Raw genomic sequence first — 222,241 nt, 5'->3', positions numbered from 1 at the left:
CGTGCTGTTGGTCGGGTAGGTCGTCACGTCCAGAGGTTGCGGAATGCCGTTGGCATCGGGTACGAAAGCCGTCGCGGTATGGGTGTAGTTTAGTTCCTGTAGCGATGGGGCCCGGAAGCCGGTAGCAATAGAGCCACGGATAGACAGGGTTTTGGTCAGCGAATAGCGAGCGGCCAGTTTTCCGATGGTTACCCCACCAAAATCCGAGTAATTTTCCAGACGGAAAGCGCCTGCCAGTAAAAATTTGCGGGTAAGTTCCAGTTCAGCATCTAAGTAGGCGGCCATTGTTGTCCGGAACTCGTTTCGCTCATTTTTGGGGCCAAATCCTGCAAAGCACTGACAGTTAGACGACAGGGATTTGACGGTTACCTGCTGTCCGGCAAATACGGATAGTGGATTGCCGCTGGCATCAACGATCGGGGCGCTGTTGGCGTCTTCAAGCGGTTTTCCGTCCGGGCCAATCAGCAGGCCGTCTTTCACTACGGAAAGAATGCCTGCGTTTCCGTAGGCGTAGCTCTCCTCCTGTCCTTTGATAATCTTGTAATTTTCAACCCGCATTTCTGCGCCAAAGGCGATGTTCAGCCCATTCATCACCCCTTTGAAATAGCGGGATAAGTCGAGGTTCGTCGAGTTCTGCGAGAACTGGTGTGTACCCAGATTCATGTTTACCGGCGAATTGGAGCCGAGGGATGCATTGAAGGTATTGACCATACCCAGGCGCATGGTGTTCCGGCCAAATGTGTTGCTGAAGTCAACGCTGAAATCACCGATCTTGCTTTTGAGGCCGATGGTGTTCGAGATATCCGACGTGTTGGACGTCATTTGAGGTCTGAATCCGTTCGGGTAGAGCAGGTAGTTGAATCGGTCGGTTTGAGCGGGTCGGCGGAAATAGCATGAGAAGCCTTCCAGGTACTTATAGGATGCTCCGCCAAAACTATAGATGGTTGTGGTCGGGTTTATTTCGTAACCAGCATTGTAAAAAGTACTTCCCAGCGTAATGGCTGGCATACCCGCATATACCGCGAAGTCGGCTTTGGTCAGGCCGCGGGCACTCATCAGGCCCGTTTCGGTTTTCAGAGCCGTAATCTGCGCTGTATTACCGGCTACCTGCGCACTGATCAATTCGGGGTTCGTGATGACCGGATTTCCATTCTTGTCTGTTCGCAGGTTGTTCAGGTAGGTATTGTCAAAGAAGCCCCAGTCGTTGACAAACGGCCGCAGGGTGGGTCGGCGCTGGGTAATCTGGCCTGAAATATTGAAATAGCCTTTGTCGCTGATTTTGAATCCGTAGTTGGCATCGAACTGATAATTGAATCCGTCCGGTTTTCCCGACTTGGTCAGCGCTCCGGCCTGGCCGCCCGTGTTGGCATAACCGCCACCGGTAAGGCTACCCGTTAGTTTGTTCGTTCCTTTTTTCAGGATAATATTGACCACACCCGCTACCGCGTCGGAGCCATACTGCGCGGCCGCCCCATCACGAAGTATTTCGACCCGGTCGATGGCCGAAACAGGAATGGTCATCAAATCGACGGTGGTCGATGGGCTACCAACGGCTGTTTCGGTAATGAGCAGGGCAGAAGTATGCCGTCTTTTGCCGTTGACAAGCACCAGTATCTGGTTGGGAGCCATGTTGCGCAATTGAACAGGATCGACGTGCGAGTTAAGATCGCCCCCCTGCGACCGGACAGCGTTGAAACTCGGCGCTACGAAGGCAAGCATCTGGGCCAGATCCATTTGAGGAAGTTCGCCCATAATATCCTTGATCGAGATGACATCGACGGGGACGGGCGTTTCCAGAATGGTGCGACCTGCATTGCGCGACCCCGTTACGATCAGTTCGGTCAGTTGCGTGGCGTCCTCATCCAGCGATATGTTGAAATTGGTCTCATTACCTACTTTTACCTCCTTCGATTTGAATCCGATAAAGCTGATCACAAGGACATCGGTTGGCAACGCTTCGAGTGCAAACATACCCTGACTATCCGTAACGGCCCCTTTTCGTGTATTTCCTTTGACCAGTACGTTGACTCCCTGCAGGACTTCGGTATTGCCGCTTATGGAAACTTTGCCCGTTATTTTCCGGCTTTGAGCCCACGTTTCTACGGGGCATAAGGCAACCAGCATACATAGGGTGACCAACAGGTGATACTCATGTAATTTTCTTTTCATGGTTTGTATTTAATAAGATTGAACAAATGAGTAGTAAATAATTCAGGCATTCTGGCGTGTTGTATCAGGAGTAAGTTTTGGCAAAGGCAAGGGTAAAAACTGGGCAATAAGAAACCGGAAGCCGATTTTTCCGGCTTTACTAACGACTAAAAGGAAGGCTTAATTTTTTGCTGTAATCAGTTCAGTTATAGATGATTCTGTACGCTATAATCTTCCTGACTAGATAACCCCCTGGAAAGTACCCGTGCGCACGGTTAGAGAGTAGTATTCACTGTTATTAATCAAATATTAATATTATACTATTGGAAAACAACAGTTATGCAAAATATAATTTTAAAATGTTAAATAAATGCAGTAGATGGTTAATTGACGTCTATTTTGTTCACCAATAAGATTTCGTCAGTTACTGGTTGTTCCATATGCATGGCTGTAGGTTTGGCGTAGAAAGTTAGGCTCATTCGGGGCTACTGCCCCTTTCCCTCACAATCGCCGTTCCGGCAACTTTGAATGCTTATCTTGCTGTGTCAACGAATTGTGAATTTTACGGTATAGTCCTCTGTCCAACAAATGATTACATGTATATGAGCTACATCTTCTCGCTGGTTTTTATTTTGCTTTACTCAGTTTCTGCGCTGGCCCAGAATGCGCGCAACGTGGTGGAAGCTCAGCATTTTATTAAACTGGGCAATACGTTACGAATGGTTGATCGGCCTGAGCAGGCCATTGACTTGCTGTTGAGGGCCTTGCCCGCCGTGAAGGCTAAGGATGAATACATGGAGGCTGTGGCCTACGAAAATCTGGGCTTTGCCTACCGTGAGCAGGAGAACAGCCAGACGGCGTTGGGCTATTTTCATAAGGCCCACGGGCTATACAAGAAATTGAATTTCGGAGCGAGCGAAGCTGCGATGCGGCAGTTGATCAGCGAAACGGCATCGAAAGACCTCTATGCGGGCATCGATGTGGGGGCCTCGGGCGTGAAGCTGGCTATTTTCCGGACAGTTTACGAGAATGGGTTTTACAACAAGGACGTTAAGGTTAAACCCATTGCTCCCAACGTAACCCTGGTGTCGGGTACGGCCCAGTCGTTTAAGGATGGGCAGGAGGTGATGAAAACTTATCTGGATTCGATTCGGCGTTACAATATTCCCGCCGACCATATTTATGTTGCCTTTAGTAGCGGGGTCAACGAAACATTGGGTAAAACACCTGCCAAGAAAAAGAAACTCTACGAATTGTTTTCGGCACTGGTGACCAATAGCCTACCCGGCAGCGACAGCCTGTTTATTGACTCTACGCTGACGGCTGCCCGTGAAGCCGAACTGTTCATGATCGGCTCTATTCCCCGAAAGCTTTGGCTCACAGCGTCTTGTGTCGATATTGGGAGTGGAAATACCAAGGGCGGCTATTACGATAGCGGCCATCGGTTTCATTCCGTCAGTTTACCCATTGGCACCAAAACACTGGCTAACCTGATCGATAACAACCGATCTCTGTCCATTGATGCCTATAAAAAAGAAGCGCAGCAGGTTATCAAAATGATGGCTGATACGGCTATTAATGTGGAGTTCAACACCACAAGCCCCGGCCTGCACCAACGCAGAACCGTAGCGCTGGGCGGTGGCATAGCCTGGGCCATGGCCGCCTACCTGCATCCTGAAAAAGCAGGTACGACGGCCGTACCCCTGACACTGGCCGATGCCGAACGCTTTGCTCGCTTGGCCATGACGGATTACCAAAGTCTGATTCACCCCGACTTGTCTGACCTGACGGACCCGGTTGTGCGCCGAAAGGCGGAGGCCGACCTGGCTAATGTGCAGAACCAGTTCAACGAAAAACAGCTTATTGCCGGTTCATTGCTGCTGGAAGCCGTTATTCGGGCCTACGCCGACACGTCGATACCCAAGCGATTTGTATTTATCCGCGACTCGGATATCAGTTGGGTAACGGGCAAGTTTCTGGAAACGCTCAACCAAAACTACGAGAAAGCCATCGCCAGAGACGCCCGGTGATATAGCTGAACTCACGCTATCGACTCTCCCGATGCCCAGACGCCCTTCACGTTCATGGCTTGATCCAGCCGGACCAGATTGGCAACGTAATCAGGCTGAATTTTGCCCAGTTGATCACCCATGCCAATGATTTCGGCGGGAATGACCGAGGCCATTCGGAGCGCATTCGTCAGCGGAATTCCGGCTTGCTCAACGGCAATCTTAACGCAGTCGATCAGCGTAATGGCCGATCCAGCCAGATTGCCTTCGTTATTGACATAGCGTCCGGGGCGTGGTTGATCGGGCTCAAAATGAACGATAAACTGCCCCAGCTCGAAATTGGGTCGGGGAGGATTGGCAAAGAGCGCGTCCGAGATCAGAAACAATCGTTCCGGTTCACCCGCGGGGCACAGCAGCCGGTAGGCAATGCGAATAGCGGTTGGGTTGCAGTGGTACCCGTCGGCAATGATACTGGCGTGCACGGTCGGGTGATCGAAAACGGCCCCCACAACCCCTGGCTCCCGGCTCTCGAAGCCGCGCATGGCGTTGTAGAGGTGCGTGGCCAGCGGAATACCCTCGTTGAACGCCGTGGTGGCTTGCTGATACGTCGCATTACTATGGCCGAGGGAAAGAAGCGTGTTTGCGTGCTTCAGCTTTTTTATGGTGCCGAGCTGGTCGGGCGTCAGAATTTCGGGGGCCAGCGTTAATATCCGAATAACATCGGCGTTGGCGCTGAACAGGGTTTCCAGTTCGCCATCGGCGGGCGTTCGAACGTAGGCCATGCTGTGCGCACCCCGTTTGATCGGGTTAAAATACGGGCCTTCAACGTGAATGCCCGGTACGCCAAACGGATTTTCTGCCCGTACAACCTGCACGGCTGCCATCGACTCCTGCATGATCGCGAGCGACGTAGAATGGATGGTGGGCAGTAGAGTCGTGGTACCGTTACGGGAGTGGGAATCGTAAATATGCCGAACCGTTTCGGGGGTTGGCTGATCGTTCAGAAATAAGTCGGAGCCGCCGTAGAGTTGCAAATCGACAAGACCCGGAACCAGATAATCGCCACCCAGATCGATGACCGTGGCGTTGTCGAGATCACTTTGGGTGGGTGTTGAGGAGCTAATTGCCTGGATACGGCCGTTTTCAATGCGGACGGATGCATTTGGTAACCATTCGGTTCCGGTAAATAAATGGGCGTTGGTGAAAATAAGGGTCATGCTTGTTCAGCCTGAATGTTAGTTGAGTTGCCTGATGCGTTCGGTGTTTTTAGAGACGGCGTTGACCAGTTCGGAATCGGGCAGATAGTCGATAATTCGGTTATTCTGTCGAAAAAGAGCAACCCATCTGCTACCCTAACGCAGATAATGGCCGGAATGTAGTCGATTTTTCGTTTTTTTGCGAACTATTTCGTGTCAGTACCAACCTGTTTATCTCTTGAACGCTGTTCGTTTAACTCCCCCCGCCACGCTCACGCAGCCCGGTCTCGTCCAGGCCACCATTCCACTGGCTTCGTCGAAAAGTGAAAGCAACCGCGCGTTAATCATCGACGCACTCACCGGATTTCGCTGCGACTTACAAAACCTCTCGACCGCCCGGGATACGCAGACGATGATCCGGTTGCTGAAATCAACCGATCCGACGGCCGATGTCCTGGATGCTGGTACAACCATGCGTTTTCTGACGGCTTATTTTGCCGTTACGGGTCAGGAAAAAATAATGACGGGGACGCCCCGGATGTGCGAGCGACCCATCGGAATTCTCGTGGATGCCTTGCGTACGCTGGGTGCCAAGATCACTTATTTGAACCAGGAAGGGTATCCGCCCCTGCAAATCAAGGGGTTCTCCTCGTCGGGGGAGTCTAGTAACCGGCTGAGCATTCGTGGGGATGTAAGCAGTCAGTACATCTCAGCGCTTGTGATGATTGCCCCCTTGCTTCCTGAGGGATTGACCCTGGAACTGACGGGCGCTGTTGGCTCCCGCCCTTACATTGAGATGACGCTCGAACAGATGCGGTACTTCGGAGCCGATGTTCAGGCCGATTGGGAGACAAAGACGATTACCGTTGCTCCCCAACCGTATACGCCCAAACCATATGCGATTGAATCCGATTGGTCGGGGGCAAGTTACTGGTACAGTGTGGCGGCTTTGGCCAAAGATGAAACGGCAGAGATCAATTTGCTGGGCCTGAAAGCGAAGTCGCTCCAGGGCGACAGCGCGATTGCCGACATCATGCGCGCGCTGGGTGTCGAGAGTACATTCACGGATTCGGGGGTGCGGTTAACCAAAGGCCCAACGGCTACATCGCTGGCCTGGGATTTTACGGATTGTCCGGATCTGGCCCAGACCGTGGCCGTTTGTGCTGCCGTGAAAGGCGTTGTACTCCGGCTGACGGGTATCGAGAGTTTAAAGATAAAGGAAACCGATCGGGTGGCGGCCTTACAGGCTGAGTTACAGAAGGTTGGTGCTGAACTGGTCGAGATTGAACCGAATCATTTATACGAAGTTCATCAATTGGCGGTAAGCCCTTCGGGCCCGGCCACCATCGCTACCTACGACGATCACCGGATGGCCATGGCCTTTGCGCCGGTAGCCATGCAGCACGAAATCATCATTGACGAACCCGGTGTCGTGGCGAAATCTTATCCTTCCTTCTGGGATGATATGGCGCAAGTGGCAACGGTAGCTTACATACATTAAGTCGAAAACTGTAAATAGTAACCCACGATGACACACCGGGAGCAATTCGAACAGCAGGGCTATCTCATTGTCCGTAAGGTGTTTACGCCCGACGAAGTAGCCAAATTACGTCAGGCGGCCTATGAACACCGGGACCGACAACAAAAACTCGGTCAGATAGCCCAGGTCAAGCAAGCAGCTTCGGTGAAAGGTGATCTGTTAAGTAAAGAAGGCCTGGGCTGGGTTATTTATGACCCGAGAATTGTGGCCATAGCCACCGAAATTCTGGGCGATACACCCGTCTATTTCTCCGATAGTACGTATCAGATTGGTACGGGTACCCGCGGTTTTCATCGGGACAACATCGATCGCTATCAGTTTGGCCAGGGGGCCGATTGGGAGGGACCCTATTCGCTTATCCGCTTCGGTATTTATTTACAGAACCACGACAGCTACAGTGGTGGAATTCGATTTAAAGCTGGGAGTCATGACGCAGCCGACGGGGCTGATGTCTTTGCCGACACGCGGGCGGGCGATATTGTGGTCTGGAACATGCGAACGCTTCACAGTGGTAATGCCCGCCGACTAAAAGTGCTGACCAATCTACCGCTGCATGTGGGCCTGGAAAATCGCCTGCCCGATTTTCTGTTTCGTGAGCAGCAGGGCGAACGGGTATCGCTGTTTTTCAGCTATGGTTTGGAAGGAAAGCACCTCGACCGTTACCTCGAGCAGCACATTCAGAAACGAGCCGATATGCAGGAAAACGTGCGTTTATCTACGTACTCGCCCGAAACCCTTAAAAAAGCGGAACAGAATAGTGTGAAAGTGCTGGATATGAAGAAGTTGGTTTAGTGTATAGGGTCAACTGCCAATGCCTTCGCTGAGTTTGTGGGTTCCGCCCGAAGCTTGGGTTGGGGTATAGGTCGTAGGGAGTGTAATGCGAAACGTAGTCCCTTTTCCTTCGATGGAATCGACCTGAATATGACCATGATGCAATTCAATAATGCGTCGCGTCAGAGCCAGGCCAATGCCGTGACCAGCGATGGTCATGGTTGATTCTGAGCGGTAAAAAGGCTCGAAAATATGTGGAAGATCGTTGGCTGGAATGCCATAGCCCTGATCGCTGAAGGTAAGCTTTAGCTGCCCCCGTTCAAATAGTATCCGTACCGACACGCTCGCGTCGGGGGAGTATTTGCAGCCGTTTTCCATCAGGTTCTGGAAGGCTGTTTGCAGGAGCGATTCTTCCCCGACAATAACCAGTTCTTCTTCGTGGACGGGAAGGTTGTCGAAATCAATATCAATCTGATAAGCTGGCTTTTTATTGATAATCTGGCTTTGCGCCTGCCACAACAGCTCATCAATGCGTACCGGCTCGTAGTTGAGCGTGACCATGTCCGAACTGGCGCGGGCTAGTTCGAGCAGGCCGTTCACGAGCCGAATCATACTCTTCACCTCATCCAGCAACGCATCGAAGGCAACTTCATATTCCTCCGTCGTGCGTGCCTGCAGCCGGGTTACTTCAATCTGGCCCATCATGACCGTGAGTGGGGTGCGCAACTCATGCGACGCGTGCGAAACGAAGCTTTTCTGCAAGACAAACGCTTCTTCGAGCCGGGTGAGCAGATCGTTGAACGTTCGGGCCAGATCCGCCAGCTCATCGCGCTGGCGACCCACCCGCAATCGTTCGTGGATATTGGTTGCCGAGATGGCGTTCACCTGGGTAATGAGTTCGGCCACGGGCCTTAACGCATCGGTTGCAAACAGATAACCCGCTATCCCTACAATAATCAGGCTTAATAGCCAACCCGAAAAGAGAATTTCCCGGAGCCGGTCCAGCTTACTTAAGCCATAGCGATCGTTGCCCGAAGCAACAATGATTAAGGGTTCTTTTCGGGCGTTCAAATGCAAAACGGCAATCGCTTCGATATCACCTATTCGACTATACTGGGGGTTCTGATAAGTAACTTTGTTTAGAAATGCCGGTGTTACCGGAAAGCGGGGGCGCTTGGTTTCCTGGTTGTATAAAACCGTGCCCTGCCGATTGTAAATCGTGACCTGCTCATCTGTCATTACGGGCAGATCGGCCCGTGGCACCTCGCCTACGTCCTCCCGTAGCCGGACCGTCGTGTACGCTTTCTCCACGAGACGCTGCTGAAATTCCTGCTCGCGGAACTGGTCATACAGGTAGTAAACGGAGACCGTGAAAAGCAGGACAATCGAAGCAACCAGTAATACGAATAACAGGGTCAGGCGTGTGCGGATGTTCATTGTTTAGAAGTTAGGAGTCAGGAGCTAGTGTTGAGAGTTGCCGACGCGCCAACAATGCGGACGTCAGCAACTCCCAACACTAGCCCCTAACTCCTAATACTTAAACTTACTCTTCTTTCAACATATACCCCATGCCAATAACTGTATGAATAAGTTTGGTTGGGAAATCCTTGTCAATTTTTTTGCGGAGGAAATTGACATACACATCGATGACATTCGTGCCCGTGTCGAAGTGAATATCCCAGACTTTTTCGGCGATATCGACCCGTGAAACGACGCGGCCCCGGTTTCGCATTAAATAGTCGAGCAGACCGAATTCTTTGGCCGTCAGCTCAATGCGTTTGTCACCCCGGCGAGCAATTTTTTCGTTTAGGTCAAGTTCCAGGTCGGCTACTTTGAGCACATTGGCCTGCATGCCAGCGTCGCTGCTTCGTTTGGTCAGTGCGCGTAAGCGAGCCATCAACTCCCGAAACTCAAATGGCTTCACCAGGTAATCGTCGGCACCTGCTTCGAAGCCCGTAAGTTTATCGTCTACCGAACCCATAGCGGTCAGCATCAGAACGGGTGTCCGATTCTTTTCCTGTCTGATGGACTGAACCACATCAAAGCCGTTCATTTTAGGCAGGTTGATATCTAACACAATCACGTCATAGAGGTTGTTGAGGGCCATGTTACGGCCAACTTGCCCATCGTAGGCCACATCTACTTCACACGACTGCTCCTCCAGCCCCTTCTTGACGAAGGAGGCTAATTTGGGTTCGTCTTCTACTACCAGGATCTTCATATCGGCAACATACATAGCTATCGGCTGATTTAAAAACGGCAGATTAATTTATTTATTAAAAGATATACACAGCCTCGCTAAAAATGCTACCTAAATGTCGGTAGATGTTTACTTGGTTGAGAGCTTAAAACTCGCCGTATAACCTTAAAAGGAGTTGAAAATAGAATTAAAAGGCAGTTAAATAAAAATTAGACTTTTGGCTATAAAAGTGCTGTGTTTATGAATACGTAACTGGAAGCCAGGATAACGTGTATAAGGAAAAAAAGAAACCTATATAAACAAATGCGTTTCGATTACTAACAAAAAAGCCGCTCCGAATATCGGGGCGGCTTTCCGCTTCTATCCACACCATTTCAAGACTGGCGACCGGGCGGCCGCCTAATCTTGATGTTCAACCTTCCCTTTGTAAAGGATTGTTATGCTAAAAGTAAGCAATTTTTTTATATATACAGAAAAGCAAGCACTTTTCTGCTAAAACACCCTGCAATGTTGCAATTTCTTTTTAAAAAAAACGTAAAACCGTGGTTAAAATTATTTAACGTGCCCGAAAAATCAATAATTAAATTGTGCTGAACTTTTGCCGGTAAAACGCATAGAATATCAGCGGAAATATAAACAGCGTCAGAAGAGTTGCCGTAATCAATCCACCAATAACGACAATGGCCAGTGGCTTGGCCGTTTCGGAACCAATACCATGCGAAATTGCCGCGGGAATCAGGCCGATACCGGCCATCATGGCGGTCATCACCACGGGTCGTATCCGGGAAATAACGCCCTCTCGTATCGCGTCAGTTAAAGGGATACCGTTGCGCAGGTTCTTCTTGAAGACGGAAATGAGGATTACGCCGTTCTGAATACAAATTCCGAAGAGGGCGATGAAGCCAATGCCTGCCGAAATGCTGAAGTTGACATGCGTGACGAGCAGGGCTGCAATGCCGCCAATGATCGCGAAGGGTACGTTGAAAAGCACCAGACCTGCGTCTTTTACATTGCCAAATAAGATGAACAGGATAAAAAAGATCGCCAGTAAGCTAATCGGAACAACCTGCGCTAACCGGGCTGTGGCGCGTTGCTGGTTCTCAAAATCACCCGCCCATTTGGCCGTATAACCAGCCGGAAGTTTCACGTTGGCCTGCACTTTCTGCTGAGCCTCGGCCACGGCGCTACCCATGTCGCGGCCCCGCACCGAAAACTTGACCGCTCCGTAGCGCTGGCTCGCTTCCCGGAAAATCAGTACGGGCCCGGTTTGTGTGTATACATTGGCGATTTCTTTGATCGGAATCATACTGCCATTTTCAGTCGGCACCATCAACTGACGAATCTGTGACTCGCTGGAACGGAACGGGCGGTCGTATCGGATACGAAGGTCGAACTTCCGCTCGCCTTCATAAATCTGAGTAGCCGCCTTACCACCGATCGCCATTTCAATCACCGCTTCGGCATCTGATTTATTGACGCCATAAACGGCCAGTTTGTGTTCATCCAGTTCAATGCGCATTTCGGGCTGACCCGTCGTGCGGATAACGCCCAGATCTTCGATGCCCTGCACCGTAGCCAACTGATTGCGGATCTCGTTGGCTTTTGTCTCCAGAATACCCTGATCCGGACCGTAAATTTTGACGGCAATGGACCCCTTCACCCCCGATACAGCCTCTTCGACGTTATCCATGATGGGTTGGGAAAAGCCAAAGTTGACACCCGGAAAAACGCTGAGTTTCTCCTGCATTTTTTCAATCAGCTCTTCTTTGCTCAACCCACTTTTCCAGTCGTCCTGCGGGTAAATATCCACCAGGAATTCGATGTTGTAGAAGCCGGTCGGATCCGTACCGTCATTGGGGCGGCCGGTTTGCGAAATAACACCCTTCACCTCCGGGAACTGCTCGAAAATATGACGCATCAGCACCGTCTGTTTGACGGACTCCGGCAGCGAAATACTCATGGGCATCGTCGCCCGTACGTAGATAGAGCCTTCATTTAGCTCGGGTAAAAACTCGGTTCCCAGCAACGTGAAGCCCGACAGCCCAACCGCTACCAGAATGCCGGTCAGAATGATACTGATTTTTCTGTGAGCAAACGTAAAGTTGAATAACCGCGTCGAGAAGCTCGTCACCGCGTTGACGAAGGGATTGTGTTTCTCCCGAACGTCTTTCTTGAGCAGAATACTGGCCAGGACCGGCACCAGCGTCAGGGTGAAAATGAGCGCACCGAGGAGCGCGAAGCCGAGTGTCCAGGCCAGCGGAGAGAACATTTTGCCCTCTACTTTCTGGAACGAGAAAATCGGGATCAAACAGGTGATAATGATGGCTTTAGAAAAGAAGATGGCCTTGCCCATCTCGGTGCCCGTTTTCCGGATGATGCCCATTTTGGCCAGCCGATTGAACGTAGCCATTCCTTTCTCGTGGGCCAGTTCGTCGAGCGTCACGAAAATGCCCTCCACCATCACCACGGCACCGTCTACGATGATCCCGAAATCGATGGCCCCCATGGACAGTAAATTGGCCGACATGCCTTTTAACCGCAGGCAGATAAAGGCAAACAACAACGCCAGCGGAATCACAATGGATACCGTCACGGTGGTACGCCAGTCGGCCATGAAGATAAAGACGATGACCGTTACGAAGACGATCCCCTCGATGAGGTTATGCGTAACCGTGTGGGTGGCAAAATTGATGAGCGTTTCCCGGTTGTAGAAGGTATTTATTTCTACATCGCTGGGTAAAATGCTGGTGTTCAGTTCATTGATTTTGGCTTTCACCCGATCAATCACTTCACTTGGGTTTTCGCCTTTGCGCATCACAACGATACACTCGACCGCATCGTCTTCCTTGTCGCGGCCCGCCTGCCCAAGCCGGGGCAAGGCCGATTCCGAGACCTGGGCGACGTTATGAACCGTGATGGGCGTTCCTTTAATATTCTTGATAATAATGTTCTGGATATCCTGCTGGTTTTTTAGCAGGCCAATACCCCGAACCACATAAGCTTCCGAATTTTTCTCAATGACATCACCACCCACGTTGACGTTGGCATTGGCAACGGCCTGGTACAATTGCAGGGGGGTAATGTTGTAATCGATCAGGCGACGGGGATCTACTGAAATCTCGTAGGTCTTTACCTCGCCCCCAAAGCTGACTACATCGGCAACGCCGGGTACGCTTTTCAACTGACGCTCGATCACCCAGTCCTGCAGTGTTTTCAGCTCACGGGCCGTGCGGGTAGGGGATTGAAGAGTATAGCGGAAAATCTCGCCGGTAGGACCGTAGGGGGGCTGCACATCGGGCTTGATTCCTTCGGGCAGTTCGACACCGTTGAGCAGGTTATTGACCTGCTGGCGCGCAAAGGCATCATCGACGCCATCATCGAACAGAATTTTGACGACCGACAGACCGAATAGCGACGTAGAGCGAATGTCGGTGCGCTTCTGCACGGAATTCAGGCCAATTTCAATCGGAATCGTTACGAACTTCTCGACCTCTTCTGCCGACCGGCCCGGCCATTGTGTAATGAGTGTAATCTGGGTGTTGGTAACGTCGGGGAAAGCTTCAATGGGTGTATTCTGATAGCTGATAACGCCCGCAACGACGGCCAGGCCTGTCAGAAAAAATATGAAAAACTTATTTTTCAGCGAAAATGATAAAATGCTCTTTATGAATTTATTCATACCGGTTACGGCGTGTACGTCTTTTAGGTCAACAAAAGTGCTGGTCTGAACTTAAATTGGCCTTAACCTGTGGTTAAAAGTGCGTTAAATAAGTAAGCAGAATTTCTGGTCGTAAACACCTGTGTGGATCGGGCATTACCAAACGAAGGCTAATTTTTTAAGCCTTTCTTCCGTTTGATAGGTTTACAGGGTACTAAACCAATCTACAGTCGTTAATTGTCTTACGTATTATGTCCGAAATCCAATCAAATTTTGGTCTTACCGATAGTAAAGAAGAAGGCGCCATAGGCGATGAACCCATAAATCCGCTACCCAGAGCGGTACTTCGCCCCAATTCACACTGGCTGCTGGACGGGGAATGGAAGTTTTCGATTGATGCCAATGACGCGGGTTTGCAGGACCGCTGGTTTTTGGGGCACCCCTACGAAGGCGTTGCCGAGTGGCCTGGTTCCATCGAAGAACACATGGCGCATGCAAAAGGACAAGTTAGCCCTGTTATCTGGCAGGATAAGGTGGTGGCCTGGTATGAACGCGAATTCGACCTGCCTGCGCGCACCGAGCCCCTTTCCAGTTCCATCATCCAGCTCACATTTGGCGCCTGTGGTTACGAGACCCGCGTGTGGCTTAACGGGCATCCGCTCAGCACCATTGAAGGCGAGGCTATTCATTATGGGGAATATACGTCCTTCTCCTATGAATTAGCCGATGAATTGCTGCGGCCCACCAACCGATTGACCGTCCGCATTGCCGATACGATGGACGCCGAAACTCCGCGCGGCAAGCAGGAGTCGCACGTGTATAAGCGGGGCGGGATCTGGTACCAGACATACACGGGTGCTGTGCGCTCCGTCTGGCTCGAAACCGTGGAGCGAAATCGGCTACGCTCGCGTGTGGGCGTGGTGAGCACCGTTGAAGATGAACTGGTGCGTTTTAGCCTGACTACCCGGATCCATGACCCCGGCAATTACACGCTGCGCCTGCAGGTATTCGAGCGAAAAGCACCGTTGTCATCGACGCCAATGGCCACGTCTGATTTTCCCTTGATGCTGGAAGCCGGGCAAAAACAGCAGCGAGTTGTGATCGAAGTGCCGGGGGCGCAACTCTGGTCGCACGAAAACCCGGTTCGGTATCGGCTCATTGCCCAGCTAATCGATGAAACTGGCCACGTCGCGCAGATTGAAACGCAGTTTGGCCTTCGAAAGATTGAAGCACGCGGACGATTTGTGTACCTGAACAACAAACCCATCTATCTGGACGGCATACTGTATCAGCCGGGCACGGCAACCTACGAAGAAATGAAACGGCACATGTTGGCCATGAAAGAACTGGGCTGTAATCTGGTGCGGGTTCACATCGCCGGTATCGACCCGCGCATTTATAACCTGGCTGATAAGTTAGGGTTATTGCTGTGGGTCGAAGTGCCCAGTCCGCATAGTTCAACGGCTCGCAGCCGACATAATCACGAAGCTGAGTTGATGCGTATGCTGGCCTTGATTGGCACGCACCCATCGGTTGTGATCTGGAGCCTGTATAATGAAGACTGGGGCGCGCAGGATATTGCGACAAATCCCAATACCCGGGAGTACATTACCAACATGTACCATTTCATGCAGCTCGCTTACCCGCAGTTTCTGGTGGTCGATAACGATGGCTGGCAACATATTTCCTACGAGGGTCGGCTTAAATCCGATCTGCTGACCGCCCATTTATATACACCTGATCCAAACCACTGGCAATCGCTCCTCGACCGGCTGGTGGCAGGGGATCTGGATACGGTGGCGGCTTTTCCGTTGGTCGTGGGCGATCCATTTTTTTACCGGCGGCAGGTTCCGCTGGTGGTTAGTGAGTGGGGTGGCTTCGGCTTTTCCAACTATGGCGGACCCCAGGGTGCAGAAGAGCGTACCGAGCGTATCCGTCAGTTTAAGCAGGAAATGCGCAAACGGGCAATTGCCGGCGATGTGTATACCCAGGCTACCAACATCGAAGATGAGCAGAATGGCCTGATCGACCCCCACACGGGCGAATTGTCCGTACCGGCTGGCTTACTGGCATCGGAGGGCTACAGCGAAATGCCCGCCCTGCCGGTGTAAGTAAGGCTGGAGCAGAAGTTTTTATCGACCTAACAGACCAGCAGATAGTCGCAGATGCAAAAGGCATTTTCTGGGGCTATCTGCTGTTGTTGTGGTAGGGGATGTCTGCCAGAAATATTACGTGGCCCCGTGCGCAATTTTATACGGGTCATCACGAATTCTGTAAGCGTTATTGAGGAGACAGAACCGAAATTTGTCAGTAAAACGAAACGAGCTAAACGCCCAAAATTATGGAAACCGTAAAATTCAAAACCAATATAAAATGTGGAAACTGCATTACTACCGTAACCCCCTTTCTGAATGAAGCCGTGGGAGAAGGGAACTGGCAGGTGGACATAAGCGATCCGAAGAAAGTGTTGACCGCCGAAAATGCAACGGCGGAGGAAGTCAGACAGGCGATTGAAAAAGCTGGTTACAAGGCAGAACCGCTTAACTAACAGAACCATGAATACGACCATTGCCGATTCGGGAACGACCACGGCCAGACGCGGAGCTGTGCCCGATATTCGGAAAACATATCCTGTGCTGGAAATGAGCTGTGCGGCCTGTGCGGTCAGTGTCGAATCCATTCTGAAACAAACGCCGGGAGTTAGTGCGGCTGGGGTAAACTACGCCAACCAGTCGGCCTGGGTCCAGTTCAATCCGGCCGTCGTTAGCCCAGAGGCCCTGCAACATGCCGTTCGGGAAATGGGCTACGACATTGTTATCGAAACGGAAGAAACGGGCCTGGACGCCCGGCAAGTGCAGGAAGATGCGAATCAAAAGCGGCTTCAGGGTCTCCGAAAACGGACGGCTTGGGCGTTGATTTTGTCGTTGCCCGTTGTGGTTATTGGCATGTTCTTCATGTCGCTTCCCTACGGCAACTACATCATGATGGGCTTGGCAGCACCGGTTGTGTTTGGTTTAGGTCAGCCATTTTTTGCAAATGCCTGGAAACAGGCCCGGCATGGCAAAGCCAATATGGATACCCTGGTGGCGCTGAGCACGGGCATCGCTTTTCTGTTCAGCGCGTTCATTACGCTTTACCCGGCGTACTGGCACAGTCGGAACGGCTCCAATGTTCATCCTCACGTGTATTTCGAAGCGGCTGCCGTTGTTATTACGTTCATTCTTCTGGGTAAACTGCTGGAAGAGCGAGCCAAACGAAACACGTCGTCAGCCATCAAAAAACTGATTGGTTTACAGCCCAAAACGGTGCGATTGATTGAAGGCGATACCGAGCGCGAGATTCCTACCGCTGCCGTGCAGGTTGGTCATTTGCTACGGGTGCGGCCGGGCGAACGAATTCCGGTAGACGGCCGGGTTGCGTCGGGTCAATCGTATGTCGATGAGAGTATGCTTAGCGGAGAGCCCGTACCTGTACTGAAACAGGTGGGGGAGCCAGTCTTTGCAGGTACGATCAACCAGAAAGGCAGCTTCCAGTTCCATGCCGAAAAAGTTGGTTCTGATACCCTGCTGGCGCAGATCATCCGCATGGTTCAGGAAGCGCAGGGCAGCAAAGCGCCCGTACAGCAGCTTGTCGATCGAATCGCCGGTATTTTTGTGCCCGTAGTGCTGGGCATAGCGGTGTTGACATTCGCGGTCTGGATGGTATTTGGCCACTACCTGGCCCCAAACAGCGATCCGTTTACCACGGCTCTGCTGACCTCTGTCGCTGTGCTGGTCATTGCCTGTCCGTGTGCGCTCGGGCTGGCAACGCCCACCGCCATTATGGTCGGCGTTGGCAAAGGGGCTGAAAACAATATACTGATAAAAGATGCCGAAAGTCTGGAGGTTGCCCATACGGTCGATGCCGTCGTGCTCGACAAAACGGGGACCATTACGGAAGGGAAACCCCTGGTTACCGATGCCCATTGGACTGTTCCTGTCAACGAGCAAGCCCAGCTGACGTCAATCTTATATTCGTTGGAGAAGCAGTCGGAGCACCCACTGGCCCAGGCGGTTACCGCTTTCCTGCCAACCCGTGCGTCGTTGCCCTTGGATACATTCGACAGTGTAACAGGCCGGGGCGTCAGGGCCACGTACCAAAACGTTGTTTACTATGCGGGTAACGAAAGCCTGTTGAGCGATAACCATATTACGGTACCTACTGACCTGGGTTTATATGCCGCTGGCTTGCAGAACCAGGCGAAAACGCTGATTTATTTTGCCCGTAAAAGTGAGTCTGCCGGACAGGTGCTTGCCGTGTTTGCCATTGCCGATCCTGTAAAGGCGAGTTCGAAGCAGGCGATTGACACCTTGCAGCGCCAGGGTATCGACGTGTATATGCTAACCGGCGATACTGGCCAAACGGCTGCCGCCGTCGCTAGTCAAGTGGGCATCCGGCATTACAAAGCCAACGTCATGCCGGGCGATAAAGCTGATTTTGTGAAAGCGCTGCAGGCCTCGGGAAAGGTGGTGGCGATGGTGGGTGATGGCATCAACGATTCGCAGGCGCTGGCCCAGGCCGACGTGAGTATTGCGATGGGGAAAGGATCTGACATTGCGATGGATGTAGCCCGAATGACACTCATTACATCCGATCTGACCAGCATTCCCAGGGCGCTCAACCTGTCGAGACAAACGGTTCGTGTTGTTCGTCAGAATTTGTTCTGGGCCTTTATCTATAACCTCATCGGCATTCCCATTGCGGCTGGTGTGTTGTTCCCGGCCTTTGGCTTTCTGCTGAATCCCATGATCGCCGGAGCCGCTATGGCACTGAGTTCCGTGTCGGTAGTGAGCAATAGCCTGCGGCTACGGGGCATGAACCTGTAGTTTCGAATCCCTCTATCGGCTGGAAAACGACCTGATGCAGACAATAAAGCCCGGCCAGAAATCTGGCCGGGCTTTGTTTGTAAATCTATTAGCCTTAAAAAATTGGCAGCTATGGCTACCCTTATTTGCCCACCGTACCACGCAGTGCACGTGGAATTTCGATGCTGGCAACGGGGTTAGATGCTTCTTCGAGCAGTTCGATGTTTTGTACAGAAATCTGACTAACACGAACCGATTTACCTAGGTCGAGTTTCGATACATCCACATCAATAAAGTCAGGGATGTTTTCAACAGTACCTTTAACGCGCAGTTTCCGAACGCGGGTTACCAGTTTACCACCTTTCTGAACACCCGGTGCTGTACCCAGTAAACGAACGGGAACGGCGATTTTAATGGGTTTTTTGTCCGTAATAAGCAGGAAATCGGCATGTAAAAGCACATCGCTTACAGGGTGGAACTGGGCTTCCTGAAGAATAGCCCGGTACTCAGCACCTTCAATGTTAAGCGCTACTTCAAAAATATTAGGCGTATAAATCAAATCGCGGAACAGAATCGCTGGTGCATAAAAATGCACTTGCTCTTCGCCACCATATAACACGCATGGAACATTGCCCTCGGCCCGAATCGCCTGTGATTCCGTGCGGCCGAGATTCGCTCGTTGATACCCTACAATCTCGAGTTTTTTCATGATTTTAACTTTTAAAGAGTGAAAGAGCAAATGAGCGAAAGAGCGAAAGATGCAGACGAATCGCTCTTTCACTCTTTCACTCTTTCGCTCTTTAGTATTTTATAAACAGTGAACTAATAGATTCATGGTCACGAATACGGCCAATGGCTTTTGCAAATAATTCAGCCACCGACAGTACCCTAATTTTTTCATTTGGTTGCTTCATCGGCAACGTATCCGCCACGACTAACTCCTGCAATACGGAATTAGCAATGTTTTCGTGCGCTTTGCCCGACATGATCGGGTGCGTACAAACGGCTCGAACCGATAAAGCGCCCTTGTCCATGATGATCTGGGCAGCTTTGGCCATCGTACCACCCGTATCGATCAAATCATCGACCAGGACAACGTTGGCACCTTCCACATCGCCAATCACCTGCATGGACGCAATTTCATTAGCCCGTTTGCGGTGTTTGTCGCACAACACAATGTCGGCATTGAAGTGTTTGGCAAACGTACGGGCCCGGTTGGCTCCCCCCACATCCGGCGAGGCAACCACCAGATTTTCCAGATTCAGGCTTCGGATGTACGGCACAAATACCGATGTTCCTTCCAGATGGTCAACTGGGAAATCGAAAAAACCCTGAATTTGTCCTGCATGCAAGTCAATCGTCATCAACCGGTCGACACCCGATGCCGCCAGTGTATTGGCGACCAGTTTGGCCGCAATCGACACGCGCGGTTTGTCTTTGCGATCCTGGCGGGCGTATCCGAAGTAAGGAATCACAACGGTTACATAGTGCGCTGACGCACGGCGGGCCGCATCGACCATCAGCATCAGCTCCAGCAGGTTATCAGCGGGGGGGGGCGTCGACTGGATGAGAAAAACATCGCAGCCACGCACCGACTCTTCAAAGCTGGGTGACATCTCACCGTCGCTAAAGCGTCGGCAGGTGTAACCACCTAAGTCTTTCCCGTAATAATGTGCAATTTTTTCGGCCAGATAGGTGGACTGACTGCCCGAAAAAATCTTAACCGGATTAAACGAAGCCATGTGTGCCGGACAAATTTCCCGCAAAGGTACGGAAAAAACAGCCCACTTGCTGCCCGGCTGTAAACTTTCTTCGGATAAACTGCCTGTTGAGGTCCGGTATCAGGATGAATCAGGGCCATAATTTGTCATCTCATATGACGGGAAGGGCAAACAATTTGCGCGAACAGGCGCTTTACTAAGGATGGAAATACGTATGCCTTTTCAGGTTGATGGGTCGGCGAAGGAGTCGCTTTTAGGGCTGGATTCTAAAGGGATGGCTGCCTTAGTTAAGCAGATTGCTGACGAAGCTGCCCAAACAGATACGGATAAAACCTTTCCTGAAGAAGCCTTTAACAACCTGGCTGATGCTGGTTTGCTGGCTATTACCCTGCCGGGCAGGCAACTGGACAATCAGTTGCCCCAAACCGGCCAGTTGCTCCAGCTCCTGAAACGTATCGGGGCCGCCAACTTATCCGTCGGGCGGGTTTATGAAGGACATATTAATGCGCTGAATCTGATTCATTTATACGCTACGCAGGAACAGAAAACAAGGTGGTATGCCGACGTAAGCCAGCACAGACGATTATTCAGTGTCTGGAACACACAAGCGGGCGACGGTGTGAACATTCACGCTATCGGCAATGGGCGATACCGGCTCGAAGGGGCAAAGACGTTCTGTTCGGGTTCGGGCTGGATTCAGCGGCCGCTAGTAACCGGTCAGCTTCTGGGTGACCCGTCCAGACAAGGCTGGCAAATGTGTATCATTCCCACGGAGCGGGTAAGCGCCGTGGCGCAGGACGACAGCTTCTGGCAACCACTGGGTATGCGCGCATCGGTTAGTTATAAACTCGATTTCACTGGCCTGGAAATCAGAGAGGACGACTTACTCGGGCAACCCGACGATTATTACCGGCAACCGCATTTCAGCGGGGGAGCCAGTCGATTTGCGGCTGTACAGTTGGGTGGGGCCGAGGCTCTGTTCAACGCAACGCGGGAATTGCTGACGACTATGCACCGAACCGGCGATCCGCTTCAACGCACCCGGCTGGCCGAAATGGCCTGGCTGATCGAATCAGGAAACCAGTGGCTCCGGGCTGCCGGAGCGCATGCCGATGCCTGGCTGGCTGAGGAGAACGGAGCCGAAAAAATAGTGGCTTACGCCAACATGACCCGAACGGCCATCGAGGAAATCTGCCTCCGGGTGATGCCCCTGGCCGAACGGTCGGTGGGGGCGCGCGGACTCATGCGGCCACTCCCGTTCGAGCGCATTCATCGTGACTTGACGTTCTATTTACGGCAACCTGCTCCCGATGCGACCATTCTGGATATTGGTCGCTATGTTTTAGATAACCCGCAAAACGTGCATGAACTCTGGCGTTGATAAAGTCCATTTTCTGGAAACCAGGGCGCATCCGATGGATGTGAATCTGATTGGTAATGTGTTGGTCATCGCTCCGCATCCGGACGACGAATCGTTGGGGTGTGGGGGAACTGTGGCGCTTCTGCGGCAACAGGGGTTTCAGGTCCATGTGCTGTTTGTGAGTGATGGCACCATGTCGCATCCGAACTCCCCCAGTTATCCGGCCGAGCGGCTACGACAGGTACGGGAAACGGAAGCACTGGATGCGCTTCGACTTTTGGGCGTGCCCGTTGACAATGCCTTCTTTATGCGGCAGAAAGATACCCAGGTAGCGACGACCGACAGTCCTGATTTTGCCGATGCGGTTGACTTTGTCCGTACAATCCTAATAGAGATCGAACCCGCCACTGTGCTGCTCCCCTGGCGACGTGACCCCCACCGGGACCATCGGGCATCCTGGCAAATCGTGAATGCCGCTTTGTCAACGCTTTCGGTGCGACCGCGGGTACTGGAATACCTGATTTGGCTGTGGGAGCTCGGCAATGAACAAGATATGCCCGGTCACGACGAAATGCTTGTCTGGACTATACCGATCGAGTCAGTTATGGCGCAGCGGAACCAAGCCATTGCGGCTCACCGATCGCAGGTGAGCCGGCTGATTGACGACGATCCTACCGCATTTTACTTGTCACCCGAGTTGCTGATGCATTTTAACAAACCGCGGGAATTGTTTCTGGAAGAGCGTATTAATGAACTCGATTATGCCTAAATCAAGCCTGCCCAAGACCTACTTCGACGACGTCTACCGGGCCAATGACGATCCCTGGTCTTTTGAAACCAGTCCGTATGAACTAGACAAATATATAACGACACTGGCCGCCCTTCCTCGGGAGCGCTACACCAACGCCTTTGAGATCGGTTGTTCTATTGGCGTACTGAGTGAGTTATTGGCGCAACGATGCAGCCGTCTGCTGTCGGTCGATGCCAGCGAACTGCCCCTGGAAGCCGCTCGAAAAAGGCTGGCCTCGTATAAGCAGGTAACGGTCAGGCAACTGAGTATTCCGACGGAATTTCCTGATGATCAATTTGACCTGATTTTACTGTCGGAGGTAGGCTATTACCTCACGCTGGACGACCTGCAACGGGCACGTCAACAAATGCTCGACCACTTAACGGAAAACGGACATCTGCTGCTCGTTCACTGGACTCCATTCGTACCGGACTACCCGCTGACGGGTGATCAGGTTCATGAGGAATTTCTGGTCGTAGCTGGTGAAGGAAAGCCGCTTCAGCATTTGCTGGGCCAGCGAATGGAGATGTATCGCCTTGATCTGTTCCAGAAACAGTAGTGTCTTCCAGAGGCTGTGAGGACGCAGCCCCTGGAGCAGGATTATCTGGCCAGGTAGTTTCGCATATCCTGAATAGCGACAGTAATGGGGACGGGTTTCCAGTGGGTAATCCATTGCCCCGAGCTCATCCGTTCATCGATCATTTCCCAGATTTCCCCAAAAAAGCGACTCTTCTTAAATTGATCAATAAGCCAGTCTGAATCGATAAGCAGTTCAAGGGCAATACGTTTCAGGGAGTCGGTATGTACGTCCTGGTTACGCTTTTGCCAGCAAAGCCGTAACTGCTGCCGATTACTAAGCCTGGTAATGACGGCTCCGGCAGGCTCGGCCAACTGACATTGATTTTCCTGATTCATTGTCGACCAATACCGCAACTGCTCCGAAAAGCCAACCGCCACCCGGCCCTGCAAGCGGGCTGAGGTATAGACCTTTACGTGCGGGCTCTTTCTAACCTTGGCATCGATGCGGAGCAAAGCCCGGTAAAAAGCTTCGTCTTCCAGGTAAGGCCTTTCGGGCAGGCCACCCACTTGTTCATACATTTGGCAGGTAACGGCAATGCTCGCGCCGAAATGCTGAAAGTGCCGGGGCCAGGGGTCATGCAAACAGGGGTCGAACTGAGCTTCGGCCTTAGCCACCAGGGTTCGGTACATTACATCGCGCAGGTGGAACAACCGCACACTGCTCTGATCGGGTCGGGTTAGAATACGCCCCCCGACAGCGTCGTTGCCCTTCGCCATTTCGAGCATGATGTTGTATACCCATCGGCTATCAACGACCGTGTCGCCATCGGTCGAGGCTATGATACCATCCGATCGACCCAGACTCGTCAATCGACGGTAGGCTTCGTCCATGAGCAACCGCCGGACAGTGCCAATATTTGCTTTGTCGGGCGGTAATTGAATCTGAGCGATATGCAGTTGAAACGCAGGAAATTGTTGCTGGTATTGATGGGCAATGGCGAAGGAAGAATCTGTACAGTTGTTAGCCAGTAACAGAACTTCGTATAGGAATGGACTTAGTGGTAATTTGTTGCCATCCAATTGTTTACGAAGCGATTCTAAGGTTTCGATCAGTTGGTCGGCTTCGTTTCTTGCCGGAACAATGACCGTGAGTCGTGTTTGTGAAGAAAGCGGGGTATCGTTAAAGAGCAGAGGCTGGGCGATGGCACCATCTATCTCCTGTGTCAGCGTTGGCATAAGGCTATTGGTGGCCCATGTGAAAAAATTGGTCACACGGAGATGTCCTTAATCACAACGGAATGTTTGTAGAATTGTTAATGCGGTTTGTGAAGTTATTGATGCTCATTTATACCTTCCAGGTAGTTAGAATTGAGAATCTGATTCCCTGGAAGGTTTTCGAAACCGGATAGGGTTAAGAACCGGTCGCCCGAAAAAGCTGACGAAAATGACGTACTATACGATGCGTTATTCACGCCAAGTTACTCGTCTCTGAACGGGACTGAATTTTGCGAAGAATAAACACACAAAGGGCTGCCGATAATATGCCGACACCAGTGCCTGCCAGGACATCGAGGGGGTAATGGGCCGCTACATAAATCCGGCTATACGATACAATAGCGGCCCATAAAAAGCCCAGCCATAACCAGCGATGCTGTTTGCCCAGCATAAACCAAAGACTGGCTGCCAGGCCAAACGTGGTGGCCGCATGAGAGGAGACGAAGCCATACTGTCCACCGCATTCCATAACCGGATGAATGAACGTTTGCAACGCTAGTTCATGGCAGGGCCTCAGCCGGTGGACTAGCGGTTTGAAAACCGATGAGGCTACCTGATCGGCGAGCGCTACGGAAAAAATAAGGGTCAGGATAATCCCGATGGCTTGTTTCCGGTACTCGTAAATCAGCCAGCCAATGAGTAGGGCGTACAGTGGGAACCAACTGTTACGCTCCGTAATCCAGATCATGATCGGGTCCAGCCAGGGCGTGTAGCGACCATTGAGCCACAAAAAAAGGCGTATGTCGAGTTGGTTCAGTTGATCGATCATGGATTACAAAACCAAAAACTGACTGAGGTAATTCCGAGCGGTCAGAATAGCCGTTTTAATATCGTCGGGATGGCTTTCGTACGCTTTGTCCTCCACCTCGATACAGATCGGGCCTCTGTACCGAACGTCCGTCAGGGCAGCGAAGAAGTCGCGCCAGCGAACATCACCCAGTCCGGGAAGTTTAGGCGAGTGATATTCCAGCGGATTCGCCATGATACCCACGCGATTCAGCTTGTCGCGGTACAGTTTTACGTCTTTCAGATGAACGTGGTGCAGCCGGTCGCGGTAGTTGTAAATGGGTTTGACTTCGTCCATCATTTGCCAGATCATGTGGCTGGGATCATAATTGAGCCCTAGCACCCGCGAGGGAATAATCTCGAACATCCGATCCCAGATGGCCGGCGTGGTGGCCAGGTTTTTACCGCCCGGCCATTCGTCGTCGGTAAACCACATCGGGCAATTTTCGATCCCGATTTTTACATTGCACGCTTCGGCTTCGCGGATGATAGCGGGCCAGTGTTCGGCATACAGTTTCAGGTTGTCGGTGATGCTGAGTGATGGGTTCCGGCCAATAAATGTATTGACTACCGGAACGCCTAATTTGGCCGCTGCCCGGATAATTTTCTTAATGTGTTCCCGGTAGAACTCGGCTTGCTCAGGGTTCGGGTCGAGGGGATTTGGGTAATAGCCCAGGCCCGAAATAGATACCTTATGGAGTCGTGTCAGGGAGTGAATCTGATCGACGTTCAGGTTGTCGACATCAATGTGCGTGACACCCGCATACCGTCGGGTATCGCGGCCCGGCGTTCCGGCGTTACTGGCCGGCCAGCACATGACTTCAACACATTTAAACCGATGGTCTGACGCAAATTGAAGAACGCTATTCAGATCATAGTCGGCCAGGATAGCCGAAACAAAGCCAAGGTTGAGCATAGAAGGGTTTATTGCGGCCCGGACGGCCACATCCGGGCGGTTAACTATAGGTGAAAAACCATGTCCGGATGTGGCCATCCGGGTCATTCTTAATACCCTGTCGAGTATCGTATGGTCAGGTAGTTTGGCTGTCTAGCAACCGGGAAGCGAAACCATGAATTGTTGAATGAGAGTCAAAGGTAAAGGCTTTGGCGGTATAGATGAGAGGGCTTTTACGGAAAAAGATGAAGGCGACACCTGGAGGTTATGGGCGTGTTTGGCCAACAAAGGGTATTTCTACGGTTTGATTCCCCTGAACAGAGTACCATATTGCAGAAATTTTATAGGCATCCGGGTAGTAGATTACTCAAAACGGGCTTACTGGGCGGAGCACCCCAAAGCCCTGTTTCTGCCGGTAAATTCCTAACGGACACTAAATCCCGATTAGCTAGCGTATGAAAAAGATTCGGTTCGGCGTCTGTTCACTGGCAGTTGTTTCATGTCTGGCGGCAGGGTGCGTGAGCAACAAGGCGATAAAAGAATTCACGGGCACTTCGCTTGAGGCCACCCAGCGATTGCCGGTACTGGCTACCGATTTGGCCGAGTCGTGTGTTCGGCAAAATCAGTATGCCTCCATCCGGGAGGGGCAGTTCGATCCGGTCAAATTAAGGCGGGACGCCGAAGCCGAGAAAGAGTGCGTTTCTCTAAAAGCGTCAGGAAAGAATTTTGTCGTTGCCAATAAAGTGCTGGTTCAGTACCTGCAGACACTGGACCAGTTAGCGAGCGATGATATTGTGACGTATGACAAAAGCATCGACAAACTGGTGGCTAACCTGGGTGATTCGAAGCTCATTCCCAAAGCGCAGGTAACAACGCTGTCGAAGCTTGCGAATCTAGTAAGCGATGCCTCGACAACGGGGTGGCGACGGAAGAAGTTGGGCAAAGCCATTGCGCAGGCCAACCCCGCTATTCAAACGTTGCTGGCGACGCTGTCGGCGATTATAAAAAACGACTACGTTCAACTGTTGCAGGACGAGCAACTGGCGGCTAAAAACCTATACTTGGGCACCATAAAAGAAAACGTGAAAAAAGAACCGGCAGCCGTTGTTCTCTTGCAGCAGCAGTGGAGTCGAGAGTTTAATGCATTAGAGGACAGAAAGGTAGCAGCCTCTACCTACGCCAGCGTGTTGACGACCATTGCACAAGGTCACCAGCTCCTGTTTGAGAATCAGGCCAGACTAAGCCGAAAGGAAGTACGAAAGGAAATTTTAGGGTATACCTCGAAGCTAGTTCCCTTACTTGACGAAATCCACGATACGTTTTAAGCACCACCGGTATGGAACTCACTACTGATCAGGCTCGTAAACTAGCGCGGTCTTATTTTGATCTGGCGCAGGCATTGGGTGAATATCGCTTTGACAAATTCGATGAGCTCACACCGGCTAAACGCAAAAAAATAGAAGAAGTTGAGCGAGTACTGCTCGATTCATCAACGGCGTTCACGGCGTTGGCCTTGTCTATTTCGCTGGCTGATCTGGAGCCCGTTCTGGCCCGAATTGAGGAGGTGACGACGACCATGAAAGAGCAGATCAATGACCTGCAAAAAGTGGATCGGGTACTTAAGCTTGCGGGCAGTGCCGTTCAGTTGGCCGGGGCCATACTATCCGGTAATCCGGAGGCAATTTTTAAGGCGGCTGATGAGTCCGCATCACTTTTCGCCTGACTAGCTGTTAATTTTTGATTCGCCAGATTGAAATCCGGCGAATCAAAAATTCAATTATAACAGCACAATTCCCGTTCGCACGGCCCACATAGCCAGTCCCACCCGGCTTTTAACCTGTAAGCGTTCGAAAAGGGCCTCCCGATAGCCGTCCACGGTACGGGGACTAACACACATTTTATCGGCGATTTGAACGTAGGTGAGCTCAGAGCAGGCTAATTGTAGAAAATGGCGTTCACGGTGATTTAACGGAACAGCGTCCAGGTTATGGTTAGAGGAAGGATGGTACATTGTGTGGTGCGAGTTGGCGTTAAGGGTAGTGGATAACCGCCTGAAAATAAACGCATACGCACGTTTTCCTCCTATCAAGTGAGTTAACGGTAGGCTTTTCTCACGGGGCTACGAAAAGCCCAGCTTCTCCCGAACCCGGGCAATCGTTTTGCTGGCAACGGCACGCGCTTTCTCCTCACCGGCCCGGAGTTCAGCTTCCAGCGCATCGTTGTTGTTCATGTAGTAAGTAAAACGTTCGCGTTCGGTAGTAAATCGTTTCAGAATAAGTTCGTAAAAGGCTTTTTTCGCCGTTCCATAGCCGTAGTTGCCACCTTCGTACAAACCACGCATCTCAGCAATCTGCTCATCCGAAGCCAGTAATGAATACAACTGAAAGGTGATGTCCGAATCAGGGTTTTTAGGTTCCTCAAGCGGGGTCGAATCCGATTTGATCTTCTTAACGACTTTCCACAACTCGTTATCGGGCAGAAAAATGTCGATGTAGTTATTATAGGACTTGCTCATTTTCGCCCCGTCGATACCCGGAATCGTCATCAGGCGATCATCAATTTTGGCGTCGGGTAGCACAAACACCTCGCTGTCATATTGCCGGTTGAAAATGCTGGCAATATCGCGGGTCATTTCAATGTGCTGGCGCTGGTCTTTCCCGACCGGAATAATCTCGGCGTCGTAGAGAAGAATGTCGGCCGCCTGCAAGACCGGATACACGAACAAACCCGTATTGACCGGGCCGCTGGACCGATCTGATTTTTCTTTGAAGGAGGTGGCATTATTCAGCATTGGCACGGGCGTGAAGCAGCTCAGATGCCAGGCCAATTCTGTATGTTCGGGCACCCTCGACTGCCGCCAGAACGTATTCTTGTCGGTGTCTAACCCAAAGGCCAGCCAGGTAGCGGCTACCGCCCGTGTGAACTCCCGCCTGGTGGGACCGTCTTTGATCGTCGTGAGTGAATGGAGATCCGCTATGAATAAAAACGACTCATTGTCGGGGTGTTTTGATAAGTCGATAGCTGGTTTGATCGCGCCCAGAATGTTGCCTAAATGCGGACGACCACTGCTTTGTATACCGGTTAAGATTCGTGCCATGGTTTTTATAGGGGTAAGGAGCGCGGAGTGAGAAGGGCTGATGCGTACTTTTTGCGGACGCCGGTCCGCCGGTGCGGTCTGCCCTCCTCATTCCTCGCTCCTGATACTAACTTCTTCATTTTCCTTGTGCTTCGACGACGGCGATGGCGACCATATTGACAATTTCGCGCTCCGAGGAACCCAATTGCAATACATAAACCGGTTTACGAATGCCAAGTAGAATGGGGCCAATCGCATCGAAGCCAGCCGCTTCGCTCATTAAGTTATAGGCGATGTTGGCCGCCGATAAGTTGGGGAATATGAGTGTGTTCGCTCCTTCGCCGACCAACTTACTGAACGGGTGATTTTGCTGGAGCAATTCGGTATTAAAGGCTAAGTGCGCCTGAATTTCTCCATCGACGATGAGATCGGGGTGTTTTTGTTGCAGAATTTCGACCGCCCGATTCATCTTCTCGGCATCTTCTCCTTTGGCGCTACCAAAGTTGGAATAAGTAACCAGGGCAATGCGAGGCTTGATGTTGAACCGCTCAACCGTACGGGCTGTTAGCTCGGTGATCTCAACAATTTCTTCGGCCGTCGGGTTAAAGTTGACCGTTGTATCGGAGAAGAACAATGGTCCGCGTTTGGTGAGCAAAATATACATACCCGCCACCCGCTTAACCCCCGGCTCTTTGCCAATAATCTGCAACGCGGGTCGAATGGTGTCGGGGTAGCTGCGTGTCAGACCCGAAATGAGCGCATCCGCTTCGCCCGTTTCCACCATCATCGCCCCAAAATAATTGCGGTAATACATCATCTTCCGCGCTTCGGTCGCGTTGACGCCCTTGCGTTTGCGCTTGCCAAAATACACATCAGTAAACCGATCAATCAAGCCCGCCTGTTCGGGTGCCCGTGGGTCAAGGATGGGAATCTGCCCCAGGTCAAGACTATTTTCCTGGATGAGTTGCTCAATTTTTGCGCGTTCGCCCAGCAGAATTGGCTGCGCAATGCCTTCATCCCGAACTTGTTGAGCCGCTTTCAAGACTTTCAGGTTCTCCGCATCGGCAAAAACCACCCGTTTAGGATTCGCTTTGGCTTTAGTCAATATGACTCTGGAAATCTGGTTATCCTGCCCCAACCGTCGGGCGAGTTGTTGTTCGTAGGCGTCCCAGTCGGTGATCGGCGACCGGGCGACCCCCGAATTGATGGCGGCTTTGGCAACGGCCGGTGCCACCGTCGTCAGCAGGCGTGGGTCAACGGGTTTGGGTAGAATGTACGTTCGACCAAAAATCATGTTGGACTCACCATAGGCCAGGTTAACCAGATCGGGTACCGGCTTTTTGGCCAGCTCGGCCAGCGCATAGGTAGCCGCCAGCTTCATTGCTTCGTTAATTTCAGTGGCGCGCACATCCAGCGCACCCCGGAAAATATACGGGAATCCCAAGACATTATTAACCTGGTTGGGGTAATCAGATCGACCAGTGGCCATGATAATGTCCGGGCGGGCAGCCATCGCTTCGTCGTAACCGATTTCAGGCGTTGGGTTGGCCATTGAAAACACAATCGCGTTTGGGGCCATCGAGCGAATCAGGTCCTGGTTCACGATGCCACCTTTCGATAAGCCGATAAATACATCGGCTCCGGCAAAGGCGTCGGCCAGTGACTGAATGTTACGGGTGGTCGCAAACGGCCGCATCAGTTCGCTCAGGTCGGTGCGATCCGTACGGAGCGGGCCATTTACGTCGAACATCACCATGTTCTCGTGTTTGGCCCCGAGGGCAATGTACTGACGAGCGCACGAAATGGCAGCAGCGCCAGCGCCCAGAATCACGAATTTGGCCGTATCGAGGGGTTTACGGACCAGTTCGAGGGCATTAAGCAAGGCCGCTCCACTAACGATAGCGGTGCCATGCTGGTCATCGTGCATGACCGGAATGTTCATGTCGCGCTTGAGCCGCTCCTCGATTTCGAAGCATTCCGGGGCTTTAATATCTTCCAGATTGACACCACCAAACGTGGGTTCCATGATCTTGACCGTGCGGACAAACTCGTCGATATTCTTCGTATTCAACTCAATGTCGAAGACGTCGATGTCGGCATAGATTTTAAACAGCAGGCCTTTTCCCTCCATAACAGGTTTGCTGGCGGAAGGGCCGATGTCGCCCAGGCCCAGCACGGCTGTACCATTGCTGATCACGGCGACAAGATTGCCTTTGGCCGTGTATTTAAAGGCATCGTCGGGGTTGGCTTCAATGGCCAGACAAGGCTCGGCCACACCCGGTGAATAGGCTAATGAAAGGTCGCGTTGGGTACTATATTCTTTTGTTGGAATGACTTCTAGTTTACCCGGACGCCCTTTGGAGTGGTAATCAAGGGCATCTTCGCGCCGGATTTTCTGATTCATACGAATGTTGATGAGTTTTTTGCTCAACGGTTGGGAGCGCGAAGGTACGGAAAAAGTGAGCCGGGTGGCGAATCAATCTGCTCCGATAACCGGCTGACGATCGATGGCAATCCAACCGACCCAGTAAAAAAGCAGGAACACCCAACAGAAACGTGCGTTGATTAGGATTCGTATGGGTTGGTTCATGACCGGGTCTGATCGTTCGAAGCTGAACAGGGCCTGATCGCCTGACGCCAAACGCCAGAATCAATTTGTAATTGCTGAACTTGTCGCCGAACGTGAGCGGCTCGGTCTGGCGTAATTGCTTGCGGTAATCGCTTTCCCGAATGAGCAATCCGATGGGTTTTAAGCACAACGTTTTTCGTTTGACCCGGAACGATTTCATTTGGTAATCTACCATCGGCTGTGTCTGGTGTTTTGTTCTGAGTTATCCCCCAACAACGGCCACTGTAAGCCGACTTACGCACACCAGTTTGCCTTGCTCGTCGGTAATGCGGATGTCCCAAACGTGGGTTGTGCGCCCGGTGTGAATGGGCGTACAGCGGCCATACACCCAGCCATCACGTACGGAACGAATGTGGTTGGCATTGATTTCCAGGCCCACGGCCCGTTGGTTGGCAGGGTTATCCAGCATCATCCAGGAAGCAACGCTCCCCAGCGTTTCGGCCAGCACGACCGAGGCTCCTCCGTGCAGAATGCCAAAGGGCTGATGCGTGCGTTTGTCGACGGGCATCCGGGCAACCAAATACCCTTCGCCCGCTTCAACGAATTCGATGCCGAGGTGTTTGCTAATCGAATCGGTATCCATAAAACCAAGGGTAGTCAGGTCGAAGTCAGCTTTCATGGGATTAACTTTACGTGAATTTAGGGGGAATCTTTACCGCGAAACCTTGTCGATGCAACAGATAAATACGGTGTTTTTCGTAATTTTACATTCAATTTTGGAAAAATTTGCCAATAGGCAAGGCGATACGATTGATACAGAAAACGATTTATCTGATTCGCCACGGCGAAACCGATTATAACCGGCGGGGAATAGTACAGGGTAGTGGCGTCGATTCAGACCTCAACGAAATGGGAAGAGCGCAGGCTCAGGCGTTCTTTCAGGCCTACCAGCACGTGCCATTCAGCAAGATTTATATATCCGGGCTGAAGCGGACCTACCAGACCGCCGAACCGTTTATCGAGCTTGGGCTGCCTTTCGAAAAGCTAACCGGACTGAATGAGATCAGTTGGGGCGTTATGGAAGGCAAAGCACCCGGCAACCTGGAAAATGAGTACTACCGTGATCTGATCGAATCCTGGGCATCGGGCAATTCGGCTAAAACGACCGATGGCGGGGAAAGTCCGGACCAAGTAGTAGCCCGGCAAAAAGAGGCTATGGCCACTATTCTCGCGCACCCCGAAGAAGAAACCATTTTAGTGGCTATGCACGGCCGGGCCATGCGTATTTTGCTCTGCTGGATCACCAACCAGCCCCTTTCGCTCATGGATCAGTTCGAGCACAGTAACCTTTGCCTGTACAAACTACAGTACAATTACGACACAGCAGCCTTTACTATTGAGCTGGCAAACGATACGGCGCATCTGTTGTCGCTGGCCATGGCGTCGTAGTCAGAGAATAAAGATAAAGAGGGGAGGAGGAAATCGGCAGGACTTCCCCGAGGGGTATAAAACCGTTTGTTTTTCTTCCGCTTACTGCCCCGGCCTTCCCGCTTTTTTTCCACTGGTGTAGTATACCTTACCCACCAGCGTTGAACGATTTATATTCGCTGATTGACGAGTAGCGGGGCCGTAATAGAAAGGTATGTCGAAGCAAAGAATATATTGGTTTTGTCAGTTGTTCGGCTGGTCACTCCTCATTTTAGTGGAGTATCTGGCCTATTTGCTTGAAGATGGTTTTCAGGCCGATGAACTGTACTTAGCCATTGCCAATATCTTTCTGGGCATCACCCTGACGCACCTTTACCGGCTCATGATTCGGCGGTGGAACTGGGTTCGGCTACCGTTCTTTCAACTGGCTCCCAGGGTGTTACTGTCTGTTTTTGTGCTGGCCCTGATTATGACCATGGTCAATTTGCCGATGGATCGACTCATTGTTCCGCAGCACTTGATGGATGAACCCTGGCCATTGTTCGGCTACATCATGACCTGGGGCAAAACCATGCTTGCCTGGGTGTTGAGCTATACGGCCTACCATTATGTGGAAGAGAACCGCAATGCCGAAATCGAAAAAATACTCTTGAAGACAAGCATCCGGGAAACGGAAGCCAAAGTATTGCGGTCGCAATTGAACCCGCACTTTGTTTTCAACGCCCTGAACAGCATTCGGGCGCTGGTCTACGAAAATCCGACAAAAGCCCAGCAGAGCATTACGCAACTCTCCAATCTGTTACGCAACTCGTTGCTGGCCGACCGGCGCAAAACGGTCGAACTTCGCGAAGAAATCAAAACCGTGGAGGATTATCTGGCCCTCGAAAAAGTACGGTACGAAGAGCGACTGGAATCATCAATCGAACTCGATGGTCGTACGCTTTACTGGCAGGTTCCCCCCATGATGCTGCAAACGCTGGTCGAAAATGCCATCAAACACGGTGTGTCGACGGCCGTAGGGGGTGGGTTTATCGAGGTGAAGTCCAGCCTGGTCGCGGATAAACTCCACATAATTATTCGAAATACGGGCGTTCTGGGCGATAAGAAAGCTTCCGGAGGCTTTGGTCTGGCCAATACCTCGCAGCGACTGGAGTTGCTGTACGGCCCTGATGCCACCTTTCATATTTTTCAGGAAGACGATACCCTCAATGGGAGCCCTATTGTTTGTGCCGAAATAACCATTCCCGCCCAATCGGAGGGAATGTTCAGGCGTGAAAAAGTAAAGAACTATGAAGGGCGGGCGATTAATTAACGTTGCTCATCCATTCAGAACCGATCATTCATTAGTTAACCCCTATCATGAAAACCCTGATCATTGACGACGAACGCCTGGCTCGTAACGAACTGCGTCGGTTGTTGGAAAACTTTCCTAAAATTCAAATTATTGGCGAAGCGGCCAACGCCGATGAGGCCCTTCCCATGATTGAAGAACTGGAGCCGGACCTGCTGTTTCTGGATATTCAAATGCCGGGCAAAAATGGCTTCGAGCTTCTGCAGTCAATTGAAGGAAAGACGCCGGAAGTGATTTTCACGACGGCGTTTGACGAATACGCCATCAAGGCCTTTGAATTCAACGCCCTCGATTACCTGCTCAAACCCGTCGAACTGGCCCGGCTGTCGGAGGCTATCCACCGGGTAGAAGAAGAGCAACACAATCAGGAGTCGGCCCACACAACTTCCGTGGGCACATCGACTAAAATATTAGGCGAAAATGATCAGGTCTTCGTGAAAGACGGCGAAAAATGCTGGTTCGTCAAATTGGGTAAGGTTCGGCTCTTCGAATCGATGGGTAACTACGTTCGGCTGTATTTTGATGACCAGAAGCCATTGGTACTCAAATCGTTAAATGCACTGGAAGACCGGCTCAATCCCGCTACGTTTTTTCGGGCAAACCGCAAACATATTATCAATCTGCAATGGATTGAAAAGATCGAACCCTGGTTCAGTGGTGGTCTACTCGTTACCCTGAGAGGAGGAGACAAAATCGAAATTAGCCGTCGACAGGCTATCCGGTTCAAAGATTTGTTAAGTTTGTAGGAAAGAGCGCTTGATTTGTTGGATGGTTTAGGCTGACAACGAGGTGCTCCTATTACGACAACGTTCTCATGAAGCATACGTTAGCCCTGCTCATTTGTGGCTTATTCTATATCGTTACGGCTTGCCATTCGACAAATTCAACGCCACCCGCTCTCGAGAAAAAACAGTACGTATTTACTGGTTCAAACCGCTGTGACACGGCTAAAAATGCCGGCGTAGATGTTTCTGTCGCGTTTGTTTTGCTCAAAGATGATACGGAAGGGTCCCGTAAGATAAACGATAGTCTGCGTCGGCTGGCGGCAAACAGTATCGTGGGCTGGCTCGACAGTGCAACCGTAGCCGAGCATCCCGATGCAAAAATAGATCTGGCTAAAGCTGCCTCTTTGTTTGCCACCGACTACGACGTTGTCCGTAAAGATATGGGTAGTATTGGGGGCTGCTGGGAGGTGAAAACGACGGCCGATACGGTTCATGCCGGGCCGAAAGCCATAACCGTCAAGTACGAAACCATGGCCTATACGGGTGGTGCACACCCGAATTCCAACCTGTCTTTTTACAACTTCGACCGAAAAACGGGCCAGATGCTCACGATCACGGATATGGTTTCGGATACAACGGCACTCCTCAGTTTGGTGGAGAAAGCGTTCCGGGAGCAGCAGCAGGTGATGCCGCAGAATAACCTTGAAGAGCGGGGGTACTTTCTGCGCGACGGTCGGTTTTTTCTCCCGGCCAATGTCGGAATGAGCCCCAGAGGCATGGTATTTTATTATAATCCCTACGAAATTGCGGCCTATGCCGTTGGGCCGATCCAGGTAACAGTGCCCTATACCCAGCTCGACGGGATTCTGCAGAAAGACTGGTACTGAGGGTTTCCTGGGTTGGCTGCAGGTGCAAATCACTAAATTGATTGGCCAGAAAAACATTTGCCCGTCGTAATTCCGTAAGTTTGCTCCACAAGATGTGCCTGTCACTGCCTGGTGAGAGGTGCCGGGTTTATGTATGAGAACAAAGTGGATTGCCCCGGTTGCTGTCAGCAGCCTGATTTTACTTTTATTTTTCTGGTTTAAGGTTATTCGGTTTCAGGGGCTGTACTACACCTTCAATGACATGTACATCTTTCTGCAGGCGTCATGCAGCTGGATGGATGGGCGGCCCTTACTTTACGAAAACATATGGGGGTACGACGACCGAATTCATAACAACTACGCCATGTTGTTGTGGGGGCCGCTCATTTATGTAGCGGGTCCGTATGCGGTATTTACAATTCAGACAGGCCTTTCGCTGTTAAGTTATAGCTTGTTATTACGCCAGCTCAGCGGCCGAATGGCAAATTGGGCTATTTGGTTTATGCTGTTCGTTTTGCTGGTAGGACCCGTTTGGTTCTGGTTCAACGATCACCCAGGCATTGGCTGGCATCCCGAATTGACGTATTTTCCCCTTTCCATTCTCTTTATTCTGGCTTTGCAGGCAAACCGGCCTGGCTGGTTCGTGCTCACTGCTTTACTAATCATCCTTGTTAAGGAAGATGGGGCCTTACTGGCCGGAGCCATTCATCTGGCGTTTCTGAGCATACAATACCTGGCCGGAAATCGCCAGCGAAACATTTTTGGCATACTGACACAGCCGAGGCTCTGGCTGGTACTCATCAGCTGGGCTATTGTGTTTATCGCTGGGATGGCGTTCTTATCCTATAAAAATCACGCGGCTGAGCCGGAACCCCGTTTACAGCAAGCGTTGCTGGCGATTCAGAACGGGTTGCATGACCGGGTCTTTATCCGCAGGAATGGCCTGTTGTTTATCCAAACTGTAGCCCTGTTGTTACCCTCCATTGGTGCGTTGCTGTTCGGATTGTATCAGGTGAACTGGCGACAAACGGGCAGCATTCTGCTGGTATACGTAGTAGCCCAGGCAGCCCTGCTGGCGTCAAACTGGGTGCAGGGGGCAACCTACTATGGCACAAACCCCTACTTTGACCTGGTTTCGCTGACCTGGCCCCCTCGGTTTGTGCTTGTCTACACGTTCTCCGTAACCTACTGCCTGCTCGTGTGGGTTCTGTTCGGAGCTGGCAAGTCCGTATTTTCCTGGAAACCACTGCTGATCGGTTCACTGCTCATCGGTAGTCAACTGCCCATTGTCCAGTATGGGCGTCCCGATTATCGGTGGGTTACGCTACTCCGTAATATGGTAAAACATCAGTACGACCCGATCAAGGAACCTATGCTTCCCGAATCCGATGTGGCTATTATCCGTAACCTGGGCCAAACCATCCCGGCGCACTCCAATGTGTTTATCTTCGATTTTCTGATCCCGTTTTTTTATCAGCATTACAACATCTGGCCAACCGAAAAGCAGTGGGAGGATGCTGATGTGGCGGTAATTCCCAAGAAAGACTTTCAGAATCTTAGCCAATATTTGCCCAGGGTAATGAAGCATCCTTACCGGGCTATTCAGTTAAAGGACTATACTATTTACGTGACGCCAGCCTATGAGCCGTACGTGAAATCGTCGTTATTACAAAAAATCGCGCTGCAATGACGCTGGAACAATTCAATAATTCTCTTGCCCAAAGCCAGCCCCCTGCTGACCTGCATCCGGTAGTGAAAGGGCTTTGGTACGATGCCAATGGCGATTGGGAGCAAGCCCATTCCATTGCCCAAAGCCGCGAAGGGGAGCCGCGCTACGATCGGCTGCATGCCTATCTGCACCGAAAAGAAGGCGACCGGTTCAACGCCAGTTACTGGTATCGGCGGGCCGGAGCTACCTTTTTCGAGGGCTCTTTACAGGACGAGTGGACTGCGCTGGTGACGCAATTTTTATAGACCGGTCAGGGAATGTAGGGGCCTCCCGTTTCGCCCCAGCCCCAGGTTGGCATTGGGGCGTCTACCTGCTCGCTGACGACGCCTGCCCTGGAGTTGATCACGGCCAGGCGGGAACCCCATTCTAGATAGCCGACCAGTGCCGACCGAAACTCCGGGTCGTCGGGTAGACCGACTACGTCGGCCGTATCGAGGATCAGACCAATCCAGCGCTGCCGTTGGCTCTCCGTGAGGTGCTTCCCCAAATGGTGATGAATCATTTCGTAATGACTCCCTTCTTCCGTACTGTACGTAGCCGGGCCGCGGAAGACTTCGGCAATAAAATGAGCCACATGACGGGCATGATCAGCAGACATACCCTGAAAGACGGGGGCCAGCACCGCGTCTTCCTTAACTCGCTGGTAAAATAAATCGGTCCAGGCTTCAAACTTTTCCATACCGCCCGCCCACTCGTATAAAGTAGGTACCGCTGCTTTTGGGGTTGTGTTCATCTGAGAGGTCTTAAGTTACTGGTCAAATTACAAAAAAAGGCCGCATTCGTACGAATGCGACCTGCGTCTGTCGATGAATAAGTAATATCTATTAAGCCATTTCTTCGGTCGTCAGCAGGGTGCTCACGTTGGTCAATGGCAGGTTGAATGCGTCGGCAACGCCTTTATAAACCACTTTGCCATCCACGACATTCAATCCCATTTTGAGATCCGTGTTGTCGAGGCAAGCCTGCTGCCAGCCTTTGTTGGCTAGTTGCAGCGCATAGGGCAAGGTGGCATTGGTCAGGGCAAGCGTACTCGTGTAAGGAACCGCACCCGGCATGTTGGCAACGCAGTAATGAACGACACCGTCGATAATGAAGGTTGGGTTTTCGTGCGTGGTCGGGCTGCATGTTTCGATGCAACCGCCCTGATCAACTGCTACGTCTACCAGCACTGTACCTGGCCGCATCTGTTTCAGCATTTCCCGCGTAATAAGGTGGGGAGCTTTGGCGCCAGGAATCAGCACGGCACCAACAATCAGGTCGCACACTTTGATCATCTCCCGAATGTTGTATTCGTTCGACATCATTGTCTGCACGTTTGGCGGCATGATGTCCGATAGGTAGCGCAAACGGGCCAGGCTTACATCCATAATGGTCACGTGCGCGCCAAGACCCGCAGCCATCTTAGCGGCCTGTGTACCTACGATACCACCGCCCAGAATAAGTACGTTCGCTGGTTTTACCCCCGGTACGCCCCCGAGTAGAATGCCCCGGCCTTTCAGTGGTTTTTCCAGATATTTTGCTCCTTCCTGAATCGCCATCCGGCCAGCTACTTCCGACATGGGAACCAGCAGGGGTAAACTACGGTCAGGGCGCTCGACGGTTTCATAGGCCAGGCAAACTGCTTTTTTAGCCAGCATGGCCTGGGTCAGCTCTTCCGACGAAGCAAAGTGAAAATACGTAAACAGCAACTGGTCCTGTTTGATCAGGTTGTATTCACTGGCAATCGGCTCTTTCACTTTCATGATCATTTCGGCAATGCCGTAAACGTCTTCGATGGTCGGGAGCATGAAGGCACCAGCCGCAATGTATTCCTCGTCTTCAAACCCACTGCCTTCACCGGCATTTACCTGTACATAAACCGTATGGCCATGCTTACGTAGTTCGGTTACACCAGCGGGCGTTAGTGCCACGCGGTTTTCGTTGTTTTTAATTTCCTTTGGAACACCAATAACCATGACGAATAAGTACGATTGGAGGGTTGTTTAATTGCTTGTTACAAAGGTAAAGGCGCTATATTTGTTTTCTAATAGAAACTTGTTTTTTAGGATTAAATCCTAATATGGACTCTTCTAGAAGGAAAAAAGTCTATATGTAATGGAATAAAATGATTAAAGCCGTAAAAATGCCGCAATGCAAGGTTTAGACAAAACAGATCGCCAAATCCTGATGCTGTTACAGCAGAATGCCCGACTGACGATACAAGAGATCGGGCAGCAGATCAACCTATCGAAAACGCCCGTTCATGAGCGTATCAAACGACTCGAACGGGAAGGGGTCATTGAGCGCTACGTGACAATTTTGGATAAGAAAAAACTCGGTAATTTATTGATCGTTTTCTGCCAGGTCACGCTCGACCGGCAGACCCGTGATGCCTTCGCCGATTTCGAAACGGCAGTGCGCGTTCTGCCCGACGTTCTGGAGTGCAATCGCGTGTCGGGCACGTTCGACTATCTGATCAAAATCGTCAGCCGCGACATGGAAACGTATAATTACTTTTATCAGGAACAACTGTCCGTTATTCCGGGTACGCTGCACATCAGTAGTTTTTTTGCAATGGCCGACGTAAAAAACTCGACGGTCATTCCGATAGAATAGGCTGTATGGCTCCGTGTCGCCGACGGCTTTCACGCGCGGTTACACTGGGCAATTTTAATAAGGCTGAGCCGTATGAGCTATATCTTCTGCTCGTAATTGACATGCTTCTTTTGCCCCGGTGCCGTATCGACGGGGTATGCAATCTGGCCATTGCGCTGATTGGTGGCTACGTGTTTTCTGGGCGCGTTGATGGGCAGTTGGTACCAACCCGATACCGCTGCGTGTCGGAGTAAGAGAACGTCCGCCCCTGCAGCATTTCATCGTCGGAGAACTAGACCATCGACCAGAACGGCAGATGGGTTGCCCGTTTGATTCGTTTCCATAACAAGATTGGATAGATTTACCATAGGGCCAGTCTAACGGGAGAGCTAACAAATGGTTTGGCGAAACGACGGTTAGTTAGAGTAGTATCCGGCGGAATTGTGATTTATTGATTCGACCTGTTTCTTTTCGTTATTGATCTTTATGAAGGTACACTACTTACCTCTTCTCTGCCTGCTGGGCAGCGCCCTGACCGGGCAGGCCCAAAGCTGGCAACCCGTAGTCACCCAGAATACCTGCTCGACCCGGCATGAGAACGCGGCTACGCTGATTGGTGATAGCCTATATGCAGTCGGTGGGCGCGGCATGAAACCATTGGAAGCGCTGAATCTGAAAACGCTTGTTTGGCAGACGCTTCCTACGCCACCCGTCGAAATGAATCACTTTCAGGCCATTACATACAATGGAGAACTTTATGTGCTGAGTGCCTTCCAGGGGAAATACCCGCATGAAACGCCCCTGCCAACCATCTATATTTATAGTCCCAAGCAAGGCAAATGGCGTACTGGTCCCGAAATACCAAAGGAACGGCTACGGGGATCGGCGGGGGTAGTGGTCTACAAAAACAAAATTTATATGGCCTGTGGCATCATTGACGGCCACTACGATGGCCATGTCGCTTGGTTTGACGAGTATGACCCGAAAACCAATACCTGGAAACGACTGCCCGATGCCCCCCGCACCCGTGACCATATCACGGCTGCTATGGTTGGCGACAAGTTGTACCTGGCAGGTGGCCGCAATTCGACGGCGCGTATCAATAAAGTGCTCGAAACGACGATTGCCGAGGTGGATGTGTACGACTTCAAAACAGGACGTTGGGAAACACTGCCGGCCAGTTCCAATATTCCAACGCAACGAGCGGGGGCCACGGCGGTGACCCAGGGCGGTAAAGTCTGGATTATCGGTGGTGAAACCGTGCAGCTACTGGCGCATAACGAAGCCGAAGCACTCGATCCTAAAACAAACAAATGGACCGCCGGACCAACCTTGAAACAGGGCCGACATGGTACGCAGGCCGTTGTGCATGAGGGCAAGATTTACATCGTTGCGGGCTCGGCCAATCATGGTGGCGGACCGGAACTGAACACCGTTGAAGTATTGAAATAAGGCCGAATAGTGTAGCTGGTACAGCGTATTCACAAAAACGTCATTTTATTCTTTCCGATCATTTATGAAACCATTCCTGCACGTACTTTCTATTATTCTGTTTGCCTCCAGCTTATCATCTGCGCAAAAAGTAGCCAGTAAGGAGGAGTGGGTGTCTATTTTTAATGGCAAAGATTTAACCGGATGGGACATAAAGATTGCCGGGCGACCGCTAAACGACAATTATCAAAACACGTTTCGCGTCGAAAAGGGCATCATGCGTGTTTCCTACGATCAGTATAAGACTTTCGATGGAAAATACGGGCATATCTATTACAACAAGCCTTATTCCTATTATCGAGTGCGGTTCCAGTATCGATTTGTAGGAAATCAAACCCCGGAGGGTGATGCCTGGAATGTTCGCAATAGCGGCATTATGCTCCACTCGCAATCGGCCGAAAGTTTGTCGCTTAATCAAACGTTCCCTGTTTCCCTGGAAATGCAGTTACTGGGTGGTCTGGGTAAGGGCGAGCGGCATACGGGCAACCTGTGTACCCCCGGCACGCAGGTGCACATGAATGGAGAACTCCAAACCGAACATTGCACGGATTCCAAGTCAAAAACGTATGACGGCGACCGCTGGGTAAGGGCCGAAGCGATTGTGCTGGGCGATTCGATTATCCATCACCTCATTGAGGGCGATACCGTACTGAGCTATCAGCGTGCACAGGTTGGCGGTGGTTTTGTTAGTCACAACCACGATTGGTCGGCTGGCAAATTCAGTGCTGAGGCTGCGAATTACTGGATCAAGCGGGCCAATACGCCACTTGGCAGCGGATTCCTGGCCTTACAGGCCGAAAGCCATCCCATCGATTTTCGGGATATAGAGGTGCTCGATCTTACAGGCTGTATGAATCCGAAAGCCCTGAATTACAAGGCCTACTACGTGAAAGCGGACAACACGAAATGCCGGTATAAGAAATGAAACGCGTCACGGCTATCGACATAACCCGTGGGTTGGTCATGGTGATTATGGCCCTGGATCACGTTCGGGATTTGCTGCACACACCCGCCCTCACTCAAAATCCGACCGATCTGGCGACGACGACCCCCGCGATCTTTATGACCCGGTGGATTACCCATTTATGCGCCCCAACGTTTGTTTTTCTGTCGGGTACATCGGCTTATTTATCGTTGAGAAAGCAGCAGGCCGCCAATGGCGATGACAGATCGGCCCGCCGATTTTTGCTCAAGAGAGGCCTCGTTCTGGTACTGCTCGAATTGACGGTTGTCAACTTCGCCTTCTGGTTCGATATTCAGTTCCAATCGTTACTTTTGCAGGTAATTTACGCCATCGGTGGCGGGTTGATTATCCTGTCGCTCCTGGCGAAATTGCCCGTTAAGTGGGTTGGTATCATTGGTCTTGTCATTATGTTTGGGCATAATATCCTGCAACTGGTACCCACGTTCACAAATCCGGCGGCTAAACTCGTTTGGGCGCTGTTATTCCGGACGGATGTCTTTCCGGTTAGCCCGCATTTTGCTATGTTAGCGGGCTATCCGCTCATTCCCTGGCTGGGAATCATGCTCGTCGGCTTTGCGACCGGCCAGTTGATGGAACGACCGATTGAGCAGCGAAAACCGCTGCTATTACGCATTGGTTTGGGGGCCTTGCTGTTATTTATTCTGCTGCGTTTCCTGAATGTCTACGGCGACCCGGCGCCCTGGTCTACTCAGCAAACCGGCCTGTTCACTGTGCTGTCGTTTATCAACGTCACCAAATACCCGCCTTCGCTTTTGTACGCGCTGCTCATGCTTGGCCTGATGTTCCTCTTCCTGTCGGCAGTGGATGGGAAAGATAACGCCCTCACCCGCTGGTTGACCGTGTATGGGAAAGTGCCGATGTTCTATTACATTTTACACTGGTATCTGGTGCATCTGGCGATGATCGGCATGAGTCTGCTTCAGGGATACTCGCTGGCCGATTTACCAACGGGGCCACTGAACTTCGGCCGCCCGGCCAACGCGGGGATCTCTCTGGGCGGGGTTTATCTGGTGTGGATCGGGCTGGTTATGCTGTTGTATCCCCTTTGTAAATGGTATGGCAAATTCAAACCAGCCCACCCGGAGATTGGCTGGTTGCGGTATGTGTAGAGAAGATACTTCAGCTGGATTGTCCGTGAGATTTAGTAGATTTGTTTATAGCTGAAAACGCGAAACGTATGCAACTGCCGTTAAATATTCCCCAAATTGACCGCTTTACGGATGACGAATTAGTTCAGTTTTGTCTGGCTAATCCCGAACTGCGAATTGAGCGTGACGAAAAGGGTACTTTATTCATTGACATGTCTCCAACCCACCTTCTGACAAGTTCTAACAACAGTGAATTAAATACTGAAATTGGTATCTGGAATCGAAAAACGAAAGCAGGAAGAGTTATCGACTCAAACGGCGGTTTCTTTCTGAAAGATAAATCCATGAAGGCACCCGACGTTGCCTGGATACGACGCGAACAATGGGATGCCCTAAGCAAGAAAGAGAAACATTCGTTTCCGCATTTGGCACCGGACTTTGTGCTTGAACTAGCCAGCGATTCGGATGACCTCGATACTGTCAAGGAGAAAATGGAGAAGTGGCTTGCCAATGGTGTCCGACTGGCGTGGTTAATCTCACCAGAAGAAAAATTGACGTATATCTATCGCCCTGAACAACCCGTCGAAACAAAAGCCTTTACAGAGACACTCTCCGGTGAGGATGTGATGATCGGCTTTGAGACGGTATTGGCTGACATTCTGGAGGAGTAAGTTTAGTCTTAGGAAAAAACAAGAACGCCGAACGAATGTCCGTTCGGCGTTCTCAAATCACTAAATCAACGACCTCTTTACAACGCTCCGGCTTTAATGTCCTCGACAACGGCAGGGTCAAGTAAGGTAGAGGTGTCGCCAAGGCTGCTGGTTTCACCCTCCGCAATTTTGCGCAGAATACGGCGCATAATTTTTCCCGAGCGGGTTTTGGGAAGGCCCGTTACAAACTGAATTTTGTCCGGTTTGGCAATGGGACCAATAACCCGGCTGACCGTTGCCAGAATATCGCGTTTGGTCAGGTCGGCATCATGACCTTCGGGTACCTGATCGGTGATGACATACGCGTAAATGCCCTGACCTTTAATGTCGTGCGGGTAGCCGACTACGGCGCTCTCTACCACACCCGTGTGCATGTTGATCGCATTTTCCACTTCGGCGGTGCCAATGCGGTGTCCTGATACGTTCAATACATCATCGACCCGCCCCGTAATCCGATAGTATCCATCTTCGTCGCGGAGACACCCGTCGCCCGTAAAATAGAGCCCCGGATAAGTGGCAAAGTAGGTCTGGCGGCAGCGTTCATGGTCACCGTAGGTTGTGCGAAGCAGTCCCGGCCAGGGGAATTTTATGCATAAGTTACCACTGACGCCGTTGCCTTCGATTTCTACCCCATTTTCGTCAACCAGAATGGGTTGAACCCCCGGTAGTGGAAGCGTAGCGTAAGTCGGTTTCGTCTTGGTAATTCCGGCTAAGGGCGAAATAAGAATCCCGCCCGTTTCGGTTTGCCACCAGGTGTCCACAATGGGACAGCGGTTTTTCCCGATATGGTCGTCGTACCAATGCCAGGCTTCCTCATTGATTGGTTCACCCACCGAGCCAAGTACCTGCAAACTGCTCAGGTCGTGGTTTTCAACCAGGTCCAGCCCGAAACCCATTAACGACCGAATAGCGGTTGGGGCAGTATACAGGATGTTGACATTGTGCTTGTCCGTAATATCCCAGAAGCGTCCGGCATCAGGATAGGTCGGTACACCTTCAAAAAGCAGCGATGTCGCGCCACTGGCCAAGGGACCGTATACGATATACGAGTGCCCGGTAATCCAGCCAATATCGGCGGTGCAGAAGAAAACCTGACCCGGTTCGTACTGAAACACGTTCTGGAAGGTATAGGTGGCATACACCATGTACCCCCCGCAGGTATGCACAACGCCTTTGGGTTTGCCCGTTGAGCCGGAGGTATACAGAATGAACAGCATGTCTTCGGCGTCCATCTCCTCAGCGGGACAATCGGCGGTGACCTGTTTGAGTTCCTGCTCCCACCAGACGTCGCGCCCTTTGAGCATCGAAACGGGTGTACGGGTACGCGTCAGGACAATGACCCGTTGAACGGTCGGGCAACCCAGCAACGCATCATCGACCGTGCTCTTCATCGGAATCTCTTTATTTCCCCGATACGCGCCATCCGATGTGATGATCAGTTTGCACTGCGCATCGTTGATACGGTCGGCGATACTCTGGGCCGAAAATCCACCAAACACGACGGAATGGATCGCCCCGACGCGGGCACAGGCCAATACCGCAATGGCCAGTTCGGGAACCATCGGCATATACACGCAAACCCGGTCGCCTTTCACCACGCCATTCCGTTTCAGGACGTTGGCAAACCGACAAACCTGGTCGTGGAGCATGCGGTAGGTGAGCGTAACCCCGGCTTCATTCGGGTCGTTTGGTTCCCAGATAATAGCGGGTTGATCGCCCCGTGTAATCAGGTGACGGTCGAGGCAGTTTTCGGTAATATTCAGTTTGCCACCAATGAACCACTTGACATTCGGTTCGGTGAAGTTCCATTGTAGGGTTTTGGTCCAGGGTTTGCGCCACTGAAATTCCTGGGCTATTTCGGCCCAGAACGATTCAGGATCGTCTACACTCTTTTGATAAGCTGTCTGGTATTCGTCAAAGGTTCGGATACGCATGGGTTTGTGACGTTGTTGGGGAATTGTTGTATTCAGCCGTTAAAGGTAAAACGGTCTTCTGAATTTTGGCGCACGTTTATCGGCCAAACTTCCTGATTGACCGGTAATGGTAAGGGTATTGTCAGAAAAAGAGCTTCCTTGCCCGTCAATCGTCATACTCGCCCTGCAGTGCATAAAGGCCAAATCGAATCAAACCGCCCACAATAAGGGGCATCAGGACAAAAACGATGATGATACCAAAAACCAGATCGTCTGTCTTGCCGGAGGTGAGTTTGGGCAAGCCCAGCGTCGTAATGCCAAAATAACCAGCCAGGGCGGCCAGGGCCAGCCAGAGGAGGCCTAAGTATCGTTTTACTGTATTCATATAGTTAAAAGTTGGCTTGTTGTAATTAGGAGTTTGGGGCCGGATTAATTGATTACACTAAACAAGCGACGAATAATTTTTTATTAGTCCCCGGTTTTTAACCGGGGAAACCGCCGAAAAATACCCGTGTTTCCTCAACCGTTTCAACGGTTTAAGCATCTGGCAAACCGTTGAAACGGTTAAGGAAACACGGTCTTACTTTTGTAAACCCACCGCTAAAGCGATGTGCTGATAGCGGGTTGATTCGGAGCTTATTTAATACAATTCACTTAACCCGGCGAGAATAAAAAAAAGATTTTTACGTTGCTAGTCAATGACTTGTGCTCGGTTTCTGATGTAGAAGAGGCCAATCAGTAAACTTACACCGGCCACAATAATTGGGTACCAGAGTCCTTCCAGATACGGGGCTGCGTAAGGCAGCGCCTTCCCGGCTTTATCCGCGGCTAGATTGGCTTCATTAGCTCCGGTAGCCAGATACGTCGCCACGGCGGGCAGCAAGCCGCCAAAGACACCATTGCCGATATGGTACGGCAACGACATCGACGTGTACCGAATTTTGACGGGAAACATCTCCACCAGAAAAGCGGCAATCGGGCCGTATACCAGCGTGACGAAGATTACCTGAATAAATACCAGCCAGATCAGCCGCCACCGATCACTGTCATTTACCGTCACCGTCCGTTTAACGTCGGGTTTCGCTGGTTCGGCAGCAGGGTCAGCAGAACGCTTTAGTTTGGTCACCTCCGTTAACAGGGTACCGTCGGTGTAGGTACGCTTGAGGGTACGGGTCATGATGGTGCCCCCCGCGCCTTTCGGGTCAGGCGTTACGGTCGAGTCAGCCGAGAAACCAGTCGTAACCTCCTGCTTATTCTTCACGTTGGTCGTCTGATACATCGACTCGTAAATGGTCCGGTAGGAGAGAATGGCCACCAGCATACCGAACAGCATGATGCCCTTCCGGCCGATTTTGTCCGACAGCCAGCCGAAAACCACAAAGAACGGGGTGCCCATGAGCAGCGCCACCGTCATCAGTTCATCGGACTGAATGGCGTCGACATTACAGACCGTTTTCACAAAATTCATGGCGTAGAACTGGCCGGTATACCAGACAACGCCCTGCCCCATGGTAGCCCCAAATAAGGCCAGCAATACAAATTTGAAATTGTATTTGTTGCCAAAGCTTTCCTTAAGCGGATTCGTTGATGTTTTGCCCTCGGCTTTCGCTTTGGCAAACAGAGGGGACTCGTGCATGTTTTTCCGGATGATGTAAGAAATAAGCACCATCAGAATCGATACCAGGAAGGGAACGCGCCAGCCCCATTCATCGAAATCGTCTTTCGACATTGATTTGCGGGTGAGCAGGATGACCAGCAGAGACACAAACAGGCCAATGGTGGCCGTCGTCTGAATCCAGGATGTCCAGTAGCCCCGCTGCCCCACGGGTGAGTACTCCGCCACGTAGGTAGCGGCTCCCCCGTATTCACCCCCCAGGGCGAGTCCCTGCAGAAGTCGGAGCACCAGAACCAGCGTAGGGGCCAGGTAGCCAATGGTATCATAACTCGGAATCAGGCCGATAAGGAAGGTGGCACCACCCATCAGCATGAGCGTGACCATGAACGTATATTTACGCCCAATCAAATCGCCCAGACGGCCAAAGAAAAGGGCGCCAAAGGGCCGGACAATAAATCCGGCCGCAAACGTAGCCAGTGTGGAAAGGAAAGCGGCCGTTGGGTTACCCTCCGGAAAAAACTTGGTGGCCAGCACGGTAGCCAGCGATCCGAAAATGTAAAAGTCGTACCATTCAATGAGCGTGCCAACCGATGAGGCCCCGATGACGCTGATCAAACTGCGTGTGCCGGACGTAGTTTTAGGTGCTTCTGTAAGCATAAAAAGTAGGGAAGTAGGCTTTATTTCCAGTAAGCCATTCTAACCCTACTTCCTACTGTAAATGAGCTGCTCAGAAAGGAGACACCTATTGCCCTGGATGGCTGTCAGGGGGCCAGCCGTTCCAATTGCCACGGTTGTGTACCATCCGCCCGGCGATACTGAATGCGGTCGTGTAACCGACTGGGACGACCCTGCCAGAACTCCAGCGTATAGGGCACCACCCGAAACCCACCCCAGTAAGGCGGGCGGGGCACTGCCTGGCCCGCAAACTGAGTTTCCAAATCACGCTGCCGACGTTCCAGCACCTCTCGACTGTCGATAACCGAGCTTTGGTGCGATACCCAGGCGCCAATCTGGCTACCCCGTGGGCGACTGTTGAAGTAGGCATCCGACTCTTCAGCACTAACTCTTTCGACAACTCCCTCAATGCGAATCTGGCGTTCGAGCTGGGGGTAAAAAAAGGTCAGGGCAGCAAAAGGCTGTTGAGTCAGCTCACGGCCTTTGCGGCTTTCGTAGTTTGTGTAGAAGGCAAACCCCGTCTCCGACACATCCTTAAGCAAAACAATCCGCCCGTCAGGACGTCCTTCAGCGGTCACTGTACTCAGGTGCATCGCATTGGGTTCAGGGACACCCGCCTGAAGCGCTGCGTCGAACCACTGTCGGAATTGAGCAAACGGGTCCGGTGAAACATCAGTGGTGTCTAACCCGTTTAGGGTATATTCATTTCGTAAGTCGCTGATTGCTGAAGGCATTGGATAAGTTGGGTTAATGGCTTTTCGATGACCCTACTACAAGAAAATCCGCATATTGTCGTACTTTTGCAAAAGTAATCGGTACGTTCCCAACATGGCAAACCAAGAACAGGAAATTAACCAGCAGCCGGAAGTCCAAAACCTGGCTACTGACTCGCTGGCAGTCAATACTCCCGAAGATAACTCCACACCCGTTTCGGAGCCAACCACTCCAGAACCTGCTGTAGAGGATAGTGAAACAACTATGTCCGATCCAGTAGATACGGCTGCAAATGCGCAGCCTGAATCCGTTGATGTCGTTAAAGCAACGGAAACAACAAATCAAACATCGGTAGATGAATCAACGCCAGAAGTTTCATCGGTAACGGTTTCCCCCGTTGCAGAAGACGAAATTTCGGCATCTGCTGCGCCCGTTGCATCAGAAAATACAGACCAGCCTGCCGCTGAGCCAACACCGGAAACAAGTGAGCCTGCGGCTGAAGCGACTCCGGACAGTACGACATCGGTGGCCGATGACAGCGCGTCGGAGCCAACGTCCGAAGCCGCCGTTGTTGAGGAGATGACGGCGCAATACGCTGAGGTTCACGAGCCAGAAGACGAAACACCGGTGCCATCAACGGTCGATTACAGCCAGTTCTCGAAGCAGGATTTCGTCAACCTACTCGAAACGCACCTGGCAGCAATCAGTCTTGCCAGCGTTACGCCCGGCGATTTTAAAAAGGCCGATCAGGTACTGAAAGAAGTAAAACCCCTGTTCGACCAGATGAAGCGGGCCGAGCGGGAAGCGGCTTCACAGGTATACATCGCCGAAACCGGTTCTGAGGAAGGATTCGAGTACAAGTACGACGATGCCGTTCAACGGTTCGATGAGTTGTACAAGCTGATCAAGAGCCAGAAAAATACCTATTTCCAGAATCTGGATAAAGCCAAAGATACCAACTTTGCCTCGAAAACGGACCTGTTGACCCGTTTACGTGAACTGGTGGAAACGGACGAAAACAATGCCGGCGATCCGAAAGTAAGCTGGAACGAGTTTAAGAAAATCCAGGATGAGTGGAAGGCCGCCGGAAATATGAATTCTCCGCACAATGCTACCCTCTGGGCTACCTACCATGCGCTGGTTGACCGTTATTACAGCAACCGGAACATTTATTTTGAATTAAAAGAACTTGATCGGAAGCGCAACACCAACCTGAAAACAGAGGTGATCGAGAAAGTCGAAGCGATGGCTAAAGCTGCGGAAGAAACGCCCGTTACGCGCCAGACGATCGACGAAGCCAACGCGCTGTTCGAAGAATACAAACACATCGGTCCGGCTCCTAAGGCCGAGCAGGAAGTACTTTGGGGCCGCATGAAAGCCGCTCTGGATGTACTGTACGAAAAACGCCGGGGCCAAACCAATGAACAGCGGAAAGAGTCGGCGCAGTTGTACGAAGAAAAGTCAGCTATTTACGAAGAGTTAGTACCCATTACCTCATTTTCGTCGAACAGTATTAACGACTGGAACGACAAAACGAAGGCGGTAATGGCTTTGCAGGACCGCTGGAATGCCATCAAAGGGCCAATGCCGCGCGAAGAAGGCAAGGAACTTAGTAAGAAATTCTGGGCTGCTCTGAAAACGTTCTTCCACAACAAGGGTGAGTTTTTCCGGCAACTTGAGAGCAAGCGGGAAGAGAACCTACGGGCCAAAACCGAACTTTGCGAACAGGTAGAAGCTATCCTGGCTGCCGGGGAGGAGTCGCCCGAAATCACGCAAACGGTTATCGAGCTGCAACGCCAGTGGAAAAACATCGGCCAGGTGCCTGAGAAACAGAAGAACACTATTTTTGACCGATTCAAAGCGGCCTGCGATGCGTTCTTCAACAAAAAGCGGTCGAAAAATCAGGAGACCGAACGTGAATTCGAAGGGAATCTGGCCAGCAAACTTGCGCTGATCGAACGAATTGAAGCCGCAGCCACAGCGAACGCTGATCTGTCTCAACTCAACGAGTTCAAGAAAGAGTGGAACAGTATTGGTTTCGTTCCTAAGAAAGATATGCAGTCGACCCAGAAGCGGTATATCAATGCAATCAACGCACTGGTTGGCGCAACGGGTAAAATTCCGGCGAAAGATAAAGAGCGGATCATGCTCCAGAGCGAAGCCGAAGCAACCCGTGCGGGTGGTCGTGGCGATCGGGATCGTGGTGACTATAGCCGGGGTAACCGCGACGGAGGCAATCCGGATAACAAACGCGAAAGCGATATCCGTCGGCGCATCACCTCAATTGAAAACGATATTGCTACGTATCGGAACAACATTGAGTTTTTTGCCCGCTCGAAAAACGCCGATAAACTCCGCGCTGATATCGACAGGAAAATTGCCGATGCTGAAAAACAACTGGACGACCTTCGACACCAGTTGCGTGTAGCTCAGGCGTAATCTCCTGATAGACAAAATAGAAAGTGGCCTGATTCAAAACCAGGCTACTTTTTTTTGCTTTTTTTAGCATTGATCTTGCACCGAAGGCTCAAAACCACTACTTTTGCATCACAATTCGGAAACGAGTTGGGAGTTGTTGCCAGTGTCGGATAGCGGTCGATTCCGCCTGATTTGTAATCAGGATGCGCAAGCGCGTCGGGGGTTCGAATCCCTCCACTGGCTCATTGATAATCAAAGAGTTATAAACGAAAAACCGCTTTCAGTGATGTTGGCGGTTTTTCATTTGCATACAGTGGCTTTTATATGCGACTTATCTCAACGTTCCAACCGTATCGTTTCGAACTCAAATTGGTAGGGTTGTAATTGGCCTCCTGCTCATTGCATCGCTCGACCAATGTAAGCAGCCCAGTGTACCTGTACCAGCTAACACGAAACCCACTCGGGACGATAATATGGCGATGGGAAATCCCGATGGAGCAAGTCGTCAGAGTCAAGCCTCAACGCTTACCTGATTACGCGTCCTACCTATTCGCTTTCCTACAATCAATCCACTATTGCTAATTGGTGCAGCTGGCATTTAAGCTTAGCCTGGAAGGGGTCAGCCACCCGCTACGCTGGTAACTTCATCCCAGATCAATCATTACCAACTACGTGGTATCAGGTCCGGCATACTGATTACATCAACACTGGCTTTGACCGAGGCCACCCCTGTCCGGGAATCGTAGTGTAAACGGGTTGGCTCATCATTTACGTATTTAAGAAGCTGTTTGAGTTAGCAAGTTTGGAAACGAGAAAGCCGCCAATCGGGGTTAAGTTGTGTGCAGCAACCTTATTCCTCCGACCTGACGGCCTCTCAATGGCAAGGTATCGAAAAACTTATTTGTGTCAAACGAAAAAGCGTTTGGCCACTCCAGCGAATCGTCGAGGCCATCTTTTAGCTGACAAAAAACGGTATTATTTGGCGAGACCTGCCCGAAGGGTTTCCGCCTTGGCAGACCGTCTACTGGTACTTTCGAAAGTGGGCCAAGAACGATACTTTATTAGTGATAGCCAATGAGTTGACTATGATTAGCCGCCTTAGAGTCGATAAAAAACCCTTGCCTACGGTGGCCATCATCGACTCGCAAAGTGTCAAAAACAGTTCGACTGCTACCCAGCACATTGGCTTTGATGGGGGTAAGTTGGTCAAGGGCCGTAAACGCTTTTTGATCGTCGATACAATGGGGCACTTGCTGTGGACCGATGTACGACCCGCCAACGTAGCCGATGGCAAAGCGGGGATTTTGCTTTGGGAGCAAGCCGAACACCTGAATCCTTTGCTGGACGATTTAGTGTTGATGTATGCTGACAGTACGTTTGGCGGTCATTTTAAAGAGCCGTTAGAAACCATATATGCTATGCGGGCCATCATTCCAAAGTCTCCCATCACCAATCAACCTGCTAGTAATAAGCTAATTATTCACCAATGGCGATGGATAGTGGAGCGGACTATTTCTTGGTTAGGCAACAATCGACGGTTGGCTAAGGACTACGAGCGCACCCTCTTATCTGCCCAAGCTTTTATTTGGATCGCTCACATCAGGCGTACCATCAAACGAGTTTGGCCATAACTCAAACAACTTCTAAGTGATTACTTTGCACATCTACATAGGCTACTAATAAGCGATAACCTGACTGTTTACCGTCTCCTTATAATAAGCACCGCACGTTCACGCGTTAAAAAATCGCTTGTAAGCCTCTCGCTAGAATATTTTACATACATTCCCGTCTGTAGCGTCCCCGATCTAGCAACATCGGCCCACCAGCCACTCTTCTCGCAGCCGGATAACTAATTGACTTAATAATGTTCCATTTATCGGCTTAGTAATAAACTCGCTGGCACCAAGTATCTGTGCCCGTTGTCGATCCTGCTCCTGATCAGATGTGGTCAGAATAACAATAGGCGTATACTGGTAAAGCGGGTGTTCCCGAAGTTGTTTCAGTGCCTCAAATCCGTTAAGCCGGGGCATATTCAAATCCAGAATAATTAATTCAGGTGTCGATCCGCTTTGTTCCAGGGCTTCTAATAAGGCCAGACCGTCGTGAGCAAAGGCAAGCTGGCATTGGGGGCTATTCTTAGCGAAGGCACTATTTAGCAAGTAACGGTCGTCTTCATCGTCATCGGCCACAAAGACGCAGGTGTAAGAGTTTTTGGTCATCAGTAAGGCTGAAGGTTACAATGAATAAAAAGGAGAATCTTAATAGTCTTTTATGTGATCATCCTGTCATTAGACAATATTACAATGAATTTAGGTAGCATGTGCTTGGTTTGTTACTTTATCGACTAACTAGTTCACTGAACAAAGAACGTCTGAATGCGCTTATCCTAGGTAGCTGTTTTACACCACAAAATACAATACCGCTTATGGATACGATAAAGCCTTGGGTTGCCCTGCTGGATGCCGATGAAGATGACTACGTTTTCTGGCAACATGGCTTTCTCTCATGGGCCCAGCACCTGGAACTGTACTGGTTTAACTCCATTAGTGCGTATCTCACAGCAACTTCTCTGGGCAAGGATATGCCGGTGGCTTTAGTGATGGATGGCGTGATACCCGATGGAGAGGAAATGAAATGGCTAAGTACCTTACTGCTCCACCCCAGTTGTCAACGGGCCTGTCTGATTATGTTGTCGGCCGAGGTAGATGACCAACAGCGGGAAGCCTCCGTGCAGCTAGGAGCGGCAGATCATTTGCAGAAGCCATCGAGTTTGGATGAACTGAAGGCATCGATCTTGCAAGTAAGTGCGCATGTAACCGCCAGGAGCAATAACTAGTTTAACTACCTGAAGAGTCTAAACCAACTTAACGCGATGAAAAAGATAATATTAAGTAGCGCTTTACTGCTGAGCCTGATCAGCTTTCGTTTGCAAGCTCAATCGACGGCATCAGGCAGCAGCAATACCGGCAATGGTACGTCGGGGTCAACGCCCGCTCAAAATGGCTCTACAGGCCCTACTGTGTCTGGCGGTTCTGTCAGCAAGTCCACCAGCGGTGACAGTCGCAAAGGCTCAGGATCTGCACTGCCTGGTAATTCAAAGAGCACAACGGGTAGTAGCCGTGAGATGAGAAAGGCCAAGACTAGTCGCAGTACGTCGACCTCCTCAACCAATCACTAAGTATAGTCGTTGTGGGTGTAATGCCTTGTATGCCAAGAAGTTACTTTGAGTCGCCCATTGCAACACTCATGCTGGCGGGTGAAGTCTTTTCTGGGCTCACACCCACTGATGATATTGCTACCGCATTCGAGTCATTCAAATCTAAAGCCTGGGCGGTAATTGAATTAACCAATGACCCGGCACCTTACGTTACCTCCTGGAATTTACTTAACCTGTATGCCCAATCCAGCTTAGTGGAGTTCTCACAGGGTAATATCAGCGTGCTAGATAAACTGAAGAAGCAACTTGAGGCTAGTATCGAATTGATGCCCTAGCGCAATGATAGGGTATCAATTCAAGTTCTATAACATCATCTCAATTCCCTTTCCAGCCGGGCAGAAGTTGCCTCCTCTTTATCTTCTTCAGTCAATGCCTGAGTGAAGCTTATAAACTCAATCGTCAGAGCTGAATTGTTAAAGTAGACCAACCAGCTTAGTATAATGAATGATCTAATAAGGTGCCCCAAGTGCGAGTCTGATCAGGTAGCCGAGTTTGGCACTAAACAACCTATCACTCTTGAAAGCATAAGCCTAACCCGAGAAAAGGAGGATGAGGTGTTGACTGACTTATTTGCCAGCGATAACCGGGACCGGCAGTGTTTAGTTTGTGGCCATAAGTGGAATGCCGAGGAACGATCCTTCCAGCAGCAAGAAGATCAAAGCCAGCTTGATGCGCTCACGTTCGGCGATAGGAAAGAGAAGTTTTACGTCGATTACGAGTCGGGACGGGCTGACCACGCCAGGCAAAACGTCCCCGTAGAGGCAGTTGGCATCTATAAGCGGAAGGGACTAAAATCGGCTTACAAATTTCTCAAACTACTGGACTTAAAGACAGACCGCTTTAAAAAGAGGGCCTTGCTCGTTGTTTTTGGTGTAGCGTTGATCCTTGTGCTGGTGCTGTATGCACTTGTGTAAGTTTATATTTACGCAAGTGCCCGGCCATATGACGACCGGGCTTTTGCATTAGATCGGGCGCTTACTTAACTCTACTCCAGCGTTTGTTCCATTGGCGAAACCAGGGTCCTTTCTCATCAAATTTCCAGAACCCTGGCTCTCTTGTCTTGGCCTGTGGCAGAATAGCGGTCCAGCATTCACCTTTGGGCAGATCGATCAACTCATGGATACAGTCAGCTTGTACGAGGTGGGTAGTGCCAGGGGCGCGGAATACATCGTGAGACTCACCGGTTGGCGTGTAGATCCGTTCTGTGTAGCCACCATACAGGATAATACTCTGGAACGCGAACGGATGATCATGGGCATTCTCTCCGGCAACTGATTTAAAGTGGTGAATCACTAGGTCGAAGGGTAAGCCTTTGATGTGGTATTTGGTAAATTCACGATTCATTTTTTCCTTCTTAATTTTTATCATAGTCAATTCGTGGGTAGTACAGTTATATAGTCTTTCTCAATTATATTCTACTTCAAGCTGGATGTCTACCAACATCCCCAGGCTCCACAGGTAGCGCATGGCCACTTTGGGATCGCTGTATCGGTTGTAACGCATAATCATCATCAATTTTTTCGTTTGTGTCCATAAATAAACATTGTGGATGTGTTCTCACTGGTAATACGCCACATTCTAATATTTATCAAAACATCATCAACGTGTTTCTGGCTGGAACGGCTGAAGAGCTATTCCACCTAAATACGAGCCCGGCTCCATCCATGGGTGATGAGTTGCTGCTAGATGATGAGCCTTACATTATTACTGCCCGGCGCTTCGTGCTGGAAGGCACTCAGTGTGATGCGAAGAACGTAGATTATGTAATACTATATGTTCGGAAAACTTGGTAGTAATACACTCACATAGGATCTGTAAAGAACTGAGTTCCTGACAGGGCCAGGCTGTTCATTGGTTCGCGTGCTTCTTAAAAAATAAGTGCTGTCCCACTAATTGAAAAGCTAACTAAAATAAAGCGTAGTTTCCCAACGGAATGGATTTACGGTTGATAAGAATTGCGACAATGTGATCAAGTGAGTTGTGACCCATTATTTGTTTCAAGGTCTATGTTTATATGTTTACACGTATTTACGACTTCATATGGACCTCCCTTTTGTTGATTGTCCACGAGGTACTTGAAGCAGGTCTGCCCGACAGACCTACCAAGAAGCCAACACCTGAAGAGCATATGGACATCTACAGATAAGATCTTGATTATATGTCATCAGCCAGATCAACAGGGCTGATGCCGGTATGCCTTCGTAGGGTGAGTGGCTCGCAGTCCTGCCAGGTACATTATATAAGGTGGACTGGACTTACTACCTTTTCCTGGGTAGAAGGTAGGTACACATCTCTATTGGAAGCTAGCTAGTCTGGGGGAACTCTTACCTTTAACATAGAAAAAATGCTGATCGATAAAGTAAACGTAGGTTTATTGAAGATCAACTGTAGTTTAGCACAAATCAACTCCTAAACTAGCTCATCATGTTACGAGAAGACCTGATCGAATTTCCTCAGCTTTCCCACCACGCCTTTCAACATTCTTTGGACCGAGACGCCGGTAACATTCTGAAAGGTATTGACAAATTCAAGTCCATTATTGGCACCATCAACGGCTACTTTGAACACGCTCAGCATTATTACAACAGTTCATCCTGTGTACGTGTCAGCGAAACCCAGTATCCGTCACTCTATCGGGCCTACACCAAAATGGCGCGTGTACTCGACGTACCCAAATTGCCCGATCTCTACGTCGAAACCATCGATGAAATTAACGCTTTCGCCAGCGGTATCGACCGCTACAGCATCAACATTAACTCAGGCCTGCTGGATATTCTCTCCGAACGAGAGGCCTTAGCTATTATTGGTCATGAACTGGGGCATGTCAAATGCGACCACATGTTTTACAATACGTTCACGTATTTTCTGCGGTATTTCGGCTCCTCCCTGATGAGCATGATTCCCGCTCCCTTCAACAGCGCTCTCGACATAAGCGTGCAACTGGCGCTGCTCGAATGGAGCCGCCGGGCCGAGTTCTCTGCCGACCGGGCCGCCCTGCTGACCACTCAGGATGTAGGCGCTGTCAGCGAAGCCTTGAGCAAAATTGCGGGCTATTCTAAAACCCTAAGCGATCCCGTTAGTGTTGACGCCATCAAGCAGCAGGCCGATGAATTTGAGGAGTATGTCGATGACAACTGGATGGCTAAACTCATCAAGGTACAGTCGATGCTTCGTCAAACGCATCCGTATACGGTGCTGCGGGTGAAAGAAATTATGGCCTGGTCGGAGTCGGAGCAGTACAAGGATATCTTGACGGGCAATTACCTGAAGCGCGGTGACCAGCCCACCCCGACACTACTGGCCGATCCCGATGCCCCTGCCGAACCTACGGCGTCTCAGAAAGCGGCTGCGGCTGCATCGGCCCTTGGTACGTCGCTGTCATCGGGCCTGAAAGGGTTTGGTGGTTTTGGCAAGAAGTAATCTTGATCCGCCAATCAGTAGCAAGTCCAAAGCCAGATTGTGAAACAAAAGAGCCTGGTCTGCCAATCAGGCTCTTCACTATATAAACTAACGTGCCATTGCTATTTCCTTGTTGTTGCTCAGACCACTGCTTCAGGAAAGCCTTCTCGCTTACAGAGCTGTATTTGCTCTGGCCTAACCATTCTTATACACCTGAGTCATAAGCCGTTTAACCTCCTCAATCTGCTTACACTGGTCGAGGCCTTAACAATGAAGTTAACCACTGTTAGCACCTCTCTGAGTTGCTTCTTGGTTGAGGTTGTCAGCCAGTGATAGAGCAAGGTATTGATGCCATGAAGATGAACGCGCTTTTACTGGAGAAAGTAGAGGAGTTAACCCTATACTTCATCTAGTTAGAGAAGGCCAATAATCTACCCCATTCCTTGTTGAATAGTACCTGATTAATTCGATAGTAGGATTGGCTCTGTTAAGTAATTTTTATATCTCTACTCTTAGCTATGAGCTTTACATCCTGTGTATCAATACTTTTAGTGATTAGTAGCCTACTTTGCTGTCAGAAGCTAACTCCTTTGGAGCCACCCAATCCCATACTCGGGAAATGGATTATGGAAAGCCATGAGATTTATAAGTTACCAAGCTGGTTTGTAACAAAAACACATACCGAGTACAGGGTAAGCTCCACGGATACCGTTTACGTTAATGGGACACTTGCTCAAGAGTTCAACGTGTACTCCCTTTCCTTTGACAATGAGGACAGTTTTAGCGAAACTTATTTTAAAAACGGTGGTTTGCGTGACATCTCAACTATTCAGGTTGATAGTGGTCAATGGGTGATAGCCGATTCAATAATAACCTTAGCTGTAAACAACCCTCTACCTCACAAACTAATTTACAGAGCCAGTAGTGATCGATTGGTGACCGATAAATTTCCCCAAAAATCTGTGTTACGTTTTGCTGATGGGTCAATCGACACAATCAGTTATAGTATTAAACTCTGGTATCGTCGAGATCGTTGAGTATTGTTTCATCAATAGCCTATGTGCTAGCTATTCAGCCGTTTGACTTCACTGCTGCGTGTAAATCCGAACAAAGTGGGCGTTTATGCTTGAGCCTTTTGTTTTGGTATGGCTTTTTTCAAGGTAGTTGGGCGTTGTTTAACGTCTCATCTATCATACCTTTGCCCCCGGTGGGCTTGGCTGGTAACCTTGTCCGCGCTTCCCCTACGTAGTGGTTCTCCGACCTAACGCGTAGGGGTTTTTGTTTGCGCTAATCTCCATTTTACAAGAGTATACCATCAAGTAAATATTTATGTAATTTATTAACTATTAGTTTACTATTGTCTGATTTTTGATCTTCACTGGACATCAATATATCCCGCCATTCACATGCACTTCTTTAATTCCTGTTTGTAGCCAGTTTCGCTCCGCTGAGCGGGCTACATACTTGTTCTACTTCAGACGTATATACGTCAATCAAAGTTATGCGTACCTTCATTAATACCTGTATAATCTACTATTTCGCAATCGGTTATCGACTGTTTCAACTTTTCGATCCGAACGCGGATGACTAATGAAGGCGGTTGTTTCGCTCACGCCAGCCAGTAAAGCTATGTTTACAGATGGTATGTTTACCGCCTTCGAGTCTTTCAGAAGCAGAGCTAAGCGCTGTTGAATCCACCAATAATCCTGTGTCCTGGACTCGCTCCTGGATTATGCTAGATCTCCCTGCACAGGTCAGCTTGACGGACATGTAGTAAGGAGTGTGGTTTCGCTCGACAAACCGAAAGAGTAAATCGCCGGTATAAAAAGACCCGCCCGCACAGATAAGAAAACGGGACAGCTGGTTTGATGGTGATAACTTCCTCACCCGTATATGCTGGAATAATAAGTCGTTAATTCGACAAGTCGCTTCCGGGATTCAAGTATTCTGTCGGCATTACGGTTAGCCAATTCGTTTGATTGGCTAACCGTAATGCCGCTCGACATACGCCGTATCAATTCATTCAGGCTCTCAATTCGACTATTTAACAGTTGTCTATGGTCTTTCACTTCGTTGTGTAGGCTAATGAGGTTATGCTATGTCAACAGGTAGACTTATCGTCGGGGGATAGGGGCAAGCCCTTTCGAGCTAAGATCAGACGCCTGGTTGCTTACTCGCTAAGACTGGCCATGAGTAATCCCGTTTATCGTTTTAAGGTGCCGCCAGCCGCGCGTCTGGACGAAGGCAGATAGACTCGGCCTGCGCAAGGGTAGCGAAGCCAGTGAGTGGAAAGGATCTGGCCAGGAGTGGAGAACCCATCACGAGCAGAAAAGGGGTTGGGAAGAGACAAATGATTCATGTATGCTGAGTGAAAATGGATGTACGTATAATATGGATCAGGTAGTGAGAATGTTTAATTATTTCTATTATATATGTCATTTTAAGTGGTAAATATTTTATTCGGTAACATCGTTGCCCATTTTGTTGCTCACAGGTTGTCATCGTTAACGATAAATACATACACAGGTAAAGAGGAGCGCGCAGTAAAAGAGACAGGTCATCTGCCGAACAAGTATATACCCTCAGCCCAGTTAAATCGATAGCTAAAGCGAGCGAATCGCTCAAAATGGCGTGTGGATAGCTCAGGTAAAATGCTGACTGTCAATAGCCTATTTAATTAGCCCATCTTTTAGGCCCATACGTTAGTACTGGACCCGTATACGCGAACGAACCTCGTCTCGTGACAGTGAAGAACTAGCCGTTCCCTCGTTCATCTGGAACTTGGCCTTCGACATTTCCCGTGATTCATCCGGGGAGCCCTCAGCCGGGTTTACCACGGCTTCGGTAGGTTCTCTGAGCGTGGCTGAGTAAACGAGTCCAACGCCTGGTGCCCTCAACAAATTATCCCTACCGACTGTTTGAAACTGCTTGGTTTTTTATCTCTATGGGAATAATTATGCAGGAATCCTCCAGCCATAACTCGTAGTGTACCGCGTCATACACGCAAAATCAACTCAATATTTTATGACTTTATCTTTACGTGCATGTATAGGTGCATTGTTCGTGTCAATGCTGTGTTGGCAGGCGGCACGGGCCCAACAAGTTAACATCACCTCGGTTACCCCCAATCCGGTCTGTGCCGGTTCGGTCATCACCGTGAATTACACGTATTCATTCCTTGAGCCAGGCACTGCCTACGTATATCTGAATGGACCTAACACGAGCAATGTTTTCATTGGTCAGGCATCGGCCAATGGCGGAAGTGGATCGGTATCCGGAACCATTCCCGTCGATCGGCTCACCAGCTCTTATACCGTTTTTATTCGTCGGGTATCATCCATTGCCTTTATCGGTGAGGTAAATAGTCCGCCCAGCAATCCGTTTACCGTTACTGCAAGGCCTGCCGCACCGGTGGTATCCCCATTGTCCTACTGCCTAGGCACGACGGGTGTTCCCCCCTTGACGGCCAGTGGGCAAAACCTCAAATGGTATAGCGTCAGTACAGGAGGCACCGGCAGCACCACCGCGCCAACGCCCCCCACGTCAGCGACCGGCACGACCAACTACTACGTGAGTCAGACCAGTACTGCTGGCTGCGAAAGTAGCCGGGCTACGCTTGTCGTAACTATCAATCCCTTACCGGCCAAACCAACGGTCGTTTCGTCGGTGTCATATTGCCAGAATTCGACTGCGCCTTCACTGGCTTCATCGGTAACTTCGGGCAGTAACTTGAGATGGTATGCCGCTCAAACGGGTGGCAACGGTTCCACAACGGCGCCAACGCCCTCTACAGCGTCTCTGAACCCCGTTACCTATTACGTTAGTCAAATCGATGGCAATGGCTGCGAAAGCGATCGGGCGGCCATCACCGTCACTATCAAACCCCGTCCGGCAGCCCCTGCCGTAACGACTCCAGCTCCGTATTGCCAGGATCAAACGGCGACCCCGCTCTCGGCCACGCCTGTTTCGGGCGCTAGCCTGAACTGGTATGGACCACCTCCATCCAATAATTCGCTGGGCAGTACGGCCCCCACACCTCTCACCAGCGCACCCGGTACTATCTTCTATTCGGTTAGCCAAACACTTAGTGGCTGTACGAGTACAACAGCAACCATTCCAGTGACGGTCAATACAAAACCGGCGGCTCCAACGACAAAACCTGTGGGTGTTTGCCAGAACACGACGCCTGTTTCACTAGCAACGGGTGTTACATCCGGAACAAATCTGCGCTGGTACACTGCTCAATCGGGTGGAGTGGCCTCCACGGTGGCGCCAACACCCCCAACCGGTAGCACCGGCTCAACGACTTACTACGTTAGTCAGGTCAATAGCAACGGGTGTGAGAGTGATCGGGCGGTGATTACCTACACGGTAAATGCCTATCCTGCGGCTCCGACGGTGAATCCGAGTTCGCTGACATACTGTCAAAACTCGACAGCGGTGCCCTTAACCGCTACCCCTGTAGCCAGCGCTACCCTGACCTATTATATGGTTGCCACGGGTGGGACACCTTACGCGACACTGACTCCGTCGACCAGTCAGAGCAACAACTATTTTGTCAGCCAGACGCTCAACGGTTGCGAAAGTCAACAACGAGCCACCATCAGCGTTGTCATCAATGCGCTGCCTGCCCAGCCCGCCGTAACCACGCCCATTACTTACTGTCAGTTTACCGTTGCCACTCCTTTGAGTGCCACCGCATCGACCAACAATACCCTCAGTTGGTATGGCACGAATGCAACGGGCGGAACCGCTTCTACAATAGCCCCAACGCCATCAACGAACACGGACGGTTTGTTTACCTACTATGTGAGCCAGAAAGATCCTGTCGGCTGTGAGAGCCTACGAGCGCCGATCAGCGTTACGATCTATCCCAAGCCCACGGCCCCTGTTACAAAACCCGCCAGCGCCTGCCTAAACAGCGTGCCCGCCCCGCTGGCACAATCCGTCACGTCTACCGGTACATTAAAATGGTATAGCGCTCAAACGGGTGGCACTGGCTCGACGGTCGCGCCCACGCTGTCGACCACGGCCGTGGGGTCATCTACCTACTATGTGAGTCAGACGAGCGGTAGTGGCTGCGAAAGCGACCGCTCGGCGATTACGTTCACCGTGAACCCGCTCCCGGCGGCTCCGGTACCCACACCCACCACGCTCCTCTATTGCCAGAATGCAACGGCCCCGCCCTTGACGGCGACCGGCCAAAATCTGAAATGGTACTCCGCTTCGGGTACGCTGTTGCCTAGCCCGGTCACGCCGTCTACAGCCCTCGCGGGCCCTGCCGTTACGTATTACGTGACCCAGACGGATAATAACGGTTGCGAAAGCGCCAAGGCCAGCGTCACGGTAACGACTGTGTCAAGACCGGCTGCTCCAACGGTGAGTACTCAGCCCGTAACGTATTGCCAGTTTGAGACGCCCACTTCCTTAACCGCGACGCCCATTACGGGCAACACACTTAGCTGGTATGGTACGAGCGAAACCGGTGGTACAGCCTCAACGGGTTCAGGGTTCACTGTCCCAACAACCGATCCGCCCGGCTCTACTCGTTACTACGTCAGCCAGACGGATGGTAACGGTTGTGAAAGCAGCAGTCGGGCGTTTATTACCGTAATTGTGAATCCAAAACCGACCGCGCCAACGGTGACCTCTATCACCCTGTGTCAGAATGCAACCCCTGTTGCTTTGGGAACGGCGGTGACCTCGGGGACTAACCTGAAATGGTATACCGCTCAAAATGGTGGCACCGGCTCAACGGTTGCACCGACGCTCTCGACCACGGCCGTAGGAACAACCAATTATTATGTAAGCCAGACGATTAACAATTGCGAGAGCGATCGGAGTGCGATTCCTGTAACGGTTAAACCGTTGCCTGCTGCACCGACCATAACCTTCAATACCCAGAATCTTTGTCAGAGTTCGGTGCCGACCCCGCTAACGGCCATCGCGACTGGAACCTTAAAATGGTATAGCCCTAATGGTCAAGTCTCTACGTCAGTAACGCCGTCGACCAACGCGGTTGGACCGACCTCTTATTCGGTTAGCCAGATCGTTGATGGTTGTGAAGGTCCGAAAGCTACGTTGAATGTAGTGGTCATCCCAAAACCAGTAGCGCCAACGGTTACCTCATCACTCCCGGTCTGTCAGTTATCAACACCCACCCCCTTAACGGCTACGGGCGTTTCGGGTAACACCTTGAAATGGTATGATAGCCCGACGGGGGGGGCTTCGTCAGCAACGGCGCCAACGCCACCCACGTCCGCTTCAGGTACGACTGTTTATTATGTTACTCAGACCGATGCCAATGGATGCGAAAGTGATCGGGCATCCATTTCGGTTCGGGTCAAGCCAAAACCCGCTCCACCGGGCACGGCACCTGTTAGCTTCTGTTCCAATCAGGTAACGCCCCTGACGGCTACCTTCGATGCAGGCACCATCCATAACTGGTATGGAACCAATGCAGCGGGAACCCCGACGTCAACCGCTCCAACGCCAACAACGGCCGTTATTGGTACGGCTGTTCCCTATTACGTGAGTCAGACGCTGGAGGGTTGTGAGAGTGCACAAGCGTCAATTGCCGTCACGATTAAGGCACTTCCTGTAGCGCCTACGGTGAGTTCAATACCTGTAACGTATTGTCAGGATGCTACCGCAGCTCCGTTGTCGGCTACGGCAACCACTGGTGGCAGTTTGAACTGGTATACGACACAAACCGGTGGTACGGCTTCGTTAACGGCGCTGATTCCACAGACGAGCAGCAGCCAGCCACCTACTACGTACTACTATGTGAGTCAGACGGTCAATAATTGCGAAGGACCCCGGTCCTCAATTGCCGTAACCATCAACCCACGTCCCGCCAAACCCACAGTCGTTTCATCGCTTACTTACTGCCAGAACACAACGGCACCGGCGTTGACCGCAACGGGCGTTTCTGGGAATACCCTGAACTGGTATACAACTGCTACAGGTGGCACCCCGATACCAACCCCGACGCCTTCGACTACCCTGCCAGTCCCAACGGTATACTACGTCAGTCAAACCGATGGCAAAACATGTGAAAGCGACCGGGCCAGTATTACGGTAAACATTACTGCTACGCCAGCCGCTCCGGGTGTAACCTCATTGAGTTTGTGCCAGAATACAGCGCCATCTGCGCTAACGGCTACGCCGGATAATGGCGGTATTTTGACCTGGTACACCAGTGTTACGGGAGGAACGGGCAGTACAATAGCGCCCAGACCATCCACCTCAACTGTGGGCACGGTTACCTATTATGTAAGCCAGCGAGTGAGTGGCTGCGAAGGGGACCGGGCGGGCCTGGATGTGACCATTAAACCCTTACCCACGGCTCCAGTAGCAAACGTTACCTCATTTAGCTACTGCCAGAACGCGGTGGCTAATCCTTTGTCGGCTACGGGTGTCACGCTAAACTGGTATATCAACCAGGGGGGCGTCGTGATTCCGCTGGGCCAGGCCGCGCCGACCCCTTCAACATCGACTGTGGGCACGATTACGTACTACGTGAGCCAGAGCGTGAATAACTGCGAAGGCCCCAAAACATCGATTACCGTGACGATTAGTCCACGGTTGCCTAAGCCAACGGTCGTTTCGTCGCTGACCTATTGCCAGAATACGACGGCACCGGCGTTAACCGCCACAGGAACAGGAACGTTGAAATGGTACAGTGATCCGACCACTGCCACCCCGATACCCACTCCGACTCCGTCGACAACCACGCCAGGGCCAACGGTATACTATGTAAGCCAGACCGATGCCAATGGTTGCGAAAGCGACCGGGCCAGCATCACGGTGACTATTACCGCTACACCATCGGCTCCGGGTGTAACCTCGTTGAGCCTGTGCCAGAATGTGGCCCCACCGGTCCTGACAGCCAGTACCAGTCCGGGAGGGAGCTTAAACTGGTACACGGCAGCCACAGGCGGTACGGCCAGTCCGTTCCCCCCAGCCCTGTCCACTTCTACAGTAGGAACGACATCGTATTTCGTAAGCCAGAGTGTGAGTGGCTGCGAAAGCCCAAGGGTCAATCTGGACGTAACCATTAAACCCTTACCCGTAGCACCAACGGTAACCAACAATGCACCAAGCTTCTGTCAGAATAGCGTGGCTACGGCGCTGTCGGCCATTCCGGCCAGTGGCGGAACGTTAAACTGGTATATCAATCAGGGGGGCGTGTTGAGTCCGCTGGGACAAGTTGCGCCCATTCCCTCAACGGCGACCGTGGGTGTGTTGACGTATGCCGTGAGCCAGAGTGTGAACGGCTGTGAAGGCCCTCAAGCCAGCATTACGGTGACCATTAAAGCGTTACCGGCGGCACCGACTGTTGCGGCCAGCAGCGTGACGTTCTGTCAGGGCACTGTCGCTACACCATTGACCGCGGGCTTCAGTCCGGGCGGTACGTTGAACTGGTATACGGTACCGACTGGCGGAAGCCCTTCGCCTTTTGCGCCGATTCCGGCAACGGATACGCCGGGCCTTACAACATTCTATGTCAGCCAGAGTGTAACCGATTGTGAAAGCCCACGGGTGCCGATCGTTGTCATCATAAAACGTACACCATCTGTACCAACGGTCGGTGCGGCTCCAATCTATTGCCAGGGTGGTACGGCGACGGCGTTGTCGGCTGTAGCACCGGACGGCGGTTCACTGAACTGGTACACCGCGCAGACGGGTGGAACACCATCGCCAACACCACCGGTTCCGCCAGTTAACACGGTTGGCGTGGTTACGTATTACGTCAGTCAGGTTCTCGATGGTTGTGAGAGTGGGAGGGTTAGCCTGACGGCAGATATCAAGGCGGCACCAGCCGCCCCATTCGCTACGGCATCCGTGGCTTATTGTCAGGGTGCTGTCGCTGTTCCGCTGACAGCTACGCCAACGGCTGGCGTTCTGAACTGGTACAGCGTACCAACGGGTGGTAGTGGGTCAACCGTGGCGCCAGTGCCATCGACCAGCAGCCCTGGATCAACACCGTATTACGTCAGTCAGATCGACGCGAATGGGTGCGAAAGTGTCCGCTCGGTTGTCACGGTCACCGTGAACACTCCGCCTGTGGTTCCGTCGACAGTACCCGTTACGTATTGTCAGGGCAGCCCGACTACAGCGTTGACGGCGACCCTGACCGGTGGCGTGTCGTTGAATTGGTATACAACGGCCGCCGGTGGCGTCGCTTCGCCCGTAGCTCCTACGCCCGTTAGTACCAGCCCCGGATCAACGCCGTACTATGTCAGCCAGACTGATGCGAATGGATGCGAAAGTAGTCGAAATGTAGTGCTGGTTACCGTCACACCGGCACCAGCCGCGCCGGTCGTTGCCGCCATTGCGCCCGCCTGTCAGAATGGCCCGTCTTTCCCTGTGCAGGCCGCCGGAGAAAACCTGAAATGGTATAGCGATCCAACAACAACCGCCAGCCTGGGTAGTGCCGTTCTTCAATCGACTGTTCAGCCCGGAACGTTCATTTATTACGTTAGTCAAACGGTCAATTCGTGTGAAGGAGCCCGGGCGCAGGTACAGGTTGTGGTCAATGCACTCCCTGCCGCGCCAATCGTGGCAAATCTGACGGGTTGCCAGGATGCGGTGGCACAGCCGTTGACGGCTACGGGTACGGCTTTGGAGTGGTATGATGTAAACGATAACCTGATCGCTGCCCCAACGCCCGTAACGAAAGTAGACGTTGCACAGACCTATACGTATAAAGTCACGCAGACGCTCAATGGCTGTACCAGTCCTAAAGCTACGTTGACTTACACGGTCAACGTAACGCCCTTGCCAACGGTCGTACCCGTCGTTGCGCTCTGTCAGAATTCGGTGGCGTCTCCCTTGCAGGCCACGGGCAGCAACTTGAAATGGACAGATCCGACCGGGGTAATTAGTGCGAATGCCCCCGTTCCGTCTACTCTGGCCGTAACTGCCGGGAGCAGCTATTTTGTTACCCAGACGAGCGCGCTCGGCTGTGAAAGTCGCCCTGCCGAAATAAAAGTGGCGGTGAATGCGCAGGCCACCGCTAAATTAGAGGGGAATGCGTCGGTGTATCTGGGTAGTCCGGCGCTGCTGACACTTACGTTGACCGGGGCGGGCCCATACAGCTATACTTTGTCTGACGGGACGTCTGGGCTCGCCGAAACGTCGACCACCTCGCCGATAACCACGAAGCAGATTTCCGTTACGCCGGCTGCCACAACAACCTATACCTTATTAGGTATTTCGAACGCTTGTGGCGTTGGGCCTTCCAGCGGAGCGGCCACGGTAACGGTGAAAGTGCCAACGCTTACAACCAGCCCTGTTGCACCAGCATCGGTCTGTACGGGTACGGCCTTTACCGTACCTTTCTCAACCACGGGCGAATTCGTGACGGGCAATGCCTTTACGGTCGAAATTGCCAGTACGGTCGGGGATTCGGCTAGTCGAAAATACATCCCGATTTCAAACGGGGTCGTCCAGGGTCCTTTCATTACCACTACCGTTCCGGCTACAATCGCTCCGGGACAGTATTATGTTCGGGTCGTGGCATCCAACGCGCCGTATCCGATCATCGGTACGATTAGCCCAACCGTACTGACCGTTCGGGCCTTACCAACTGCTGGCTTTACGGCTAGTAAAAAGGCCATTTACAAGGGTGAAAGTGTCGTACTCGTCTTTAACTTAGGTGGGGAAGGCCCCTGGACCGGAACGTATTCGGCGGGAACGGAAGTTAAGGCCTTCGGGTCCACGACGGGTGTGTACTCGGCAACGCTTACGCCAGCCACGACGACAACCTACACGATGTTATCGATTGCCAATGGCTGTGGTACTGGTAAAATTGAAGGAGTTGACACCATAACGGTGCGCGTCGATATTCTGACGGCGGAAGAAGATCCGTTTGTTAACTCGGTGAAAGTGTATCCGGTACCGACGGAAGGGGCCGTGACGGTCGATATCGACTTGCCGCTGCAGAGCAAGCCAGCCGAACTTCGACTGGTTAGTCCGAGCGGCCATGTCACGGAGCAGGTAACAACGAAAAAACGACAGACGATATTGGATCTCAACAAGGAGCCAGCGGGTACGTATCTGCTGTATATTACCGTCGGGGATCGATCAACGGTGCGTAAAGTCCTTAAACTATAGGCGGTTACGGTAGTGCCTATCGTCGCCTTTCGGCTTGTAGGGAGCTACGTTTAAGGCGATATGGATCATTTCGAATGCATAATGCCAGGCTAATAACCTGGCATTATGTGTTAGTAGAGAGATACAAAGGACGAAAACGGAATCAATCGCCAATGAGTATAGCTGTGTAGTCATCCGCGCCTACCAACTGCTGGTCCCGAAGTTTTTGCGTGTAAGCCAGGAACCGGGTGGGGGAGGTCAGCGCCGTTCGAAGGGGATTCCAGACTGATTTCTCGAAAAGCGGGCGTTTTTCGGCCCAATAATTCAGGTGAGCCTGAGCCCGGTTCCCCAGGGCTGTCGGTTGTTGTGCTACGAATTGTACGGCTTCCGGATCACCGTGTAAAGTCGCATAGGCCATCAGTACATACTGGCCCAAAGCATCTGATAGCAACGCATACTGCTGGCCGGACTGATGCTGCCAGATACCGGATCGAAAGCCGTCGGCAGCGGGCGGACGAAGCCAGTTGAGCAGATCGGGGGCGGCTTCAAATTGGCGTATGTCTGCATTAGCAGCCCCTAACTCACCCGTTGCTGGCCGGAAACAAAGCGCCACCGCGTCGCCGTAGACCATCCAGTGAAGCTTGTCTGCCTGCCGATGCAGCGTGGCCAGTGTTGCGCTGGAACCTTCGCCCATAAACTTGCGGTCAATCAGGTAATGGCGCTGCGCCAGCGGCTGGTACGTATCGAAAAAGGAGCCCCAGTGGGCATCGAGCCAGTGAGCCAGGCCGTCGATTCCCTGGAAGGGCGAATCCGGCACTTGCCGGACCAGATGTTGTGCCCACTCGCCGGCATAAATACCTGTTCCACCAGCGCCGTCGGCAACGGCCCATACACCCGCTTCGCTATCGGATCGCCAGGCATCTTCATTGTCGGCATGTACCGGCGCTTCTTTTCCAACCGACTGCTGATGGCTTTTCATAAATCAGGCTGAAGGGTAGCCGCAAAATGCTGGTTGTGTTGGGTCGGTGTACCGATATTCATAAACTTAACCAGGGCATCCATGTCGGCATTGCTGCACATGCCCACGTACGCCGTTCGCTGGTCGAGCCCAAATAGATTGGCGATATCAGCGTGGTAGGAGGCAGGCATATCGCTCGACATATCGTAGAGCAGCCGTGCGTAGGGATCGGCCCCCAGTTCGTCCGCTTTCGAGGGAAAGAGAATTGTTTTCCCCTGCTCGTCCGATACGTGAATGTTCATCAAAAGCACGTGGCCGTCCATGGTGTGCAGGCTTTTCAGCCGGTTGCAGCAGGCCAGCAACTCCTCGGTGGTCGCATCGGTCGCCACGCCGTCGGTGATGTTGATGACGGTTGGCGGATAAACGTCTTTACCCGCCTGGGCGGCCAGCCACTGTTCCACCAGCGACTCGGCCAGACAAACTGCACTTTTCATGGGCGTCCGATAGCGGTGAATCGCCTGTATCCAAACGGGCCGTTTTTCCGTAAAGGGAATAACCCGGCCCCGAATGGTGCGCTGCGTGGTGATCTCTTCCACCCGGATGGCCGCTTCGGCTAATTCGGCCGGACTGAGAAACGTCTTTCCCGACATGGCACCCGACCAGAGCAGCTTCGCTTTTTCATCGCTGAAACCGCCGTAGCCAATCAGCGCAATGTCGTAGTAATGCCGGATTTCGTCGCCTTTCTGGCAGCGAAGTACCAATTCCAGCAGGGTTTGGTTGATGATCTGCGCGACGGCCTCAGCTTTGGAAAGCGACTGACCCCGGTAGGTCGTCCGTTCATCCATCGACCCCGATTGATCGATCAGGAAGACAAAGGCGGTGGGCGTTTGTCGCATGATCTGGGCCGAGTAGGGGCGGTCTTTAATGGGTCGTTGCAGGACGTCCTGCAACGCTTTCTGCAAATCGGCGACGGATAAGGCGTAGGAAGGAAGGGGCTGTAAGTGGGTCATGGTGTTGATTGTTACGCGTCTGTAAGCTGTTGCAGAAGATGAATTATTTGTTGCTGCATCCGTTCGCGCAAAGCTGAAAAGTGCGTCATCAAGTCTGCCTGGCTGGCCAGCAACTGGTATCCCTCGTCGGCTTTAAACTTGGTGATCTCGGTCTGTAGCGTCTGCCGGCGATCCATGAGCCGCTGATACCCTTGTTGAAGCGCTTCCAGATCCTGGGTCGTTTCGGGTTTGGCTATGAACAGTCGCCCGTCATGGAGATCCTGCACCAACGCGCGGACAGTTTTCAGGTCCCGGCGCTGGTAGGCGTCGTTGAGCCGAACCATGTACTCGTTGGCCTGTGCCAGGCGATCGGGGTCATTGATATGGCGGTCGGGGTGGGCCAGCGTCACGGCTTGCCGATAAAGTCGGCGGAGTTCACGTTCCGCCATTTCGTCGAGGTTAGTGGGTTTGTGGGCCACGGCTTCCCGCACAGCCCGATTGGTTTTCTCAAACCGATCCCGCCAGGTTTGGGCTTCTTCGGCATCGCTCCGCCGACCGGTCTGCGCAGCTCGCTGGAGTGATAATTTCCATTGAAGGTCAAGTGTCTTGGTGAGCAGGTCGCCGAGGTGAAGCCGGAATAGTCGGTAGTACTGATCAATTTGGTACTGGCAGGCGGCTTTTTCTTCCTCCAGCAACGCAATCTGAGTTTCCAGCGCCCGAATCTGGGCCAGCAAATCAGCTTTGGCGGGGTGAACGACAAGCGAAGGGGGGATTGACGGAGCGTTCATCGATTCCAGCGATAAATAGATTGGACCATTACCAACGTTTCAGCAGTTCGGTTTACACGCATATGATTTGGTTAAAAAGTGAGGGGTACTGGTTGCTTTACTGTAACTTTTTGATCAACTTAAGCCGGTTCCTCAATTTAGTCACTGGGCCTGCCTGTTCATGGCGTGCCACGCTCGCATGTTTCCTTCGATTAGCGAATATATACAATCTATTGAACTCTCAACTGAAACCTTACATCGGCTGAATCACCTGATTCCAGTTCGGAAGTCAGACGGGCAGTTGTATTTCAGCAGCGGGAATTTTGCCGTCGTCTTTCGGATGCAGGATACCCGAACGGGCCAGCCGGTAGCGTTGCGTTGTTTTTTGAGAGACGTGGCCGGGCGTCGTGAGCGACTTCGGGCCATTGCCAGCTACCTGAGCGAAAACCCGTCGGATTATTTATTGCCGTTCACCGTTTATCCGAATGAAATCTGGGTCGACACCCGTTTCGGCCAGGAGCATGAATTCGATGTGATGGTGATGCCCTGGGTGGATGGGCAAACGGTAAGCCAGTATGTGGCCCACTGTTGCCGTAACCAGCAGCCTCAACAGCTCGCTCAACTGGCTCACCGTTTCGATGAACTGGGTCGCTGGCTCCTCGACCAGCCAATAGCCCACGGTGACTTGAAAGCAGACAATATCCTGATCCGGCCCGATGGCCAATTGGTTCTCATCGATTACGATGGTTGTTTTGTGCCGGCGCTGGCGGGTCAGGAGGCTACCGAAATCGGCACCTTACCGTATCGGCACCCGGCCCGCACGCCTAAGCAGTTTGACCGCCATCTGGATGATTTTAGTTTATTGGGTCTCTCGCTGGAACTTCATGCCTTACGCATCGCCCCCACCTTGTACGCCAATACCGATACGTTACTGCTTACGCCTGAACTCCTAAGCGACCCGTTTAAAACAGACCAGTGGACTTTGTTTCGACAGTTGTCGTCCGCTGCCGTATCGGCCCGGGCAAGCCTGTTAGAACATGCAATTCACTGTCCGCCCAAACCGATTTTAGGTCTTATTGAGCTGTTGCCTACATCAAAATCGGCTACGAATACAGTTGCCGCCACGCTGTTGCCCGATACGCCGATACCGTATCTCCAGAAAAAACAGTGGGGCTTTATCAACCAGGCGGGCGAACCCATCGGGCCCGGCGATTGGGAACAGGTCGGGTTGTTTACGGAAGGGCTGGCCCCCGTCCGCAAACAGAGTAAATGGGGGTTTTGCAACCTGGATGGCCAATTGGTTATTGAGTGTCAGTTTGATGAAGTCCGGGAGTTCAGCGCGGGGCTGGCGTTGGTCCGACAACGGGGAAAGTATGGGTTTATCGATCCCCAAGGTCAACCGATCGTCCCCTGCGTGTATGAGGAAGCCGCCCCGTTTGCCGCAGAACGCGCCCTGGTCCGGCAGAACAATGCCTATGGCTTTATCGATAAACAGAGGCAGGTTGTCATTCCCTTGCAATTTGAGTCGGCCGGGAGCTTTGTCGAGGCATTGGCCAGGGTTAAACTGGGCGGCAAGGTTGGATTCGTCGATGTCGATGGTAGGCTGCCGATAGCCTGCGAACTACCCTTCGCGGATAACTTTTCGGAAGGGTTGGCTGCAGCAGAAAAGGACGGGCAGTTCGGGTTTATCGATCAGCACGGAGCCCTCGCGATTCCGCACCAGTTCGACATGGCGGGTAGTTTCGCCGAAGGGCTGGCCCCGGTAAAGAAAGGTCGAAAAGTTGGCTTTGTCGACCGGACTGGCGCTCTTGCCATTCCCTACGAGTTTGATGAGATCGCGTACAATGTGGTTTTGCCCTTCAGGGAAAATCTGGTGCTGGTAAAAAAAGGAAGTCTGTTCGGGTATATCGACAGGCAGGGGCAGACGGTCATTCCGTTCCAGTTTACGAATGCGGATAACTTTTCGGAAGGGCTGGCCGCGGTTCAACTGGGCGATAAATGGGGCTATATAAACCAGAAGGGTGACCAAAAAATTGCCTTCGGGTTAGAGCACGCGTATCGTTTTCGCAAAGGGCTGGCGCTGGTCCGAAAGAAGAACCAACTGGTCTACATGGATCAGACGGGCTTCGTTTACTGGGACCCGTAAAAACGAAGCCTGGTTGGCCATCAAGCCAGTTTCTTAAACAAGGCAGCCCATGACTGAACGGTTTCCGGTTGAAGACAGGTAGCTATCGTGTCGAATAGTTTCGCTGTGCGTTGCGCCAGGGTTAACCGCCAGTCCTCGGCCAAAACGTACGCATTCGCTTCAGCGAACGACTTTATTTGACCCATAATTGGCTGATTGGATTGCAGAATATAATCAAAATCATCTGTTTGCAGACCGCGATACAGCCGGGAAAACTGCCGGGCCAGTTCAGTCGCGGGTAGTAAATCTTCCATTGCCTGGGACTCACTCAGCGTAATGACGCGTGCGGGACAGTCCTTATACACGGTTTGCTGTAGGTGGCTGGCCAGCGCGTGTTCCTTCTCCACTCCATCGAGCAACACATACGGCCGCGAACCCTCCCGTTGGAACAACACACGCGACAAGGGTTCTATATCGGCCAGAGAAGTCGTTGGTATAAACAAAAGATCTTTTATGAGGGGATGCTTACCCGTCTGGAGCAAATAGGACTGGATCAGTTGTAAATAAATCTGGCTCGAAACGGCATTGACCAGCACCAGGGATCGCCCGGTCATCAAGTGATCTGACGCACGCAGGTTCAGGGCCGCCCGGATCGGGTAAAAAGACGCGGTCGCATCTGGCGTCGAAGCCCGATAATCATTCGAAACAAGCGAGTTACCATCCGGCCCAATAGACATCATGTTCAGGTTGTCGGTTGCCTGGCTACCAATCATGAAGGGCGAGTGCGTTGTGTAGATGAGTTGGTTCGTTTGGGCGAGCGACCGAAGGAACGTTAACAGGTCCTGCTGAGCAAGGGGGTGCAGGGAAAGACCGGGTTCGTCGAGCAGTAAAAGACAATTCGCATGACCGGTCAACTGCTCGGCCCGGAAAGTCAAAAAAAAGCTGAAGAACCATTGAAGTCCTTTGCTGCGGCCATCCAGTTCGATTTCTTCTGCCCGTTTTTCATCGCTAACCCAGATTCGAAAATGATTTCCATCGGCCTGGAACCGAAAGCGGTACTTGCCCTGACGCCACCAGTCCTGAAAAGCCTTTGTGAGCTGAGCCGAAGCCGTTTGAAGAATAACCTCTCGTTTCTTTTTATTGGTCCGTTCCTGATCGACGCTGCTTTCCGGTGCGGTTTCGATTTCTGTGCGCTCAATTTGCCCGTACGAATCGCGGGTAAGGATCTTTGTATGACGTACTTCCGATCCCAGTTCCAGAATTTCTTCCGGTTTAAGGCGAACAAAATCGAACAGTATAGACAACGTACGCACTTTGGCCTGTTCCCTGAAACTGAGATCCTGGCGGGTGCTGTTCTGAATCACGTGGGGCAGGTAGATCTCCGCGTCCAGGTTGCTGTACTCCGAATAGTAAACAAAACGGGGTAGTTGCTCAAGAAATAGTCGTTGCTGTTCGACGGAAAGCACGATGCGCTTATTGGCCAGCAGCCGGGCAATGGTTTCGAGGGGCGTTTTTAACTGCTCGTCGACAAAAACTCGGAACGGTTGCCGCCGGGAATACTTGACCGTAATAAATTCGTCGATCTGAGCGACAAGGTTATAGACATCGTATTCGCCCAGGCTACCGGATTCCGGCAAAAGCGTTAGCAATCGATCGATAAATTCCCGTAAATCCTGCGTATTTTCTTCTTTATCTCTGTTGATCAGCTCACTGGCTAAATAATTTTCCCAAAAAGTGCTTAGCAGGGCATGAATGTATCTGTTCGGGTACTGCTCCAGAAACGAAGCCGGGAAGTTTATAGCGTATAAGCCGCTGTAATAGCGCGCTACGACGACTCTTGCCAACAGCTCCGTTGGATAGCCAGCCCCCAGAAATGATGCCAGTTGCTCCCGACTCGTGGTATCCAGCGCAAACGTTGCCCGAATGAATGGTTCGTTGGCCGCATCGGTCTCGTAAGTTAGGTAGTGCTTACGGGGGTAATCCGTTAACGGATCGATAAGCGCGCTATCGGCCGGATTCAGTTTGTGCAAGGCCGCCAGCAGGTTCGTCTTACCCGACTCATTGGTTCCTACCAGGCACAGGTACTCGTTTACGTTTAACTCACCTGAATCGTCAATCGACCTGAACTTGGTGACCCGGAACGACGTCAATCTAAAGGGCATTACTTAACTGATTAAAATTGGCGGGGCGGGGCATCGGTGTAGGACTTTTTAGTCGATGACTACATGTGCACGCTTCTCCTACAAATATAGCTTACCAATTCAAAGAGCCACACTTGCCGGTTTCGACTGCCTAAGTTGAGTGCGTTGTTGGTACTCTTGACTGAAAGGGAAATAGTGAATAGCAAGCGTTAGACAATGTTGCTTAACTTTCGTATTTCTTATCAAATATGAAATGCATTCTTAAGTTACTACTAAGCTTGTCTAAAACATTCGGCAATAGCTTCAACGCATTCATCTCTATAGCTTTTGACAATGGCGTCGATTTTATCTAATACCTCCTGTTTATAGAAAGTTTTATCAGCCTCTGTCATTTGCTTATTTATATTTTTTCCGACCACATTGTTGCTAAGATGGGATTGGTGAGCATTTTGAATGATTGCTTCTATTTCAGCGGTATGGCCACCCTGATCATTTTTTGCCAAAATATCAGCGAAAGCATAGATTAGTTTATCCATGTGCTGTTTGATAGGTTTCGTCGTCTTTATTTGTTGTACATAACGACTTACCTTGGCCATTTTTGCGAAGACAAGCCCCTCATTTTGCTGACTTTGATCATCTATTAGTTGATTATTATTTAAATTATCGGGCGTTACTTCCTTACGGTGCTGTAAAGTCATATACGTATTAGGTTCCGGCATGTAAACGCTCTTAGAATATTCCGTAATTAATGCTTCACGTACCGCATGTTCTTTCTCATTAATTATCGTAATAGCTGTAGCTATTTTATCTGCAAAGGCAATATTTTTCTTTTTTTCGGCTAGTCTTGCTCTCACATCTTCCGAATTGGCATCCCAATCGTACCCACCAGTAAAGAGCGCTTGCTTGTTATATAGTAGATGAGGGATCAACTCGTTTTCAAAAAACTCATCTTCCTCATTCGCGAGTAAAGGGTCTTTACTTACGTCCTGATCTATGGTACGAACAATTATTTTTCCCATCTTGGATTCTAGCTCTTCATGAAATTCAAGGGCTAAGCTATTCTTGGTTAACTCACTACGTGCTTCCTTAAATGGAAATATATAACCTTTCATATCTGGTTTAGTACTTATAGGTTCCCAGACAAAAGAAATACAGAAACCTGGGAGACCGTTCAGTTTCATTAAATCTACCAGTTCTTTACAATCAGAAGCTAAATTTTTTTCAATATTTTTATCATTCTTACCATTAAGCCCGATGGCCAACGCTCGTTTTATTGACGAATTCCTATTGGCATCAGTCAATGATTGAATCAACGCTTTTGCCTTTGCTTTGTCGGTAACTAAAAGCTCAACCAAAATTGGATTGCTGCCTTTTACCCAATCTTGAGGTACTGGGGATGAGCCTGAATTTGGTAAGACTTTTATATGGGGTACAAATCCTTTCTTTTTAGGAGGATCCATTTTTTTTCCATTCTTACCATCTTTAGCTTGTAGCGTTTGCTTCGGAGCATTTTTATGTTGCCAAGTCATTGCTTTTATTGCCTTGAGGAGATAATTATATTTATGCGTGCTCTTTAGTTGTTTATGAGTAATTTTTTGTTTGCATTATAGCTAATCAGATAGTGAATTATTATCTTCTCATCGTCTGTTTCTCCACGTCTTCCAGTGACTTTCCTTCTTTGTGAAACTCGCGGTTCAGGCTTATCAGAATGTCATCCTGCGTGATGGGGCGTTGTCGATTTACGGAGATCATGACGCAGGAACGTAGCACGTTCATGATGATGGCGCCCGTAATGGCGAACCGCTCGGCTAGTTTATCGAAATCGACTTTGGGGTCAACCTCAACCGAGCCTTTAAACGCCTGCCGCCATAGATTGGCCCGCTTCGATGCGTTCGGGGCCGGGAAGTAGATCATGGACTGGAAGCGCCGGGCAAAGGCTTCGTCGATGTTGTCTTTCAGGTTGGTGGCCAGCACGATCACTCCCGGAAAATTTTCCATGCGCTGGAGCAGAAACGCCACTTCCTGGTTTGCGTGTCGGTCATTCGACGATGTTGTCTCGGTCCGTTTTCCGAAGAGCGCATCGGCCTCATCGAAAAAAAGAATCCAGCGTCGGCGTTCGGCTAGATCAAATACCCGACCCAGATTTTTTTCGGTTTCGCCAATGTACTTCGAGACAATCATGGAGAGGTCGATCCGGTATACATCCAGACCCGTCGATTTGCCTAACAAACCCGCGGTCAGCGTTTTACCCGTACCGGGGGGGCCATAAAACAGCGCGCGATAACCCGGTTTAAGAAATTTCTTGAGTTGCTTATTTTTTAAAATGGCTTCCGAATTATCGATCCAGGTTTTGATCTCCTTCACCTCTTCCATGATCTGAAAGTCGAGCACCAGGTCATCCCAGTCCAGGTTGGTCGTTACCCGGCTGGCCGGAAAATCGGTGCTGAAATCCGGCCGGTTACTTTCGCCCGTGGTGAGCAACGCGCGGTATTCGTCAGATATGGTCAAGGCGCCACATGTCCAGGCTTCATTCGGTCCCGACGGGCCAACCAGAATAATATTTAACTGCGTAAGCATCGATTCGTGAAACAGATGCGATTGCAGACGAATACGGCGGGTCAGATCAGCGCCCGCTACCAGAAATAAAATGGTTTCAACCGTAGGGACAAAGCCACCGCGGGTGTTGTCCCGAACGCCCCCAAATTCGGTGAATACCCGGTCGTACGTGCTGTTGTTTGTGTAGAAAAAATCAAGTACCTGCGGCCGGATATGGGGAGCCAGGGCCATAATTAGCATCAGTCGCTCGTAATTATCCAAACCATGTTCGCGGACCAGTTGCGCATAGGCCGACTCATTATCCGTTAAATCCGGCTCATCAATTTCTTCGACCGATCCATACTGACTTTCCTGTTCGAAATAAAGTTGAAACCGGGCTGAAATGACATTTTCCAGCCAAATCACTTCCTGCTCAAGAGCTGTCGCATTGATTGTAATCGCAAACAGGTCGGCGCTTGTTACGTCACTCATGGTATCATTTCGTTAGCTCACTTAAGGCTGCCTGTTGCTGCCGGATTGCCTGCTGCTGCCTGTCTATTGGCTTACGGTATTGTAGCCAGGCAATGCCCCAGCCCAGGCCGAAGGCCAGCCCCAGCAGAATCAGCATTTCGAGTAAAGCCACCCAGGGGTTTAATGGATTCATGGTAAAAATAGCGGGTTACTGTCTCTGGATTGACCCCGGCGCATTTGTTCCTGCCAGCTACGCAGTTCATCCCAACGGCCGTCGGCTGCCAGCAGCGCCTGGCCGGGCCAGGTAGCCGGATCGTATGTATGCAGGAGCGGGCCATGTTCGGCCAGCACCCGCCGAACGGTGGGTACGGGTGTCTGGGCCAGTTGCATAAACCGGAAAATGCCGATACCATTCAGAATGGCTTCCGCTTTTGGATTGATACCCGCAATTTCTTTTAAATCATCTCGACCCGGTGTTGCCGAAAACACTTCCTCGACCTCCAGTTCTATGACCTCTTCCTGCTCCAGCGCTTCCTCCAGCGCCTGGCGTTTGGCTACCAGCTGGCTCAGTTGCCGCCGGTAGCGTTCGCGGAAAATAAAATAAGCCAGTACGGCTGTTCCCTGAAGCATCAGGAAGTGCAGCAGACTGGCGTCTTCTAAATGAAACGGATTCAGGTCAAACATACTCAACGTCGTTCTACAAGCAACGTCACCCGACGGTTTGCTTCGCGGCCTTCCGGCAACGCGTTGGGCGCAATGGGGGCTTTGTCTCCCTGGGCTACCACCCGGAACCAGCGCTTGTTGGCACCCTGCCGCACCAGCAGATCCCGAACTGCCTGCGCCCGAAGGCGCGACAATTGCAGGTTCCGCACAGCCGTTCCCACGCTGTCTGTATGGCCCGTAATCACCAATCGTTCTGGCTGGTGATCGCGCAGGTAGCCAATGGCTTCCCGGATAAACTGCTCGTTGTCGGGCGTGTGGATATAGTCTGTAGCACCCGTTGGGAAATACAGTTGCATCGGGTGATACAGGTCAATATACGTCTGATGCCTTGCCAGCCAGTCCGCATTGATCGTTATCGACTGAAACGCAAACGACAGCGCATTGGTCGAATCGTGCACAAACTGCAAGGCGCTGGAGGCTTCTCCCCAGATCTTTATCTGCTCGTCGGGCACCCCCGCATTTACTAAATACTGCTGAACGCTGGTGGCCCGCACCGCCCCCAGGTTGGCAACCAATGTTTGCTTGCTTTCGGCAGGGGTATGGTAACCGATCACCGTGAGTAACCGACGGGGATTGGCTTTCAGGTAATCAGCCAGCGTATCCAGTGTTGAATGACTAGTTGCTGACCGATTACCTACTAGTTTAAGCTCACTTCCTGCCCGTTGGAACAGACTGCCGGGAAGTTTTATGCGCAGTTGATTGCCATCAATAATGGGTATGGAGGGAAGCACAGGTTCTTCGGATAACCGAATTCGTTTGATGTAAAAAACATGCACATAAACAGAAACGATTACCCATGCACCCAGCCCCATCCACCAGACCCACAGCTTACTCATGCCGAATCACCTAGCTATTGATTGGCCACTGGGCGTCGTAGGCGGCCGTGCCAATGGTTATTTTCTCCGCCGTAATGGTAATATCCGCGCTGAAGTTACTACCCCCCGCCGGTTGAAAGCCTTCCTTGTAGCTCGTGATGTAGCCACTTTTGAAATCGACCGTCCGGAAGACACCGTCTTTACCAGACTGCCAGAACTCGACCTTTCCTTCGATCATTTTATTCTGGGCATTGATCATGGTATCGATCAGGTTCTCGTTCTGCGTCACTTCGATCGTCATATTCATATCACCTGCCCGAACGGCTGAAGAAGGGCGGCCTTTTTGATCAAAATCGCGCGAGAAGGACGCGCCAAAACTAAGAACATCAAACTTTTTAGCACCAATTGTTAGTGTTGATGTAAACCCTACATCCGCTGCATCTGCCATGTATGTATCTGATTAAAAAGTTAGGAGTTATTTCTTCACGGGCCACCGCTGATCAAGAATGGCTTCCTGAATTTGAATTTTTTCGGCCGACAGCGTCAGTGAACACGTATAAGCAGCACCAGCCGCTGAAAATGACTCACTGTAATTAACAATGTACGCGTTGGTGAACGAAATCTTGCGCGTTATTCCATCATCACCGGCATCCGTAAATTCTAAGGCACCTTTGTCAAAAGGTTTGTTCTGCGAATTGACCATGTGCTCGACCAAGTTTGATTTATCAGTGACTTCCACCGTAAATGAGAATTGGCCACCCATGACGTGGCTGGATGGTCTTCCTTTCAGATCAACACTTCTGGTAAAACCAATGTCACCACCCAGAATATCGAATGTATCGGCGCCCAGCGTAATTTTACTTGAATATGGCATAGTGCTAGATGTAATTAATTGAAAGATAAATTGTTAGGAATAGCCAGTTGACTGGTGAATTAGATCTGACCGTAGTCAGATACCCATTCCGGACTTTCCACATCGTCGCCCCGGCGACCGTCTAACCGGATTACAAAGCTCTTGGCTGGGAAGTAAGGCGTCAGGCGGATATCGAGGTAAATCCGATCTTTTACTTTGTCGTCGCGTTCCAGGCGCATGATGCGGAACTGATCGATCAGCTTGTCGGGTCCTTTGATGCTGTCCAGGAAGCCCGCAATCTGACGACGCAAATCGGCTTCGATGAGGGAATTCCAGTTTTCGAACGCCCGGCGGTTCAGGAAATCGAACAGCACTTTGGTGATGTAATCGAATACCCGGACAACGGAATAGGTTTGCAATCCCATGTTGTCGCCGTTGAAAAGCGTTTTGCTGCCGAAGGCCATCACCCGACCGTATTCGTCGATCATCGGAACCAGGTTCAGCCGCTCAACCGCCGACAGTTCACTTTTGCGAAGGGGGAAACGAACACCCGGTACTTCGTTCATACCGCCGTGTTTCTTACCCGCCGTTACCTGTGACATCAGCGTGTAGTAGATTTTGCCGGCCAGTGCCATGGAGGGCGGCACGTACAGGTTTTCCACTTCACCAACTTCGGCCACTTTGCTACGTCCCACAACCCAGTTACAGGTCATGATTACGCTGGAGCGGAACAGTTCGGCACCCGTCATGTTGGCCGTGCTGAACAGGTCGATCACGTCTTCGGAGCTTTCCAGATCGGCGAAATCGGTGAACAGGGTTACCTTGTTGTTGTGGGCAATTTTGGCCCATTTTTCCAGCACTGCATTCGATCCCATGAAGCCAGGAACCACCATCAGCGAATAGTTCTGGCGGAGGTCGAGCCGGTCGTAGTTCTGCTTCAGCTCATCAGCGATGTAATCGATAAAGCGCGAGTTGTCCAGATCGGTCAATTGCTCGAAGCTGGCATTCACCACCGTAACGTTCGGTAGTTTGTCAACTTCGGCGTTTTTATAGAACAAGGAAAGCGCGCGGTAACTGGTTTCCAGTTCGCGCGTTGTTTCCAGCGCGGTCAGCAGGTTTTTTTGCAGATTCTGCTCAACTTCCGTTGCTTTCTGCTTAGACGTATCGAGCATCTCGTTCTGATTATCAGACGAGCTCAGGACTTCGATCCAGAGTTTAAGTTTTTCTTTCAGAACGGCCCGGTCGCTTTCTTTGGTCGGGTCGCCCATGTATATTTTCTTCCGCGCTTTGCGGTCGGGGTTGAGGTTTTGTGAACCGTCGATAAAGCTTTCGATAAAGGCGTAGCCACCATAAGCCGACAGTTCAGAAATGCCGGGAAGGGCCGCATTGCGACTAACGCCGGTAGAGGGTCTGGCATCAAGTTGTGCCGAAGGTGTTGTTGGTTCGCTTTCCATAAAGGCGATAAAGGGACTGAAGGGTAGAAAAGAAGACGTTTTTACCGGCGATTAGGCTTCGGTTTTTTCGTTAGCGTCGAGCTCGGCAACCAGCGCCTGCAGCGTCTGGATCAACGCGGCTTTCGTGTCTGGGTTGCCCAGCGCGGTCTGCAAAATACGGTGCCCCTGAAGGCGACGGCTGATCTGTGTATACTCTTGATATTGAGCATCTAATGACCGAAGGAACGGACTTTGAGCAACCATTTCCTTGACCCGGAAATCAGCTACGCTCCGAAACTTCATGGTTTCTTTCGTCGGCATGCCATCCAGTGATTCCATCTCGATTTCCACTTCGGGCTTGAAGTGATCGAAAACAGCTTCAACGGTTTTCAGGCCATAGACAGCCTCCGGGTTGACGGGAGCCTGCTGTGTAAGTTTTTGCGCCAGCAGCGTACGATTGTGGGGGATGTTAACGATACCCTCCGCTGATTCGGGCTTTATCTCATTACCACCAATTTCGAAATCAAACATATCTTATTTGGGCTGATTGTTAAGTTTATCAAAGCTATCAATAAGCCGATAGGCAACAAGGCAACTGCCTGATGCAGAAAGGCAATTTCAAACAAACGGTACTTTTTTTTGTTTCTGCCAATCGTTGTCTGATTTCGGGATTCCTGGTGATGGAAAAAAGCCTAGAATTCGACTCGAAGGTTAATTGACTTGCCAGATCAATTCGGCCGATTCGTCGTTCCAGCCGACGTTGAGGGACTGACCGCTTTGCAACTGACCGGAGATAATCAGGCGGGAAATCGGTCGGCGGAGCTGGTTGCGAATGATACCGGCCAGGGGGCGGGCACCGTACTGGGGCGTAAACCCCTGCAAGGCCAGTTGCCGACGGGCTTCGTCCTGCACCGTTAGCTCGATGCCCTGTTGTTTAAGGCTTTTGTGCAGGTGCGCCAGCTGGATGTCGAAAATTCGGACGACGTTCTCTTCCTTCATCGGGGAGAACGGAATAATTTCGGTAATCCGGGCCAGAAATTCGGGACGGAACTGCCCCGTCATTCGCGTCATCAATTGCTGCGAGGTCGGCATGCGGTTGGCCTGAAACTCACTGCTGATCCACTCGCTACCAATATTGGATGTGAAAATGAGTAAGGCATTTGTGAAATCGCCCTCTTTTCCCAGTTTATCGTGCAGCCGTCCTTCGTCCATAATTTGTAGAAATACGTCGAAGACCGAATTGTGCGCTTTTTCAATCTCATCGAAGAGAACAACCGAGTAGGGCTGCTTCCTGATTTTATTGACTAATAAGCCGCCTTCTTCGTAACCCACATAGCCCGGAGGAGCCCCGTACAGTAAAGCCGCCGAGTGTTCTTCCTTAAACTCCGACATGTCGAAGCGGATCAGCGCCCGCTCGTCGTTGAACAGAAAATCGGCCAGCGATTTCGACAATTCGGTTTTCCCGGTTCCCGTGGGGCCCAATAAAAAGAAGGAGCCAATTGGCTGACCAGCCCGCTGTAGGCCACTGCGCGACTCCAGAATGGCGTCGGACAAGGCATGAAGGGCATGGTCCTGGCCCACAACCCGGCGTTGCAGAAAGCTCTCCATCGTCAGAAGCCGTTCTTTTTCCTGCGCCTGTACTTTCCCCATGGGAATTCCCGTTTTGTGGGCGACCACAGCAGCCAGGTCGCTGGTGGTAACCGTGGCTTCCTGCTGACTGGCTAAGGCCTGAAAGCGGGCAAGTTTGGCCATAATGTAGTCGTGGTAAGCGACGGAGGTTTCCAGCTCGGCGGGGTTAACCTCATCTTCCCACTGGCCGAGCAGAACCGGGCTGACCTGGTGGTGCAGCAGCGTGTCCAGCCAACGGTATTCTTCCAGGACTTCGTCGGGGGCCAGGTCGCCAGCGGCCAGGTCGTTGAGGGTTTTCTCAATCTGCGTTAACTCATTCCCCGATGTTTCGATGGCCATCCGGATGGCCGCCATCGTTCGGTCGAGCAGGTCAAGCGCCGAGTCAGGCAGTCGACGTTCTTTACTGTACCGTCGGGCCAGCCGGATACAGGTGGCAATAACGTCTGGTTGAATCGCCAGCTGGTGGTGTTGCTCATAGGCCGGGGCTAGTCCGCGCATCATCCGCTCAGCTACTTTTTCGGTCGGCTCGCCCACCGTCAGCATCTCAAATCGGCGACTCAGGGCCTGGTCCGGTTCAATCAGCTTTCGGTATTCTTCGGGTGTCGTCGCGCCGATCACCGTCAGTTCGCCCCGCGCCAGTTCCGGTTTCAACAGGTTGGCGACACCGTTTCCGGCCGATCCCTTTGGATCGAGCAGCATATGGATCTCATCGATGAACAGAATGCATTTCTCATACTGCTTCACGTCTTTGATAACCGTCTTGAGCCGATCCTCTACTTCACCCTTGTATGACGCACCCGCCAGCAGCGCGCCGGGGTCCAGTTCGAGCAGAATGGCATTTTTCATCCGGGCGGGCACCAGGCCGGCGACGATCTGCTGGGCCAGTCCATCGATCAGGGCCGTTTTACCGACGCCCGGATCACCCACGACCATCACGTTCGGCTTGCTGCGACGTCCCAGGATTTCGAGCATGGTGCGCACTTCCTGGTTTCGGCCCACAACGGGGTCTAGCTTACCTGCCCGGGCCTGGGCGGTTTTATCGATGCAAAATTTGGGTTCTCCTTTTGGCGAATAGCTGGTGGCAGACTGTCCATTGGTACCCGGTGCCTGGCCTTTGTCGGGGGCGGGCGATGACAGGTCGCGCACAAACCGGTCGAGCAGATCGCGTTCCGTTAAGGGTAACGAGCGCAGCTGATCGGCAGTAAAGCCAATACCGGGTTTGGTAATAGCCGCCAGTACACAGATGATCTCGACGTAATCCAGCCCCAGTTTTACCCGCAGGAAATCGGCTTCGGTCAGCACCCGCTCCACCGATATGTCGTGTTCTGGCTCCGTGACAACCAGCGCCGTGCGTGGCATTTCCTCCATCCAGACATCGGCCCAGTCGAAAATATAGGCTACATCGTGGTGCAACGCGTTCAGCAGGGCGCTACCGCCTACGTCATCATGGAGCAACGCACGCAGCAGGTGAGCCGCCGAAAATTGTTCATTGTGGTATTCGCGAGCCAGCGCGCGGGCAATGTGCAGGGCCTTTTCGACCGATTGGTGTAAGGGTAACTGACGCATAAAGAAGGATGGTTAGGCAGAGGTTATTTGAATAGGTCTTCACTGATCCAGTAATACGTTCGCTCGTTGGACGTGAATCGGCTATTGCGAAAGGTTGGTATTCGCCGGTAATAGTCGCGTCGTTCGCGCAATAAGTAGAGTACCTGATTGAGCAAGGCATCGGATACCTGCTTCCGGCTGATCAACTGGCGAATGGGCAGGCGTTTGAATAAGGGGTTTGTAACGGGCAAATCCAGAAAGCTGTTCAGCAACTGGTCGAGGGTGATCGAGGCTCTTTTTGATAAACCGGCTTCGCTGAGTACCTGCCGGTATCGGTTATGGAGTTTGAACCGGTCGAGGTTGAGGGCGGGGTCGATATCGTCGCCACTCAATTGATCAAGCCATCGGCTGATACCGTCGTATTCATCGACCGGGAGCAGGGCAATATATTTCCAGTGCGTACCTTCTTTTCCCACGGGGGAGGTGTAGGCCCGCGACAGATAGGGGTATTCATCAAGGCGCATCAGGGTAGCCGCACTGGTCGGTAACTTCATCCCGGCGGAGGCATAAACCGGCGATAGCTTCGGATTGACCCGGTCGCCCTGTGGTTCCAGGCGCTGGAACGTTTTCTCCAGGGCTGTCGTAACCGTTTGGGATTCATTGGCGACCTGCAAAAACAGGCTGTCCGTAGCGGCATACAATTCTTTGAACGGGAGCGTCTGATTTTTGCGGGGAAAAAGTACCCAGCCCGGCACCATACTGTGGTCGGGATAGGCTAGCTGATAAACATTCCGGTCACCCATTCTGAGGTTGAATTCATTCGTGGGCGTAACCATATCGGGCCGCACCAGCCGGGCTTTTTTGAGATCGCTCCCGCGGTCGGCAATTTCCTGAACCAGTTCCCGGCTGTGGAGAATGAAATTATTGGGGATGTCGCCCATCGCGCCAAAAACCTGGAAAGACAGCAGTCGGCATTCGACCCGTTTCAAAGCCGCCGGAATCAGAACACCATTGACGACCGACTGTACGTCGCCGTTGATACCGACCAGCACGATAATGTTGTTTTCATGGGGGTGAGCCGCAAACTGTTTCAGTGCTTCGCCAATACCCGACCGAATGCATTTTACTTCCGTTTCCGGCCGATTGCGTGGGGGCGGGGCGGTTTTGCTGATCAGACTTAACAGACTGGTGTAATTCGTTGTCAGAGGAATCAGCGTCACTTTACCTTTGAGGGTCAGACTTTTGTTGTCCGGTGTTTTTTCGTATTCGTTGTAGATCGTAGCACCCACCTGCAGCGAAATCGCCCGGCTTGTATCCTGCGTTAACTGTGTAATCGTATACTGTATGGTGTTGAGTAATTCGCCCCAGTACGGCTGCATGGCTGAACTGCCTTCGATGACATACACCAGGTTGTAGTTGTTCGTGTTCGCCCGAACATTGGTCAAAACCTGGCTGGATATCGACTTGCCCGTTACGTTGAGAACCGGAACCTGTCGTTTCTCCACCAACGGAGTCAGGGCATTGGTCAGAATCACCGACTGACTGTCTGCCGTATTGTATTGCTTCAGCACGGGGTATTTAGGGCCCAGTCGATTCCAGGAAACGGCCGGAAAGGGGCTGTTGACAAGGGTTGAATCCCGGCCGCCCCGGCGGAGCGCAGAAACCGATCGGTAAAAGGCTATCGGCTGGGCCGCTACATTCATGGTGTCGGCCTCGATAAACACGCGCTGGCCGATGGGTTGCAGGACCTCGATGGGGGTCCAGCCCAGCATAATCTGCTTGACACTATCCGTGGGAAACCAGGATGCCCGCCCGACCAGGGCCTGCTGGCGCGTTTCGGAGAGTTTATAGACATAAGCCAGATCGTAGAGCCGCATTCTGGTTTCGGTGGCGGTATGCTGCGACGGGTCGGTGAAAAGCCGTACGGAATCATGGGAAAAATACTGATCGGGATTCGTCAGCAGGGCGGGCTGGGCCAGCACGGCACTGACAATCTGCGCCCGGCGCTGATCCGATGACCGGCTGCTTTGGTTGGCCAGTAGAAACCGGCTTTTAAGCGCCCACCCGTAATAAACGGCGGCCTTTCGGTCGGCAATGACGCGCTTGGAAAACTTATTGCCAATGGGGAGCGCCGGGTCGTATTTGATGATCTTTAAATACCCATTTCGCTCCTTCAGCACGTAAAACGCTTCCATGAAATTCATCTTCCGAAACGGTACCGTTCCGTTCGAACTGCGGAATGTCGTGTTGTTGTTGCGATCCGAATAAACGATCCAGGGCGTGCCGCCGGGTGGTTGCAGGCTAGCTTTGAAGCCTTCGGTCGAAATGCCCACGCCAGACTTGATCTGACTCGGGTTTCCCGATACAGGGACCAGATTGGACGGTTGACGGGCCACTCGTAAAAAAAAAGGTAACTGAGCCGTAGCCGACTGAGGGCCACCTAGCCAAAGCAGCAGAAAAACAAGCCAATACGGAGGCCGGGCCAATCCGGAGGATGGCGTAGCGGTGAAAAATAGCCCGTTGATTGGCAGACATCTCATGGTTTATGTTGCGTCACGTTTAAGCGTGTAATGCAGGAGGTCGTCGAATCTGAGACGACGGTTACCCCGTCGATATGGACGCCCTTGTCGAACTGAAGGCCCATGCAGTAGGAATAAAAATCGTTGGCTTTGGTGCTGTTTATCTGCACCAGAGCCCCGTTCCGGTTGCACAGGTACTTTCGCAATAGGTAATTATAATGAGTGTTGAAGGATTGTCCCTCGGCAATTTGCTGCAGCTGCTGACGAATGTCGTTCCCCACAAAATCCAGCGAGTCGACGGGCGGGTCGAACCGGTTGTACCCCCGAATAATGGTAACCTGCTTCCGGATCGGATACTTGGTTACATCGGTCATCAGCTCCACGGTGTAGGTATGGGGTTTCGAGCGATCCTCCTCGGTGGGATAACTGTAAATGGCCGTCTGATCGCGGGAGTCAATCTGGCCCGTTGCGCCAAAGCGCCATGTGAACTGACGGGCACCTCCACCCACCGCCCTGAAAACCAGCTTTTCCCGCTCATAACCGTTGGAAGGCCCCTGGATGCTGACAATGGAATCCTGCTGGTTGGCTTGTGGTTTGGGCCGGATCACGACCGTAAAGGTTCGGGTAGCTTCCTTGTTGACGCGCAGGCGAATCAGATACGTACCCGGCTGGTAATAGTACACCACGCCCCGCGACCGCCAGGACTCCTGCCCATTGCCAAATTCCCAGCGCCATTGGTCGCCTTGGCTGGTACTGTCGGCATAGCGAATCGGCTGGCCAACGACCTGCTGAACCGGATACACCCTAGCCTGAATTTCGATTTCAGCAGTATACCAGTACAGGATAACGAGTATGCCTACTGTTAACAGAAATGTCTGGGCCGATAAGGTCATTTTACTATTCATACCACTTACCGGGAACTGATGATAGGCGGAGTGGCCGCCGACGTGGGTGACGAACCAGGGAACATCCCGACGCTACAATCGTCTAACTGTTTACGAAACAGGCTGATATTCGACTGCTTGCTCCAGACCAGCTTTTTGTCCACGTACATCATTCGATAGAAATCCGCAATCTGGGCAAAGGTCCTGAACCGAGTGCCTTCCTGCTGGGGGCCGGACAGCTTTCGAATTTCATTCAGGTGGTCTTCAATATCGACGTCAATAAACACGGCATTGATCTGTGGCTGATAGATAACGATGGAATGATAGGCGGAGTCGAGCAACGGCAGGTTGTCGAGCTGGCTGGTCAGAATCCGCTCTTTTAGTTTGATCTGATCCGAGAGGTACTTCGATTCCGAACTGGAATACGTTTTATTGCGAAAAGCAATCCAGCTTACCAGAACGGACAACAGGCTTATGGCTACCAGCAGGTATATGAACTGGAGCCGCCGTTCACGCATTGTGAGCCGAAAAAAAGTGTTCATAACTGCTTGATTAATAAGGCTTGGTAGCTCTACCCCGTTTGGTCTGCCGATTCTTCTCTACTGCCTGCTGAAGACAGCCCCTCAGTTCATCCCGAAGATCGCCTTCTTCCATCATTGACTTGTTGAGGGAGTCTTTTAACAAGAGCATTTCGTTGACATGGCTAAATAAGCGGTTATACACCACGAAATACCGCTGGGATTTTTGTTGCTGGTTAATCAGCCGGGTGAATTCTTCCTTCTTTCGGGTAACTAACCGCTGCAATTGCTGATCGTCCTGATTCTGGTTGGTGTTCATCAGGCTCATGTAGGTGTATAAGGAATCAACTTTATCGGCCAGCATGGCGTCGGTATAAATGACCCGATCAAACGCTTCTTTCTGTTGAATCAACTGGGTTGCCTGCCGGGAACTGGTTTGCACACAGGAGTAAACACAGGCGATCGTGACCAGCAGTAAACTGGTGAACCAAGTCAGAAAATGGTTGAACGCCTGCCTAATTTCTTTATGATTTAATGATTTCATTTGTTTACAAAGGTTCTTTCATCAGAAACGGGTAACTTGTTTTTCAAATAGCTCAATTCGTTCGTTGATCATGTCCGTTCTCCACCAATCCTCCGTTTCATTGCCTTATTTTCTTGATCTGCTCGATGTCGACTTTAAAGCCGAGATCCTGGCTGCCTCGCTGGCCAGTCAACAGGTGGCTCCCGAACGGATCATCATTAATCCAATGGGGCTCTACAGCCGGGCGTATTCCAAAGACATCGAAGACGTGAGAGACTGGTTGCTGGATGGCTCTACCTTCATCTACAACCGAATCGACACGCCCCGCGAGGGATTGTTCGATATGATGCCCCAGTACCTGTTTTTCAGCCCCGTCGAATCGACGAATGCCGGAAACGTTGATCAACTGCTCGACGACATACGCCGGGATCGTGACGAGGAGCAGCAGGCCCGCCTGTTTTTTCTGCCCTTCGACGCCGAGCTGAACTACTTACGGACCTTATCCGTCCATTACGACAATTCCGTTAACCACCTGGACCATGCTACCGTCATCATCGAGCAGTTTGCTGAGCAGTGGCCTATCCTGAAGGCCATGAACCGTACGCAGGCTGGCATCTTTATTCAGATAATACCCTGGCTGCATGTGCTTCGCAGCAATCTACCCTGGTTCAGCCGTTTCCTTCATCTCTTCTTCAGTGTTCCGGTTCAGGTTGAAACAGGCCGCCGACGGCCCGAATCGACCCAGGCTGACAGTGCCCTGACACTAGCCAATTTCCGGCTGGGCGTCGACTCTGTCGTGAGTGATCATTTCAGTTCCGACGAGTATACCATACAGATTACTGTCGGGCCTGTTCCGGATGCGCAGGTAGCTGACTTTTTGCCGCATACCCAAACCATTGCGTTGTTGCATAACCTCGTTGATTATTTTCTACCTGTCTCCAGCGATGTATCTATTTCCATTGTCACAGCGCCGGATGTTCCCCGGCCGGCTGCCACTTTTCTGGGCTACAATTCCTTTCTTTAAGCACGTCTCCTTAGTCCGGTGATTTCTTTACCGGTGGTTGCCTGACTGGGCTTCTGTTTTGCAAAAACTTAGTTTTGGCCGCTTCGTAAATAATCGTCGAGCAGCCATCAGGTTCAACCAGCAGGTAATGGTTCTGCACAATCTGGCGATTGCTAATTCGGCTAATAATGTACTGATAAACAGTTGGTTGGGCTGGTAGTGGAGCCAGGCCAGGCCAAGTGAACGTTGGCTCCTGAATAGGTCCGTCATAAACAAGCCTGAACACCACCTTGGTAGCGGTCGGAAGCCGCGTAGTCCGCACCGAATCGGTCCGCAGGGTCAGAGCGCGTAACGAGTCAGCCTTAACAGAATCCGAACGAACGGAGTCGGATCGAACAGGACGGGTGCGAAGAGAATCGGCCCGAGCCGAGTCGGAGCGGACCGAATCGACCAGCACGGGACGTAACCGAACGGAATCGGAGCGAACCGAATCCGGCCGTACAACGGGTACCTGCAACGAATCAACGGACTCGGCCGACTGGCTGACGGGTTTTGTCTGAACGGGTTTTCGGCCTTTCGTGAGCGTCGTCTGTTTAGGCTTACCCTTCGTTGTCGGGGCCGTTGTCCTGGCTACGGGCACTAACCGCAGTTCGTATAATTTCAACGTGAAGGCCGGTTCACGAGGAGCCGTTGGCTGCACCTTCTCGGCCGATGGCCGCTTATAAAAACCGAGCGTTCCAACAACGGGCTCACTTCGACAGGTTTGCTCCAGGTTGTCGACTCGGGTTGTCGCAATCGAGTAGAAAAAATAGGTCGCGGTATCGGGAATCGCCAGTTGCGCTGGCCAGGCCAGTTGGGGCTCCTGAACCGTTTTTTCGTAGACCAGTTTATTGCCTGGTAAGGTATAAAGCCGGAACGAATACCGTTCGCCCTCCGTATAAATGGGCGCGCTGCTTCGCCATCTGATAACCGGCTGGCTGGTCGTACCAATGTAATATTCGTTGATTTGAGCCGGATCCAGAACGGGCGGATAGCAAACGGGCCTGGGGCTGGCGGAGGGTGCCGCGACCGTACTGGTGCGGGGCCGCTGCGAAGACAAAAAACGGTACGAAACGGCGGCCTGCACGCCATACATTGTCATATCGACTTGTTTCTGGACGAAGTTATTCGTGCTGCCTACCTGCGAATAGCCAAACGAACTGAATGAGGTATTGGCCGACAGCCCCGCACTCAGTTGCTGCGTAAGCTGGTATTTAATCCCAGCGCTGGCATTGAAACCAGCCCGGAACCGTCGATCATTGGGAATGGCTGTCGTCAGGAATACACCATTCGAGGGATCGTCTTGAAAGGAGTTCGACAGGTAAGCCCCTAAAACAGGGGCGTCATTGTAAAACAGCCCCCCCCGCAGGTCAAGATCAAACAGAACCCGCTGACTAAGTGGAAACGAGAAGGCGGGCCCGATCGTCAGCATGAAGCTATTCAGGGGCCTGAGTGGTAAAAAGCGGGGCGTAGGAAATTTAGGGATCCCCGGATCTTTCTTGTATAAGTCGCTGACGACCAGGTTCTGGTAGCCCATAGAAATACCCAGTCCCCAGTATCGTCCGACGAAATAATCCGTTGACAACGCAGCCTGGAACCCGTGTGTCAGGTACAGGTTATCATTGGCGTATCCTTTAGGGAGCAGCCGGTTGTAGCCAACCGAACCGCTTACCCGCCATTTTACAGGCGTAAAGGCATCAATGGTTGTTGATTGGGTTAGGGTCAACGGGTTATAGTTTAGTGAATCCTGTGCCGCCACACGATTGACCAGGACGAGAACAGCACTACTAAGTATAATCCAGAAAAATAGACGCATAAACGAAAGACAAGGCTAAAAGCTAAAGGTGTGGCGTTTCCTGCGCCAGGAACAACCGGTATGACGTTACCTGGCCCGAACGGTGGATCAGCTTCTGCCGAAGTCCTTCCAGCATCACGTTCCACTCGTCCTGGGTGAGGGTGCAATCCTCCGCAGGATGCAGGCTGATATCGACGGTTCGGATCAGGCCTTCTTTTTGTGTATTGCCCGTAGCAACACCTTTCTTTATCGTAACCGATTCCAGCAAGTCCCCTAATTCGTGGTGAAAAAAGGCCCGGATATCTTCCAGGGTGACAATACGCTGATGGGTCATCAGCGCATACCGGTATGTCTGCACCCGGTGGAGCGCGGAAGGACGGCTGCGGCCGCCAAGGGTGGTTGTCAATAATTTGATGCTTTCGTTCTGAAGACTATTCGAGCTGTATGCCTGCAAGGTGGTACCCGCGGGAATACGGTTGGCCAGTTCGCAGTTGGTCGTCCAGAAATCGACCTGCATGGTATCCCCTTCCTCAAACGGCTTAAACAGCACGTATTGATTCAGGGCGATCGGCGGTGTCATCGTGTTCTGAACCTTGCGCTCAAGTTGCTCGATCTTTTCCTGCAACTGGGTCAGCAGCAAGCGTACCGTATCCTGCCCGTAAACGGCAAACGCAACGGATTCATCGCGAAGCAGTTCCAGCAGAAAGGTCAACTGTTCACGGGCATTCCGGACATCGAACCGCTCGACGCCACCCCGACGAACGGCATACCCGCCCTCATCGATATGATCCGCTTTGTGGAAGGGGAACGGCGTAAATACCCGCTCTTTGCTATCCACGACCATCCGAACCAGCAGCAGGGTTTCGAAAGGAGCTGTTTGTAGGGGGAGGAGGTTATAATTGGCGTTGGTCCGGTACAGAATCCGGTTAGCTTTTCGGTTCAGGGCCGGAAAGGCATTCAGCTCGACGGCCGTCTTTTCCAGTACTGTCTCGTCGAAGCGGGCCGGAAAGGTAACCTCTAGCCAAAGCAACGATTCACTCGCTAATGACTGCAACTCCTGGGTGCCAAAAGCCTCACTAAAGGCGGCTGGATAAGGCATTTTGAGGCTCTCCAGCTCGCCGGTGGCAGGCTGCTGAATATGAACGAAGCGCGTCTGGTAGGTTTGCCGGATGTCGCTTTCGAGTTGATTACTAATCTCGTATTCAGACAGTAGTTGAGCCGGTCCATCACTTGTGCGTTCAGTAGCCTTGGCATACGCCGGACCGGTAGCGGTCTGTAAAAGAGTGCCGTTCAGATACCAGCGACTCAACGCAAGCAGCGGAAGTAACGGTTGTGAATCTACGTCCGTGGGCCAGCTGAAAAAGAAATTTATCCGGTCAAGGGTGTCGATGGCCGGGTTGAGGGCTAACCCGATCCAGAGTGTTTTCGGGGCCAGTTTTCGGAGCGGCCTTGCTGGGGCTATCAGCCGTTTGCCCAACTGCGGATGAATGGCGTGGAGGTGAGAACCGGCCGCCAGATAAGCCACCCGCCCGTCGACAAGCCTAAGCGAATCGACGGCTGAGAAAAACAGATCCTGCAGGCTGTCCAGCTCACCCATCAGCTGCGACGCGTATTTCTGCTGAAAAAGAAAACTCTGGTTCGGACCTAATTCGACGACGGGTTCAGCCGGGTGGGCCTGCATGATGGCGTGGGCCGGTTGGGGAATGGTCAGTAAGTCGGGTGTCAGCAGGTCGGACAGGCGCTCAAGGACGCGCCCTTCCGACTCCATGAATTCGTTACTGATTTTATATACTTCATTGGCCAGCGTATCGATCAGCATCCGGACAAACGAATCGAGGTTGTTCAGGTCCCGAACGCCCCACATCTGCATCATGTGCAGCAATAAACGTTGCCGGATAGCTTCTTTGGAAAAATAAGATCGTTGGTCACTCAGCGGCATGGGTGGTCGGGTAATAAAGTGGCGTTTGTCGGAGGGTACGGCTTGTTAGGTGGACAACTGCCCGATATGCAGTTGGGTCGCAAACCGGAACGGCTCTTCGGTTTCGCACAGGATCGCGTTGATCGTTACGGTTGCCAGCCGCCGGTATTCTGCCGGCGTTGCATCAAGCCGATGCTCAACGGGCTGAAACTGGACCGATACCTGCGGGTTTTTCAGTCGGCCTTCATGTTGCCGGATCGCAGCTTCGAGGGAGTCGCACAGGTAGTCGATCCAACGGCTGTTTCGAATGGTATGATCGAACTCAATATCCCAGATTTTGCAGCCGAACGAGCGGTCACTTCGGAGCTCTCCGTACTTGGTGTGGAGTAATAAATACAGCACCTGAGCGATCGAAACACCCACGCCACAGGTCGGTAATTCTTTGCCGGCCATCAAAGGTCCAAAGCGAATTGGTAGACGGTAAAATGGCTGATTCATAGTTATTTACGGGTAGTACGGTAGGGGGCTGTAACAAATCCTAACCAATAAACAAAATTGGTTGGTAATCGACAAGCATTTTCTTACATTCGGCGTGGTTAATTCCTGGCCCTAAATTCAACGCTGTTTGCCTGCTCTCTTGGGAAACCTAACCAGGCGCTCTTACCCTCTCGCTTCTCCTTACCATGTCTGTTTATTCAGTTGTTGCCGAAACTACATTACTCATCGAAGGAAAACGGATCTCGTCTTTTCGTTCGCTAACTCTCCAGCAGTCCATTCATTCCACGCACGAATTTCGGGTGTTGTTTGAACACGACGCTATCGAAGAATTGATGACGTTGTTTTCGGATCAATTTGATCAGCTCCAGCGAAAATCGATCGACCTTACCATCAAAGGGGATGCGTCTACTAGTCCGCTGGAGTTCAAAGGGGTCATTACCCAAACCGAATTACGGCAGCAGGACGATGGATACTGGGGCCTCATGACACTGATTGGGCATGGCCATTGTGAAGCCTTGCGGACCGTGCCCGGCACCCAGACATTTATCGACAAGTCGATTTCGGATGTCGTGTCGGCCTCCCTAAGCTCATATGTACAGCCTAAAAAAGTAACCGCACCCCTGGGACCCGCCAAACTGCCGTTCTGCGTTCGTTACCAGGAGTCGACCTGGGACTTTCTGAAACGGCTGGCCTATGATTTTGGGGCCTGGTTTTACTACGATGGCGCAAAATTGCAGTTTACGACCAGCCCCGGTACGCCATCGGCACTGACCCTAACCTTCGGGGCGAACCTGATTCATTTTCGCACGGGCGTGCGGGCTGTTCCGACCTATTTTAAACACTACGATTATTTGCCGGAAGAGGATCGTCGGCTGGAAACGGAATCCACCAAGGACCTGGCCCCCTATGGCAAACCCGAAAATGATGGCGTCATCAATCCGCACCCGGCTCAGGCTACGGCCGATATGACTCCCTATCGCGACAATCGCAAAGCGGCTCTGGCGGCCGAAGAAAAGTATATGGAGGGTCAGGCACGAGTACCTGGTTTGTATCCGGGCTGTAAAATTATCGTGAAAGATTCCCCACTGGGCAAAGGGGGGCAATCTGCGCCCTATCTGGTCACCGATGTTGTGCATTACGTAGATGGCGTTGGGCAGTATCACAATCGGTTTCGGGCTATTCCGGCCACGGTGGTAGCCATGCCCGTCCGGAAACTGGTACGCCCCATGGCACAAACCCAGATTGGCGAAGTGACCGACAACAAAGATCCGAAAGGAATGGGCCGGGTGAAGGTGAAAATGCTGTGGATGAAAGCGCCCGATACGACCCCGTTCATCCGAATGACGCTGCCGCACTTCGGGCTTCATGCCGATAACAAAAAAACAAGGGGTTTTCAATTCGTTCCCACCGTTGGCGATCAGGTCATGGTGGGGTTCGAGTACAATGACCCGGAGCGACCCTTCGTGATCGGTGCGTTGCCTCATGGGAAGAATAGCGGCATTGATACCAGCAAGCCTGAGGAGGAAAAACACATCAGCGTGGGCAGCGGCAGCACCCTGACGTTTATCGAAAAACCGTCGGTGAAGGAGATTCACCTGCAGGTCGACGAAAAAAACTTTGTCAAGATCGCCGTGCCGAGCGGCAACGGCACGATTACGGTGCAATCGTCCAAGGATATTTTGGTAAAGGCGACGGCCAAAGTCACCGTCGAAGCGCCGGAAATTGTTCTGTCCGGCACGACCGTAACGATAGAAGGCAAACAGGCCGTGACGATCAAAGGCGCTCAGGTAAAAATAGAAGCCACCGCCCAGATGGCCGTGAAAGGCAATATGACGGATATAGAAGGCATGGCCACCATGAACGTGAAAAGTTCGGGCATAACGGCCGTTAAGGGCTCAATGGTCATGATCAATTAACGCGATCCGGGGAATCTATGCCATTTGTAGCCACCAATCCGCTGAGCCAGCGGCTGGCAGTTCTGGAACGGCTCTGGCTGGAATTCCGGCGGCTGCCCGATGCGCGTTTATGCCGATGGCTGTTTGCGCCGGGTGAAGCCTGGTTTCTGGATGTTTTCCTGCAGGAGCAGGCCGGACCCGATGCCATTTCCAACGATGTGTTCATAACCCTTCGGACGCCGGTTCAGCACTGGCAAACGTATTTCGACCAGGCGCTGGACGAACTATCCAGCCTGATCGACCACGACAGTGCGCTTCTTGCTGAACGGAATCTGGCTATTGTTCGGGCCGTCGACCCGAAAAAAAACGAAGCGGATTCACTGGTTCGTTTCGTGGGGTATGTCAATCGGTTTGTCAAAGGACTGAGTGCGCACACCGATGGGGTGTTGGTGCTGTGTATGCTACCGGCCTCATCGGCCAATCCGGCAATACTGGATCAGGTATTGACGGCTTTGCTGCTGGGCAAACTGTCGCCCGATGTTCGCCTGATCGTAGCCGATACGATCGGGGAGGAACAACTGGCCACGTTACCAGGCCGGTTTGGCCCCGAGGTTTATTCACACACAATTGATCTTCAGCTTCAGAAGGTGATCCGGCAGCTAGCGTCCTCCGGGCCACCAACGGCCCCCGATGTAAAGTTCCGCCAATGGCATGCCGAGTTATCGAATGCGCTGAGCCAGCGGAACCTGCGGGACGTCGACTATTTTGCCAGCAATTGCCTGCTGATTTGCCAGCAGGAGCAGTGGCACACCCTGGAGGGGAGTGTTCATCTGTCGGTTGCCCACGCTTACGTAACCCACCGTCGCTACGAGGAAGCACTGGCCCGCTATGGCCGGGTAATTGACCAGATGGAAGGCTTGTTCGGTCAGGGCGACGAATCGGCTGGCCGAATGAGTATCATGGCCTGGCTGGGTGCGGGTGGCGTGTACGAGTCCTTGCGTCAGCGGCAGCGTGCTATCGACTCCTATAATTTAGCCAGCGAGCGGGCCGAAACGCTGAAGGAATGGCTGCTGGCCATCGAAAGTCATCGCCGATTGGGGATGGTCCAGGCGCAGGAAAGCCGGATGCGGCAATCCGAAACGCACTACAGGCAGGTATTTGCGCTGGCCGAACAGCTTCCTCCCGAACAGCATCAGCTCGCCCGTCTGTCCGATATTGGCCAACTCTACTGGCAACAGCAGCAAACACCCGAAAAAAGACAGAAAGTGGCTGACTTAATTGCCCAGGTGCTTGGCCCTGAGTGGCGAAAAACGTAATTGTATTTTTTTAACGATAAAGCAGTTTTTGTGCTGTCGGTTAGAAGTAACCGACAGCACGGCGACACCAGCGTATCGAATCTCTATATGCCAGAATCACCCTTATTTCGGTCAGGATTACGCCGATTGATTTATCCCGCTGTTGTGCGCAGCTTATTGAGGGAAGAGGAAAACCAGGAGCAACTCAACGAAAGCAGGCAACGGCTGGCACTTCGACCGGAAGACAGTCAGGTAGTACCAGCCGCGCGCCGTACGCTGGTCGGACGGTTTGTCGATGTCGCTACCGGCGAAGTGCTGGTTGAGCAGGTTGACGTAGACATTCCGGGTGTAGTGCCGTTTCGGTGGGCTCGTTTCTGGCGTTCTAACCAGCTGGTTACCGGCTCAGTGGGCAATGGCTGGCGTCATTCGTATGATTTTTTGTTGCTGGAGGACCGACACAGCCGGCAGGTGATTATCCGCCTGCCCGACAGCCGGGGCGTTATGTTTCCGGCTCTGACCGAGGGCGAAACCTTCCTGAACCGATCCGAAAAGCTCCGGCTTAATCGCGATGCATATGGATACCAGCTACAGGGAACGGACGGTCTGTTGTATCGTTTCGCGATGAATCCGAGTGGCAGCCTTTGCCGGTTAGTATCAGTTGGAGCAACCGGTACCGATTATCGACTTCGGTTCAGTTACACCAGTACGGGTCAGCTCCGGCGCATAACGGATGATTTTCAGCGCGTTATTGATATCGTGACAAATGCTCACCAGCACATCAGTCGCCTGGAGATCACGCTGCCCAACCAACCGCAGAAGCGGTTGACGTTGGTGGACTATCAGTATGATGAGCTTCATGATCTGAACGATGTCATTGCCCAGGGCAAACCGGTAGCGCAATACCATTATCGGCAGCATCGACTGATCCGGCTGACGGATTCTTTCCGCCAAAGTGTTTATTTCGCCTACGAAAAAATGGGGAATCAGCCCGTGTGCAGCGAGCTAACGGTTGAGAAAGGGAAGCCTGCGCTTCAGTTTCGTTACCTGTTTGCCGAAGGGCGCACCGAAGTTACCGATGGGGTGGGGGGCGTCAGGCAATACGTACACGAAGGCGGAATCGTTCAGCGATTTATCAGCGCGGGTGGACGGCAGCGGGTCTGGTTTTTTAATGAATATGGCGAACTGGCCAGCGAGCAGGACGGGCTCGGGAACACGTCGTTCTTTGCCTACGACGAGCAGGGAAATATGACCCAGGCCGCCTGGCCGGATGGGGGAGGTATGCAAATGCAGTATACGGATCAGGGTCAGTTAACTACCCTGACAGACCGCGCTGATGGCGTTTGGCAATGGGCCTATGATGAGAGCGGCCGGCTCCTTTCCTGTATCGATCCTGTTGGCGCCGAAACAACGTTCTCGTATGCTGAAGATGGTCTGCTGGTGGAACGCATAAAGCCAAACGGTCAAAGGAGTCAGTGGGCGTATGATGCCTATGCAAATCTGCGCTTACAGACCGATGAAGTGGGTCAGCAGACCATCCGGGAATACGACTTCCTGGGCCAGTTGATCAGCCTTACCCAGCCAGACGGAACCAGAACGGAGATAATCGAGAAAATAAACGAACGTTCGGTCGCAACCCGGCCAACGACACCGTCGACAGGGGCACTGGACCAACCGACCTACGATGCCGATGGACTGCTCATCCGGCTTCGACGGAGTAACCGGCTGAACTGGCAATTCATTCGGGATGCGGCCGGATTTGTCCGTGAATACACTCGTCCGGATGGAACGTCGACCCATTTTCATTACAATGCAGCCGGACGCCTGACCGAGGTGCTTTTCAGCGATGGGAGCTGGTATCACTACGCCTACCGGCTGGATGGCTGGCTCGTTGAGGCCGCCACACCAACTTCGGTCATCCAGTTTGAGCGCGACCCCCTGGGCCGTATTATCGCCGAAACCGCGGGCCCCGTACAGGTGACAACGGCTTATGACCAAGCCGGTCGGCCGATAAGCTGGCAAACGTCGGAGCAGGCGGTCGTGCAGGCTACTTACGACACCCGGCGCTATTTGAGCCGACAGGTGCATCCCGATTGGCAGCTACAGTTTAGCTATGACCGACTGGGGCGTCTGACCGACTGCCAGATGCCTGGTGGACTGCAAAGCCGCTGGCAGTATGATGTCGGTTCGTTGCCTGTCAATCAGAAGCTTTTCTGGGGAAGCGGCTTGCAGGCTTCCCGCTCGCAGACGTATGGATGGGAACGCCAGCGGCTTGTTCGAATAGACGACAACCAGTACGGAACGGCTACGATACGATACGATGACGCCAATGACCCGACGGAAGTAATCTGCTCTGCAGGCTGGACCGATCGCTGGGTAGCCGAACGGGCTTACTATCAGCAGCGACTTCTAAAACCCGCCCCCGACATGACAGAACTGGGCTGGCAGATGCTGACGGTTGGGACGGCTCGTTTTTATTACGATGCGGACGGGTACCTGCGCGAAAAACGGGTGTCTGGTCAGATCTGGACATTCCAATGGCATGAGTCCGGCGTTTTGCAGCGGGTTGTCCGGCCAGACAACCGGGTCGTAACGTTCACGTACGACGCCCTCGGCCGACGCCTTGACAAAAAGATGGACGACTATCAGGTACGCTGGGCGTGGCATGGTCGTCGACTCCTCCATGAATGGCACCATCTGCCGGGGAGTGAGCCCATTCCGTTAACCTGGTATACGGCAGGCGGTGACGAGCCAACGATGCTTCAGGTTGGCAACCAGTGGTATAGCGTGGTATGTAACGTGGCGGGTCAGCCTCTGTCATTTCATAACCTGCAGGGCGATCCGGTTTGGGAATGGCGCTGGTGTCTGTTTGGTAAAAAGCACAACCTGACCGGTCCATCTCACTGGCATACCTACCTGGGCAGGGGCCAATACGAGGACCAGGAAGCCGGTCTGATTTATGCTAATTTCCGATACTACGATGCCGCTACCGGGTTGCCTATCAGTCCAGGATATTCCAGCCCCGCCGGGTGGGCGCGAGCTGAATGGGAGCCTCCTCTCGCACCAGAATCGTATCTTTCCGCTGCCCGATATATTCGAGCGTACTGAGTTTGTTCCAAAGTCGGGTGAAGACATTCAGAAACTGCTCTACCGCCAGCATAGAAGCCCCAATTTGCTGGTGGTTGTAGTCATGTTCGAGCAATCGTAGGAGCAACTCCTCAAATTGACCGGGTGTTACGTCGGTCCACTCGTAAAAATAATGCAGCAACTCCTCTTTTTGACGGGTGGGCAGACAGTACAGTTCCGTGTAAATGATGCTGGTCAGGTTGGCAAAATAACCGACCAGATACACCGGCGGATGCTGGTGGTCCAGGTTGCGATACTCAAAAAAGACCGTTCCCAGATAATCCAGAATTCGGTTGCAAAACGACTGCACCCGGCGAGCCAGATCCGACGGCTGGGACTGGTCGTGTATTTTCCGGATAATCTTGAACGAACTAACCTGAATTTCATTTAAACCCCAGCCAAAATTCTTGTAATACTGGATCAGGCGGGGGTGGCTGGCCACCGACGCGCAGGGTGGAATGTATTGACTATCAACAATATAATGCCCTTCGTGATACGTAGCCTTTCCAATAAGCAGGTGATGGTGCCCCAGGTCGCTGGCATTGACCTGCTCAGACGACACAACCATGAGCTGGTAAGAGTACTCCGTATACGGATGCCGCAATGGGGATTCTTCCGGATCGGGATTTCCGATGGGTACCTTTTTGAACGGATTGACGACCAGCACAATGTCATAATCCGGTCTGAGCTGATCGTCCAGACTTTGGTTGATCTCGAACGAAGCCGTCAGGACCGTGAATTTCAGAACATCCGGATTGATGGCAATGCGGCAGCCGCCCTGCGTGATGGCGTTGCATCGGGATAAGCGAACTTCGACATGGTCGCTGTTTTTTTCGAGCAAATCAAATTCGTGGGCCACCGACGTACCTCTGACCGGTGGCAACAGGCCGTAATTATAACTGGTCAGAAAGAGCGAGACCGAATCACGCACCAGATCCTGGACGTGGTGATCGGTCTCTACGAAATGCTGTTGCGACAGCTTCATGCCGTCGATCCAATTGACAGGAAGGTGGCTCTTGGGAAATAACATAGGCGGTTAGCTGATTTCTTCTACCCGTTTAGCAACAATCAGGTAGTTTTCGCGAAGGTTGTTCTGGGCAATTGTCTGCTCAAAATCAATATACGACCGTAATCGGAACAACGACGGTTTCAGGCTATAAAATAACCACCCGTATTCATGGGCCGTATCATCGAACGTCTGAATCGGTTCGTTCGGGAATTTGTGATTGTAGTCGTCGACAAATTTTTGAAACCAGGTACCAAACGTTACGTCGCCGGTTGTGCGGGCCTTGACTTTAATAGGGGGCTCCTTTCGATTTGGATCTTTATAGATCTGAACTTCCAGCAGCATCAGTCGGTAATAATCCACTCCCTCCATGACGACCTCTTCGGCGTGACGTGGGTAGTACCATAGTTTATAGATTTCGTTCGGTACATTCACCAGGGAGTTGAAGGTGTAAGCGAATAGTACCGGCAACAGAAAGGGTAAAAGACTGCTCGATGCCCATAGATCATACTGAAGCAGACCATACCGGAGGCTGCTCAGGTAGTTGAAAAGCGGGGTGAACAAGACAAGGCCTAGGCCGACGACACTGGCCGTCATCAGAATCACGAACGTGGGTTTCGTGGCAAAGGCAGGACCCATATCGGCTATCATTCGACTCAGAAAGAGAATGCCGCACACCAAACTAAAGGCCTGTACGACAATGTAATAGACGGGAATGAACTGTAAGCCGTTCAGGCCAAACAGCCCGGCAATGGCCATAACAAAGCCACTGATCAGGACAGTCAGGACCAACCGCTTATTACTCATTAATTCAAGCTTACGATTCAGCCATATCGTTGCAATGAACAGGCCCAGCGTAATCAGGACCACAACTAAATAACTTAGTAGGAAAGGGGATATGACATCCATAAAGAGTGATCTTAAATCCTGACTAGTCGTCCCTGACTTACCCGCCGATCATCACGGTCGGCAACCCCAGCACAATGGAGCCTCCATGCGCTGTCAGATCGCCCATGCGAGCCGCTGGAGCCCCGCCAATCAGCACGGTTGCCGAGCCTTTAACGATTGTGTCTGGTGGCCCTACGCAGACGAGCGAATCTCCGACGCGAGCAGCGGGCAGGTTTCCAATCATCACCGTCGGGCAGCCGGGCCCAACAATAGGACCACCTACATGCGGAATGCCTGGCGGGGTTACTTGGGGACACGTGTGCATGTCGGTTAAACGGGCAGCAGGAGGCATAGAACAGGAAAATCGAAGAATGAGTAAATATAGCGTGTAATTGAACCCTGTGTATGCTTACCTAGTTTGCAACAGCGCTATCATCCCCAATAAAGATGCTGTAGCTCCTTTTTTACCATTGACCAGCGACGCCGGGAAATTATAATCTCTGTTCCCGTAGCTAAGCGTAGCATAGGTCCCCGGTGGGTCAATTGTGTTTTCTGAACGAAATTCCGGTTGATCACACAGTTCTGATGAACGCGGATGAAGTCATCAATCGGTAATTGATTGGCATAATGCTTAATGGTGTACGCCATCATCTGTTTGCTGCCATCGTTCCAGTATAACCAGCTATAGCCTCGTACGCCTTTTATCATGATCAGGTCGCTGATCGACTTACTCTGCCAACCGATTCGGAGGTCGTTGACGCGCACGGATAAAATGATATCTGAAACAGATGTTCCTTCTGAAGTTGAGATAGCAAAGCTGTTGTTCATTGTGAGTATTAAGAGTAAAGTACAGGTTAGGAGTACGGATAAGAAGATAACTTAACGACGTCTGTCGTTTTGTTAAAGAAGTGACCTATTGATAGACCAGGTAGGTGATATTTTTGAATAAAAGCAAGAAATAGTAATATTATACTTACGTAAGTCTCGCTTATTTCTATTAAAGTTAATTAAGTGCTGATTTAGTAGACATGTATCGTCAGGAACTAGCCAAATGTACGTTTAGGGGAAACAAATAGCCTAAAATGAAGCGTAGACAAAGTGTAGACAGGTCGTGTAAGCGTCTGATCAATAGGGCTGTATCCTCAAGGGGGCTGCTTGCTGCAAATAGTTGGTATGATGGAGTACCCTCGACGTAGACGGCTCGCCTGTCACATGGTGCCTGTGTGTGAATGTGTAAAGAATATGGGTTAATTGTTGCATTAAAGTATACCGTATTTTTGCTTCTTTAACTAAGCGAATTGTGATCGTTACTCGGCTTATTTTCGACAATCGAAGTTAGCCGAAGATTGATCAGAGAATTGCCGTTTGTATACCAATGACGATAAATAGAGTGTGAGCAACAACTTGTAGTATGTGAGTGGAGGTTTGTTGTTATTTAGCCGTATCTGGCTGTCAACAGATAGCAATTTCTGATAACTCAAGAATCACGTATACCGCGCATAAAACGAAACATTCGCTGTTGTGATCTTTAAAATAGAGTCTGAATAGAGGGGCGTTGATGAGAGGTAACTATTTGATTATCAGTAATATGGTTTTAGTGGATTGTGACTTTTACTAGTTGCTAAGCTAAAACCGAGGTGTGCTTTCTAGCTTATTATCGTTTCTGAGTACGCTATGGCCGGGCCCGAGTTAAAACGACACATTCCCCTTAATTATCGAGGTGTATGAACCCGATAAATAAGGGGAATGTGTGAGAGTAGGGGGAATCAACCGACTTGGTCGAACGCTACTGAACCGAGGGCAATTGCGCGGAGCAAAAGAAGCCGTCAGTTAGTAACATCAATATTGCTGCCTGCTTTGTAGTAAAGTTCAGCGATGGCTTTTTGATAGCTGGCCTTAAGCTTTTCACCTTTTATCTGCAGATCGATTAATTTGGTCTCTCGGGAATTGACGAGGAAAAGTGAACTCTCTCCCAACAGGAATTTATCCGATTCGCCCTTGACTAGGATTCGCTGATTTTCGATCGTCTGCTGCTGGGTGGTTATCTGATTGACCAAGGCCTGGAGTTGGTTATAGGCTACCTGAACCCCATTCGCAATCGAACGCCCCTGGTGCTGCCGGTCCAGGCGTGTTTGCTGGTATTTGATCTGAACCTCGCGAAGCTTGCCCCGTTCCTTGCGTAAAAACAGAGGAAATACAATATCGACCCCGACTTTATAATTCTGGGGGCGGAACGAGTAATAGCTGCTCCAATCGTAGCTCGCATCGAGGGCGGGTGTCTGGCTGAGCAAACTAGCGCTCAAGGCAATTTGCGGCTGAACCATCGCTTGTCGGAAACGCTCTTCCAGCGTCAACTGCTGCAGTTTATTGTCGAGTTTAATTAGATTAGGGTGGCGCTCCGCGACCTGCTCCAGCAGTGATCGCTGGAGCACATCAACCGAGGTGGGTGGTGGCGGTATCTGCGGAACCGAATAGGGCGGCAGTTCAGCAGGTTGCCCGTCGGGAGTCCATAGAAAAACGTTTACCCGCAGTCGGGCGTTTTGCTCATCCGCTACGGCTTGCTGTCTCTGGACCAGCCGATCCTGTACGGTAATCAACGCTTCTGTGGTGTCGATGTAGGCCACATCGCCCAGTTGAGCCTGTAAGCGTAACGCGTTAAACCGGCGTTCGGCCAGCACGTAGCCTTCGGTCAGTAACTGACGCTGCTGATAAGCCAGATACCAGTCCCAATAGGCACTAGCCGCTTCGTACAGCGTTTTGTTGATCAGGCTAATACGATCCGCTTCCGCCAGATTTTGTGCTACCCGGGCCTGCCGCACAGCATTGCGCCGGGCATCAATGAACAGGGTTCGCCCAATGGGTACGCTTAGGCCAACGCCGGTGAGGCCCGTCGGCGGAGTACGCTCTTCGGGGTTGATGTATTTACCTGTCGGGTCATTTCGATCATACGAGATATTAAGATCGATGCCCGCGGGCCAGATGGGCACAGCCAGTTTGTTTTGCCAATGATCATAATACAGGTCTGAGCCAAACTCTTTACGATCATAGTGCGACACCAGCTTAGGGTCGAAGGCACCCCGGGCCTGCACCACGACCTGCCTGGCTTCCTCACCAAACAGGCCTGCCTGCCGGATGAGCGGGTGGTGTTGCCGGACCAGATCATAAAATAGGCGGGCCTGAAAAACAGTTGTGTCCAGGCGGGATGAATCACCCTGGCCGCGGAGTGTGAACGACACCACGCACAGCCCCAGAATCAGCCATCCCGTCAGACGATCACGTAACGAAGTCAGTCGGATCATGAGGGAATTGCGTTAAGTTGCTTTTGCTGGCTCAGCTTTTAGGCTGGGCGGAAACCCATTGAGTAAGCGCCACAGTTCATACCAGATCGGAACATCGTCGAGCATGACCCAGCCGCGAACGCCCGAGCCAACCCGTAGCTGAGCTGGCCACGGCTGATCACCCGGTTGCAGAATGGGCCGTACCAGCAGCCGATACCGACCGTCGGGGCTGCTGACAGCATCAATCACCGCTACTTTACCGCCAAATGTGCCCACGGCTACACTGGGCCAACCCGAGAACTGGATAGCTGGCCAGCCATCGAACTGCAGCCGGACGGTTCGTCCTCGCTGAATCAGGGGAACATCCATCGCCCGAACGTACAGCTCGACCGCCAGTTGAGGCTTATCCGGCTGGAGGGTTGCAATGGATTCGCCCGCCGAAATGGTTTCACCGATTCCGGTTTTGGCGGGCCGAACGATAAACCCATTCTGGGGTGCCCGAACAATATACAGTCCCTGGCGGACCCGGACGTTGCTAAGCTGGTTGCGCAACTTTGCCACTTCGCCCGCCGTTTGGGTGCGGCTCGACACGGCCGAACTTTGATCTGAGCGGGCTTTGGCGATATTTTCCTGAAACTGAGCCTGGATCGTGCTTAACTCAAGCTGAGCATTGACCAGTTCCTGACGCGTGATGCTCAGTTTATTCTCCTGCGCAATAACTTTGGCGTTATCCTCCTGAACGCGGACGCGCCGACTTTCCAGATCGGTCAGGGAGATAAGGCCATTCTGGTATGCTTTTTCGTACCGGGCAATCCGGTCGAGTGTAATCTGGTAATTTCGACGGATTGCCTGTAGATCAGCTTCATCGGCAACCAACCTATACTGTGACTGTTTGACCCGGTTGCGAGCCGCATCCAGTTTAATCCGTACACCGTCTTCAAGGGCCCGAATTTGCCCGTTTAAGGCATTGATCTTGTCCACATAAGCCTGCTCTGAGCCGATTTTGGCTGTCAGCTGTTCATTAAGGCGCTGGATAATGGCTGGATCGAAAAATTCGTCCTTAATGTCCGAGATAACCAGCAGGGTATCACCCCGTTTGACAAAATCACCATCTTTAACCAGCCAGCGTTCTATTCGACCCGGTATGGCATTCTGGATGGTTTGGGGCCGGTCTTTGGGCGTCAGCGCGGTTAGGGTTCCCGTTCCGTCGATATTCTGACGCCAGGGCAGGAACATAACCACCAACCCAACGAGCAGAAAAAATAGCCACCATCGCCCCAGCCGGCGGCCACTGTCGGGATTGGGTAGCGTGCGTAAAGCCTTAATGGGATATCGGTCGAGATCTTTGACATCGACCCGCTCGTTTGAAATATTAAGCATAGATGATAAAGCAGCAGCCAGTTGGTCAGAACGTTCTGTGCTTAGTGTAATTCAGGTTCAACGTTGGAAATGGTAAGCGGTAAATCGGTAACCGTAGCAATCTTTTCGACGGCCGTCAGCATATCAAATACCGTATCGACACCGGATAAAAGTTTGTCAACAGCACCGGTTATGAGCACAATCATTACTTCGGACGCAACAAACTGACCAAGTGACATCTGTCGACTAACGACCAGGGAAGTGCCGAGAATCAGCAGGCCACCCACGACAATCGTTTTAAAGGCAACGCCACTGTACAGAAATTTTTTGATCACCTCAAAGTGAGCCTGCCGGTTTGTGAGGTATCTGGCCACCAGCTCATCCATCTTGGCCATAGCCTCGTCCTGCTCGATTGGCGGGCGGGTAGGTTCCTGTTGTTGGTTGGGGAGCCCACTGGCCATGTCTTCCAGCCAGGCTTCGACCTTGTATTTATACTTGGATTCGGCCAGACTCGTCTTGATGCCACTGGGACCGAGGATGCGGATAGCCAGCCCCACCGCCAGCGCGACGAAAAGGCTAAATCCTATAAATATGGGGTGGTAGGCTGACAGCAGTAATAAGCCAAAAACGATCTGCACTATGGCCGCCGTGATATCGACCAGTAGTTTGGGCAATCCTTTCTGAATGGTCAGCACATCGAAGAACCGATTCATCAGTTCTGGCGCATGATAGGCTGACAACGCTTCGGGGTCGATGCGGGGCAAGCGATAGGTAAACTCAAACGCAGCTTTGGTAAACACCCGCTGCTGGAGCAGTTCAACCAATGTCGTTTGGGCAACCAACAACAAGCCGGCCACGACGATGCCGACAATGACCAGGCCAATCATCACATAGACCGAACTAAAAACCAGACCACTCGAAACCAGCGTAAAAACGGCCTGAGTGCCCAGGGGTAAGGAAAGACTGATTGCGCCGGTGATCAGGGCGTATATAAAAATGTATCCGATGTCTTTTTTTTCGGTTGTTAAGAGCCGAATCAATCGTTGGGTCGGTGAAGGCAAAGACTCAACAATACGTTTACCTGCCATATAGAAAAGTTATAAAGACGTTTATAAGACCAGATGGTGAACTCCCTGTTGCACGACACAGTACGTCCGTTTACGTGTCTTCTGGAATGATCAAGTATCAGGCTTACAAAAAGTTAGACAATGTCCGGTTATTCAGTTTGGGATAGCTAGTATAATTACTTATGAGCTACTAAGGGTTTCTACAATTAACTAACTGGATTTGTTTTGTGATTAAGTCGCAATTTACGTTAAAAATTAAAAAGGGATTAAATTTCGCTGTAATTATTCTCATTTATGGCCTTTACGGCCCTTCAAGCGTTAATTCGGATGAAGGCAACTAGCTGGTTCGCTTCCAGCTCAGGGCCATGTTGTAGCGCCAGGATTACCGTAATCTTACTCATGGTTCAGGTGTAATTTTGGCCCGATTAGTCCGGCGAGACTTTGCAGGACAGAGCTTACAGCCAATGGCAGCGATAGAAGTGATTTTAATCGGAACGAGTGCTGGCTGTCGGTCAGGGAGTGAGCCGACTTTATTGTACCGCTCACGATCGGGTGAAGTACATGCCACTGGCGACCTGAGTAACAAGATGATTGCTATCGTTGTTACTACAAATTGACCCTTACTGGCTCTTTGCTACTCAGGTTGTTAATACAACTCTCTTTTGTTACTACCCCATGCGTATTCCGCCATTTCCAGACGAAGAAAGTAATCGATTAGAGGCTTTAAAAAGGTACGATATACTGGATTCGATACCCGAGCAGGCCTACGATGATCTTGTCAAGCTGGCTTCCCAGATTTGCCAGATGCCCGTTTCGCTGATTAGTCTTTTGGGAGAAAAACGCCAGTGGTTTAAGGCCAGCTATGGAATCGACATTCGGGAAACACCGCGGGAGTACGCGTTTTGTAGCTATCATGAGCTGGTCGATCCGGAAGAAGCACTGGTCGTGATGGATTCAAGAGAGGACGAACGCTTTGCCAGCAACCCCTTCGTAACGGGAGAGCCGCACGTAGTGTTTTATGCGGGAGTACCCTTGATTGATTCGGATGGCTTTATGCTGGGGTCGCTCTGCATCATTGACCATCAACCCAGGCAAATAAGTCAGCCGCAACTGGACGCGTTAAAAATCCTGGCCAAACAAGTGGTCAGCCTGCTGGAGCTTAGGCGTTTCAACAAGGCCCTGAAACAAAGTGAAGAACGATACGCGGCCCTCTCGGCAGAACTGGAGCAGCAGGTCAAGCAACGGACGCAGGAACTGGCGACGGCCAATGAAGCCCTGCTCACTTCCAACAACCTGCTCTCCCGATCAAACGAAAACCTGCAACAGTTTGCCTACATCGCCAGCCACGACTTACAGGAGCCCCTGCGTAAGGTGCAGTCGTTCGGTGATTTGCTGAAAGACCAATATGCCGACCAGATTGGCGGAGGAGTGGTTTATCTGGAGCGAATGCAGGGTGCAGCCGCCCGCATGTCGACGCTCATCCGTGACCTGCTCAGCTACTCGCGCATCCACACCCAGCGCGAAACTACCGCCGAGGTGTCCCTCAACGAAGTCGTGAAAGCTGTATTGATTGATCTGGAACTGACCATTGCCAACAGTGGCGCAGATGTACAGGTCGGTCCGTTGCCGACTGTGCCGGGAGATGCCTCTCAACTTGGCCAGTTGTTCCAGAATTTGCTGACCAATGCGCTCAAGTTTCGACGCAACGATACGCAGCCTATCATACAGGTAACGGCCCGGTGGGTTTCCGCCGACCACCTGCCAGCTGGCAGGAAAACGACTCTGGGCAGTGCACTGGCCTATCATTGCATCGAGGTGTCGGACAATGGAATTGGTTTCGACGAGAAATATGTGGATCGTATTTTTCAGATTTTTCAGCGCCTGCACGGTAAAAGTGAGTTCGATGGTACGGGCATCGGTCTGGCCGTGTGCGAGAAGGTAGCCGCCAATCATGGTGGGTTTATCAGCGCACGCAGCGAAGCAGGGCATGGGGCTACCTTCAGTCTGTTTCTGCCCTGTTCGTGAGTATGTCCTCTACCTACTAATACGCTCCGATTTTCCAACAAGCGTTCAGGTCGCTGGTAACGAAGAAGTTAGTCTAACATTAAGATGATACGCACAGCCGTTGCCTTTTGGGTGATGGCTGCATTGGTCTAGGCCCGTTACCTCACTCGTTTAAACTTTATTATCGAACCGACGTAACTACCACCAACTGCTGTATGCAGTGAATGGTGGAATATGTACAGCTGTCATCTTGTAGATGACGGCTGTTTTTTTATAAAAAAACGCTGACCCCAGAAGAGTCAGCGTTTGAGGCCTATTCCACAAAATAGATGAGTCGACAAAACCCACGATTGTAAAGCCGATACGCAGTATGTGATCTACCTGTGGCATTGCCGACGAGCAATTACTCCGCCGACCCCCAAAAAAAGTGGTATCGCCAACAAAAAAGCCCGACTGGTTAGGTCGGGCCTTGTTATTTATGGGATAGATATTCCCATAAGACCCAGAGATAAGGGATAAGTAACGGCCTGAAAATGGATATCCAGTTAAATTTAAGCACTAATTTTTGTGCACGTATAGCCTTGAGCGGTATCATAAATAAAATATTTTCTCCTGTTTGGCTCTATTATTGCTACTAAAAGCATGAAGGAGAACATAGAGGTATATTTATTTAATTATACGTAAATCTTTAATGAGCACTTTTACTTATTATGAAAATAGTTAAATTTGTTAATGACTACAATGACATTTCAGTAGAAGAGAGGTCTAAAGATTAAATAAGACGTTTACATGGAAGGTAAAACCCATCGCAGCAATAAGCAGTCAATAGATCAATCGACATACACCACGATTTTGACAAACTGGTTTGAGGCCGCGTCCGCTTTTTATAATCACTATAATCAATTACGGCCCTATGCCGCCCAAATCAGTGAAGAGCCGGGTCTGAACGCCGTTTACCATATCAATCCGGGCCAATGTCCGATTGGTCAGTTGAGAAAGCTGCTGGGACGAATGCATCAGGAGCTGGAAATGCTCGTGCAGGACATGGACCAGGCCGATATGCCTGACTCCGGCTCTACCTGGCAGCAATGCCGGAAGCTGACGAATCATACCCGTGTACTTACTCGGTTAAACCAACGGGCGCAAACCATGAGCCTGTTGATCAATCAACCCGCTAGCTAATGCCAGCGCTGTGCTGTTCATGGCAGATGCCTTTTGTTTTCTGTGGTAGCCCTGTGGAACTGTAAACATGGGGAGTACTTAAGTAAACTGTAAGGGTAAAAATACTCTCTCCGCGTAAATACATATTGATAAAAACGAGTGCTTCTAGATGAACGTTGCCCTGGCTATCATCCTGTCGGTGTTTCTGCAAGTCGTCCTGACAATTACTTTCTTTCACGAAGCCCTGACAACCAAGCAGGGGAGCTACTGCCAGACCAAATGCACAGCCGCTGGCATGCTGTATTTGCTGGTGGCCTGTTTACTGGCCTGGCTGTTACTCACCCGACCGATCGGGTAGCCAATGGCTGGACTTTATAAGTTGATATTTTTTACAAACAGCACATACTTTCGAGAAAACCATAGCCTTCCTTTCTTCGTACATTGACAAAATTATACATGTAGATGTATGAGCTATGTACTTTTTTATGGCTGGCAGGTAGGCTACCGTAAGATAACGTCAGTCCAGCTTTTTCAGGACTATTTTCATCTGACGATGCTCGATGCCTACGACCGGACACATGCCCTATTGAGCGGAGAAACCTTTTCCCTTCCCCTCGATGATACCCACCGTGTGGACGAAGTAATTAGCCAGTTCAGGAAGATTGGAGCGCTGTGCCGCCCCGTCAACAGCCCGCATCGGGTACATCAGCAGTAGCCAGGGTCGATAGTAAACGATGGATGAACGTCCGACGAGTGCCCGGTAGCGTGATAGCAGGTTATTCAGACGCGTGCGCCCCTAAAAGATCGCTACATTATCGAGGCCGCCATCATCAGGACCAGACTTATACTCACCCCGAATCCGCAACTCCGTTAGATTCTTTAACACCGCCTGTATATCGGCTTTGGTTGCCTGCTTATTCCCCTTTTTCCATCCACTTAGTTCATCCAGCTTGATGGCATAGCTGGTCCAGGTGGTATTGGGGTTATAGGCCGTATCAAAGGTGAGGGTGTTCTTCCCATCCGTCAGGATTACATCCTCAGAAAACCGTTGCTCGTCGGTGCCCGATTGGATCAGATCGAAGCGCAGCGTTTTGCCATAGCCTTTCCTGACCTCAGCCATAAATCGATCGGGTGCAACAAAATACCACAAGGTTTGAATAGGATCCAGGTTATCCGAACCGGCCATGTAGCCGCCGGGATAGCCGCCCGTAGCGCTGAATCCCCCGACGCCCCCTTCACTAATCCGCCAGCCCTGATCCCCCTCGTCGAAAGAATTCGAATCAGGCGGGTCCAGTGGAGTAAGCGTAAATCGATAACACCCAATGAGTAAAGCCAGAAGCAGCCCACCAACAACCGCAAATTTATAAAAGACAACTTTTTCTGGATTAGAGCCTAATAACTTCATAAGTTGTTGATTTTTGGTTATTATCAACATGAAGATACCAGTCAAGCCTAAAAAGTTGTAAATAATCTGTGCCCTGCAAGAATTAAATGACTACCGATGGCCTGTTCAGCTGAATACGAAGGGGGCAAACTTAATAAAGGGTGACATTATCCAAACCACCTCGATCGGGCCCAGCTCTGAACTCCCCACGAATTCGTAAGTCAGTTAAATTTTGTAGTACAGTCTGCATATCTTCTTTGGTAGCGTTTGACGATCCTTTCTTCCACCCATTCGTGTCATCCAGCTTAACTGAATAGTGCGTCCAGGTTGTTTTCGGATTATAAGCTGTATCGAAGGTAAGGGTAGTTATGCCATTTGTCAGAATAATATCATCATTAGTATCGCTTTGAAAGTCGGTTGCCGACTGCTTCAGATCAAAACAAAGTGTCCGACCATAGCTTCTTCGAGCTTCGCCCACAAAGCCGTTAGAGGCAATAAAATACCAAATCCCAGATGAGTTGTCCGTTCCGATGACATAGCCATCTGGATTGCCGCCCATAATGCTATAGCTACCAATTCCCCCTTCACTTACATACCATCTCTCGTCATTGGCATCAAAGCCGTTAAAGCCAGGATACGTTATAGTGTTGATACTAAACTCCGTGCAGCCAGAAATAAATGTTAACAGTGACCCATACAAGAACGCGAGGCTGTAGAATGTAACTATCCCTTTATTAGTAAACACTGAAGTTATAAATATTTAAATTAAACTTTAGTTATTTTTGAAATAACCTGAATGGAATAAAAATCAATTATTTCTTTTGTTAATATTTATATGAAAAGGTAGAAATACAAATTAAAATAAATGAGGCTATAAAAGATTTAAGAAAAACATATTTTTAAGGTAAATCTTTCGTCCATAGAGTTAAATGCAATAAGATTAGACAAACGGTGCCATGACAATATGAGTCAACATTAGAAGCTAACTATAAAATATTTATTCATGGTAAACTAATTTATTGAAGAAGTCCTCCCTCTATTTAGAGACGACTTCTTCAATCACATCATTTAAAGGATTTACAAAAGGCGCTTTGTAAATGCCAAATCGTTGTCTGATTAAATAATAAAAGAATGGGATATCGTCAATTAAATAGCGCTTTAACAATCTCTTTGGGTCATTCACCATTCGATAAAACCATTCAAGTGTCAATAGTCTAAATATTTTAGGTGCACGTTTAATATTTCCGGCTTCAAAATCAATAGTGGCGCCTAGAGCCATGAATAAATCAATATTCACCAATCTATGTTTGTATTTATAAATCCAATGCTCTTGTTTAGGGGCGCCAACTCCAACGACTAGTACATTAGCATTTGAATGATTTATAATTGAAACGATATCTTCACATTCATCGTGATTTCTCTCAAAACCATATGATGGAGAATGAGCTCCGACAATGATATTTTTTTCAAGCCTAGAGTTGATTTTATTCATCGCTTTATCTGCAATACCAGGTGCCGCACCTAATAAAAAAATCTTCACATCATGGCTGTTTTTATGGTAATCACAATAAGCAGGAAAAAAAGACGATCCCGCAATGACTTCTTTGATTGGATTGCCTAAAAACTTTAAGCCCCAAAAAACTATTTTGCTGTCACAAACTACCCATTCAGCTTTATTATATATATCTACAAAAGCTTTTTCCTTTTGTAATTTTACTAAATGATCAACGTTGGGAGTTAATAAAACTCCACTTTTTAAGCGGTAAAGAAGTTCTTGTTGAGAAATATTGATCAAATCAATATTTAAAATTGAAACTTTCTTCATGGAGAAGATTAATTTATAATGCAAAAAAATATTTATACTTGTGTAAGTAGCCAATCTCAGGATTTCTGTATTTAATAAACTTTGCAGGATTACCTCCGACTATTGTATAAGGATCCACATCCTTTGTTACAATACTACCCGGTAAAATAATAGCACCTTCTTTAATCCTTACACCTGGCATAATCAAACAATTAGAGAAAACAAACGCGTTATCTTCAATATGAACAGCAGAACCTTTTGTTTCAAAAAATGGGCTATTAAGATTATGACCTAAAGTGTATATTTTAGTATCATGGGCAACACCTACATTATTACCAATATAAATTCCTCTTCGATTGTCTAAGTAACAACCAAAATTAACAGTAGAATTGTGCCCTATCTTTAGTTTTCCAATATGGAAAAACTTAACATTCCTATGTATGGCGGAACTTTTTGAAATATCAAATCTAAAAATCTTTAAATAAATATGTCGACTTTTTATAGGAATAAAATTGATAGATATGTTTAAAAACTCAATTAAGAAAAATTTACATTGTAGCAGAATCATTTCATGAATACTTTAAAATTTTTGTTAAAATAATTTATACCTTACTAACTTAAACATCCAATTTAGTATTTCAAGAGGTGATTTAATGCCATTGGTAGTAATTAGAAAATTATACCATATGTTTTTGAATAAACTGTTAGACACACCATCCTTTAAAAATACTACGATTGATACATCTACTTTTTGAAATTTCTTTCCAGTGAGAAAGAACTTGTAAATATTTAAGAAATCTAAGCTATATGAAAATTTACTTGATAAATTAATTTCGAAAAGAAAATTTTTATGAAGAGAAGACTTGACAAAAGAAGCCCCGTGTCGGTAAATAGGATGTACACACAACTCTTTAACATCATCTCTTGCTATTTTTTCATGTAGTTTCCCATTGATGTCAATCATTACAGAATTGCCATAAATAATATCTATATCTATATAATCATCGAGAGAAAAGACAGTATTGATAACGTTATTGTGTGGAAAGTAATCACCACAATTCATGAATAGAATCCATTTGCCTGTTGATAATAGAATACCTTTGTTCATTGCATCGTAAATGCCTTCATCTGATTCAGAAACTAAAAAGGTAATGTCTTTTTCATACCTTTTTATAATACTAAGAGTTCCATCAGTACTACCCCCATCAATAATAATATATTCTATATTACTATAAGTTTGATTGATAACACTCAGGATTGTCTCTTCTATATTAATAATTCCGTTGTATACAACTGTAATGATAGAAATAAGGGGAAAATCATCATTCCTTCTTACTATCGATTTAGCTTTGATGGTGTCTACCATAATTCATTAAATTATTTTATTGACTCCGCCTTTAGTTGTCCATTCCATAAATTAATAATAATCGTATCAAATATAGAACCTCTCAACCGATTATTATTCGCGTATACAGCTGCATCATACGCTCCTTCTGAAAAACGGTCTAATCCCCATGCACTAATTATAGACTTATTACTACATTTCATATTTTTAAAGGCAGTTGGTTCTAGATTCTCTATTTTGTACATAACATCAATTAAGTCAGCTGAATCTAAAGGATTAAATGAAAAACCATTAACATTATTCTGTACAAGAGTGTCACAACAACCACAATCTGTACTAACAGCGACAATCGTCCCTGCAGCCATCGCTTCATTAACTATTAGTCCCCAAGTTTCCTTCTTAAAGCTTGGCAAAAATAATGCCCTCGCGTTAATAAATAATTCTCTGATATGTTCATAATCCTGAAAAGGGAGAAATATAATTTCTTTTCCCAATCTATTCCTTTCAACTAAATCATTATGACAAGGGCCTTCACCAACCATTACAAGGGGTATACTGCCACCACTATTTCTATACTGAATATATGAATCAATATAAAAAGACAAATTTTTAAACTCCATTTGTCTGCCAACCGTTAAAAAATATTGCTCTGGTAAATGTTTGAAATTAATGTTTTCTACTTTCTCTTCCCAGAACTTGTTATCTGTAACGTTTAAACCATAAAATATTTGTTCTTTCTTAAATCCCCAATATATTAAGCTATCATCATAAGAATTAGAAGGGCATAAAAAAGCTTCAATGTTTCTGAATATTATTTTTTTTATCCAATTATTTAATTTGCTCCTAGGGAAAGTATCTTTTCTTGCATTTTCAAACACAACAATCCCTTTACGATGCCTTTTCGCCCATTGTATGGCTGTGGCTGATGGAGGAAAAACAATTGTGCCAACAAGAATAACATCTGGATTAAGTTGATTAAGAATTCTTGTAAGTTTCGATTTTATACCTTTAATTGTTACATCTTTATAAGATTTATTAGGAAATAAAGTAATAATATTCAATCCTATTTTATCAACGTTAGAAAATTCATATAACATAGGTTTTCCAATTGACTCAACGATAAAAAGTTCATGGCCTCTATTTTCTAGGAAAGTTTTAAAATGCTTAAGCCTAAGAGGAAAATATGCGTTAAAGTCTAAATGAGTTATTAAAATTTTCATTTTTATGTTAGTATGTGAAGTACAAATAAGCGGATGCACTATTACTAGTTTAATTAAAGGGCTGTAAGGGCATTCATTCAGTTTATGATTCACATAAATGATTTACTATTTGAGGGTAATATTTCATAACATTCACTATTTGACTGTCATTCTGTCTCTCTTTAACATTAATTTCATGGAGACTTTTTGACAATCCTCCTAAGACTATTTCAACATCCGTATACCGACAATCTATTATATTGTTCTCTACTACTTTTATTTTTGTACCATTTAATATTGCCATTGCCCAAAACCATATATCATCAGCACTTGGTGATAGTTTCAAAAATAAATCATCTCTAGTAGTATCTTGATGCAGGCTGTTAGGTGGGTATAATACTCCACCAACACCTTTTAAAAAATTTTTGAAAGTAACGGATCCTTGAGAAGAACTCTTCCAGCATGAGTAATCAATTGGATAGTTAAATTGATTTAAAGTAATCTTTGTTGCTATATGAGCGTGTATATAATTTGGAGCTTTTAGAAAAGAATAGTATAATTTTTCAAGCCAATCATTTTTATAAAAAACATCATCATCGGCAGTTACTAATGTATACTCGGGGTATTTAATTAAAGCAGGAACAAGTTTTGTGTAAGATCTCAAATCTTTACACCACTCAATTTCTATACCAAATGCCTTAAGACTTATAAGTGAACTGGGCAGGTCTTTTTCAAGATTTGGAAATTCGTCTTTTGATAACCACAAAATAATTCTATTTGGTTTAAAAGATTGTGTTAAAAGAGAATACAACATTAGATGAATATTATTTAATCGTTCTCCATAACTCGTTACAGAAACCATTACATTGTCATTCGACTTCCGAGTACCATAATTATTTAACTTTTGTATTTTTTTTTCTATTTTTCTAGCGTTAATTCCATATCTAATAGTTAAGTATTTAATATAAAATACATAAAGTATTTTTTTGGTATGTGAATTTTTGAAACTACTTATAAAATATTTCATAAAATTTCATGTTAACATGCAAATGACTTTTGAGTGATGTTAATGTATTTGCTGGCAAAATTTAATATTTATCCAGCAAATACATTTTTAATAATTCTAATCTTTACATACATGTATAATATTAAATAATAAATCATTGGGATCTTTAAGTATTTCTTTGAAAAATAAAGTGCACTGTTATCGTAACATTTTTTGATGAAGCTGTTTTTTTCTAATTGAATTGTATTCCCCCCCAAATGTATACAGGACACAGTTGGGATTAAATAAGAACTTAGACCCGCTTTTTGAATCTTGTAACTTAAGATATCTTCTTCATAATACAAAAATGTTTTTGGGTCAAATCCTCCAATTTTATAAAAGTTAATTTTATGGGACAACATGCATGAACCTGATGGCAAATCTATTTTGAAAAAATCTTTTCTAACCCATGTTGGATTTTTTAAAAGTATTTTTAGCTCAAGCATTGACTTTTTGAAGTAATGTAATTTGCCTAATATGGTAAGTTTTGCGAACAAAATTTTTGGAGTTATTCTTTTTCGCGCACAATCATAATCAATTTTTCCATTTTTATCATATAGTAGGGGTGAAACAACAGCAGCGTCAGTTTTTAAATCTATAAAGTTTAGTAAAGTGGGGAAAATGTTCTGAGTGAATAAAATATCATTGTTTAGGATCATTATATATTTGATTTCTGGATCGTTATAAACTATGCTTAAGCCGTAGTTATTACCATATGCATACCCATTGTTTGCTGGAGTTTGAATGAAATTAATTTTACCTAATATCATTTCTTTGCCTTTACGAAAGTTATTAATATTGACAAAATCTTTGTCAATATTAAATAATATTTTTAGTAATTCATTTTTTGAATTTTGTGTTGAGAAGTTATCGACAATTAATAACTTAATTTTTGAATCACTTGAATATTTAGTGACGGACTCTATACAATTCTTGGTAGCTATTGGATTATTATAATTTAAAATAATTATTCCAATAAAGTCATTAGTGGGTATAGTCATATTTCAATTGTTTTAAACTTAGTTTATGATTTACATTACTTAATGATGTTTTATAATAGTAATCACATAAATATAAAATAATTGAACCAAATATATATCCTGAAAAGTTTCTAAAAAAGAATATTAGAGGAATAATCATTAGTAAATTTATAAAAAATAACTTCAAATCTGATGGAATTTTTCGAAAAATGGGTTTTATTGAATTCATTATTAACGCGGTTGTAATAAATATATAAAATATACCATATTGGCTAAGAATTCCGATTATTCCTATATCTCCTTGAATAATACCTTGATTTTCGATCTTACCGAATATGTATTTTCCGTATGACGAATCTATATGGGCAATACCATTACCAAATATATAAGTTATCCAGTGATCCCAATGCTCAAATAGAAAAAACTGATATGCCGCGTATCTCACATTATCATCTAACTGCTCGTTAGTAGCCATTATCATTGAACCAAATAGATAGTCTCTATTTAAATATACTAAAAAAACGAAAAGAGAAATTACAGATAATATAAGGATTCTAGTTTTTACTCTTACTTTACTGATAAAGATTGGATAAATAAACATACAAAAAACACTGGATACAATTATTTGCCTTGTAACTGTTAGATATATACCGAATAGAAAAGTGATAAGTAAAAAGAGACTTTTAATAGATTTAGTGGAAAAATATTTAACAAAAGCTGTATAAAATGCTAGTATAACATAATATTCTCCGGCAATTGCATATCTATATAAACCAAATCTAGTTTCTAGTTTTTCAACATCTTCACCTCTCGTAAAGAACCAATAATTTGGAAATGTGTATTGCTGTAAAAAAGTAAGAATAATCCAAATGACTCCTACAATCAAAATTATTTTATTTAGTTTTTCTGCCTGTATTTTATAATAGTGAAGGATAAAATAAAATAGCCAACCGAGTAATGCTCGTTGAATAAGCATTGAAAGCATAAATGGCTGGTTGTGAATAAGATAGCAGGGGATTGTGCTTAATAACTGAGCTAATACTAATAATAAGATATACTTATGAAAATGCATATTTTTTGTTACCATTCTTTTTTGCATAAAGATTTTATACACAAAATACAATGATATAATTAGTTGTAAGTCTTTATTTATGTAATCAGGTATTAAGCTGAAAGACCAAAAATTAATAGAGGTGATTACAACGAGTAAAATAATAACATATTTCATCTTTTTATTTCATTAACAAGTTTTCATTTTATTGTGAATGACGGCTAATTTTGTACTTGGATATATTCATTAAGAGCGCACTCACATTTCAATGAAAGTAGTTTTTTACTGATTAATGTATAATATTTTTATTTTGTCCATTTGATTTAGAATAACTTTATTTTTAATTAAATATTTTTGCGAAAAGATGAAATATATAGCACATATGATTGCTGATAGAATTACACAAAACTCTGTATTTTTGATATTATTAATTACGGCTCTACAAATGAAAAAATATGGCAATGAAGCTAATATATTTAATTTTAAATTATTAAGTGGAAACTTTAATTTAGTAATTTTTTTGCAAAGTGCATACAATGTAGCTGTTACTAGTAACTCTGATATTAGAACTACTAATGATGTTCCAACTTCTCGGAGTTTAGGTACTAATAATACATTCAATGTTATACCTACCAATGCGCCAAATAAGGAGATGTATGCGAGTTCCTTATCTTTTTTTATGGACATTAAGATTTGATTTGATAAAATTTGAGCGATTCCCACAATAAAAATTAGTGGAATAATTATTCTAAAGCAAATTATTGATTTTTCGAATCCAGGACCTGATAGCAAGAGTATTATTTGTGGAGCTAGAGTTATTCCGCAGATTATTACAGGAAAACTTAATGTTATGATGAAAGTTAAAGATTTGTCTACCAATTCATCAAAATTATTGTACTTTTTTTCTGCTATTAATGATGATAATTTAGGAATTACTACTGTATTTAGCGCGGAAAAAATTCCTAAAATAATTGTATATAATTTAAGAGCTGTAGTATAATATCCAACGGAGATATCATTTGATACTAGTCCTAAATATGTTATGTTGAAAGTAGTATACATGCTAGTTAAAATTAAGTAGATTCCAACTGTAAAGTAAGTTTTAAGATGACGTTGTATGTTTAGTCTTTTGAAGGAAAATTTTATTTCTTTGAATGCATACCAACAGTTCACAATAGCGCTTGTCAAAGTGATTAAACAAGTAATTGTGAAATATATTGTATAATCTTCTTTTCTTTTTACGAAAATAAATATTGATATTACATATATGATTTTTATTATTATTGATCTATTTAAGATAAATTTAAAGTTTTCCGTTCCCCTAAAGTACCATTCAATTAGAAATACATTAAATATTAATTTAATTACACCAATAAAATATAAGTTTTTGTGTTCATTGAATTTATCGTTATTTAAGATTATGTATATATATACGATTGTGATGAATAACGTTAATAACATGTGAATAATAATTAATTCTGCAAAAACATTACTCAACATTTTGATATCATTTTTGTGTTTTGCAGTTTCTCTTATTCCTGTTAACGTTAGCCCCAACATACTAAATAAAATAAAGTAGTTTATTGTGTTGTCTACCCAATTAACTATTCCTATTTTATCTACTCCAAAAATTCTAGAGATGTACGGATATATTATAATCGGAATTAAATATTGAGATATTAGCAGTACACTATTATAAATAAAGTTTTTTGTAACACTCATGGTTTATTTAGTTGGTATTTTAAAGTTCAATAGCAGAATTTATTAGTAATCAACTTTGTCATGATTTGGATTTCGGTACAGACCGTTTCTCTTTATACTTGCAGGGTTGCCAGCGATCAAACAATATGGATTTTTGTTGTATTTTTTGTTCAGTAACGAATTAGCTCCTATAGTACAGAAGTCTGGTGTTTCCGTATTTTTTAGAATTATACATTTCATTGCAAACCAATTATTCTTTCCGATGATTATTGGAGCTACTGCAAGCATTTTATTTCCCGTTTCTATATTAGTTAATGCGTGAAAATCTGTGTCTACAAATAGACAATCCCAGCCAACTAAAGTATTTTCTCCAAATTTTATTAATTTGTATGCAATTATTTTACATCTTACTGTAGATTTAAAGTTTTCTCCAATGTTCAGTGTTCCATTTTCTCCAATAGAAATAGCTGCCCCATTTCCCATAACACAATTTTTATTAAAAATAACCTCACCACCATGATTTTCCCAAATTATTCCTGAATTGTTTTCATATATTGAAACATCATATCCTCCTAATCTGATCATGCCAAAATATAGTGTATCGGCGTTTATTTTGACTTTACCTTTCATGCTAAAAAATTTTGGTTTATATACAATTATTGGCAATTTTATTGCTTGTTTGATAGGTAGATAGTGAAAGTTAAAGTATATGCTATGCATTAGATAATATAACTTTGTTGCCAATTTGTATATTTTCATAGTTGTTATGTATAATTAAGATTTAAATTTTTTGTTAGCACACGCTTATTGCTGTAAATGTATATTTTTGGGTGTTCGTATATGTTATAAATTTAATATATTAAATTTATAATTGTTTTTGTAATTTTCGAGTACTCATGTAGAGTTATACACCTCATAAGTAGAAGTAATTTCACGTATTTAAAATCTATTTAATACCCAGGTTTCGTTTAACAAATTTTTATGCTAATCGGGAATATTAATATTTCATTTGTATACGTTGAATTAATTATCTGTGAGATTTTTTCTTTTCTTAATATTAATTTATCTTCTGAATATAATCGAATTATATCACCATGCGTTTATATTCCCTTTCATCATAGATGCAAGAGTCCACCAGCAGATTTTAATATCTAACCAAAAGGATTTTTTTCGATTGTAAAATCGATCAAGTCGAACGCGATGCACCATTTTTATTAGTTCATCAGTTTCACCCCGGCAGCCACGAACTTGGGCTAATCCTGTTATGCCTGGTTTTGTCCGATAACGACTTCCATACTTTGGTAATACTCGCCAGAATTGGGCATCGTGCTGAACAGCATGGGGGCGGGGGCCTATCACGCTCATCTGCCCTAATAAGACATTGATGAACTGGGGCATTTCATCTAGGTTTGATTTGCGCAGGAATCGACCAATCCGGGTTACCCGGTTATCCTGTTTCTGGGCCTGTTTAAATTGAGCTTTGGGGTTGTGCGTCATGGTCCTAAATTTCAGGCAATTGAACCAGGTTCCTTTATACCCTGTACGCTTCTGTACGTACAGAATAGGTCCTGGAGAATCCAGCTTGATCAGGACACCCAGCAGGGGGATCAGCCAGGAGAGGACGAATAGGGTAATGAGCAGCGAAAAGCAAATATCGAAACCTCGCTTGCCTATGGTTGGGTAGTCTACTCTGCGCCGGGTGTTAGGCTCAGTGTACACGTACAGGGGTTTGTAGTGTGTGTCAAGACTAAGCATACAAGTTTACTTTTAGTTGGGTTGATCGTGGAGAGAGGAAGCAATGCGTTTGGTTTCTGTTGGTTAGTCACTTTGGGGCAGACAGGAGCGTGGGTGCCCGTGCGATCAGCGTTGTGTTTAGGCGTTACCGTTGTTTAGCCATTTTTTCTTCTCAGAGCCGCCATAGTATTCGCCATAGTTGTAATTGTAGTAATAGGATTCCCCTTCGCCAACGCCGTTCAGAATGATGCTGAGCCGCTGGAAACGCTGCTCCTTGAACAGCACATCCACCATCTTGATCGAGTTCTTAGGCGTATGATCATGGCGCACCATAAACAGGGTTGCATCAGCATAGGGGGCAATCAGTTGAGAGTCTGTCACCAGGCCAACGGGGGGGGAGTCGACCAGTACGTAATCAAAGCGTTCTTTCAACTCCTCGAACAACTTACCCAGTCGGGGCGAACTCAATAACTCCGCCGGGTTTGGGGGCAGCGGCCCCGCCGTGATGATAAAGTAGTTATCGTAGCCAGTAACGGGCTGTAATAATTCGTCGATGGTAGCCTCACCAATCAGGTAATTGCTCAGGCCCACGTGATTTTCCATGTGCAGGCTTTTGTGGAGTTTGGGCTTACGCATGTCCATTTCCAGAATAACCGTTCGGTTATTCACCAGGGCCAGGCTGGCACCCAGGTTGAGCGACATAAAGGATTTTCCCTCGCCACTGATGCTGGACGTAAACAAGACCACCTGGGACGCATTGGGGTCGCTTCGCAAAAAGTGCAGGTTGGTACGAAGCGTACGGATCTGTTCGCCAATGACGGATTGCAACCGGGGTTTGAATACCATGTTGTCGATGGTGATCTGGCGGCTTTTAACCACCTCCCCCAGAATGGGCACTTGGGTTACATCCTCTACATCGGCCCGGTGTAAGACTCGGTTATTCAGGGCGTCTTTCGCTGTCAGAAAGCCTACCGGAACTAACAGACCCAGCAAGCCAAATATGGCGAAAATGGTCATCTTTACGGGTTTTACCGGTTTGCTCCCGGCCCGCGCGCTATCCACAATGCGGCTGTCCGGAATGGTAGAGGCCGCCGATAAAGCCGTTTCTTCGCGCTTTTGCAACAGGTAGGTATACAGGCCGTTCTTGATGGCCTGCTGGCGGGTAATGTTGAGCAAGGCCCGCTCTTTGCCTGGTACCGTCCGGATCATGCCTTCCAGGCGCTGGTTATTGGCCATCAATAGCCCCCGGTTGCTGGTCAGTTGCTGGCGGATAGTCTGCACGTTTTCGTTGATGCTCGCTTTCAGGGTCTTTAACTGGCTATCCAGCGATTGAACCAGTGGGTTATTGGGCGACATGGTTCGCGACACTTCATCACGTTTCGCTTCCAGTTCGGATACTTTTACCAAGAGCCCCGTCAAAATAGGATCACTCAGTCCCAGCGTAGCGGGAGCCAGGCCACTCTGCCCATCCTGGTGCTGTAGGTACCGCTCCACATCGCCCAGGGCACTCAGGCGAATGTTGACCTCGTTCAACTGGGTATCGTTGTCTTTCACTGTGCTCAGAAACGTTTGCGCCTGCACGCCCAGGTCCGTAATGCCCTGGGTCGATTTGTAGAGTTCGACTTCTTTTTCCACCGTTGAAAGCTCTCCGGAGATCAAGCCCAGGCGGTTTTCGATAAAGTTGAGCGTGTTACCGGCTTCCTTATTTTTGTCGATAACGGCCTCTTTATTGTACTCGTTAATGATCTGGTTCAGGATGGCCACCCCTTTGTCGGGTACGGCTTCATCTAGGGTCATCATCAGCACGGTGGCCTGTTTGGTCGTTGGCTCAACCGTTAGATTTCCCAGGTAACCTTCTACGGTTTCGGTATGATCGGCGATGGAGACTATGAGGGGCTCCATCTTGCTATTGAGTTGCTTACGGGTCAGAACGCGGAGCTGGCCGTAGGGTGTCTGGATGCTCTGGTTCACGGGGTAGGGGCTCCCGTTTAGATTCACCGTCTTCGCATCATTAAACGTAAATTCCAGCGCTTCGTCGGGGAGTTGGGCCACCGGTTTTTCCACCAGCAGACGGATGGGAGAGTCACCATAGATTTCTTTCTTCACCGTCCGGGTAGGTGTGTAGTAGTGGACATCGAGGCCCAGGTTCGTCACCACCCGGTCCATGAGGGTGTACGATTTCAGGATTTCCACCTCATTCTCGACTACTTTGCTCGGTGTGAAAATGTCGAGTTCTTTCAGCATGCTTTCACCCCCCATGCCTTTCTTCTCGTCTTTGATCAGCAGGCTGGCTTTCACTTTATACCCCGGGGGCTGGTACAGCAAATAAACGTAAGCCGCTCCCAGCGCCAGTACCAGCGACACCACAAACCAGGGCCAGTTGCGTACATAGCGCATCAGCATGGCCCGCAGGTTCGGTTGAGGTTCAACTTCGTATGCCTGATAGGGAGTGTATGGATTAGTATTGGTAACCATAATAGCTGGTGTTAAAGACGCGTGACAATGATGGCGATAAAGGATAGAGCGCTGATAATGATCGGTAAAAGCTGAAACGTCTGGTCGGCATTGTTGACGCGGGCTTTGCCGGGTTCTACATAGACCACATCGTTCGGATGCAGGTAGTAGTACGGAGATTTGAAGACATCCCGTTTGGTCAGGTCGATGTGGTTAAAGGTCCGCTTGCCGTTTTCCTCCCGGATAATCAGCACATTATCCCGACGGCCGTAGATGGTAATGTCGCCGGCCAGCCCCAGGGCCGCGGGCAGGGAAATGCGTTCATTGGGTATCGAGAACAGCGAAGGCCGGGCTACTTCGCCCGATACGGAAATCTGAAAGTTCAGGTTACGTACGTTTACGGTGGGTTCTTTCAAAAAGTCAAGCAGTTTTGTCTTAATCTGAGCGGCTGCCTGGCTATTGGTAAGACCTGCCACGGTCAGCTGACCCATAAGCGGCAGTTCAATCTGTCCTTCTTCGCTCACGACATAACCGGGCGTGTAGGGCAGGGGCGTGGTGGGCGTCACTGTCTGGGGTGATCCGGCCCGTTCAGCCATCGTAATGGCGGCATAGGGGTTGAAAAACGTCGAAGCTTCGGGACTCAGGCTGCTTACCTGCACGGATAGCACATCCCCCGGTTTAATGGTCGGAATGTAGCGGGGAGCCAGCGCAACGGTCGTGTCACTGCCAGCCGCACTTTGTTGGTACAGCACCAGCTCCTTGCTGGAAATACAGCCAGACAGACACGCTATCAATCCAATAAGCAAGCACCCGGCCTGGGTACATAGCACGCGTAATTTCATATGGGTACTAGTCATTAACTAACGATACTGATTCTGAATATACCGGCTGTGATACTGCCGTAGCAGGGCATCCAGCTGATAACCGACTTTATAGCGTGACGCAATATTATAGCCCCGGCTATAGGCATATTCCCAGCGAAACTCCTCCGTTGTGCGGAGCCGCACCCGCTGGCCCTGTACAATTCGTCCGGGGGCAATAGGGATGGCGAAATTGAAACCGCCCGTTCCCCCGTTCCCCGTTTTGGTGGCATAAAAGCCCACTTCCACATTGCCCAGCTGCCGGATGAAATCCAGCCTTACCCCCCGATCCTGGTGCAGATACTGCCCTCCCGACACTTTGATCGTCACATCATGCCGGGGCAGTCGGTAAGCCACATCGGCCAGGATCAGAACGTTGTTCATGGATTCGTAATAAAACCCGTTTTGCGGGAAAAAATAGAACCCCGTCACGCCCGTTTCCAGGCCATACGACCAGTTTTTGGTGAGATCAGCATGACGATACTGCACATTGACACCGTACTGATCCGAATAAAATAACCCCGCCGACAGACTCATAAAATTGACCCCATCCAGCGCCAGAAACTGGTTCAGGAAGGTTGGCGCGGGTCGAACGTTTAGTCCCTGATTATCCAGGTGATTGGCAATGGGGAACAACACGCCCCAGTTCAGCACCAGCCCCCGGCTTAAGTATAACTGACTCTGCAGCAGCAGATTCGTTTTGGCTTCAACCGTTTGTTCACGGTACCCGAACTGGGCAATGAACTCGGGCAGCAACCGAAAGTCGAACTTGTAGGCCCGGCTGTCGAATGGGTGCTGCTTCACGAAACGCTGCCGCTCGGGCCGTGACAGCGTCGTTGTGGTCACTGTTGTGTCCAGCCGATATTGGGCGATGGGCACCCCCTGGTAGAGGGGCACAAACGTCTGTATCCCGTTAGCCGTCATCGGTTGTGCTACGTCCCGCAGCCCCATAAACGGGTTTCGATACACCCGCTGCTCGTAGTACACCCGCTGCGCTGTGCTGTCCACCAGCAGGTTTTCTATGTTCGACAACCCGCTGCGCGACTGGGCAACGCTGTCGGTCAGGCCGCTCACTAGTAGCGTCATCCCCAGCCCCCAGGCCGCGAACCCGTGGCATTTCCTACTCCTTAGGCCGCTCCTCATAGTGGTTTCGGTTTACGAAGTAAAGGAATAGCATAGGAGGTTGACGCCGTTACCTGATCGCCATTCAGCAAACCTGCCTGCACGGTCCAGTGCCCGAACAGCAACGCGTACGCGCCCACGTTGACATGTTGCGAATCCCATTCCAGCAGCAACCCACCTTTCTTGTTGACGTTCAGGTTGACGCCCCCAAAGGGCCCCGCCAGATAGTAATAGGGTTTATCGCGTTTGTCTTTTAGCGTATACCCTGTGAAAATATCAGAATCCTGGTCATTTCTCACCTCGGCACGATATAGCGAATAAGGACTACCCATTCCCAGGGTAAAGGACGCCGTGATCGACTTCCATAGGTCGACATGTTTGGTCGCCACCACCGCATTGGTAATAAGCGAGTTGTCGATGCCAAACGGTGCCGAGACGATAACGGCTACGGATGGCCGTTTTGCCTTCTCCGTCAACAGAGCATACTTGATGTCAATTTGCCGATCACCTATACCGCGTCCGCTAAAGCCGATTGGGCCATTCGGGTTCAGCAAATTGATGTTTACTTCCAGCCGGGGCAACAGCGACAGATTGACAAAACAAATGCTTTCCGAATTCTTCTTGTTGAAGCGAAACGCGTAGCTCGACGGGTTGAACCCATAGCCAAAAGAAAATGTCCCATCCGCCACCACGTCCGCCGAAGGAATGTAAATCAATCCTGGTTTACCGGAAATATTTACCTGCGCCCAGCCCAGCCCCGGAAGCCCAAGACAGAGCACTGCACCCATAATGAAAACCTTTTGAACGGTCTTCAAGACGGTGAAGGGTCTGAACGATATAGTATATACGTTATGTATAATACTGTGATAAATCATTACCGGTACTGGCTACGTGTTCAGTTTACCTAGTTGAATGTGACTTTTAGGGAGAGACCCGCTTCGAGACCGTTGAGGCTTACCTTCTGGGTCGTGCTGCTTGTCTCGCTTTTAACAACCTGGTTGTAACTGCCCAAATGATAGCGGACATCGAGCGCCAGGAACAATTTCTTCACCAGCTTTTTCTCGGCACCCACAAACACTTGCACGCCGTAGTTATTGCCCGATTGGGTTTCCTTAACAGAGCCGGTGTTGCCCGCCACCTGCCGCGAAAAGTCATTGTTGATAAAATAGCGGGCCACGCTTACACCAATGTAGGGGGTCAGGAATGGGCTTTTAGGTTCGCTGGTTGCTTCATTGGTCGTTGTCGTTGCGGGGGCCGCTTTGGCAAAGGTGTATTTCAGATCGAGTGAGACCGGAATAACTGAAAGCGTGAATTTTTCGGAGCGGTTTGTGCCGCCTATGCTGACATCCCCCGAAACAGAGTTTTTCCAATAGCCAACCCGACCACCAACGGAGAGGCCTTTGGTAAGTCCCACTTCGAGGGCTGCCGTGGGCATGATGGCCCCCGAGAGGGTAGCACCTTTCCCGGCATTGTAATCGAGTAGCATGGAGCGTTCGTTCCAGTAATCGAGCGAGGGTTTCCAGTAGCTGGCGCCTACACTGATACTCTTCAGATTAACCTGCGCCTGCGCAGCGGACGGACCGACAAATAGGCCGCCCACGAGGGCAGCTACTGATAAAAAAAGGTAGTTTGTTTTCATCGTACTGATTTGGTGTGAGTTCCAAAAAATCTCTCCTGAGCGAAAGCAGCTATGGATCAACCGCCATTTCCCTGGTTGTGGCAGCTCTTAATTGCTTGATCACGAGTTGCAGTAAGCGTACTGATCGTTGCATTATAATTGCTGTTTATAGTACTCAGGTCTTTGTCCCGGGCAGTCTGGGCATTGGCTAGCTTAGCGGTCGCAATAGTATCGCAGGCAGTTGTATCGGCAGTTTGTAGAATACCAATGCCGACTATAGCCTGGGCATAGGCGACGTAGTACAGGACGGTCAATAAATTGTAAGAATCCTCACCTAATATAGATCTGACTGCGCCCAAGGCTGCTAACCCCTGATTAAGTTGCTGTGTAGCAAGGGCTCTGTAAGCATCGTAGGTAGCGGGCTTGCTGCTTTTACAAGCCGTGGCATCGGCCTGAATGGTTGTCTGGAGTTGCGTGAACTGGGTAGTAACAGTTGCCGTTTGCGCTTGCTTTGCGGCATCCAGTCCTTGTAGGGCTGTATTGAAAGCAGCTGTAGCAGCCGCTTTACAGGCGTCATTGTCTAATGCCCCATAGGTAGTGGCTACCGTTGCAACAATCCCTCCTGCTGCGAGACGTCCGCCAACCGTTTTGCCGTTCACCTGTGGCAGTGTAAAAGTAGGCAGATAAGCTTGTATGGCCGAATTATTGGCTATAGTCTTTACTTCGGCTTGTAGAGACGCAGGTAGTGCCCCAGTAGCTGACAGATTGCTGATAACGGCTGGTGTAAATTCAGCAACGATTGCCGAGGCTTTATCTGCAGTTACCGCTTTACCAACGTTATCTGAGGCTTGCTGTACAGACGCAGGAATCTGGCCGGTAGCGCTCATGCTGGAAAGGCCGGCGCTTACGGCAGCCGCAGCAGTGGAGGAGGTGATAGAAGCCGCTGTAACCGTAACCGCAGCCGGAGCCGTTGGTGTAACGTCGGGCAGTTTTACATCCGTAAATCCCTTAAAGGTATAGGTGAAAGGCGTCAGCGAATCAACATCTTTCGTTTTGCAATTGTACAGGACAGTCGCCAGACAAAACCCGTAAAGGAGCAGTTTGATGTTCGGTTTTGCAGTTTTCATGTAAAGATTTCTGTGTGATAGTGAAATTTGATTGATTAATTAGATGTCAATTATTTGCTCAATTGACGCGGTGAATAAACCAGAGCAACTGGGTAAAATGGGCTACCAGCGTTCTGACCTGGAATAGGATTATATATTTTATGGTCATTATGATTTACTCAATACGATATATTCGTACGAATAAATTATACAAATAAAATTTGCGCATAGGACTTCCTGCCTATGGAAATATAGGTTATTAGTAGATGGCCTTCTCCCGTGGGTTCGGTAAGAATAAAAATGTGCCTTAATTTACTGGGTATAGTCCAGTCGTGAACAGTCAGAAATGTTGACTAGAAACTGGGGATCAACAATTAGCGATAGTGTTGTTGAGTAATGAAAACTATCGAGAACTTCATATGCATCACCATTCGCTTAGAAAAGCGAAGTCGGTTGATGACCAGCGGAATGTTGTCTCTTCGACATAGTAGTTGTAAAAACGATCATGGATGTAGATAGTATATAATTGGGTGTCTTCTTATGTTCCCTGAATTATGATGAAGTAAATTTACAAATAAATCTATTCGATAATCTTTTCGACAAAAACTAACTGGAGGTGAAGCTAAATAAGATAAAGATGTACTGATTTTAATTTATGGCTACATCTGAGATTAAATTTAAATATATTATTACTTATTATTTATATAGTTATAATAATGGCGTAATAATCTACTGATTTGGCCTAAAAGCAGGTATTTTCGGTAAACTGTCCAGGTAACTTTATAGCCACGTTATTGGCCTTATTTAATGTAATTTTAATCTATTTTTAATCTGAATCCCTTTTTTGTATGAGATTTACTCTTTTGTAAATGATTAATTAAATAGTATACAAAAAAGAGTTATAGTAAATAAATGTTTAGTGTATAAGTGAAAATATGTTATACAAGATAGCATATTCGTCAAAGTGAGTAGCTATCGATATGTTTATCTAATTGTCTTCTTAATGCTTAAATTAGCCTATAAATAGAGGGACATCCTTATAAAAAGTGTACAATAACTATACATCCTGGATGAAAGAGTGCTTGTGGGTTTATCACGCTAAGCGTGGATAGTGATTCGTCAAATAGGCATCTATTGTACAGTTAGGTTATATAATTTATTCATGATGATTAGGTAGTTCTTACTGCGGGAGGTCGTATGGCGTAAAGGAGTATCTAGCAAACAAGGCTCATTCTGCCGCCCGGAAAGAGACCGATGGTATATTTGTGGGATGAATAGTGATGATGAGAAGTTGATTGCCTTCTTCAGAGGACGCAAGTTACCACCCAAAGGATACTTCCAGATTTCAGTCTGGGAATCGACATTCAACGTGAAGAAAACAATAGAACTAGCCCTACTGGGGCTGCAGGCGGGGGATACGGCCAGTCGGGAAACGCTCCGGCGGATCAGACAGAAACTGGATATAACTGGAAAAACAGACTAAAAAAGCCCGGCAAACAGGAGCTGGCCGGGCAATTATCATAGGTTAGTAATGGAATTTAGACTTCCGGACGGTGGCAGAGTCACGTGTGAGATCACATCTGCTGAATAGACGTCTAGCGTAGAAAGAAAGATTACTAATCACGTAGAGGACCGTTCGTTGTAGAAGGAGTACGGCTAATCGGATTAATCAAAAATTAATTCGACAAAGGCTAGTAAGATTCGTTATTGCTGAATCAATGACTTACTAGCCCCCACAACCTACCTGTATGAGCGCTTTTGATCAACTTGTTCCCTTACCCGGTAGCGAAAAAACGGCTCCGGATGCCACTCCGCTACAGACCCTTGATCCCAATGACGTGCTGACGGTCACGGTTCGCATTCGTCGAAAACGGTCGCTGACCCCTTTGGTCAGCACCGCTAACGCGGTGGAAGGCGTCGTAACCCGCAGCGCTTATGCCGCTCAGTTCGGTGCTGACCCGGCCGTTATAAAACAGGTAGAAGCGTTCGCTACCACCTACGATTTGAGTTTGGTCGATCAGAGCGCGACCCGCCGGACGGTGCTGCTGCGGGGAACCGTGGCCCAGATGGAGCGCGCCTTTGGTGTGCTGTTAACCAATTACCGCACGGCTGACGGTACGGAATTTCGGGGCCGGACGGGGCCGATCAATGTACCAGCGGAACTCATCGACAGTATCGAGGGCGTGTTTGGGTTAGACAATCGGCCGCAGGCACAGACTCATTTTCAAATCTTGACAACAGGGGCAGGGGCGCGCATGGCTCCATTGGCAACGACTGTTTCGTTTACGCCCCCACAGCTGGCCCGGCTATATAACTTTCCAACGGGGGTGACGGGAAAAGGACAAAGCATCGCCATCATTGAGTTGGGAGGAGGCTTTCGAAAGGCAGATATCACCGCGTACTTTGCTGGGTTAGGCCTGAAACCGCCGAAGGTGGTGGCCGTTTCGGTCGATGGGGGACTCAATGCACCCAGCACTGCCGACGGGGCAGATGGCGAGGTTATGCTCGACATCGAAGTAGCTGGCGCTATTGCGCCGGGGGCAACTATTGTGGTCTATTTTGCCCCCAATACCGATCAGGGCTTTCTGGATGCCATCACCACGGCCATCCACGATACAAATTATAAACCATCCGTTATTTCCATTAGCTGGGGAGCCGCTGAGAAAAACTGGACACCCCAGGCGCTCACTTCCTTCAATGAGGCCTTTCAGGCAGCAGCCGCCCTGGGAATAACGGTTTGTGCAGCCGCGGGCGATACCGGTTCCGACGATAGTGTGGGGGATGGGAAAGCGCATGTCGACTTTCCATCGTCGAGCCCATTCGTGCTGGCTTGCGGAGGCACAAAGCTCACCGCTTCGGGCGACTCGATCACGGACGAAGTGGTCTGGCATGCAAGTAAGACGAGTGCAACGGGTGGGGGGGTAAGTGACGCATTCGACCTACCCGACTATCAGCAGAAGAGCCATGTACCGCCATCGGTGAACGACAAAAAACGGATTGGTCGGGGCGTACCCGATGTGGCGGCTGTAGCGGATCCTGCTACCGGGTATGCGGTTCGGGTCGATGGCAACAACCTGATTATTGGTGGAACCAGTGCAGTGGCTCCGCTGATGGCCGGTCTGATTGCTCTGATCAATCAACAACGGGGCAAAGCCGTTGGCTTTATTCACCCTGTCCTTTATGCCCATGCAAACACATGTCGGGATATAACCCAGGGGAATAACGGCACAACGACGAGCAATAAAGGATATACGGCAGGTACGGGTTGGGATGCCTGTACGGGATTAGGCGTTCCAGACGGTAAGCGGTTGGCTACTGTCCTTGGGAGCCAGACGGCCACCTAAAATCCTGGAGAGTCAGCCTCAGGTCAGAAAATACAACAGGCCGGGTACGGTCAGTAGAAAGAGGAGAATAAGCAAAAATATAAGTTGCCAGGATCGCTTATACTGAACGTACCGGCTGTTCCCCGCAACCAAATTCATTAATTCGTTTATCCAGTGGCGTATCATTCAGCTAATTAAGTGGTAATGACCGACGAAAATAAACGATTCCTGAGTACCCGCGGTATTATAAAATTGTTACCTGGGGGCGGCTATTTTTTGCGTGGATAAAAATAAACGAACTGGGTAGCAGTAAATGATTTTTCCGTGCTTGTATAATAGCCTGATCCATCGATCGTCCAGCTAATGGCTTCGCCCTGCACTTCGTAGGCAAGGGGTAGCCGCCGGGGTACACGACTGAGGGCAGCCGCAATGGGTTCTCCTGCCCGGCGATTGTAGTAAAAAATCTGCTCGTAGGTTCGTATCAGGATTTCACGGCCATCGGCCGAAATAGCCGCCGATGTTGCATGATCGAAGGGAATACGCAGCAGGGCCGTCATCTGGGTAGGCTGGGTCAGCGATTGTGGATAAGCGGCCCGGTACACGGCCGAGTAAGTGCCTTTAGAGATGAGGAACAGGTCGTTTGTCATTGGATCGAGAAGAATCGCTTCGGCATTTTGCGACCCATCGGGCAGGTATACCCGAATCGCATCGGCATTGGTGATTTTCCCGTCGAACGGTAGTTTTTCTCCGATCAGGGTTGGCTCGGGGAAACGGTAAATGATTTTCTCCGAACGCCAGCGCCTGTTATCGCCAATATCGGCTACGTAAATATAGGACTTCCCCGGTATTGGACCGGGCCCAACTGCAATGTCCTCCCAATCCCGGTTTCTTGCTCCCTCGATGGTGAACCGGGCTACGATCTTTCCTTTTGGATTAATTAACTGGATTTGATTGGAATTGCCGGAGTCCTCTTCGGCCCACAGGTAACCCGGATTATTCCGACTTGCGGCCAGCCCGGATACTTCAGAAAGATCCGCGTCGTGCATAACGCCAACCTTTACGGCTCTCCTGAACAGAGTGGTGTCTTTAGGTAAGGCGTCGACCGAATAAGCGACCCAGGGTATCGAATCTGTATCTGTTGCCTGCTGGTTGGATGACCCACAACCGCCAGCGAACACGGCTAACACCGCCAATTGGAAACGAATGAATTTACTTGTTGGCATAATGATTCGCTCCTGGTTGTTGATGGCTGAAAACAGGCAGCCAAACGTGTCATACCTACTTTCCCTGCAGGGAAGCCGAATTGGCCACACTACCCGGTACGGGCTTCAGCCGGGCCACCCGAATACCCGAAAGGCGCTTGTGCCATTGAACGTATTCGCTGATGGGATAGGCCGATACGACGACCATTCCCTGGTCTGAAGAGGCATGTAGAAGATGCATCCGGCCATTGGGTTGCCGAACGGCCAGCCCGACATGCTTCATGTCGAGGCCGGGCCGGGCCGCAATCATCATGACAATGTCTCCCTCTCGGAGTTGCGCTTCGGCCTGCCGGATATTTTTCGTCGGGATAAACGGAAAGGACTGCTGGCTCAGCGAGGCCTCCGTGAGCGCGACTTGCTTAAGGATGTCGGGATTAGTGAGTTGAGGGTACTTGTAGGTTGTCGACGTCATGTAGGAAACAGGCTTGGCAACCACCAGGCTACCCGGTAGTTCGCCACTTACATCCGAGATCAATCCTTTCCGTTCATTATCGCGGAGCCAGTCCGAAAAATAGTGCAGTCGGCTGGCGTAGCCATCGATCCGGCCGTTTCGGTACCGGAGTCTGGTCAGGTAATTTCGGAACGTTTGTTCGGACAGAACCGGACCGGGCTTGCTGGCTACATCCTGCCAGGCCAGCGAAAGCGCCAGCACGGTTTCTAGGTACGTCGTGCAATCGAATTCCCGGAGGTTGACTACCAGTTGTTCCGTTGCCTGTTGGTCGAGCGTATTCGGGATGTAAGGCCTGCCCAGAAATTGTCTGCCAACGGTAATGGCCGTTTCGGCCGGCGTTTGACCCGGCACGAGCGTTAACGACCGTAAATCGCCGGACGTGGTATCCTGCGCCCGTAGGATCAGCGGTAAAAACAGCAGGAATAAGGCAGTAAATAATTTCGTCATGAATGGGCAGGTGCTTCCGGGCATGGTTTATTGGTAAAACGACCGCCGAAATTCGCCACAAATCTACGATTTAATTTCCAGCACCCGCACACTCCAGGGAGGGAGCACCAAGGGTATTCCCATACGGCCAATGGCTTCCTGGGTTTCGTTGGTGAGGAAAATATCGGTTAATTGAAGTAGTTTATGAGGGTCAATTTCCATCTGGTCAAAGGCTGCGGCCGGAATGGCAACGGTTGTGTCGTAGGTTGTGTGTTGCGAAAAGTTGCAGACGATGAGCAGCTTCTGGCGATCGGTGTAGCGCAGATAACTATAGACCTGGTGCGCATCATATCCGGCGCTTTGGCCATTGTCATTGACATACTGCAGGTCATAGAAATACCCGTTCTGAATGGCATCGGAGCCATTGACGAGGTAATTCAACTGCTGGTAAAAGGCCCGCAGCCGCCGTTGCTCATCGGACAGCTCCGCGCCGTTGTATTGGCCGTTGGCAAGCCACTGTTGCCATTCGGGGATGCCCCAATAGTCAAAGATGGTCGTGCGGCCATCGTCGCCACTGAACCCTTCGGCACCCTCTGCCCGTACGGCAACTTCCTGGCCAAAATAAAGGAGAACGGGACCCGTATGCATGGTTGCCGACAAGGTCATGGCCGGTATGGCGGCCCAGGGGTTATTGGCGAAAAAGCGGGATGCAATGCGCTGTTCATCGTGGTTTTCGAGAAACCGGAGCATGTGCTGAGAAAAATCGCCGGACTCCTGCTGCCAGACGCGGGTCAGGTCATAACACGAACCGTGCCCTTCCATCAAGCGCCGGACGGCATCGTACAGGCCTACTTTATCGTAGAGGTAATCAAAACCACCGTCCAGAATAAAGGGCCGGTATAGGCCGGGTTCGTAAATCTCCGCGATAAAAATCAGGCTAGGGTACCGCTGTTTAACCTGGCGGATGGCCCAATGCCAAAACTCAATGGGCACCATATGGGCCATATCGCACCGGAAACCATCGACGCCTTTGGCCGACCAGAAAAGCAGAATGTCGAGCATCTGCTTCCAGGTAGCAGGAATTGGGTCAACATGGCGGCTTCCGTCGAATACGTTGATGCCGTAATTCAGCTTTATGGTTTCGTACCAGTCGTTCCGGTCGGGCGTAGCCGTGATGGAGCCACTGCCCGTTACCCTGGCCGGGTATTCGTGCAGCCTATGCGACGCTACCGGGCTGGCGGCTTCGGGAGAAACAAATGTTTCTCCGGGCAGGTAATAAAAATTATTGTCCGGAGCGAAACCGACAGACGTATCGTCGTTCTGGCCGAGATCGACAACGCCCTGCGGTTTGGCATCGGATCGGTATTGCCGGGCTACGTGATTCGGTATAAAGTCGATAATGACCTTCAGCCCGTGCGCGTGGGTGCGCTGGACAAGGGCCTCAAATTCGGCCATGCGGTTGGGCACACTAACGGCCAGGTCGGGGTCGACGTCGTAATAATCCTTAATGGCGTAAGGTGATCCGGCGCGCCCTTTTACCACCGTTGGGTCGTCGGGCAGGATACCGTAAGCCGAGTAGTCGGTTTGGGTAGCGTGCTCCAGAATTCCCGTATACCAAACGTGCGAAACGCCAAATTGCCGGATCGACTGGAGAGCCGCATCATTGATGTCGTTGAATTTACCGGAACCGTTTTCTGCATAGGTTCCATTCCAGTGATTTGTGGTCGACTGGTTGCCGAACAGGCGCGTAAAAATCTGATAAATAATCAGTTTGTCGATCAGGGGAACAAGGGATGTCGAAGGCATAAACGAGATTGGTTCGGAGTCGGGCAAGCAGCAGGGTTGCTCAACGCAAAACTATGGCCTTTTTTGACGAAAATACTGGGTTATTTTTACGTTATTGTTGCATTATTTCCAGTCTGCCACAGCGCCTGGTGCACTCCACGACGGCCAACTTATGAAAAGAATCACGTTTACGCTACTCGTTTTCCTATCGACCTGTCTATCGGTTGCCCTGGCGCAGGCCGTACAGATTCAGCGGGTGAACCCCACAAATTGGTGGGTGGGTATGAAAAATCCCAACCTGCAACTGCTGGTTTATGGCCCCAATGCCGGAACGTTGACTTATACGATCAACTATGCCGGGGTAAAGCTCCTGAAGACGCATACTGTCGAAAACCCCAACTACGCTTTTCTTGATCTGACCATTGCGCCGACCGCTAAAGCCGGTACAATCAGGCTTGTAGGGAAGCGTGGAAACCAGACCCTGACCCAGCCATTTGAGCTGAAGGCCCGCGACAAAACCCCGAAAGGGCAGGGCGTGACGGCGGCCGACTTCATCTACCTGATCATGCCGGACCGGTTTGCCAATGGTGATCCGGGGAATGACAAATTTCCGGATATGCTCGATAAGGAAGCCGACCCGAAAAACCCATACCTGCGCCACGGGGGCGACTTCAAAGGCATTATCAATCGGCTCGATTACCTGAAAGATCTGGGCGTTACGGCACTCTGGCTGACCCCCGTGCTCGACAATGACGAAACGTTGAAAAAGGAAGGTCCCGACCGAAACCAGGCGGGCTATCATGGATACCATTTCACGGACCATTATGCCATCGATAAACGGTTTGGTGGCAGCGCAGGTTATATCGAACTGGCCAAGGCACTGCATGCCCGTGGTATGAAACTGGTGCAGGATGCGGTCTATAACCACATTAGTGACGACCATTGGTTTTTTAAAGATAAACCCATGAAAGACTGGGTCAACGAGTGGCCCAGCTATACCGGTTCGACCCATAAAGAGCAATCGCTTTACGACCCGCACGGGGCCACTGCCGATAAGAAAACCCTGCTGGATGGCTGGTTTACGCCTTTTTTGCCGGATATGAATCAGCGTAACCCCTTTGTTGCCAACTTCCTGATTCAGCACGCCATCTGGTCGACGGAGATGTTTAGCCTCGATGCCTGGCGTATCGATACCTACAAATACAATGACCTGGCGTTCCTGAATCGCTGCAATCAGGCGCTGATGGACGAGTATCCAAAGATTCATCTGTTTGGCGAATCGGTCGTGAACAACCCGGTTGGACAGGCCTTTTTTGTGAAAAATACGGTGGGTTTTCCCTTTAAGAGCAATCAGCCGGGTGCCCTGGATTTTGTGCTGTACAATGCCTTCAACGATGCGCTGAATCAGAAATTCGACTGGGATTCGGGCGTGAACCGGATTCATCAGGTACTGGCGCAGGACGACGTGTATGCCGACCCCAATAAGCTGGTTACCTTTTTGGAAAATCATGATACGGATCGTTACTTATCCGTTATTGGCGACGATTACGATAAGTATAAAATTGGGGTTACGTGGCTGCTCACCACCCGCGGCATACCGCACTGGTACTACGGCACCGAAATCTTGATGAAAGGCACTAAAAATCCGAGTGATGCCGAAGTACGCAAAGATTTTCCGGGAGGTTTTCCAGGTGATAAAGAAAATAAATTCGAGACGGCCGGGCGTACCGACAAAGAAAATGCAGCCTATCGGTTTGTGCGCCAATTAGCTACGTACCGGCGCGATAACCCGGTATTGCATACGGGCAAGCTTATGCAGTTTTTGCCGCAGGATGGCACCTATGTATACTTCCGCTACAATGGGAGCAAGACCGTAATGGTCGCGACAAACATGGGTGACAAGGAAGTTTTACTCGATACAGCCCGTTTTGCTGAACGGATGGCTGGCTTTACGTTGGCCCGCGATGTATTGACCGACGCTAAACTGACCGACCTGAAAATGGTAAAGCTGCCCGCCAAATCGGCGCTGGTACTGGAGTTGGTAAAATGAGTTTTGTTCATCAGGCCAACACGGATTCTTCAACAATGTTGAAACACCGGGTTTCGAAAAGTCCGCCTATAAAAGCCCACTTCATAAAGGATACCCTTAATACACCTGATAGAGTGCCCGAGTAAGGCTTTCCCGGTCCAGAATATCGACTTGGAAAATGCCTGCCGCAATGCCCTTGGCTTGCAGTTTGCTTTGGAGCGGGGCAAGTTTCCCGGTATTTCTGGATAAGAGGGCTACGTTGTAGCCCTGCAAACCAAATTTTTCAGCGATTGCCAGCCCGACACCAGGGCCAGCTCCGATAATGGCGATTGTTTGTGCCATAACGTAGAGAAGATTATTGGAAGTGAGAACTACGAAATATGGGGGTTTCCTTTAGGCTGAAACAGTTGCTGCCAGGCCCAATACGAAACACCCGCAGCGGCAAGAATCAATAGGGTAACGCCCCATTTTTGGGGGCCGCCATGGGTGGCCATCAGGGTGTAGGTTGCCCCCATGAAATAAAAGATAAAACCGAAATAGGCGGCTTGCTGGAAGCGTCGAAGCGCAGGCACCAGAATGGTAATGGCGCCGACCACTTTAACGACTCCGAAAAAGGGCATGAAATAATCGGGTAGTCCCAGCGATCGGTTGATTTGGACCAACTGGTCAATCATAAGGATGTTGAAAATACCCGCTAAGCCAACTAGGGCCAGAAATAGCGTGGATAGCCAATAGATTAGTCTTACGTGTTTGGTATTCATGATGGATTGATGGTTGAGAATTGTAATGGGTCTGATTTACTGTCCATGAACATTATTTACAGTCACCGTCCGGGGTGCATACCACTCCTTCGATGATGTCTATTTTCTTACGTTCAGTGTGCGCCCATTGCGCATAGGCCGTAGCTAGTGCCTGAGCGAATACCTTGGGTTGTTGAGCACCGCTAACCGCCTGGGTTTGATTGACCACAAAGAAGGGCACACCGATGGCTCCCATTTGTCGTACCCGCTGGGCGTCCTGGCGAACGTCGTCTTTATAAAGATCGGATTGTAAAACCTGCTTTACTTCCTCTGGTTGCAGTCCTACCTCCGTGCTCAAGACGAGTAAAGTCTGGTAATCGCTCAGTAAAGCCCCCTCGGTGAAATAAGCCCTGAAAAAGCGCTCTTCCAGTTCATTGGTCAGGTTATACTTTTTGGCCAATTGAATGAGCCGATGGGCATCCAACGAATTGGTGATCTTGGCCTGATCCAGTCGGTAATCCAGGCCCGCATTTTTGGCGGTTTGCACCAAGGTTTTATGAACCTGAATGGACCATTCGCGCGGTTGCCCCTTCAATTCGGCTACATAATCATAAAAGCTGATGTCGGGGCGATAAGTCAATTCGGGGTTAATCTGAAAGCTATGCCAGACAACCTTCACGGAGTCCTTGGCGGGAAATTCAGCAAGTGCTTTTTCGAAATTTCGCTTACCGATATAACAAAAAGGACACATGATGTCACTCCAGATATCGACGCTCATTTTTGTGTTCATGTCGTGTATGCTTTTGTGTTGAAAAACGTGTGGTCTCGACGGCTGACGAACGGCTAAAAAGCTCATTATTAAGCTAATTCAAGTTTGAGGATGTATCATGCGCTAATTGATAGGCGTCGCCCGTTTGTTTTCCTTACCAAAAGTAGCTACGTTTGGTAACCAAAAGTTATCAGTTACCCCTAGGTAATCAGTTACCTTTGGGTAATCAACTAAGAAAGCTATGCCTAACTACACCGATTGTTTATCCGCTTTGATCCCTATTAGAGATGCGTTGGAAGTCGTGAACGGCAAATGGAAACTGTTGATTTTAGTTTCTATTGGGGTGGGCAATCATCGGTTTCGGGAGATACAGCGCAGTATTCCCGGCCTTAGTACGAAGGTCTTAGCCAAGGAGTTAAAAGACTTAGAAGAGAATGGATTGATCAAACGGACTGTTGACGATGGCTACCCTGTTTTAATCACCTATACCACGCTGCCTTATGCGGAAACATTGGGGAGTGTTATTGAGGCTTTGAAGAACTGGGGCGTCCAGCACCGGGAGCATATCATGGGAGCCGTGGCCTAACGACCACTTGGCGCAGCAGAAGGTACGGAATGCATGAAAGTTGGAACCGGTCTGGCTATCGTCAGACAGCTCTCTGTGCCTTACATCCATTCTCCAAAAAACCTCCCACGTGAGATGAAGTAACGTTCATAACTAGGCTGTAGTCTTAGGCGATGAAATACTCAAAAATCTGCTTATTAATTGGGACGTTTAAAGAGATGGATAGAAATAGCTTACTTCATTTACTAGAGGGCTAACTAGTATGCTTAACACAAGTACAGTATAAGACTTCTTATGTTGCAGGACAAAACAAAGATTGATATTGGGAGTCCCTTTGCCGTTTCGTACCGCACAGGCGGCCCTGCGTAAAAGCCGTCACTTAACCAATCTGGTGTAATGTAGGCGGGATAGACCAGCAAAGTCGGTTTAGATTCAATAAGCCATACCTTTTTGAACTTAGTCGCATAAGGGCTTTGTCAATTAAATTCTGACCAAAATGGAGATCAGAAAATAGGGACAACAACTCTTTCGGCTTTGACTTCATGATATCAACTGACCGTAAACTATTCCCATTCGGCAAAAAGTCCCTTAATACCCTAATAAAAGGCCCTCTCATAACTGACTTATGAGAGGGCCTTTTTAATTTTTATATCGAATTCTTTCTGAAAAGAATTATTGTCCTGCTTTAGTTAATAAGATGGCTACCGAATCCGGTTTGGCTAAGAAGGCCGAGTGGCTGGTGTTTACTTGATACACTGTTCTTACGCTGCCGGATGCGATCATTCTGTCTTGCAGGCCAGGCGAAACCACACGATCCTGTAGGGTTTTAATATAAACCTTCTCCACTGAGCCAAAATTAGCCGCAGTCAATGTCACCGGATTCGTAAATGGAATGGCTGGTTCAGGGCGGTAATTCTGTACTACAAGATTTTGTACCTCTACTGAACCATCCTGGATAAAGACCTTCACGAGTTGGTCATGTAACACGTCAAGGGTTCCGTTCGCATTTTGAGTCAGTATAGGAACATGATTAACCGAGTCACCAAGGGCTGAGCCAGCATCGGTACCAGCAAGAGACAATAAGGATTGCCCCGACGAAGGAAGATAAGCGGCCAGATAGACAAGTTTTTCAATTTTTGACGGATTCTGCTCAGCAACAGCAGAAATGATCATGCCGCCTAAGCTATGGCCCACCAGGATAACTTTGCCGTTTATTCCCGACATGGCGTTAAGAACGTTGTCTCTGTAACTGGTCAACGTTAAGGTGGAGGGAACGGTTTGGTCGCTGCCGTGGCCAGGCAGTTCCACAACGGTCACATTGTTGCCTTCATTGATCAGATTGGCTTTTACGGCATCCCATACATAAGGAGCCTGCCATGCGCCGTGTACCAACACATAATTTTTGGCAACGGGTTTCACGTCATCATTCTTTTTTGAACAAGAGGTGAACAGGATAGTAGCCGTAGCTACAGACAGGAAGAGTAAGATAAGTTTGTGCATGATTTGGGGTGCCTAATTGTTTAGGACATCACAAACCTCGGGCTCTGTTGCGGCAATAAGTTTAACCCAGGTTAAAATCGAAAATAAGGCAAAGCAGTCCCCCTGAAAGCAACCCATACGGTGATCAATCCGTAATGAGGAGGCACTATATAATCGGCACATGCCGTTAGTCGCTATTACTAAATTTTATATTTTTAGAGCATGGTGGAGAATAAAATAGAAACAGAGATCGACTTATTACGAACGGTTTTAGGCTCTGCCGGTATGAAACCGGAAGCCTTTGACCTGTCATTACCGTACTGGCAATCAAAGCAGTATAAAAAAGGTGAGTTTTATAATGAATATAGAAATGTTTGTAAGCACCTTGGCTTTGTGATCAACGGGGTATTTAGGATATACCGGGTAAATAATGATACCGGTGAAGAAAAGAATATGCTGTTCTTTACCAATCACCAGTTTGTAGCCTCCTATAAAAGTTTTTTAGCCCAAACAGCCTGTGATTATTACACGGAGGCTATGGTTGATTCGCATATACTCTATATACACATTGATCATCTGAATGAACTGTATGGACAATCACACCAGTGGGAACGGTTTGGACGGATTGTTGCCGAAACGGCTTTTCATGAAGTTATGAGCAATACCGAAGGTTTTCTATTTAAAACGCCGGAAGACCGCTACCGGGAAATGATGGAGAAACACCCAACTATTTTTAATTCGGTACCCCTTTATCATATTGCCTCTTACCTGGGTATCCAGGGGCCATCCTTGAGCCGGATTCGTAAACGAATGGTTGGAAAGTAAAAACAGGCACCTTCTGGCTATGCCTACTGAAACCCGCTAAACAAGTTTTTAACGGGTTTTTCGATTTTAACCTGGGTTAAACTTATTGCCCCGCTTAGCCCGAGGTTTGTGGTGTCCTAAATATAAACAAGTAGGCACCTCAAATCATGAAAGCAACAATAATAGCAATGGCCATGAGTGTACTAGGTTTTTCGGCTCAGGCCCAAAACACAACCAGCAAAAATTCTAAAACGGTCGTACTTGTTCACGGCGCCTGGTCAGATGCATCGGCATGGAATGCCGTAACCCCTTTATTAACGGCTCAGGGCGACGAGGTGATTACGGTTAACCTGGCAGGCCACGGGAAAGATACCACTTCCTTTGCCGGTATCACCTTGAAAACGTATGTTGACCAGGTAAAAGCAGCGATCGGCACCCGCACCAATGTGGTTTTGGTGGGACATAGTTTTGCCGGACTGGTAATCAGCCAGGTGGCCGAAGAAATCCCTTCACAAATCAACAAACTGATCTATCTGGCAGCAGCCCTTCCGCATAATGGCGACAGCCTTTTAGGCCTGGCAAAAGGCGACCCAGCCTCGCATATCGGCAAGTTTCTTACCGTCGATAAAGAGCATGGCGCGGCAATCATTGCGAAAGAAGGGGTAGCGGATATTTTCGCGGCCGATGCCCCTCAGCCGGTTCAGGAATACCTGGCAGCTACTATCAAATCAGAACCCCTGGTGCCTCTCGCTACCCCGGTACAGCTGACGGAAACGAATTTCGGGAGCATCAGGAAGGTGTATATCCACACAGAAAATGACTATGCGATCAGTTATCCTGCCCAACAATACATGGTAAAAAACAGCCAAGTTGATAAAGTGTATACACTGCAAAGCAGCCATACGCCCTTCATTTCGATGCCGGACAAACTGGCTGCCATACTAATTGCCGAAAGCAAGTAATAGCCCAATGAACAGCAAAAAATAAATTCTTCGTATCGGGCTTCTTCTTCCAAGAAGAAGCCCGATCATAAACTAAAACATAATGTCACTTTCTTTAACCAGGAGCACCACCACAGGTACGCAAGAAACAGTGCCAACTACCTTTATTGATGGAAACGGTGATACCGTTTTTTCGAGCAGTACCAAGAAGTTATCACTTAGGACCTGTAGCAGCGAAATTTTCAACGTTTAAGATAGAGGGTATGTTCGCTAACCTTAAAGGGAGTTAACCTTTGATCTGCCGGCGAATGCGACTTAAGGACTGCTGAGTAATGCCCAAATAAGAGGCTACATCCCGCTGGGACACCCGCAGGGCGACTTCCGCCTGGAGCAACAGAAACTTCTGGTAGCGAGCTACCGCCCCTTCGCCCAGGTACTGATGGCGTAGTTGAATCTTTTCTAATAAGGTGCGCTGGGTGATCCCCTCAATAAGGGCCTGTAAATAGGGTAGTTGCGTGTACAGGGTCAATAAACGACCACGCGGCAGGACCAGCAGTTCGGTGGAACAAGCCGTCTGGATCCCTTCTGTTGCCGGAACCTGGTTGGTAAAGCTATCGAGAATCGTGCAAAGTTGATTAGTCTTTAAAAAGAAGTACGTTGTTTGGGAACCGTCTTCGTGCTGGCCCACAATGCGCAACACCCCGTTGACAATGAAGAATAGCTCCTGGCATACTTGCCCTGGCTGCACCAGGATTTGGTTTTCCGGCAGTGCTTGGTAACGTAATGCCTGAGCCAATAGGGCCTCATCCGCTACTGAAATAGCCTGAAAGAGCCGTAAGTACTCAATGAAAGGCTGGGTCGTAAGCATGGCAGGGCTATCGAATCGACTTTTCCACAGATAAGGTAGTCACTAAACCAATCAGAATGAACGTTGTTTTGACCACACCGATCAATTGATGCCAGCAATCTGAACGGCTTGCCGGGCCACTTTTCAGCAACTTCAGGCCTCAACCACGCTCCTTAATCGGTGGTTCACTATAGCGATCCTAAGCCATTTGGGATGTTGGTAAGGAGGGGCAAAAAGGGAATTAATTAGCGTGACCCTGTAACCACGAATTGCCGTAAGGCGTCTTCCAGCAGGGTACGCCCGGCATGAGATTCGGTGCCCACATGGGCGAAGTCAATCCAACCGCGGTTGAAGCCCGCAATCATCTCAGTCATCAGGGTGGCTGCAGCCGCACTCATGCCCCACGAGCGGTAGATGTCAGGATGGTTGGCGGCCGGTACAACGACCGTGCGTAGGGGCCGATTTAGTAAATAGCTTAAGCAAGCCGTCACATCATCGGGTGAGTAGGAGCAGGGCCCACCCAGTTCCAACACACGTGGACCGGTCCAGCTTTCCCGCAACGTAGTAGCGGCCAATTGGCCAATATCTTGAGTGGCAACCATGGGAATCGGCCGGTCCGTTGGCTGGAGTAGGCTTACCACCTGGCCGCTTTGGCGGGCGGGCTCCAGTAAGGCTTGAAAATTTTCCATGAACCAGGCTGCCCGAATAGCCGCTGTGGGCAGGGGGAGTTGGTTGAAGGCCTGCTCCATGTCGTGCAGCTTACCAATGGCGCCCAAGCCCCGGTCGTGTTGGGCGCCGACGGAGGAGAGATAAACGACTTTAGGGACACCTGCGGCTAGTAGAGCGGTGGAGAGGGCGGTTACCATAAGTCGATTCTCGCCTAGGGGGTCTTCAACGGACACTAGGGGTGGGGTGGCCACAAAGGCACCGGCAACGTCGGCGAAGGCGGCTTGTAGGGCGGTTGAATCGTGTAGATCGGCCAGGGCAACTTGGGCCCCTTGTGCGGTCCACTCCTTCGCTTTGAGGGGGTTACGCAGCACGGCTCGGACGGGCTGACCCGCAGTTAGCAAGGCGCGAGCGGTTGCTCCCCCTACCTGGCCGGTTATTCCTAGAATGGCAAACATGACAAGTTGATTAGTAGGCCACAAAGGTCTCTTGTAGCCTCCAACCTTGATTTACCAAATGGTAAAAAGCGCTGGCAAAGTTGAGTGTTGACGAGGTAGTAGCTTGGTAAGTGTATGATTGGCTAGCCACCTAACGGTTCGATCTATTTGGCACATAGACACTGATTTCTTAATGATTTGTCCGGCGTAATCAGTAACGTACGCTTTAGAATCCTTGTCTTTTAAAACGGGTGTCCGTTGAGATAGCTACTTCACCCCAGGTTTCGGCCTCTCCTTGACTTAAAACAAGTCGGTCAAGTGGCTAGCGACTCCAGGCATTGACTTGCTGGCGCATCCACTGGGGATTCGTTAGCTGTATCCCTAAAAACAGACCCACCCCTACGAGTAATGACCCACTGTGCTGGATGACAACCAGCTTAGTCTGCCGGGCCAATTCAGCATCCACGAAGACCAGTAAGCTATACCCACCCAGCACCGATACCAGAAACAGGGCTGCACAGAAAAGGTGAAAACGAACATCACTCCGCCGATGAGCCCGCTGTTCAACCTGTTGACGAACCCGGCGGGCAAAGCCGTAGGGCAAGCCCACCGTAGGCGGAGGAGTGCGTAGTTGGCTAAATAAAGCCTGGTAGGCCAACAGGTCGGCTTGCTCATCGGAGGAGGTCGCGGGGGAAGGCGAGTCGGGTGCTCCGTCGAGCCACTCCTGAAGCGATTGATCGCGTGTATCGTCCATACTGAAATAGAATTAGCGGTGTTGACTGAGTTTAGTTTTTAGCAACTGGCGCGCCCGAAATAAGTAACTCTTCAGCGTACCCTCCGGGATGCCGGTGATGCCCTGAATCTCGGCTAACGAAAACTCGTTCAGATGGTATAACGTCAGAACCGTTCGATAGTGCAGGGGCATCTGTAAAATGAGTTGATGTAAATACGCCCGTTCATCTTGGATGCTGAGCAGTTGTTCGGGCGTCTCCTCGGTAAAGTAAAATGAATCGAGTTCAGGAGGCTTATCGGGTACTGGTTCGCGCCTGTATTTCTTGATGTAATTGATGGCCGTCTGGTAGGCAATGGTGGCAATCCAGGTCGATAGTTTCGACTCAAAGGCGAAGCGGTGCAGATTTTTATGCACTTTAATGAATACCTCCTGGCAAATATCTTCCCGATCCTGCTGATTTTTAGCCAGCCGAAAAACCACGTACAAGACTAACTGTTGATACTGGTTGACCAGTTCTTCAAAAGCGTTGTAATCGGGGCGCAGCACCCGGGCTACTAAGTCTCTTTCATCAACCATAATCAGTAGTCAAGGCTTACCGGCGGGCGGTTGCAAAAGAGCGTAAATTTTTTCATCAGCCACGGCCGGGCTACTAAGTCTGCACCAATCAAACCGATAGTTTCCTGAGCCTGTCCGTATTAATTTACAGGGCAAATGCTTGACCGTCAATAGATTGGTCCGTGACTAATTCATTTGTTTTATTTTTTTTTGGCTGATCTGCAACCGAGTCGGTTCTCGCGTTGACTACTTGAGCAAAACCCACTGATCAACGATTGGGGATCAGGCAACAAAGTCAACCAAACGGACCCACTGCCGCTGGGCAGCCAAACAACATCTGCTAACGAGCCATGAAACAACTCCTGCCTTTTTTTATCGTCATTCTCTTTTTAGTCCTGGTCGCCATCTTTATTCTGGCCCTGCTGAAACACCGTCTGAAAAAGCGAATCATTGAGTCGGGGAACCTCGACGAAATAAGCCTGAAAGTGCTGGCGCAACTGGCTAGCTCCGAAGACGAAGCCCTGAAATGGGGACTTATTTTGCTGACCTCCGGCCTGGGCCTGATCGTGCTGGAGTTTGTCCCGTTCTCCGCCGATGAGTCGCCCTTACCGTATGGATTGGAGATGGTGTTCACGGCGAGTGGTTTCCTGCTCTACCACGTGCTGATTAAAAACAAGAATCAGCCCCCCGTCTGATTGCTCCCCTGGCGCTTATCGCGATTCCACCTACTGTAAAAAAACAAGGATAGCTAGTCCTCAGGGATTGCTATGCCCAAAATTCACCATTTATCACGCACAACCATGACGTTACGTTTTGTACTCCGCCCACTTCTCCTGCTCTTGATTGCGTTTGTCGGGCATCTGGCCACCGGGCAAACCCTACCAGCGCCCCTCTCGCTCAAAGGCCGCGTTATCGACTCGCTCACCAACAGCCCCCTGCCCTTTGCCACGGTTGCCTTGCAGGGGGGCGAAAGCGAGCGTATGCTGGTTACCCAGGAAGACGGGACATTTTCGTTCCTCTCTCTCAAACCCGCCACCTACCAGGTGCAGGTGAGTAGTCTGGGCTATCAGCCTGTCGGTAAGCAGGTTCAGCTAACCGGCACATCCGTTGAACTGGACCCGTTTCGTCTGGTGAGTCAGTCGAAGCAGTTGGCTGAAGTAGCCGTCAACGGGGTACGTCCCCTGATTGAGCGGCAAGCCGACCGCATCAGCTATAACCTGAAAGCAGACCCCGACAGCAAGAGCAATAGCGTGCTGACGATGCTGCGGAAAGTGCCTTATCTGTCGCTGGACGGGGCCGATAATATTCTGCTGAAAGGGAGTACCAGTTTTCGGGTGCTCATCAATGGCAAACCGTCGCCTAGTCTGGAAAACAACCTCAAGGCAGTCCTGCAAAGTATACCGGCCTCGACGATCGAGCGGATCGAGGTGCTGACCATGCCCCCGGCGAAGTATGATGCCGAAGGCTTGACGGGTATCATCAACATTATTACCGCCAAACGCACTAAGGAAGGCTACAACGGGACGATCAACGGACAGGGCAGTTTTCCCAATGGCGGACCGGGGGCGGGTACATCGTTCACCATGAAATCGGGTAAGTTTGGCTTATCGGCCAATGCCGGGGCCAACTGGCTGATCAATCCGACCACCCAGGAAGCGAGTGATCGTTTTAGCCGGGGCGACTCACCCACCTGGCTCCAGCAGCAGGGCACTCAGTCGGCCAACAGCCGCACGGCCTACGGGAGCGCGGAACTGAGCTATCAACTGGATTCGCTGGCGTTGCTGACCGCTCAGGTTAACTACAATGGGAGTCGGCTGACCAACCGAATGTCTCAACAATCCTCACTGGCCGGTACAGGGGGCTTGCAGCAATACTACGATTTGCGGAGTGAAAACCAGAGCAACGGTTCGGGCCTGGATGCGGGACTGAACTACGAGCGCGGATTTAAAGCGCATACGAATCGACTCTTAACGGTATCCTACTTGTTCAGCACCAACCAGACCGAGCGATCAGGAAACGTGTTGTTTGGCCAGAAAGTGAATGTCAACACACCGGACTACCAGCAGGAAGACCAGCAACACTTCGGGGAGCATACGTTTCAGGTGGATTACCGCACGAGCCTCAAAAAAATCGTTACCGAGCTGGGGGTGAAAAGTATTTTCCGCACCAATCGCAGTGACTACGATTACCGCTCGTTTCAGGAGGCCGCCCATCAATTCGTTTCCGTGCCCGCGCTGGCCAATCAGTATACCAACACGCAGACGGTACTGAGTGCCTATAACTCGTATCAGCTCACGACCCAGCGCTGGCAAGTCAACGCGGGGTTTCGGCTGGAACGGACGCTGATGCGGGCGAACTTCGTAACGAGTGCTACGGTTGCTGATCAGGACTACCTCAACGTGGTGCCGTCCGTATCGATCAGTCGGGCAATGCCCCATGAAGGCAGCCTGACCGCGGGGTTTTCGCAGCGGATTCGTCGTCCCGGCATCAACCGGCTCAACCCGTACGTAGATCGGTCGAACCCCAGTTATGAAGTGACGGGTAACCCTGGCCTGCGCCCGGTGGTGTTGAACGACATTCAGCTGAGCTATGGCTTTAACAACAAGCTGTCGGTGAATGTGATGGCCGACTACGGCTTTATGAATAACCTGGACTTACAGGTGGTTCATTTCAATCCCCAGACGCAGATCACCCAGGTAACCTATGCTAACACGGGGCATTCGAGCAATTTGGGACTGAATGTGAATCTGGGTTATTCAAAAGGAATCTACCGAGCCAACCTGAACGGAAATGGCATGTATCTGTGGCTGGCGGGCGATGTGGACGGACAGCCGGTGACCAATAACCTGCTGATGTATTCGGCCACGCTTTCCAACGTAGTTCGTCTCAAGCAGGGCTGGGCACTCAACGCCGACCTGAGTCTGACCAGTGCCAGTCCAACGGGCTTACAGGGCCAAACGAACGGCTTTTTCTACAGCGCTTTTAATTTTAGTAAAGAACTGCTCAAGGATAAGCTAAGCCTGTCGGGCGGGATCAAGAACCCGTTCACTACCTATCGCACGCAGATCAATACCACGGAGGGTCCCCGCTTTAGCCAACGCTACCAGCATCAGCTTTACTTCCGCTCCATTTCCCTAAGCCTGACCTACAATTTTGGGGGCTTGCGGGATCGGATTAACAAGAGCCGGGTGGGCATTGATAACAGCGATCTGGCGAAGTAGGCACGAATGCCGATTCAGCTTACGGTCAGGCACCTCACATCCTATGGTCAACGTGCACTGGTAAATTGCATGAGTAGATCCGTAATTGACTTTTTGTCCACTACATATTTGTTACTCAGAAATACACCACCCAAATCCGTTGCTGGATTGAAAAACAAAAACGCGCTAACCCCCGGATCATCTCCATCATGACCAATCGTCCCATTCACGTACAGATTCCAAAAGATACCCTTGTTGCGGGTGGTTAAACGGATACCTTTGGGCGGGGCTTCTTTGGCAAACTGGGGCGTAAACATCCGGGTATACGATGCTCTTTTCAAGAGTTTCCCCTCGCCCTGGTAACCCTGTAGTAAGGCAATCAGATACTTGCTTAGATCGGACGTATTGGTGCGCAGGCCCCCGTCTGGATACGTGATTAGATGATAGAAAGGTAAAACCGAAAAGTTATCATCGTAGGGGCGGGCATACTGCTTTAAGCGCTTCGCATTCAGAAACCAGCTTGTTTGACGCATGTGAAGTGGACGGAAAATGTATCGCCTGGTAAAGTCGGCATAGCTCATGCCCGATTTGATCTCCACCAGATAGGCCGCCAGCGCGGAGCCAATATTGCTATAGCTGGATGAACGACCAGCGGCATCGCTGCCGAAGTTTTGTTTGCCGTAATATTGCCCCTTCTCACAAAGGTAATCGTACATAAAACGGGCTAGTGAACGGTCTTTTATTTGCTGGTTGAAACCCAGTTTTTTCAATTTGGCGTAAGCCACCGGACTATATCCCGCCAGTGTGGTGTCAAATTGGTAGGTATCATAAAAGATAGCTGGATTGTCAACAATGCCGGAGGTGTGGTTGGCTAACTGTCGCACGGTGATTGGGCTGGTAGGCGCATTCGGATTGACCACCTTGAACGGAAGGATGGTGTTGATATCGGTATCTAAATCAAAATAGCCTAATTCAATCGCTTTCATCAAGGCGACGGCCGCGAATGTTTTACTGACCGAACCAATAGGTTGGATGCTCCTGGTACTGTACTTAATCTGCTGCCCGATATTGGCGTAGCCAAAATTATGCTGATAGATAATTTTCTTCTCGTTCACTAATACGACGGATAGGCCCGGTAAGCTGTCCTTCTGGTAGACCTGCTGCAAGGCCCTGGTCAACGTATCAAACCGAGATTGTCCAAAGGTCATGGACAGGGTAGCACTAAACATGAACACTAAGTGGATGATAACTCTTTGGCTTCGCATACGATTCGTTTAGGCCAAAAGTACTCATCGAAAACCGGTTACGATTGTAAAAAATCGAAATGTGGGGCAATCGGTAGCAGGTAGTGATCAGCTCTAAAGGCGGAGGGCAACTCGCCTAACACCCGCTGATAAGCCCGGATGAAATGGGCCTGGTCGTAGTAGCCATGCCGATAGGCCAGCTCCCCTAACGTAGTGGTGTGTTCACGATGGTGCAGCTCACTAATGACTTGCCTGAGCTGAAGGATACGCTGCATTTCTTTCGCGGTGGGACCAATCAGACGCCTAAACTGCTGCTCCATTCTGCGCTGGGAGTATCCCGACCGGCGAACCATATCCGCAATCGTCTCCTGGTTAACCAGTCCCTTCTGTAAGTGGTTAAAGGCCCATTGGATGAAATGAGTGTCGGTGTTGGGATGTAAGCAACTAGCAAACGTGTCACACACCTTGTCTATAAGGACGGTCTCATTAACCCCATTTAGAGCAGCCATCGTTTCATATTGGGGGCTATTAACCGCTTGTAGGCTGACCGCATCATCGGTAAATTCGTTTGCCGGAATGTTGGTAATCATCGACGGCACCCAAGGCTTTAATTGTACCATGATGGCCTTGGAATAAGGTTTCATCACGATGCCTACCTTCTTGGTCATTTGGCCGGACAGGTAAATTCCAGCCGCCAACTGAATTGGATGACCGGCGAACGTTAACGAGATGCCGTTGCCGCTGATGAAAGCCAGCGTACAGCAGCCGTTGGGTAAAGCGTATTGGGGGGACGAAGAAACAGAGTTGAGGTGATTATCGAGAATCCAGACCTTTTGAATACAGTCTCTGTAAGGTTCACGAATGGCTATTTCGCGGTAGGTGAGTAGCATAAGTCAATTAGTCATGGAGCAATTCATCGTGCTCGTAACTTAAGTTACTATAATTTTCACTACGTCAGCCAGGTGCGCAGGTTGGGGCCTATTTGGAAGCTCAGTAAAGGGGTGGCTATAAGCTGCTGCTGCTCATGCCAAAAACAAGGGATCAAACGGAACATTTGAAAGCCGTTCCGACTTTTGCAACAACCGTTATCAGTATGGTAACCTGGTAAACTTATCTGGTTAAGCAGTAACCAATGGCCAGTTGAACTGTAAATGAACCGTGTAATTGACTACTAGGCTTATTAGCATTGACTTGGATACCTGCCGAAAAGTCGTAGTAAAAGCGCTTGGGAGGCAACTGTCGTTGAAAACCCCACAGGAGCCGGACATTGACGTTATTACCTAATCCCAAAGGATAGGTACTCTGGTAAAGACTTTCTTCGCCCCAGTGGGCAACAACAGGGGAAGTATAGTAAGCCCCTACGCTCAGGTAGTTGCCACTGTTGTAGTGTACATTCTTGCCCGCTCTAAGACGACGGTCTAGATTATAGTAATACCGGGCGCTTAAGCTAGCTTGAACCCTGAGTGATCGATACCAAGTGGTAGGCCTACTTTGTTCACTATGGCTAATGTAATCAGTACGTAAGTTGGCCACTGAACTAAGCGATATTTTCCGTGTAATGCGCAACTCGTGGCTCAATCCAGGTCTGACAAAGTTGTAAAGACCAGCTCGCCACAGCGATTTTCTCAGTAAAGACGCGGTTGAATCGGATTGTGCGACACTAGTTAAAGGGAGGCTAGCGCAGCCAAATAGCAGGATTGACTTAACAAGATGTGTCCACATTGTTGTGTTCTTTCAGAGAAGACCTTATCAACAGGTCGCTAGTTGGAAACCCGTGTCTTTGTACTGTATAGTCAATCTTATAATAACTCAGAAGCCGTTTTTAGTGGTCCTTTACTCGCAATAAAGAGTGCCAAACCACAGATATTCCATGATTTTATTCTCCCGCGTGGCGGCCGCCCTTTCCAAGTTACAATCCAGCCTGTTTTCAGGGCCGTAAGCGGTAGTTGATCTTGGAATAGTTTAATAATATAACACAGATAGCTGCGGTCCGCCACTGCGGTTGCAAAAGTCTATTGAACCATTACCATATTAGCTAAAGGATATGCTCTCAGGCTAGATACTCGTATGTGGTCATTCTCGAAAAACGCTTCACCTTGAAACGAAGGAGTCTTAGGCATCTACTTCTTAAATGGCGCGTTTTGAGAAACAGCTACACCCCTTATTTTTGACCCTCTCTACCTTTATAGTCCGAATAGTTGATAAATGTTTTTTCATCGAAAAGGTAGAGGCCTGTTGCTCTCGTACCTACCCAAAGTTTTCCGGTTTTATCGTCCAAAACTTCCCAAATCCAGGGATTGATTAGGCCATCATTAAAACAAGTGAACGACTTTCCATCGTAACGGCTAAGCCCACCAGCACCACCAAACCAAAGGTTGCCGTTCCTATCGTCAATAATTCGCGTAATAGCACCAATCGTCAAGCCATCGCTTGCCGTAAAGCTTGTGAATGATTTGCCATCATAGCGGTAGGCCCCACCCCAATTGCTGAACCAAATATTCCCGTTTTTGTCTTGCAACTGAGGCCAGGCCCAATTTTGACCAATTCGAATCGAATCCCTATCCCTGGGGTAACTTAGTTCCTGTGGTTTAATGTTGATGACCGATGTCCCATCATACCGATACACTCCTTCGTTACCGCGCCCACCAAACCAGATGTTACCTGCTTTGTCCTCTAAAATATGCTCCACGTTATTGTTACTGCTCGCTAAGCCACCTGCGCCTTCATTAACGGTAAACGGAGTAAAGGATTTGCCATCGTAGCTATAAACACCATCAATGGTTGCGAACCATAGTTTTCCACTTTTTGCCTGCATGATACTGAATACCCAATGCAAATTGCCGTATAAGTGATTCTTGTTGGGGGGCTGGTTTTTTCGTAACGGAATCTGAATTGTGCTAAATGTTTTACCATCGTAACGACAAAGTCCCACTTTAGTCCCTACCCAGATTTTACCATCTTTATCTTCCAACAGGCAATAAATATCATTACTGTTTAGCCCATTAGTCACTAAAAATTGGGTAAACGTCTTCCCGTCATATTTATAAAGACCATTTTCTGTGGTTCCAAACCAGAGGTTACCGGCTTTGTCCTGCAAACCACATTGAACATTACCATACTTGGGGGAACCTATGGTTTTTATGAGTTTGGGGTGGTCGATTCCCTTTTCTTTTTTGGCTGGGCCGTTGCAGGCAGTGCCCATAACAAACAGCAACAACAGAGCATATACGTGTATTCGTTTAGACATTTCTCTTTTTGTAAGGATATCAACCACAGCGGTCGGCCGCAAACCTACAAGTCCTTGTGCTGAAGTGTGGGAGAGGGCTTGTAAAAGAATGTTAACGAAAGGTAAAAGCAGCCGTTTCGGCGGTCCGACGCATCGGCGGTCCGACGCTTCGGCGCAGGGCCCTGCATGTATAGATCTGGCGGCTAACACTACGTCACCTAAAATAAAAAAAATCCAGTGGCTCGACATGGTAACCATTAGTCGGACCAACTGGATTTTTCCTGAACTAGCAGACAATGTCGGACGATAGCCTACATCATTAACTTAAAAGCATTTAATAGCCCGGATTTTGCGTAAGTATTCCTGGACCACTTAGATCGATCTGACGCTGTGGTATCGGGTAATAATCTTTAGTACCCGTAATAAATTTACCGCCCCGGACGTCAGTCGTAATGGTCGATTCATACTGAAAGAAAGCATTCAGGGTTTTCTCCGCAGTACCCCAGCGAACCAAATCAAAGAAACGGTGCCCTTCCATACCCAATTCGAGTTTACGTTCCAGATAAATTGCCTTCAAGGCATAATCTTTGCCCTGGGCGGCAAAAGTGCCCGCCGGGTACTGAGCAACAGAATAATTGGCGGCCGGTGTCGAAGAAAACCCAGCGAGTGGATCGGCATCATTGCTGTATTTGTATACCCAGCCTTCCTTGTTGGCAGCCCGCTTGCGTACTAGATTTACGTACTCCTGGGCTTTATTGAAGTTACCCAACTGCGCTTCAGCTTCGGCAGCCATCAAAAGCACATCCGAGAAGCGAATCAACATGGTGTTAATCGCACTACCTGGTGCCCAGCTATTCTGATCGGAATACTGCGCCTGCGTGGCTCGCCAGTAAATATTCTTTTTGGGTGCGTAAGGGCCTCCATAGCTCTGCGCTCGTACCCAATCCTGTCCCGGATGAATGCCCCAGTCCAGGTAGGGCAATCCCCTGCGACCAACCGTCCAGTCTAAGCGTGGATCTACCGGACCCGTATCCGGCGTAAATGATTGAGCCGAAGTGAGACCCATATCATTTTTAACCGGATGTGAATTGTAATCATCCAGATAGGGTAAGCCGTTAGCGTCGGTTCGGAACGAATTAACCAGATCCTGCGTCGGCTGGTAAAATCCACAACAGCTGAAGGGTCCGTTATACGGGAAATTTAACATATCACCCTGATTGGCATTCGCAATGGTGTTGGTGCCATCGTTCGCCACGTTCTGAATAGCGAATACCGATTCCGGACCATTTTCCATTGCCGGATTAAAGTTGTCGAAAAACTTAGGCAATAACCCATAGGCAAGGCCATTCGTTGTTTTTCCCTGGGTGATAACCTGCGTAAAGAGCGTTTGTGCCTGGGTGTATTTATGCTCATACAGATACGTTTTCGCTAAGTAAGCCCCGGCCGCCCATTTGTTTGCCCGCGAAACATCCGACTGAGTTTCCGGCAAATTGGTAAAAGCGTACTGAAAATCGGCTTCGATTTTAGGCCAGATGTCGTCGGTGTTCGGCTGATTGAAATTGGTCGTTGTTTCATCAATCCAGGGCACCTTATTGAACATTTTCTTTAGGTCGAAGTAATAATGCGCCCGCAGAAAGCGAGCCTGCGCTTCGATGTTGGCCCGGTCGGCATCCGTTAAATCGGTAACGCCTTTTAAAATACGTAATACCGTATTGGCGCGCGTCACTCCCTCATAAACGGCTTTCCATTTGCTGTTGAAAAAACCATTGCTGGGGTCGGCGGTGAACTTGACAATCGGATCGATACTGGCCTGATCAGATCCATCACTTCCTTTGTGGGCTTCTCCACCAGCCAGACTGCCATAAATCCAGTTGTCGGGCGAGGCTTCCCAGGCATTACCTCCACCCAAAGCCGTAGCATCGCTGGCCTGGCCATCCAGGGCCGCATAGGCGGCTATCAACAACGCTTCAACACCTTTTGCATCGGTCAGAACCTGATCACTTAACGCGCCCAGCGCGGGTTGTTTCAGAAAATCGTCTTTACAGGAGTAAGAGAATAAGCTGACGGTCAAAGTCGTCAGCGTGATGAAAGCGTATGAGAACCGTTTCATATACACGTGTTGAATGAGTTGGAGCGACGACTAAAAAGAAAGATTAACACCAAACAGATATTGACGCTGATTTGGATAAGCGCCGGTATCGATACCAAAGCTGGTATTGTTGTTCGCGGTGTTTGTGATACCGGTTAATTCTGGATCTATACCAGAATATTTAGTGATCGTAAATAAATTGGCCGCCTGTACATAGACCCGCAGCCGGCTTACCCCCAGTTTCTGTAGCAGACTACCCGGTAGCGTGTAGCCCAATTGAACATTTCTGGCCCGTAAATACCCACCATTTTCAACAAAATAGGAGTTCGGAACACTGGCCGTGCTAAACGAACCGACTGTTTCCTGAATGGGTGCTTTGGCATCGTGGTGATCGGGCGTCCAGGAGTCATATAGGGCGGTGTGGCTTTTAGCCGAATAAAATGAACTGGAAAAGTCATGCCACCATTTCAAGTTGTTCCAGATTTTATTGCCCGAAACGCCGTATAGGAAGATACTGAAATCGAAGTTTTTAAATGTTGCCCCTATGTTCAGACCGTAACTGAATTTAGGATTTGGATTACCCAGAAATGTGCGGTCATCATCCGTAATCTGGCCATCGCCGTTCGTATCGGCATACCGGAAACGACCCACCGCTACGTCAGTTTGATACGTTGCATTCGGGTCGCCGGAGGCTTGTTGAACGCTGGTGTTAGCGGCATTTATTTCTTCCTGCGAATTCCAGAACCCGGCTACCTGATAGCCAAAAAACTGGCTTTGTGCATGCCCGACGGCGTTACGGACAACGTAGCTGCCGTTGAAGTTGAGCGATTGTTCGTCGAAATAAGGGGTATCGTTCGAAATACTTTGAATCTTATTATTGTACGTAGTAAACGTCAGCGTTGTATTCAATTTCAGATCCTGCGTCAGGTCGAGGTCGGTCGTAGCAGACAGATCGAGACCATCGTTTTTCATGCGCGCAATGTTAATAAACGGAACGGCCCCCTGTCCCGTCGTACCGGGCCGCTCCGGATTATAGAGCAAGTCGCGAATATCTTTGCGATAATAATCAACGGACAACTGAAGTTTTCCTTTGAATAAGGATGCGTCGAGACCAATATTGGAGTTCACGTTTTTCTCCCATTTTGCATCCGGGTTCCCGATTCGGTTTCGTTCAAAACCCTCGTTGATTACCGAATTAGAGCCGGTTATTGGGTAATAGGACGACACCCGGCTGCTGGCATACGTCGTAAAAGCATTCGCTGGGTCTACGTTGAGCTGGTTACCCATAATGCCATAGCCTCCCCGAATTTTCAGGTCGTTCAACCACAAAATACCTTTCATGAAGGCCTCATCGGAAATACGCCAGCCAGCACTCACCGCCGGAAACCAGCCGTACTGGTAATTTAAAAACCGCGACGAACCATCGCGCCGGAGTGTCGCACTCAACAGGTACCGCTCCTTAAAATTGTAATCTAACCGACCCAGATAGGAAAACAGAGCATCCTGACTAATGTCGCTATAGTTGTTTTTGGTACCCGAGCCCGTCGATAAATTGACATAGTTGGGGTCGAACGAGAAGTAGCCCAGCGTTGTCCCGCCAACTTCACGGTATCGGTTTTTATACGCTTCGGTACCCACCACTACCGTTACGTTATGCATTTTTTTGAACGTATTGCGGTACGTAACCGTGTTGGTCCAGGTCCAGTTGTTGCCGCTGGTAGCGCTCTCACTGTATGAGTTTGTTTTTGAGTTCTCCGAATTTTCGTACTGAGGATAGGAAAACGAGTGAAAACTCGACGAGGCAAATTCACCACCAAAGCTAGTGCGGGCCGTAACGTGCTTTAGGAAATCGACTTCGGCGAATACGTTGCCGAACAGCCGGTTAGACAAGCCCCGGTTGTTGAGCGTCCTCGCCTGCATGGCAACCGGATTAAAGGCATCGCCAAGACCGGAGCCATACCCACCGGCATAGTTGCCGCGAATATCATACACGGGAATAATCGGTTGCGCCCGGTAGGCCATACCAATAGTGCCGCCGGGGTCGTTGATCGAGACTTGCGGGTTATCCGTGATTGAATACGCCAGATTTTCGCCAAGCCGAATGTGGTCGTTGACGTTATACTGGCTGTTGGAGCGAATCGTATAGCGTTTGAGATACGTATCGATCAGCGTACCCTGCTGATTGAAATAGTTGAGCGAAAACAGGTAATTACCCCGGTCGCTGCCGCCCGTTACTGAAATATTATGGCTGGTGATTGGTGCCGGTTTAAAGATGGCGTGAAACCAGTCTGTTCCTTCTTTATTCGCCTTTACAATCCGGTAGAAATCATTCACATCGTCCGGATTCGAGTAATTTGGATTGACATTATACAAGGCTTCATCAACTGTTTGCGCGCCGGCGGGTGCAATGTAATTGGGGAGCACAGGTGTTGCTCCGTTTCCGTACTGGGCATCATTGATCGGCTCACCGGGATTCGTGTTTTTTAGGGCTACCCATTTGAGATCAGCCATCTCCTGCGGAGACAGGATATTCCAGACATTCCCTTGCCTGACCCGTTGCGAACCATAATAGGCATCATAACTAACTTTAACCTTTTCATTTTTGCTGCCCCGTTTGGTCGTCAGAATGATTACGCCATTAGCGGCCCTCGACCCATATATCGAAGCGGCACCAGCATCTTTTAATACTTGCATCGAAGCAATATCATTCGGATTAAGGTCATTGATCGTCGAGGTCGGTACGCCGTCCACGACGTAGAGGGGCGAGTTATTACCGAACGTATTGATACCCCGAATACGAACCTGGGGCGCCTGGCCCGGCTGACCGGAGGTTTGTATCGTAACCCCCGAAGCGCGTCCCTGCAACTGATCGGTTATCTGGGCGGCCGGTTGCTGATTGAGTTCCTTAATGTCAATGACAGCTACCGATCCGGTCAGGTCGGCTTTCTTCTGGGTACCATAGCCGATCACCACCACTTCACCCAGCGATTTGGCATCGACGACTAAACGGATTTCCAGCGTAGTACGGTTATTCACGGCTACTTCCTGAGTAGCATAGCCAATGGAGGAGATAATCAGGACAGGTGTGCTGTTTTCTGGAACATTCAGGGTGAATCGACCTTCACCGTCGGTTGTTGTCCCGACCGATACACTTCCTTTTAAGACAATTGTTGCACCGGGTAGGGGAGAGCCTGTATCGTCGAAGACTTGTCCGGTAATTGGATAAAGAAATGTCGCAATAGTATTCGGATTGGCATCTCGTCGGTTTGTAAGGTGTATGGTTCTGTCATGAGCAAGCGTCGGGCTCATCAGCGCTATAACCAGAAATAGGGCCAGGCTATTTAGGATGCTTATTTGCCGTAGTTGAGTGAGGTATAGTTTTCTTAACATGCGTTTATCGAGTTGGTTGATTGGTTGTTACTAAGATGTTTCATTGGACAGGAATGAGTGAGTAAGGTCTGTTACTAGCCTGGTAAGTAGAAGTTATCATTTGCTTTTGTCGTAAGCGTATGCCCGAGCGACCGTAGCCACAATGGGGAAGGCCAGCTTATGTTGGTATGGTAAAATTTTCGGTTCAATTAATCGCATGGGAGAACGAGCTAGCTTGTTTTAATAAAGTTCTGGTGGGAATGATCGGCTAGTTATTCATCCTCAATACACAGGTTGTTTTAAACTACGCGTACCATTGCTCCGCAAAAATAATATATCCGGAATTGGGCGATTGTCGAAATAAAAAATTAATATTTTTAATTAATTAAAAATATTGTATTATACTTATGTCTATTATGAGGATATTAAAAAACATGTATCAGACAGGTAGAAAGCACTACGCTGGTGGGTCAACTTCATAAATTGGGCTTTTCATAAAATGGATAACCGACAAGTAGTTAGCCTGACGTTTTGTGCGCTCGTTGAAAGCCGGTGGCTACGGTCTACCCCACAATGGCAAAACTTGACATGAACGATATTGGTGCGTTCATGCCAAGTTTTGCAACCGCCACATTAGTTAGCAAACTGATCCTCAAAAAAGTCAGTATTGACCCTGGTGAGCCAATAACGATACGTTGTGTTTTGACTTTTAACTCATTGTTTTTCTACGGTGAGCACGGCTTCACTATGAATGGGATGACCATTGTTGGTGATACCCTCAATGACCACGCGGTAAGTACCTATTTGGTCAGCCGTATAGAACGAAAAGGTCAGGGGAGATTCATGAGCGGTCAGTGTAACAAGAGGATTCCAATACAGGGTAGTACGGTCATCCCTGGTCGGAGCTACACTGCTGGAATGAGCATAGCTAGGCGAGCGAAATGGCAGAGGCTGATCAAAATCTAATGCTGTTATAGCCTGAAAAAGGCTTTAGGTGAAAAATTAGGTTGAACGTTCTGAATAGCTCCTCACAATAGGCTCCTAATCGAGACGAAGAAGCGTTCTCGTATCCGTTTTATTAAAGTGGCCTCTAACAAAAACGGATACAAGAATCAGCAGCACTATTTATCAAATTTTTTGAGGGCTTCAGCCGTAACCGGCGTGAAGAAATTTACCAGATTACCATCCGGGTCCCGGAACAGTAAGGAGCGGTTACCCCAGGGCATGGTCGTCGGTTTCTGAACGATCCTCTCGCCCAGAATGTCGGCTAACTTTTGATACTCCATATCCACATCATCTACCCGAAATTCGATAATAGCGGACTGATTACGGCCAGCCTGGGCTACGGTGTCTCCTCCGAACAGTTGTAGGGTACGCGTGCTGCCGATGGCTAAAGTGGCCGAAGGCGTCTGTAATTCGGCGAAGTCATCCGTATACTGGGTCATGGGTAGACCTGTGATCTGCTCATAGAAGCGAACCAGGGGCTTAATATCCGCAGTAATTAATCGAACGGAGATAAAATTCATAGAGGTATGTGATTTTGTTTTGAATCACACAAAGTAAAGTAGGTCTACTGACAGCCGTGTGTCAGCAGCGATCGCCTTATTTTCATCCTATTATTCGTCTCTCCAAATGCTCCCCAGTGAGCCGAACGAATATTCACGAGCCTGCTTCAAAAACTGGGCCTTTACCGCTACGATCTGGTACTTGTGTATTCACCTATTGGTAATAGGAAGCCTATAGAGACAAGTCTTCCAGATCAGATAAAATGTGAATACCACTCGCCTTCATTAAGGCGCTCGCATTAAAATCGCGACATAAACCCGGCCTGAGTTTATAATCAAAAAGCATCTCTGAATCCCGTAATTTACTATTGAAGCTGTAATTGGTGACCGCCAGGTAACTACTGGCCACGTTGGCTAATGTCAGATCATGGGTAGAAATTAGCCCAAAGGCGTTCAACTCCGTCAGTTGTCTGATTAGTGATACGCCCCCTTTGTAGCGATCCTGTGAGTTGGTCCCTTTGAACATTTCATCCAATAGAAACAATACCGCCTGATCGCTTTTAAGCAAGGTTAACAGTTGCTCAATCCGTTTCAACTCCGCATAAAATGAAGAAACCCCCTCCGCCAAATTATCCTGAGTACGCATACTGGTAAACAACTGTAGGGAAGATACCTGACCACAACTCATACAACAGGGAGCGCCTAGTAAGGCTAAAAACACATTAATCCCTAGGGTTCTGAGAAACGTACTTTTGCCCGCCATGTTTGATCCGGTTATCATGACGATGGCTCCGCGTCCCCTTAACGAAAAGTCATTATAAACGCGCTGGTCTGCACGGATCAAGGGATGGCCCAATTCCTTAAAATCGATCCAATAGCGTTCTTCCCTAATCTGGGGAAACTTAAACGTTGGATTGGAGTAAGCAAAACCAGCCAGACTACTGAACACCTCAAATTCACTAACCGCCCAAGCCCAGCTCTCCAACTTAAGTTGGTTTTTATGTTTCCAGTTTTCCGTCAGTAGTATCCAATAGATATCCAATAAAAATAAATTATTGAAAAGGCGGTAAAAATCATTTCCACCAATGGATGATTTCTGAGTGGCTCGATGTTGAAACACCTCCAGTATAGTCTTCAACTGATTGATTTCTACAACCGCTGAATAGTGATCTTGACGAAAACTGGCTTGTAACCCTTGGAGCACGTGGGATTTGAAGACCTCTGACTCGATTTTCTCAATGAGTGCTTTATAACCTGCCAGGGTTTTTACCTGATGGCGTAGGCTATCAATGATGTCTTCGGCCAGAGGCTTAACTCGTCTTAAGACCAATCGGTTAATCAGCAAGGCCAGAAGAAAGGGAGCCAAATAGCCACTTGAGAAGGAACCTCCCATATAAATAAATTCAACCAAATGGCGAATGAAAAGAGTAACTGTGATTATGGTTAAACAAGCGAGGCTAATGCCCAGAAGCAAATACGTTCGTTTACGAGGAAGTAACTGTACGGGCTTTTTGACCCAGCTCAGTAGTTGGGCGTAACTACTTTTGGTATTAGTAAACGGCATACCCGACGCCTGGAAGGCCTGTCTCCAATCTAGGTTAGGAGTCAATTCCCGAATAGCTTGCTGGCGCTCCAGGATTATGTCTTTAGCAGCGGGCTGAGCCAGCCATTGAGCTAATTGACTCATTCCCAATTCGGTGGTGGTTCGATTGAGTAATTGAAAAAGGGAATGCGTACCGAAAATGTCAATATCAGCCAGATAGGCATGTTGCCGGTCTATAAAGGCTTGTCCGGTAGGGAAATCGGTTAGATTGTTATCGAGCCGATCAAGTTCCTGCTGATTGATTTGTCGTAAGTAGGCAAAGCGCTGGCGTTGCAGCAGGGTTTGGTTATACCGCTTGTAAATCCAGCCAAAAGCTAGACTACTTAAGGGAATGATCGCTAGTAGCAGGCTGAGGAAGCGTTGATTGGCCAGTAAAAAGATTAGGCTGGCAGCACTCAGGAAAATGGTTAATCGAAGAATAGAAAGCCGCTGCAAGCGCTGATCGAGTTGATCAATAGTGAGCTCATAGTGCTGAATTCTTTGTTGATAGGTCATCATTCCAACTCGGAATTTAGTCAAGAAATAGGGGCTTTCCAGGAAGGATATTTTTCCATCATGGACTCCAATAATCCCTCAAGATAGTTTTTTACTTTTAGTTTACAGGAAAGTGCTGGTTTGTATGCATCTCTTAAAAACGCTCCCAATTTAGACAATAGAACATTTATCTGTTTGCTTCAAAAACTGGGCGTTTGAAGGGATATGACCTGATAGAAAAGCTATTTATTTCTTAGAGACACTAGATACCGGCTTGGCCTATTTCAGAGGTCATCTTGGCCTGATACCTCACCGACCATCGCGGGTTTATTCACACGGGTTGCTTTTCAGAGTAGTCGAGCTCTTAATGAAAAGGGTAACGTTTACCGGCGCTTCAGAGGTAGTAAGTTCAGGAATTCTGCCCAAATTGTCTGTTCATCGAATCCCATAAATTATGATCGCTAACCAGCTAAAAAAAGCATTTGACACCGTCATCGAATTGGATCAGCGGGTGTGGGAGAATTTCTCGAAACTAGGTACCGTTGAATACCTCCCCGCCGAGACTGTCCTGAAGCCGAGTGGGACAATCGAAAAACAATTTAGCTTTTTGCTCAGTGGAATCGGAGGGTTATTAATCTGGCGAAAAAATAATTACATCTGTACCGATCTTTATTTCGAGAATGATTGCGTGATGGATTACTCATCGTTTGCCTTCCAAACACCAACCGATACGGAAATTAAACTCTTTCAAGCTAGCTCGGTGTTCAGAATACCCTATCAGCGGTTTCAGGAAACATTCAAGCCCAACGCCTATGGCTATGCCGTGACATTGAAATCTCTTCAAAAGGCCTATAATGATAAGATGAACCAGCAGGTCGATTTGCTGTCTAAAACGGCGAAGGAACGCTACCTGGAAGCTAGTCAACTTCATAAGGATGTTGACCGAATTCCCTTGCACTACATGGCCTCTTATCTGGGGATCACCCCACAAAGCCTGAGCCGTATCCGATCGGAAAAAATCGCTCAATTACCATTTGGTAATTCGTAACCCCCCGGCTTGCCCTAGTTTTGTGCCGATGATATGGAGATTCAAATGAACACCCTAGATACAGGCATAAAATTACCCCTTTGGAAAGCCCTAAGCGTATTGATCGGCTTTCCTTTACTCTCTTACGGGTTATCCCTGATGCTGTTGCATCGAACGCTATTTTCGTTCACCGGATGGGATTTCTTTTCCGTTTTCTGGCTACTCATCACCGGCTGGTATGTCCTTCAAATCAGGATCGTCATCTCTATTCTCGCTTCGGAAGGATACACCCTGGCGGATATTGGCTATACACTGGATGCGAGCAGGTCAAAAAAACTATTCGTGGGCTACCTACTGGTCTCCATTCTCTTACTGATACTGGTAGAGGCCCTGTTACAATCAAATTCGGTTGATGCCTCCCGACTTTCCGATTTCGCCAATCTGACGCCAACCTCCTTACGCCAACGAGTTATCTATATATCGATGGGGCTGGCTGCTGGCCTTTCGGAAGAAATCGTCTATCGGGGCTTTGCGATTCGGAGTTTAATAGGTTACAAACTGAATAAATGGGTATCGGTTTTGGTAGCCACTATACCCTTCGTTTTCCAGCACGGTCTCAAAGCGATCCCTCAGTTTAGTTGGTTTTTTGGTATGGGGCTTCTATTTGGGATACTTTTTATGACCACTCGTCAGCTAACGGTTGGCATTATTATTCACTGGCTCGTTATCCTGTCTGCCGTATTAGCGATCCTAAGTAGTATCAATTGAGCCTTAGTTGTCTTCCCAATCATGGGCCTCAGGGCAGCAGCGGTAACGAATTACGTTCATACGATAGGATCAATCGTTATTCCCATGCGTGCATTCACCCTATAGTCTTCTTGTGGTTAAGTGAAGACGTTTACAACGACAGCCCTGAAAGGGGCTGTCGTTGTAAGTAGCGTAAAAAAAGGCTGTCGGTTGTGCTTGGTTCGTGATTCTCACTTCATAAATCTCACGAAACCGCTCCCCAGTGAGACGAACCACTACTCAGCATCAATGTCGTCAGGAATAGGGCCTTTCATGAATCTGGTTGACATTAATGACTGACTTTACTTTAGAAGTAGGCTCCGTCCGTTTATAACCTAGTCTGCCTTTTTATGATAATGCAGGCTAGGGCGAACAAATGATCGAGGCATGCCTGCCAATCTGTAACCACTGTCCATTTCGCTTCATCCACACATTGGTAAACCGGCGTTTGGTGGGTTGGCCTGCCTTCGCTTCCTGAAGATCATGCCTAGCCACAAACAACTCATACCCCATCGTAATGACCACATTCTCCTGTACCTGCGTGTGTTCAATGACTCGCTCAAACGAGCTGTAATCAATTAAGCCCTGCTGTTGGTTTTTGAATACAGCCGCTCGATTCGGGGCGACGGTATTGCGGGGCGTGGTAACCATAAAGTCAGGGCCCCAAATTTGGGTCAGTAAGGTAGTGTCGGCGGTCAAAATGCCTTTCACCCCGATCTGTTCCAAGTCATTGATGGTTTTTACAATGTCAGCTTTAGGCTGAGCGTAACTGACTAAACCAGCCAGCAGGAGAAGACTACTGAGTAAGACTCTGACCATGAATGTTGTCGGTTTTGAGCGGTTAACAATCGGCTGCTTTTGGGAGTAGACCCGGCAATCCTGCAAAGGGCTAAAGCATTCTTTCACCCAAATATGGTTTGTAACTTGGTAGGAAGTGAGTTTGCCTTAGTAAGCGGTAAAAGGAGGCTTGAGCATGTCTTAGGAATGCCTACCTATTGTTCAAGAACAAAATTTGCCGTCCGCTTCTCAGGGTTTGTTAGACTCCTAAATTACTCCCGCTTTGGACCCCGCTCAACCAGGTAGTGCGCTTGTGTGTATGTCGCTACGGATTGGCTGAAGGGGCTTTACTTAGTACGTAATAATGGGTTAGGGCTAATCGGATTTTCATCTTCGTCGCGAATCTAGTTAAGCATGGATTACGATCGACACCAGCTTTATAAAACCCTCCTACCTGGGCCTGGCGCCAGGCTTACTCGACCTGTCAACAAATTTGGCATCCCACCTTAATGCCAGGCGAACCCGTCAATGCTTTGCGTTCAATGCTTTTGGCAAAAAGGGGCGTTTCCTGCTGGTTGTGAAGATCTGACGAAAAGTAGAACTTACCATTTATAATCAATACTCGATTATTTCAACCTTCTTTTTTTTCTATTTCGGTGTGCCAGCCTAGTTTGGTTATTCCTTCTTTTTTGGCTTGACGTTTCAATCGTCTTGCTAGGATATAACTCCGAAGAAGCAGATCAATCTGAAGCCAACTATTCTTCCACCAATATTTTAGTTGAATCCATTTCATAAGCAGACAGGTAACACTGAGGGTAGACTCTTACGAAGAATGTTGTATAAGTGCCATCACGTTAACTAACCTGTAAACATACAAATAGATAGTAAAAATAATTAAAGTGGTTTCTTTGGTTGTTAGCGTTAGAATACGGCTACTAACTTGATGCTAAACCCCAAAAACCTAGCATTAACACCGCTACGTAACGATTCGTCAGCATCCTTGTTTCACTACTCTTTTTTGCAGCTTATGAAAAGTACGCTCTGGAATCCAATCCTAGTTTCGGTGTTTGTTACCTTATCCTATGTGGCTAAAGCTCAAAACAACAACATCGTTATTGGCCACATCGACAGCCTCTTCTCAAAAATCCTCAACGAGAAACGTAAAATATGGGTGCATCTCCCCGATAGCTACCCAAATGGGGTGTATGCCAAACGACGCTACCCGGTGGTTTATCTGCTGGATGGAACCAGTCACTTTTCGTCGGTAGTGGGCATGATTGAGCAACTCAGTAGCGTCAACGGCAATACGATTTACCCCGAGATGATCGTGGTGGGGATTGCCAATACCAACCGGCTGCGGGATCTGACCCCCACACCGGGGGGCGCAATGATACCATCGGCGGCAGACAGTACAAGACGTAAAAACTCGGGCGGAGGGGAATTAGTTCGCCTTCATTGAAGGCGAACTAATTCCCCACATTGACTCGCTGTATCCCACCGAGCCTTACAAAGTCTTCATCGGCCATTCGCTGGGTGGGCTGCTGGTCATCAACACGCTCATTCATCACCCAACCCTGTTCAACGCCTACGTGGCCATCGACCCGAGTATGTGGTGGGCTGATCAAAAGCTGCTCATTACCGCTAAGCAAGTTATAGCCAGCCGGAAGTACGCGGGGAAAGCCCTGTTTATAGGCATCGCTAACACGATGGAGTCCAGGATGGATACCTCACGCGTACAGGCGGATACGAGTGGCGCTACCAAACACATTCGTTCCATCTTAGCCCTGGATCGCTTACTGAAAGCCAATGGACAAACCGGCTTACGCTACCAGGGGAAATACTACGGCCTCGATGACCATAGCTCGGTGCCACTCATTGCAGCCTACGACGCGCTCCATTTCATTTTTGATGCCTACTCATTAAAGCTGACCGACCAGGACTATGAGGAAGACAATACCAAATTAGCCGATAAATTGACAACCCATTTTACGGCGGCAACCAGGCAACTGGGCTATACGGTAAAGCCTCCGGAAAGTTTGGTCAATGAACTGGGCTCTTATATGGTATCCCAGCAGAAGTTAAAAAAAGCCGAAAGTCTGTTCAAACTCAATGTAGCGAACTACCCAGCCAGTTACAATGCCTATGACTTGTATGGCGATTGCTTTGTGGCTCAAAAAGACACAATGAGTGCCATAGCCAATTTTCAGAAATCTCTTTCGCTGAAAGAAACGCCCGCCACACGGAAAAAGCTGACGGCACTTTTAGGTCGGGCCAGCCCGGCGCCAACAACGAAGAACTAGTTGGCCACGCCACTTATACAACTCTATTGTCCGCTGGCTAAACAACTTACTAACGGTGTTGTAAACCTTAGTTTATTCGCAGGAATGACACAATCTTGATACTATAGCCTGAATTGATATGCAACGGAATAGTTTCTTAAAGGCTGGTTTGGCGACAGCTACCTTTCTGGCTTCTCCTTTCTTGTGGGCAGCGGACACCCTAAAAAACTACCGCGTTGACAAAGGCTTTAAAGTCGATGCGGGGAAGGACCGATTTAATCATGCCATTTCACTTTTCGATGGCGATACCTTTATGACCAAGGTATCCACTAAAGACACCAATGGCGATCTGTACGTGTATGAGTCTACTCGCGTTAAAGAAGGAGGACCTGCACTTCACACTCATTTTGATCAGGATGAACTGTGGTATGTGCTGGAAGGGGAATTTCTGATTAAGGTTGGTGAGGTGATCCACCAGGCCAAGGCTGGTGATAGTGTGTTTGGTCCGCGAAACATACCCCATTGTTTTGCCAAAATAGGCCCTGGTAATGGCCGGTTATTGATGACCTTCCAGCCAGCGGGTAAAATGGAGGAATTTTTCCAAAAGGTAAGCGAAGGTGCACTTAAAACGATGAGTGAAGCTGAACAGGATAAATTCCGAGAGGAGCATGGGTTTAAACGGGTTGGTCCTGCCATTAACCAGTTAAAAAAGTAGCGTCGAGGAGGGATAGATACAGGCAGTTATACTTGGTAGGCTACGACTGGTAATTGGCAGTCATTGAAGCAGGCGGTTAAAATAAACACCCACAGATATAGGGGGCGTTTCAATTGGGGAGCGATTTGACTGGTTGCCTTTTATTGACCGGATAGCAACATTTTGACGGTTTTCAACCCAATCTCATTAATTTTGGCGTTGTCTGGAGCCGTATTTAGTCTGGAGCTTCATAAGTTGATTAGTCTTTACGCCCTCATACAACACGCTCACGTTTAACATAATAAAAATTCATAACCGCCGTTTTGCGCCCGGCCGATTTCAAAACAACGAAATGCGATTACTCTTATTAGCCATTACACTTGCTTTCTCTTTGACTTCAGTTTACGGACAGACCAACTCAGATCGACTTAAAATTGAACACTTAACAGGCAATTTTTATGTCTATACGACCTACAGCACCTACGAGGGAGACAAAATACCAGCGCATGGTATGTACCTGGTGTCTGATGACGGGGTTGCTTTGTTTGACACCCCTTGGGATACGACCCAATTTCAGCCCTTACTAGACAGTATTAAAACCAGGCACCATAAAAACGTGGTTATGTGCATTGCCACCCATTGGCATAGCGACCGAACCGAAGGGCTTGAGTACTATAAGCAGCAAGGTATCAAGACATACACCACTTTTCGAACGGATGAGTTGAGTAAAAAGAACAACCAAAAGCGGGCTGAATTCTTACTGGATAAAGACACCACATTTACGTTGGGGCAATACGCCTTCGAAACCTATTACCCGGGCGAAGGGCATACGCTTGACAATATAGTAGTGTGGTTTAGCCAGGAAAAAATTCTTTACGGTGGTTGTTTGATAAAAGGAGCCGATGCGGAGAATTTGGGCTACTTGGGTGACGCCAATGAAGCCGAATATGAGACAACGTTAAAGCGAGTCAGAGAAAAATGTCCCCATCCCAAGTTTATCCTGGTGTCCCATCACGACTGGAGAAATTTGAACTCGTTGAAAAACTCAATAAAATTGGCTAAGCGACTGCGAGGCAAGAAAACGAGAGCGATGGGATTCTCCCTGTTTAATGGCCGAGGTAAATCGCTTCGATAAAATCAGCGCATTCCAGAAATTCGACCCCGGTGAGTATGCTGAGTGCTGCCACTAGTTTTATCGCGAATTAGCCCTGAGGAGAACAAATCCAGCGACCCAACTAGCATTCATGGCCATCAATTATGACCAGCAACCACCCAGCGAGCCACTTAAAGACTTCATCTTTACGTTTTGGAAGACGCAAAATAACAGTGAATCCGAACACCATTACACGGTTTTGCCCGATGCGGGTATCGAATTAATCACGTCCATCTTACCGGGTAAACCACCTCGAACCGATTTGTTTGGCCTTTCTACTCACATTGTCGATATAGCCATTCCTGCCGGGACTGTCTTATTCGGCATTCGATTTAAACTCTTAGCCGTCGAGTACCTTCTACAAACTGCCCTACCAACCAATTCTATTCAAGAACTGTCAACCAGTTTTGGAGGTGTTGAACTGAAAGCAGAAACACCATTGCCTGGTTTTATCGACTCGCTCAATGCGTATTTACATTCGCAAATCCATTCGCTGACGATTGACCCAAGAAAACAGAAGCTTCTCAACATCGTCTACAACTCGAAGGGGGCTGTTTCAGTCCGTACCTTAGCTCTGGAAACGGGTTGGGCCGCTCGACAGATCAATCGATATTTCAGCACTACCTTTGGCTTACCCCTGAAGGAGTATCTGGAACAGCTCCGCTTTTTCTCGTCCTTACCCCAGATCGGTGAAGGCGATTTTTACCCCCAAGCCCACTACTACGATCAGTCTCATTTTATTCGACAAACCAAAAAACATACGGGTCATACGCCCAAACAACTCTATCAGCAGCGGGCTGTTCGATTTGTTCAATTAGGGCACTACACCCAGGACTAATTTGGTGGCCTACTCAAATGAGGCCGGAATGACACTAATTTCGATGAGCAAACTGTCGAAGTGGAAATAAAAACCAAACGTCTTTCGTATGTTTTTGGGCTCGCTCTCAAAAACGACATTTTCAGTCTTTAGCTTCTCATAAATAGCGATAACTGTTTCTTTATCGGGCTGATAAAAGCCAATATGGAAATTTTCAGGATAGTGCACGGTAGCCTCCTGGTTAAGTTTTGCGGACCAAAGCACCAGGGCGAATTCATCGGTATTGGTCAAGACCGCAATGGCATCTTTTCGATTCTGGATGCAGGTAAACCCGAAGTGCTTTTCGAATAAGTTGATTGCCGCAGGAATGTCGGTAAGGACGATATTGATATGATTTAGTTTCATGCGATTTGTCAGTAAATGATGCCACAAAGTTGGTCTTTGTATAGCCTGACAAATTGGACAAATCGGACATTTTGATGAGGTTAGTCAGTTAAAGCTTGCTCTAAACTCCACCGGCGATAACTGCGTTTTTGATTTGAATAGCTTGCTGAACGATTGGGGGTGTTCAAAACCCAATTGATAGGCTATTTCGCCAATACTCAACTCGCTGAGCATCAATACTTCCTTGGCCTTTTCAATGAGTTTGTTGTGGATGTGTTGCTGGGTGTTTTGTCCCGTAAGCGCCCGGAGCATATCGCCCAAGTACCTGGGCGAAACATTCAGTTCATCGGCCAGATACTGAACCGTTGGCAGGCCGTTCACTAAAGCTGTTTCGTCGTTAAAATAACGATGCAACAAGCCATCAAATCGTTCCAGAAGCGCGCTATTGATCGGTTTGCGGGTGATGAACTGGCGTTTGTGAAAACGCTGGCTATAATTTAGCAGCAACTCCAATTGCGAGATGAGGACATCCTGACTGAGGTCATCAATAGCCGTTTCCAACTCCTCGCCTATGTTTTTGGCGATACCCGTAATGATTGTTCTTTCTTTATCCGAGAGGTGCAGCGACTCAGTAACTGAATACGAGAAAAAACCGTAGTTTTTAATTTTAGTATCCAGCGAATAATGTCTCAGAAAGTCGGGATGCACCAGCAAGGTGAACCCTAAACTCGAATCAGCGGTTTGAACGCCTGTTAAGGGCTGACCGGGCGAGGTGAAAAACAGACCGCCTTCATCAAAGTCGTAGGTCGTTTGGCCGTAGCGCATGCGGCAACCGGCCGATTCGTTGTAGGTAATGTTGTAAAAATCCATCACAAAAGTGGTGGCCAACATCTCACCTGTAATCCGTACGTTGCTATAGTCGAGCAGGCTAATGAGCGGATGCAGGGGCTTCGGTAAGCCAAAAGCCCGTTGCATTTCAGTAATCGACTGGAAGACGCGCGGTTTGTTTCTTTGTTCTCCTTTCATCACTCGTTGAAATTCTTGCCGGTACACACAAGTAACACGGTGTACCGGCAAATCAATCCCCATACTTTTAGCTACGTGTTGATGATCATTTGTTTAATGCCTTCTCGAAATGCTTCATCGCCTACGGCAAGTCGCTGGGCATACAAGGCTTTTGCATCTTCACCGCATACATAGCGCAATGTATTTGTGCCATCGGTGGCGGCTCCGTACACCACCTGGGCAATCTGCTCTGAGGTAGAAACCGCATCGGTCGTGATGGCCGCCTGGAACTTGCCTAGCAAGGTATCATAAGCCGGATGCGAAGCAATCACAGATTTAGCGCCTATTTCGGTAGCTACCAGACCGGGTTCAATTGTTTTGATGCCAATGCCGAATTCGTTCAACTCAAACGAGAGGCTTTCGCTCCAGCCTTCCAGCGCCCATTTGCTGGCATCGTACATCGAACTGACGGGAAAGCCCATCAAGCCAGCCGACGAACCAGTTGTAATAAAAAGTCCCGCTTTCTTCTCCCGGAAATAAGGAATGAACGCCTGAGTAACCCGGACAACACCCAGAAAATTGGTTTCCATCTGGCGAACCAGCTGGTCATCGGTAATGGCTTCCAGCGCCCCTAGCAAGGCATACCCGGCATTGTTAAACACCACATCAATGTCACCCATTGCCAAGGCTTTGCGGGTAGTTTCTTCAATTTGCCGGCGGTCTGTCACATCCAGGGGCAGCAAGGTAACGTTCTCCAGCAGGTTCAACTCAGCTTCAGCCTCTGGCTTACGCATGGTAGCAATTACTTTCCAGCCTTTAGCCGCAAATAGTTTTGCCGTTGCTTTACCAATTCCGGTCGAAGCGCCGGTAATGAAAATGGTCTTTGTCATTGCTTTTCGTTTGTTATTTTCGAAAGACAAAGCTCCTATACCGGCCTTCTCGGCTTGTAGTGAAACTGGAAAATTTCGTAGTCAAATTGGTGAGTAGCCTTTTTCGTGAGCTGCTCAAACAGGTTTATAAAGGACAAAGAAGTCAATTTGTCTCAGGTAGGGGCCTTTGACGAGACGATTGTTTCAACACATGTCGAGTGGCCAGCCGGGGCTGACCGTCGATACCGCTGGCCAGTTTATAGGAGCTTTCCACTCGTAGCCTGGATCGTAACATCTGTAGGGTGTGGCAAATCCGAAGCGTTTACGCCAAACTTCTTTTTGAAGGCAGTCGAAAAATGGGACAGGTTTTCGAAACCAACCTCCAAATACACCGCTGAGGGACGAAGGGCTTGCTGCGAAATTAGATAGTGGGCTTGCTCCAACCGCTTGGTCTGTAACCACTTGTCGGGCGTCGTATCGAAGATCTTGGTAAAGTCCCGTTTGAATGTGGAAAGGCTGCGGCCTGTGAGTTTGGCAAAAGAGGAGAGAGGAATGTTGTATTGGTAATGATGGTTCATATACGTCTCCAGATCGATCTTATAGGGTTCCTGAAAATCAAATAAAAAAGGTTGAAAACTAGCCCCCGCCTGGAGCAGTAACTCAAGAGCTTCGCCCGTTTTAAGGGCCGCCAGTTTTGCCGTAAGTTTTTGCGGATGATCGATATAAGGCAATAGCGAATCGAAAAAACCTTTCAAAAACACATTGTCGGTTAGGTCAATCATCGCCTGACCTTTATACGCCCCTTGTTTTACAATATTATTTTCTGTTGCATACTGGTGTAAGGCGTTTTGGTCAAAGAAGAGGCTGATCAACGAAGGCGGTTCACCCCTTGGGCCCGTTTTTTTAAGCTTTTTGAACAACTGGTTTCTACGCATTAAACAGATGGTGCCTTCTGTCATGACGAAGGTACCTTCGTTTGAAAAATAGTGCGATTCCCCCGACAGCATGATGCCTAAAGCGTGGTCGGGAAAATAGTGTTCACTACGTTGTGCTTTTTGATAACCACGCGAATACAGGATATTATGTTGAAGAATGAGGTTGCTTTCCATGGGTTCTCAGTTGAGTTGACTCATGATTAATTTGTCCATGAGCTTATCGGATAAAATCTTTCTTAAGAATAACAAAACCCTCGAATTCAGCTCGTTGGCCACATATCTCGTTCTTGGATTTCTGGCCTCTATTCCCTTTCTAATCAGTTTAGCTATTTCGATTGGTTCTTGTATGTTGTTCGCTAATCGGGTAAACACATGATGCGTTTTAGTCGCTAAGTCTTTATAAGCGGTATGTCCCGATACCTTTAGTAGACCATCCGTAGCAATGGTTCCCCATTCCGAGCGCGTAGCTCCCGGCTCTACAACAATAATGTCGATGCCAAATTCCCTCACTTCATTTCGCATGCTATCGCTCAAAGCTTCCAATGCAAACTTGCTGGCGTGATACCAGCCCCCTAAAGGGAAAACAATCTTACCACCCACTGACGAGATGTTGATAATCTTGCCGTATTTGTTTTCCCGCATTTTGGGCAAAACCAGTTGTGCCAACTGCATTGCCCCAAACACATTTACGTCGAGTTGATAGCGTGCGTCTTGAATGGATACGTCTTCAATGGCGCCTTCCAGACCAAAGCCTGCATTGTTCACTAAAATATCAATGCTTCCGGCTTCATTCAGGATTTGGGTTACACAACCCGCAACACTTTCTTCTTTGGTAATGTCCAACGCTATTGGTTTGATGCCGTAAGCGTTGAGGTCTGCCATCTTGTCCATCCTGCGTGCAGCCCCATAAACCTGGTAGCCGTTTTGGGCCAAATAAATGGCGGTTGCCTTGCCGATTCCTGCCGAAGCGCCCGTAACTAAAACTGTTTTTGCCATGATTATTAAGTTTTTATGAGGCAAAATTAGGGTACGCCAGTCGGGAGAGGTTTTCTTAAAAGTCCATATTTGTTTGCTGAAAAGTTCAGTGTAAAAAACTCATTAATAGGGGTGGCACTCGTCCGTACCGGTTACTATCACCAAATGTCGAGAACGATACCGAAGTTTAGTCGGTAAACGGGTAAAAGCCTTTATTAACTCATCCAGGCTAGGCTGTACCTTAAGGTTTAATAGACACAACGTTTGAGGAGGTAGTTTCATGGCCTGAGCCTGCTAAAATGAAGAAACCAATTACTTACTGTAATTGGCTTGGAATGGCATACCATTACGTAGATGAACGTTCTTCAGAACCGCACCAGGCATACTTATTTTTATATAGTGTGATTAGAGGTGCCTGCAAGGCCCTGACCAAATCGGTTAAACAGATTAGTCCTGTATAATTTTGCTTCGGTGGATGAGGCCCCACTTGTGCAACTCATCAATGACAGCCGCCAAGGAACGACCATGTGTTGTAATCTCATAATGTACTGTCGGCAACGGTGTCGCTGATGCCGTACGTTTCACGAGCTGATTGACTTCCAGAAGCTTCAACTCTTTCGATAGTGTTCTATCTGTAATGCCGTTGATTTCTCGACTCAGCTGGTTAAACCGCTTTGGACCAGAAGATAAAAGAAACAGGATCAAAAGCTTCCATTTTCCCTCAAGCACTTCCAGGGCATCTTTGATCGAAAGTAAACTGGCAGGACATGTTGTTCCGTTCAACATAAGTATAAGCACTATCTTGGTGGATAGCACTATCTGTTAGGATAGTACCATTAACTGAAAAGCAAAGGTAAATAGATTTGTATCCATCAACCTCTGCTAACGATGAGTTACTTACGCCCGTCTGCCAAGCTTTTACATATTAGTTTATGGATAGTCCAAATTCTACTGGCTGCTAGCTTAGGCTGGGCCGCCTGTATGAAACTGTTTAAGCCAATTGATCAACTAGCCGCCATGTGGCCCTGGACGGCTCAACTCCCTTATGGATTCGTTCAACTAACCGCCTTATTTGATGGATTAGGGGCCATCGGTTTAGTAATACCAACCTGGCTCAACGTTCGCCCCCGAATGACATCCCTGGCAGCGCTCGGTGTAATTGGGCTGATGAGTAGTGCCGTTGTCATGCACCTTATTCGGGGAGAGGCCTCGTTAATTGGGGTCAATCTGGTTTTTATGGGTCTGGCTGCTTTTGTGGCCTGGGGTCGTGCTTCCTAAATACAGATGCTCTTTAAGGTTTTTAAAGCGTTCACTCGCAAGCGATGGCCAACGCCCCCAGATTCGGTTGACCTATCCGTACTGGAAACGAAGCGCCTTACCCCGCAGGTGCATCCAGGCGTGGAGTCCTAATTTTATCATCATATCAGCCGTGGAAACCGTCAGCCTAAAAGACCCGCCCTCCAGGCCGTGTCAATGATCAGCACGGGTTTTACTGAGTTGGGTAAGGACTACGCCCGTAAGGACCACTACGAGGGCAATAAGCTGAAGACCAGCCACTGGCTCATCAGCGACCAGCCAGCCAATCAACACCGCAATAAGTGGATTTATATATGTGTGGGTACTAACGATGGCTGGCGGCTGGACGGTAACCAGCCAGGCGAAAGCTAGGTAAGCGATTAGCGAACCGAACAGGATCAGAAAGGCCAGGCCACCCCAGGCTTGCTGACTCACCGCTTGCCACTCAAACCCGTTCCACTCGCCGTTGACCAGGGCAATAAACGCCGAAAATACGCCGGCCGCTACTAACTGAATCGTTGTATGCCAGAGGCTATAGCTACCGGTTTTTATCCTTCGCGAGGCAAATAAGGTGCCGCTTACCCACAAGACAGCTCCTGCCAGAACGATTACTGTCCCTAGAAGCTGATTAGCCGATTGGCCTTCATGAGGGGTACTCGCTGGCGAGAACTGGGCGAAGAGGACAATGCCCACAAAGCCAGTCAGCAGACCGGCGATAATCTTTTTATCCCTAAAATAGAGCTTCCAACGCGGATAGTCCAGCAGGACAAACCAAAGCGGCTCAGTCGCCACGATAACAGCGGCTGAGCCGGAGCTGATATACTGTTCAGCGACGACGACCAGGCCAGAGCCACCCACCAGCATCAATATACCACTGATGGCTAAGTCCCGTATCTCCTTCCCCTGAGGAAAAATCTGTTTTTTGCCAAAGGCAAGGACGGCCAGTAACTGGCTCGCAATCAAATAGCGAAGAGCGGAAATAATAAATGGCGGAATGGCTTTGAGGGCAAATAGATTGGCCAGATAGGTTGTCCCCCAGACGAAATAAATGGCGATAAAGGCCAAAATTAACCAAAAACGAGGAGCGATTGCTTTGTTCATAGTATAACCCTTAAAGTGGACTTTAATGGTATGAATTATAGAGTAGAAACTATAACCGTCTAAACTTGTTTTAGGGGTTAGATAATTTGTTTGTGTTTTATTATGGGAAAGGTTAGTACGATTGCCGAAATGGACCTGGCAGGTGGAGTGCCCTGTCTTGATTTTGTAAACACGGCTCTCAACGATGAACTGCCGGTGGAACGGCTCCATAGCTATACCGACCTGCTAACACTCGTCCACCGCTTATCGCTGTTGGATACAAGTACACTAGCCGCTTTGAAAAGATTAGTCGATCAGAATCCGGAGCAGGCTGAGCGTGTTTTGCAGAAAGCCCGTGAGGTCAGGCAGGCCATGTTAATTGTCTTTACAGCCCTTACACGAGGTCAGTTGCAGCAGGTTACTGCGCCTGTGTTACGTTCCTTTAACGAATCTATCCAGGAAGCGCTCGGTGAGCGTGGATTTTCTATTCAGGAAGGCAGCCTGGTATTAAGGTGGGAACGGCCTGAGAAAGGACTGATGCAGGCCGTTTGGGTGTTCAGTTTGTCGGCTTATGAACTACTGACGACCAAAGCCCAGCACCTGATTAAGCAATGCGGAGCCTGCGCATGGTTTTTTCTGGACGAAACCAAGAACCATCGCCGGAAGTGGTGCGATATGCAAACCTGCGGTACCAACCAGAAAGCCCGGCGCTATTACCAGCGAACAAAACAGGGAACGGTTCTTAATAGGAGGGAGGATTGATACCGGGATCTGATGGGTTTAATAACGGCTAAGGTTCATCAACATGACGTGGCAAAGTGCTCCTCTTTTAAATGCATGGGAATGATCCCGGTTGAGAGTCAATAACGTTTCAACGCTGCTTACCGGATCCGACAGATAGTAGTTGATAAACGTTAAAAAGGCAATGCCTTATTAACCTCTCTTATTTGAGACAAGTCAATCTTTATTGTACAGCGGCCTTTCTTGAAGCAGTAGAGGACGCGAGCAAATCAATTTAGTGGTTACTATCTACTTTTCTCAACAGAACGCTTCTGACGAGACGAAGTATCTTTACGGTGTTTCAAACGCTTAATCAATCGCATTCGGATTTACTACAATCTGTCTCTTATGAGTAGCTCATTACGTGAGGACCTATGGAATCAATTTGGGGCTAGCATTGATATGTTAGAAAATGCCATCAAAGCATGCCCACCAGTAGGCTGGGATACAAACGCCAAATTTTGGTATAATGCTTACCATTGCCTGTTCTTCCTGGATTACTACCTGACCTTGGACGTAGAAAACTTCAGGCCACCAACCCCTTTCACCCTCTCCGAATTTGAGGAGGCAATGCCTGAACGCGTTTATTCCCAACACGAGCTGTTAACCTATTTGCAATTTTGTCGAGTGAAATGTCATGACTTGCTGGCTGGCTGGACCGATGAACGGGCAAAACATCGTTGGACAAACGTATCAGGCAGCATGAACTACTCACTGACTGAAATCTTGTTGTACAATATGCGGCATGTTCAACACCATGCTGCTCAGCTAAATTTAGTACTGCGCCAAACGATCGATGACGCACCAGACTGGGTTTTTCAAGCCCAGCTACCTCTATAGGCAAGGCATTTTTGGTCTACTTCACCAAGTCACTACGTATACAAGCGTATGCGCTTACCTGGCCCGCGAGGTCGACGGTCAGCCACTGCTGGCCATCTGGCAGTTGTCAATTAATCATCTCGAAAAGCGCTGATTTTACTAGCTGTCCACTGATTCTGCTCCGGAGTACCCGCCATCGCGGCTCGATCAACGGGAGTACGCCCTGGCTAATGCTTAAAAAAAGTAGTTAAGGCAACTTGGTTTTAAACGAGCCATTCTGAAAATGAATGGTTTCAGCTGCATCGGATGTCGGCTGCCGTCGATTGTCTCTTATTAAAGTAACATCGAAGCTACCCTCAATTTCACCGCTTTTTGGATCATACTTAGTAATCTCAATAGTACCAGCCTTGGTTAAATCGGGTTGATATTGATCTCGAACTACGTCACCTCCAATTAAGGTTGTAAAGCTCACGCCTACTTGGTTGGAACCCGCTGAGCAGGGCTGATAAGTTGAAAGGGTGTGCACGCCAACCGCTAGAGGTATTCTGGTGAAGTCAAGTGATTGGTCCCCGCAATAACCTACACAATTGGCGGGAGCTAGTAAGCGAGCTCTGGGATAAGATAATTTGTTTTGAATACGCAGATTAACTGAATTCAGTCCACATGAGTCACTAGGAGTTTTCCAGGCAGTCGAAAAACCACTCCAGGATTGTCCATTCAAGATAGCCTTTGTATCCTCACCAACTTGAGGATCTGGCGTAGATTTTGAGCAGCCTAAAAGCCCAACCAATGCAATCAAAAACCACTGGAGCGTCTTCATAAAATTGTTTTTTTTAGCTAGACCAAGATCGAGTGGCAAGCGTTGGAATAGACCGCTGTATAAGTGTATATTGGGTAGCTATAGTGCGAAATGGCTGTCCAGATAGTCGTATAACATCGGCTCTCCCAATCCTCCATGCTTATGGCACGGACTCTTTAAAGGGATGAATTTTGAACGAAACGGCAAAACTACCCGAAGTTGGTCTTAGCCCGCCCGAGCTTAAGAGGAGGAGTCATGCGGTTTGACGGGCGTCACCTGACTCTTAAATTTCAACGATCATTTTGCCTTGATTCAGCCCCTCAAACAAGCCGATAAACGCGTTAGGAAGATTTTCAAAGCCCTGCACAATGGTTTCTGAGTAAGTTATCTTTCCTTGCTGCAACCATTCCTGTAATTGATTAATGGCTTGCGGAAAACGGCTTGAGAAATTAGCAATCAGAAATCCCTGAATACGCAGAAATTTATATACGACTAAAGGGAGCAGACTCGGGCTTAGGGCAGGCGTTGTCTCATTGTAATCAGAAATAGCTCCGCAAGCGATGATCCGGCCATAAGGGTTGATGTTGGCGATGACAGCCTCTGAAATCGGACCGCCGACATTGTCAAAATAAAGATCGACACCGTTGGGGCAGGCTGAAGCGATGGCTGCGTTTAGGTCGTTGGAATCCCTGTAATTGACCGCTTGGTCAAAGCCAAACTTCTTTTTTACCAGCTCTGCTTTCTCCTCGCTGCCCACAATGCCCACCACCCGACAACCCAGAATCTTTCCGATCTGACCGGCGATACTTCCCACCGCACCGGCAGCCCCGGATACAACCAGCGTTTCCCCCGGCTTGGGTTGCCCATAGTCCAACAAAGGCAGGTAAGCCGATAAGCCGGTAATACCCAGTACACCCAGATAGGCCGATAAAGGCGCCTGATGGGGTTCGATTTTCGCTAAGCCATGGCCCCCGGCGATTTGCAACTCCTGCCATAACAGGTAGTCACTCACGTAGTCGCCCTGACTGAAATGCGGGTTTCTGGATTCCTTAACCCGAGCAATGAGTTTTGACGTGATGGGTTGCCCAAGTTCAAACTGTGGTTTTTTGGTGCCCGACATCTTACCCCGCAGGTAAGGATCTACCGAAATGTATAAAGCTTCGAGCAAGAGCTCCCCCTCGGCAAGCCCGGGAAGCTCCTGGGTAACCAGTTCGAAGTCGCCTGGTTTGGGTAGGCCCACTGGACGATTTTTTAACCGGATCGTTTTCGTTTTCATAATTAAATTAACCATGGAATTATAATCCATGGATTGTAATGGGTTAAAAAAATTACCTCTTACGCTCTGAACTCATCGAGCAGGTCATTGAGTAAGACGGCCTTGTCGTGGCTTAGTTCATAGTCGACTGCCTGAAAAAGCGTTCGCCCTTTACGGGCCGCTTCAGCTCCTTTTTCCGTAAGAAGGATATGAACAACCCGTTGATCCGAGGTGTTCCGGTCTTTCTGAACCAAGCCTTTTTCCATTAATTTATTGAGTAACCGGGAAACGTTTGGCATTCGATCAACCAGCCTTTCCCGAATGAAATTGACTGTGGCCCGGTGCTTTGGCTGTCCCTTTAAAATCGATAAGACGTTCAACTGCTGCAACGAAAGATCTAACGGTTTAAGCGCAAGCGCATACTTATTGGTCAGCCAATTGGCCGTGAAGATGACGTTCATGGCCGCTTTTTGTTGCGCATTCTCAAAACGCGGCTGATTTATCTCGTCTTCAATAGTCATAAACGGAAAAGAGTCTACTTGCCAATCCGGCCGTGAAGCTGTACTCCTGCAAAGGTAAACTTAAAATAATCTTCCGTGGAATATAATTGCATGGAAGATTTGATAGGGAGGCATTACCTCAGTAAGCAAGCGTAAAATCAGCTTTATTCGTTTCGGCAAGTAGGTTTTAAGTAGTTAGTTTAGTAACCGGGGCCGCTTCACCGTGGCGCGGCCCCGTGTTCGCCAGGGGAACATCAAGACAAGCTTTCCAAGGGATTACTGTTTACGGCTTGTCCAGTAAGAAAAGTTGGTTCGTTCGATTATCAAGTAGGATAATGTGCTGGTAAGTAGGGGCCGTCTGGTCCTGAACCGAGTGCACTAAGCCGGTTGACTGGCCCATGTATCGACCCTTTTCATCGGTATGGAATTGATTAACTTCGTAATCAGCCGCGTAGGGAGCCTGTGTCGAACGACTCAACGCCAGCGTGTACGAGCTGTTAGGCTGTAAATTAGTAAAAATCTGCTCCACTAAGTCGGCTAGGCCAATGGGGCGTATAGCCAGCCTGCCTTGCCCTTGCTTGCCCTGATCCGTTGGTTTCAGTAGGATGATTCGGGTAGCGGTTGAATCATATAGTGGCCTTAAGTTAGCCTGGTTGTCCGCATCGGTGACGGCATTTTCGGCGTATACCAGGGCCTGTGGACTTTGCCCGATCTTGACCGGCGGCAGCGGTTGCCGGGTTTCCAAATTAATACCCTGCACCTGATCGGCATACTCCAGGCCAACGTACAAAAGTTTGCCGTCCGGAGCCGCCCATAAACCATGCGGAAGTGCGCCTACGTTGATGGTGTCCGTTTGGCTGAAATCCTGTGCCGGGTCAAATACCCGAACTTTGTTCTCGCCCCCTACCGTAGCCAGCATCTGAAGCTTTTTCGCTACGTAGGTAAACGTTACGTGATTGGTGATGGCCCCTGTGTTGATCACCTTGGCGATGCGTTGGGTTTTAGTGTCCAGCACCGTCACCTTGCCCACATCTTTGTGGGTGAACGCCACCCATTCACCTTTGGGGCTGGTAAAAATGTTGGGCGAAAACGGACTGACAACGGGTATTTTTTTTATGATCTGGTAGGTCGAGGTATTGACAATATCAAGCTCAGGGGTAAAGCTGGAGCACACATAGGCCAACTTCCCATCGGGCGAAAACGATACCATACCGGGGCCATCCGCAACCGGTACCTGCCGGATCTCTTTCATGCTGGCCACATCGATAACACTAATGTAAGCTTCCCCCCGCACCGAAACCCAGACTTGCTGACCGTCGGGTGTGAAGGTCGGCTCATGGGGCGAACGCCCGACGTACACCGTTTTCAATACCTTGTTGGTCTGGGTGGAAATAAAGGTAAGGGAGTTGGAACCGATGGACACCACCGCCAGCAGCTTTTTGGCTGGCAGGTAGCGCAGGCCATGCACCAGCGCCTGCCCTCGGTATAGGGGCGACAGGACGTTTGGGTAAGGTTTGCCCAGGTCTATCTCGCCCAATAGCCGATTCGTAGCGGGGTTGATGACCGATACCGTGTTGGATACTTGATTGGCCGTATACACCCGGTCGTGAGCGTACCGGGATTGGGCCAGGGAAGGGACGCTGCTGACCAGCAGCAAACCGAAAAGAAGCTTCTTCTGATTCATCGTCTTAGTTTAAATAATTTGTCATCTGGTCAATTTCAATCTGCTGACTGGCCATAAGCCCTCGGGCATAGGCTACAATAACCGGCTCATCGCTGAATTGCAGAACGACTTTTGCCATGGCAAGAGCCGCTTGATGGTGGGGCCTCATAACCGCTGTAAACGCTCGATCCGTGTCGGACAGCGCTTTATCTGTCGGCAGGGCGTTCATCATTACATCCATCGTTTGCTTCATGGCGGCCCCGAAGGCAGCGGGTGGGCGGGTGGTGTCGGCCCCGACCTGTTTCAGCCAGAGCTGCATTTGTCCGATCTCGCTTTGTTGCTCAATCAGGATACTCTTGGCTAATTGAATCATCTCCCGGCTGTGACCGTTCGCTATTTCATAGCTTGCCATGGCGATGGCACCCTGATGATGGGCCAGCATTTGGTGCAGAAAAGTTGCCGCCGGCGAGTTGCCCACGGGTGCCTGGTCCATTTGCACCATCATCGTATCCATCATGGCCAGATAAACGTTTTTAGTAGCGGGTGCAGGCTGGGTATGATGGGTGTGCTGAGCCTGGGCCCACGGATTAATCAGGACGAGAACAAAAAGTAAGCAGGCTGTTTTCATGAGCATCCGTTTGTTACTGTACGAATAAGCTTCGTAGTTTGTCTGACAAAGATGATAGTCCGAACGTAACGCATATAGAGAAATGGATGCCAAAGGGGAAAAATGAACGGTGAAGCCGAAAAAAACGCGCTGAAAAGTGTTGCTTGAGACCCGATTTCTCCGGACATCGTCTGGAACATTCTATGAAATGAAAAAAGAAAAGGTATATCTGTACACCGTGCTGGCGCTCTCGCTGATTATCCTGTTGACTAGTTTGTTGACCTTAAATTACCTGTTCTCCAGGGTGACCAACCAACTGCTCGAAGCGCAACTGGAATCCAGCAAACGGGAGATTCGGGAAATTCAGCGGCTGCTGGAAGGGCAGCTGAGTAGTGGTATTGGGAAAGAGCAGGTGGCCGCCAGTTTGCAGAAAAGCATAGAAAATACAGATACCCAAACCGGCTTTGTGTGTATGTACAACACGGGGGGTAAGGAAATCTGCCACCCCGATCCGAGTCGAATCGGCCAGCAGATCGACAAAGACAATTCGGTGGTCAGACCCATTACAGGCAGTGACAGCCAATCGTTTTATGAATTGCTTAACGACGGGAAAGCCGCCGGAGGCTTGCGAACGTTTAGTACCGGTGGGCGTGGATCGGAAATTATTTATGTGCAACCCGTTGCTAAGACGGGCTGGATGCTGGCCTCCCATGCGAACCTGCAAGCCATTCACCGACAGATTGATGAGCTGCGTACCCAGTTTTTGTTAGCTCAGGGACTTGCCGGTACCCTGATGGTTTTGTTGTCATTTCTGGCCGTGCGGTGGATTGGTAATCGCTACCAACAGCAGTTGGAAGGGGAAAAGAACCAGCTAAGCGATGAAGTCAAAAGCTTAACGGCCCTTAATGCCAGCCTGGTGAGTTATCAGTCGAAAGTTCAAAACGAGCCGGTTGAATCAGCGGTCGAGGGGCAGGCCATCCCGGCGGAAGAAGCGGGTAGCCGACGCCGGATTCTTACTTACTGGAAAGACGAGCTAGTCGTGATTGGCACCGATCAAATCGCCTACTTTCATACCGAACAGTCCCTGACCCACATTTACTGCCAGGATGCTAAGGTATATACCAGCAACACGAGTCTGGATGAACTTCAGAAGGAACTCGATGCTGATCAGTTTTTTCGGGCCAACCGGCAGTTCCTTATTTCTATTCGGGCCATCGAGAAGATTTTTCTGTATGGCAAACATCAACTGAAAATCGCCATTAGCCCCCCGCCACCGGAGGATATTCTGATCAGTAAAAACAAAGCGGCCGAGTTCAAGCAATGGCTCAACAGTTAACTGGCCGCTGTTGATAGCCAGATACTTCGGAGTCGTCAACTTGATGATCCGTTGTTAGTTGGCGTTAATCCAGGGGGCGTTCTGACAAAAAAGAGATTACACGCAGCCATTTTTGACTTCGTGTAATCCGTGATCCTATAGCTACAATGGGCCTCGGCCGAGCTTGCTTGGCTAAGCGCTGTTTATTTTCAGGGAGTGAGAAGTAAAATAAGCATTACTCTTTTCTGGGTACCATCGTCAAGCCCGCTTGGATGACGGCCTGATTGACGGCTCGAATTCGGTCCGTATCCATTTTTTCTACTTCCCGATCATAGGTGAGCACCCCGTTTACTTCGTGCTCAACGTCCGTGGTTTGGGTGTAAATGGCTACGCTCAGCCCCCGGTAGCGCATCAATTGTTCGACCTGATCAAGCAGCATAACGTAGCGGTCGGTCAGGGCCGTTTTAGTGGGCTCATAGGCGTAGGCATTATTCTCGACGGGCCACATGTGCCCCCGGACAAACAAACCCACACCCCCAAATTCGCCCAGCGAAGCCGCCCGTTTTTCGTCGGGTTCCGAGGCTTTATAGGGACCTACGTAAATGTGTGTATCCACAAAATCACCGTTCTTAGGGTCGCCGTAGGCTTGTTGATAAGGCGGATTGTTATTGAAACCCGAATTACCATTGACCAGCCGGGACGGATCATACCGCTTGACCCAATCCGTGATAGCCGCCACATCGAAAGCGCCCCAGTTTTCATTGAAGGGCACCCAACAAATAATCGACGGTGAATTATAGTGGTCATCCATGATGGCTTTCAATTCGCTACGAAAGGTGGTCCGGGTGGCCAGGGTGTCTTCGTTGGGATACCAGATGGCGGGCATGTCCTGCCACACCAGTAACCCCAGCTTATCGGCCCAGTAATAAAATCGCTGGGGCTCGGTTTTCATATGCTTACGAATAAGGTTATAGCCCGCTCGTTTGGTATACTCAATGTCGAATTTGAGAGCCGCTTCCGTTGGTGCGGTCAAAATACCATCGGGCCAGTAGCCCTGGTCGAGCAGGCCAAGTTGCATAACAAACTGCCCATTGAGCAAAGGGCGGACAACGCCATTGACTTTCCCCAGCTTAACATCCCGCATGCCAGCGTAGCTCATCACCTCATCCGATACGCGCCCGTTGGCTGCTGTCAACGTAAGTTTTACATCATACAGGAACGGAGAATCTGGCGACCAGGGTTTAGGGTTGGCAATGGGCACCGAGAAAGCCGTTCCTGCCCTTCCTTCGGCCCTGGCCACTTCCTTTTTTCCTTCCAGCACGACCGCTGTAATCCGGGTGCCCACACTGGCTTTAACGTCAACGTTGAGCATCTTGCCCGCCAGATTTGGTAGCAGCCGTACGGTTTGGATGTAGTCGTGGTTGACCGGTTCGAGCCATACGGTTTGCCAGATGCCGGAGGTAAAGGTGTAGTCACCCCGGGGACCATTTTTTCCCGAAGGCGTCCGTCCGTCATTCGGATCATAAGCGGCCACCACCAGGCTGTTGGCACCAGGAGCCAGCATAGCGGTGATGTCGAACGAAAAGGCATCATAACCACCCGCGTGGCTGCCCACTTTCCGGCCATTGACAAACACAGTTGCCTGGTGATCGACGGCCTCAAAGTGCAACAGGATCTGCTTATCTTTCCAGGCAGTGGGCACGGTAAACGAACGCTGATACCACATGTTGATTTCCTGCTTTCGCTGGATACCCGACAGCACCGATTCAGGGCAATAGGGCACTCGTATTTTCTGGGTCGTAGCTGGGAAGGCCAGGGCACTGGTAGGGTTGTTAGCCGACGCGATCGCCTGGCCACCCTGGTAATTCCAGGTGCCGTTCAGGCATAGCCACTGGCTACGCTGCAACTGTGGGCGCGGATAGTCAGGCAGTGGTATTGGGTCCGCCAGGGCTGCTTTTGTCCAGCGGGTTGGCAACTCGGCAACCTGGGCATAAACGCCTTGAGTGGAGCAACTAAAACGAATTAGAAGTAGCGAGACGGCAACAAAGAGACGGTGTTTTAACATACGAGGTCAGGTACTAGGGAAGTAGGGTTCATTCTCAGCCAAAAGTAGGCACATAACGCTGAAAACAGACAAGGGAGCCGGTGCTTTGAGCGGCATTAGCTGCCGGTTTGGCTACTTGGTTGATCACTCCGTAGGGCACAAAATATCTTCGTCAAAAGGCGCATTCGATTCCGTAAGCTGGTGGAGAGTAGGCTGTGGTTTACCTACCGCATCAAGCTATCAAATTTAACATCGACAAAATATGTCGGTTGCATCAACCGATGGAAGCTTAGCGCTGCATGGAACGTAACCGGACGACGGAAAGCGGGTCGGGGTCCTGTAATTGGTGTTTAACGCGTCTGCTCTATACCTAAATCTGGCTACCTTTGGGCTTTGTACAGCTAATAAAGCGCAAATGAGTCAGATAAAAGCTTTTCTGTTCGACCTCGATGGGGTTATTGTAGACACGGCCATTTACCATTACCAGGCCTGGAAACGGCTGGCGACGGAGCTTGGTTTCGATATTTCGGAAGAGTTTAACGAAGGCCTTAAAGGCGTCAGCCGGATGGATTCGCTGGATCTTATCCTGGCCCACGGGGGATTGACTTTGTCCGATGAGGAAAAAGCGAAACTAGCGGATCAGAAGAACACCTGGTATCTTGACCTGGTCAGCCGGATGACGCCCGAAGCGATTTTGCCGGGGGTGGCTACTTTTTTCTCACAGGTTCGCCAGGCGGGGTTGAAAACGGCACTTGGGTCGGTTAGTAAAAATGCCCCTCTGATTCTGGAACGCATCGGTATGGCCGACGCCTTCGATGTCATTATCGATGGGACTAAAATCAGCAAAGGCAAGCCAGATCCGGAAGTGTTCACGAAAGGTGCTGACGAATTGGGTGTTAGCCCCGACGAATGTGTGGTGTTTGAAGATGCTGTAGCGGGAGTAGAAGCCGGTAAACGGGGCGGTATGTTTGTCGTTGGGCTGGGTTCGCCGGATGTGCTTCAGCAGGCCGATTTGGTTGCGCCCTCCCTGGCAGAACTGACAGTAGACGAGGTGCTAAGCAAAAGTAATCAGCCATGAGTACCAGGCAGCCAGAGGCTATTCGCGATAACGTGTCTATGCCGTTTAGCGCAAACAGCCTCTGGCTAGTTGAGACGATACTTCCAGGAGCAGCATCCCAGTGGAATGCTGTAAGAGGATAAAAACTGGAATCACGTGAGCATCCGTTGGGCAATAAACCAGCCTACTGCACCGATGGGAAGGCGCGTTGGGCACCAATAATCTGCCACTTTTTATCCTGCTCTTTCAACAGATGCGTGTAGACCGATGGCGAGGTTGCCGTTGAGTTGGTTGCCGTGCCATAGACAAGAATGAGGTGGTCGTCGAGGGCTTCGGCATGGTCAACTTTAGTTTTGATGATTTCGGCACCTGTCCGCTTCAGGATATTTTTCTGAATATCAGAACCGCTGAGGATCGTTCCTGCCTCGGTGAGCAACGCTGTTTTAACGGGCATTATGGCCGCCAGAGCTCCTGTATCTCCTTTCGTATAGGCGGCAGCGTACGCTGTTTCAACTGCGCTGGCAATGGAATCGACTTTCGTCTGGGCCATTGGGCCGCTCTGTGGTCGTTCGCCCCGGACCAGGTCTTTGCCCGCATTCGCCAATTTTTTGAAAACGGGCAAATCGAAACCAATGCCAAGGGCGAAAATGGCTACAATAACAGCCGGAATAACGAATTCTTTCTGGATGGCTCCCGTCCGGCGATTTTTGGTGTATCCCGTTATGGATGACCAATTGTTGACAATATGGAATATCGACGCGGCTACAAACAAAACCCCAAACCAGGCATGCGTATGATCAACCAGGTGCGATCCTTGTCCGAAATAAATCAGGAGACCTGTAATGGACAGAACGAAGAATACGGTGGCAACTGACAGACTGACTAAATTCTTGGTTTTCATAGGGAATGTCGTGTATATGAGCTGGTAAATGTAAGCGCGGAGACGGCAAAAAGAAACCCCTCCCGCAAAGCAGGAGGGATTGATCACCAACCTAATCTAATTATCCGAAACTATGCCGGGCATGCCCGGCAGGGTGAACTTGTTTATTAGCGTGGACGACCACCGCCTGAACGGCCACCACCAGGACGAGTACCGCCAGCGGGAGCCGCTTGTTGGGCTGGCTGCTGGTCGCCACCACCATCCCCGTCTTTTACATCGTCATTGTTGACCGATCTATTTCGTTTCTGTGGCGCATCAAAACTCATTTTACCCAGTTTGTAGCTGAATGTCAGGCGAACCCCCGCGTTGTAGAAACTCGTCTGCGAATTCTGGCTGAGGATGGGCGACGTCAATTCGGAACGTTGCGTAAAGGGGTGATTGAAAATATTTTCAGCCGCCAGTCCCAGGCTTGCTTTCTTGTCATTAAACTCTTTCCGCATGCCGATGCTGTAGAAATACATGGGGCTCTGGTAGCCCTGCAATTGTACCTGCTTGCCCCGACCGCCACCGAACAACTGGAAACCCCAGCCATTGCTCAGCGAAAGGCTGCTCTGGATGCGTCCGCCGATAACCAGTCCAGAATTTGACGCCGAGTAAATCGGATTTGCGTTGTTGTTGGTCAGGCTAACATGGTAGATGTCGAGACCACCACCCAGCTGAAGTTTACGGAACAGGGTTCCATTCCCAAACAGGTTCAATCCGAAAGCATCCTGGTGGCCAACGTTTTGGTAGTTCGTTTGAATTACCTGCTGAAATACCTGGTTGATCGGATCACCAATAGGCTGCTGGGTTACATCGCGGACAGCCGTGATCTCCCCGTTGGTCCGCCGACCGAACAAGGACGCATTCAGGTACACGCCTTTGATGTTGCCGCTCGTGCTGAACTCAATATTGTCCGTGAACTCAGGCGATAGCAGCGGGTTCCCCCGGGTAATGTTGGTTGGGTTCGAGGAGTTAACGTTCGGGTTCAGGAACTGAATGCCAGGGCGTTGAATCCGGCGGTTATAGGCCAGTTTCAAGATTCGGCCGCCTTTGAGGCTTTTCGAAATGTTGACACTGGGAACCAGGGTACCGTAGTTGGGAATGTCCGTTGGTGTTGCTGTCGCTTCGTTGCTGAACCGGGCATCAATCACGGTGTATTCGTAACGGGCTCCGGCTTTGATGGTGTACTTGTTCTTCGTTGTCAGGGTATAAGACAGGTACGAAGCACCGATGTTCTGATTGTAGTAGAGCGTGTTCGCGGGCCGCGTGTTGTCAGCAACAAAATCACCCGTGTCGCCCGTGGCGAGGTAGTACTGGTAGTCGCTGTTGGCTTTCCGGAAAATCCCTTTTACCCCAAATTCAAGCAATTGATTCGTCTTGATGGGCGTTTGATAGTCGATCTGAAGCGTAGACTCCTGGTTATAGCTCAGGTTGTCATTTCTGATTCTGGACGAAATGGTCTCAAAATCGGTTCCGCCCAGAATGTCAGACACGAAGTTGTTGGTGCGGTTGTTCCGGCTAAACAAGGCCAGGATGCTGAATTCCTGCTGGGGCTTGTAAATCTTGGTGTACGTTAGGTTCGCATCGACGGTGCCCGACAAATCTTTGGTTTTCACATTCCGGTCGCTGATGGTTGGGAAGTAGCTGGTCGGAGAGAATGTCTGTGTGAACAGGTTATTCTGGTTGCTCGTACCGTTGCGGGCACCATACCGAATGCTGGCGGTGAGCGATGTCCGTTTGTCGATATCATAATCCCAGCCCAGCTGGTAGTTGCCAAACAGGCGCTGACTCAAGGTGTTGGCTGTCTGCAACGTACGGGTGCTGGCCGAGTAGGTGTTGGTTGCCTGATCGTAGTTTCGGGTCGTCTGGTCATTAGTGAAAGACCCTTTTACATTGTATTCAGCCCGACCGAAGCCGCTGAGCGAAAAGCCCATCTTGCCGGTACGGTAGTTACCACTCAGCCCCAGGTTGCTGCCCCGGTTGCCTGCGCCACCGTTTACGTCGAGGGTAGCGCCCTGGAGTGTCGTTTTCTTGGTCACGATATTAATGATCCCCGCCGATCCTTCTGCATCGTATTTGGCCGAAGGTGAGGTGATCACTTCAACCGTTTTGATCATGTCGGCCGGAATCTGTTTTAAGGCATCCGCTACGCTGCTGGCTACGATGGTCGAGGGTTTATTGTTGATCAGCACCGTCACGTTAGCACTGCCCCGAAGGCTAACGTTGCCGTCCAGATCAACCGAGAGCATCGGAACTTTACGGAGAATGTCACCGGCATCGCCCCCTTTGGCGGCAATGTCCTTGTCGGCGTTATACACCAGCCGGTCCACTTTTTCTTCAATCATAGCGGCCTGCCCCACTACGTTTACTTCATTGAGTGTCCGAACGTCGGCGGCCAGTTTAATGGTGCCTAGGTTGATGTCGCTGCCCTTGTCGACGGTAATCAGGGCACTCCGTTTGTCTTTATAGCCGATAAACGAATATTGAAGCCGGTATTTTCCGGGGGCCACTTTCCCGATGGTAAACTTACCTTTTGCGTCGGCGGTGGTTCCGTCGATGGGTTTGTTGGTGGCGGTATTAAGTAACGCGATGGTGGCAAACTCAACGGGCTTGGTGCTCGCGGAGTCGATAAGTACACCACTGATTTTTCCGTTACCCCGGGCAATGGGATCAGCGTCAGATGTGGTGGCTGCCGGTTGGGGCTGCGTGCTGGGTGCCTGAATGGTAGTAGGGCCACCGGGAGCCGTGAATGTCTGTGGAGGAGTAGTCGCTGGCGTTGTTCCGAAAGGATCGGGCACCGTGCTGGCGGGTAGGGGAGCCGTGGCCGGCGTAACGGCTGTTGTGCTGGCTGGGGCACCCGGTACGGTGGGTGTTTGAGCGAACAGCGTTGTTGCACTGACGATGAGTAAAGATAATAGCAGGGCTTTCATGAGATTGTCTAATTAATGGGCCAAAGTTGTCCCTACCTATTTGTAACCAAAAACCAATCTGGCTGAATGCCGTTTTTTTTATGCCGAAAGCAAAAAATAACCGGGTGAAGAACAAACTGGCTGCTAGAACTTTTGGGCTGAAATGGACTAGCCTGGTAACCTGAAGAATAGCCGAACGGTTAATAAAAAGGTTTTGGTCAGGCTGGTGTCTTGTTCCTAAACCAGTACATTTGCTAACTTGACAACTGCAGTATCCGGGGTTTATGACGCGTCTTTTTCTGTTTCTGGCTTTTTTCTGTCCTTTCTTTTTTCTGTTTACCTACAACTCTGGCTACGGCTACGACGCTTACGAATATTTGATTATTGCCCGTAGCCTCAACGAGGGACATGTGTTGTACGATTATATTCCTTCCAAATCCTATCTCTTGTATTCCTCCACAACTGTTCTACTGAATTTGCTGGGGGGCTACAACCATATCAGTGTTTCCGGGCTCATCACCCTGCTGGCTACCGGGGCTGTTGTATCCGCCTGGCGGGCGGCCCGTATCGTGGGTGAGCGAGCCGCGTTCATTGCTGCTGGCTTAACGGCCGCCAGTTGCTGCTTTATGGAAATGAATTTCCTGGAACCTGAAAGCTGGGTGTCTATTTTTGGCCTCAATGCGTTTGCGCTGGCCGTGGGTGGAAACGGGCGCTCAGCCTGGCGTTGGCTGGGCGCTGGCGCTCTGCTGGGCGTGGCTATGTGTTTCAAGAGCGTTGCGGCTTTCTACATGGTCGGGTTTGGGGCCTTTATTTTTGTTTTATGGCTAACGGGCCGTCTCACCTTCTGGCCGATGGTCGGGCGGGGGATGCTGGTTTTACTTGGCTTCGTGCTGCCCCTGATTTTTTCGGCCCTTTATTTCTATTTGACCGACCGGCTGGAGGCTCATCTGGAGTGGACGTATATTTACCCGTTCGGTGGTTACCCGGCCCACACAATCTTTCTGGCCAAATTTCTGATCAAGCTGAGTTGGTTTTTGTTGTTGCTGGCTATCTCGTTTGTGCTCGTCTGGCAGCAGCCTTACCGGAAACAGTACCAGCAGACGCCCGCCATCTGGCTGGCTTTGCTGCTGGCCTTCTTTTCCTGCGTTGCCATGCTCAAAACACAGGCAAGTCATTACTTTTTTCCGGCGGCCGTTTTCTTTGCCGTGCATCTAGGCTTTATGGCCGAACTGTGGCTTACGCACTATGAGGCCCGTCATAAGGCGGTATCGTACCGGCTGGTGTTTGCGGGAAGTGGGGTGGTGGTCGTGTTGCTGGTGATCAGTGGACTATTGTACCGGCCAGCCACTATCCGACGATTGGTGACGATTGCCGATTATTCGGGTGAGGAGCAGGCGGGCGCGTTCATCCGCGAGCAGGCGGGCCCTACCGGAAAAGTGTTACTGGTCGATAATGCGCTGAGCTTGTATTACCTGTCGGATCGGGAGCCGAATGTGCCGTTTATTTTCACCGAGATGCAAACGTCGCATTACATCGAATCGCACCCGGATACATACGCGCGCGCGCTGGCCGACACCAGCCTGAAACTGGTTGTGTTTGGCAACCGGTCGAGCGTGATCGATGACAGTACGGCCCTGAACAAACCGGCCAATGCGTATGCTATTCGACAATTGCGCGCTGGCCTGCAGGAAAATTTTGTGCCAATTAAAAACCCCCGCTTCCCGTTGATGTACTGGGTGCGCAAGTAACTGGGAATTTGTTTGCCTATTATCGTTTATATTTGCTTTATGCTACTATCTGTTCTTATCCCTGCTTACAACGAGATTAACTCCATTAATACATTACTTGAGAAAATTCAGGCAGTTCCCATAAATAAAGAGATAATTATTGTCGATGATGGCTCGACGGATGGTACCCGCGAGCTACTGAAAACATTCGAGTCGGTGCCCAACATCCAGGTTGTGTTTCATGCCCAAAACCAGGGAAAAGGAGCCGCCATTCGCACGGCTATTCAGCACATGACGGGCGACATTGCCATTGTTCAGGATGCTGATCTCGAATATGAACCACAGGATTACCTGGCCCTGGTGAAGCCCATCGCCGATGGCAAGGAGAAAGTTGTGTATGGCTCCCGGTTTCTAAAGCCCGAAAATCGCCATTCTTATTTTAGTTTTTATATTGGTGGCCAGGTAGTTACGTTACTGACTAATGCACTTTTCAACCAGCGCCTTACCGATGAGCCAACGTGCTATAAAGTGTTCGACGCTGATTTTCTGCGGTCTATTCCGCTGGAATGCACCCGCTTCGAGTTTTGCCCCGAAGTGACGGCCAAAGTAGCCAAACGCGGCATTCGTATCAAAGAGCTACCCATCAGCTATTACCCCCGTTCTATTGCCGAAGGCAAAAAAATCTCCTGGCTGGACGGAATTGAAGCGATCTGGGTGCTCCTTAAATACAGAGTTGTGAAGTAAGGGCGGTGTTCACGCCACTGGCTCCTTCAGCAAGTTCAGGAACAGTTTGGGAACAGGCGCATTGAAGTGCATCGCCTGACCTGTAATGGGGTGCTCGAACGCCAGTACTTCGGCATGAAGCCCCAGCCGACCGATGGGATCGGTGGCGGCACCGTATTTAGCATCACCCGCCACAGGGTGGCCAATGTCCTGCATGTGCACCCGAATCTGGTTTTTACGACCTGTTTCCAGTTCCAGTTCCAGCAGCGCGTAGCCATTGTTAGCCTTAAGCACCTTGTAATTTGTAATGGATAATTGCCCGTTTTCGGGGTTCTGGCTCGAATACACGATCAGAGCTTTACTCTCCCGAAGGTAGGACGTGATCCGACCCTGCTCCGGGTTGGGTACACCCTCGACCAGGGCAACATACGTTCGCTCTTTGGTAGTGGCGTTCCAGGATTCCTGCATTAGCCGCTGCACCTTTTCACTGCGGGCAAACATCATTACGCCTGACGTTTCGCGGTCGAGCCGGTGAATGATAAAAATCTTGTTCTTAGGGTTTTCTTTTTTGACATAGTCGCTCAGAATGCCGTAGGCTGTGCGATCCCGCTCCTTGTTGGTTGCCATAGAAAGTAACCCGGCCTGTTTGTTGATAACAATCAGGTTCTGGTCTTCAAACAGAATGGTCAGGCCCCGGTATTGTGACGTTTGGGGAGCACGGTTTGCGGCAACCGTAACGACTTGCCCCGGCTTCAGCGGGTGATTGAACTGCGTATATACTTTTCCATCAACCAGAATTTGCTTATTACTCAGCAACGACTTGATGTTGTTTCGGTTTTTGTGGGGCAATTGGGCAATCAGAAACGCCATCAATTCGGTAGGTTCCGAAACGGATAGGGAAATGTCGGTTCGCTGGCCGCGTTGCCGGGGAGGCTGGTTTGGGTTATCCATTTGGCAAAGGTACGTCTTCATTTTTGATCTTACCTGCCTACGCTCTTTTCTTATTGGTCAGGCCAGAGCGGGTATGAGCTACCGAAGCCATGGACAATTTCGCCAGGCTCAGGAGGCTTATGGATGGTGGGCACTCGCTGGAATGGCTTTGCAGTACGCATTCTGAATACCGACCTGTGCGTTCACGCTCCGCTTCGTAGTCGGGGTTCGCAACGTGGCTGACGGCTTCTTTTTCCGCCGTTTATTCCACCAAATCAACAGGCCCGTAATGGGCAGGCTGGCCGCGATTAGGGCCACGACTAACGCAATGATTTTGGTTGGCCATCCGAGCAGACTACCCGTGTGGATTGGGAAAATTACCCGCCGGGCTTTGAAGCCCGGTGTTTCCGCATCGTAGAGCCGCTGCTTCACCAAGTCGCCGGTTTGGTTGTCGAAATACAGAAAATCGACGATGTTGCTGATAGCCGCTTCGTCATTTTTCTTCGACGCGGTGATCGTCAGGCTGTCTTTTTCGGGTAAGGTGAAGGTAATTGCTCCCGTGTGGGGCAGAAGCCGGTTGGTTTCGGTATAGATTTTTTCAAACCGACCCGTACGGGCCTGCCCGGCTGCCGAGCGGTTTGCCGGTGCTTCCCGCTTGGTCTGGGGTTTCCCGTCGAAGGCGTAGAAAAGTAGGTTGTTTACCCATTTGTAGCTCCAGATTAATCCGGTGGAGGCAATCAGAAAGACGAACGGTAGTACGTAGAAACCAAAAATGGCGTGTAAATCCCAGGTGAGCCGTTTAAACGAAGCCCCCCATTTTACCGTGAATCGCTGTTGTCTGTTTTTGCGATTAGGCCACCAGAGCACCAGGCCAGAAAACATAATGATCAGAAATGAACTGCATGAAATACCCGTAATAACTTTACCCACATCGCCCAGGCAGAGATACCGATGCAGCCGTAACACAACCGAATAAAACGCAGCCTCTTCCTCTCGCGTGTCGACAATGGTTCCTGTGTACGGGTTTACCGCAACTGAGAGGAGGTCTTTCGGTTTTTTGCTTTGTTGAAGACCAATAAGTACCGTACGGTCGGGCTGAGGTTCGATCTCGATGCGACTTAGCTTCTTTTTCGGAAACTGCTTTGTGGCTGCAGCCACCAGTTGGTCAAGTGGTAGTCGTTCGGCGTTGGCCGGGGGCGTAACGCGGTGGAAGTGAGCGTAGAAAATCGGCTCCAGTTCTTCTTCGAAAACGAGCAGTGAACCCGTCAGGGCGACAATAAAAACGACAAGGCCGGAGCCCAGCCCCAGCCATAAGTGCAGTTTCGTTGCGATGGTTTTTCCGAGTGATGCCACAGTGGTACAGGCTTAGTGCCACCTCCCAATCCGGGACGAGGCTTTGTTCAGGTTTGAAAAAAGCCTCGTCCCGGACCGGGAGATGGCCGGTTGGATTAAGAAATAGTGTCAGCTAACCAGACTAAAACAATTAGAACATGTACGAAACAGTTGCCATAAAATTCCGGGGAGCCCCCGGGAATAGCCGCAGGTAATCATAGCCGCCAACCCAATACGTTTTATTGGCCAGGTTATTCAAATTAACCTGAAACTGAAATTTGTCGATCCGATAATACACGGCCGCGTTGAGCAGTGTATACGCCGGAATGGTCTGCACGTTGTTCAGCGACAGGTTCCGCTCCGATACGTAGTTAGCCCCGAAACCCAGACCCAGGCCGTTGAGCCCTTGTGTTACAAAGGTGTATTTGGTCCATAAACTGCCCTGATTTCGGGGGGCATTGGGTTTCTGCAGATTCACCAGTGCCTGGTCGGCTGCTTTCGTTCCGGCATCGATTATTTTGGCGTCGTTGTAGCTGTAGGTAACAATCAGGTTCCAGTTCGGCAGAATAGTACCCGTTACGTCCAGTTCTACTCCCTTTGCCCGCTCCTGACCAATCTGTGTCAACAGGTTCGGGTTATCAATGGCGTTGGCTGAATACAGCGTATTGGTCTGCGTTATGTTGTAGATCGATGCATTGGCCGTCAGGCGGCCGTCCAGCCATTCCGTTTTCAGGCCAAACTCCACCAGCGAACTTCGGATGGGGTCAAACGGGCCACCGGTTGTTGGATCACTCTGGACGGCCGCATCCTGCGGATTGTACCCTTTCGTATAGGTACCATATACGTTTATGTTCCTGTTGACGCTATACACTGCACCAATCCGGGGCAAAAACGCATGCTGAATTACATTGCGTTCGGCTGGGGTCGTATAGCCTTTTTTGTCGATGTAGGTGTCGTAACGCAGGCCAAGCAAGACCTGCAGGCGGTCCAGTTTCATTTGCTCCTGCAGGTAAAGTCCATGCAGCGAATAAAACACGGGGGTAGTAGCGGCATTGGCCGTTACATTATACGTATACTTCGTGACGTCTTCCAGTTGATTGTTCTGGAGCGTGAGATCGTAGTGCGAAATGTTGGGTTTCGGAATACTCCGGGTAACGCCGTTGCTGGTATACGTATAAAACTGATACAGATCCGGACGTTTCGCGTTGTAAGCTGCGGCTCCTCCAGCCTTAAGCAGATACCCGTTTGCGGTTTGCTGACCCGATCCTTTGGGAGTCGTAGACTGAATATAGTCGTAGCCGAATACCAGTTTATGTTCAGCCCGGCCTGTATTGACCGTTTGGTTTAGAAACAGGGAGAAATTGTCCATGAACGATTTGGTTTGCCGGATAAAAACCTGACGGGCCACCAGGTTTGGAATGGCAGCCCCCGCCGAGTCGATTCCGTTTACGTTACTGCTGCGGTGCTCCAGCAAATCTTCGGTGTATCCTGTCCGCAGATAAGCCATGTTCAACGACGTCTTCTGGCTGAACTGATGATTAAAGGAGGTGGTGATCAGGTACGTTTCCTCGTTCAGGTAATCGTTGACAGCATTCAGGGACGTAGCAATCGAACTGGAATACAGGTTGTTACCCACTACAGACTGCCCCCGGTCGAGTCGGCTGTTCGATTTGTTGTAGACCAGATCGAAATTGATGCGGGTTTTATCGGTGGGCAGAAACGACACCGAGGGGGCAATGATGATATTTTTATCGAACTGAAGATTGCGGAATCCCTGGGCGTTGACATACCCCAGATTAAGCCGGTACAACAGGGTTTTGCTTTCGTTCATCGGGCCCGTAAAGTCAGCCAGCACGCGCATGGTATTGAAACTACCCGTGGTAAACATCAGCGATTTCTGCGTCGTCGTCAGTGGTTTTTTGGTTACCCGGTTCAGCGTGCCGCCCGGTGAGGTATTGCCATACAGCGCCGAAGCCGCGCCTTTGATAACTTCTACCCGTTCCAGGTAGTTGACGGGAGGCTGCTTCCAGAATCCAGAAAAGGTGCGTAACCCGTTGAATAACTGCGTTGTACTACCGCCATTCATGCGAAATCCCCGAATGGTCAGATCGTCGTAGAACGTAAACTGGTTCACGCCACTCATGTTCTTGACGGCGTCGCCCATCGTAAAAGCACCCTGATCGCGTAAGACTTCTTTCGTCACGTAGCTGATCGCCTGCGGCACATCCTTAAGCGGAGTGGCCGTTTTGCTGGCAATAAAGGAGACATCGTTTTTATAGGTGGTTTCCCGCCGACCCGTAATTTCGACAGTCTGCAGTTGCTGCATAGTTTCCTGAACGGAGACGTTCAGCGTCACGGTCTCGCCATCGGCCAGCGTTACGTGCCGTTCAACGGTGGTATAGCCAACTCCGGATGCGATCAGATGATATTTCCCGGCTGCTAGACCCGACAGCGAAAACTCACCGGAGGCCGATGTGGTGGTTCCTTTGCCCGTACCTTTCAGCACAATGTTGATCAATTCGGCTGGTTTGCCGTTCTCGAGGGTTAGCTGACCTTTAATCGTTGCTGTCTGGGCAATGGCAAAATAACCGGTCAGTATGAGTAAAAGAGTAGCGGTAAATTTCATCGATAATTGTCCTGCTTAATTAGGTGAATGGTATGCAAACCTAATGTTATTTAGACCAATTATTGATTACGGTAGGCGTATTACATTGAAAAGTGTAGCAATTGACTCAAAAAATGCCATTATCAGGCATAAAAAAACTGGGCGGACCTTCTGCCCAGTGTAAGGTTGTCGTTTAGAATAGGTCCCTAACGCTCTGACGTTTCGCCAATCGGCAGGCCTTCTGCAGGCCTATGGCATTGCACCGGGTAGTACTGGCGAAGTTTCCTATTGCGGTTAATCGATCCGGGGAACACGGGGCTAGCGCAGCCGTCCAAGGCCCTAGAGAAAGCCTTTCGTAGCGGGTGGTTTTCCGCCTGATCAGAGTGCCGTCATTCCCAAAAATCAGGCTGTCATTTTCCCAGCCACTCTTTGAATTCGGTCATCCGATCACCACTCACGAACACTTCCTGCCTCGATTTGGGCGTGAGATCCAGCTTGAGTTTTCCGGCCGAAAACGTATGAATGGTTTGAATAGCGGGTAGCGAGACCAGGAACTGGCGGCTGATGCGGAAAAACTGGCGCGGATTCAACAACTGGGTGAGTTTGTCCAGACTATAATCAACGGGGAGCGTCAGGCCATCTCTGGTGACCAGAAAAACGACCTTTTCTTCGAGGTAAAAATAGGCGACCTCACTGGTTTCAATGCTTCTGATCTTGGTGCCCACCGTGATCATAAACCGTTCTTTGTAGTCGGTATGTTTCGATTTGCCAATCAGATTGAGCAGTGTCTCAATGTCGTGCGACGAGGACGTGTTCTGGCCAAACTGCTTTTTCAGCGATTTGAATTTTTCGATGGCGGCTACCAGCTCGTCGTAATTGATGGGTTTGAGCAGGTAGTCGATGCTGTTTACTTTAAACGCCTGAATCATGTACTCATCGTAGGCCGTTGTAAAAACGACCGGCGTGGTTAGCTGCGTTTGCTCGAAAATGCGAAACCCAAGGTCGTCTTCGAGGTGAATATCCATAAAGACCAGATCGACGGGCCGATCTGATTCGCTAAACCAGGCTACGGCTTCGGCAACGGATGGGATACGGGCCAGGACCGAAATGGCTGGATCGTATTTATGAAGTAAACTTTCGAGCCGCTTTGCTGTCAGGTTTTCGTCTTCAATAATGACTACGTTCATAGGCTTAACGTGAAATCGGACCGCTCGTGCCGAGCAAGTAAATCAGATTGCCAGCCGAAAAAGAACCGGCAACCAGTTTTACGTGAGTAGTGGAACTTTGATAATGAAATTGCCTTCACTCTCGCCAACCCAAACGGGACGATCGGTGAGCATGGCATAGCGCGTAATGATATTTTGTAATCCCATGCCGGTCGAGGTTTCAGACTGGGGGCGTGGCTGTAAATTATTTTTGACGACCAGGCAGTCGCTATCCAGCAGAATATGCACCTTCAACGGTTCTCTGGTCGACATGCGGTTGTGCTTGACCGCATTTTCGACCAGTAACTGAAGTGTCAAAGGGGCTATGCTGTAGCGAGTCTGATCGGCTTCGGGCACATTGATCACCACGTCGAATTTGTTCTCAAAGCGGATATTCAGCAAGAAACGATAAGCCTGAATAAACTCCAGCTCCGTTTTGAGCAATACGCGTTCGTTATCTTTCTGTTCCAGAATATACCGATAGGCTCTCGATAGCTGATCGATGAATTTTTCGGATAACTCCGCATCGGCGTGCACCAGTGACGACAGAATACTAAGGCTGTTGAACAGAAAATGCGGATTTACCTGGCTCTTCAGGGCGGCAAACTGAGCCTGGACATTCTCTTTTTCCAGCCGTTCGGCCCGCACCTGCACAACTTCCAGTTCGCGGTAGGTGCGCCGGTTAGCGGCCAGATAAAAAGCCGAAAGCATGGCCATGACCGTTAATCCGTTATTCACCCGCCGTCGCTGATCGCTGCGTTTACGTCGTTCTTCCAGAATGTTGGGGGGCAATACAGGCTTTGGCTGGCGGGTATCCTGTTCGCGGTAAATACCGAAATTCTGCTCGATTGCCGTATCCAGCCCATGCCAGATCATGAAAAAGGCGAAGTTGAAGACCAACGCCAGGGCACTGGCAATGAACAGGGTGGCCAATTGGGCCGGTATTTTAAATTCGATGAGAAAACCCTCGCCAAACCGTTTGAACAGAACCTGCTGAAGCCATTCCGTTACCGTAAGCCAGGCATAGAAGAACAAAACAGTCAGGATCGTTTCGAGAATCCAGAATGGAATGTTACGCCCCATCAGGAGCCAGTTCCACGACGATACGTTGACATACAATCGGATTGGAAAGTAAATAACGAACACACTTATAGCGAGTTGCCATTTTTGCGAAGTCGTTAGCCGATAGGATATCATGGTGGGGTGGGTTTACTAAACAAAACTAATGACGACCCGTAAAAAGCAAAAAAGAAAGCCGCGGAATGCCAGATTCGGGAATCTGAATGACGCCATTCCGATTATGAACGGATGAGTATGGCCACCAAGCAACGACCTGTATTGGCCGAGCAGCGTTAACCGGGCCTCAAAGTTCCGGGAGAAGACAGTACATTTGTCCTAAATCCTATTTGGTATGAATCGTCTTTTCTTTGGTGTATTGCTGGTGCTGGTCGGGTGTGGCCCTACCTCGAAAAAGAATGAGAAACCGGAAACCGGAACGCTGGCTCCCGACTTTAAACTCCCGTATCGGCTCACGGCTCCCGACGAAAAATACACGCTGCCCGGCACCCTGAATGAAATCTCAGGCTTAACGTATTACAAAGATGATAAACTGCTTTGTGTTCAGGACGAAGAGGCTGTCGTGTATGTGTTCGATACCAAAAAAGGAAAAGTCGTTCAGGATTTTGGCTTTGGGGGCTACGGTGATTTTGAAGGTATCGAATACGTGAACGACGATGTATACGTGCTTGAAAGCAACGGGAGACTGTATCGTTTTGCCCCGGAGTCGACCAAAATCGGGCGTACAAAAACCGATCTGCCCAAGAAAACGGAAGTAGAAGGGCTGGGGTATGATCCCAAAACAAAGCGCCTGCTGATTGCCGTCAAGGAAGGGAAAGGATCGAGCGATAAGGCCGTTTATTCGTTCGATCTGTTGAATAAGGCTGTTTTCAAAGACATGAGCCTGACCGATGAACAACTGGAGGCCGCCGGCATTGACCCCAGGACGTACAAGCCATCCGGTATTGCGGTGCACCCCATAACAGGCGAATGGTACATGCTCACATCGGTTGGAAAGCGCCTGGTCATTACGAGTCGGCAGGCTAAAATCATCTATTCCGAACCGCTTGACCCCAAGGCATTCCGCCAGCCCGAAGGAATTTGCTTCGCGCCAAACGGCGATCTGTACATCGCCAGCGAAGGAGATGGCAAACGGGGTTATATCTTGAAATTCACGTATCAAAAGTAGGCAGAACCTCCCAGGCGGCTCTGGCTACTTCTTAAATGCCAGCGCCTTCACGGGCTGAATGCGATTAATAATAACCGTTGACAGCCAAAGCACGAGGCTTATCATCAGAATAGTGGCCGCGTTCAGGGCCAGAATCGTTGCCCAATCCCACGCAATGGGCACGTAACTGATAAAGTAATTCTTGGGGTCGAGGGGAATCAGTTTAAAGCGTTCCTGTACGAAACAAATTCCTAACCCGACCACGTTGCCAATAAGCAGCCCCCAGCCAACCATGTTGAGGCCGATAAAGACAAACATGCGTCGAATGAGCGAATTAGTACCGCCCAGGGCTTTGAGTAGCCCGATCATAGGCGTTCGTTCCATCATCAGGACCAGCAGGACCGACACCATATTGAACGAAGCGACAAACGTAATGAGGCTCAGGAGTATAACCATGTTCCGATCAAGCAGGAGCATCCAGTCGAAGAGGGGGCGGTACTGATCCGTCACGCGCGTCAGGCGCATGGTAGGTGTCATAACCTCGAAAACATTATCGGCTGCTGTTTTTAGCTGATCGAAATCATTGACATAAATTTCATAGATTCCTACCGAATCGGGTCCCCAGCGATTGAGTCGTTGAACGAGCCGAATATCGCCCAGGGCGATGGTCTTATCGACTTCCTCAAGCCCCGTTTCATAAATACCGACGACGGTCATTTTACGGGCTCGTGGCGGGTTGCCCAGAAAGTACAACGGAACGGCATCGCCCACGTTTACTTTCAACTGGTTGGCCATCAGTTGGCTCAGCAACAGGTCGGTGGAGCCAGAACCCGTATCGGCACCAACAACGGGCACTTTTCCCGCAATGAGCGATCCCCGGAACAGGTTCCAGTCGTAATCTTTTCCTACCCCTTTCAGAATGACACCGCTGAGTTCTTCGGGGGTTTTCAGGATACCCGCTTTCAGCGCAACGGCCTGAATGTGGCGTACACCGGGAATGCGGGTGCTGTCCTGGTAAAGCGCGGTCTTAAGCGGAAGAGCCGTTTGTTCGTAAGATGCGTTGTTGGTAAACTTGCTGACCTGTAAGTGGGCACCGAACTGAAAAATCTTCTGCTCGATGGTGCGCTTATAACCGAACAGGACGGCAAACGCGACAATCAGGATGGCCAGCCCGAGGGCGATACTGGCGACGCCAACGCGGGTAACGGTAGCCGAAAAACTTCCTTCGGGTGCATGCCGAGCCTTTCGGGCCAAAAAAACAGGTACGTTCAAAGCGAATAAGTGTTAACGAGCCGGAAGAGAATTAAGTAGTGTAGGCGCAAAGGTCACTTGATTAACGTATCTTCTTTGTTATGGTGCGTAAAAGTAAGAGTTTTGCATGATGCACTTCCTGCCTGCTGCTATGACTTTCTTGACAAAACTCTTTTTTATTGGCTTTAGTATGGTCGCTATCGCCTGTCAGGCCCAAACGGGTAAGACAAAAACAAGTTCTGCCGTTCAAACCGGAGCCGACCAGATGAACGTATACCTGCCTGCTTTGCAGGGAAAACGGGTTGGTCTGGTGGTCAATCACACGTCCAGGGTTGGCACATCTCATCTTGTCGACAGCCTGCTTTCCAGAGGAATAACCGTTAAAACCATCTTTGCCCCGGAACATGGTTTTCGGGGACAGGCTACCGACGGGGAAGAAATCAGTAGTGGGCGTGACCCCAGGACGGGTATTATGATCACCTCGCTATATGGTAAAAATCGCAAACCAACTCCCCAGCAGATGGACTCGCTGGATGTGGTTGTTTTCGATATCCAGGATGTGGGCGCCCGTTTTTATACGTACACCAGTACCATGCATTATGTAATGGAGGCCTGTGCGGAAGCCAGCAAGCCCATGATTTTGCTGGATCGTCCGAATCCAAATGGCCATTATGTGGATGGTCCGGTGCTGGAGGAAAAGTTTAAATCGTTTGTGGGGCTCAACCCGATTCCTGTCGTGTATGGGCTGACCATGGGCGAACTGGCCCGCATGATCAATGGTCAGGGCTGGCTGGCTGGGGCGAAAACATGTCCCTTAACGGTGATTCCCCTCAAAAACTACACGCACCAAACCCCGTACACCTTACCGGTTCCTCCATCGCCGAATCTACCAAATCAGCAGGCTATTTTACTGTATCCATCGCTTTGTTTCTTTGAGGGTACGGTCGTTAGTGTGGGGCGCGGTACCGACAAGCAGTTTCAGGTGATTGGGTCTCCGTACACAAAATACGGGCCGTATACATTTACACCGGTCGACAAGCCGGGTGCCGTTAATCCTCCGCTGGAAGGACAACTGTGTTATGGACTGGATTTATCCAAGATTGCCGTATCGAAACAGGGGTTGATGCTGAATTATTTTTTTGATTTCTTCAATCAGGCTACCGACAAGAGTAAATTCTTTCTGGCCAACAATGGCATCGACCGACTGGCAGGAACGGATCAGCTTCGGTTGCAATTGCTGGCGGGTGTTCCCATTGCCAAAATTCGGAAAAGCTGGGAGCCGGGGTTGACAGCCTACAAACGAATACGAAAGAAATATCTTCTGTATCCTTAATCTATTTATTGGTATAGTTGTGGCTATTTGTTTATTGTTTATTAACAATCATTTAGTTACAATGGAGTACATTTGCCGCACACTACTTTGACTGCCCGAATCTCTTCCGTAGCTCTGTGAAACTCTTAATAACGTTTTTATTCTTAAGTATCTTAATTCCATTCCGCGGATCAGCGCAGGTTGCTGTCGCTTTTGATCAGTGGCCTGCGAGATTGCAACTCTACCCACGCGACCAGTCAAGCCAATGTACGGTAGCTATTGCCGGCCGGGTAGCCGATGGCGATGTGCAAGCGGTTTCTCTGGTTGTCCTTCGGGATCAGATTCGCTACCAGTATGCCCGAACGGCTGTAGAAGCTGGTACCGGGCGTTTCGCGTTCAGGCCCATTATCAAAGCCGAATTAAGTCAGTATAGTTTTCAGGTATTCGTGCACCGGGCCACCCCCGGCGATTCCGTTCAGGTAGCCATTCGGGATAGCATTGTGTGTGGAGATGTATTCCTGATCATGGGCCAGTCCAATGCCCTTGGCCGGATTAATGAAAATGCGTATAGAAGCGAATTCTGCCGGACATTTGGCGTCAACAATGGACCCGTAACGTACAATCCTGCTGATACTGCCTGGTGCATGACCAACACCACCGAAGGCACGAACTCGCTGTGGGGCGTTGAACTTCAACGCTACATTAAAGAGCAGAACGGTATTCCCACGGCTGTAATCAACGGGGCCGCCGGGTCAACCGAGATTACGAGCCATGCCATGCGGGATGCCAACCAGCCGGCGTCGATGAACACCCTGTATGGACGCCTGTACTACCGGGTTAGCAAGGCGGGTGTAGCTGGGCAGGTGAAAGCCATGATCTGGCGGCAGGGAGAGGCCGAAGCGGCCAATGACCCCGATGTATACAGTCGCGTTTTCCCGCAATTATATAGCTATTGGAAAAAGGATTACCCTGGTTTAAAAAAGGTGTACCATTCGCAATTGAACTTGCTCACGAACGATGTCATAAAAGCGGGGGCGTTACGGGATTTTCAGCGACGGTCGAAAACACTGTTTGGCGATAATGAGCCCATTGCTACGGTTGGGCTGCCCGGTTATCAGGGGCTTCATTATGATGAAGTGGCGTATCGTCAGTTCGGACTGGAATTATATCGGCTCGTGGCCAGTGATTTTTACGGGTCTGCTGATACGAGCAACATTCATTCGCCCAACCTGCAGCGACTTTATTACAATACGGCGAAGCAGGACGAAATCACGCTGGAGTTTGAGCCTAATCAGGAAGTACACTGGCCCGCCGATACAACCATTACGAATCGGGCCAATGGCCATAAGTATACCCAAAGTTTATCTGATTTTATCTACACAGATTACCCGGCTGGCGAAACTGGAATCATCAAGTCTGTGACGGAACAGGGCAATCGGCTGGTATTGACACTGACAAAACCCATTACGGCTAAGCACCTGACTTATTTGCCTTCGTTCTATAAAGACAATGAACTTGGCTTCTATGCCGGACCCGTTATCCGTAATCGTCGGGGGATGCGGGCGTTAACGTTCTATCAGGTGCCAATCGCTGCGCCACTGCCAGCGGCTGTTGACCTGCGTGCCATTCCGGTTGATACCAGCGCCATCAAACTTACCTGGATAACAAAGTCTGATAGTATTTCCCAGTGGTCCATTGAACGGGCCGACAGTGGTGACCAATTCAAGTCTATTGCGCTGTTGCCCGGTACGGCCGTTATGTATAATGACTTGCGGAAGGCGAACCAGCCCGATTCACTCAAAATCGGCAAAATTTATCGATACCGTGTGCGAGCGTTGAGCAAGCGGGCTGAATCCGATTACTCGCCCACGGTAACGGCTTCGCTGCAGCTGGTTCTGAATGTCAAAGTAGGCCCTGAACTGGAATTGGGCTATACCGGCTCATTAGCGAATTCGAGTACATTAGTCTATCCTAACCCCGCCACTGACCAGGTGAACGTGCGCCTGCCATTAGACTGGAGTGGCGACGCTGTATCGCTTACCATAACCAGCGAAGCAGGCAAAGTTGTGCTGCAACGGAACTACCAGGTGCCCGCAGGAACTCCATTTTTATCGTTTTCGGTCGCTTCTATACCCACGGGTACCTATGTGCTGGCGATGCAGTATAAAACCGGCGGGGTTCAGTGTCGATTGGTGGTTACTCATTAAGCATTCGGGGGTAAGGTTGCCTTAATTAGGGCGTTTTCACGAAAAATGCCCTAACTTTGCATTTTAGAGACCTATTCATGGCCACCGAACAGATTCTGATTCTTGATTTTGGTTCTCAGTACACACAACTCATTGCTCGCCGGGTGCGCGAACTGAACGTCTACTGCGAAATCCATCCGTATAATCACCTCCCAACCATCACGCCCGACGTCAAGGGCATCATTCTCTCAGGCAGTCCTTCGTCCGTTCGTGATGCCGATGCCCCAGAGGTTCACCTGGCTGCGTTCCGGCATAAAATGCCCTTGTTAGGCGTTTGTTATGGCGCGCAACTGCTGGCTCATACCAGCGGGGGCGAAGTCAAAGCATCGTCTATTCGCGAATATGGGCGGGCCAAGCTGGGCACCGTTAAGGCTGAAAACCCCCTGATGAAGGGAATCGACCAGCACTCGCAGGTGTGGATGTCACATGCCGATACGATCACGAGCGTCCCCGAAAATTTTGACATCATTGCGTCGACGGATACGGTCCATGTGGCTGCTTTCCAGGTAGAAGGTGAGCCAACCTATGGCATTCAGTTTCACCCCGAAGTAACGCATTCGCTGCAGGGCAAAATGCTTCTTCATAATTTCGTTGTCGATATCTGCGGCTGCTCGCAGAACTGGACGGCCGAGTCATTTGCCGAAACGACAGTGGCCAACCTGAAACAGCAGTTAGGCGACGATAAAGTTGTGCTGGGGCTATCCGGTGGCGTCGATTCGTCGGTGGCGGCTATGCTTATTCACCAGGCAATCGGTAAAAACCTTTACTGCATTTTTGTGGATAACGGCGTGCTCCGGAAAGATGAATTTGCCGGCGTTCTGGAATCCTACCATACGTTGGGCCTGAACGTAAAAGGCGTCGACGCGAAAGATCAATTTTACAGTGCCTTGGCTGGCTTAACCGATCCCGAAGCCAAGCGTAAAGCCATCGGCCGAACGTTCATCGACGTGTTCGACCATGAAGCTCACCTGATCGAAGGCGTATCCTGGTTGGGGCAGGGGACTATCTACCCCGACGTTATTGAGTCTGTTTCCGTGAAAGGACCATCGGCAACGATCAAGTCGCACCACAATGTAGGCGGCCTTCCTGATTTCATGAAGCTGAAAGTGGTGGAGCCACTCAATACGTTATTTAAGGATGAGGTTCGCGCGGTTGGCCGGACATTGGGTCTGCCCGAAGCTATTCTGGGCCGCCATCCGTTCCCAGGTCCTGGCCTGGCCATTCGTATTCTGGGCGATGTGACAGCCGAAAAGGTGGATATTTTGCAGCAGGTAGATGCCTTGTTCATCGACGGCCTGAAACGTGAAGGGCTGTACGATAAAGTATGGCAGGCGGGTGCTATGCTTCTGCCGGTACAATCGGTTGGCGTCATGGGCGATGAGCGGACGTATGAACGTGTCGTAGCACTGCGGGCCGTAACGAGCATAGATGGAATGACTGCCGACTGGGCACACTTACCCTATGAATTTCTGGCCGATATATCCAATGAAATCATCAATCGGGTAAAAGGTGTCAATCGGGTTGTGTACGATATCTCATCGAAACCACCCGCAACGATAGAGTGGGAGTAAACGTTGTTGGTCTACTGACTACACAAGAATGCCCAATACTGAGCATAGTATTGGGCATTCTTGTATAATAAAAAACCTTCATCAACACGTTGACTATGGATAATAACAAATAAGCCAGGTTCTGCATAACACAGAACCTGGCTTATTGGCTGCTAATTATAAACTAAAAACTAATTAGTTCAGCTTCAACGCATCTTCAATATTATTGATGCCTGACTTCGTGGCATCCGCTGCGTCGTCAACCTTAGCGTTATAGGCGTTCTTTGCACGCTCCTGATTGTATGTCGATTGTGCTTCGTTTTTGAGCTGATCAACCTTGTTTTCTGCTTTGTTGGCGTACTGGTTAGCCGTTGTTTCTGCTTTACCGACCAGTTTATCGACTTGCGATTTTACCTGCGATACACCCTCTTCCAACTGGCTCTGTAAATCGTTGACATTCTGGGTCAATTTGTCGCGGGTTTCTTTACCACTCCGGGGAGCTGTCAGATAACCAATGGCTAATCCTGCTAACACACCTCTTATAAAGCTCATAATCTTGTTTGTTTTGAATTTCGATTGGGATTACCTGTATTGTCTAAAAACTGTGCCATATTCTGTTTAAATGGGATAATTAACTGTTTGTCAGTATTTTTAAATGCGAGCAGGGAGTTAACTTCAGTCAATGCCGATGATTTTTGAGTAGTTTATTCCACAGGATAGGGGCCTGAGTTGGGCAACAAAAAAAGACCGCTCTTTGCAGAGCGGTCTTTTTATTGGCCAATGCGATGATCGCTGGTTAATTACAACTGACGATTTTCGGCCAGTACTTCCCGAATGTCGTTAATGATTTTTCCCGCCAGGTGATCGGCGGTTGCCAGCGTATCAGATTCTGAATAAATACGAATAATCGGCTCCGTATTCGACTTTCGAAGATGAACCCATTCTTTGTCGAACTCAATCTTAACCCCATCGATGGTGTTGATTGGGTTCTTGGCATACTTGGCCTGAATGCGGTCCAGCACCGCATCGACATTAATGTCGGGTGTAAGCTCGATTTTGTTTTTGGAAATATAGTAGTTCGGATAAATTCGGCGCAGCATCGATGCTGACTTGCCAAATTTTGCCAGATGCGTCAGGAAAAGGGCAATGCCCACGAGGGCGTCGCGGCCATGATGAAGCGCGGGGTAAATAATACCACCATTTCCCTCGCCACCAATGATGGCATCTTTTTCCTTCATCATCTCCACTACATTCACCTCGCCCACGGCGGAGGCAAAATGCTGTCCTCCGTACTTCCGGGTCACATCACGCAGGGCAACCGTGCTCGACATATTGGAAACGGTATTCCCGGCCTTGCCTTCGGGCATATTTTTCAGTACATAATCAGCCACGGCAACCAGTGTGTACTCTTCGCCGAAAGCTGACCCGTCTTCACAAATCAACGCCAGCCGATCAACGTCGGGATCAACCACAATGCCCAGATCGGCAGTGCCCTTTTCCATCTCTTTAATGATGTCGCGCAGGTTTTCGGGAAGCGGCTCCGGATTATGGGCGAAGTTACCTGTGGGTTCGCAGTGCAGTTTCGTGATCTGCTCAACGCCCAATGCCTCCAGCAGCATCGGAACGGCAATACCACCGGTCGAGTTGACGGCATCGACAACAACCCGGAAATTTCGGTTCGCAATCGCATTTCGATCAACCAGCGGCAGGGCCAGAATCTGGTCGATGTGTTTTTGAAGCCAGGTGTTATCGGCGGTGTATTTTCCTAATTTACGGACCTCCGCAAAGTCAAAGGATTCACTGTCGGCAATGGCCAGCACATCCGCCCCGTCCTGCGCAGATATAAATTCGCCGGTTTCGTTAAGCAGTTTAAGGGCGTTCCATTGAATCGGGTTATGGCTGGCCGTCAGAATAATACCACCGGCCGCCCCTTCACCGGCTACGGCCAGTTCAACGGTAGGGGTGGTCGACAGGCCCAGATCGATTACCTGCAGACCCAAGCCCTGCAGGGTGGCGGCTACCAATTTGGAAACCATCTCTCCTGACAAGCGACCATCGCGGCCAATAACAACCGACTGGCGTTCGGGATTGCGTTTCCGGAGCCATTGACCAAAGGCTGCTGTAAATTTAACAACATCCAAAGGGGTCAGTCCGTCTCCGCTGCGCCCCCCAATCGTTCCTCGAATTCCGGAAATAGACTTAATTAATGCCACGTTTTGGGTCAGGTATATAAAATTGGATAAGTATGCAAAGATAGTCGATCGTGCGCAAGCAATCGGTGTTCACCCTCCGTAAAGTTAAACCCGAAGGCAAGTCCAGGACAGGTTTTTCAGACGAAAACCAGTTCTGAGTGCAAGGTTGAGTTGGCCCGCCCTTTAAACGTTCCGCTAATGGGAGCGGCCAGTTCGGGCTTCGCCGTCGAGGTTAGAAAAATATGCCGATTCACCACCAGCGATCCTTCGGTAGGATCGAATCCACGCCAGCCAGCTCCCGGCAGGTAGACCTCGGCCCAGGCGTGTAGCTGGTGCTCCTGCTGTGGATTCCCGAATAAATAGCCACTAACGAAACGGGCTGCAATACCCAGGCTCCGGCAAGCGGCCATGAACAGAGTTGTGTAATCCCGGCAAGAGCCTTTGCGAAGGGTCAATGTTTGCTCGGGCGGAAAGGGAGCCCCTAACTCACGAATTTCATACGTAAATTTTCGGAGGGCCTGGTTCAGCGCAATCAGAAAGCCCGTAGTCTGCCAGTTTGCCCCCGCTGCCAGCTCCCTGGCCCAACTTCTGACCCGATCCGAAACGCCTACCTGTTCCAGATAAGGCTGGAGCAAATCTTCGATGGCTTTCGGGTAGCGGAACGGGACACGCTTCGTATCGAACGGGTATAAGACAAAGTCAAACGAATTGAACTCATCGGACTGGAGTTCCATGTCGGCCGATACCCTGAGATGCTTGGTTGGGTGATTGAAATAAACCACTTGCTGAACATTCCCTTCCACATCGACATTGCGGACAACCCGCGCGGGTTGTGGGTCGATCAGCAGTTCGTACTTCAGCAACCGCTGGTAGGGATACGTTCGGGGATACAGATAAAGCATTTGTGGACCCAGAGCCACGGGGCTATCGTATGTATATTCGGATTTGTGCCGAACGTGGAGCTGCATAGAAAAGATTGATGAGTTATGCATGATGAATACGAATTCCGGAACGCCGGTATGATGACGAAGCTATATCGATGCTCATCCTTTATAACTCATCATGCATCATTTTTTTGTAGAACGCACTTTCTCGAAGATAGGGTCCATCCAGTAGGTTGGTACTTTACGAACCGAATTGCCGAGCAACGCACTCCACTGGTGCGAAATTTCGTCCATGTCTTCTTTCTCGAGCCTGTACTCCGTCATGTGAAAACTATCTTTCGGATAAACGACCACGTCTAGCGGATAATCCACATCGTTGGCACTCACCCGGGTAGCATCGAACGCCAGGAAACCGATTTTAAGCGCATCGGCCATGCTGGATTCATAAGACAAGTTTCTGAATAGCAGAGGCTTGCCATAGCCGGAGTTGCCGATTATTTTAAAGGGTGATCCCTGGTCCACTTCAACCCAGTTTCCCTCCGGGTACAGCATGAAGAGCTTATGTTCTTCGTCGTCTTCCAACTGCCCGCCCACGATGGCGTTCAGGTTGAAATTCAGTCCGCTGGCAACAATGGACGTTTTGTCTTCCTGCGCCACTCGTTTTACCTGCTCGCCAAAGGCATTAACAGCTTTATACAGTTTATTGAATGAGCGATCTTGTTCGGCCAGTACTTCTTTAAAATAGGTAATCGCTTTATCGCGTACGGAGCGCAGTCCCGATGTCATGATAAACAGGGAGTGATTTTCGACTTCATGAACCGAAATTTTCCGGTTAGACGACACTTCAGAGCCCGAAGTCAATCGTCTGTCAGCGATGGCAACTAAGCCCGACGCGACTTTAATTCCTAAACAATACGTCATTCTCTACAGTGGGAAAGCAACTTGTAAACCCAACAAATATACAGTTTGCCTACGTTTTTGTTCGACTTACAAACTTGTTTTCTCGAAAATGCTAGGGTATACCGCCGAGCAATATAGCCGCTGAACACACCGGAATAAGGCATTGTAACAAAGGAGTGCGGATACCTGCGTTTCAGAAAGGTTACTTCCAGGGACTAGCCCGACGGCTTCGTGAAACACGCAACGGACAGCTTTTTAAGTCGAAGGGGTTTGTTTTTGCTTAACGATTGTGTTACTTTGGCAATCAGAAGGCGTTTAATCCCTTTGCCCATTTGTAATGAACTTTGACGACGAAGACGACGACGATAGCTTCATGGACTGGGATGGTTTCGACGAGGACTATGACCCTGAGGAAGCCCGTGCTGAAATGGAGGCCGAGAACCGGCGCATCAAAAATTTGCCAATTCTCCGAAAGGCCAACGAGTTAATGGAGTTGACGCAGGCCATCGTCGAAACCATTAATAAGGAAGAAGATGTCCTGATGATGCATGAGCAGATGCTGGCGAACGCTATGATGCTGGCGCCAAAAATTGTTGGTGCCGAAGGGGGCGATCTGTACACGCTGCGCATGGAAAACGCGGTCATTATAAAAATGCACGCCCGTGAGTTACTGGCTCAAACGTCTTATTGCAAAGCCGAAAAGCTGACCCAAACAGCTTATCTGAATGTGCTGCGGGAGGAAATTGAACAGTTCAGGCTGTTATTCGTCGAATGGGTAAATAGCTTTGATAAAGATAACGACGCTCCGGACGACTGGGGCCTTTTTTACTAAACTCCGCCAAAACTGATCCGGCTAACGGGTTAAAAACAATATGCACACAAGAAGGCCACCCAGTCTCTGCCGGGTGGCCTTCTTGCTGAAAGGTCCCTATCCCGTGGCTGCCCGATTACCGAAAAGTAATAAACAAGTCGTTGCCCGCCCGTGATTAGGGCCTGTAAACTACATTTGTGCCTGCGCAAACAGCTTCGTTATGAATAAACCTGTACAAGTATTTTCCTGGTTTTTTAAGCAAATAAGTCGGATACGTATGCTCGGTCTGGTTGCGCTGCTCCCGTTAACCACAGCCGTTTGGGCAACGGACGATGTAGAAAACCAGGCACCCGCCGTAGTGACTGTGTCCGTGAGTTCGGCAACCGTTTGTGCCGGGGCCAAAACCGATCTGACAGCCTCTGGCTGTAGCGGGTCTGTCCGCTGGTCCACGACACAGACGGGAGCGACCATTACGGTAACACCCCTCAAAACAACAACGTACACTGCCTTTTGCGACGTACCCAGTACCACCCCTGGCAGTGGAACGGCCACCGGCGTAACAACAACGACTGCTACGGGTACGGTGCAGGTTTATACACCCATCGTGCTTACACCCACTTCATTGTCTACACTGTGCAATGGTGGGAAAGATGGTCAGGTCGCCATCAATGCCTCTGGTGGAACGGGCGCGCTTCAGTACCAGTTTAATGGCCAACCTTTTCAGACGACCAATACGACGTTTGGGAATCTAACCGCAGGCACCTATGCCGTGGCTGTTAAAGACGCTATTGGGTGCACTGCACAGGCCACGGTTGAAGTTAAACAGCCACCAGCGCTGAGTGTTAGTGTTTCGCCAGTACCGCCCAAGTGCCTTGGCGGGTCGGATGGCGCCTTGTTGGCAACGGCCTTCGGCGGGGTGGGCGACTATCGGTATTTGCTCAACCTGGGTACTCCTCAAGTCAGTGGGACATTTATAAACCTGAAAGCGAATACAACTTATTCCTTAGGCGTGACGGACAAAAACAATTGTATATTTTTTCAGGATGTACAAATTGGCTCACCGGTACCCTTTGATATTAAATTCGACATGAAGCCCGCCCGTTGTACAGGTTCGGCGGATGGCATTGTTACGGTATCGGCGACGGGTGGGGCTGGCACCTACCAGTATCAGTTAGGAACCGGACCTTTGCAGACAGGGACGCAATTTACGGGTCTGGCAGCGAACACGTACGAAATTACGGTCATTGATGGAAATGGCTGTCAGGGAAAGAAATCGGTGGTGGTAGCGCAACCAACTCCACTGACACTGACTGCCGTTGCCGGAGCCGTCAATTGCTTCGGACCGAACAGCGGTTCGATTAAAGTGACGCCAGCTGGCGGAACCGGCGCTGTCCAGTATCAATTGTCTACGGGCAAAACGCCCCAGACCAGTAACGTTTTTACCGGGCTTGCTATCGGCGATTACACGGTTGTGGGTACCGATGCCAATGGGTGCACAAGTCTTGCTTCGGTGACTGTAGGAAAAGCAGAACCGTTGAAGGCGCAGGCTGTTTCCATCGCTGCTACCTGTTGTGTGTGTCCTACGGGAGCCGTAAAATTCACCACGACAGGAGGCATTGGTACCGTCAGGCAATACCAGATCATCGGGCAACCTTACCAAACGAATAGTCAGATCAACGGCCTTCGACCAAACACGTACCGATTGCGGGTCGCCGATGAAGTTGGCTGCACCGATTCAATCGTAGCGGTGGTGACAGATGGTGCCGCCATTACGCTATCGACGGGTACGATTAAAAATGTAACCTGTGCGGGTGGACAGGATGGCCAGGCGACAGTGCAGGTGGCAGGCGGGATCAAACCCTTTAAATTTTACTGGACTACGGAACGCCGGGATACGCTGAAAACCTTTACCGCCACCCAAACCAGTTTGACCGAGGGAACCTATACGGTGAGTGTTGTCGATAGCAACCAGTGCTCAGCAAATACACTGTTTGTGCCCCTGAGAGCGCAGAATCCAGAACCCGCTAAGCCATTCGTGACACAAACGGGAAGTGGGACGCTGTCGACCGACCCGATGGCTGGAATCCAATGGTACGTTCGTGTGGGTAGTGACCCCGGCAAGCCCATTCCGAATGCAACCGGGCCAACCCTGGTACCGGTTCAGAGCGGTCAGTATTACGTGATCGTCACCACCAATGGTTGTTCCTCTCCGCCATCAGACGTTATCAATGTCGTGTTGACGGCCGTAGACGAACCCGCTTCTTTGCTGGCCGTTCGGGTTGTTCCAAACCCAATCGTTGATCGGTTGCGGATAGAAGTTGAGCAGGATGAACGATCCATAATAGTAGTCCAATTACTGGATGCGTCGGGCCGGACAGTTATGTCCCAACAAATACCTGCCTTTACCGGCAAAAAGCAAGCGGAATGGCCGCTGACAGGCGTTGCTACCGGACGCTATCTGCTCAAATTAAATGCCAACGCTCGCCAATCGGTGATTCGTGTATTGGTGGAGTAAGGATTGTACGGTTTACGGCGGTCCGTCGTCATCCGTCGCCCATGAGACCGCAGATAGCGACGGATCGCCATAAATCAATTACCTCACAACCGCTCGTCGAACAGTTTTAAAATTCGTTTGTACTCGTCCATCCAGCTTGTGGGTTCCACAAAGCCGTGGTCTTCCATTGGATACGCAGCGACTTCCCAATTATCTTTTTTGAGTTCGATCAAACGCTGCATGAGCCGGACGGTGTCCTGAAAATGAACATTCACATCGACCATGCCGTGGCAAATGAGGAGGTAATTTTTCAATCCCTCGGCAAAGTTGATGGGGGAAGAGCGACGGTAAGAAAGCGAGTCGTTCTGGGGTTCATTCAGGATATTGGCCGTGTAGGGATGATTATAGGCTGCCCAGTCGGTAACGGGGCGTAGAGCCGCGCCGGCTTTGAACACGTCGGGCGTCGTAAACATGGCCATCAGTGTAATAAAGCCGCCATACGAGCCGCCGTAAATTCCGATCCGTTTGGCATCGACACCCTGCGTTGCTACCAGCCATTTGGCCGCATCGACATGATCCTCCAGATCTTTGCCGCCCATGTGCCGATAAATGCCCGTCCGCCAGTCGCGGCCATAACCGGCGCTGGCCCGGTAGTCAATGTCGAGAACCGTATATCCCTTATCCGTCAACAAGTTATGAAACATGTATTCCCGTGAATACTGGCTCCACCATTTGTGCGCATTCTGTAAATACCCGGCTCCGTGGACAAACACAACGGCTTTGCCGGTAGGTGCTTTCGCCTTGTACAGGCGGGCATAAATCGGCTGCCCATCGCGAGCCGGAATCGTGACGAGGGATGGTTCCTGCCAGGGGTACGCTTTAAACGCATCGGTTAGCGAGTTGGTCAGCTTGACGGGTGCCGACACACGGGCGGTCTGTGAAGTCGCTGCTTGAGACGTACGCTTAGTAGCCGATCCCGACTGCTGACGGACATCCATCAGATACAGTTCCCAGGGTTGATTAGTAGACGAATACCGGATGGCCATCAGGGTTTCGTCGGGCGATAGTGTTACATCGTTTGCCCCCGTCATAGTCGTCAGTCGTGTTCGTTCCGGCCGACCACCGCTTACGGGCATTCGGTAGTAATGCTGCTCGCCCGGATGAACTTCGTTGGTTTGCAGGAAGAAATGGGTTTTGTCTTTTGATAATTGTACCTGCTGCACCTCAAACTTACCGGATGTCAGTTGCCGACGCTCACCGGTCAGCACATTGACCGTATAGATATGGGAGTAGCCGTCTGCTTCCGATTGAAACCAGAGCGTCTGGTTATCGGCCAGAAAATTCATGTTGCCCGGTGAGTTAAGCGAACCAATACCCGGTCCACCAATCCAGGTATCCTCATGCTGTCGGTCGAGGAGGGAAAGCGTCAGCGTTTCCGGTACGAAACGCATAATCCAGCGATCTTTGTTATCCAGCGACCGAACCACGACCACAGCTAGTTTACCGTCGTCTGACCACACGGGTCCGTTAATAACGACCGGACGCATCTTTCTGGCGGTATCGGCCTTTGTCTTTCCAACCGCCTGTAGATAAGCCGGTTTGTCCATAATACCCGGAATAGCCTTGATGGATACCGCCCGAACGGTATCTTTGGTTATGTCATAGACGAAAAATTCCTGACTGGCAGCGGGAGCGCCAACCTTGGTCCGCCCCGGAATATCTTCCGTATAGCCCGATTCGGTCACGTAATTGGGAACCTGCGTGTTTTTTACTCCGGTTGCGGGCTTCGTCAGGCGATACGTGACGAAACGGCCATCCGGACTGAGTTGGGGATTAATGACCGTTTTGTCATCGAGGTAAATTTCCTTGGCCCGTTTAGGTCGGTCGGCCTTGCTGATCCGATCGGCTTCTTCTTTTTTCTCCTTCCGCTCATGTAGCACCGTCGACAGGCGGAGTTGATCCTGCTTCAGAAATTTCTCTTCGTCGGTTAGTTTGGGTTCGGCTTTTTTGGCTCCCGTACGAAAGTCGGTAAGCTGCGTTAGCTCGCCGGTTTTCAGGTCGATGCTAAATA

The 222,241-nt window shown here is 49.6% G+C and carries 185 protein-coding genes, 1 tRNA gene and 2 pseudogenes (1 of these 188 cut by a window edge); 73 read left to right on the top strand and 115 right to left on the bottom strand.

Going from position 1 to position 222,241, the window contains the following annotated elements:
* A partial coding sequence (locus tag ACYU8Y_RS19385; protein ID WP_460939720.1) for a TonB-dependent receptor occupies window positions 1-2,169 on the bottom strand: 2,169 nt, incomplete at its 3' end.
* Between the two features lie 581 nt (window positions 2,170-2,750).
* Here ACYU8Y_RS19385 and ACYU8Y_RS19380 point away from each other — a divergent pair.
* Window positions 2,751-4,178, top strand: coding sequence for a tetratricopeptide repeat protein (locus ACYU8Y_RS19380; protein ID WP_460939719.1), 1,428 nt, complete (start codon window positions 2,751-2,753; stop codon window positions 4,176-4,178).
* Between the two features lie 11 nt (window positions 4,179-4,189).
* Here ACYU8Y_RS19380 and nagA read toward each other — a convergent pair whose 3' ends face one another.
* On the bottom strand, window positions 4,190-5,374 hold the full coding sequence (gene nagA, locus ACYU8Y_RS19375; protein ID WP_460939718.1) for an N-acetylglucosamine-6-phosphate deacetylase: 1,185 nt from the start codon (window positions 5,372-5,374) through the stop codon (window positions 4,190-4,192).
* A 15-nt stretch (window positions 5,375-5,389) separates the two neighbouring features.
* On the opposite strand from nagA, the gene ACYU8Y_RS19370 reads away from it, so the two are divergent.
* Genes ACYU8Y_RS19370 through ACYU8Y_RS19360 form a run of 3 tightly spaced genes read left to right on the top strand, consistent with a single transcriptional unit; the run spans window position 5,390 to window position 7,685 of the window.
* On the top strand, window positions 5,390-5,536 hold the full coding sequence (locus tag ACYU8Y_RS19370; RefSeq protein WP_460939717.1) for a hypothetical protein: 147 nt from the start codon (window positions 5,390-5,392) through the stop codon (window positions 5,534-5,536).
* A gap of 55 nt (window positions 5,537-5,591) precedes the next feature.
* A complete protein-coding gene (locus ACYU8Y_RS19365; protein WP_460939716.1) occupies window positions 5,592-6,854 on the top strand; it encodes a 3-phosphoshikimate 1-carboxyvinyltransferase in 1,263 nt (420 codons plus the stop codon).
* A gap of 27 nt (window positions 6,855-6,881) precedes the next feature.
* Window positions 6,882-7,685: a phytanoyl-CoA dioxygenase family protein gene (locus ACYU8Y_RS19360; protein WP_460939715.1), complete on the top strand. Its 804-nt coding sequence runs from the start codon at window positions 6,882-6,884 to the stop codon at window positions 7,683-7,685.
* 9 nt (window positions 7,686-7,694) lie between these two features.
* Here the strand turns inward: ACYU8Y_RS19360 and ACYU8Y_RS19355 are convergent, their stop codons facing one another.
* The 3 genes from ACYU8Y_RS19355 to ACYU8Y_RS19345 all read right to left on the bottom strand — a co-directional run bounded on the left by ACYU8Y_RS19355 (window position 7,695) and on the right by ACYU8Y_RS19345 (window position 13,543).
* Window positions 7,695-9,101, bottom strand: a complete 1,407-nt coding sequence (locus tag ACYU8Y_RS19355) for a sensor histidine kinase (RefSeq protein WP_460939714.1) — start codon at window positions 9,099-9,101, stop codon at window positions 7,695-7,697.
* A 106-nt stretch (window positions 9,102-9,207) separates the two neighbouring features.
* A complete protein-coding gene (locus tag ACYU8Y_RS19350) occupies window positions 9,208-9,885 on the bottom strand; it encodes a response regulator (RefSeq protein ID WP_179945465.1) in 678 nt (225 codons plus the stop codon).
* 559 nt (window positions 9,886-10,444) lie between these two features.
* Window positions 10,445-13,543 carry an efflux RND transporter permease subunit gene (locus ACYU8Y_RS19345; RefSeq protein ID WP_460939713.1) on the bottom strand — a complete coding sequence of 1,033 codons (3,099 nt, stop codon included), beginning with the start codon at window positions 13,541-13,543 and terminating at the stop codon, window positions 10,445-10,447.
* A gap of 230 nt (window positions 13,544-13,773) precedes the next feature.
* Between ACYU8Y_RS19345 and ACYU8Y_RS19340 the strand changes: the two genes are divergently transcribed.
* The 3 genes from ACYU8Y_RS19340 to ACYU8Y_RS19330 all read left to right on the top strand — a co-directional run bounded on the left by ACYU8Y_RS19340 (window position 13,774) and on the right by ACYU8Y_RS19330 (window position 18,387).
* On the top strand, window positions 13,774-15,633 hold the full coding sequence (locus tag ACYU8Y_RS19340; RefSeq protein ID WP_460939712.1) for a glycoside hydrolase family 2 protein: 1,860 nt from the start codon (window positions 13,774-13,776) through the stop codon (window positions 15,631-15,633).
* Between the two features lie 230 nt (window positions 15,634-15,863).
* The gene (locus tag ACYU8Y_RS19335; RefSeq protein WP_460939711.1) at window positions 15,864-16,070 is read left to right on the top strand and encodes a heavy-metal-associated domain-containing protein; all 207 of its coding nucleotides are present in this window, start codon (window positions 15,864-15,866) and stop codon (window positions 16,068-16,070) included.
* Window positions 16,071-16,077: 7 nt separating this feature from the next.
* Window positions 16,078-18,387 carry a heavy metal translocating P-type ATPase gene (locus ACYU8Y_RS19330; RefSeq protein ID WP_460939710.1) on the top strand — a complete coding sequence of 770 codons (2,310 nt, stop codon included), beginning with the start codon at window positions 16,078-16,080 and terminating at the stop codon, window positions 18,385-18,387.
* Between the two features lie 121 nt (window positions 18,388-18,508).
* On the opposite strand, the gene ACYU8Y_RS19325 is transcribed toward ACYU8Y_RS19330, so the two are convergent.
* Window positions 18,509-19,075 (bottom strand): 50S ribosomal protein L25/general stress protein Ctc, encoded by a 567-nt coding sequence (locus tag ACYU8Y_RS19325; protein WP_460939709.1) that lies wholly within the window; start codon window positions 19,073-19,075, stop codon window positions 18,509-18,511.
* Between the two features lie 91 nt (window positions 19,076-19,166).
* Window positions 19,167-20,108 carry a ribose-phosphate pyrophosphokinase gene (locus ACYU8Y_RS19320; protein ID WP_460939708.1) on the bottom strand — a complete coding sequence of 314 codons (942 nt, stop codon included), beginning with the start codon at window positions 20,106-20,108 and terminating at the stop codon, window positions 19,167-19,169.
* Window positions 20,109-20,301: 193 nt separating this feature from the next.
* Here ACYU8Y_RS19320 and ACYU8Y_RS19315 point away from each other — a divergent pair, with 193 nt between their 5' ends.
* Genes ACYU8Y_RS19315 through ACYU8Y_RS19305 form a run of 3 tightly spaced genes read left to right on the top strand, consistent with a single transcriptional unit; the run spans window position 20,302 to window position 22,796 of the window.
* Complete coding sequence (locus tag ACYU8Y_RS19315; protein ID WP_460939707.1) at window positions 20,302-21,468, top strand: acyl-CoA dehydrogenase family protein; 1,167 nt, start codon at window positions 20,302-20,304, stop codon at window positions 21,466-21,468.
* The gene (locus ACYU8Y_RS19310; RefSeq protein WP_460939706.1) at window positions 21,452-22,216 is read left to right on the top strand and encodes a PIG-L deacetylase family protein; all 765 of its coding nucleotides are present in this window, start codon (window positions 21,452-21,454) and stop codon (window positions 22,214-22,216) included. The genes ACYU8Y_RS19315 and ACYU8Y_RS19310 overlap by 17 nt, the downstream gene beginning before the upstream one ends.
* Window positions 22,209-22,796 (top strand): class I SAM-dependent DNA methyltransferase, encoded by a 588-nt coding sequence (locus ACYU8Y_RS19305; RefSeq protein ID WP_460939705.1) that lies wholly within the window; start codon window positions 22,209-22,211, stop codon window positions 22,794-22,796. The genes ACYU8Y_RS19310 and ACYU8Y_RS19305 overlap by 8 nt, the downstream gene beginning before the upstream one ends.
* Window positions 22,797-22,837: 41 nt before the next feature.
* Here the strand turns inward: ACYU8Y_RS19305 and ACYU8Y_RS19300 are convergent, their stop codons facing one another.
* The 3 genes from ACYU8Y_RS19300 to ACYU8Y_RS19290 all read right to left on the bottom strand — a co-directional run bounded on the left by ACYU8Y_RS19300 (window position 22,838) and on the right by ACYU8Y_RS19290 (window position 25,733).
* The gene (locus ACYU8Y_RS19300; protein WP_460939704.1) at window positions 22,838-23,992 is read right to left on the bottom strand and encodes a glycosyltransferase family 2 protein; all 1,155 of its coding nucleotides are present in this window, start codon (window positions 23,990-23,992) and stop codon (window positions 22,838-22,840) included.
* Between the two features lie 232 nt (window positions 23,993-24,224).
* The gene (locus ACYU8Y_RS19295; protein WP_460939703.1) at window positions 24,225-24,800 is read right to left on the bottom strand and encodes a phosphatase PAP2 family protein; all 576 of its coding nucleotides are present in this window, start codon (window positions 24,798-24,800) and stop codon (window positions 24,225-24,227) included.
* A 3-nt stretch (window positions 24,801-24,803) separates the two neighbouring features.
* Window positions 24,804-25,733 carry a sugar phosphate isomerase/epimerase family protein gene (locus tag ACYU8Y_RS19290; RefSeq protein ID WP_460939702.1) on the bottom strand — a complete coding sequence of 310 codons (930 nt, stop codon included), beginning with the start codon at window positions 25,731-25,733 and terminating at the stop codon, window positions 24,804-24,806.
* A 434-nt stretch (window positions 25,734-26,167) separates the two neighbouring features.
* Between ACYU8Y_RS19290 and ACYU8Y_RS19285 the strand changes: the two genes are divergently transcribed.
* Window positions 26,168-27,037 (top strand): hypothetical protein, encoded by an 870-nt coding sequence (locus ACYU8Y_RS19285; RefSeq protein ID WP_460939701.1) that lies wholly within the window; start codon window positions 26,168-26,170, stop codon window positions 27,035-27,037.
* Window positions 27,038-27,048: 11 nt separating this feature from the next.
* Window positions 27,049-27,435 (top strand): hypothetical protein, encoded by a 387-nt coding sequence (locus ACYU8Y_RS19280; RefSeq protein WP_460939700.1) that lies wholly within the window; start codon window positions 27,049-27,051, stop codon window positions 27,433-27,435.
* 54 nt (window positions 27,436-27,489) lie between these two features.
* Here the strand turns inward: ACYU8Y_RS19280 and ACYU8Y_RS19275 are convergent, their stop codons facing one another.
* The 5 genes from ACYU8Y_RS19275 to ACYU8Y_RS19255 all read right to left on the bottom strand — a co-directional run bounded on the left by ACYU8Y_RS19275 (window position 27,490) and on the right by ACYU8Y_RS19255 (window position 32,036).
* Window positions 27,490-27,801, bottom strand: a complete 312-nt coding sequence (locus ACYU8Y_RS19275) for a response regulator transcription factor (protein WP_460939699.1) — start codon at window positions 27,799-27,801, stop codon at window positions 27,490-27,492.
* 30 nt (window positions 27,802-27,831) lie between these two features.
* Window positions 27,832-28,809 carry a tryptophan--tRNA ligase gene (gene trpS / locus ACYU8Y_RS19270; protein WP_460939698.1) on the bottom strand — a complete coding sequence of 326 codons (978 nt, stop codon included), beginning with the start codon at window positions 28,807-28,809 and terminating at the stop codon, window positions 27,832-27,834.
* Window positions 28,810-28,924: 115 nt separating this feature from the next.
* The gene (locus ACYU8Y_RS19265; protein WP_460939697.1) at window positions 28,925-31,192 is read right to left on the bottom strand and encodes an NADP-dependent malic enzyme; all 2,268 of its coding nucleotides are present in this window, start codon (window positions 31,190-31,192) and stop codon (window positions 28,925-28,927) included.
* Window positions 31,158-31,577, bottom strand: a complete 420-nt coding sequence (locus ACYU8Y_RS19260; protein ID WP_460939696.1) for a hypothetical protein — start codon at window positions 31,575-31,577, stop codon at window positions 31,158-31,160. Before ACYU8Y_RS19260 ends, ACYU8Y_RS19265 begins: the two co-directional genes overlap by 35 nt.
* Window positions 31,578-31,619: 42 nt before the next feature.
* The gene (locus tag ACYU8Y_RS19255; RefSeq protein ID WP_460939695.1) at window positions 31,620-32,036 is read right to left on the bottom strand and encodes a hotdog fold thioesterase; all 417 of its coding nucleotides are present in this window, start codon (window positions 32,034-32,036) and stop codon (window positions 31,620-31,622) included.
* Window positions 32,037-32,167: 131 nt separating this feature from the next.
* On the opposite strand from ACYU8Y_RS19255, the gene ACYU8Y_RS19250 reads away from it, so the two are divergent.
* From ACYU8Y_RS19250 to ACYU8Y_RS19225, 6 genes are all read left to right on the top strand, one after another.
* Window positions 32,168-32,806, top strand: coding sequence for a histidine phosphatase family protein (locus tag ACYU8Y_RS19250; protein WP_460939694.1), 639 nt, complete (start codon window positions 32,168-32,170; stop codon window positions 32,804-32,806).
* A gap of 193 nt (window positions 32,807-32,999) precedes the next feature.
* A complete protein-coding gene (locus ACYU8Y_RS19245; RefSeq protein ID WP_460939693.1) occupies window positions 33,000-34,097 on the top strand; it encodes a sensor histidine kinase in 1,098 nt (365 codons plus the stop codon).
* Between the two features lie 47 nt (window positions 34,098-34,144).
* Window positions 34,145-34,882 carry a LytR/AlgR family response regulator transcription factor gene (locus ACYU8Y_RS19240; protein ID WP_046574878.1) on the top strand — a complete coding sequence of 246 codons (738 nt, stop codon included), beginning with the start codon at window positions 34,145-34,147 and terminating at the stop codon, window positions 34,880-34,882.
* Between the two features lie 68 nt (window positions 34,883-34,950).
* Window positions 34,951-35,748, top strand: coding sequence for an RsiV family protein (locus tag ACYU8Y_RS19235; RefSeq protein WP_460939692.1), 798 nt, complete (start codon window positions 34,951-34,953; stop codon window positions 35,746-35,748).
* 133 nt (window positions 35,749-35,881) lie between these two features.
* Window positions 35,882-37,417 carry a hypothetical protein gene (locus ACYU8Y_RS19230; RefSeq protein ID WP_460939691.1) on the top strand — a complete coding sequence of 512 codons (1,536 nt, stop codon included), beginning with the start codon at window positions 35,882-35,884 and terminating at the stop codon, window positions 37,415-37,417.
* On the top strand, window positions 37,414-37,701 hold the full coding sequence (locus tag ACYU8Y_RS19225; protein WP_460939690.1) for a hypothetical protein: 288 nt from the start codon (window positions 37,414-37,416) through the stop codon (window positions 37,699-37,701). Before ACYU8Y_RS19230 ends, ACYU8Y_RS19225 begins: the two co-directional genes overlap by 4 nt.
* Window positions 37,702-37,706: 5 nt before the next feature.
* Here the strand turns inward: ACYU8Y_RS19225 and ACYU8Y_RS19220 are convergent, their stop codons facing one another.
* Together ACYU8Y_RS19220 and ald are read right to left on the bottom strand one after the other, a co-directional pair.
* Window positions 37,707-38,189: a group II truncated hemoglobin gene (locus ACYU8Y_RS19220; protein ID WP_460939689.1), complete on the bottom strand. Its 483-nt coding sequence runs from the start codon at window positions 38,187-38,189 to the stop codon at window positions 37,707-37,709.
* Between the two features lie 91 nt (window positions 38,190-38,280).
* Entirely contained in the window at window positions 38,281-39,411 is a 1,131-nt protein-coding gene (gene ald, locus ACYU8Y_RS19215) for an alanine dehydrogenase (RefSeq protein WP_460939688.1), read from the bottom strand.
* 175 nt (window positions 39,412-39,586) lie between these two features.
* On the opposite strand from ald, the gene ACYU8Y_RS19210 reads away from it, so the two are divergent.
* Window positions 39,587-40,051, top strand: coding sequence for an Lrp/AsnC family transcriptional regulator (locus ACYU8Y_RS19210; RefSeq protein ID WP_460939687.1), 465 nt, complete (start codon window positions 39,587-39,589; stop codon window positions 40,049-40,051).
* A gap of 80 nt (window positions 40,052-40,131) precedes the next feature.
* Here the strand turns inward: ACYU8Y_RS19210 and ACYU8Y_RS19205 are convergent.
* Window positions 40,132-40,344 (bottom strand): annotated as a pseudogene (locus tag ACYU8Y_RS19205) (catalase); the annotation flags it as partial.
* 172 nt (window positions 40,345-40,516) lie between these two features.
* On the opposite strand from ACYU8Y_RS19205, the gene ACYU8Y_RS19200 reads away from it, so the two are divergent.
* The 4 genes from ACYU8Y_RS19200 (at window position 40,517) to ACYU8Y_RS19185 (ending at window position 44,265) form a co-directional block, all read left to right on the top strand.
* Window positions 40,517-41,482, top strand: coding sequence for a Kelch repeat-containing protein (locus ACYU8Y_RS19200; protein WP_460939686.1), 966 nt, complete (start codon window positions 40,517-40,519; stop codon window positions 41,480-41,482).
* Between the two features lie 64 nt (window positions 41,483-41,546).
* Window positions 41,547-42,446, top strand: a complete 900-nt coding sequence (locus ACYU8Y_RS19195) for a 3-keto-disaccharide hydrolase (RefSeq protein WP_460939685.1) — start codon at window positions 41,547-41,549, stop codon at window positions 42,444-42,446.
* Window positions 42,443-43,615: a DUF1624 domain-containing protein gene (locus ACYU8Y_RS19190; RefSeq protein ID WP_460939684.1), complete on the top strand. Its 1,173-nt coding sequence runs from the start codon at window positions 42,443-42,445 to the stop codon at window positions 43,613-43,615. Before ACYU8Y_RS19195 ends, ACYU8Y_RS19190 begins: the two co-directional genes overlap by 4 nt.
* 68 nt (window positions 43,616-43,683) lie before the next feature.
* Window positions 43,684-44,265: a Uma2 family endonuclease gene (locus tag ACYU8Y_RS19185; protein ID WP_460939683.1), complete on the top strand. Its 582-nt coding sequence runs from the start codon at window positions 43,684-43,686 to the stop codon at window positions 44,263-44,265.
* Window positions 44,266-44,342: 77 nt separating this feature from the next.
* On the opposite strand, the gene acs is transcribed toward ACYU8Y_RS19185, so the two are convergent.
* From acs to pdxH, 4 genes are all read right to left on the bottom strand, one after another.
* Window positions 44,343-46,262: an acetate--CoA ligase gene (gene acs / locus ACYU8Y_RS19180; protein ID WP_460940324.1), complete on the bottom strand. Its 1,920-nt coding sequence runs from the start codon at window positions 46,260-46,262 to the stop codon at window positions 44,343-44,345.
* Between the two features lie 121 nt (window positions 46,263-46,383).
* Window positions 46,384-46,602, bottom strand: coding sequence for a DUF6814 family protein (locus tag ACYU8Y_RS19175; protein WP_460939682.1), 219 nt, complete (start codon window positions 46,600-46,602; stop codon window positions 46,384-46,386).
* 306 nt (window positions 46,603-46,908) lie between these two features.
* A complete protein-coding gene (locus ACYU8Y_RS19170) occupies window positions 46,909-48,489 on the bottom strand; it encodes an MFS transporter (RefSeq protein WP_460939681.1) in 1,581 nt (526 codons plus the stop codon).
* A 104-nt stretch (window positions 48,490-48,593) separates the two neighbouring features.
* Entirely contained in the window at window positions 48,594-49,241 is a 648-nt protein-coding gene (gene pdxH / locus ACYU8Y_RS19165) for a pyridoxamine 5'-phosphate oxidase (protein WP_460939680.1), read from the bottom strand.
* A gap of 94 nt (window positions 49,242-49,335) precedes the next feature.
* On the opposite strand from pdxH, the gene ACYU8Y_RS19160 reads away from it, so the two are divergent.
* The 4 genes from ACYU8Y_RS19160 (at window position 49,336) to ACYU8Y_RS19145 (ending at window position 53,270) form a co-directional block, all read left to right on the top strand.
* Complete coding sequence (locus ACYU8Y_RS19160; RefSeq protein WP_460939679.1) at window positions 49,336-51,660, top strand: DUF349 domain-containing protein; 2,325 nt, start codon at window positions 49,336-49,338, stop codon at window positions 51,658-51,660.
* A 138-nt stretch (window positions 51,661-51,798) separates the two neighbouring features.
* Window positions 51,799-51,882, top strand: a tRNA-Thr gene (locus ACYU8Y_RS19155).
* Window positions 51,883-52,168: 286 nt separating this feature from the next.
* Window positions 52,169-52,390, top strand: coding sequence for a DNA/RNA non-specific endonuclease (locus ACYU8Y_RS19150; RefSeq protein WP_460940323.1), 222 nt, complete (start codon window positions 52,169-52,171; stop codon window positions 52,388-52,390).
* A 208-nt stretch (window positions 52,391-52,598) separates the two neighbouring features.
* Entirely contained in the window at window positions 52,599-53,270 is a 672-nt protein-coding gene (locus ACYU8Y_RS19145; RefSeq protein ID WP_460940322.1) for an IS5 family transposase, read from the top strand.
* Window positions 53,271-53,444: 174 nt separating this feature from the next.
* Here the strand turns inward: ACYU8Y_RS19145 and ACYU8Y_RS19140 are convergent, their stop codons facing one another.
* The gene (locus ACYU8Y_RS19140; RefSeq protein WP_460939678.1) at window positions 53,445-53,858 is read right to left on the bottom strand and encodes a response regulator; all 414 of its coding nucleotides are present in this window, start codon (window positions 53,856-53,858) and stop codon (window positions 53,445-53,447) included.
* Window positions 53,859-54,064: 206 nt separating this feature from the next.
* Here ACYU8Y_RS19140 and ACYU8Y_RS19135 point away from each other — a divergent pair, with 206 nt between their 5' ends.
* From ACYU8Y_RS19135 to ACYU8Y_RS19120, 4 genes are all read left to right on the top strand, one after another.
* Window positions 54,065-54,475, top strand: coding sequence for a response regulator (locus ACYU8Y_RS19135; protein ID WP_460939677.1), 411 nt, complete (start codon window positions 54,065-54,067; stop codon window positions 54,473-54,475).
* Window positions 54,476-54,511: 36 nt separating this feature from the next.
* Window positions 54,512-54,817, top strand: coding sequence for a hypothetical protein (locus tag ACYU8Y_RS19130; RefSeq protein ID WP_460939676.1), 306 nt, complete (start codon window positions 54,512-54,514; stop codon window positions 54,815-54,817).
* 29 nt (window positions 54,818-54,846) lie between these two features.
* Window positions 54,847-55,131: a hypothetical protein gene (locus tag ACYU8Y_RS19125; protein WP_460939675.1), complete on the top strand. Its 285-nt coding sequence runs from the start codon at window positions 54,847-54,849 to the stop codon at window positions 55,129-55,131.
* A gap of 165 nt (window positions 55,132-55,296) precedes the next feature.
* Entirely contained in the window at window positions 55,297-55,770 is a 474-nt protein-coding gene (locus tag ACYU8Y_RS19120) for a hypothetical protein (RefSeq protein ID WP_460939674.1), read from the top strand.
* A gap of 61 nt (window positions 55,771-55,831) precedes the next feature.
* On the opposite strand, the gene ACYU8Y_RS19115 is transcribed toward ACYU8Y_RS19120, so the two are convergent.
* The gene (locus tag ACYU8Y_RS19115) at window positions 55,832-56,224 is read right to left on the bottom strand and encodes a hypothetical protein (RefSeq protein ID WP_460939673.1); all 393 of its coding nucleotides are present in this window, start codon (window positions 56,222-56,224) and stop codon (window positions 55,832-55,834) included.
* A gap of 1,056 nt (window positions 56,225-57,280) precedes the next feature.
* Here ACYU8Y_RS19115 and ACYU8Y_RS19110 point away from each other — a divergent pair.
* From ACYU8Y_RS19110 to ACYU8Y_RS19100, 3 genes are all read left to right on the top strand, one after another.
* Window positions 57,281-58,276, top strand: a complete 996-nt coding sequence (locus ACYU8Y_RS19110) for a M48 family metallopeptidase (RefSeq protein ID WP_460939672.1) — start codon at window positions 57,281-57,283, stop codon at window positions 58,274-58,276.
* Window positions 58,277-58,773: 497 nt separating this feature from the next.
* Window positions 58,774-59,292 carry a hypothetical protein gene (locus ACYU8Y_RS19105; RefSeq protein ID WP_460939671.1) on the top strand — a complete coding sequence of 173 codons (519 nt, stop codon included), beginning with the start codon at window positions 58,774-58,776 and terminating at the stop codon, window positions 59,290-59,292.
* Between the two features lie 2,032 nt (window positions 59,293-61,324).
* On the top strand, window positions 61,325-69,376 hold the full coding sequence (locus ACYU8Y_RS19100) for an Ig-like domain-containing protein (RefSeq protein WP_460939670.1): 8,052 nt from the start codon (window positions 61,325-61,327) through the stop codon (window positions 69,374-69,376).
* 142 nt (window positions 69,377-69,518) lie between these two features.
* Here the strand turns inward: ACYU8Y_RS19100 and ACYU8Y_RS19095 are convergent, their stop codons facing one another.
* From ACYU8Y_RS19095 to ACYU8Y_RS19085, 3 genes are read right to left on the bottom strand one after another with little or no spacing between them, the layout of a single operon-like run.
* Entirely contained in the window at window positions 69,519-70,334 is an 816-nt protein-coding gene (locus ACYU8Y_RS19095; protein ID WP_460939668.1) for a hypothetical protein, read from the bottom strand.
* On the bottom strand, window positions 70,331-71,323 hold the full coding sequence (locus tag ACYU8Y_RS19090; protein WP_460939666.1) for a vWA domain-containing protein: 993 nt from the start codon (window positions 71,321-71,323) through the stop codon (window positions 70,331-70,333). Before ACYU8Y_RS19090 ends, ACYU8Y_RS19095 begins: the two co-directional genes overlap by 4 nt.
* An 11-nt stretch (window positions 71,324-71,334) precedes the next feature.
* Window positions 71,335-72,090 (bottom strand): hypothetical protein, encoded by a 756-nt coding sequence (locus ACYU8Y_RS19085; RefSeq protein WP_460939664.1) that lies wholly within the window; start codon window positions 72,088-72,090, stop codon window positions 71,335-71,337.
* Between the two features lie 178 nt (window positions 72,091-72,268).
* Between ACYU8Y_RS19085 and ACYU8Y_RS19080 the strand changes: the two genes are divergently transcribed.
* On the top strand, window positions 72,269-74,215 hold the full coding sequence (locus tag ACYU8Y_RS19080) for a WG repeat-containing protein (RefSeq protein ID WP_460939662.1): 1,947 nt from the start codon (window positions 72,269-72,271) through the stop codon (window positions 74,213-74,215).
* Between the two features lie 20 nt (window positions 74,216-74,235).
* Here ACYU8Y_RS19080 and ACYU8Y_RS19075 read toward each other — a convergent pair whose 3' ends face one another.
* From ACYU8Y_RS19075 to tssO (ACYU8Y_RS19005), 15 genes are all read right to left on the bottom strand, one after another.
* On the bottom strand, window positions 74,236-76,356 hold the full coding sequence (locus ACYU8Y_RS19075; RefSeq protein WP_460939661.1) for an AAA family ATPase: 2,121 nt from the start codon (window positions 76,354-76,356) through the stop codon (window positions 74,236-74,238).
* Window positions 76,357-76,607: 251 nt separating this feature from the next.
* Window positions 76,608-77,864, bottom strand: coding sequence for a hypothetical protein (locus ACYU8Y_RS19070; RefSeq protein ID WP_460939660.1), 1,257 nt, complete (start codon window positions 77,862-77,864; stop codon window positions 76,608-76,610).
* 100 nt (window positions 77,865-77,964) lie between these two features.
* Entirely contained in the window at window positions 77,965-79,362 is a 1,398-nt protein-coding gene (locus ACYU8Y_RS19065) for an ATP-binding protein (protein ID WP_460939659.1), read from the bottom strand.
* A 4-nt stretch (window positions 79,363-79,366) separates the two neighbouring features.
* A complete protein-coding gene (locus tag ACYU8Y_RS19060; RefSeq protein ID WP_460939658.1) occupies window positions 79,367-79,534 on the bottom strand; it encodes a hypothetical protein in 168 nt (55 codons plus the stop codon).
* A complete protein-coding gene (locus tag ACYU8Y_RS19055; protein ID WP_460939657.1) occupies window positions 79,531-80,025 on the bottom strand; it encodes a hypothetical protein in 495 nt (164 codons plus the stop codon). The genes ACYU8Y_RS19060 and ACYU8Y_RS19055 overlap by 4 nt, the downstream gene beginning before the upstream one ends.
* A gap of 2 nt (window positions 80,026-80,027) precedes the next feature.
* Window positions 80,028-80,900, bottom strand: a complete 873-nt coding sequence (locus tag ACYU8Y_RS19050; protein WP_460939656.1) for an OmpA family protein — start codon at window positions 80,898-80,900, stop codon at window positions 80,028-80,030.
* Between the two features lie 10 nt (window positions 80,901-80,910).
* A complete protein-coding gene (gene tssD / locus ACYU8Y_RS19045; RefSeq protein ID WP_460939655.1) occupies window positions 80,911-81,327 on the bottom strand; it encodes a type VI secretion system tube protein TssD in 417 nt (138 codons plus the stop codon).
* A gap of 27 nt (window positions 81,328-81,354) precedes the next feature.
* Entirely contained in the window at window positions 81,355-81,753 is a 399-nt protein-coding gene (tssD, locus tag ACYU8Y_RS19040) for a type VI secretion system tube protein TssD (protein ID WP_460939654.1), read from the bottom strand.
* 59 nt (window positions 81,754-81,812) lie between these two features.
* Window positions 81,813-83,186: a type VI secretion system contractile sheath protein TssC gene (locus ACYU8Y_RS19035; protein WP_460939653.1), complete on the bottom strand. Its 1,374-nt coding sequence runs from the start codon at window positions 83,184-83,186 to the stop codon at window positions 81,813-81,815.
* 51 nt (window positions 83,187-83,237) lie between these two features.
* Window positions 83,238-83,696, bottom strand: a complete 459-nt coding sequence (locus ACYU8Y_RS19030) for a hypothetical protein (RefSeq protein WP_460939652.1) — start codon at window positions 83,694-83,696, stop codon at window positions 83,238-83,240.
* A gap of 180 nt (window positions 83,697-83,876) precedes the next feature.
* Window positions 83,877-86,360: an ATP-dependent Clp protease ATP-binding subunit gene (locus ACYU8Y_RS19025; protein WP_460939651.1), complete on the bottom strand. Its 2,484-nt coding sequence runs from the start codon at window positions 86,358-86,360 to the stop codon at window positions 83,877-83,879.
* 23 nt (window positions 86,361-86,383) lie between these two features.
* Window positions 86,384-88,879: a type VI secretion system protein TssR domain-containing protein gene (gene tssR, locus ACYU8Y_RS19020; RefSeq protein WP_460939650.1), complete on the bottom strand. Its 2,496-nt coding sequence runs from the start codon at window positions 88,877-88,879 to the stop codon at window positions 86,384-86,386.
* Window positions 88,876-89,763 (bottom strand): hypothetical protein, encoded by an 888-nt coding sequence (locus tag ACYU8Y_RS19015; RefSeq protein ID WP_460939649.1) that lies wholly within the window; start codon window positions 89,761-89,763, stop codon window positions 88,876-88,878. The genes tssR and ACYU8Y_RS19015 overlap by 4 nt, the downstream gene beginning before the upstream one ends.
* A gap of 5 nt (window positions 89,764-89,768) precedes the next feature.
* Window positions 89,769-90,284 carry a type VI secretion system TssO gene (gene tssO, locus ACYU8Y_RS19010; RefSeq protein ID WP_460939648.1) on the bottom strand — a complete coding sequence of 172 codons (516 nt, stop codon included), beginning with the start codon at window positions 90,282-90,284 and terminating at the stop codon, window positions 89,769-89,771.
* A gap of 10 nt (window positions 90,285-90,294) precedes the next feature.
* Window positions 90,295-90,804 (bottom strand): type VI secretion system TssO, encoded by a 510-nt coding sequence (gene tssO, locus ACYU8Y_RS19005; RefSeq protein ID WP_460939647.1) that lies wholly within the window; start codon window positions 90,802-90,804, stop codon window positions 90,295-90,297.
* A 70-nt stretch (window positions 90,805-90,874) separates the two neighbouring features.
* On the opposite strand from tssO (ACYU8Y_RS19005), the gene ACYU8Y_RS19000 reads away from it, so the two are divergent.
* Window positions 90,875-91,807: a type VI secretion system baseplate subunit TssG gene (locus ACYU8Y_RS19000; RefSeq protein ID WP_460939646.1), complete on the top strand. Its 933-nt coding sequence runs from the start codon at window positions 90,875-90,877 to the stop codon at window positions 91,805-91,807.
* Between the two features lie 10 nt (window positions 91,808-91,817).
* Here ACYU8Y_RS19000 and ACYU8Y_RS18995 read toward each other — a convergent pair whose 3' ends face one another.
* From ACYU8Y_RS18995 to ACYU8Y_RS18985, 3 genes are read right to left on the bottom strand one after another with little or no spacing between them, the layout of a single operon-like run.
* The gene (locus ACYU8Y_RS18995; RefSeq protein WP_460939645.1) at window positions 91,818-93,641 is read right to left on the bottom strand and encodes a hypothetical protein; all 1,824 of its coding nucleotides are present in this window, start codon (window positions 93,639-93,641) and stop codon (window positions 91,818-91,820) included.
* A 22-nt stretch (window positions 93,642-93,663) separates the two neighbouring features.
* Entirely contained in the window at window positions 93,664-95,559 is a 1,896-nt protein-coding gene (locus tag ACYU8Y_RS18990) for a hypothetical protein (protein ID WP_460939644.1), read from the bottom strand.
* A 45-nt stretch (window positions 95,560-95,604) separates the two neighbouring features.
* Window positions 95,605-96,036 carry a GPW/gp25 family protein gene (locus ACYU8Y_RS18985; RefSeq protein ID WP_460939643.1) on the bottom strand — a complete coding sequence of 144 codons (432 nt, stop codon included), beginning with the start codon at window positions 96,034-96,036 and terminating at the stop codon, window positions 95,605-95,607.
* Window positions 96,037-96,221: 185 nt separating this feature from the next.
* Between ACYU8Y_RS18985 and ACYU8Y_RS18980 the strand changes: the two genes are divergently transcribed.
* The 3 genes from ACYU8Y_RS18980 to ACYU8Y_RS18970 all read left to right on the top strand — a co-directional run bounded on the left by ACYU8Y_RS18980 (window position 96,222) and on the right by ACYU8Y_RS18970 (window position 102,331).
* Complete coding sequence (locus ACYU8Y_RS18980; RefSeq protein ID WP_460939642.1) at window positions 96,222-97,952, top strand: type VI secretion system Vgr family protein; 1,731 nt, start codon at window positions 96,222-96,224, stop codon at window positions 97,950-97,952.
* 17 nt (window positions 97,953-97,969) lie between these two features.
* Window positions 97,970-99,247, top strand: a complete 1,278-nt coding sequence (locus ACYU8Y_RS18975) for a hypothetical protein (protein ID WP_460939641.1) — start codon at window positions 97,970-97,972, stop codon at window positions 99,245-99,247.
* An 87-nt stretch (window positions 99,248-99,334) separates the two neighbouring features.
* Entirely contained in the window at window positions 99,335-102,331 is a 2,997-nt protein-coding gene (locus ACYU8Y_RS18970) for a DUF6531 domain-containing protein (protein ID WP_460939640.1), read from the top strand.
* On the opposite strand, the gene ACYU8Y_RS18965 is transcribed toward ACYU8Y_RS18970, so the two are convergent.
* The 7 genes from ACYU8Y_RS18965 to ACYU8Y_RS18935 all read right to left on the bottom strand — a co-directional run bounded on the left by ACYU8Y_RS18965 (window position 102,225) and on the right by ACYU8Y_RS18935 (window position 109,968).
* A complete protein-coding gene (locus ACYU8Y_RS18965; RefSeq protein ID WP_460939639.1) occupies window positions 102,225-103,379 on the bottom strand; it encodes a hypothetical protein in 1,155 nt (384 codons plus the stop codon). The two genes, ACYU8Y_RS18970 and ACYU8Y_RS18965, sit on opposite strands and share 107 nt — an antisense overlap.
* 6 nt (window positions 103,380-103,385) lie before the next feature.
* Window positions 103,386-104,264, bottom strand: coding sequence for a TssN family type VI secretion system protein (locus ACYU8Y_RS18960; RefSeq protein ID WP_460939638.1), 879 nt, complete (start codon window positions 104,262-104,264; stop codon window positions 103,386-103,388).
* A gap of 37 nt (window positions 104,265-104,301) precedes the next feature.
* Entirely contained in the window at window positions 104,302-104,595 is a 294-nt protein-coding gene (locus ACYU8Y_RS18955; protein ID WP_460939637.1) for a PAAR domain-containing protein, read from the bottom strand.
* An 80-nt stretch (window positions 104,596-104,675) separates the two neighbouring features.
* Window positions 104,676-105,071 (bottom strand): LytR/AlgR family response regulator transcription factor, encoded by a 396-nt coding sequence (locus ACYU8Y_RS18950; RefSeq protein ID WP_460939636.1) that lies wholly within the window; start codon window positions 105,069-105,071, stop codon window positions 104,676-104,678.
* Window positions 105,072-106,069: 998 nt separating this feature from the next.
* Complete coding sequence (locus tag ACYU8Y_RS18945) at window positions 106,070-107,542, bottom strand: TolC family protein (protein WP_460939635.1); 1,473 nt, start codon at window positions 107,540-107,542, stop codon at window positions 106,070-106,072.
* Window positions 107,543-107,554: 12 nt separating this feature from the next.
* Window positions 107,555-108,901 (bottom strand): HlyD family secretion protein, encoded by a 1,347-nt coding sequence (locus tag ACYU8Y_RS18940; RefSeq protein WP_460939634.1) that lies wholly within the window; start codon window positions 108,899-108,901, stop codon window positions 107,555-107,557.
* A 41-nt stretch (window positions 108,902-108,942) separates the two neighbouring features.
* Window positions 108,943-109,968 carry an ABC transporter transmembrane domain-containing protein gene (locus tag ACYU8Y_RS18935; RefSeq protein ID WP_460939633.1) on the bottom strand — a complete coding sequence of 342 codons (1,026 nt, stop codon included), beginning with the start codon at window positions 109,966-109,968 and terminating at the stop codon, window positions 108,943-108,945.
* Window positions 109,969-110,622: 654 nt separating this feature from the next.
* Here ACYU8Y_RS18935 and ACYU8Y_RS18930 point away from each other — a divergent pair.
* The 4 genes from ACYU8Y_RS18930 to ACYU8Y_RS18915 all read left to right on the top strand — a co-directional run bounded on the left by ACYU8Y_RS18930 (window position 110,623) and on the right by ACYU8Y_RS18915 (window position 113,827).
* Entirely contained in the window at window positions 110,623-111,972 is a 1,350-nt protein-coding gene (locus ACYU8Y_RS18930; protein ID WP_460939632.1) for a GAF domain-containing sensor histidine kinase, read from the top strand.
* 768 nt (window positions 111,973-112,740) lie between these two features.
* Entirely contained in the window at window positions 112,741-113,133 is a 393-nt protein-coding gene (locus tag ACYU8Y_RS18925) for a hypothetical protein (protein ID WP_460939631.1), read from the top strand.
* 148 nt (window positions 113,134-113,281) lie between these two features.
* On the top strand, window positions 113,282-113,470 hold the full coding sequence (locus tag ACYU8Y_RS18920) for a hypothetical protein (RefSeq protein WP_460939630.1): 189 nt from the start codon (window positions 113,282-113,284) through the stop codon (window positions 113,468-113,470).
* 108 nt (window positions 113,471-113,578) lie between these two features.
* Window positions 113,579-113,827 carry a hypothetical protein gene (locus ACYU8Y_RS18915; protein ID WP_460939629.1) on the top strand — a complete coding sequence of 83 codons (249 nt, stop codon included), beginning with the start codon at window positions 113,579-113,581 and terminating at the stop codon, window positions 113,825-113,827.
* Window positions 113,828-113,908: 81 nt separating this feature from the next.
* On the opposite strand, the gene ACYU8Y_RS18910 is transcribed toward ACYU8Y_RS18915, so the two are convergent.
* From ACYU8Y_RS18910 to ACYU8Y_RS18825, 18 genes are all read right to left on the bottom strand, one after another.
* On the bottom strand, window positions 113,909-114,517 hold the full coding sequence (locus ACYU8Y_RS18910) for a laminin B domain-containing protein (RefSeq protein WP_460939628.1): 609 nt from the start codon (window positions 114,515-114,517) through the stop codon (window positions 113,909-113,911).
* Between the two features lie 130 nt (window positions 114,518-114,647).
* A complete protein-coding gene (locus ACYU8Y_RS18905; RefSeq protein WP_460939627.1) occupies window positions 114,648-115,241 on the bottom strand; it encodes a laminin B domain-containing protein in 594 nt (197 codons plus the stop codon).
* A 291-nt stretch (window positions 115,242-115,532) separates the two neighbouring features.
* Entirely contained in the window at window positions 115,533-116,321 is a 789-nt protein-coding gene (locus ACYU8Y_RS18900; RefSeq protein WP_460939625.1) for a WecB/TagA/CpsF family glycosyltransferase, read from the bottom strand.
* Window positions 116,322-116,334: 13 nt separating this feature from the next.
* Window positions 116,335-116,868, bottom strand: coding sequence for an acyltransferase (locus tag ACYU8Y_RS18895; RefSeq protein WP_460939624.1), 534 nt, complete (start codon window positions 116,866-116,868; stop codon window positions 116,335-116,337).
* A gap of 24 nt (window positions 116,869-116,892) precedes the next feature.
* Window positions 116,893-117,666 carry a glycosyltransferase family 2 protein gene (locus tag ACYU8Y_RS18890; RefSeq protein ID WP_460939623.1) on the bottom strand — a complete coding sequence of 258 codons (774 nt, stop codon included), beginning with the start codon at window positions 117,664-117,666 and terminating at the stop codon, window positions 116,893-116,895.
* 11 nt (window positions 117,667-117,677) lie between these two features.
* Window positions 117,678-118,865, bottom strand: a complete 1,188-nt coding sequence (locus ACYU8Y_RS18885) for a glycosyltransferase family 4 protein (RefSeq protein ID WP_460939621.1) — start codon at window positions 118,863-118,865, stop codon at window positions 117,678-117,680.
* A gap of 82 nt (window positions 118,866-118,947) precedes the next feature.
* On the bottom strand, window positions 118,948-119,871 hold the full coding sequence (locus ACYU8Y_RS18880; protein ID WP_460939619.1) for a hypothetical protein: 924 nt from the start codon (window positions 119,869-119,871) through the stop codon (window positions 118,948-118,950).
* 68 nt (window positions 119,872-119,939) lie between these two features.
* Window positions 119,940-120,890, bottom strand: a complete 951-nt coding sequence (locus ACYU8Y_RS18875) for a glycosyltransferase (RefSeq protein WP_460939618.1) — start codon at window positions 120,888-120,890, stop codon at window positions 119,940-119,942.
* On the bottom strand, window positions 120,874-121,854 hold the full coding sequence (locus ACYU8Y_RS18870; RefSeq protein WP_460939617.1) for a hypothetical protein: 981 nt from the start codon (window positions 121,852-121,854) through the stop codon (window positions 120,874-120,876). Before ACYU8Y_RS18870 ends, ACYU8Y_RS18875 begins: the two co-directional genes overlap by 17 nt.
* Before the next feature lie 348 nt (window positions 121,855-122,202).
* Window positions 122,203-123,642: an oligosaccharide flippase family protein gene (locus ACYU8Y_RS18865; RefSeq protein WP_460939616.1), complete on the bottom strand. Its 1,440-nt coding sequence runs from the start codon at window positions 123,640-123,642 to the stop codon at window positions 122,203-122,205.
* 42 nt (window positions 123,643-123,684) lie between these two features.
* Complete coding sequence (locus ACYU8Y_RS18860; protein ID WP_460939614.1) at window positions 123,685-124,251, bottom strand: LbetaH domain-containing protein; 567 nt, start codon at window positions 124,249-124,251, stop codon at window positions 123,685-123,687.
* A 459-nt stretch (window positions 124,252-124,710) separates the two neighbouring features.
* Window positions 124,711-125,376, bottom strand: coding sequence for a sugar transferase (locus ACYU8Y_RS18855; RefSeq protein ID WP_460939613.1), 666 nt, complete (start codon window positions 125,374-125,376; stop codon window positions 124,711-124,713).
* A gap of 117 nt (window positions 125,377-125,493) precedes the next feature.
* Entirely contained in the window at window positions 125,494-127,830 is a 2,337-nt protein-coding gene (locus ACYU8Y_RS18850; protein ID WP_460939612.1) for a GumC family protein, read from the bottom strand.
* 11 nt (window positions 127,831-127,841) lie between these two features.
* Window positions 127,842-128,651: a polysaccharide biosynthesis/export family protein gene (locus tag ACYU8Y_RS18845; RefSeq protein ID WP_460939611.1), complete on the bottom strand. Its 810-nt coding sequence runs from the start codon at window positions 128,649-128,651 to the stop codon at window positions 127,842-127,844.
* Window positions 128,652-128,669: 18 nt separating this feature from the next.
* Entirely contained in the window at window positions 128,670-129,812 is a 1,143-nt protein-coding gene (locus tag ACYU8Y_RS18840; RefSeq protein WP_460939610.1) for a YjbH domain-containing protein, read from the bottom strand.
* Entirely contained in the window at window positions 129,809-130,606 is a 798-nt protein-coding gene (locus ACYU8Y_RS18835) for a YjbH domain-containing protein (RefSeq protein WP_460939609.1), read from the bottom strand. The genes ACYU8Y_RS18840 and ACYU8Y_RS18835 overlap by 4 nt, the downstream gene beginning before the upstream one ends.
* Window positions 130,607-130,695: 89 nt before the next feature.
* Window positions 130,696-131,430, bottom strand: coding sequence for a hypothetical protein (locus tag ACYU8Y_RS18830; RefSeq protein ID WP_460939608.1), 735 nt, complete (start codon window positions 131,428-131,430; stop codon window positions 130,696-130,698).
* Between the two features lie 56 nt (window positions 131,431-131,486).
* Window positions 131,487-132,536, bottom strand: coding sequence for a hypothetical protein (locus tag ACYU8Y_RS18825; protein WP_460939607.1), 1,050 nt, complete (start codon window positions 132,534-132,536; stop codon window positions 131,487-131,489).
* Between the two features lie 1,249 nt (window positions 132,537-133,785).
* Between ACYU8Y_RS18825 and ACYU8Y_RS18820 the strand changes: the two genes are divergently transcribed.
* The gene (locus ACYU8Y_RS18820) at window positions 133,786-133,998 is read left to right on the top strand and encodes a hypothetical protein (RefSeq protein ID WP_460939606.1); all 213 of its coding nucleotides are present in this window, start codon (window positions 133,786-133,788) and stop codon (window positions 133,996-133,998) included.
* A 265-nt stretch (window positions 133,999-134,263) separates the two neighbouring features.
* Window positions 134,264-135,859: a S53 family peptidase gene (locus ACYU8Y_RS18815; protein ID WP_460939605.1), complete on the top strand. Its 1,596-nt coding sequence runs from the start codon at window positions 134,264-134,266 to the stop codon at window positions 135,857-135,859.
* 248 nt (window positions 135,860-136,107) lie between these two features.
* On the opposite strand, the gene ACYU8Y_RS18810 is transcribed toward ACYU8Y_RS18815, so the two are convergent.
* The 3 genes from ACYU8Y_RS18810 to ACYU8Y_RS18800 form a co-directional block, all read right to left on the bottom strand.
* The gene (locus tag ACYU8Y_RS18810) at window positions 136,108-137,061 is read right to left on the bottom strand and encodes a hypothetical protein (protein WP_460939604.1); all 954 of its coding nucleotides are present in this window, start codon (window positions 137,059-137,061) and stop codon (window positions 136,108-136,110) included.
* Between the two features lie 55 nt (window positions 137,062-137,116).
* Window positions 137,117-137,998, bottom strand: coding sequence for an N-acetylmuramoyl-L-alanine amidase-like domain-containing protein (locus ACYU8Y_RS18805; protein WP_460939603.1), 882 nt, complete (start codon window positions 137,996-137,998; stop codon window positions 137,117-137,119).
* A 63-nt stretch (window positions 137,999-138,061) separates the two neighbouring features.
* Complete coding sequence (locus tag ACYU8Y_RS18800) at window positions 138,062-139,783, bottom strand: alpha-amylase family protein (RefSeq protein WP_460939602.1); 1,722 nt, start codon at window positions 139,781-139,783, stop codon at window positions 138,062-138,064.
* Window positions 139,784-139,934: 151 nt separating this feature from the next.
* On the opposite strand from ACYU8Y_RS18800, the gene ACYU8Y_RS18795 reads away from it, so the two are divergent.
* A complete protein-coding gene (locus tag ACYU8Y_RS18795) occupies window positions 139,935-141,812 on the top strand; it encodes a glycoside hydrolase family 13 protein (RefSeq protein WP_460939601.1) in 1,878 nt (625 codons plus the stop codon).
* A 96-nt stretch (window positions 141,813-141,908) separates the two neighbouring features.
* On the opposite strand, the gene ACYU8Y_RS18790 is transcribed toward ACYU8Y_RS18795, so the two are convergent.
* Genes ACYU8Y_RS18790 through ACYU8Y_RS18780 form a run of 3 tightly spaced genes read right to left on the bottom strand, consistent with a single transcriptional unit; the run spans window position 141,909 to window position 143,321 of the window.
* Window positions 141,909-142,133: an SDR family NAD(P)-dependent oxidoreductase gene (locus ACYU8Y_RS18790; RefSeq protein ID WP_460939600.1), complete on the bottom strand. Its 225-nt coding sequence runs from the start codon at window positions 142,131-142,133 to the stop codon at window positions 141,909-141,911.
* Window positions 142,134-142,162: 29 nt separating this feature from the next.
* Window positions 142,163-142,552, bottom strand: a complete 390-nt coding sequence (locus ACYU8Y_RS18785) for a DoxX family protein (protein ID WP_460939599.1) — start codon at window positions 142,550-142,552, stop codon at window positions 142,163-142,165.
* 52 nt (window positions 142,553-142,604) lie between these two features.
* Complete coding sequence (locus ACYU8Y_RS18780; RefSeq protein WP_460939598.1) at window positions 142,605-143,321, bottom strand: DsbA family oxidoreductase; 717 nt, start codon at window positions 143,319-143,321, stop codon at window positions 142,605-142,607.
* Window positions 143,322-143,571: 250 nt separating this feature from the next.
* Here ACYU8Y_RS18780 and ACYU8Y_RS18775 point away from each other — a divergent pair, with 250 nt between their 5' ends.
* Window positions 143,572-143,886, top strand: a complete 315-nt coding sequence (locus ACYU8Y_RS18775) for a winged helix-turn-helix transcriptional regulator (RefSeq protein WP_460939597.1) — start codon at window positions 143,572-143,574, stop codon at window positions 143,884-143,886.
* Window positions 143,887-144,537: 651 nt separating this feature from the next.
* Here the strand turns inward: ACYU8Y_RS18775 and ACYU8Y_RS18770 are convergent.
* Entirely contained in the window at window positions 144,538-145,365 is an 828-nt protein-coding gene (locus ACYU8Y_RS18770) for an alpha/beta fold hydrolase (RefSeq protein WP_460939596.1), read from the bottom strand.
* Between the two features lie 201 nt (window positions 145,366-145,566).
* Here ACYU8Y_RS18770 and ACYU8Y_RS18765 point away from each other — a divergent pair, with 201 nt between their 5' ends.
* Together ACYU8Y_RS18765 and ACYU8Y_RS18760 are read left to right on the top strand one after the other, a co-directional pair.
* The gene (locus ACYU8Y_RS18765; RefSeq protein WP_460939595.1) at window positions 145,567-146,169 is read left to right on the top strand and encodes a Crp/Fnr family transcriptional regulator; all 603 of its coding nucleotides are present in this window, start codon (window positions 145,567-145,569) and stop codon (window positions 146,167-146,169) included.
* 146 nt (window positions 146,170-146,315) lie between these two features.
* Window positions 146,316-147,110, top strand: a complete 795-nt coding sequence (locus tag ACYU8Y_RS18760) for an alpha/beta fold hydrolase (protein ID WP_460939594.1) — start codon at window positions 146,316-146,318, stop codon at window positions 147,108-147,110.
* A gap of 265 nt (window positions 147,111-147,375) precedes the next feature.
* On the opposite strand, the gene ACYU8Y_RS18755 is transcribed toward ACYU8Y_RS18760, so the two are convergent.
* The 4 genes from ACYU8Y_RS18755 to ACYU8Y_RS18740 form a co-directional block, all read right to left on the bottom strand.
* Window positions 147,376-147,957, bottom strand: a complete 582-nt coding sequence (locus ACYU8Y_RS18755) for a Crp/Fnr family transcriptional regulator (protein WP_460939593.1) — start codon at window positions 147,955-147,957, stop codon at window positions 147,376-147,378.
* A 224-nt stretch (window positions 147,958-148,181) separates the two neighbouring features.
* Complete coding sequence (locus ACYU8Y_RS18750; RefSeq protein WP_460939592.1) at window positions 148,182-149,060, bottom strand: NmrA family NAD(P)-binding protein; 879 nt, start codon at window positions 149,058-149,060, stop codon at window positions 148,182-148,184.
* 301 nt (window positions 149,061-149,361) lie between these two features.
* A complete protein-coding gene (locus ACYU8Y_RS18745) occupies window positions 149,362-149,793 on the bottom strand; it encodes a hypothetical protein (protein WP_460939591.1) in 432 nt (143 codons plus the stop codon).
* A gap of 12 nt (window positions 149,794-149,805) precedes the next feature.
* Complete coding sequence (locus ACYU8Y_RS18740; protein WP_460939590.1) at window positions 149,806-150,348, bottom strand: RNA polymerase sigma factor; 543 nt, start codon at window positions 150,346-150,348, stop codon at window positions 149,806-149,808.
* Window positions 150,349-150,677: 329 nt separating this feature from the next.
* On the opposite strand from ACYU8Y_RS18740, the gene ACYU8Y_RS18735 reads away from it, so the two are divergent.
* Both ACYU8Y_RS18735 and ACYU8Y_RS18730 read left to right on the top strand, forming a co-directional pair.
* On the top strand, window positions 150,678-151,022 hold the full coding sequence (locus ACYU8Y_RS18735; RefSeq protein WP_460939589.1) for a hypothetical protein: 345 nt from the start codon (window positions 150,678-150,680) through the stop codon (window positions 151,020-151,022).
* 105 nt (window positions 151,023-151,127) lie between these two features.
* The gene (locus ACYU8Y_RS18730; protein WP_460939588.1) at window positions 151,128-153,548 is read left to right on the top strand and encodes a TonB-dependent receptor; all 2,421 of its coding nucleotides are present in this window, start codon (window positions 151,128-151,130) and stop codon (window positions 153,546-153,548) included.
* Window positions 153,549-153,595: 47 nt separating this feature from the next.
* On the opposite strand, the gene ACYU8Y_RS18725 is transcribed toward ACYU8Y_RS18730, so the two are convergent.
* The 5 genes from ACYU8Y_RS18725 to ACYU8Y_RS18705 form a co-directional block, all read right to left on the bottom strand.
* Complete coding sequence (locus ACYU8Y_RS18725) at window positions 153,596-154,756, bottom strand: serine hydrolase domain-containing protein (RefSeq protein WP_460939587.1); 1,161 nt, start codon at window positions 154,754-154,756, stop codon at window positions 153,596-153,598.
* 74 nt (window positions 154,757-154,830) lie between these two features.
* Entirely contained in the window at window positions 154,831-155,661 is an 831-nt protein-coding gene (locus tag ACYU8Y_RS18720) for a helix-turn-helix domain-containing protein (RefSeq protein WP_460939586.1), read from the bottom strand.
* 1,271 nt (window positions 155,662-156,932) lie between these two features.
* Window positions 156,933-158,018: a ligand-binding sensor domain-containing protein gene (locus ACYU8Y_RS18715; protein ID WP_460939585.1), complete on the bottom strand. Its 1,086-nt coding sequence runs from the start codon at window positions 158,016-158,018 to the stop codon at window positions 156,933-156,935.
* A 313-nt stretch (window positions 158,019-158,331) separates the two neighbouring features.
* Window positions 158,332-160,107 (bottom strand): RagB/SusD family nutrient uptake outer membrane protein, encoded by a 1,776-nt coding sequence (locus tag ACYU8Y_RS18710; protein WP_460939584.1) that lies wholly within the window; start codon window positions 160,105-160,107, stop codon window positions 158,332-158,334.
* A gap of 30 nt (window positions 160,108-160,137) precedes the next feature.
* Window positions 160,138-163,476 (bottom strand): SusC/RagA family TonB-linked outer membrane protein, encoded by a 3,339-nt coding sequence (locus ACYU8Y_RS18705; protein WP_460939582.1) that lies wholly within the window; start codon window positions 163,474-163,476, stop codon window positions 160,138-160,140.
* A gap of 552 nt (window positions 163,477-164,028) precedes the next feature.
* Here ACYU8Y_RS18705 and ACYU8Y_RS18700 point away from each other — a divergent pair.
* Window positions 164,029-164,421 (top strand): hypothetical protein, encoded by a 393-nt coding sequence (locus tag ACYU8Y_RS18700; protein ID WP_460939581.1) that lies wholly within the window; start codon window positions 164,029-164,031, stop codon window positions 164,419-164,421.
* 155 nt (window positions 164,422-164,576) lie between these two features.
* Here the strand turns inward: ACYU8Y_RS18700 and ACYU8Y_RS18695 are convergent, their stop codons facing one another.
* Window positions 164,577-164,981, bottom strand: coding sequence for a VOC family protein (locus tag ACYU8Y_RS18695; protein WP_460939580.1), 405 nt, complete (start codon window positions 164,979-164,981; stop codon window positions 164,577-164,579).
* Between the two features lie 211 nt (window positions 164,982-165,192).
* Window positions 165,193-167,061, bottom strand: a complete 1,869-nt coding sequence (locus ACYU8Y_RS18690) for a MutS-related protein (RefSeq protein WP_460939579.1) — start codon at window positions 167,059-167,061, stop codon at window positions 165,193-165,195.
* Between the two features lie 430 nt (window positions 167,062-167,491).
* Here ACYU8Y_RS18690 and ACYU8Y_RS18685 point away from each other — a divergent pair, with 430 nt between their 5' ends.
* Together ACYU8Y_RS18685 and ACYU8Y_RS18680 are read left to right on the top strand one after the other, a co-directional pair.
* A complete protein-coding gene (locus ACYU8Y_RS18685) occupies window positions 167,492-168,085 on the top strand; it encodes a Crp/Fnr family transcriptional regulator (RefSeq protein ID WP_460939578.1) in 594 nt (197 codons plus the stop codon).
* Window positions 168,086-168,130: 45 nt separating this feature from the next.
* A complete protein-coding gene (locus tag ACYU8Y_RS18680; protein WP_460939577.1) occupies window positions 168,131-168,832 on the top strand; it encodes a lysostaphin resistance A-like protein in 702 nt (233 codons plus the stop codon).
* Between the two features lie 381 nt (window positions 168,833-169,213).
* On the opposite strand, the gene ACYU8Y_RS18675 is transcribed toward ACYU8Y_RS18680, so the two are convergent.
* Complete coding sequence (locus ACYU8Y_RS18675; RefSeq protein ID WP_460939576.1) at window positions 169,214-169,669, bottom strand: nuclear transport factor 2 family protein; 456 nt, start codon at window positions 169,667-169,669, stop codon at window positions 169,214-169,216.
* A gap of 985 nt (window positions 169,670-170,654) precedes the next feature.
* Between ACYU8Y_RS18675 and ACYU8Y_RS18670 the strand changes: the two genes are divergently transcribed.
* The 6 genes and pseudogenes from ACYU8Y_RS18670 to ACYU8Y_RS18645 all read left to right on the top strand — a co-directional run bounded on the left by ACYU8Y_RS18670 (window position 170,655) and on the right by ACYU8Y_RS18645 (window position 174,591).
* Entirely contained in the window at window positions 170,655-171,086 is a 432-nt protein-coding gene (locus tag ACYU8Y_RS18670; protein ID WP_460939575.1) for an alpha/beta hydrolase-fold protein, read from the top strand.
* A pseudogene (locus tag ACYU8Y_RS18665) lies at window positions 171,082-171,195 on the top strand (alpha/beta hydrolase); the annotation flags it as partial. The gene ACYU8Y_RS18670 and the pseudogene ACYU8Y_RS18665, both read left to right, overlap by 5 nt.
* Window positions 171,196-171,234: 39 nt before the next feature.
* Entirely contained in the window at window positions 171,235-171,927 is a 693-nt protein-coding gene (locus ACYU8Y_RS18660) for a hypothetical protein (RefSeq protein ID WP_460939574.1), read from the top strand.
* A 118-nt stretch (window positions 171,928-172,045) separates the two neighbouring features.
* Window positions 172,046-172,621 (top strand): cupin domain-containing protein, encoded by a 576-nt coding sequence (locus tag ACYU8Y_RS18655; protein ID WP_460939573.1) that lies wholly within the window; start codon window positions 172,046-172,048, stop codon window positions 172,619-172,621.
* Window positions 172,622-172,952: 331 nt separating this feature from the next.
* Entirely contained in the window at window positions 172,953-173,735 is a 783-nt protein-coding gene (gene bla, locus ACYU8Y_RS18650) for a BlaB/IND/MUS family subclass B1 metallo-beta-lactamase (protein WP_460939572.1), read from the top strand.
* Between the two features lie 109 nt (window positions 173,736-173,844).
* A complete protein-coding gene (locus tag ACYU8Y_RS18645) occupies window positions 173,845-174,591 on the top strand; it encodes a DUF6597 domain-containing transcriptional factor (RefSeq protein WP_460939571.1) in 747 nt (248 codons plus the stop codon).
* A 9-nt stretch (window positions 174,592-174,600) separates the two neighbouring features.
* Here the strand turns inward: ACYU8Y_RS18645 and ACYU8Y_RS18640 are convergent, their stop codons facing one another.
* From ACYU8Y_RS18640 to ACYU8Y_RS18615, 6 genes are all read right to left on the bottom strand, one after another.
* Complete coding sequence (locus tag ACYU8Y_RS18640) at window positions 174,601-174,975, bottom strand: VOC family protein (protein WP_460939570.1); 375 nt, start codon at window positions 174,973-174,975, stop codon at window positions 174,601-174,603.
* A gap of 84 nt (window positions 174,976-175,059) precedes the next feature.
* Complete coding sequence (locus ACYU8Y_RS18635; protein ID WP_460939569.1) at window positions 175,060-175,980, bottom strand: helix-turn-helix domain-containing protein; 921 nt, start codon at window positions 175,978-175,980, stop codon at window positions 175,060-175,062.
* Window positions 175,981-176,051: 71 nt separating this feature from the next.
* Complete coding sequence (locus ACYU8Y_RS18630; protein WP_460939568.1) at window positions 176,052-176,849, bottom strand: SDR family oxidoreductase; 798 nt, start codon at window positions 176,847-176,849, stop codon at window positions 176,052-176,054.
* Between the two features lie 236 nt (window positions 176,850-177,085).
* A complete protein-coding gene (locus ACYU8Y_RS18625) occupies window positions 177,086-177,937 on the bottom strand; it encodes a helix-turn-helix domain-containing protein (RefSeq protein WP_460939567.1) in 852 nt (283 codons plus the stop codon).
* A gap of 6 nt (window positions 177,938-177,943) precedes the next feature.
* Window positions 177,944-178,759, bottom strand: coding sequence for an oxidoreductase (locus ACYU8Y_RS18620; protein WP_460939566.1), 816 nt, complete (start codon window positions 178,757-178,759; stop codon window positions 177,944-177,946).
* A gap of 426 nt (window positions 178,760-179,185) precedes the next feature.
* On the bottom strand, window positions 179,186-179,524 hold the full coding sequence (locus tag ACYU8Y_RS18615) for a winged helix-turn-helix transcriptional regulator (protein ID WP_460939565.1): 339 nt from the start codon (window positions 179,522-179,524) through the stop codon (window positions 179,186-179,188).
* A gap of 102 nt (window positions 179,525-179,626) precedes the next feature.
* Between ACYU8Y_RS18615 and ACYU8Y_RS18610 the strand changes: the two genes are divergently transcribed.
* Window positions 179,627-180,016 carry a DoxX family protein gene (locus ACYU8Y_RS18610; RefSeq protein WP_460939564.1) on the top strand — a complete coding sequence of 130 codons (390 nt, stop codon included), beginning with the start codon at window positions 179,627-179,629 and terminating at the stop codon, window positions 180,014-180,016.
* A gap of 192 nt (window positions 180,017-180,208) precedes the next feature.
* Here ACYU8Y_RS18610 and ACYU8Y_RS18605 read toward each other — a convergent pair whose 3' ends face one another.
* A complete protein-coding gene (locus ACYU8Y_RS18605; RefSeq protein WP_460939563.1) occupies window positions 180,209-181,135 on the bottom strand; it encodes an EamA family transporter in 927 nt (308 codons plus the stop codon).
* Between the two features lie 102 nt (window positions 181,136-181,237).
* On the opposite strand from ACYU8Y_RS18605, the gene ACYU8Y_RS18600 reads away from it, so the two are divergent.
* Both ACYU8Y_RS18600 and ACYU8Y_RS18595 read left to right on the top strand, forming a co-directional pair.
* Window positions 181,238-181,876, top strand: coding sequence for a CGNR zinc finger domain-containing protein (locus ACYU8Y_RS18600; protein WP_460939562.1), 639 nt, complete (start codon window positions 181,238-181,240; stop codon window positions 181,874-181,876).
* A gap of 366 nt (window positions 181,877-182,242) precedes the next feature.
* Window positions 182,243-182,734 carry a DinB family protein gene (locus tag ACYU8Y_RS18595; RefSeq protein ID WP_460939561.1) on the top strand — a complete coding sequence of 164 codons (492 nt, stop codon included), beginning with the start codon at window positions 182,243-182,245 and terminating at the stop codon, window positions 182,732-182,734.
* Window positions 182,735-182,960: 226 nt separating this feature from the next.
* Here ACYU8Y_RS18595 and ACYU8Y_RS18590 read toward each other — a convergent pair whose 3' ends face one another.
* From ACYU8Y_RS18590 to ACYU8Y_RS18570, 5 genes are all read right to left on the bottom strand, one after another.
* A complete protein-coding gene (locus tag ACYU8Y_RS18590; protein ID WP_460939560.1) occupies window positions 182,961-183,533 on the bottom strand; it encodes a hypothetical protein in 573 nt (190 codons plus the stop codon).
* 262 nt (window positions 183,534-183,795) lie between these two features.
* Window positions 183,796-184,788 carry an NADP-dependent oxidoreductase gene (locus tag ACYU8Y_RS18585; protein WP_460939559.1) on the bottom strand — a complete coding sequence of 331 codons (993 nt, stop codon included), beginning with the start codon at window positions 184,786-184,788 and terminating at the stop codon, window positions 183,796-183,798.
* A gap of 59 nt (window positions 184,789-184,847) precedes the next feature.
* On the bottom strand, window positions 184,848-185,288 hold the full coding sequence (locus ACYU8Y_RS18580) for a MarR family winged helix-turn-helix transcriptional regulator (RefSeq protein ID WP_460939558.1): 441 nt from the start codon (window positions 185,286-185,288) through the stop codon (window positions 184,848-184,850).
* Window positions 185,289-185,550: 262 nt separating this feature from the next.
* The gene (locus ACYU8Y_RS18575; RefSeq protein ID WP_460939557.1) at window positions 185,551-186,951 is read right to left on the bottom strand and encodes a YncE family protein; all 1,401 of its coding nucleotides are present in this window, start codon (window positions 186,949-186,951) and stop codon (window positions 185,551-185,553) included.
* A gap of 4 nt (window positions 186,952-186,955) precedes the next feature.
* A complete protein-coding gene (locus ACYU8Y_RS18570; protein ID WP_460939555.1) occupies window positions 186,956-187,651 on the bottom strand; it encodes a DUF305 domain-containing protein in 696 nt (231 codons plus the stop codon).
* A gap of 94 nt (window positions 187,652-187,745) precedes the next feature.
* Here ACYU8Y_RS18570 and ACYU8Y_RS18565 point away from each other — a divergent pair, with 94 nt between their 5' ends.
* Window positions 187,746-188,873, top strand: coding sequence for a LytTR family transcriptional regulator DNA-binding domain-containing protein (locus ACYU8Y_RS18565; RefSeq protein WP_460939554.1), 1,128 nt, complete (start codon window positions 187,746-187,748; stop codon window positions 188,871-188,873).
* 214 nt (window positions 188,874-189,087) lie between these two features.
* On the opposite strand, the gene ACYU8Y_RS18560 is transcribed toward ACYU8Y_RS18565, so the two are convergent.
* On the bottom strand, window positions 189,088-190,917 hold the full coding sequence (locus ACYU8Y_RS18560) for a glycoside hydrolase family 2 protein (RefSeq protein WP_460939553.1): 1,830 nt from the start codon (window positions 190,915-190,917) through the stop codon (window positions 189,088-189,090).
* A 394-nt stretch (window positions 190,918-191,311) separates the two neighbouring features.
* Between ACYU8Y_RS18560 and pgmB the strand changes: the two genes are divergently transcribed.
* Complete coding sequence (pgmB, locus tag ACYU8Y_RS18555; RefSeq protein WP_460939552.1) at window positions 191,312-191,974, top strand: beta-phosphoglucomutase; 663 nt, start codon at window positions 191,312-191,314, stop codon at window positions 191,972-191,974.
* 163 nt (window positions 191,975-192,137) lie between these two features.
* Here pgmB and ACYU8Y_RS18550 read toward each other — a convergent pair whose 3' ends face one another.
* Both ACYU8Y_RS18550 and ACYU8Y_RS18545 read right to left on the bottom strand, forming a co-directional pair.
* Entirely contained in the window at window positions 192,138-192,854 is a 717-nt protein-coding gene (locus ACYU8Y_RS18550) for a DUF4405 domain-containing protein (protein WP_460939551.1), read from the bottom strand.
* 146 nt (window positions 192,855-193,000) lie between these two features.
* Window positions 193,001-195,805, bottom strand: coding sequence for a TonB-dependent receptor (locus ACYU8Y_RS18545; RefSeq protein ID WP_460939549.1), 2,805 nt, complete (start codon window positions 195,803-195,805; stop codon window positions 193,001-193,003).
* A gap of 263 nt (window positions 195,806-196,068) precedes the next feature.
* Here ACYU8Y_RS18545 and ACYU8Y_RS18540 point away from each other — a divergent pair, with 263 nt between their 5' ends.
* Both ACYU8Y_RS18540 and ACYU8Y_RS18535 read left to right on the top strand, forming a co-directional pair.
* On the top strand, window positions 196,069-197,532 hold the full coding sequence (locus tag ACYU8Y_RS18540) for an ArnT family glycosyltransferase (RefSeq protein ID WP_460939548.1): 1,464 nt from the start codon (window positions 196,069-196,071) through the stop codon (window positions 197,530-197,532).
* Between the two features lie 39 nt (window positions 197,533-197,571).
* On the top strand, window positions 197,572-198,255 hold the full coding sequence (locus tag ACYU8Y_RS18535) for a glycosyltransferase family 2 protein (protein ID WP_460939547.1): 684 nt from the start codon (window positions 197,572-197,574) through the stop codon (window positions 198,253-198,255).
* A gap of 9 nt (window positions 198,256-198,264) precedes the next feature.
* Here the strand turns inward: ACYU8Y_RS18535 and ACYU8Y_RS18530 are convergent, their stop codons facing one another.
* From ACYU8Y_RS18530 to ACYU8Y_RS18510, 5 genes are all read right to left on the bottom strand, one after another.
* Entirely contained in the window at window positions 198,265-199,185 is a 921-nt protein-coding gene (locus tag ACYU8Y_RS18530; protein WP_460939546.1) for an RluA family pseudouridine synthase, read from the bottom strand.
* A gap of 117 nt (window positions 199,186-199,302) precedes the next feature.
* Window positions 199,303-200,517, bottom strand: a complete 1,215-nt coding sequence (locus ACYU8Y_RS18525; RefSeq protein WP_460939545.1) for a PepSY-associated TM helix domain-containing protein — start codon at window positions 200,515-200,517, stop codon at window positions 199,303-199,305.
* Between the two features lie 130 nt (window positions 200,518-200,647).
* A complete protein-coding gene (locus ACYU8Y_RS18520) occupies window positions 200,648-203,122 on the bottom strand; it encodes a TonB-dependent siderophore receptor (protein ID WP_460939544.1) in 2,475 nt (824 codons plus the stop codon).
* A gap of 389 nt (window positions 203,123-203,511) precedes the next feature.
* Complete coding sequence (locus tag ACYU8Y_RS18515) at window positions 203,512-204,288, bottom strand: LytR/AlgR family response regulator transcription factor (protein WP_460939543.1); 777 nt, start codon at window positions 204,286-204,288, stop codon at window positions 203,512-203,514.
* A gap of 78 nt (window positions 204,289-204,366) precedes the next feature.
* Complete coding sequence (locus ACYU8Y_RS18510; protein ID WP_460940321.1) at window positions 204,367-205,500, bottom strand: sensor histidine kinase; 1,134 nt, start codon at window positions 205,498-205,500, stop codon at window positions 204,367-204,369.
* Between the two features lie 217 nt (window positions 205,501-205,717).
* Between ACYU8Y_RS18510 and ACYU8Y_RS18505 the strand changes: the two genes are divergently transcribed.
* The gene (locus ACYU8Y_RS18505) at window positions 205,718-206,551 is read left to right on the top strand and encodes an SdiA-regulated domain-containing protein (protein WP_460939542.1); all 834 of its coding nucleotides are present in this window, start codon (window positions 205,718-205,720) and stop codon (window positions 206,549-206,551) included.
* A gap of 24 nt (window positions 206,552-206,575) precedes the next feature.
* Here the strand turns inward: ACYU8Y_RS18505 and ACYU8Y_RS18500 are convergent, their stop codons facing one another.
* A complete protein-coding gene (locus ACYU8Y_RS18500; RefSeq protein WP_460939541.1) occupies window positions 206,576-207,802 on the bottom strand; it encodes an ABC transporter permease in 1,227 nt (408 codons plus the stop codon).
* Between the two features lie 130 nt (window positions 207,803-207,932).
* On the opposite strand from ACYU8Y_RS18500, the gene ACYU8Y_RS18495 reads away from it, so the two are divergent.
* From ACYU8Y_RS18495 to guaA, 3 genes are all read left to right on the top strand, one after another.
* Window positions 207,933-209,114 (top strand): exo-beta-N-acetylmuramidase NamZ family protein, encoded by a 1,182-nt coding sequence (locus ACYU8Y_RS18495; protein WP_460939540.1) that lies wholly within the window; start codon window positions 207,933-207,935, stop codon window positions 209,112-209,114.
* Between the two features lie 116 nt (window positions 209,115-209,230).
* Window positions 209,231-211,300: a sialate O-acetylesterase gene (locus ACYU8Y_RS18490; protein WP_460939539.1), complete on the top strand. Its 2,070-nt coding sequence runs from the start codon at window positions 209,231-209,233 to the stop codon at window positions 211,298-211,300.
* A 77-nt stretch (window positions 211,301-211,377) separates the two neighbouring features.
* Window positions 211,378-212,910 (top strand): glutamine-hydrolyzing GMP synthase, encoded by a 1,533-nt coding sequence (gene guaA, locus ACYU8Y_RS18485; RefSeq protein WP_460939538.1) that lies wholly within the window; start codon window positions 211,378-211,380, stop codon window positions 212,908-212,910.
* A 174-nt stretch (window positions 212,911-213,084) separates the two neighbouring features.
* On the opposite strand, the gene ACYU8Y_RS18480 is transcribed toward guaA, so the two are convergent.
* The 4 genes from ACYU8Y_RS18480 to ACYU8Y_RS18465 all read right to left on the bottom strand — a co-directional run bounded on the left by ACYU8Y_RS18480 (window position 213,085) and on the right by ACYU8Y_RS18465 (window position 216,886).
* A complete protein-coding gene (locus ACYU8Y_RS18480) occupies window positions 213,085-213,441 on the bottom strand; it encodes a YtxH domain-containing protein (protein ID WP_460939537.1) in 357 nt (118 codons plus the stop codon).
* 248 nt (window positions 213,442-213,689) lie between these two features.
* On the bottom strand, window positions 213,690-215,102 hold the full coding sequence (gene glmM, locus ACYU8Y_RS18475; protein ID WP_460939536.1) for a phosphoglucosamine mutase: 1,413 nt from the start codon (window positions 215,100-215,102) through the stop codon (window positions 213,690-213,692).
* A gap of 116 nt (window positions 215,103-215,218) precedes the next feature.
* Window positions 215,219-216,049 carry a transglutaminase family protein gene (locus tag ACYU8Y_RS18470; RefSeq protein WP_460939535.1) on the bottom strand — a complete coding sequence of 277 codons (831 nt, stop codon included), beginning with the start codon at window positions 216,047-216,049 and terminating at the stop codon, window positions 215,219-215,221.
* Between the two features lie 99 nt (window positions 216,050-216,148).
* On the bottom strand, window positions 216,149-216,886 hold the full coding sequence (locus tag ACYU8Y_RS18465; RefSeq protein WP_046579576.1) for a peptidase: 738 nt from the start codon (window positions 216,884-216,886) through the stop codon (window positions 216,149-216,151).
* A gap of 316 nt (window positions 216,887-217,202) precedes the next feature.
* Here ACYU8Y_RS18465 and ACYU8Y_RS18460 point away from each other — a divergent pair, with 316 nt between their 5' ends.
* Together ACYU8Y_RS18460 and ACYU8Y_RS18455 are read left to right on the top strand one after the other, a co-directional pair.
* Window positions 217,203-217,697: a hypothetical protein gene (locus tag ACYU8Y_RS18460; protein ID WP_046574745.1), complete on the top strand. Its 495-nt coding sequence runs from the start codon at window positions 217,203-217,205 to the stop codon at window positions 217,695-217,697.
* A 199-nt stretch (window positions 217,698-217,896) separates the two neighbouring features.
* On the top strand, window positions 217,897-220,191 hold the full coding sequence (locus tag ACYU8Y_RS18455) for a T9SS type A sorting domain-containing protein (RefSeq protein ID WP_460939534.1): 2,295 nt from the start codon (window positions 217,897-217,899) through the stop codon (window positions 220,189-220,191).
* Between the two features lie 83 nt (window positions 220,192-220,274).
* On the opposite strand, the gene ACYU8Y_RS18450 is transcribed toward ACYU8Y_RS18455, so the two are convergent.
* On the bottom strand, window positions 220,275-222,241 hold the 3' portion of the coding sequence (locus ACYU8Y_RS18450; RefSeq protein ID WP_460939533.1) for a prolyl oligopeptidase family serine peptidase. The gene runs 493 nt beyond the window's last position; 1,967 of the gene's 2,460 nt are visible here — the last part of the coding sequence; the start codon falls outside the window, past its right edge; it ends in the stop codon at window positions 220,275-220,277.

The sequence above is a fragment of the Spirosoma humi genome (assembly GCF_054776575.1).
This window is presented reverse-complemented; position numbering and strand designations above follow the sequence as displayed.

Bases quoted from the DNA above. Each gene is read 5' to 3' on its own strand.
- ACYU8Y_RS19035 (WP_460939653.1), bottom strand. From the start codon at position 83,186: ATGGAAAGCGAACCAACAACACCTTCGGCACAACTTGATGCCAGACCC.
- ACYU8Y_RS18540 (WP_460939548.1), top strand. From the start codon at position 196,069: ATGACGCGTCTTTTTCTGTTTCTGGCTTTTTTCTGTCCTTTCTTTTTT.
- ACYU8Y_RS18480 (WP_460939537.1), bottom strand. From the start codon at position 213,441: ATGAGCTTTATAAGAGGTGTGTTAGCAGGATTAGCCATTGGTTATCTG.
- ACYU8Y_RS19245 (WP_460939693.1), top strand. From the start codon at position 33,000: ATGTCGAAGCAAAGAATATATTGGTTTTGTCAGTTGTTCGGCTGGTCA.
- guaA (WP_460939538.1), top strand. From the start codon at position 211,378: ATGGCCACCGAACAGATTCTGATTCTTGATTTTGGTTCTCAGTACACA.
- ACYU8Y_RS18730 (WP_460939588.1), top strand. From the start codon at position 151,128: ATGACGTTACGTTTTGTACTCCGCCCACTTCTCCTGCTCTTGATTGCG.
- ACYU8Y_RS18945 (WP_460939635.1), bottom strand. From the start codon at position 107,542: ATGATCCGACTGACTTCGTTACGTGATCGTCTGACGGGATGGCTGATT.
- ACYU8Y_RS19160 (WP_460939679.1), top strand. From the start codon at position 49,336: ATGGCAAACCAAGAACAGGAAATTAACCAGCAGCCGGAAGTCCAAAAC.
- ACYU8Y_RS18645 (WP_460939571.1), top strand. From the start codon at position 173,845: ATGGCCATCAATTATGACCAGCAACCACCCAGCGAGCCACTTAAAGAC.
- ACYU8Y_RS18790 (WP_460939600.1), bottom strand. From the start codon at position 142,133: ATGGCACAAACAATCGCCATTATCGGAGCTGGCCCTGGTGTCGGGCTG.
- ACYU8Y_RS18830 (WP_460939608.1), bottom strand. From the start codon at position 131,430: ATGAAAACAAACTACCTTTTTTTATCAGTAGCTGCCCTCGTGGGCGGC.
- ACYU8Y_RS18755 (WP_460939593.1), bottom strand. From the start codon at position 147,957: ATGCTTACGACCCAGCCTTTCATTGAGTACTTACGGCTCTTTCAGGCT.
- ACYU8Y_RS18545 (WP_460939549.1), bottom strand. From the start codon at position 195,805: ATGAAAGCCCTGCTATTATCTTTACTCATCGTCAGTGCAACAACGCTG.
- ACYU8Y_RS19345 (WP_460939713.1), bottom strand. From the start codon at position 13,543: ATGAATAAATTCATAAAGAGCATTTTATCATTTTCGCTGAAAAATAAG.
- ACYU8Y_RS18715 (WP_460939585.1), bottom strand. From the start codon at position 158,018: ATGTCTAAACGAATACACGTATATGCTCTGTTGTTGCTGTTTGTTATG.
- ACYU8Y_RS19325 (WP_460939709.1), bottom strand. From the start codon at position 19,075: ATGAAAAAACTCGAGATTGTAGGGTATCAACGAGCGAATCTCGGCCGC.
- ACYU8Y_RS18750 (WP_460939592.1), bottom strand. From the start codon at position 149,060: ATGTTTGCCATTCTAGGAATAACCGGCCAGGTAGGGGGAGCAACCGCT.
- ACYU8Y_RS18860 (WP_460939614.1), bottom strand. From the start codon at position 124,251: ATGAAAGGTAAAGTCAAAATAAACGCCGATACACTATATTTTGGCATG.
- pgmB (WP_460939552.1), top strand. From the start codon at position 191,312: ATGAGTCAGATAAAAGCTTTTCTGTTCGACCTCGATGGGGTTATTGTA.
- ACYU8Y_RS18980 (WP_460939642.1), top strand. From the start codon at position 96,222: ATGTCTGTTTATTCAGTTGTTGCCGAAACTACATTACTCATCGAAGGA.
- ACYU8Y_RS18515 (WP_460939543.1), bottom strand. From the start codon at position 204,288: ATGAACGTAGTCATTATTGAAGACGAAAACCTGACAGCAAAGCGGCTC.
- ACYU8Y_RS19130 (WP_460939676.1), top strand. From the start codon at position 54,512: ATGAAAAAGATAATATTAAGTAGCGCTTTACTGCTGAGCCTGATCAGC.
- ACYU8Y_RS18725 (WP_460939587.1), bottom strand. From the start codon at position 154,756: ATGTTTAGTGCTACCCTGTCCATGACCTTTGGACAATCTCGGTTTGAT.
- ACYU8Y_RS18805 (WP_460939603.1), bottom strand. From the start codon at position 137,998: ATGACGAAATTATTTACTGCCTTATTCCTGCTGTTTTTACCGCTGATC.
- ACYU8Y_RS19085 (WP_460939664.1), bottom strand. From the start codon at position 72,090: ATGAACGCTCCGTCAATCCCCCCTTCGCTTGTCGTTCACCCCGCCAAA.
- pdxH (WP_460939680.1), bottom strand. From the start codon at position 49,241: ATGCCTTCAGCAATCAGCGACTTACGAAATGAATATACCCTAAACGGG.
- ACYU8Y_RS19220 (WP_460939689.1), bottom strand. From the start codon at position 38,189: ATGAACACAACCCCAAAAGCAGCGGTACCTACTTTATACGAGTGGGCG.
- ACYU8Y_RS19240 (WP_046574878.1), top strand. From the start codon at position 34,145: ATGAAAACCCTGATCATTGACGACGAACGCCTGGCTCGTAACGAACTG.
- ACYU8Y_RS18455 (WP_460939534.1), top strand. From the start codon at position 217,897: ATGAATAAACCTGTACAAGTATTTTCCTGGTTTTTTAAGCAAATAAGT.
- ACYU8Y_RS18825 (WP_460939607.1), bottom strand. From the start codon at position 132,536: ATGAAAACTGCAAAACCGAACATCAAACTGCTCCTTTACGGGTTTTGT.
- ACYU8Y_RS19135 (WP_460939677.1), top strand. From the start codon at position 54,065: ATGGATACGATAAAGCCTTGGGTTGCCCTGCTGGATGCCGATGAAGAT.
- ACYU8Y_RS18985 (WP_460939643.1), bottom strand. From the start codon at position 96,036: ATGAATCAGCCATTTTACCGTCTACCAATTCGCTTTGGACCTTTGATG.
- ACYU8Y_RS18640 (WP_460939570.1), bottom strand. From the start codon at position 174,975: ATGAAACTAAATCATATCAATATCGTCCTTACCGACATTCCTGCGGCA.
- ACYU8Y_RS18820 (WP_460939606.1), top strand. From the start codon at position 133,786: ATGAATAGTGATGATGAGAAGTTGATTGCCTTCTTCAGAGGACGCAAG.
- ACYU8Y_RS19065 (WP_460939659.1), bottom strand. From the start codon at position 79,362: ATGAGTGACGTAACAAGCGCCGACCTGTTTGCGATTACAATCAATGCG.
- ACYU8Y_RS19235 (WP_460939692.1), top strand. From the start codon at position 34,951: ATGAAGCATACGTTAGCCCTGCTCATTTGTGGCTTATTCTATATCGTT.
- ald (WP_460939688.1), bottom strand. From the start codon at position 39,411: ATGGTTATTGGTGTTCCAAAGGAAATTAAAAACAACGAAAACCGCGTG.
- ACYU8Y_RS18950 (WP_460939636.1), bottom strand. From the start codon at position 105,071: ATGAACAACAGCTTTGCTATCTCAACTTCAGAAGGAACATCTGTTTCA.
- ACYU8Y_RS19320 (WP_460939708.1), bottom strand. From the start codon at position 20,108: ATGGCTTCGTTTAATCCGGTTAAGATTTTTTCGGGCAGTCAGTCCACC.
- ACYU8Y_RS18740 (WP_460939590.1), bottom strand. From the start codon at position 150,348: ATGGTTGATGAAAGAGACTTAGTAGCCCGGGTGCTGCGCCCCGATTAC.
- ACYU8Y_RS18900 (WP_460939625.1), bottom strand. From the start codon at position 116,321: ATGAAGAAAGTTTCAATTTTAAATATTGATTTGATCAATATTTCTCAA.
- ACYU8Y_RS18670 (WP_460939575.1), top strand. From the start codon at position 170,655: ATGAAAAGTACGCTCTGGAATCCAATCCTAGTTTCGGTGTTTGTTACC.
- ACYU8Y_RS19355 (WP_460939714.1), bottom strand. From the start codon at position 9,101: ATGAACATCCGCACACGCCTGACCCTGTTATTCGTATTACTGGTTGCT.
- ACYU8Y_RS18745 (WP_460939591.1), bottom strand. From the start codon at position 149,793: ATGGACGATACACGCGATCAATCGCTTCAGGAGTGGCTCGACGGAGCA.
- ACYU8Y_RS18520 (WP_460939544.1), bottom strand. From the start codon at position 203,122: ATGAAATTTACCGCTACTCTTTTACTCATACTGACCGGTTATTTTGCC.
- ACYU8Y_RS18585 (WP_460939559.1), bottom strand. From the start codon at position 184,788: ATGAAAACGAAAACGATCCGGTTAAAAAATCGTCCAGTGGGCCTACCC.
- ACYU8Y_RS19125 (WP_460939675.1), top strand. From the start codon at position 54,847: ATGCCAAGAAGTTACTTTGAGTCGCCCATTGCAACACTCATGCTGGCG.
- ACYU8Y_RS18970 (WP_460939640.1), top strand. From the start codon at position 99,335: ATGCCAGAATCACCCTTATTTCGGTCAGGATTACGCCGATTGATTTAT.
- ACYU8Y_RS18590 (WP_460939560.1), bottom strand. From the start codon at position 183,533: ATGAAGACGCTCCAGTGGTTTTTGATTGCATTGGTTGGGCTTTTAGGC.
- ACYU8Y_RS18875 (WP_460939618.1), bottom strand. From the start codon at position 120,890: ATGACTATACCCACTAATGACTTTATTGGAATAATTATTTTAAATTAT.
- ACYU8Y_RS19285 (WP_460939701.1), top strand. From the start codon at position 26,168: ATGAAAAAGATTCGGTTCGGCGTCTGTTCACTGGCAGTTGTTTCATGT.
- ACYU8Y_RS19100 (WP_460939670.1), top strand. From the start codon at position 61,325: ATGCTGTGTTGGCAGGCGGCACGGGCCCAACAAGTTAACATCACCTCG.
- ACYU8Y_RS18890 (WP_460939623.1), bottom strand. From the start codon at position 117,666: ATGGTAGACACCATCAAAGCTAAATCGATAGTAAGAAGGAATGATGAT.
- ACYU8Y_RS18815 (WP_460939605.1), top strand. From the start codon at position 134,264: ATGAGCGCTTTTGATCAACTTGTTCCCTTACCCGGTAGCGAAAAAACG.
- ACYU8Y_RS18770 (WP_460939596.1), bottom strand. From the start codon at position 145,365: ATGCACAAACTTATCTTACTCTTCCTGTCTGTAGCTACGGCTACTATC.
- ACYU8Y_RS18765 (WP_460939595.1), top strand. From the start codon at position 145,567: ATGGTGGAGAATAAAATAGAAACAGAGATCGACTTATTACGAACGGTT.
- ACYU8Y_RS19105 (WP_460939671.1), top strand. From the start codon at position 58,774: ATGAGCTTTACATCCTGTGTATCAATACTTTTAGTGATTAGTAGCCTA.
- ACYU8Y_RS18470 (WP_460939535.1), bottom strand. From the start codon at position 216,049: ATGCAGCTCCACGTTCGGCACAAATCCGAATATACATACGATAGCCCC.
- ACYU8Y_RS19080 (WP_460939662.1), top strand. From the start codon at position 72,269: ATGTTTCCTTCGATTAGCGAATATATACAATCTATTGAACTCTCAACT.
- ACYU8Y_RS19330 (WP_460939710.1), top strand. From the start codon at position 16,078: ATGAATACGACCATTGCCGATTCGGGAACGACCACGGCCAGACGCGGA.
- ACYU8Y_RS18720 (WP_460939586.1), bottom strand. From the start codon at position 155,661: ATGCTACTCACCTACCGCGAAATAGCCATTCGTGAACCTTACAGAGAC.
- ACYU8Y_RS18690 (WP_460939579.1), bottom strand. From the start codon at position 167,061: ATGATGACCTATCAACAAAGAATTCAGCACTATGAGCTCACTATTGAT.
- ACYU8Y_RS19060 (WP_460939658.1), bottom strand. From the start codon at position 79,534: ATGAATCCATTAAACCCCTGGGTGGCTTTACTCGAAATGCTGATTCTG.
- ACYU8Y_RS18840 (WP_460939610.1), bottom strand. From the start codon at position 129,812: ATGAGGAGCGGCCTAAGGAGTAGGAAATGCCACGGGTTCGCGGCCTGG.
- ACYU8Y_RS19185 (WP_460939683.1), top strand. From the start codon at position 43,684: ATGCAACTGCCGTTAAATATTCCCCAAATTGACCGCTTTACGGATGAC.
- ACYU8Y_RS19300 (WP_460939704.1), bottom strand. From the start codon at position 23,992: ATGCCAACGCTGACACAGGAGATAGATGGTGCCATCGCCCAGCCTCTG.
- ACYU8Y_RS18995 (WP_460939645.1), bottom strand. From the start codon at position 93,641: ATGCGTCTATTTTTCTGGATTATACTTAGTAGTGCTGTTCTCGTCCTG.
- tssO (WP_460939648.1), bottom strand. From the start codon at position 90,284: ATGAACACTTTTTTTCGGCTCACAATGCGTGAACGGCGGCTCCAGTTC.
- nagA (WP_460939718.1), bottom strand. From the start codon at position 5,374: ATGACCCTTATTTTCACCAACGCCCATTTATTTACCGGAACCGAATGG.
- ACYU8Y_RS18925 (WP_460939631.1), top strand. From the start codon at position 112,741: ATGGAAGGTAAAACCCATCGCAGCAATAAGCAGTCAATAGATCAATCG.
- ACYU8Y_RS19310 (WP_460939706.1), top strand. From the start codon at position 21,452: ATGAACTCTGGCGTTGATAAAGTCCATTTTCTGGAAACCAGGGCGCAT.
- ACYU8Y_RS19050 (WP_460939656.1), bottom strand. From the start codon at position 80,900: ATGAGTAAGCTGTGGGTCTGGTGGATGGGGCTGGGTGCATGGGTAATC.
- ACYU8Y_RS18710 (WP_460939584.1), bottom strand. From the start codon at position 160,107: ATGAAACGGTTCTCATACGCTTTCATCACGCTGACGACTTTGACCGTC.
- ACYU8Y_RS18655 (WP_460939573.1), top strand. From the start codon at position 172,046: ATGCAACGGAATAGTTTCTTAAAGGCTGGTTTGGCGACAGCTACCTTT.
- ACYU8Y_RS18795 (WP_460939601.1), top strand. From the start codon at position 139,935: ATGAAAAGAATCACGTTTACGCTACTCGTTTTCCTATCGACCTGTCTA.
- ACYU8Y_RS18880 (WP_460939619.1), bottom strand. From the start codon at position 119,871: ATGAAATATTTTATAAGTAGTTTCAAAAATTCACATACCAAAAAAATA.
- ACYU8Y_RS19200 (WP_460939686.1), top strand. From the start codon at position 40,517: ATGAAGGTACACTACTTACCTCTTCTCTGCCTGCTGGGCAGCGCCCTG.
- ACYU8Y_RS18870 (WP_460939617.1), bottom strand. From the start codon at position 121,854: ATGCTTTCAATGCTTATTCAACGAGCATTACTCGGTTGGCTATTTTAT.
- ACYU8Y_RS18575 (WP_460939557.1), bottom strand. From the start codon at position 186,951: ATGAATCAGAAGAAGCTTCTTTTCGGTTTGCTGCTGGTCAGCAGCGTC.
- ACYU8Y_RS19360 (WP_460939715.1), top strand. From the start codon at position 6,882: ATGACACACCGGGAGCAATTCGAACAGCAGGGCTATCTCATTGTCCGT.
- ACYU8Y_RS19030 (WP_460939652.1), bottom strand. From the start codon at position 83,696: ATGTTTGATTTCGAAATTGGTGGTAATGAGATAAAGCCCGAATCAGCG.
- ACYU8Y_RS18955 (WP_460939637.1), bottom strand. From the start codon at position 104,595: ATGCCTCCTGCTGCCCGTTTAACCGACATGCACACGTGTCCCCAAGTA.
- ACYU8Y_RS19115 (WP_460939673.1), bottom strand. From the start codon at position 56,224: ATGATAAAAATTAAGAAGGAAAAAATGAATCGTGAATTTACCAAATAC.
- ACYU8Y_RS19380 (WP_460939719.1), top strand. From the start codon at position 2,751: ATGAGCTACATCTTCTCGCTGGTTTTTATTTTGCTTTACTCAGTTTCT.
- ACYU8Y_RS19170 (WP_460939681.1), bottom strand. From the start codon at position 48,489: ATGCTTACAGAAGCACCTAAAACTACGTCCGGCACACGCAGTTTGATC.
- ACYU8Y_RS18760 (WP_460939594.1), top strand. From the start codon at position 146,316: ATGAAAGCAACAATAATAGCAATGGCCATGAGTGTACTAGGTTTTTCG.
- ACYU8Y_RS19225 (WP_460939690.1), top strand. From the start codon at position 37,414: ATGACGCTGGAACAATTCAATAATTCTCTTGCCCAAAGCCAGCCCCCT.
- ACYU8Y_RS18965 (WP_460939639.1), bottom strand. From the start codon at position 103,379: ATGTTATTTCCCAAGAGCCACCTTCCTGTCAATTGGATCGACGGCATG.
- ACYU8Y_RS19340 (WP_460939712.1), top strand. From the start codon at position 13,774: ATGTCCGAAATCCAATCAAATTTTGGTCTTACCGATAGTAAAGAAGAA.
- ACYU8Y_RS19025 (WP_460939651.1), bottom strand. From the start codon at position 86,360: ATGCGTCAGTTACCCTTACACCAATCGGTCGAAAAGGCCCTGCACATT.
- ACYU8Y_RS18550 (WP_460939551.1), bottom strand. From the start codon at position 192,854: ATGAAAACCAAGAATTTAGTCAGTCTGTCAGTTGCCACCGTATTCTTC.
- ACYU8Y_RS19075 (WP_460939661.1), bottom strand. From the start codon at position 76,356: ATGCCCTTTAGATTGACGTCGTTCCGGGTCACCAAGTTCAGGTCGATT.
- ACYU8Y_RS18885 (WP_460939621.1), bottom strand. From the start codon at position 118,865: ATGAAAATTTTAATAACTCATTTAGACTTTAACGCATATTTTCCTCTT.
- tssD (WP_460939654.1), bottom strand. From the start codon at position 81,753: ATGCCATATTCAAGTAAAATTACGCTGGGCGCCGATACATTCGATATT.
- ACYU8Y_RS19095 (WP_460939668.1), bottom strand. From the start codon at position 70,334: ATGAAAAGCCATCAGCAGTCGGTTGGAAAAGAAGCGCCGGTACATGCC.
- ACYU8Y_RS18735 (WP_460939589.1), top strand. From the start codon at position 150,678: ATGAAACAACTCCTGCCTTTTTTTATCGTCATTCTCTTTTTAGTCCTG.
- ACYU8Y_RS19350 (WP_179945465.1), bottom strand. From the start codon at position 9,885: ATGAAGATCCTGGTAGTAGAAGACGAACCCAAATTAGCCTCCTTCGTC.
- ACYU8Y_RS19290 (WP_460939702.1), bottom strand. From the start codon at position 25,733: ATGCTCAACCTTGGCTTTGTTTCGGCTATCCTGGCCGACTATGATCTG.
- tssO (WP_460939647.1), bottom strand. From the start codon at position 90,804: ATGAAATCATTAAATCATAAAGAAATTAGGCAGGCGTTCAACCATTTT.
- ACYU8Y_RS18685 (WP_460939578.1), top strand. From the start codon at position 167,492: ATGATCGCTAACCAGCTAAAAAAAGCATTTGACACCGTCATCGAATTG.
- ACYU8Y_RS19000 (WP_460939646.1), top strand. From the start codon at position 90,875: ATGTCCGTTCTCCACCAATCCTCCGTTTCATTGCCTTATTTTCTTGAT.
- ACYU8Y_RS19305 (WP_460939705.1), top strand. From the start codon at position 22,209: ATGCCTAAATCAAGCCTGCCCAAGACCTACTTCGACGACGTCTACCGG.
- ACYU8Y_RS18530 (WP_460939546.1), bottom strand. From the start codon at position 199,185: ATGGATAACCCAAACCAGCCTCCCCGGCAACGCGGCCAGCGAACCGAC.
- ACYU8Y_RS18620 (WP_460939566.1), bottom strand. From the start codon at position 178,759: ATGGCAAAAACAGTTTTAGTTACGGGCGCTTCGGCAGGAATCGGCAAG.
- ACYU8Y_RS18895 (WP_460939624.1), bottom strand. From the start codon at position 116,868: ATGATTCTGCTACAATGTAAATTTTTCTTAATTGAGTTTTTAAACATA.
- ACYU8Y_RS18705 (WP_460939582.1), bottom strand. From the start codon at position 163,476: ATGTTAAGAAAACTATACCTCACTCAACTACGGCAAATAAGCATCCTA.
- ACYU8Y_RS18605 (WP_460939563.1), bottom strand. From the start codon at position 181,135: ATGAACAAAGCAATCGCTCCTCGTTTTTGGTTAATTTTGGCCTTTATC.
- ACYU8Y_RS18975 (WP_460939641.1), top strand. From the start codon at position 97,970: ATGCCATTTGTAGCCACCAATCCGCTGAGCCAGCGGCTGGCAGTTCTG.
- ACYU8Y_RS18495 (WP_460939540.1), top strand. From the start codon at position 207,933: ATGACTTTCTTGACAAAACTCTTTTTTATTGGCTTTAGTATGGTCGCT.
- ACYU8Y_RS18625 (WP_460939567.1), bottom strand. From the start codon at position 177,937: ATGGAAAGCAACCTCATTCTTCAACATAATATCCTGTATTCGCGTGGT.
- ACYU8Y_RS19195 (WP_460939685.1), top strand. From the start codon at position 41,547: ATGAAACCATTCCTGCACGTACTTTCTATTATTCTGTTTGCCTCCAGC.
- ACYU8Y_RS18855 (WP_460939613.1), bottom strand. From the start codon at position 125,376: ATGCTTAGTCTTGACACACACTACAAACCCCTGTACGTGTACACTGAG.
- ACYU8Y_RS19210 (WP_460939687.1), top strand. From the start codon at position 39,587: ATGCAAGGTTTAGACAAAACAGATCGCCAAATCCTGATGCTGTTACAG.
- ACYU8Y_RS18850 (WP_460939612.1), bottom strand. From the start codon at position 127,830: ATGGTTACCAATACTAATCCATACACTCCCTATCAGGCATACGAAGTT.
- ACYU8Y_RS19070 (WP_460939660.1), bottom strand. From the start codon at position 77,864: ATGACTTGGCAACATAAAAATGCTCCGAAGCAAACGCTACAAGCTAAA.
- bla (WP_460939572.1), top strand. From the start codon at position 172,953: ATGCGATTACTCTTATTAGCCATTACACTTGCTTTCTCTTTGACTTCA.
- ACYU8Y_RS18960 (WP_460939638.1), bottom strand. From the start codon at position 104,264: ATGGATGTCATATCCCCTTTCCTACTAAGTTATTTAGTTGTGGTCCTG.
- ACYU8Y_RS18910 (WP_460939628.1), bottom strand. From the start codon at position 114,517: ATGAAGTTATTAGGCTCTAATCCAGAAAAAGTTGTCTTTTATAAATTT.
- ACYU8Y_RS19255 (WP_460939695.1), bottom strand. From the start codon at position 32,036: ATGAAAGCTGACTTCGACCTGACTACCCTTGGTTTTATGGATACCGAT.
- ACYU8Y_RS18865 (WP_460939616.1), bottom strand. From the start codon at position 123,642: ATGAGTGTTACAAAAAACTTTATTTATAATAGTGTACTGCTAATATCT.
- ACYU8Y_RS19370 (WP_460939717.1), top strand. From the start codon at position 5,390: ATGTTAGTTGAGTTGCCTGATGCGTTCGGTGTTTTTAGAGACGGCGTT.
- ACYU8Y_RS19315 (WP_460939707.1), top strand. From the start codon at position 20,302: ATGCCTTTTCAGGTTGATGGGTCGGCGAAGGAGTCGCTTTTAGGGCTG.
- ACYU8Y_RS19120 (WP_460939674.1), top strand. From the start codon at position 55,297: ATGAATGATCTAATAAGGTGCCCCAAGTGCGAGTCTGATCAGGTAGCC.
- ACYU8Y_RS18660 (WP_460939574.1), top strand. From the start codon at position 171,235: ATGTGGTGGGCTGATCAAAAGCTGCTCATTACCGCTAAGCAAGTTATA.
- ACYU8Y_RS18560 (WP_460939553.1), bottom strand. From the start codon at position 190,917: ATGTTAAAACACCGTCTCTTTGTTGCCGTCTCGCTACTTCTAATTCGT.
- ACYU8Y_RS18935 (WP_460939633.1), bottom strand. From the start codon at position 109,968: ATGGCAGGTAAACGTATTGTTGAGTCTTTGCCTTCACCGACCCAACGA.
- ACYU8Y_RS18675 (WP_460939576.1), bottom strand. From the start codon at position 169,669: ATGGTCAGAGTCTTACTCAGTAGTCTTCTCCTGCTGGCTGGTTTAGTC.
- ACYU8Y_RS18800 (WP_460939602.1), bottom strand. From the start codon at position 139,783: ATGCCTTCGACATCCCTTGTTCCCCTGATCGACAAACTGATTATTTAT.
- ACYU8Y_RS18580 (WP_460939558.1), bottom strand. From the start codon at position 185,288: ATGACTATTGAAGACGAGATAAATCAGCCGCGTTTTGAGAATGCGCAA.
- ACYU8Y_RS19230 (WP_460939691.1), top strand. From the start codon at position 35,882: ATGAGAACAAAGTGGATTGCCCCGGTTGCTGTCAGCAGCCTGATTTTA.
- ACYU8Y_RS18680 (WP_460939577.1), top strand. From the start codon at position 168,131: ATGAACACCCTAGATACAGGCATAAAATTACCCCTTTGGAAAGCCCTA.
- ACYU8Y_RS18600 (WP_460939562.1), top strand. From the start codon at position 181,238: ATGGGAAAGGTTAGTACGATTGCCGAAATGGACCTGGCAGGTGGAGTG.
- ACYU8Y_RS18700 (WP_460939581.1), top strand. From the start codon at position 164,029: ATGGCAAAACTTGACATGAACGATATTGGTGCGTTCATGCCAAGTTTT.
- ACYU8Y_RS18990 (WP_460939644.1), bottom strand. From the start codon at position 95,559: ATGCCGCTGAGTGACCAACGATCTTATTTTTCCAAAGAAGCTATCCGG.
- ACYU8Y_RS19280 (WP_460939700.1), top strand. From the start codon at position 27,049: ATGGAACTCACTACTGATCAGGCTCGTAAACTAGCGCGGTCTTATTTT.
- ACYU8Y_RS18565 (WP_460939554.1), top strand. From the start codon at position 187,746: ATGAAAAAAGAAAAGGTATATCTGTACACCGTGCTGGCGCTCTCGCTG.
- ACYU8Y_RS18785 (WP_460939599.1), bottom strand. From the start codon at position 142,552: ATGAATACCAAACACGTAAGACTAATCTATTGGCTATCCACGCTATTT.
- ACYU8Y_RS19260 (WP_460939696.1), bottom strand. From the start codon at position 31,577: ATGAAATCGTTCCGGGTCAAACGAAAAACGTTGTGCTTAAAACCCATC.
- ACYU8Y_RS19295 (WP_460939703.1), bottom strand. From the start codon at position 24,800: ATGATCGATCAACTGAACCAACTCGACATACGCCTTTTTTTGTGGCTC.
- ACYU8Y_RS18595 (WP_460939561.1), top strand. From the start codon at position 182,243: ATGAGTAGCTCATTACGTGAGGACCTATGGAATCAATTTGGGGCTAGC.
- ACYU8Y_RS18630 (WP_460939568.1), bottom strand. From the start codon at position 176,849: ATGACAAAGACCATTTTCATTACCGGCGCTTCGACCGGAATTGGTAAA.
- ACYU8Y_RS18930 (WP_460939632.1), top strand. From the start codon at position 110,623: ATGCGTATTCCGCCATTTCCAGACGAAGAAAGTAATCGATTAGAGGCT.
- ACYU8Y_RS19140 (WP_460939678.1), bottom strand. From the start codon at position 53,858: ATGACCAAAAACTCTTACACCTGCGTCTTTGTGGCCGATGACGATGAA.
- ACYU8Y_RS18695 (WP_460939580.1), bottom strand. From the start codon at position 164,981: ATGAATTTTATCTCCGTTCGATTAATTACTGCGGATATTAAGCCCCTG.
- ACYU8Y_RS18780 (WP_460939598.1), bottom strand. From the start codon at position 143,321: ATGAACACAAAAATGAGCGTCGATATCTGGAGTGACATCATGTGTCCT.
- ACYU8Y_RS18915 (WP_460939629.1), top strand. From the start codon at position 113,579: ATGAGCTATGTACTTTTTTATGGCTGGCAGGTAGGCTACCGTAAGATA.
- ACYU8Y_RS18845 (WP_460939611.1), bottom strand. From the start codon at position 128,651: ATGAAATTACGCGTGCTATGTACCCAGGCCGGGTGCTTGCTTATTGGA.
- ACYU8Y_RS18505 (WP_460939542.1), top strand. From the start codon at position 205,718: ATGAATCGTCTTTTCTTTGGTGTATTGCTGGTGCTGGTCGGGTGTGGC.
- ACYU8Y_RS18460 (WP_046574745.1), top strand. From the start codon at position 217,203: ATGAACTTTGACGACGAAGACGACGACGATAGCTTCATGGACTGGGAT.
- ACYU8Y_RS18940 (WP_460939634.1), bottom strand. From the start codon at position 108,901: ATGCTTAATATTTCAAACGAGCGGGTCGATGTCAAAGATCTCGACCGA.
- ACYU8Y_RS18465 (WP_046579576.1), bottom strand. From the start codon at position 216,886: ATGACGTATTGTTTAGGAATTAAAGTCGCGTCGGGCTTAGTTGCCATC.
- ACYU8Y_RS18920 (WP_460939630.1), top strand. From the start codon at position 113,282: ATGAACGTTGCCCTGGCTATCATCCTGTCGGTGTTTCTGCAAGTCGTC.
- ACYU8Y_RS19335 (WP_460939711.1), top strand. From the start codon at position 15,864: ATGGAAACCGTAAAATTCAAAACCAATATAAAATGTGGAAACTGCATT.
- ACYU8Y_RS19175 (WP_460939682.1), bottom strand. From the start codon at position 46,602: ATGAATACAGTAAAACGATACTTAGGCCTCCTCTGGCTGGCCCTGGCC.
- ACYU8Y_RS18810 (WP_460939604.1), bottom strand. From the start codon at position 137,061: ATGCCAACAAGTAAATTCATTCGTTTCCAATTGGCGGTGTTAGCCGTG.
- ACYU8Y_RS18635 (WP_460939569.1), bottom strand. From the start codon at position 175,980: ATGAAAGGAGAACAAAGAAACAAACCGCGCGTCTTCCAGTCGATTACT.
- ACYU8Y_RS18615 (WP_460939565.1), bottom strand. From the start codon at position 179,524: ATGTTGAACGGAACAACATGTCCTGCCAGTTTACTTTCGATCAAAGAT.
- ACYU8Y_RS19015 (WP_460939649.1), bottom strand. From the start codon at position 89,763: ATGAATAGTAAAATGACCTTATCGGCCCAGACATTTCTGTTAACAGTA.
- ACYU8Y_RS19190 (WP_460939684.1), top strand. From the start codon at position 42,443: ATGAAACGCGTCACGGCTATCGACATAACCCGTGGGTTGGTCATGGTG.
- ACYU8Y_RS19055 (WP_460939657.1), bottom strand. From the start codon at position 80,025: ATGTTTGACCTGAATCCGTTTCATTTAGAAGACGCCAGTCTGCTGCAC.
- tssD (WP_460939655.1), bottom strand. From the start codon at position 81,327: ATGGCAGATGCAGCGGATGTAGGGTTTACATCAACACTAACAATTGGT.
- trpS (WP_460939698.1), bottom strand. From the start codon at position 28,809: ATGGCACGAATCTTAACCGGTATACAAAGCAGTGGTCGTCCGCATTTA.
- tssR (WP_460939650.1), bottom strand. From the start codon at position 88,879: ATGAGATGTCTGCCAATCAACGGGCTATTTTTCACCGCTACGCCATCC.
- ACYU8Y_RS19110 (WP_460939672.1), top strand. From the start codon at position 57,281: ATGTTACGAGAAGACCTGATCGAATTTCCTCAGCTTTCCCACCACGCC.
- ACYU8Y_RS19265 (WP_460939697.1), bottom strand. From the start codon at position 31,192: ATGAATCAGAAAATCCGGCGCGAAGATGCCCTTGATTACCACTCCAAA.
- ACYU8Y_RS18535 (WP_460939547.1), top strand. From the start codon at position 197,572: ATGCTACTATCTGTTCTTATCCCTGCTTACAACGAGATTAACTCCATT.
- ACYU8Y_RS19090 (WP_460939666.1), bottom strand. From the start codon at position 71,323: ATGACCCACTTACAGCCCCTTCCTTCCTACGCCTTATCCGTCGCCGAT.
- ACYU8Y_RS18610 (WP_460939564.1), top strand. From the start codon at position 179,627: ATGAGTTACTTACGCCCGTCTGCCAAGCTTTTACATATTAGTTTATGG.